This is a genomic window from Allobosea psychrotolerans (genome assembly GCF_002917105.1).
GTDB lineage: Bacteria > Pseudomonadota > Alphaproteobacteria > Rhizobiales > Beijerinckiaceae > Allobosea > Allobosea psychrotolerans.
The window spans coordinates 333,057-557,514 of sequence record NZ_PQFZ01000001.1; the positions used below are offsets into that span (position 1 = coordinate 333,057).

Genomic DNA, 224,458 nt, shown 5'->3' on the forward strand with positions numbered 1-224,458 from the left:
TGCAGGCAAGGCGGGCGCGCTCCTAGAGCAGGATGCTAAAAAATGGGAACCGGCTTTTCGCATTGATCCGGCTCTTGGCTGGCACGGTCGATGCCTTGTATCGCGTCTGTGCTGCGTCTACACCAGCGCGACCTTCTTTCGGGGCCTTTCGTGCGTTCAAAACTCGACGACATCGACCTGCGCATCCTGCGCGAGCTCCAGGCCGATGGGCGCATGACCAATGTCGAGCTGGCGAGCCGCGTCGGGATCTCGCCGCCGCCTTGCCTGCGCCGCGTCCGCGCGCTGGAGGAGGCCGGGCTGATCACCGGCTATCGCGCCCTGCTCGACGAGCGCAAGCTCGGGCTGGATGTGGTCTGTTTCGCCTTCGTGCATCTCGCCAGCCAGGCGGAGCCCGATCTCGAAGCCTTCCAGGCGCGCATCCGGGCCTGGGATGCGGTGCGCGAATGTTGGAAGCTCTCGGGCGACATCGATTTCATGCTGAAATGCGTCGCGCCCGACCTCAAGGCCTTCCAGGATTTCGTCGGCGATCTGACGGCGTTGCCCAATGTCCGCAATGTCCGCACCGCGCTCGCCTTCGACCGGGTCAAGGACGAGCCGATCGTACCGTTCGGCTGAGGCGGCGATGCAGGTCATCCTCCGCAAGGCCGTTTCGGACGATCTTCCGGCGCTCCTGGCGCTCTATGCCGAACTCAGCACCGATGACGAGCTGCCGCGGCCCGAGGACGCTGCCGAGACCTGGGCTACGATTCTCGCCACCGAGATGGTCAGCGTCCATGTCGCTGAAGTCGATGGGCGCGCCGTCTCGACCTGCGTCCTGGTGATCGTGCCCAATCTGACGCGCAACCAGAGCCCCTTCGCCATGATCGAGAACGTGGTGACGCTGGCGGCGATGCGCGGGCACGGTTTAGGCAAGCGCGTGATCCAGGCGGCTTTCGCCCAGGCTTGGGCCGCCGGCTGCTACAAGGTCATGCTGATGACCGGGCGCTCGGACCCCGCCGTCCTCGCCTTCTACGAGTCCTGCGGCTTCGTGCGCGGCAAGACCGCCTTCCAGATCAGGCGGCCCCCCGATCAGCCACCGACATAGCGCCTGATCCAGCCCGCATTGGTGCGCACCATGCTGTCGATGCGCGCCGTGTCGATGCCGGGCGTGTACCAGTTGCCGGCCATGCCGGCCGAGGAGGAGGACAGCACCGGATAGGTCGCGATGACGCGTCCGTCGGGGCCGATCACCGTCGCTTCCGATTCCATGCCGTCATCGGCGCCCGCCCCGCCGAAGCCGGTCGCTCCACCGGAATAGCTCGGCATGCTGATGCCCAGGACCCTGACGACGAGCGAAGCGCCGCGGCCTTGGAGACTGGGGCCGAGTGCGCCTGCGAGCTCACGCTCCATTGCGAGCTTGATGCGCGCCGCATTGGGGCCGAGCCCTTGCGTGGCGAGGCGCGAGACATCGACCTGGACGGCGCCGGCGGCAAGGGCGGAGCGCCCGGTCGCGGCCAGGATAACTGGTGCGGCAAGCGCGGCGGAGAGAAGGACGCGACGATTCAACATGATCTGCTCCTGTCATCCCGACATCCACTCGCGACGCGACAGCGATGCCGACTGCAGAGACCTTAGATCAGGCGCAGGCGCCTCGCCATGGCGGTAGCGCGGTCGTGATCAGCCGGAGACGTAGCGCTTGATCCATGCGGCGTTGGTCTGGATCAGCCCGGTCAGGCGGCGCTGGTCGATATCGGGCAGATACCAGGGGCCGGCCGCGCTCGCGGGCACGGTGGTGAGCACCGGATAGGTCGCGATGATCCGGTTTCCGCGCCCGACCAGCGTGGCCTCGCTGTCGAAGGAATCGGAGCTTTGGCTCGCGCCGCTACCGACATGCCCGCCGCCACCGCCGCCGCCGGCATAGCTGTTCAGGAAGACGCCGCGTACGGCGACGTTCAGGGTCGGGCCGGCGCCGCGTCGCAGGGCCGGTCCCAGCGCTGCCGTCAGCTCCTGCTCCAGCCCGATCTTGATGGCGAGCGCGTTCGAGCCCCAGCCCTGCGCTGCCAGCCTGGAGACATCGACATGAATCGCGCCGATCGACGAAACCTGTGCCTGCGCCTCGGCGCGGCGCAGGGATGCCAGAACCATGGCAGGCGCCGCCAGCGAGGCGGCAAGGACGGTGCGGCGGGTGCTCATGAGCCTGTCTCCAGCTACTGGGCGGGAGGATAGCGCGCCGATCCGACGATTCCCATCCCCGGATGGTGTCTGCGTCACTTTTCGCGGAAACATTGGCGCGCCCCCAGGCATGAACGCGGGGCGCGCACACAAGTTCAAATCGAAGGGGCGCACCGGCGTCGCAAACCGCGCCGGGTGAGGGGGCACCCGTCAGCGGAATTGGACGCTGACGACCTCATAGGACTTGCCGCCGCCGGGTGTGTTGACCTGCACGGAATCGCCGACCTTCTTGCCGATCAGCGCGCGCGCGATCGGCGAGCCGATCGAGACCTTGCCGGACTTCACATCCGATTCCGGCTCGCCGACGATCTGGTAGATCTTCTTCTCCTCGGTGTCGTCGTCGATCAATTGCACGGTTGCGCCGAACTTGATCGTGTCGCCGCCGGCGAGCTTGGCGACGTCGATAATGTCGGCGCGGCCGATCAGAGATTCCAGCTCCTGGACGCGGCCTTCATTGAGAGCCTGCGCTTCCTTGGCCGCGTGATATTCGGCGTTCTCCGACAGATCGCCATGGGCGCGCGCTTCCGAAATCGCCTGGATGATGCGCTGACGCTGCACCTGCTGGCGATCCTTCAACTCCGCCTCGAGGGCAGCGAAGCCGCCCGCGGTCATGGGAACCTTTTCCATAGTCTCATCCCGAATTGCGAAAGCCAGAAGCCGCCGGCCGCCTGTTTCGCGGCCTGCGTCCGTGGCATTCGTTCATTTTTTAAAACTGCCGAACTCTATGTCCCGCGCGCCGCCGTCAGGCTGCGCGCACGAAATAGGATTGCAGCGATCTAACCTCGAGATCGCCGCTGCAATAGGCCTTGATGCCTTCCGCCGCTGCGATCGCTCCGGCCAAGGTGGTATAATAGGGAACCTTGTGCAAGAGGGCCGTTCGGCGAAGAGAGCGCGAATCCGCCAGCGCCTGCGGGCCGTCGGTGGTGTTGAAGACGAGCTGGATTTCGCCGTTCTTGATGGCGTCGACCACATGCGGGCGGCCTTCCAGCACTTTGTTGATCTTGGAAGCGGCGATGCCTTCATCCTGGAGCAGGCGCAGCGTGCCGCCCGTCGCGAGGATGCGGAAGCCGAGATCGGCGAGGATGCGCACGCTGGGCACGATGCGCGGCTTGTCCTCGTCGCGTACGGAGACGAAGACCGTGCCCTTGACCGGCACCTTCGAGCCGGCTCCGAGCTGGCTCTTGGCGAAGGCGATGTCGAAGGAGCGGTCGAGCCCGATGACCTCGCCGGTCGAGCGCATTTCCGGCCCGAGCAGCACGTCGACGCCCGGGAAGCGCGCGAAGGGGAAGACCGCCTCCTTGACGCCGACATGGTCGAGCTTCTCCGACTTCAGCGCGAAGCTCGCCAGAGTCTCGCCGGCCATGATGCGGGCTGCGACCTTGGCGACGGGGATGCCGATGACCTTGGCGACGAAGGGCACGGTGCGCGAGGCGCGCGGATTCACCTCGAGCACGTAGATGACGCCGTTCTGGATGGCGTATTGCACATTCATCAGCCCGCCGACATCGAGCGCCAATGCCATCGCCTTGGTCTGGCGCTCCAGCTCGGCGATGATTTCGGGCGAAAGCGAGCGCGGTGGCAGAGAGCAGGCCGAATCGCCGGAATGAATGCCGGCCTCCTCGATATGCTCCATGATGCCGGCGATGAAGGCCTCCTTGCCGTCGCTGAGGCAGTCGACATCGACCTCGATGGCATCGGACAGATAGCGGTCGAACAGCAGCGGGTTCTTGCCGAGCACGGTGTTGATCTGCCCGGTCTTGTCATTGGGGTATTTCGCCTTGACCTCGGAGGGGATCAGGCTGGGCAGCGTGCCGAGCAGGTAGTTCTCGAACTGGGTCTCGTCATGGATGATCGCCATCGCGCGACCGCCGAGCACATAGGACGGGCGCACGACGAAGGGCAGGCCGAGCTCGGCGACGATCATGCGGGCCTGCTCGACCGAATAGGCGATGCCGTTCTTGGGCTGCTTGAGATGCAGCTTGTCGAGCAGGCGCTTGAAGCGGTCGCGATCCTCGGCCAGGTCGATCATATCGGGCGAGGTACCCAGGATCGGGATGCCGGCCTCTTCCAGCGCGTTCGCCAGCTTCAGCGGGGTCTGCCCGCCGAACTGGACGATGACGCCATGCAGCGTGCCGTTCTGCTTCTCCGTGTCGAGGATCTCGAGCACGTCCTCGGCGGTCAGCGGCTCGAAATAGAGCCGGTCCGACGTATCGTAGTCGGTCGAGACGGTCTCGGGATTGCAGTTGACCATGATGGTCTCGTAGCCGGCGTCGCGCAGCGCGTAGCAGGCATGGCAGCAGCAATAGTCGAACTCGATGCCCTGGCCGATGCGGTTGGGACCGCCGCCGAGGATGACGACCTTCTTGCGGTCGGAGGGGCGCGCCTCGTCATCGGCCTTGCCGGCGAAGGGCATGGCGTAGGTCGAGTACATATAGGCCGTCGGCGAGGCGAATTCGGCGGCGCAGGTGTCGATGCGCTTGTAGACGGGCCTGACATCGAGCGAGCGGCGCAGCGCCTTGACCTCGGCCTCGGTCTTTCCGGCGACCGCGGCGAGGCGCTTGTCGGAGAAGCCCATCGCCTTGACCTGGCGGAAGGCGCCGGGCGTCTGCGGCAGGCCGTGGGCGCGCACCTTCTCCTCGATGTCGACGATCTCGCGCATCTGGGCGAGGAACCAGGGGTCGATCTTGCAGCTCTCATGGATCTGCTCGTCGGTGAAACCGAAGCGCATGGCCTGGGCGACATGCAGGATGCGGTCGGGCGTCGGCGTCGAGAGCGCGGCCTTGATCGCGTTCTTGTCGTCGCCATGGCCCATGCCGTCGACCTCGATCTCGTCGAGGCCGTCGAGACCGGTCTCCAGCGAGCGCAGCGCCTTCTGGAGCGATTCCTGGAAGGTCCGGCCGATCGCCATCGCCTCGCCGACCGACTTCATCGCGGTGGTCAGCGTCGGCTCGGCGCCGGGGAATTTCTCGAAGGCGAAGCGCGGGATCTTGGTGACGACATAGTCGATCGTCGGCTCGAAGGAAGCGGGCGTCGCGCCGCCGGTGATGTCGTTCTCGATCTCGTCGAGCGTGTAGCCCACTGCCAGGCGCGCCGCGACCTTGGCGATCGGGAAGCCGGTCGCCTTGGAGGCGAGCGCCGAGGAGCGCGAGACGCGCGGGTTCATCTCGATGACGATCATGCGCCCAGTTGCAGGGTCGACGGCGAACTGGACATTGCTGCCGCCGGTCTCGACGCCGATCTCGCGCAGCACCGCCAGCGAGGCGTCGCGCATGATCTGGTATTCCTTGTCGGTCAGCGTCAGCGCCGGCGCCACCGTGATCGAATCGCCGGTATGGACGCCCATCGGGTCGATGTTCTCGATCGAGCAGACGATGATGCAGTTGTCCTTCTTGTCGCGGACCACCTCCATCTCGTACTCTTTCCAGCCGAGCACGCTCTCCTCGATCAGGACCTCGCTGGTTGGCGAGGCGTCGATGCCACGCTCGACGATGTCGATGAATTCGCTCTTGTTGTAGGCGATGCCGCCGCCAGTGCCGCCCATTGTGAAGGACGGGCGGATGATGGCGGGAAGGCCGATGTCGTCGAGGGCGTCGAGCGCCTGGCCGAGCGTCTTGATCTGGTGCGAGCGCGGCGTGTCGAGGCCGATCTTGGTCATCGCGTCGCGGAAGAGCTCGCGGTCCTCGGCCTTGTCGATGGCTTCGGCGGTGGCGCCGATCATCTCGACGCCGAACTTCTCCAGCACGCTGATCGAGCGGCCTGATGCATCCGTCAGCGACTTCTTGTTGAGCGAGAGCGCGCAGTTCAGCGCGGTCTGGCCGCCCATGGTCGGCAGCAGGGCGAAGCCGCCGGGCAGGACGTGGCGCTCCTTCTCGATGATCTTGGCGACGACCTCGGGCGTGATCGGCTCGACATAGGTCGCATCCGCCAGATCCGGATCGGTCATGATCGTGGCCGGGTTCGAATTGACAAGGACGATGCGGTAACCCTCGGCCTTCAGCGTCTTGCAGGCCTGGGTGCCGGAATAGTCGAATTCGCAGGCCTGGCCGATAATGATGGGGCCGGCGCCGATGATCAGGATTGTCTTGATGTCTGTGCGCTTGGGCATGGTCTCTGGCCAAATGTTCGCGGGCGCGCGCAGCCCCGGTCCGATCGAGCGAGCGGAGACCAAGCGAGCGCCTGAATGAATGCTAGGCGCTCGCTATAGAGGTGAGGAGCCGTTGGGGGAAGCGGAAAGCGCGCCTGGCCCATGCCAACACACAGAGGGTTGAGCAGCGCGACCTTGCCGGCGTCGAGTGATTTGACGAGGAGGCGGGCTTCCACACCGAGCGACATCAAACCCGCATGACAGGCTCAGGCCGAGCCCAGGGGGATCAGTCCGCACCCCTGCGATTGTCAGCCATCAATCTAGAGCGGACGAGCAGCACGGAGAGGACGATCGCGAGAACGGGGCTTGCCGCGAACAGGACATTATCGATTTCACGACTGACCGCCAGGAATCCGGTAAGCCGCCAGAACACCCAGGTCAGCACCAGAGTGAGAAGGAAGGCGACTATGATCTTCTTAGCCATTGTTTCCTCAGGGGCTTTGTCACCGGAATCGATCTTCTGACCACTGATCTTGCCCCAGTCGGGACGACCGGACCAGTCCAGCTCTTTTCCCAAGTCAAACTTCAATCCGATACAACTCGGGTCAAGGAACTCTTGGGCGGCGGGCGCCCCGTTGCCGCTAGCGCGCAGGCGGAGCGGCGACTGCGATCTCGGTGATGTCGCTGTCGTCGCGCCCGACGGTGCGCTTGCGGCGCAATGCCAACCAGAGCACGGCGAGTGCTGCGACCTCGCAGACGGCTCCTACGAAGCCCAGCGGCCAGGTGCCGAGATGGTGCAATGTCAGCTGGCCGAGCGTCGAACCTGCTGCGATGCCGACATAGAGCGCGGAGGCATTGAGCGAGAGCGCAATCACGGCCGTATCGGGCGCCATCGCGGCAAGCCTGGACATTTGCGAGGGGTGCCCTGCCCAGCCCGCGGCGCTCCAGACCAGCAGGATCGCAGGGATGATGAAGATGGCGATGGAGGGCGGCAGCGTCACCGCGACCAGCGAGGCGGCGACGAGCGTGGCCGCCAGTACGGTGAGAACGACGACGAGCGTGCGTTCCGGCCCGTAGCGGTCGCTTGCGATGCCGCCAAGCTGGTTGCCGAGCGCCGAGCCGATGCCCGAGACGACCAGCACTGCGCCGAGCCAGGGGCCAGCGATGCCGGCATGGTTGGCGAGGAAGGGCGCGATGTAGCCGTAGAGCGTGAAGGCGCCGGTCGTCCACAGCATCGTCGTCGCCAACGCCAGCAGGATGTCGCCGCGGCGCGCCACGGCGAGCCGCTCGGCCATAGTGTTGGCGCCGCGCGGCAGGCCGACAGGCAGCCTCCACAGGATCCCGATGAGCGCCAGCGCGCCGAAGAGGCCGACGAGCAGGAAGGCGAGGTGCCAACTGCCGGCAGCCGCCGCCGCCGTGCCGAGCGGCACGCCGAGAATCAGCGCGACCGTCATGCCGCCGGTGACGAGCGCGATCGCCCGCGCCCGCCGTTCTGGAGAAACCAGTGCGACGGCGACGGCGTTGGCTGCGGGCATGTAGACGCCGGCGGCGAGCGCCATGACGACGCGCGCTGCCATCAGATGCGAGAAATCAGCGGCCAGGGTCGCCCCGAGATTGGCGAGGGTGAAGACGGCCAACGATCCGGCCAGGACGTGCTTGCGCTCGACATTGCCGAAAACGGTCGAGAGCACCGGGGAGCCGATTGCATAAGCGATGGCGAATGCGGTGAGCAGGAGGCCGGCAGTATCGACAGAGACGCCGAAGCCGGTGGCGAGATTGGGCAGGATCCCAGTGATGATCAGCGTGCCGGTGCCGATGGCGAAAGCGCCCCCGGCCAGCCAGAGAAGACGTGCGTCCATGGGACAGTCCTTCCAAATCCGGTTTTCCGGAATTTCAATGATCGTTGAACTTACGTTTGCAGATGCGAGATCGCAAGGGTAATTTCAACGAATGTTGAAACTTGTCAGGAGCGTCGCGATCTCCTATCTCGGCAGGGTCATGAAACCGGTGTTCCATCCCGATATAGACGATGTCGCCGCGGCCGATGTCTTCGCGGCGCTGGCCGATCCGATCAGGCTCGGCATCCTGGTCGCGCTTGCCGACGTGCCAGAGGTCGACAAGGCGCGTTGCAACAGCTTCTCTGAACTCGCCTCGCCGTCGCTCTTGTCCTATCACTTCGCCAAGCTGCGCGAGGCCGGCATCACGCGTTTCCGCGTCGAAGGCACGTCGCGCTATCTTTCGATCCGGCGTGAGGATCTCGACCGCCGCTTTCCGGGCTTGCTCGACAGCGTGCTGGAGGCGGCGCGGCGCGATCCCAACCTGCCGCGCTTGTCCGGCCCGCTGGCGGTTGGCTGAGCGGACGCGGTCCGGCTCTGCCGGAGCGCTTTCCGGTACCCATTCCGGTTCATTGACTCGGTCCGTGGGGGGTATAGCGTCCCTGCTTCCGCGATGGCGTCGAGCCGGTTCGCGTCAGACCCGGCTGCGCCCTATCCAGAGGAGCATGGCCATGCGTGAAGCCGACCCTCAGAAACTCGATGCGCTTGTCGGACGTCTGGTTGGTGATGTCGGAGCGTCGGTAACCGGCGCGCTCGTCGTCCTCGGCGACCAGCTCGGCCTCTACAAGGCGATGGCGGACGGCAAGCCGATGACCGCCGAGGAGCTCGCCGCCAAGACCGGCTTCAAAGAGCGCTATGTCCGGGAGTGGCTCTCGGCGCAGGCGGCTGCCGACTATATCGATTACGACGCCGACACGGACAGCTTCAGCCTCTCCGCCGAACAGGCGATGGCGTTTGCGGAGGAGGGCAGCCCCGCCTTCTTCGCTGGCGCCTTCGAGATCGTTCGGGCGATGTGGCTCGACGAGCCAAAGATCGCCGATGCCTTTCGGACCGGCGCCGGCGTGGGCTGGCACGAGCACAGCAAATGCCTGTTCCGCGGCACGGAGCGCTTTTTCCGGCCCGGCTACAACAGCAACCTCAACAACAGCTGGATCCCGGCGCTCGACGGGGTCAAGGCCAAGCTCGAAAAGGGTGCCCGCGTCGCCGATGTCGGCTGCGGCCATGGCGCTTCGACCGTGCTGATGGCGCAGGCCTACCCGAATTCGTATTTCTTCGGCTTCGATTACCACGGTCCGTCGATCGACCGGGCACGGGAGGCCGCGACCAAGGCGGGGGTCGAGGATCGGGTCGTCTTCGAGCAGGCCTCGGCCAAGACCTATCCGGCGCGGGGCTACGACCTCGTCGCGATGTTCGATTGCCTGCACGACATGGGCGACCCTGCTGGGGCTGGCCGTCACGTCAAGGAAACGCTTGCCGATGACGGCACCTGGATGATCGTCGAGCCCTTCGCGCATGACCAGCTCAAGGACAACCTCAATCCGGTCGGGCGGATCTTCTACGGGGCATCGACGATGATCTGCACGCCGGCTTCGCTGTCGCAGGAGGTCGGCCTCGGGCTTGGCGCCCAGGCCGGCGAGATGCGGCTGCGGAGGGTTGCGCTCGACGCCGGCTTCACCCGCTTCCGCCGCGCGACCGAGACGCCGTTCAACATGGTCTTCGAGGTCCGGGCCTGAGACCGTCAGGCCAACACGCGGCGGGCTCGTAAACTCGCCTTCGGCATGCCGGGTAACCGCATCGGATCAGATTATCATCCAGCCCGATGCGGTTGCTCCTCGATGAGGCATCGGCTTTTTTCGAAAATCGCATCCCACTTTTCGGGCCGATGCTTTAAAGGCCCGGCATGCCTTTCAAGCAGCACCCGCCTTTCAAGCAGTATCCGCGCCAGTCCCGCCAGCTCCTGGCCTATGTCTTCGCCGGCGGCATCACGGCCGTGGCGCATTACGCGCTGTTGATCGGCCTCGTCGAACTCGGCCATGTCGATCCGGTGCCGGCGACGCTGGCGGGCTTCGTGCTCGGCGCCATCGTCTCCTATTCGCTGAATCGCTGGCTGACCTTTGACGCGACCCACAGCCACGCCCAGGCGACCTGGCGTTTCGCATTGATCGCAGCCGGCGGTTTCGTCCTCACCGGCGTGCTGATGCATCTCTTCGTCGGCAAGCTGGGCTTGCCCTATCTGCCGATGCAGCTGGTCACCACGGGGATCGTGATGGTGTTCTCCTTCCTCGGCCACAAGTTCTTCAGCTTCGCCGACCGGGCGGCGTAAGGCCCGAAAGGTGCTTCGATGCATCTCGGCCTAAGAGCCGCCAATCCCGTCACGGCTGGGCATGTTCGGAAGCGCGAATACTCTCGGCGCTATGATGGAACATCGCTCAAGGACCGACGCCCCGAGGCCAAATCCGCGAGCAGCGCAACATGGATATCCAGCGCGTCGATGACCGGATATCCAGGGCTCTGCCCATCGAAGGCCAGATTGAGATCGGTCCCGGCGAGAACGATCGCGTCAGCCCCGGCCGCGGTCATGCGCCTGCCTGCGTCGAGGAACAGCTCGCGCTGCGAGGCTGAGCATGTGCCGGCAACCGCGATGTCCTGGTAGGTTTGACCGAGAAGCTCGATCTCGTCGTCCAATGCGATGGCGTCCGTGCGCGCGAGCTGGCCGTAAAGGCGTGTGCGCATGACGACCCGCGTTCCGAGAAGGCCGATCCGCTTAATGTCCTGTTCAACGAAATAGGCGTCAAGTGGAGCGACGGCGGAGACGATCGGCAAGGGCGACAGGGCCGCCAGCTCATCCAGACAGAAATGCGCCCCCAGCGATGACAGAGCGACGCAATCGCAGCCTGCATCCTTCAAGCGTGTGACGAGCGGGAGGAATGCCTGTGCCTGCTGGGACCTGCGGTCGGCGAGATTATTGCGGATGAGTTCCTGAATCTCGCCGTGGACGATCGTAAGCTCAAGCTTTGCTACGCCGCGGGCCGCGGCGGCAGCCGTCAGGCGCTGGTAATAGACCACCGTCGCCGCAACGCCGATGCCCCCGATCAAGCCGATATGCATGGGATATGTCCTTACAAGCGTGCCGACGGCGACCATGCCGGTTTAGCGCGCCGCGCGGCAGGGCGAAACCCGGCCCGGCCAGGTCGCTGTCATGAAGGCCATCGGCCATCATCACGCCGGTTTCGTCCCCGCAAAGGTCATCCGGGCCGGGTTGTGGCCGAAATTCGGCTGCCGCTGCACGGCATCGTAGCCGGCGGCCCGGATCAGGCCGACGATGTCAGCTTCCGCATAGGTCGAGAGTCCGTATTGCGCCCTGAGCTTGCGGTAGTCGGAAAAGGCGGTGCGTACGAGCCCGGCCAGCGCCGCCGCCAGGAACCCGCCGCGCCAGGCGAAGGCAAGGAGTTGCGAGGCGTCGGTGAGCGGGCTGACATCGGGCGGGATCACATCGGCGATGACGAGCTTGCCGCCCGGCTTGAGCTTGGCGAGCCAGCTGCGCAGCAGGGCCATGAGCTCCTCGCGGCTCAGATACTGGATCAGTGAGTTGGCCACGACGAGGTCGAGGGTTGCTTCCGGCAGCGCCTCGACCTCCTCCGGCGAGACCACGGCGACATGACCGATGCGTCCGAACATCGCGCGCAGCCTTTCGCGCACGTTCGGCGCCGCCTCGCAGAGATAGAGCTTGCCGCAGGCGGCGGCGACAAGGTCGGCGCTCAAAGCCTCGCCACAGCCATGGTCGAGCACGACGGCATCGGACGCCGGGATCTGGCCGACCAGATCCTTGGCGATCTGCCGGTAATGCAGGGTCTTGTGGCGCGGCGAAACGTAGATGGAATGCTCGCCGTTCCAGAAATCGCGCCAGGACATGGTCTCGCCGTTCGCCGCTTGCCGGCAGCCTCCTGCCGCCGGTCCCGCCACGACTAGAGCAGGATGCGGAAAAGTGGAAACCGGTTTTTCGCATTGCTCCGTGTCTCACTCCTGGATGAGAGACGAATTCAGATGTCAGGTGGGATCACTTGGTGCTTCCATCTGACATCATCCGGCTCTCGTCCGATGGTGAGCCGTTGCGCAACCCTGCGTCCAGCGGGGCGGGGGCTGCGGCCTCTCCCTCGGTTGCGTTCGCGTCGAGAAAGCGGATTCCGATCTCGCGCTTCCTGATCCAGATGAGGGCAGCCGGCGCGAAGACTTTGTCGTCGGCGTGATAGAAGAGCGCGAGCGGCAGCGGCCGGTCGCTCTCCGGCCTCAGCCGGGCGCCGCTTGGCGACAGGTCCATGACGCGACACTCGACGAGGAAACGCTGCGACGCGTCGAACAGCTTTGCCGAGCGCCAGCGCTTCGAGCTTCGATTTTCCATGCATGTCGCCTTCCTGCTGTTGCGCTTCGGCCTGAAAACCTGATCCAGTGGGGTTGCGCAGGGCTGGAGACAGCGCCTCCGCGAAGCGGCGAGTGCGTTCGGCTTGCCAAGCGCGGCGCCGGCTCTAAGCTTCGCGCGAATCTGAGGGCGACGATGTTTTTGCTACCCAAGCTGTTGAAGCGCTTCGTCCGGCAAGGCCGGCTGACCGTGATCACCCCTGACAACCAGCGCCATGTCTTCGGCTCCGGGCCGGCCGAAATCCTGTTTGCGGGCCAGATGAAGACGGCGCCAGCCGTCACCGTGCGCTTCCATGACGACAGGATCGAACGCGAGATCTTCCTCAATCCCGAAATGGCACTGGCCGAAGGCTATATGGATGGCCGGATCGATTTCGAGGACGGCTCGTCGATCCACGATCTGCTGTCGCTGTTCTGGATGCAGCGCAAGGAATTGCGCAAGCATCCGATCCAGAAGGTCGTCCGCAAAATCCGCTTCGGCATCCGGCGCTTCCGCATGCACAACCCGCTCGGGCTCGCCGGCAAGAAGGTCAAGCACCACTACGACATCCCGACCGAGTTCTATAAGCTCTGGCTCGACGAGACGATGACCTATTCCTGTGCCTATTGGCACAGCCCCGAGGTCGGGCTGGAAGCGGCGCAGAAGGCCAAGCTGCGCCATCTCGCGGCCAAGCTGAAGATCGAGCCGGGCATGACCGTGCTCGATATCGGATCGGGCTGGGGCGAGCTCGCGATCTATCTCGCCAAGGCCTGCGGCGCGAAAGTGACGGGGCTCAACGTCTCGCCCGACCAGATGGCCGCCGCGCAGAAGCGCGCAGAAGCCGCGGGCGTCGGTGATGCCGTCACCTTCATCAACAAGGACTATCGCGAGCTCAAGGGCAGCTTCGACCGTGTCGTCTCGGTCGGCATGATGGAGCATGTCGGCGTCGCGCATTACCTCGAATATTTCGAGGCCATACGTGACCTGCTGACGCCGGACGGGATTGCGCTGGTGCACTGCATTGGCCGCGTCGGGCCGCCGGGCTTCACCGGGCCCTTCTTCGACAAATACATCTTCCCGGGCGGCTACGCGCCGGCGATGTCGGAGGTCTTCGCCGCGGTCGAGCAGACCGGTCTGTGGTCGTCGGATTGCGAGTTCTGGCGGCGGCACTACCACTGGACGCTCCACGCCTGGCGCGAGCGCTTCATGGCCCATCGGCCGGAGGTCGTGACGATGATGGGCGAGCGCTTCGCGCGGATGTGGGAGTTCTATCTCTCGGCTTGCGAGATCTCCTTCGACATCGGCGGCGACATGGTCTTCCAGCTCCTGCTCGGCCCGCATAAGAGCGCCGTGCCGGTGGTGCGCGACTACATCACCGATGCCGAGAGGGTGCTGGAGGCACGGGGATTCTAGAGCGGAGCCGCACGCTCAATCATCTGCCGGGAGCGAGAAATCCAGCGCCAGCAGCGCCTCGTCGAAAAGCGCGTCGTTTATGCGCAACGCCTTTGATTCGATGCCGTAGGGCTTGAAACCGAGGCGTTCATAGAGATGCAGCGCGACGCTGTTGGTCGTCACGGCGCGCGCTTGCAGCACCAGCACATGCTGTGCCGCATGTTGAACCACCGCCTCGACCAGCGCACGGGCTATGCCGCGTCCGCGCCAATCCGGCGCGAGATAGACGCCCCAGAGCATACCTCTGTGCCGGCTCTTCTCGGAGCTTCCGGCGAGGAATCCGGCGATGCCGACCAGCTCCGCATCCGCGAATGCCCCGAAGACGAGGCTCGGCGGAGCAGGCGTGATGCGCGCGATGAAGGTTGCGGGCGGGCGCGCCGCCTCCTCGGCATGGCTCGCGCCAAAGGCCTCGGGCGCCTGAAGCAGCGCCTGGAGGCGCAAGGTCCGGTAGGCTTCCGCGTCAGTAGCATCGAGCGGCCTGATGGTGATGTTGCCTTTGATCTCAGCCATGGGCGGCGACCTCCTCGGCCAGCGCCGCGAGCTTCGTCAGTGTGGTCCAGTTTCGCGCGGTGCCCTGGACGCCGAGATGCCTTTCGATCGCGGCATTGGTCAGCTTCGAGCGGCCGATGCCCTCGCTGTAGTGCAGATAGAGGTCACGGCCGCGCAGGCCGATCTCCTCGGGCCCTCTATGCCAGGCGCGCAGGCGGTCGATTGCGCCATCGGCGGGGGCCGCGTCGAGGGGCATCACCAGAAGCCAGTTCGGTTGGCGCTCGGCGGCCGGCAGTGGAGACTGTGTCAGGATGTCCTGCAGCTCGGCCTGGCTGCGGGCAATCACGCGCGGGCGCATCGGATGCGTGGCGGCGATAGCCTCTTCCAGCTTCAGGGCGATTGTCTCGCGCGCCTCGCCGTCATGGCAGGCGACGAGATTGCCGCTCTGCAGCAGGGTCGCGGCATGACGAAGGCCCAGCGGCGGGCAGAGCGCGCGCAGGGCCGCCATCTTGATGGTGCTGGCGCCACCGAGATTGACGGCGCGCAGGAGGAAGATCGTCACAGGCATGGCGGGGCAGTATCGCAGCCCCGCCGCCAGGTTGGAAGCGCGGCGTCAGCGCTTCAGGTTGACGATGACGACGCCGCCCAGCGCCATCGCGCCGCCGAGGATGCCGAGGAGGCTCGGCACTTCGCCGAGCCAGAGATAGCTGATCAGGAGAGAAACCGGCGGGGCGGCATAGAGCAGGTTCGAGGCGCGGCCCGCCGGCAGGCGCGAGAGCAGCGTCGTCCAGGTCGCATAGGTGATCAGGCTCGGCACGATGGCGAGATAGACCATGGCGTAGAGGCTGGCGGTCGAGGCTGCCTGTGCCTGGGCGATGCCGCTGGGCAGAAAGGGCGAGAGCAGCAGGCCACCGACCACCATGTTCCAGGCCGTCACCGTCAGCGGCTTGTGCCGGGCGAAGAGCGGCTTCTGCACGATGGTGGTAAGCGAGTTGCACAAAGCCGCGCCGAGCACCAAGAGCACGCCGATGCCCAGCTCGAGCGCCGCGCCGTTCTGCCCGAAGGCGATCACCCCGACGCCGGCGAGCGAGATCGCGCTGCCGAGCCATTGGCTGCGGGTGAAACGCTCGCCCAGCACCAGCATGGCAAGCGCAGCCGTGATGATCGGGTTGATGTTGATGATGAAGCTTGCCGCCCCGGCCGAGACCGTCTGCTGGCCGAGATTGAGCAGCACGGTGTAGCCCGCGACGAAGACAAGCCCGCCGAAGCCGAAGCGCCAGGCGTCGCGCCATTCCGGCAGCTTTGGCCGGGTGACGGCAAGGAACAGCGCGGCCGGCACGGCGGCGATGGCGAAGCGCACCGCGCCGAGTTCGAGCGCCCCGAAGCCGCCGAGCGCGGCGCGGATCGCGGGAAAGGCCGAGGCCCAGGCGATGATGGTGAAGATCGCCAGCCCCAGCGTCGTCGAGTCGAAGGCGGACTTGGCGGGGATTGGTGCTGCGGCGCTGGCGGCGGTCATGGCGAACCTCATCGAGGAAAGAGCATGACCCGGCATAGATACCTGCCCGAGCTGATTGACAAACGATGAATTCGAGGGTGAGCTGTGAGAATGGATCACAGCTCGAACCTTCCGCCGCTCGATACGCTGCGTGCTTTCGAGACCGCGGCGCGCACCGGCAGCTTCTCGGCCGCGGCCGAGGCGCTGAACCTGACCCATGGCGCCGTCAGCCGGCAGGTGGCCAAGCTGGAGCATTGGCTGGGCCTGCGCGTCTTCGAGCGGCAGGCGCGTGGGGTGGCGCTGACGCCGGAAGGCCAGCGCCTGCTCCAGCGCACGCAGGAGGCGTTTTCGCTGATTGCCGACACCTCGGACCGCTGGACCGAGGCGCGGGGCGCAGCCGTAGTGCGCTTCAGCGCGACGCCCTCCGTCTGCAGCCTCTGGCTGATGCCGCGCATGCACCGGCTCGAAAGCGGCGATCCGGCTCTGCGCATCGTGCTGCAGGTCGACCACCGTCGCGTCGATCTCGATGATGAGGGCATCGACCTCGCCATTCGCTGCGGGCGCGGCGGCGCGCCGGGGCGCGTCTCGGTGCAGCTTTTCGAGGAATGGTGCTATCCGATCGCCTCGCCGGAGCTGGCCCGGGCGATCGGGCAAGGCCGGCCGGAGCGCCTGCTGGCATATCCGCTGATCCATGATTCGGATGCCGCCGGCTGGCGGGCCTGGTTCGCGAGCCATGGGCTGGATTATCGCCCACGCCCGCAGGACCGAAGGTTCGAGGACTATAATCTCGTGCTCGACGCCGCCGCCTGCGGGCTTGGCCTGGCTCTCGCCCGCCCGCCTCTGGCGCATGCCCAGGTCGAGGCGGGCCGGGTCGCGATGGTCGACCCTCGCACCGCGCTGAACCCGGTCTCCTACTGGCTCGACCGCCCGCTCGGCCAGCTGCGCCCAGCTGCGCTCGCGCTGGCGCTGCGGATCGCGAAGGAGGCGGAGCTTTCGGCCAGCAAGCTCGCAGGGTTCCTGAAGATCGAGGCGAAGGCGGCGTGAGCGGCGCGGCCTTGTTCCGGTGCGAGCTGCCGCCTTCGGCCCTCAACCGATCTGCTGTTGCCTGAACGGCCAGGCTTCCACATCGCCATGGGCTCGCATGTCGCGCCAGTAACGCGCGTCTCGCGCTGTGGCGATCCGGTTCCAGAAAGCAAGCAAGCCCAAGGAAGCGACATGGCGGACCGATCCCGATCCGGGCCCTGATTGTATCGGCTTCCACATCGTCCGAGAATATCTCGACGCTAACAATCAGGTGACGAGCGAGCGGCCGCTGGCTGCTTATGTAGCTTTCGAGGCGCGGTCGAACCGCGACTGGCCGGCGCAGAAGGCCGTGGCAGGAAAGCGCCCGAGTTCCTCCAGCAGCATCGGCCAGGCCTGCAAGCCGAGCGGGATAGAGGCCAGATGGAAGAACTCGTTGGGCGCGTGCACATCCTCGTCGGGCAGATTGAAGCCGAACATCAGCGTATCGAGGCCCAGCGTCTCCTTGAAGATTGCGGTGATCGGGACCGTCGCGCCAAGCCGGACATGGACCGGTTCTTGTCCTGAGGACGTCCTCAGGACACGAGTGGCGGCCTGCACCAGCGGATGATCGGCCGCCAATGTCGAGGCGGGCGAGCCGCCCCCGATGGCCTCGAAGCTCACCGCAACACCGGGCCGCGCCGCGGCCAGGATATGCGCCTGGAGTGCCTGCGCGGCTTGGTTGGGGTCCTGCCCAGGCGCGAGCCGGATCGTGATCTTGGCGCGTGCCTCGTCGGGGATCACCGTCTTGCTGCCGGAGCCGGTATAACCGCCCCACATGCCGTTGACATCGATGGCCGGGCGCAGCGTCAGTCTTTCGCGGATGCTGTAGCCGGGCTCGCCCGCGGCGATTCCGCCGATATCGGCGACAAAGGCGGCCTCGTCGAAAGGCAAGGCTGCGGTGTCGTGGCGGTCGCGTTCGCTAAGCGGGCGCACCGCGTCCATCAGCGCCGGGATCGCGATCGCGCCATCCGCGTCATGGAGCGTGGCGATGATTGCCGCGAGCTCGTGCAGAGCATTGCGCACCGAGCCGCCATAGCGACCAGAATGCAGTTCCTTTTCGGCGGTGCGGACCACCAGTTCGAGCTTGGTCAGGCCACGCGCACCGACATTGATCGTCGGCACGGTCGGGCTGGCGCGACCACCATCGGCCGATATCATCGCATCGGCCTGCAGCAGTGGGCCATAGCGCTCGATGATGGCGTGGAGGCTCGGGCTGCCGGTCTCTTCCTCGCCTTCGATGAAGAGCTTGATGTTGACCGGGCAACGGCCGTTCACCGCGAGGAAGGCTGCGACCGTCTCGATCGCGATCGTGGTCGATCCCTTCACATCGGAGGCGCCGCGCGCATAAAGCCTGCCGTCGCGGGTCGTCGGCTCGAAGGGCGGCGTCTTCCAGAGGGCCAGCGGGTCGGGCGGCTGCACGTCATAATGGCCGTAGATGATGATCGTCGGCGCACCGGGTGCGTCGAGCCAGGCGCCGTAAACGGCCGGCTGGCCGCCGCCATCCAGCAGTTTCACATCCGACAGGCCGATCTCGTTCAGCCAGGCGAGCAGGAACCGACGCGTGTCCTGCATGCCCTGCGCATAGGCTGGATCGGTGCTCACGCTCGGCAGCCTCAGAAAGGCGTACAGCCGGTCGAGCACAGCAGCGTGCCGGGCGAGGAGATGGTCGATGACGGGCTGCACGCTCATCGCGGGCCTCCAATGGTTTCGCGATGATGGGGCGAGATGGGGACGGGACTTCGTGGGCAGGCCTGCAGATTGGGAGGCGAGGCGCCGGCGGCGTCAAGCCAGATCCCAGGGATTGATCGCGGACACGCCTATATCGTCGAAATCCGCGACATTGCGGGGGACGAGGATGAGATCGTGCGCGACCGTGGTGGCCGCGATCGACCTATCGACGTCGCGGCACGGCCGGATCGCGGCGATGCGGGCCCCTTACCGAAATCTGATTGCCCACCGGCACGATGGGATCGGCATGATCATGACGGCGGCGATGAACGGCGTGGAATTGATCATCGAGCGAGCTTAGTCGATGCGAAGACATTCGCCCGTTGCGGAATCCGACACGATTGGCGTGTTTATCGCGCTTATCGGCGAGATTCGATGTCCGCGCTCCAAGGTCTCGGTCAGCTCCTCCGCATAGCTGAAGAAGCGCTCGCGCACCGCCCGCGCATGCGGGTTGGCGCGTTCGATCGCGAGGAAGACGCCGGGCGCGTCATGGCGCACCATCTCGGTCGCCTGCATCAACAGCTCGAAGCTCTTCGTCGTCATGCGGCGCGGCATCGGCTCCATGCGGACGAGGATCTTCGCCACGAGATGGGTCAGCCCCTGCACCATCGCCATGTCGCGATCATGCGCATCGGGCGTGGTCAGGATGACGTCGAGCTTCAGGACATGGCGCAGGAAGGCGGCGATCCGGCGAAAGCCGTTTCCACGGATCGGGCAGAGCGCAATCTTCAGGCCCGCAATGCCATTGCGCGCGCTTTGCGGGCCGAAGAGCGGGTGCGTGCCGATGATCTCGACATCGTCGGGCAGTTCGGCGAGCAGCAGGCGCGCCGGCTCGATCTTCACCGAGCCGACATCGAGCACGATCGCACCGGTGCGCAGATGCGGGCGCAGGCTCGCTATGGCTCCCGGCAGCCGGTCGACCGGGACGGCGAGGATGACGATGTCGCAGGCGGCGACCTGCGCGATGCTGCCGGGAGCCAGGCCCTTGCCCGAGCCGTCGGCCTCAGGCGCATGCGCCGGATCGAAGACGACAAGCGGCAGATGCGGCTGGAGGTGCCGCGCCATCAGCTGGCCGAAGGCGCCGAAGCCCATCAGGCCGATGGAGGAGGAATGTCGCTGGGTAGGCATCGTTTGGTCCTCTCGGGGCCGCGATGCCGGGTGACTGCCTTTAGTTCATCCGCCAAACGCAGCGGTTGAACATGAAAATGCGCCCGCTCTTATGAAAAGAGCGCGTAATACTGCTGGGTGCGGAGCAGGGCGTGGCTGGTCATGAGCCGCTTAAATCCCGTGTCGGCGGGGCTGTCAACCGGGAAGCGGCCAGGCTCAGCTCGACAAGCCCCGGTTGAGCGCGAAGTCGACACAGCCCCAGATATGGGCGGATAGAATCTCCTGCGCCCTGGCGGATTGGCGGTTCAGGGCTGCATCCAGCAAGGCCCGGTGCTCGTCGGCGGCAATCTCGCCGCGGAAGATGACGAAGACCATCTGGTAGCGCAGATAGAGATCATAGACGCCCGAATGCAGGCCCAGCAGTGCGCGCGAGCCGCAGGCCGAGACCAGCGCCTGGTGGAACTCCCAGTCATAGCGTTTCCAGGGCTCGGCATTGGAGCGGTCGCCGGCGAGCAACTGGGCCTCCATCCGGGCGAGCTTGTGATGGGCGGCGACGACGCGGCCTTCCCATTCCATGTCGCCGGCCTGGAAGGATTGCTCCATCGCATGGCATTCGAGCAGGAGGCGCAGCGCGGCGATCTCCTTGAGGTCGGCTGCCGAACAGGGCGCGACCTGGAAACCGCGCTGCCCCTCGGCGACGACCAGGCCTTCCGGCACCAGGCGGTTGAGGATTTCGCGCAAGGTGCTGATGCCAACGCCGTAATCCAGGCGCAACCGCTCCAGCTTGAGCCGCTGCCCGGGCTGCAGGCGCCCGAAGACGATGTCGGCGCGCAGCCGGTCATAGGCTTGCTCGCCGGCTGTTCCGGCGTCGGTCTCGTCGCGCAGGATCTGGGCTGAAAGCTCGTTCATTCACAGTGCTCGCATTCGCAGGCTCGCCCCTGGGCCTCGCGCTCCGACATAGACCCAGGCTGGAAATGAGGCCAGCCGGGATGCAACGGCCGGTATCAACCCATTATATCTGATATTTTATGATTCATCAGTTGAAATTAGTTTCAGCAGATGAAAGATTAGCGCCTGGGCTACCCGTGGCAAGCGGGAGCGAGAGCCGATCACGGCTGCAAAGCGCCGTGCGACCTGTAACCCTGGGGAGGGAACACCGATGTCTGGACCGAAATTTCTGCGACGCGACATCCTGCTGGGAGGCGTTGCGCTTCTTGCCGCGCCGGCGATTGCGACCCGGCCGGCGCTGGCGATCACACCGGCCGAGATCAAGAGCCGGGGCAAGCTGGTGGTCGGGATTCAGGGCGACAACCCGCCCTGGGGCTTCGTCAACAGCGCCGGCAAGCAGGAGGGGCTGGATGCCGATATCGCCGAGCTCTTCGGCAAGGAGCTTGGCGTTTCCGTCGAGTTCGTGGCGCTGGAGGTCAACAACCGCATTCCTGCGCTGACGACCGGGCGCGTCGACCTGCTCTTCGCCACGATGGCGATGCTGCCGGAGCGGGCCAAGGCCGTGCAGTTCAGCAAGCCCTATGTCGCCAACACCATCGTCCTGATCGGCCCGAAGGCGGAAAGCATCAAGACCAATGCGGATATGGGCCGCTACACCATCGGCGTGGCGAAGGGCGCGGCCCAGGACACGCAAGTGACCAAGAATGCGCCGGCCAACACCACGATCCGCCGCTATGACGGCGATGCGCCGAGCATCCAGGCGCTGGTCTCGGGCCAGGTCCAGGCGCTGGGGGGCAACATCTTCTACCTCCAGCGGATCGAGCAGGCGCGGCCCGGCATCTTCGAGAACAAGCTCGAATTCCAGAACCTCTACAACGGCGCCTGCACGCGGCTGGGGGAGAAGGAGATCAACGCCGCGATCAATCTCTTCATCGACAAGATCAAGGCCAATGGCGAGCTTCAGAAGGTCTACGACAAGTGGATGAAGGTGCCGGTGCATAAATTCCCGGACAGCATCGAGAACATCCCCTTCACCGTCAGCTGATCGCACCCGCCGCGCCGCCATCCGGTGGCGGCGCGGGTTAGCCAGTTAGCGGCAGTCGCTACGGAGCCTGTCCATGAAGAAGCCGATCTATGTCCTGAACGGACCCAATCTGAACCGCCTCGGCCGCCGCCAGCCCGAGATTTACGGCCATACCACGCTGGCCGAGGTCGAGGTGCTCTGCCGGGCGGCGGTGCCCGAGCGCGAGATCGTCTTCCGCCAGTCCAACCGGGAATACGAGCTGATCGAATGGATCCACGAGGCGATCGACGAGGGGGCCGGCATCGTCATCAACCCGGCCGGCTTCACCTTCACCTCCGTCGCGATCATGGACGCGCTCAAGATGTTCGAAGGACCGATCATCGAGTTCCACATCTCGAACGTCCACAAGCGCGAGGCGGTCTACCATAAATCCCTGATCTCGCCGGTCGCGACGGCGGTGATGGCTGGCCTCGGCGCGCGCGGCTACGCCACGGCGCTGATCGCGATGCGGGATCTGTTGAGCCAGAGCTAGCGGCTTTCGACGAGACAAGAATCGTCATCCCGGGACGCCGTTCGGGCGCTCGGGGTGACAGAGAGATTCTGAGCGCAAGCCGTGGATTTCGAAAGATGGGATAGCGTTCGCGGCTGGCGCAGGGCGCCCGCAGCCAAGCCTCGCAGCCGGACCGAGGCTTGCACGCGGCGGGCCCCGGTCGGCGGCGTCCAATGCGGGCTCGGCGCCTGTTCTCAGGCGGAGATCGCGCCGGTCGGCGAATAATCCGTCAGCGTCATGATCCGGTCCTCGATTATGCCGACGAGATTGCCGTATTCGATCGAGGTGACGCGCTTGATCTCGATCCATTCCGGGTCGGCCAGGAACGTCGTCCAGCGCGCCGTCCGGGTCTCGTTGTCGGGCCAGGCGAGGATATAGGCGAATTCGGTGCGGCCGGCGCTTGCGGTCTCCCACGTCGCCACGATCTGGAAGCCGTGCCGCGCCATGATCCGCATCGCATGGTCGCGAAAGCGGGCGTGGAAGGCGGCCTTGTTGCGCTCGAAGATCTCGTAGATGCGCAGCTGGTGGATCATGCCCGGCTCCTTTGACGATAGTCGCAGCCCTCATCCCGAGGAACCGCGAAAGCAGCGCCTCGGGGGATCATCGAGAGCCTGCCGGAGCATCCTTCGTGACGTGGACTTCGTCCACTCCTCAGGATGAGGGCTGAATGCCGCACTCAGGCCGCCGTCTTGGCCTTTTCCGCCGCCATCATCTCGACGAAGCGGGTGAACAGATAGTGGCTGTCCTGCGGGCCCGGCGAGGCTTCCGGGTGGTGCTGCACGCTGAAGGCCGGGCGGTCGGTCAGGGCGATGCCGCTGTTGGAGCCGTCGAAGAGCGAGACATGGGTCTCGACCGCATGCGCCGGCAAAGAGGCCGGATCGACGGCGAAGCCGTGATTCATCGAGACGATCTCGACCTTGCCCGTGGTCTTGTCCTGCACAGGGTGGTTGGCGCCGTGGTGGCCCTGCTTCATCTTCATGGTCTGGCCGCCGATGGCCAGCGCCATCATCTGGTGGCCGAGGCAGATGCCAAAGGTCGGGATCTTCTTGTCGAGCAGCGCCTTGATCACCGGCACGGCATATTCGCCCGTCGCGGCCGGGTCGCCCGGTCCGTTCGAGAGGAAGATGCCATCCGGCTGCAGCGCCAGGATGTCCTCGGCGCTGGCGGTCGAGGGCACGACCGTGACCTCGCAGCCGGCCTTGGAGAGCAGGCGCAGGATGTTGCGCTTCACGCCGTAGTCGATCGCGACGACCTTGTGGACCACGCTCTCGCGCTTGCCATAGCCCACCGGCCAGATCCAGGGCGTCTCGTCCCAGCTATAGCGCTGGGCGGCGGTGACCTGCGGCACGAGGTCGAGCCCGGCCATGTCGGGCAGGGCTGCGGCCTCGCGCTTGAGCCGCTCGATGTCGAAGACGCCGTCGGGACTGTGGGCGATGATCGCATTGGGCATGCCGTTGTCGCGGATCAGGGCGGTCAGCGCGCGGGTGTCGACGCCGCTGATGCCGACGATGTTGCGGGCCTTGAGCCAGGCGTCGAAATGCCGGTTGGCGCGCCAGTTCGAGGGTTCGGTGATCGCGGCATGCAGCACGAGGCCGCGCACGCCCGAGGAGGCGGCTGCGTTGACCGTCTCGACGTCGTCCTCGTTGACGCCGACATTGCCGATATGGGGGAAGGTGAAGGTGATGATCTGCCCCGCATAGGACGGGTCGGTCAGGATCTCCTGATAGCCGGTCATCGCGGTATTGAAGCAGAGTTCGCCGGGCGCCTGGCCGGTCGCGCCGAGGCCGAAGCCCTCGAGCACCATGCCGTTGGCCAGTACCAGCAGCGCGGTCGCGCGCGGTTCGATCCAGCCGCCGGCGGCGGGGTTTCCTTCGGGAGCGGTCATGTCTATGTCTCGGTCCAGGCCGCGCTGGGCGGCAATGTTTCAAGGCGGGCAGCGGCTTTTTCGCTCCGCCGGTCTGGAGCGCGAGCCTTAAAGGCGCGCCTTCATGCCGTCAATCGATGCAGGCGCAAGCCTGCGGCACAAAAAGGGAATACCCACATGACAAGCCTGCGCGAGCGCTTCACGGCCGATCTCAAGGAGGCGATGAAGGCCGGCGAGAAGGGCAAGGTCTCGACCATCCGCCTGATCACCTCGGCGCTGAAGGACAAGGACATCGAGGCGCGCGGCCTGGGCAAACCTGAGACGACGCCCGACGAAATCCTCGCCTTGCTGCAGAAGATGATCAAGCAGCGCCAGGAATCGATCGCGATCTACGACGCCAATGGCCGCCCCGAGCTGGCAGCAGGCGAGCGCGCCGAGGTCGAGGTCATCAACGCCTATCTGCCCAAGCAGATGTCGGAAGACGAGGTCAAGGCGGCGATCGCGGCGGCCGTGACCGAGAGCGGCGCTGCGTCCGTCAAGGACATGGGCAAGGTCATCGCGATCCTGCGCGCGAAATTCGCCGGCCAGATGGACTTCGCCAAAGCGAGCGGGCTGGTGAAGACGGCGCTGGGTGGGTGATCACGGGGGCGGGCGCTTTACGCCCGCTCGATATCTGTCAGCGAAAAATCTTCGCCCTTGAACAGGAGCGGCCAGCCGCGCGCTTTGGCGAGCGCGTAGGCGGCGCAATCGCCCATGTTGAGACGGGCAGCGTGCCGGCCCTTGCCGAAGCGCCGGTACGCGTCGAAGGCGAGGCGCCCCATGTCCTCGTCGAGCGCAACAACGTCTATGTCCCATTTCGTGAGAAGGTCTTCGAGGCGGCCGACCTCGATTCCTCTGCCGAAGGTGATCACAAGGCGCGCTTCGAGCAGGTTGAGCGCGCTGACGCAGCGGCGCGACGTTGCGGCGAGGCTGTCCAGCAGGGTTTCGGCGTCATCCTCGCCGGAAATGATGGCCACGAGTGCGGATGCATCGATGACCAGCATCAAAGCAGGCCGTTTTCATCATAGCCGATGATGTCGTCCATCTCCTGCTTGCTCATGGAGCGGACGGGGCGCTCAACTTGGTACTTCTGGTAGAAGTCCGCGAGCCAGCGCCGTCCTTCGGCTATCCGCCGTGCTTTCTCCGGTTCCGGCAAGCCGTCGCTCTCGAGTTCGCTTTTTACAGCCTGACGCACCGCTTCCGTCAGGCTGACGCCGCGTCTGCGTGCAAGGGTGCGCACGAAGCGCTCCGTCTCTGGATCCTTGATGTTGAGGGCCATGGCTGTCTTCCTTTTGGCGAATTTTCTTTATCATGGCGCTGTGGATAGCGCCAATAAATCGGGCAGCCATGCTGGCTGCGATTGGCTTTCGACAGGGTTGAGCCCACATAGGAAAGCATGAAATTCCCGCCCTCCATCCTGGAAGAGATCAAGGCGCGGCTGCCTGTGTCGGCGGTCGTGGGCAAGCGCGTGCGCCTGGCCAAATCGGGCCGCGAATGGAAAGGCCTGTCGCCCTTCAACGCCGAGAAGACGCCCTCCTTCTTCGTCAACGACCAGAAGGGCTCGTTCTTCGATTTCTCCTCGGGCAAGAACGGCGACATCTTCAAATTCGTGATGGAGACGGAAGGGCTTTCCTTCCCGGAAGCCGTCGAGAAACTCGCTTCCGAAGCCGGCGTGACGCTGCCGAAGATCACGCATGAGGCGCAGGTCCAGGAAGAGAAGCGCAAGAGCCTGTATGAGGTCGTCGAGCTCGCGGCGCGCTTCTTCGAGGCCGAGCTCATGGGCGATCGCGGTGCGGCGGCGCGGCGCTATCTCTCGGGCCGGGGCCTGGAGGGCGAGGCGCGCAAGCTCTTCCGCATCGGCTATGGCCCGCCGGACCGCTTCGCCTTGCGCGATCACCTCGCAGCCAAGGGTGTCGACGCCGCGCTGATGATGGAGACGGGGCTGCTGGTGCATGGCGACGAGATCGCCGTGCCCTATGACCGTTTCCGCGACCGCATCATGTTCCCGATCCATGATGCGCGCGGCCGGGTGATCGCTTTCGGCGGGCGGGCGATGAGCGCCGAGGTCTCGGCGAAATATCTGAACTCGCCGGAGACGCCGCTCTTCCACAAGGGTTCGCTGCTGTTCAACCATCACAATGCTCGCAAGGGCGCGCATGACACCGGCCAGGTGATCGTCGTCGAGGGCTATGTCGACGTGATCGCGATGACGCTGGCGGGCTTTCCGCAGACGGTCGCGCCGCTTGGCACGGCGCTGACCGAGGATCAGCTCGGCCTGCTCTGGCGCATGGCCGACGAGCCGGTGATCTGCCTCGACGGCGACAAGGCCGGGCGCAAGGCGGCGAGCCGCGCGATCGACCTCGCGCTGCCCATGCTGGAGCCGGGCAAGTCGCTCGCCTTCGCGACCTTGCCTGACGGGCAGGATCCCGACGATCTGGCGCGGTCGGGCGGCAAGATGGCGGTCGCCGAGGTGCTGCAGGCGGCGCGCCCGCTGGTCGACATGCTCTGGACGCGCGAGGTCGAGGCCGGCCCTCTCGACACGCCCGAGCGTCGCGCCGCCTTCGAGCGCCGGCTGAAGGAGCCGCTCGGCCAGATCAAGGACGAGGCGACGCGCCGGCATTACCGCCGCGAGATGGATGAGCGCCTGAGTCAACTTTTCGCCAGCGCGGCCCCTGCGCGGGCCGAGCGTGGCCGTGACGGCGGCTTTCAGCGTGGCCGCCCTCAAGGCGGCGGCGCCGGGCGCGGTGGCTTCCGGCAGGCCGTGGCGCCCTGGGCCGTTGGCCCGCTCAAGGCGAGCAGCCAGTTGACGCAGTCGCGGTTGATGGCGGGCCGTCGCGGCGAGGATGTGCGCGAGGCCTTCATCCTACTGGCGCTGGCGAGCCATCCCGATCTGATCTTGCGCTGCGCCGACGAGATTGCCGAGCTCGCGCTGGATGGCCCCGCCGCCGAGCGCTTTCGCCAGGTGCTGCTCGAGGCTGCCATGGATGACAGCCTCGACGAGAATGCGCTTGCCGATCGCCTGCTCCAGCCGCGTGTGCAGGAGGCTCAAAGCGCGCTATTGGCGATCACCGGGCCGGCCGAGCGCCAAAAATTGACGCAAGCGGCTGATCCAGAATCGGTTTTCGACTCAATTCGACAGGCTATCGTCTTGCATCATCGCGCGCGGACGTTACATAGCGAGCTGAAGGCAGCCGAGCGCGCATTGGCTGACGAAGCGACCGAAGCCAATTTTGCCTGGATCAAGGACGTCAAGGCCCGCCTCGAGACGATCGAGGGCACGGAGGCCATGTCCGGAGATTGAGGATTAGCTGCTCCGGCTTCCGCGGTCATGCTGTGCGTGCCGATTGCAGGTGGTTTACGATTCATCAACGATGATCGGCGCCATCTGGCCGAAGTGATTTGGGTGGGGTGAGCGCGCCGGACCAGCGGCCGCGCCGCCCTTTTATGCGTCTGCATGTGGCTTCTTCCGAGCCGTGGCGACGCGCGAGTGCGGAGCGCTGATTGATGGCGACAAAAGCGAGCGAACGGGAAAAGACCGACCAGGTCGCGCCGGAAGCCCCCCCGACGTCCGATGGACCGTTGCTCGATCTGACCGATCAGGCCGTAAGGCGGATGATCAAGCTCGCTAAGAAGCGCGGCTATGTCACCTATGACGAACTGAACGAAGTCCTGCCCTCGGAGGAGTTCTCCTCCGAGCAGATCGAGGATGTGCTCGGCCAGCTCAGCGAGCAGGGCATCAACGTTGTCGACAATGAGGACCCCGAAGCCTCGGGCGAGGAGCGCGCGGCTGCGCGCACCGGCACGAACGGCGACGAGGAGGAGAGCGAGGGCGAGCTCGCCGAGACGCAGCGCTCGGCGCTCCCTGTCGAGGTCAAGCGCAATCTCGAGCCGACCGAGCGCACCGACGATCCGGTGCGGATGTATCTGCGCGAGATGGGCTCGGTCGAACTGCTTTCCCGCGAGGGCGAAATCGCCATCGCCAAGCGCATCGAGGCCGGCCGTGAGGCGATGATCGCAGGCCTCTGCGAGAGTCCGCTGACCTTCCAGGCCATCATCATCTGGCGCGACGAGCTCGTCGAAGGCAAGGTGCTGCTGCGCGACATCATCGATCTGGAAGCGACCTATGCCGGGCCTGACGGCAAGAACCCGTCGCAATTGCCCGGCGAAGGCGAGGAGGGTGAGCCCGGCGAAGCTCCCGCGCCCGCCGGCGAGGTGCCGGAAGGCGAATTGCCGTCCGACATGGACGACGACGACATCGAGAACAACGTCTCGCTCTCGGCCATGGAAGCCGAGCTCAAGCCGCGCGTGCTCGAGACCTTCGATTCGATCGCCGACAACTACAAGAAGCTGCGCCGCCTGCAGGACCAGGACATTGCCAACCGGCTGGAGAACACGAAACTCTCGCCGTCGCAGGACCGCAAATACAAGAAGCTGAAGGACGACATCATCACCGCGGTGAAGTCGCTCTCGCTCAACAACAACCGCATCGAGGCGCTGGTCGAGCAGCTCTACGACATCAACAAGCGCCTGATTTCGCATGAGACGCGGCTGCTGCGCCTGGCCGAGAGCTATGGCGTCGGCCGCGAGGACTTCCTCAAGCAGCATGTCGGCGGCGAGCTCGACCCGAAATGGGTTCTGCGCGTCTCCAAGCTGGGCTCGCGCGGCTGGCGTGAATTCGTCGGTGCCGAGCTCGAGCGGATCAAGCAGCTGCGCGAGGAGATCCATACGCTGGCCTCCGAGACCGGCCTGGAGATCCAGGAGTTCCGCAAGATCGTGCTGATGGTCCAGAAGGGCGAGCGCGAGGCCCGGCAGGCGAAGAAGGAGATGATCGAGGCCAATCTTCGCCTCGTGATCTCGATCGCCAAGAAGTACACGAACCGCGGCCTGCAATTCCTGGATCTGATCCAGGAAGGCAATATCGGCCTGATGAAGGCGGTCGACAAGTTCGAGTACCGCCGCGGCTACAAGTTCTCGACCTACGCGACATGGTGGATCCGCCAGGCGATCACGCGTTCGATCGCCGACCAGGCCCGCACCATCCGCATCCCGGTGCATATGATCGAGACGATCAACAAGATCGTCCGGACCTCGCGCCAGATGCTGCACGAGATCGGCCGCGAGCCGACCCCGGAGGAGCTGGCCGAGAAGCTCGCCATGCCGCTGGAGAAGGTGCGCAAGGTCCTCAAGATCGCCAAGGAGCCGATCTCGCTCGAAACCCCGATCGGCGACGAGGAAGACAGCCATCTCGGCGACTTCATCGAGGACAAGAACGCGATCCTGCCGATCGACGCGGCGATCCAGAGCAATCTGCGCGAGACCACGACCCGCGTCCTGGCCTCGCTGACGCCGCGCGAGGAGCGCGTGCTGCGCATGCGCTTCGGCATCGGCATGAACACCGACCACACGCTGGAAGAGGTCGGCCAGCAGTTCAGCGTCACGCGCGAACGTATCCGCCAGATCGAGGCGAAGGCGCTGAGGAAGCTGAAGCATCCCAGCCGCAGCCGGAAGCTCAGGAGCTTCCTGGACAATTGAGCTGATCGCAAAGGCGGGTCGAGAGACCCGCCTTTTTTCTTGGCCTTTTTTCTTGGCTGGTACGGTGCCAGGATGGCGGCTTCAGGGGGGCAGCTATGACCGACGAGCCTGATCCGGTGGAGATCGAAGCGGCGGTTCAGGCCGCCCGGGCGCAGGCCGAAGCGCAGAGGAAACGGCCCGCCGCGGCGAGCGATACGGGCAGCACGGCCACCGATGGCGTCGGCGACGTCGTCAGCGCCGTCCTTGACGGCACGCTCGACCTCGCAGGCAGCATACTCTCCGGTGCCGGCGAAGCCGCCGCTTCGGTGATCGGCGGCGTCTTCGAAGGTCTGGGTTCCTGATCTGACCTGCGGCTCCTGCGTTTGGACGCCCGGCGCCCTTTCCTATACGGCGTGAAGCGTTTTCCGGCGCTCTGCGTCAGGTCGCGCTGTCGTGCCGGAGCCGCCATGGTTTTGACAGGTTGGCGGTTGATCGCGACGATCGTGCTGTCGCTCCTCCCTGGGATACCGCTGGTGTCGTTCATGGGATCTTCCCGATCTTCGTTTTCGGGGCGTTCGGCATCTTCGCGAATGCCGGGCCGATCCTGACGGATGGCGGGGAAGGCTCCACCGCACCCGCGTGATGGCGCCTCATCCGAATCGGGATTCTGCGAGGTTTTTGAATGAGCGCTGATGTGACGATCCGCTACAAGAGGACCCGAGTGGCCCGGCTTGCGCTCGGCGGAGTCGCGATGATCGCGCTGTCTGCTTTCATGGCCGTCGTTCTGTATCGAAAGGGTGGGACCGGCTCCTTCGCGTTCTTCATCGCCTGCGTCGGCGTCGTCTTCTTCCTGGGTTGCCTGCTCATGGCGCTGCGCAACCTGTTCGATGCGCGCCCGGCCATCGAGATTTCGGCGCAAGGCCTGTTGGCGCCGGCGATCTCGCCGAGCCGGATCGCCTGGGCCGATCTGCGCAGCATTCGCCTGGTGCGATACAAGAACCAGCCGATCATCGAGCTCACGGTTTCCGAGGAAGCCGAGCGCAGCCTGCCGCTTACGCGCTTGGTGCGGTGGTCGCGGGTCGCCAATCGCGGCTTGGGTTTTCCGGGACTATGCATCAGCGCCGGTTTTTTCGACCAGTCGCCGGAGCGCACCGCGCAACTGATCGGCGAGGCGGCCACCTCCTATCAGCAGTTGCAGGGAAGGCCGCTTGGCATTTGAATGGGGGCTGACCTTCGCGCGGGCGATTTCGACCGCAGCTGCCGGAGCCGCCATGTCCCCCGAATTCCTCCTGACCTCGCTGATCATCGTCGCTTCGCCCGGCACGGGCGCGATCTACACCATCGCGGCGGGCCTCACGCGCGGCACCCGCGCCAGCGTGTTGGCTGCCTTGGCCTGCACACTCGGCATCGTACCGCATCTCATCGCTGCGATGATGGGGTTGGCGGCGCTGCTGCATGCGAGTGCGCTGGCCTTCGAGATCGTGAAATATGCCGGCGTCGCCTATCTGCTCTGGATGGCCTGGCAGACCTTGCGCGAGCAGGGCGCGCTCAAGGTCGAGACCAAGGCCGATCCGCGCTCAGGGTTGCGCGTGCTGACCGACGGCATCGCGATCAATGTGCTCAATCCGAAGCTGTCGATCTTCTTCGTCGCCTTCCTGCCGCAGTTCATCGCCGCCGACGACGCCGCGCCGCTCACGCGTATGCTGGAGCTCTCCGGCGTGTTCATGGCGATGACCTTTGCGGTCTTCGCGCTCTACGGTCTCTTCGCCGCGGCGATGCGTGACAAGGTCGTCAGCCGCCCGGCCGTGATGGCCTGGCTGCGCCGCAGCTTTGCCGCCGCCTTTGTCGCGCTGGGCGCCAAGCTCGCGCTGACCGAGCGCTGACGGCCGCGACGGGGATGATCTCGCAATCGGTCCTCGCCATCGAGACCCATGGAGCCGGGCTCTATGAGTTCACCGATCGCGTCGCGGCCTTCGTCCGCCCTGCCGGTGTCGAAAGCGGATTGCTGACGCTGTTCCTGCGCCATACCTCCTGCTCGTTGCTGATCCAGGAGAATGCCGATCCCGATGTGCGGCGCGATCTCGACGCGTTCTTCCGTCGTTTGGTGCCTCCCGCCGATGATCCGGCGATGGCCTATCTGACGCATCGCGCGGAGGGGCCCGACGACATGCCAGCCCATATCAAGGCGGCATTGACGCCGGTCTCCCTCTCGATCCCGGTCATGGACGGACGGCTTGCGCTGGGAACCTGGCAAGGCATCTATCTGTTCGAGCACCGCCGGCGGCCGCATCGACGAGAGGTCGTGCTGCATTTGGGCGCCTAGAGGTTGCTAGGCGCTCTGCCCTTAGGCTGGCGGAGCCACGATCAGCGCCATGATCCGCCGCACCAATGGCAGGACCAGAAGCAGCGTCGGGAAGGCGACCAGCCAGGACAGGCCCCAGGAGACCGGCCAAGTGGAGAGGAAGTCCGGGGAGGGGCCAAGTGCCCGCAGCGTCGCGATGGCCGAGACGACGAAGGTCATCACGATCGACAGCAGGAAGGGCAGCACGACAGTGCCATAGCGCGCCGGAAGCCGGCGACGGGACGATAGGTTGGACATGGGACGATACGCTTTCGTAAGCGGGCCGTGCCGCGGGGGCATTGCAAGACATCTTGGCAAGGCATCCTGACGGCGACAGCCGGGTTGGATGCGTTGCCTGACGTGAGACGCTTACGACCGGCCTGTCAGGCCGATGCCGCTTTCTAGCGGCTGCCAAGCTTGTCGCCAAGCCCTTCCTTGCGCCAAGTCCTGCCTTACGCCAAGTCCTTCCTCGCCGCGCCTCGCCCCTTCATTCGCGCCCGGCGAAGATGTCGGGCTTCGGCACCGGCTCCCAAGCCTCGCCGGCCGCAATGAAGCAGCTCATGCCTTGCGGCGTGGTGGCGATGAGGGTCCAGGAGCCGGACTGGCCGGCGAGGATCTCGAAGACGAAACCGCCATCGGAGAGGCCGCGGCCGATGACCAGCTCTCCGAAGGAACTGTGCAATTGCGCGATCAGCCGGGTGCGGTCGATGCAAGGCGGACCGCGCGGCGCCTGGGATTGCGCGGCGCAGGACAGGCTGAGCGCGATCAGGCCGAGCCCTGCGAACGACGAGGATTTTGCGAACGACAGAGATTTGATGAGTCTCATCGCCACCTCCCTATTCAGGGGGGGCCGCGCAAGCAGCTTGGGCGTAAAGGGGCCATGCGGTCGCCCTGAACGCCTTCAATCTGGAGATTTTGTCGCCGTTTTTCAAGTCTTGCGGATATTTCCGGGCTTGGGCGCCTCGATTCTTGGGGCCTCGATCGTGGACGAGCGCAAACCGGGCTCCCCTTGGCGTCAATCCTCTCGATCACGTCGCATTCGGACGGTTCCGTCCGAATGCGACGTGATCGATACTAAAAGCTTAGAGCAATGCTCGCGCGAAAAACCGGTACCCATTTTTTCGCGCAATGCCCTCGATCACGTCGCATTCGTACGGTTCCGTCCGAATGCGAGAAACGTGATCGATACTAAAAGCTTAGAGCATTGCTCCCGCGAAAAACCGGTACCCACTTTTTCGCGCAATGCTCTATATCAGGTCACAATGAATGCGGAGGCTCCATGTCGTTCCTGAAATCCCTGTTCGGCCTGGGCGGCAAGGCCAGCGCGACGCCGGCCGGCCCGCTCAAGAGCATCGAGCATAATGGTTTCACCATCCATGCGACGCCCTATCAGGAGGGCGGGCAGCACCAGCTCTGCGGCGTGGTCGAGAAGGAGATCGACGGGGAGCTCCGCCAGCATCGCTTCGTGCGGGCCGACCGCTTTCCCGGCGCCGAGGACGCCGCCGATTTTGCGCTGGTGAAGGGCAAGCAGCTTGTCGATGAGCAAGGCGATGCGCTCTTTAAATAAATCGGCCGCGACGCTGCTGCCGAGTGATGTCGATTACGTTAAGGCATATCGGTATGTTGCTCTGCGGCGCAGAAGATAATTTCTGGATCGTTTCTTGAGTTTTTTCAGAATTTTCATTTTTTATTGATGTTCTCGCTCCATTTTGCAGAGTGAGAGGCAATCCCGCTGAAGTGGCCCGCTGGGCTGCTGCTTTAAGCATTTGTTGTGATCTCTACGGCTTCTATCGAAAGCGCAGAGTTTCAAAAATGTTCAGCGGATTGCCCCGATGTCCAAGGCTGTCACCAGCCCCGACGCAACTGCCTATCGCCGGTTCTCCGCCGATCGTCAGATCGCGTCGGGCTTCGCTGCGCTGAGGGAAGGCGGTGTCGATCTCTCCCAGATCGCGGCCGCGGCGGCGAAGAACGACATGCCGGTCCGCCGCGACGCCTGGTTCGAGGGCGTGCTCGATCAACTGCCGATCTGCGTCTACATGACCGATGCCGGGGGGCGGGTCACCTATGTCAACCGCGCCGCCAGCGCCTTTGTCGGGCGCGAGCCGCGCATCGGCGCGGATCGCTGGTGCATCACGCACAAGCTCTTCACCATCGAGGGCGCGTCGCTCGCACCCCAGGACGGCCCGATGGCGGTCGCGCTGCGCGAAAGCCGGCCGGTGCGCGGCGTCGAGGCCATGCTCGAACGCCCTGACGGGACGCGGACGCCGATCCTGACCTATCCGACGCCGCTGTTCGGGGATGACGGCGCGCTGACCGGCGGCTTCAACCTGCTGGTCGACATCAGCAAGCGCAAGCAGGCCGAGCAGAAGCTGGCGGACACGCTGCATCATGACGGGCTGACCGGGCTGCACAACCGCCCGGCGCTGAGCGCCCATCTCGACCGGAGGCTGACGCAGGCGCGCCTCGCCGGCGAGGGGCTGGTCGTGATGCGCATGGACCTCGACGGCTTCAAGGCGCTGAACGACGAGCATGGCCATGCCGTGGGCGACGCCGTTCTGGTCGAGGCGGCTCAGCGTCTGCGGGCCAGTGCCGACGACGCCTTCCTGGCGCGGATCGGCGGCGACGAGTTCATGCTGGTCTCGGGCGCGCTGCAGACCGAGGGCGAGGCGCGGGCGCAGGCCGAGCGCGTATGCTGTGCCTTCGCGGACGAATTCTTCGCGGGCGGCCATTCCTTCAAGATCAGTGTCAGCGCCGGCTACGCGCGCTTTCCGGGGGATGGCGAGGATCAGATCCGCCTGATCGCTGCCGCCAACGCCGCCTTGAACCTCGCCAAATCCGAGGGGCCGGGCGCGATGCGCATGTTCGATCTCGCCGAGCAGGCGCGCGAGCAGGAACGCGTCACCTTCAGCCGGCACCTGCGCCAGGCGATCGAGCGCGACGAGATCCATCCGCATTACCAGCCGCTGTTCCGGGCCGATGGCTCGATCGCAGGCTTCGAGGCGCTGGCGCGCTGGAAGGACCCGGTGCGCGGCATCGTCGCACCGGCGAGCTTCATTCCGGCGGCGGAGGAGGGCGGGCTCATCGCCAGGCTCGATGCCTATGTGCTGCGCAGCGCCTGCATCGAGGCGGCGCGCTGGACACAGCCCTTGCGGATTTCCGTCAACATCTCGGCGCTGGAGTTCCAGTCCGGCGACCTGCCCGGACGTGTCGCGGCGGTGCTGGCCGAGACCGGCCTCGACCCCGAGCGGCTCGAACTCGAGATCACCGAGGGCGTCATGGTCACCGATGCCGACCGCGCCATGGCGACCTTCGGCAAATTGCGCGCGCTCGGCGTGCGCATCGCGCTCGATGATTTCGGCACCGGCTATTCCTCGCTCTCCTATCTGCATCGCTTCCCGCTGACGACGCTCAAGATCGACCGCAGCTTCGTCGCCAAGCTCGGTGTGACGCTGGAATCGGTCGCGATCACGCGCGCCGTCATCCAGCTCGGCCATGCGCTCGGCATCGAGGTGGTGGCCGAAGGAGTCGAGACGCCCGAGCAGCTCGACTTCCTGATCCAGGAAGGCTGCGACCTGACGCAAGGCTTCCTGCTCGGCCGCCCGCTGGATGCCAGCGCCTATGCGCATGTGACGGGCGCCTGAGGGGCACGCCTCCTCCACCAACGCCGTCCCGCCCTGCGGGGCCTGCGCTTGTCGCGCGCGGCGGCGCCGCCTAATCCTCGCTCCCAGAGCATTTTCGAGCGAAGTGGATACCGGTTCGCGTGAAGAAAATGCGTTAAAGCAAAGATCTAGAGCAATTGAACGATCCGATCGGATCGGAGATTGCTCTGGAAAAGTCGTTCTCTGAAAACGACGGCGCGAGGAAACATGGCTTCCCTGGATGCGCGTTATGCGCCGGATTCCTCCTATGCCTGGCTCAGGCTGGCGATGTCGCTGCTGCTCGGCACGGTCGCCTGCGTCGGCACCTGGTCAGTCGTGGTCGTGCTGCCTTCGGTGCAGGCCGAGTTCGGCACGCTCAGGGCAGGCGCTGCGCTGCCCTATACCTGCGTGATGATCGGCTTCGGCTTCGGCAACATCGCCATGGGCCGCATAGCCGATCGCTACGGCATCGTCGTGCCGGTGGTGATGGGGGCGCTCCTGCTCGGCAGCGGCTATATGCTGGCGGCGCTGGCGCAATCGCTCTGGCAGTTCGCGCTCATCCATCTCGTCCTGATCGGCATTGGCGGCGGGGCCGGCTTCTCCCCGCTGATCGCCGACCTGTCGCATTGGTTCCGCAGGCATCGCGGGCTTGCCGTGGTGTTCGGCGCATCGGGGAGCTATCTCGCCGGGGTGATCTGGCCGCAGCTCATCACCTGGGGCTTGGCGCATCATGGCTGGCGGGCGACGCATATCGGTATCGGACTGACGGCGCTCATCATCATGCTGCCGATGTCGCTGTTCTTCCGGCGCCGTCCCTCGGTCGAGCACATGGCGGCCGACGATGCGGCGAGCACCAGCGCGCGCGGCGATCTCGGCCTCTCCGCGAACCAGTTGCAATGGCTGCTCGCGGTGGCGGGGTTCTGCTGCTGCGTCGCCATGGCGATGCCGCAGGTCCATATCGTCGCCTATTGTGGCGATCTCGGTTACGGCGTCGCGCGCGGCGCGGATATGCTCTCGCTGATGCTGCTGCTCGGCATCATCAGCCGCATCGGCTCGGGCTTCGTCGCCGACCGCATCGGCGGAACGGCGACGCTGGCTTTGGGCTCGGCGATGCAGGGCGCGGCGCTGTTCCTCTATCTCTGGTTCGACGGCCTGACCTCGCTCTACATCGTCACAGGCATTTTCGGCCTGTTCCAGGGCGGCATCGTGCCGATGTATGCGGTCATCATCCGTGAATACCTGCCGGCCAAGGAGGCGGGCGTGCGCATCGGCATCGTGATGTCGGCGACGGTCCTGGGCATGGCCTTCGGCGGCTATGTCTCGGGCGCGATCTTCGACTATTTCGCCTCCTATCGCGTCGCCTTCCTCAACGGGCTGGCCTGGAACCTCGTCAATCTCGGGCTGGTGTGCTGGCTGATGATGCGTGCGCGACCGCGGAATTCGCTTGGCAGCTCTACGCCAGCGGCCGCCTGACGCGGCTTTCTGCGCGTCCTGGCTCACGGCCAAAAGTTCGCTCAGGTCAGGCGGTGGCGTGAGGGCTGCGGCCTCATCACAACCGCGCCGTCATTCCGGGCGCAGCCCCCGGGTCCGATCTTCGATCGGCCCAAGGATAGACTCCGCGGAGAGCCGGAATCCATCGTAGGGTGCAGCGCCCTTCGATGGATCCGGATCGGACCCGAGGGCGGCTTGTCTGGAATGACGGCGGGGCTGTGCTGACAGCGCGGTGCTTCAAGCCGGCTTGTCGCCCGGCCGGTACGTCCCAAAGCACCAGACATGGCCTTCCGGGTCCTTGCAGATGAAGTCGCGGCTGCCATAGGGCTGGTCGGTCGGCTCCATCAAGATTTCGGCTCCGGCTGCTCGCGCCCGCCCGCAGCGGGCGTCGATGTCGTCGGTGGCGATATAGGGCGAGGCGGTGGTGCCGCCGAGCTCGGCGGGGCTGGCGACCAGCTTGACGAATTCATTGTTCTCGGCCGAGCCCAGCATGACGAAGCTCTCACCCATGCGCAGTTCGCCATGCAGCAGGGTCTTGCCGTCCGCCGAGTAGTAGGCGGCGTGTTTCTCGAAGCCCAGGGCCGCGATCGGCCAGCCGGACATGCTCAAGAATATCGCGGCGACGCATCGCAACGTGCTACGACCGATGCGCCCACACCTTCTTCTCCGCAATCTGTATCGCGGCAGCCGTCATCTTCTGGCTCTGGTCAACGAGTCCTGAGCCAAGTTTCGGTCGGCAGGCGGCATGCGCAACCAGCTTCTCGGGCCAGGTGTCGAACCTGTCCTGGGTGCGCTCGATCAACCTGCGTGAGGAAGAGCCGACCGCCCGACCCTGACGCGACCGCTCGCCTATCCGAACAAAAAAAATCTCCCGCGCAAGTCGGCAGGACCGGTCGCTACCAAGGTTCCGGCGGGTTGATGCCAGTCGCCGATTTTACCCCGTTTTACAGCTGCGATCGCGACCGAGTGCTAGTCTTCCGCTCGACGCGGCCGAACGACGTCGTCGTTAACCCCGGAGAGACAGAAATGAGCAGTTTTCGGCAGATGCTTTTCCTGGCGGTCGGCGCGGCTGCGCTGATGGCCAGCTCGACCACGATCGCTCAGGTGGCGGCCAAATCCGTCGTCCTTGTCCATGGCGCCTTCGCCGACGGATCGTCCTGGCACAAGGTCATTCCCCTGTTGGAAAAGGCCGGCTTGAAGGTCATTGCCGTCCAGAACGCACTGCAATCGCTTGAAAACGACGTGGCGACGACGCGCCGCGCGATCCGAGATGCTGAAGCTCCTGTTGTTCTGGTTGGTCACTCCTATGGCGGGATCGTCATTACAGAAGCCGGCAATGACCCCAAGGTCGGAGCGCTGGTCTACGTGGCGGCCTACGCTCCAGACAGCGGAGAGGCCCAGAGCCACATCACCTCTCGATATCCGCAACAGGAAAGTCGTGCCGAGTACATCCGCGATGAAGACGGGTTCCTTAGGATCAGTGATGCGGGAATCTCCCGCTATTTTGCTCCGGACCTGACGGCCGGAGAGCAGAAACTGGTGACCGCCGTACAAGGCAGGCTGCACGCAAGAACTCTCACGACGCCGGTCGTCCGCGCGGCCTGGCGAGACAGACCCACCTTCATGGCAATTGCGACGAACGATGCCATCATTCCGCCGCAGCTCCAGAAGGATCAGGTGGAGCGATCACGGGCGATGTCGATCGAGGTGCCGTCCAGTCATGTCGCAATGCTGTCCTTTCCTGAAAGAATCTCTGAGCTGATCATCCGCGCGGCCAGATAGCCGCTAGGATACAGGACATAGAAGCACGGGCGGGGCGAGGCCTGACGGCCAGAGGCGCTCTTACACAAGGGTTCGCTTGAGGCGCTGCTCGGCTTCCGCAACTGGCGGATGCCGCCTGACTGAAGCTAAGATATTGCCGGGCCGGATCGCCTGCGATCGAAACCACGGCAATCGAAGATAGAATGGCCGAGCATGGTCCTGTTCGAGTCAATCCTCGTCATCATGTTCGGAGCTGTCATCCTCGCGGCTGGTTCGCGACGAACCGGCATCCCGTATCCGGTCGTTCTCGCCATCTGCGGGACAGCTCTCGCCTTCATTCCCAATGCGCCGCGCATCACGCTGGATCCGGAGTTGGTGCTCGCCCTCTTCGTCGCGCCGATCCTGCTCGATGCGGCCTTTGACAGCTCGCCGCGCGATCTGCGCAGGAACTGGCTGCCCATATCCAGTCTGGTTTTCGTGGCTGTCGGCGTCACCACCGCCGTCGTTGCAGTTGTGACGCGATGGTTCGTGCCCGATATGACCTGGGCCGCCGCGATCGCGCTCGGAGCGATCGTCGCCCCGCCCGACGCCGTTGCAGCGACGGCGATCCTGCGAAGGGTGCGGCCGCCCCATCGCATCGTCGTGATCCTCGAAGGGGAGAGCCTGCTGAACGATGCAACCGCGCTGCTGATTTACCGCCTTGCGGTGGGTTCGGTCGCGGCCGGCAGCTTCAGCCTCGCGAATGCATTGCCAGCCTTCGCCCTCGTCACGGTGGGCAGCATCGCTCTCGGCACGGTTCTCGGTTTGGCCGCGGTGCGGCTGCTCGTGTTGTTTCGCGATCCGGCAAGCGCCATCATCGTGCAGTTCGTTACGACCTTCGGCGTCTGGATCCTGGCAGAGCGGCTGCATCTGTCCGGCATCATCACTGTCGTCGTCTACGGCATCGTGCTTGCGCGGACGGCTCCTGCCGTGACCAGCGCGAGGTTGCGCATTCCTTCCTACGCAGTCTGGGAGACGACCGTTTTCGTGCTCCAGGTTCTGGCCTTCGTGCTGGTCGGCCTGCAGTTGCGACCGATCCTCGAAGGGTTCGATGCCGCGCAACGTGTCGGTTACGCCTGGATCGCGCTCGCGGTCCTCGCAACGGTCATTCTCGTGCGGCTGACATGGGTCGCGACCTACAGGGGGATCGCCCTTTTGGTTTCGGGTCGCTCTTCGGATGCGCGGGAAAGGGCGACTTTTCTCCAGAACGCGAAGGGCAGCGTCGTCGTCGCCTGGTGCGGCATGCGCGGCATCGTCACGCTCGCGGCCGCCTTCGCCCTTCCCGCCGATTTCCCCTATCGCGACCTGATCCTGCTCTGTGCCTTCACCGTCGTGGTCGGCACGTTGCTGATCCAGGGGCTGACGCTGACGCCACTGCTGCGCTATCTCGCGATCAGCGACGATCACCCCGTCGACCGCGAGTTTGCCCTCGCGCGGAAGGCCGCGCTGCAGGCCGCGATCGAATCGCTCGAAGGCGCGCGGAAGGCGGCTGCTGCGGCGGTCCGACAGGAATATCGCGACATGCTGGAGCAGACCGGACGGGCCGCGCAGCTCGACACCGACCATAATGCCCTGCGGCGGACCGCGCTCGAGGTGGCGCGGAAGACCGCATTCGATCTGCGGAAGCGCGGGACCATCGGCGATGACGCCTTCCACCGGCTCGAGGAAGAGCTCGATTGGCTGGAGCTCGGCGCCGCGCCGCGGGAGGGCAGCGCATGAAGCCGATCGATGTCGCGATCGTCGGGGCCGGAGCGGCCGGCGTTGCGGCGGGCCGGCATCTCGCCGCGTCCGGGCTCGACGTGCTTCTGATCGAGGCGACCGACAGGATCGGCGGGCGGGCGCACACCGCCTTCCACGACGGCCTTCATTTCGACCTCGGCTGCGGCTGGCTCCACTCGGCGGATCGCAATGGTTGGGCTTCGCTCGCACCGCAGCTCGGCTTCCATCTCGACCGGACGACGCCGCCATGGGGCGTCCAGTTTCGCGATCTCGGCTTTCCTGCGGCCGACCAGCGTGCCGCGCGGGCCGCCTTCGCCCGTTTCGAGCAGCGCCTGCGCGAGGCACCTCCCGGGAGCGACCGCGCCTCGGACCTTCTGGACGCAAGTGACCGCTGGACGCCCTATCTCGAAGCCCTCAGCACCTACATCAACGGCACGGAGCTGGAGCAGCTCTCGATCCGCGATTATCTCGCCTATGCCGATGCCGAAACAGGCGTGAACTGGCGCGTGACCGAGGGCTATGGCAGCCTCGTTGCGGCTGCGGCGCAGGACGTGCCGGTCGCGTTAAGCACAGCGATCACCGGCATCGACGCATCGGGGCATACATTGCGGCTGACGAGCGTGAGAGGTGAGATCGTGGCGGCGCGCGTCATCGTCACGGTCCCGACCGATGTGCTTGCCTCCGGCGCGATACGCCTGCCGCCTCGCGCATCGGATCACATCGATGCCGCCGGTGCGCTCCCGCTGGGCCTGGCGGACAAGATCATCTTCAAATTGTCTGATTGCGAGGGCTTCGAACCGGACACGCAGCTCCTGGGCAATCCGTCCCTGAAACGAACGGCGAGCTACCATCTAAGGCCGTTCGGCCGGCCGCTGATCGAAGGCTTCGTCGGCGGCGAGGCCGCGCGCGAGTTCGAAGCCGACGGCGATGCTTTTGCCGCTTTCGCGCGCGACGAGCTGGCCGGACTGTTCGGCTCCGGGATCAGGAGCCGACTGGAGCCGATCGCGCAAACACGCTGGGGACGCCAGCCTTTTGCGCGAGGCTCCTACAGCCACGCGCTACCCGGCCATGCCGAGGCGCGGGCGATCCTGGCCTCGGATGTCGATGGCAGGCTCTTCTTTGCCGGCGAGGCCTGCTCGACCCAGGATTTCTCGACGGCGCATGGCGCCCTTCAAACCGGGTTCGATGCGGCACGTGCTGTCCTGAACTCTTTGAAAACCTGATCTGGATGTCGAAAGCCTAACCGTTTGCGAGGGCAATACGAGAATCCAGGAATGTCTGCTTCTTGGCGAGCGACCAACTTCCGCTATTGGCGATCCGGGCAAGCTCGGTGTTGGTGACGAAGGACTGCAATTCCACCGCAATTGGGCCGTTGGCCGAATGATGAGAATGGTGCGGCGGGCGCCCGCCGTGCCTAGTGTCACAGGTCCGTTTGATCCGAAAGGAGAAGCGCATCGTCAACCTCGATGCCGAGGTAGCGCACGGTGCTCTCCAGCTTTGTATGACCGAGAAGGAGCTGACAGGCGCGCAGATTGCCGGTGCGCCTGTAGATCAGAGCGACCTTCGTTCTGCACGGACTGTGAGTTCCACGGAGCGCTGGATCCAATCCGATCAGAGCCACCCCGATGCGAGGAGACGGCCGTACTGGCGCGTTGTAATGTGATCGCCATACCGGCTACGGCTCGGGAAGAGCCAACCCTCTTCAAGAGGGCCTCTCTTTCTGAGCCACGCCGTGAGGGAGCGGCGATGAAGGGCCTGACGCAGTTCGAGTATCGCGGGCAAAACCTCATCCCCGTGCGCCGCTTCGCGCTGCGGCTGGGCCGTGCCATCCTGCTCTGGCTGGGCATGGCCGTCATCGGCATGGCGATCGGCATGGCCGGCTACATGTCGACCGAGGGCATGAGCGCCATCGACGCCTTCGTCAACGCGGCGATGATCCTCTCGGGCATGGGCCCCGTCGACCAGCTCAAGACCGATGGCGGAAAGCTCTTCGCCGGCGCCTATGCCTTGTTCTCAGGGCTGTTCGTGGTGATCGCGACCGGTTTTGTACTGGCGCCGGTGCTGCATCGTGTGCTCCATTCCTTTCATGTCGAAGAGGGGAAGAGCAACGATGATTGAGCCGGGCCTGACGCAAGATGAAGCTCCGCGCGGTAGTCTCACCGTGCGCGTCAACGCCATGCCGGCCGACACCAACGCCAATGGCGACATCTTCGGCGGCTGGGTGATGTCGCGCATGGACGCGGCCGGCGGCATCGCCGGGGTGGACCGGGCGCAAGGGCGCGTGGTCACGATCGCGGTCGATGCCATGACCTTCCACAGGCCGGTCAAGGTCGGCGATGTGCTCAGCGTCTATACCGAGGTCGAGTCCGTCGGGCGGACTTCGATGAAGATCCATGTCGAAGCCTGGGCGCGCCGCTTCCGCACGACGCTGCACGAGAAGGTCACCGACGCGACCTTCACCTTCGTGGCGATCGACGAGGAAGGCCGGCCGAGACCGGTGCCGGAACCGCAGGAGGCGTGAGGCGGAGGCTGCGCCTGCCGAGCCTTGCTTCCGCCGCACAGCCTAACGAATGCTGAAGCGTCGGTGCGGCTGAGTGATTCAGAAGAATCCGCCGGCTTAAACGTTCCTTAAGTGCATATCCGCGATCTTCTTCTTCGGAAGGCCTTGTCCTGCCTTCTGAAATCGGGGCTGTGCACGCATGCGCGATCGTCGCGAGGTTCTCGCTCTGCGCGAACTCGCGCCTGGTGGCCGGCGGCGCGGTCAGCCGCTTTCCGTCCTTATTTCCTGATTCTTTCCACGCGTTGCGTTAGCATTTCGGAGAGCGATTCATGACCAAGGCTACGAAGCCCGCGCGCCAGCGCACGCCGCTTCGCATCGGCATTGCTGCGCGCATCTATGCGGCGCTCGGCCTGCTCACGGTGCTGACGATCGTGGCCTCGCTGGTGGCATGGTTCTCCTATGATCGCGTCAACCAGACCGTCTCCGAGACGGTCGAGCGCAAGATGCCGACCGTGGAGCTTTCGCTCGAGCTTTCGCAGGCCGCGACGCAATCGACGGCGCTGGCGCCTCGGTTCATGGAGGTCACCACGGTGCAGCAGCGCGCGAAGCTGACCGGCGAGCTCGATACCATCGAGGCCCGCCAGTTCGACCTCATCCGCCGCATCGCCGCGCTCGACACCATCGACATGAAGCCGATCCAGACCGGCGTCGATGAATTGTCGCGCCAGATCAACGACATCAACGACCTGACCGGAGAGCGGCTGCGCAACGCGGCGGCGATGCAGGCCTCGCTCGAGCAATTGTCGAAGGCGCGCGGCGTTTTCGTCGGGGTGGTCGGGGCCGAGGCTGATGAGGCCCGGTTCAACATCCTGATGGGGATGGAAAGCGTCAAGGGCCTGAGCGGAGACGATCTCAACGCCTCGATCCAGGGGCTGATCGAGCGCGACTTCCAGGCTTTCGACCTGGCGCGGAAGCTGGAGGCGCAGGTCAACGAACTGATCGGCCTGCTGCGCGAGATCGCGCAGATCGACGACAAGGCGAAGCTGAGCGCGGCCCGCGACCGCTTCACCGCCATCGTGACGCGCATCCGCAAGGATTTGTCGGCGATCGAGAAGATCGTCCCCAACAAGGTGCGCGTCGGCGCCATCAACACGGTGATCGATGTCGGCGAGGGCAGCGAAGGCGTCCTCAGCGTGCGCCAGCGTGACCTTTCCACCCAGGAGGGGATCAATGCGAGCCTGCAGGGCGTCGGCCGCGCGGCCGAAGCGCTGCGCGCGCAGGTCGACAAGCTCGTCAAGAGCGCGCGCGGCGAGGCGCTCGCCTCCAGCGCCTCGACCCGCACGCTGATCGAGCAGAGCAAGCTCTGGCTCGGCGCGGTCGGCATCGGCTCGCTCCTCGTCGCGCTGGCTTTGTCGCTGCTCTATGTCCGCCCGATGATCGTCGGCCGCCTGAACCGGCTCTGGGCCGCGACGCGCGCGATCGCAGACGGCCAGCTCGAGACGGTCGTGCAGACCAAGGGCAATGACGAGATCGCCGACATCTCCAAGAGCGTGCTGCTGTTCCGCGACAATGCGGTCGCGCTGCGCGCAGCGGAAGCGGCCAAGATCGAGGACGAGGTAAGAGCACAGCAGCAGCGCCGCGCGATGATGCAGGAACTCGGCGCGGCCTTCGGCGAGGTTGTCGCCGCCGCCGCCGCCGGCGATTTCAAGCCGCGCGTCGCGGCGACCTTCGCCGATGCCGAGCTCAACGCGCTGGCCGATTCGGTCAATGCACTGCTCGAAACGGTCCAGGCCGGCCTGTCGGAAACCTGCGACGTGCTGGCGGAGCTCTCGGTCGGTCATCTCTCGACCCGCGTCGAGGGGCGCTATCAGGGCGCCTTCGCCGAACTCAAGAACGGCACCAACAGCCTGGCCGAAGAGTTCGAGAGCACGCTGGCGCGGCTCTCCAACACGGTCGCGGCCGTGCGCAGCGCCACCAGCGAGATCCTCGACGGCGTGACCGACCTCGCCGAGCGCACCAGCGAGGAGAGCAACGCCGTCTCGATGGCGACGAACCAGCTCACCGCCTTCGCCGGCACCGTCAAGAAGACGGCAGCCGAAGCCGCCCAGGCGACCGGCATGGCCGAGGGCGCCGAGGCCCGCGCCCAGCAGGGCGAGAAGGTGGTGGCCTCCGCGCTGGAGGCGATGCACCGCATCCGTTCCTCCTCGAACAAGATCTCCGAGGTCATCGCGATGATCGACGAGATCGCCTTCCAGACCAATCTGCTGGCGCTCAATGCGGCGGTGGAGGCAGCCCGCGCCGGCGATAGCGGACGCGGCTTCGCCGTCGTCGCGACCGAGGTGCGCAGCCTGGCCAAGCGCTCGGCCGACGCCTCCAACGACGTCAAGAAGCTGGTCGAGGCCGCCCATGGCGACGTCAAGGTCGGCGTCGGCCTGGTCGAGGAGACCTCGGCGATGTTCGAGGCCATCGTCGCCTCGGTCAACGACCTGACCGGGCTGATGAACGGCATCTCGCAGACAGCCAGGAGCCAGGCCACCGACGTCTCGGCGATCAACAGCGAGATCGACGGCATCGGCACCATGGCTCACCAGAACGCGGCGCTGGTCGAGGAGACCAATGCGGCGCTGGCCCTGACCGACGAGCAGACCCGCGCGCTGACCGAGCATATCGGCCGCTTCAAGTTCCGCGAGGGCCATATCGCCGACCATGGCGAGGAACCTCGGATGGCGGAAGCCGCCTGAGACCAGTAGCCGAACCCAAGGCGACGCTCTTTACGCCCCCGCTGCCGCAAGGCGGCGGGGGCGATCGTTTTGCGCTGGCCCCGATCCTTTTGCGCAAGCGCTCAGACTGGCCTTGCCCGAAGCGCAGCTGCGATGTTACGCGGGGTGTGGGCCGGTAGCTCAATGGTTAGAGCTCGCTGCTCATAACAGCGCCGGTGCCGGTTCGAGTCCGGCCCGGCCCACCATTTCCGATCAGAATTGCGAACCGGGCCGTGCCCGGCGGCATGGCTTCGAGGGTTCTGCTCGAAGTCGTCGCTTCTGCCGACGACCCGGATTGATCCGGGCTCGACGATTGTGAAGTCGACGCTGGCATGGCCAGCTGACGGGCGATCTCGGGCCCGATCCCTCTGTCGGCGCCGGTGACCAGCGCGATGCGGTGATTATTCGACATGGGACGTTCCTTGAAATGTGGCGGTCGAATAGATCATGACGATGGCCCTTGTCGGTGTGGTTGCAATGGCCGATGTCAGCCGACGATCTGTGCGACGTAGTCCCGATAGGACCGCAACGGACGTCCGAGCAGGGTCGTCAGCCGATCGACGTCGCCGGCATCGGGGAGCATGCCGTCGCTCAGGAAGCGCTCGGCCATCAGCCGCATGTCGAAGGCCATCCAGCTCGGCATGAACTGGCGCAGGTTCTGCTCGAATCCGGCGGTGTCGTTGCCGGGAAACGCGATCGTACGACCGAGGACGTCGCTCCAGATGGCGGCGGCGTCCGCACCGGTCAGCGTGTCCGGGCCGACCAGGTTGATGCGGTTGAGCGGCAGCGGCGTGGCCGACTGTTCGCGGCGCATCAGCTCGATCGCCGCGATCTCGCCGACATCGCGGGCGTCGATCATCGCGAGGCCCTTGTCGCCGATCGGCATGGGGTAGATGCCGTAGCCGGTGACCACGTCCTTGATGGTGATCTCGTTGTCCATGAAGTAGGCCGGGCGCAGGATGGTGGCGCTGAGCCCCATCTGCTCGATCATCCGCTCGACGCCGAACTTGCCCGCGAAATGCGGCACGTTCACATAGACATCGCTATGGATCACCGAGAGGTAGACGATCCGCTCGATCTTGGCCCCGCGGGCGATATTGAGAGCGATCAGCGCCTGGGTGTACTCATCGGCGACAACCCCGTTCAGCAGGAACAGCGTGGACACGCCGGAGAAGGCGCTGCGGAGTGCGTCGACATCGAGCAGGTCGCCTTTGACGACTTCGACGCCGGCGGGGAAGCTGGCCTTGGACGGGTCGCGGACCAAAGCGCGCACATCGGCGCCACGGTTCACGAGCTGTTCGACGACGTTGCGGCCGACATTACCGGTCGCGCCGGTCACGAGAATGGTCATGGAGGTAACTCCTGGGTTGAGCCGTTTGGCTGTCCCGAATTTAGCGATCCATATCCGCGCCAATAGACGCTATATCTGGACAGACCGTCTCAGTGGTGGAACACATGGACCTGCTTGCCCTTGCCGATTTCAACTTGGTCGCCCGTCACGGAGGGTTCGGAAAAGCCTCGCGCGCCGCAGGCCGTCCCAAGGCGACCCTGTCCCGCCGCGTCGCGGAACTGGAGGCCAGCCTTGATCTCCGCCTGTTCGAACGGGGCGCACGCGTCCTAAAGCTGACCGAGGAGGGGCGGGCGCTGTTCGAGCGGACGGGCCAGTTGCTCACCGAACTCGACGAGACGGCTGCGGCGATCGCCTCGGGTGGACATAGTCCCCGAGGACGGTTGCGGATCAGCGCGCCATTGCTCTTTTCCCAGACCGCAATGGGGAAGCTGGCCGCTGGCTTTGCGCTGAAATATCCGGAGGTCCGGCTCGAGGTCACGACCGAGGACCGGTCCGTCGACATGATCGAGGAAGCCTATGATCTGGTGATCCGGGTCAATCCGGAGCCCGATGAAAGCCTCGTCGGGCGGGTCTTCCTGCACGATCGGCTGGTGGTGGTGGCGAGCCCGGACCTGACGCCGCTCACAGACGGCTCGGCCATCCCGGCCGTCGTGCGTGGGTTAGCCCGCCAGGGCGAGGCCTGGGATGTGACGACGTCGAAGGGCAAGTTGAGGATCGCGGTCAATCCGATCCTGAGCCTGTCGTCCCTGGTCATGGTTCGCGACGCCGTGCGAATGGGCGTGGGTGCCGCGCGCCTTCCCGTGTCGCTCGTCAGCCACGACCTCGCCGCCGGCACACTGGTGCATTGGGGCGATGTGGAAGGACCGGACATCGCCTTGTGGGCGCTCTACCCGACACGGCGGCTGCTGAGTGCTCGCGTGTCGGCCTTCCTTGAGCATTTGAAGGCAGCTTTTCCGAAGGGAACGCCCGACGAACTGGCCGCGTATGTCGGGAGATGAAAGCCTTTCCAAGGCCGTGTAGGGCGGAGCCGCTCGCGCCAAGCAGGAGCCTCACTGATCAACCGGCCGACGCGGCAGACGCCGGCCTTACAGCGGGCCGACTGACCTGCTGTTTCGCAGCCGACGGCCCGTCGCTTGAACTCCAAAATCGTGTCTGTCGTTCCACTCATGAAACGATCTGTCCAAATATGATGCCTAGTTGGCACTGAAATGGGTCAGTAAACGATGCTGGAGAAACGGCGGCCTCATTGAGAGGCTCCCTTGCCGAGGAGGCAATCATGGCTGGTTCCGGGAACGACAAGATCCCCACTCCACATTCCAAGATTTTGATTCTCGGGGCGACCGGGGGCACCGGCCGCCTGATCGTCAAGGAAGCTCTGGCGCGAGGATACGACGTGTCGGTCCTCGTCCGCTCGGCCGAGAAAGGACGCGATCTCGGAGGTGTCAAGCTCGTCATCGGCGACGCTCGCGACGAGACTGTGATGCGCGAAGCTCTCAGGGGCCGCGACGCCGTCGTGAGTGCGCTTGGGACGCCGGCCAGCCCGTTCCGCGAGGTGACCCTGCTTTCGTCTGCGACGCGCAGGCTCGTCGACGCGATGAAAAGCGAGGGTGTTACTCGTCTCGTCGCTATCACCGGGATGGGCGCGGGCAACAGCGTCGGACATGGTGGATTTCTCTTCGACACCCTGATCTTCCCGCTGCTGCTACGCCATGTATATGCCGACAAGAACCGGCAGGAGGCCATCATCAAAGAGAGCGGGCTCGATTGGGTGCTGGTCCGTCCCACCATCCTGAACAACAAGCCCGGCCGCGGCACCGTGCGCGCCTTAGACGATCTCTCCGGCTTTCACGGCGGCAATATCGCCCGTGAAGACGTCGCACGCTTCGTAGTGGATCAGGTTGAGGGCGAGGCGTGGCTGCGCCGCTCACCGCTCATCACGTGGTGAATGTCTCCTGCTTCGTCGGAGATGGCCTGGTGACGCGCTCGATCCCAGTGCCGGACCTCACATGACCGCAAGGAGCGACGCCCGGTGGTAGCGGGCGTCGTCTACCGATTTGTGAAACTCAACCGACAATCGCGGCAGCACTAGGCCTCGCTCTTCAATTGGCCGGCGCGCCACCAGAGGAAGCCGGTAGTGGTCCCGCAATCTTCTCAATGTGAACCGGTGCCGACGCGTTGCAGCACCGAACTATCCGCGCATCGGTGCCATGTGGCGCCTCGCGACGCCATTTTGGCGATCCGGGATATTATGTGGCAATTTCAATTACATAAGTGTTCGCAGATTTGTCCGGCCCGGCCCACCATATCCAGCTAGCGCTGTTGATTTTGTTCTCGAGATTGCCTCCACCGGCTCCAGTTGGGCCGTAGGCGCATTGCGCCGGGCAGGGAGTCGATCGGGCTGTTAATGCCGGCAGAAGGCGGCCTCCGAGGGCTTGGCAGCAAGCTCCGTGTCGGCCGGTTCGCGCCTGACGCGTTTGTCTGGACCTCAGTCAAACATCTGCCAGGTTCGATGCAGGCCGCCACGGCGTGCTTGAAAACGAGGGTTACCTTAGGTTTCAATCCAGACGAGAGGCGTTCTGGATCGCAGCGACATGGCAAGCAAGGCGCCAGCGGACAGCCCAGACATCCCTCATCTCGAGGGCGACCGGAAAGCTGTCGCAGGACAAGCGGTGCGGTGGTCCGGCAGCGCAGATGCGTCGCCCAATGTCGATGGGCGCGATATGGACGAAGGGCTGTGTTTCGGCGATTTCGTTCTGTTTCCTCGCAGTCGCGCCTTGGTCGAGGGAAGCCGGCGGGTCCAGATCGGGAGCAGGGCGTTCGATATTCTGTGCCTGCTCGTCGAACGCGCCGGGCTATTCGTAAGCAAGCGGGACATCCTCGCTCATGCGTGGCCGACGACGCATGTCGAGGATGCCAATATTCGCGTCCAGGTCGCGGAGCTGCGCAAGGTATTGGGCGACGGGCGCGAGGGCAGGCGCTACATCGTCAACGCCCCGAGCCGTGGATACGCGTTCATAGCGCCGGTGGGACGCATAGTTGCGCCTTCCCAGGCCGGCCTGAAGCCGCCCGCGAAGAACCCGGCCTTGAGGTCGATGCCGGCTGCGCTCGGCAAGATCATCGGCCGGGCCGAGGCTTCGCGAACGCTTCTGGGGGAAATCGGGCATCGCCGCCTTGTGACGGTCGTCGGTACCGGCGGCGTTGGCAAGACGACGCTCGTGGCCTCGGTCATGTCTCAACTGATTGAAGGGCCGGATGCAGGCCGTTGGAGGAAAATATGCTTCGTCGATCTGGCCCCGGTATCCGATGAACGGGTCGTCCTGCGTGCCTTTGCGTCCGCGCTCGACATAGCCATAGTCAACGACGAGGCGACATCGAGCCTCGTTCAGCACATCCGAGACGAGGCGTGCCTGATCGTCGTAGACAATTGCGAGCACGTCATCGATGCCGTCGCCGATATCATCGAAGCAATCCTGCGGGACGCTCCAGCAATCCATGTCCTGGCGACAAGCCGCGAGCCCCTGCGTGCCGAGTGCGAGTGGGTCCACCGTCTTCACCCGCTTGAAGTGCCGCCGGCCACGAACGGTCTCTCCCTACGGGAAGCCATCGCCTATCCGGCAATCGAGCTGTTCGTCGAGCGAGCAGGCTTGCGATCGGGCGGCTACCAGCTGCACGAAGACGATGTCGAGCCTGTGATTGAAATATGCCGGCGCCTGGATGGAATACCGTTGGCCCTGGAGCTCGCCGCTGGACGTTTGGACGCCTTTGGCGCTCGCGGATTGGCGGCTATCCTGGATAATGCGCTTTCGGTCCTGACGAAGGGCCGGCGCCGGGCCATGCCTCGCCAGCAGACGTTGCGCGCCACCCTCGATTGGAGCTTCAGGCTGCTCAAGCCGCGAGATCAAATACTTCTGCGGCGGCTGGCGGTGTTCTCCAACAGGTTCACCTTGCAATCGGCGTCATCGGTGGTTGCCGGAGACGAATTGGCCGTATCCGATGTCGTCGAAGGCATAGCCGATCTCGTCGCGCAGTCTCTCGTAACGCCCGACATGCACGGCGACGACACCCATTTCTTTCTCCTTGAAACCACGCGCGCCTACGCGAGGGAAAAGCTCGCCCTGGCCCCCGAAGAGAACCATGTCTCGAAGCGGCATGCGGTCCTTTGCTGCGAGCTTCTCGCCGAATTGGTCGAATTGTTCGATGAGGACGATCAAGCCGCGCTCGCCCGGTCCTTCTCGATCCTCTCGGATACGCGGAGGGCGCTGCAATGGGCTTTCTCATCGACCGGTGATCGAGAGCTCGGGGTCGTGTTGACCGTCGAGACGGTCCCTCTGTGGCTGCGTCTCTCCCTCGTCAACGAATGCCATCAATGGGTGGAAGAAGCACTCGATCTTCGTGACGATCAGCCAAGGCCTGGCCAAAGCGAGGTGATGAAGCTGCAGGCCGCACGAGCATGGTCCTTGATGTACAAGGCCAGCACCGCACACCAGACAGGGGCCGCCTGGATCCTGGCCCGCGACCTCGCAGAGCGAGCAGGGGACAACGACTACCGCCTACGCTCGCTCTGGGGTCTTTGGGCCGGGCAGATGAAGAGCGCGGCCTTCGTCGATGCCAGTGAAGCCGCCGCCCGCTTCAAGCAAGTCTCCCAGCAATCGGCAGACCCCGATGATTGCATCATCGCAGACCGGCTGATCGGCACCTCGCTGCATTTTCTAGGGGATCAGGCGAGAGCCCGAAGCCATATCGAACGCATGCTCGCCAACTACAATGTGCCGAGGCATCGCCGACATATCGTCCGCTATCAGGTCGCTCCGCAGGTTGCGGCCCTGGTGACGCAGGCCCGCATCCTTTGGGTTCAAGGCTATGCAGAGGAGGCGATGCGTGCGGCTGATGCCAGTGTCGATGCAGCCCGCGCGATCGATCACCGCCTCTCACTATGCTTTGCGCTGGCCCAGGCAGCCTCGCCGCTGGCGCTTCTCGAGGGAGACCTCAATTATGCGGAGGAGCAAACCGATCTCCTTTTCGAGGAAACGGATCGGCATCGGCTGGATGTCTGGCACATCTACGCCACCGCTTATCGCGGCCAGCTCTTGCTTCGGCGGGGCGAGATTCAAAGCGGGCTGCCTCTCATCGAGACGGCTGTCGAGCAGCTTCGCAGCGCACGTTTCATGCAGCATTACTCCGCCTTTATGGTTGCGCTCGTCGAGGGGCTTGTTCTCGCGAACCGCCTGGATGCCGCGGATGCTGCTGTCGAGGGAGCCATAGCGCACGCGACGAGCGCCGGCGATCGCTGGATCGCCCCGGAAATATTCCGCCTCAAGGGTGAGATCGCGTTCCATCGGCATGACGTCGAGCAAGGCGAAATCTACTTCGCCCGATCAATCGAGCTGGCTCACGAGCAGCGGGCCCTCGCCTGGCAGCTGCGCACAGCGATCAGTCTTTCGCGAATACTGGATGCGAGCGGCCGGACCGGTCACGCCCGCAGATTGCTGACTGCGCGTCTGACGCAGTTGACGGAGGGCTTCGATGGGGACGGCTACATAAGTTTACGACGAGCGCTCAAGCGCATAACCAACTGACCTGATCCCTTGGAGCTGTGCGTGATGATGGCGTCTCTCGTCGCGCCGGGCTTGGCCGTCGCGACGCACCCCCACTTCGTCCTTTCCCCGCTGCGATCGCGGAGGGCGGCCCGCACCGCAAGTCGGCGCTCAATTTTACGTCTTTTTACACCGCACCGCACGGCTCTGGTGCTAGTAAAGCCTCAGTAACGATGCGGCGCGTGGGTTCCGGCGAGACCTGGGACAAGTGTCCGTCAATCAAGAAGAACATTGCGATTTTACGGAAGCGGCCGTGTGAGCGGCCATGCCGCGGATGTGCGCGGCCCGAAAACGATGCGACCCCGATCGAGACCAGGCGAGGACGACGATGCCGCGCTCCAGTTACAGCCTCTCGCTGTCCGAAGCGAAGCGGATTGTCGAGGCGGGTGAAGCCAAGGCCGCCAGCATTGGGGTCGCCTACAATATCGCGGTCGTCGATAACGGGGGCGCACTCATCGCTTTCGTGCGCCAGGACGACGCCCTGATCGGGAGCATCGATCTCGCCATCGGCAAGGCGGTCACGGCCAGGATATTCGACAAGCGGACGTCCGATCTGGCGGCGATGGCACAGCCCGGCGCGCCACTCTTCGGCATCGAGCAGAGCAATGGCGGCAAGGTCGTGATCTTCGGCGGCGGCCTGCCTGTGAAGATCGACGGCCAGATCGTCGGCGCGGTGGGCGCCAGTGCGGGTTCGGTCGAACAAGACATTGCGGTGGCCGAGGCGGCAGCCGCGGCCATCAGCGGACCCACGGAAGGCCGCATTCGCGACAACGACCGATAGATTGACGGAAGGAACGTATCGGCATGCTCGAACTGACAGTCAACGGGACCAGGCACCAGGTCGACGTCGTCCCAGAGATGCCGTTGCTCTGGGTTTTGCGCGATGAGCTCGGCATTACCAGCCCCAAATATGGCTGCGGAATAGCTCAGTGCGGCGCCTGTACGGTGCAGATCGACGGAGCAGCCGTTCGCTCGTGCCAGGCGCGTATGGCCGATGTCGCAGGCAAGGCGATCACCACCATCGAAGCGGTCGGCAACGGCAAGCTGCACCCTGTGCAGGAAGCCTGGATCGAGCATCAGGTGCCGCAATGCGGCTACTGCCAGACTGGCCAGATGATCCAGGCCATCTCGCTCCTCAAGGCAATTCCGAAGCCTACCGACGAGGACATCAACGAGGTCATGTCGGGCAATCTTTGCCGATGCGGAACCTATGAGCGCATTCGTGTCGCGATCCATGCCGCCGCCGCGAAGATGGGAGGGAAATGACATGGGCGAGATGCCAAGTCTTTCGCGCCGTAGCTTCGTCTTCGGCTCCGCCGCGGTCGCCGGAGGCGTTGCTTTCGGGCAGTACGCCCAGGCGCAGCAGGCCGCGTCTTCCGCCGCCGCGGCGAACCCGCTGGCAGCGGGCTTGGGTCCGAACTCGGTTACCTTCAATCCCTGGGTCGAGATCAGCCCGGACAAGATCACGCTGATCGCCCAGCATGCCGACAAGGGCCAGGGTGTCGGTTCGATCCAGCCCCTCATGATCGCCGAGGAGTTGGACCTCGAGCCCGGCCAATTCGAGATCCGCTTCGCCGGACCTAGCCCCGCCTATTTCAACACCGGCTTTGCCCACGAACTTGCGCCCTTCATGGCGCCGGACCAGAGCCCCGAAGCTGAGAAGGCTCGCGCGGCAGCGCTGGAGTGGCTGAGGCAGGCCGGGCTGCAGATGACCGGGGGCTCCAGCACGATCCCCGATACCTACGACAAGCTGCGCATGGCCGGCGCGATGGCGCGGGAAACGCTCAAGGCGGCCGCAGCCAAGCGCAGCGGAGTCGCGGCCGCCGAGCTACGCACGGCAGCGGGAAACGTGATCCTGCCTGACGGGACGAAGATTCCTTATGTCGCGCTCTCGGCCGATGCGGCGAAGATCGCGCCCATCGCGGTCACCAAGCTCCGCGACCCATCGCAATGGCGAATTCTCGGCAAGCCGATGGAGCGTCTCGACATCCGGTCCAAGGTCACCGGCGAGATGAAGTTCGGCATCGATCGGACGATGGACGGCATGGTGTACGCGGCCGTCAAGCTGAACCCCAACAAGGGGCAGCCGATCAGATCCTACGACGCGAGCAAAGCTCAGGCGATGCCAGGGGTCCAGAAGATCCTCAAGATATCGAACGGCATCGCGGTCATTGCGACGAACAGCTGGTACGCGATGCAAGCGGCCGAGCTTGTCGACTGCGTATGGGAGCCGAGCAAATATCCGGCCGAGCAGGCCGACCACTGGAAAACGGTGGCCTCGTCCTTCGTTCCGCAATTCCTCGGCAAGGAATGGCGCAATGACGGCAATATCGACGCCGGATTGAAGGAGGGGACGCTGGTCGAGGCGGAATATCGCGCGCCCTATGTCGGGCATCAGCCGCTGGAGCCGCTCAACGGCATCGGCATCGTGACCGACAAGGGCATGGAAATCTGGCTCGGGCACCAGACGCCGCAATCGGTGCAGTACCTCGCCGCGAAGGCAATCGGCATGAAGCCGGAGCAGGTGACCTTCCATAACGAGTGGATGGGCGGAAGCTTCGGGCATCGCCTTGAGTTCGAGAACGTCAAGGTGCTCGCCGAGATCGCGAACCAGATGCGCGGGACCCCCATAAAGCTCATCTTCTCGCGGGAGGAGGATTTCCTGCAGGACATCCCCCGCCAGATCGCGATGGGCAGGTATCGAGGCGCCGTCAAGGGCGGAAAGATCGTCGCGGCCGATGTCCAAGTCGCTGCGACAGCCCCGTTCAAGGAACTGTTGGCGCGGATGGATTCGCCCTCGAAGGATCCCGACGGCCAATTGGCGGTCGGCATCTGGAATGTCTACTACGACATTCCCCATTATCGGGCGACGAGCTTCGAGGTCCAAGGGCTGTCGCCGTCCACGACTTGGCGATCCGTGGGGGCTTCCGCCAACGGATTCTTCACCGAGAGTTTCGTCGACGAACTGATCCACGCCGCCGGGCTCGATCCTCTCAAGGCGCGGATCGAGATGTGCAAGATTCCGATCTACCGGAAGCTCCTGGAAACCGTCGGCGAGATGGCAGAGTGGAAGGGGCCGCTCGGCAACGGAAAAGGCCGTGGCGTGGCGTTCGTCGAGTCGTTTGGAACGGCTGTCGCCGAGATCGTCGAGGTCACCGCGACCGAGGCGGGAATCAAGATCGACAAGGTCTGGGTGGCGACCGATGTCGGCAAGATCGTCGATCCCGTCAATTTCGAGAACCTCGTCCAGGGCGGCGTCGTCTGGGGCCTTGGCCATGCGATGAACTGCGAGCTCACCTATGCCAAAGGGGGCGTGCAGCAGACCAACTACAACCACCACGAAGCCATGCGCATGTATCAGTGCCCGGTGATCGAGGTGCGCGGCCTGGAGAACGACTACACGGTCAGGGGCATCGGGGAGCCCCCCGTGCCGCCTGCGGCGCCGGCGCTGGCCAATGCCATCTTCGCCGCGACCGGCAAGCGCATCCGGGAAATGCCTTTCAACAAGTTCATCGATTTCGTGTGAGGGCGGGCCATGAGGAAGATGACTCTGATCGCGCTCACCCTTGCCGGCTCATCGATCGTCGCGCTGACGGGCTTCGTATTGGCCAAGGACGAGTCGAAGGATGCCTTGCCGCCCGGCAGCATCAGCCGGGCCGAGGGGCTACAGGCCTGGAAAAGGATCGAGGCGGTCGTGACGCATCCGCGCTGCGCCAATTGCCATGTCGATGCGAAGGCCGTTCCGATCTGGACGCCGGCCGGCGAAAGCAAATCCCGAGTCCACGGCATGAACATTCATGGCGGAAAGAGCCGCACCGGAGTAGAGACGGTGCCTTGTACGACCTGCCATGTCACTTCGACATTGCCGAACCCACCGGCGCCGGCGCCGTTGCATGCCGGCATCGACTGGCAGCTCGCCCCTGTGGAATTCATCTGGTTCGGCAAGAGCGGCGCCGAGATCTGCGCCCAGCTCAAGGACCCCAAGCGAAATGGCGGCCGCGACGCGGCCGGTCTCCTTCAGCATTTGAGGCACGATGCGTCGCTGAGCGGATTCATCCCCAGGGCATGGGAAGCCGGGGGCCGCTCGACGCCGCCCGGAACGTTCGAAGACCACGTCAAGGACATGGCTCGGTGGGGAGCGGCCGGGCAGCCCTGTCCGGGCTGAGAGCGCATACCAAGGCGAGGATGTCGATGCCGTTCCCCTGTTATGGCCTCAGTTTCCCGAAGCGGGGTTTCTTTGTGAAGCCAAGGTGGCCGCCAAAACGGGTGCCGTCGGCGCACGCAGCTGTCTGACTGCAGATTTGCGGTCAAGCTCCTCATCTGGTCGGATAGTGTCGCGCACGAGAAGTGGCATAAGCCCGATAGGGAGGTCACCCCATGGCAATCGGCGAGGCTCGGCGAGAGCAGATTTTTCCGACACTGTCGGCCCTTCAGGTCGCGACGGCGCGTCGCTTTGCGAGCGGCGCACCGCGCCGCTTCGGCCCGCGTGAGATCGTCTATGAGATCGGTGCCCGCGACGCTCCCTCCTGGCTGATGCTCGATGGCTCGGCTGACGCGATCCGGCGCGGCGCAGCCGGCGGGGCGTCGCTGGTCACGACCTACGGTCCCGGCCAGTTCACCGGCGAGACCAATCAGCTTTCGGGCCGCCCGTCCCTCATGTCGGTCGTGGCGGGGGAGGCTGGTGCGGTTGCTGTCCCCTTTGATGCTTCGCATCTCCGTGCGCTCGTCATCGGATCGGCGGATGTCGGTGAAACGATCATGCGCGCCTTCATCCTCCGGCGCGTCATGCTGATCGAGGAGGGGCAGACCGGTGGCGCAGGATCGATCCTGGTTGGACGTCGGGACGATCCTGACATCGTCCGGTTGTCAGGATTTCTCACCCGCAACGGCTATCCCCACACCGTCATTGCCGCGTGCGAGCAGGAGGGGCGCGAACTGGTCGAACGGCTCGGCGTCGCCCCCGAAGACCTGCCGCTGATGATCTGTCCGAACGGTACGGTGCTCAGAAGCCCGAGCAATGCCGATGCCGCGACCTGTCTCGGCATCACACCGGATCTCGATCCGAAGACCATCCATGACGTGGCGGTCATCGGGGCCGGGCCGGCCGGGCTTGCCACGGCCGTCTATGGCGCATCCGAAGGGTTGTCGGTCCTGGTCCTGGACAGCCGCGCCTTCGGCGGGCAGGCCGGCGCATCCGCCCGGATCGAAAACTATCTCGGCTTTCCCACCGGCATCTCCGGACAAGCCCTCGCGGGCCGGGCCTTCAACCAGGCGGCGAAGTTCGGCGCCGAGCTCGCCATTCCGCTGACCGTCGAATTGCTCCGCTGTCACGGAGCGGATGCGGAAGCCCCGTTCACCCTCGAGCTCAGCAACGGCGGCACGGCGCGGTCGCGCACGATCGTGATCGCCTCGGGAGCGCGCTACCGGCAGCCCGACATTCCCAACATCGCAGCGCTGGAAGGGGCCGGCGTTTCCTACTGGGCATCGCCCGTCGAGGCGCGGCTTTGTGCGGGCGAGGATGTCGTCTTGGTCGGCGGAGGCAATTCGGCGGGCCAGGCGGTCGCCTATCTCGCACCGCAGGTCAGGCACCTCCACCTGGTGGTGCGCCGCCCTCTCGAGCAGACCATGTCCCGCTACCTGATCGATCGGATCGCGGCCCTGCCCAATGTCGAACTGCATGTCGACAGCGAGATCGTCGATTTGCACGGCGACCGGGCGACAGGCCTGACCGGGACGCGGTTTCGGGACCGCCGGACCGGTGCGATCCGGGAGTGCACCTCGCGCCACCTCTTCCTGTTCATCGGCGCCGATCCCAATACGCACTGGCTCGATGGCTGCGTGGCGCTCGACGCAACGGGCTTCGTCCTCACCGGGGAGCGCGCCGGCGACGGCGAGCGGCTGCCGCTCGAAACCAGCTGTCCAGGCATCTTTGCCGTTGGAGACGTGCGTGCCGGCTCGACCAAGCGGGTCGCCGCCGCCGCCGGCGAAGGCGCCGCCGTCATCTCACAGATTCATTCCGTCCTGGCACGGAGCGCTGGACGCGCATGAAGGTTCGGCCGACTTCCAGCATCAGCTGGCCGGCAATCTCGTCGGCGCGGTCTTCCTAGGCGATGACCTCGGCGCATCCTTCCGGGACAGGCACCACGCCGGCAAGCAGTCCGTTCAAGGCCTCGGCGCTGGCCACGAGCGTTACAGGGTGGCTCTCGAACAGGTCGAAGAATGTGTTCTCCTTGGGAAGGCGTTTCTGAAAAGCGATCTTCGGGCCGATCCGGATCTCTCCGGCCGATGAGACAAGTCGAGGCGAGTACAAACGATCAGGGATCGTCGGAAAGGATGGAAGCGGCATCAACCGCCGACAATCCAACCACGTTTCATCACAAGGAGCAGGATGACATCGGGTCCGGTTTTGTGACAGTTTTATGACTTGCCGCTGCTTGGACATGCGGTCCGGCTATCTCGACCGACCTCGACGTCGGCGATGTTTAATAATTGGGAGGACGACATGATCACACGCAGGATCGCGCTCGCGACCGCGCTCGGCTTCAGCTTTGCGACCTCCGCCGCTTTCGCTCAGGCCCCGGCGGGCAAGGTCACGGTCGTTACATCCTTCTCGAAAGATGTCACCGACCCGATCAAGAAGGCCTTCGAGAAGGCGATGCCCGGCGTCACGCTGGAGGTCCAGAACCGCAACACCAATGCAGGCGTGAAATATCTGGAGGAGACCAGGGCCAACAACCAGGTCGACCTGTTCTGGGCCTCGGCGCCTGACGCTTTCGAGGTGCTCAAGGGCAAGCAGCTGCTCACCGCCTACAAGCCCAGGGCGACCGGCATCCCCGAGAAGATCGGCTCCTACCCGATCAATGATCCGCAGGGCTTCTATTCAGGCTTTGCGGCGTCGGGTTACGGCATCATGTGGAACGAGCGTTACGCCAAGGCTAACAAGCTGCCCGAACCCAAGGATTGGCAGGACCTCGCCAAGCCAGTGTTCTACGACCATGTCTCGATCGCCTCGCCTGCGCGCTCGGGCACGACGCATCTGACGATCGAGACTATTCTGCAGGGCGAAGGCTGGGACAAGGGCTGGCGCACCATCAAGGAGATGTCGGGCAATTTCCGCACGATCACTGACCGCTCCTTCGGCGTGCCCGAGGCGGTGAATTCCGGTCAGGTCGGCGTCGGCATCGTCATCGACTTCTTCGCCTTCTCGGCGCAGGCCTCGGGCTTCCCGGTCAAATTCGTCTATCCGAGCGTGACCACGGTTGTGCCCGCCAATGTCGGCATCGTCACGAACGCGCCCAACAAGGCCGCCGCCGAAGCCTTCATCGAATTCCTCCTCTCGCCTAACGGGCAGGAGGTGCTGCTGGAGCCGGGCATCCGCCGCCTGCCGGTCAACCCCGCCGTCTACGCCAAGGCCGGTGCGGACTATCCCAACCCCTTCACCGATCCGCGCTTCCAGAAGATGATTGGCTTCGATGTCGACAAGTCGGAGGCGCGCACGGCGGTCGTCGACACGCTCTTCGACCAGTTGATTTCGTTCCAGCTCGACGCGCTCAAGGGAGTCACCAAGACCCTGCATGAGGTCGATGCGGCGCTCGCCAGGAAGCCCAACCCGCAGGCCAAGGCCCTGGCCGACGAGGCCCGCAGCCTGATCGCGGCGCTTCCCGTCACCGAGGTGCAGTCCGCCAGCGCCGAATTGCGTGGCGCCTTCAGCGGAGCCAAGGAAAAGGGCGCGCGCCAGGCCGAAGTCGAAAGCCAGTGGGCGAGTTTTGCCCGAGACAACTACGGCAAGGCGAAGGTGAAGGCGGACGAGGCGCTGAAGGCGGCGCGGTGACGAGGCGTGTCGTCCCGCGCGCAGCAGCGTGGAACGCTGCTGCGCGGAAACGGGACCGCGCGACGAGACGCTACCGCTTTCTGATGACGCTCCCGCATCTGCGCCGCGGCACTGCGCGGGATGACACGTAACGACAGGCCCTCATGACCGCCATCCTCGCCACAGTCAGCGCTAAACGCCTCACGGCCACGCCCGGCCAGATCGCGCTGGCGCTCGCCATCGCGGCGTTCCTGGGGCTGTTCCTGGTGCTGCCGGTCGCGACGGTGCTCTACGTCGCCTTCACCGAGAAGGGGACGAGCACGTTCACGCTCGTCAATATCTACGACTTCGTCCGGACCGAGCTGTTCATGCGCTCGCTGTGGAACTCGTTCTATGTTTCGGCGATGTCGGTGGTCTGGGCCTCGGTCGTCGCCCTGCCGCTGGCCTATCTGACGACGCGCTTCGCCTTTCGCGGCGCAGCCCTCGTGCAGACGCTCGGCTTCTTGCCGCTGATCATGCCGCCCTTCGTCGGCGCGGTCGCGATGCAGCTCTTCTTCGGCCGCAACGGCTCAGTCAATCTGCTGCTCGACGACTGGTTCGACTTCAAGATCGGCTTCATGGAGGGGCTGAACGGGGTCATCTTCGTTCAGTCGGTCCACTACTTCCCCTTCATCCTGATCAATCTCTCGGCCGCGCTGCGCAACATCGACCGGGCGATGGAGGAGGCGGCGCAGAATCTTGGTTCGTCCGGTTTTCGGCTGTTCCGCCGCATCGTCTTCCCGCTCGCCATGCCGGGCTATCTCGCCGGCGCCTCGCTCGTCTTCGTCAAGGTCTTCGACGATCTGGCGACGCCGCTGCTGCTCAACGTCAAGGATATGCTCGCGCCGCAGGCCTATCTGCGCGTCACCTCGATCGGAATCGCCGATCCGATGGGCTATGTCATCTCGGTCGTGCTGGTCGTCGCTTCGGTCGCGGCGATGTGGCTCTCGGCGCTGGCGCTGAAGGGCCGCGACTACTCTACGACGCAGCGCGGCGGCGGCGGCCTTGCCCGGCGGGTGATGACACCCTTCGAGGCGGTGTACGGCTACGGTGTCGTCATCCTGATTCTGGCGCTGGTGCTGGCGCCGCATCTGGGCCTCCTGCTCTTGTCCTTCGCGACGATCTGGTCGTTTTCGCCTCTGCCGGACGCATACACGGTGGCGCATTACGCCCGCGTCTTCGGTGAGAGCTCGCTCTACATCAAGAACACGCTGATCTATGCCTCGATTGCCGGCGGCATCGATATCGTGCTGGGCGTCGCCATCGCCTATCTCGTGCTGCGTACGAAGCTCGTCGGGCGCGAATGGCTCGACTGGGCCGCGTCGGCGGCGCTCGCCATTCCCGGCGTCGTGCTCGGCATCGGCTATCTGCGGATGTTCTACGGCGTCACGTTGCCCGACGGCACGCCGCTCGCCTCGTTCTGGATCATGATCGTGCTGGCGCTCGCCATCCGGCGCCTGCCTTATGCTCTGCGGGCCTGTCATGCTGCGCTTCAGCAGATTTCCGTCTCGCTGGAGGAGGCAGCCGAGAATCTCGGCGCGACCAAGGCTCGCACGGTGCGCCGTGTCGTCGTGCCGCTGATGGCAGGCGGCATCCTCGCCGGCTTCGTCACCTCGTTCTCAACGGCCGCCGTCGAGCTCTCGGCGACGCTGATGCTGGTCCAGTCGAACTCTGACGCGCCGCTCGCCTATGGCCTCTACGTCTTCATGCAATCGGCGGCAGGCCGCGGGCCGGGCGCGGCGCTCGGCGTGGTCGCGGTCCTGCTTGTGGCGCTCTGCACTTTCCTCTCCCAGCTCATCATCGAACGCAGCCAGAAGGCCAAGGGAATGGGCCACTGACCATGAACGCCATCGCATCCATTTCCACGCCGGCGCTCGCCGTCGACATCGAAGGCATAAACCTCTCCTACGGCGCAAACCACGTCCTGAAGGACGTCAACCTCACCATTCGACCCGGCGAATTCTTCGCCTTCCTCGGCCCCTCCGGTTGCGGAAAAACCACGCTTCTGAGGCTTGTTGCCGGATTCAACCAGTCCGACACCGGTCGCATCATGATTGGCGGCAAGGACATCTCGAATCTGCCTCCCTGGAAGCGCGATGTCGGCATGGTTTTCCAATCCTACGCGCTCTGGCCGCATATGACCGTTCGAAGGAACGTCGCATTCGGTCTGGAGGAACGCGGCGTGGCGCGCGCCGAAATCGAGCGACGCGTCGATATCGCGCTTGATCTTGTCGGCCTGGGTCATCTCGGCGAGCGGCGCCCGTCGCAACTTTCTGGCGGCCAGCAGCAACGCGTCGCGGTGGCGCGCACAGTTGCGGTCGAGCCGAAAGTGCTCCTGCTGGACGAGCCGCTCTCGAACCTGGACGCCAAGATGCGCGTGCAGGTTCGCCGCGAATTGCGCGACCTGCAGCGAAGGCTCGGCCTGACCACGATCTTTGTCACGCATGACCAGGAGGAGGCGAACACGATCTGCGACCGCATCGCGGTCATGAATGACGGTGTCATCCAGCAGATCGGGACGCCGATGGAGCTCTACGAGCGACCGGCCAATCTCTTCGTCGCAAATTTCCTGGGCACGGCCAACATCCTCGCTGGCGGCATCGTCGACTCCGGCACCGGACGTCATTTCGTAATCGACGGCGGGATCAGGGTGCCAATAGCGAGCGACGCGACAGTTCCCAAGGGCGCAAAGCTGGTGTTTCGGCCGCAGCATGCCGGGCTGACTGGTCCAGAGTCACCCTCAGGCAATGCCTTGGCTTTGCCCTGCGTGATCGCACATCGCGAATTCCTCGGAGCGAGCATCCGCTACGGAGTCAGGATTGGCGCCACCGAGGTCGCCGTCGACGTGCCATTCCAATCTGGCGAGGAACTGTTGGAGATCGGGAAAGCCGCAACGCTTACGTTACCTCAACGCTTGCTGCTCTGGCTTGCTGCGTAGCGTTGTTCACCGTTCTCCGCGCCGGTCCCCTCCCAGCCTGCGCCCAGCAGCCCCGGCCCGTCGAGCCGAGGCTGCCTTGCTCCAAGATCTCAGCCCTTGATGAAGGCCAGTAGGTCCGGATTGATGATGTCCGGATGGGTCGTGCACATGCCGTGCGGCAGGCCTTCATAGATCTTGAGCGTGCCGTTCTTCACCAGCTTGGCCGCGAGCAGGGCCGAATCCGCGATCGGGACGATCTGGTCGTCGTCGCCGTGCATGATCAGGACCGGCACGTCGATCGCCTTCAGATCCTCGGTGAAATCGGTCTCCGAGAAGGCCTTGATGCAATCGTAATGGGCCTTGGCGCCGCCCATCATGCCCTGCCGCCACCAATTGTTGATGGCGCCCTGGGAAACCGTCGCGCTAGGCCGGTTGAAGCCGTAGAACGGGCCGGCTGGCACATCGATATAGAACTGCGCGCGGTTGGCCACGAGCGCGGCGCGGAAGCCGTCGAACACCTCGATCGGCAGGCCGCCGGGGTTCTTCTCCGACTTCACCATCACGGGCGGCACCGCGCCGATCAGCACCGCCTTGGCGACGCGGCCGGGCTTGGCGCGGGCGACGTAATGGGCGACCTCGCCACCGCCGGTGGAGTGGCCGATATGGACGGCGTTCCTGAGGTCGAGCGCCTCGGCAAGCTCGGCGACGTCGGCGGCATAGGTGTCCATCTCATTGCCGGTCGCGGTCTGGGTCGAGCGGCCATGGCCGCGGCGATCATGCGCGATCACCCGGTAGCCCTGTTCGAGGAAGAACAGCATCTGGTTGTCCCAGTCGTCCGCGCTGAGCGGCCAGCCATGGTGGAAGACGACCGGCTGCGCGTCCTTGGAACCCCAATCCTTGTAGTAGATTTCCGTGCCGTCACGGGTGGTGATCGTGCTCATCATCTGGTCCCTTCGATTGCCGGGGCGGTGGGATCGCCGCCCTCGATGTAGACGGTATAGCCGCGCCGTTGCATGCTGCCGCTTGGCGGAACCGACATTCTGCGAGGTAAAACTGACAGCATGACGACTGCTCAGACGATCAAAGCCGAAATCGGGCTCTTGCTCTATCCCGATGTGCAATTGGCGGCCGTCCATGGGCTGACCGACCTGTTCCGCATCGCCAGCGACATCAGCGCGACGCAGGGCGAACCGCAGGCGCCCGCGATCCGCGTCAGCCATTGGCAGCTGGCGGCAGGGGATGAGGCGGCAGTCGAATGCGTCTTCGACAGCCATCCAGGGCCGGCGCACAAGCTCGGCCATCTGATTGCTCCTCCGAGCCTGGTCATGCCGGCCAAGATGCAGCCCATGGCGGGTTTCGCGGCCTGGCTGACCAGGCGCCATGGCGAGGGGACGACGCTGTGCTCGGTCTGCGCCGGCGCCTTCGTGCTCGGCGAGACCGGACTGCTGGCGGGCCGCGAGGCGACGACGCATTGGGCTTTCGCAGAGGCGCTGGCGGCGCGCTTCCCGACGATCCGCGTCGACACCGACCGCATGGTGATCGACGAAGGCGACATCATCACCGCCGGCGGCATCCTGGCCTGGACCGATCTCGGCCTGACCCTGGTCGAGCGCCTGCTCGGGCCAAGCGTGATGCTGGAGACGGCGCGCTTCCTGCTGATCGATCCGCCGGGGCGGGCGCAGCAGCCCTATGGCCGCTTCGTGCCACGCCTCGATCATGGCGACGCGGCGGTGCTGAAGGTGCAGCACTGGCTTCAGGCGACGGGCGCCAGGGACCATGCCGTACCGGCGCTGGCGGCGCGCGCCGGGCTGGAGGAGCGGACCTTCCTGCGCCGCTTCCGCAAGGCGACAGGCCTGCGCCCGACGGAATATGCCCAGCATATCAGGATCGCCAGGGCGCGCGAGGCGCTCGAACGGAGCCGCCGCCCGGTCGCGCAGATCGCCTGGGAGGTGGGCTATGGCGATGCCTCGGCCTTCCGCAAGCTGTTCCAGCGCGTCACCGGGCTCGCGCCGGCGGATTATCGCCGTCGCTTCGGCGTCGCTGCCTGAATCGGGGGGATCAGGGTTGCCCCCGGCCAGGCCTCGGTTCCGCAGAGACCGGCCAGCAGGGCCTCGATTTCCGAGCCGAGCTGGCGCGCCAGCGGTTCGGCGAGCGTGCTCTGCCGCATGATCAGCGCCAGCGTCGCGAGGATCGGCGGGTTGTCGATGGCGCGGCGGCTGAGCTCGCCGCGCGCGACCTCGGCCTGGACGGAGGCATGGGTCAGGATCGTATAGCCTTGCCCGACCCGGACCATGGCCTTGGTCAGCGCGACGCTGTCGACCTCGGAGCGGATGGCGAGCCGGACCTCATGGCGCGCGGCCGCCTGTTCGAGCACACGGCGGTTGTTGTGCGGCAGGCTCGGCATGATCAAGGGCAGCCCGGCGATGTCCTTGATGCGGATCTCCGGCGTCTCGCCGATCCTGCGGGTGTCGCCGGGCGGGCCGACGAGCACCATGCGCTCGCGCAGCAGCGGCACGATCCGGAAGCCGTCGACCGGCATCGCATTATAGACGAGGCCGACATCGATGCGCTTTTCCGCCAGCCATTCATGGATCAGGGAGCTGACGCCCTCGCGCAGATTGAGGACGATCTCGGGATAGGCCTGCGCCATATGCGCGGCCAAAGGCGGCCCGAGCAGCAGGCCCGCCGCCGGCGGCAGGCCGAGCGAGACCGAGCCGCGCAGGGCAGGGCGGTCCTGGCGGGCGTCGGTCTTGATCTGCGCCAGCAGGTGCTCGATCTCCTCGGCCCGTTGCAGCACGCTCGCGCCCAGCGCCGTCAGGCGAACGCCGCGACCATGGCGGACGAGGAGCGGCTGGCCGAGTTCGTCCTCGAGTTCGCGGATGCGCCGGCTGAGCGCGGGCTGTGCGATCCGCAATTCCTCGGCGGCGCGGCTGAAGCTGCCGGCGCGCGCGACACTGGCGAAGTATCCGAGCTTGCGGGAATCCAAGCGCCCTCTCCGAATTGCCGCGGGAGCATAAGAGATCCAAGCCATGCCGTCACGGCATGGTCGGCCATTCCAACATGGTTTTGGCGTCGCTGCGTCTCTCCTGCCAGAGTCGGTGCCTCGATCGGGCCGCCGGAAGAGCGGCAAGACCAAACCCAGGGGGAGGGCAGATGATGCAGGCGAGATTTTGCGGCTGGCTCGTGATGGCCGCCCTATTGCTGGCCCAGGCGGCCACCGCGCAGACCTTTCCAAGCAAGCCGATCAGGCTCGTGGTGCCCTTCGCCGCGGGCGGCCCTGCCGACACGATCGCACGGGCCGTCGCCGAGAGGATGCAGGCGATCGTCAAGCAGTCGGTCGTCATCGACAACCGCGCCGGGGCGGGCGGGGCCGTGGGCACCAAGGCAGTCGCGATGGCGGAGCCCGACGGCTACACGATCGGGATCAGCACGGCGGGCGCGCTCGCGATCAGCGTCAGCATGCAGGAGGCGATCGGCTACGACCCGCGCAAGGACCTGCGGGCGCTGACATTGGCGGCAAGCGTCCCGGAGCTGCTGGTCGTCGGCTCGAAGGTGCCGGTCACGACCCTGCCCGAATTGCTGGCCCTGGCGAAGGCCAAGCCCGGCACGTTGAATTTCGCCTCGTCCGGCGCCGGCAGCATGCCGCATCTGGCCGGTGAACTGCTCAAGCAATATGGCCAGGTCGACATGGCGCATGTGCCCTATCGCGGCGCAGCCCCGGCCGTGACCGATCTGATCGCCGGGCAGGTCGAATTGATGTTCATGGATATCGCGGTGCTGCTGCCGCATGTCCAGGCCGGCACGATCAAGGCGATCGCGATCGGCAGCGCCACGCGCTCGCCAAGCCTGCCCGATCTGCCGACAACGGCGGAGCTCGGCCTGCCCAAGGTCGTCGCGGACAACTGGTATGGCATCGTGGCGCCGCGCGCGACGCCGCAGCCGATCGTCGACAAGCTCCATGCCGCTTTGGTCGAGGCGCTGCGCTCGCCCGAGGTCAAGGACAAGCTTGCCTTGCAGGGCGCGATCGTCGTCGCCAACAGACCGGAGGAGTTCGCCGCCTATATCGTGACTGAGATCGACAAATGGGCGGCCGTCGTCAAGGCGGCGAACATCAAGACGAATTGAGGCACTTGTGCCCATGCCGCATGCATCGCTCGGCTCCTGCGAGCTTCGCTACGAGATCAGGGGAGAGGGGCCGGATCTTGTGCTGATCCACGAACTCGGCGGGGCGCTGGAGAGCTTCGACGGGTTGCTCCCCCTGCTGACCCCGCATTTCCGCGTGCTGCGCTATGACCAGCGCGGCGCCGGCGGATCGAGCCGGAAGCCTGCGGCACTGTCGATCGAGGACCATGCGGCCGACCTCGCGCGGCTTGTCGCTGCGACCGGTTTCGGGCCACGCTGCCTGCTTGCCGGCGTCGCGGCCGGGGCTGCGATCGCGGTGGCTTACGCGGCGCGCGACGAGGCCGTCGTCGACGCGCTGGCCCTGTGCGCGCCGGCGCTTTCGGTTGCGCCGGAGCGCAAGGCCTATCTCGACCGGCGCGCCAGGCTCGCGCGCCGCGAGGGCATGGCGGCGATCGTCGAGGCGAGCCTGGCCCGCTCCTATCCGGAGGCATTGCGCACCGACGGGGCTGCGTTCGAAACTTATCGCGAGCGCTTCCTTGCCAATGATCCCGAGAGCTACGCGATGGCCAATGCCGCCCTGGCCGGGACGCGTGTGGCCGAATGCCTGCCCTTCCTGACGATGCCCTGCCTCGTCCTTGCCGGCCGGCACGACCTCTTGCGCCCGCCCGCCGAGGTCGAGGCGACGGCGCGCGCGATCCCGCATGCACTCTTCACGACGATCGAGAGCGGGCATCTGATGCCGGTGCAGGCTGCGCAGGCAATGGCTGCGCAGATCGTGCCATTCCTGACGCGGCATGCCGGCAGTCTCAAGTCCATCGCGGAGGGCGCCCATGCCTAAGGGGCTGCTGCTCGTCGCCATGGAGCCTCCCGCCGCATTCGAGGAGGAGTTCAACGACTGGTATGACAGCGAGCATTTTCCGCAGCGGCGCGGCCTGCCCGGCTTCGAGAGCGCCTCGCGCTGGGTCTGCCTGTCAGGCTGGCCGCGCTGGCTCGCGATCTACGATCTGAATTCCGTCGAGGCGCTCGCGACGCCGGAATATGCCGCCGTCTCGGGAGAAAATTCCACGCCCTGGAGCAAGCGCCTGCTGCCGCGCACCATCGGGCGGCGACGGGTCGTCGCCGAGCAGCTTCATCCCGGAGGCGCGCTGGCTCTGCCCGTGGGCGAGGTCGCGCGCCTTTGCGTGGCGCAATATCCCGGGGCCGGTGATGCGGCCGTCGCGGCGCTGCTTCAGAGCGCCGCCGGACTCGACGGCTTGTGCCAGCTGCGGCTGTTCCGCGACACGGCCGGCGCCCTGTGGCTGCTCGCCGCCTTCTCGCGTCCCGTCGGATCGGAGCACGTCGAGGCTGCGTTCGCCGTGGCGGGCGACTACGGCGCAAAGCTGCTCAATCTTTATGCCCCTTATCGACGCGATTGAGGCGAGCGCATGCGTATCAAGGATTTCACGCCAGACGAGATGAATGAGGCGCAGCGACGCGTCTCGCAGGAGGCGGCCTCGGGCAAGCGCGGGCGCGTTCCGGCGCCGCTGCGGGCCTGGCTGCACAGCCCCGAATTCGGCGCCCGGGCCCAGCGGCTTGGCGAATTCCTGCGCTACGACACCAGTCTCGGGCCGCTGCTCTCTGAGCTTGCCATCCTGGTGACGGCGCGGCGCTGGACCTCGCATTACGAATGGTTCGTCCATAAGCGCGAGGGCTTGAAGGCGGGTCTCGATCCGGCGGTCGTGGCGGCGATCGCCAGGCGGGAGAAGCCGGACTTCGCGACGCGGGCGCAGCAGGCCGTCTATGACTATGCGATGGCGCTGCATGAGACACACGCTGTCCCAGCGGCTGTGCATGCGGCGGCGGTGCGCGAGCTCGGCGAGGCCGGCGTGGTCGAGCTCGTCGGCGTGCTCGGCTATTACACGCTGGTCTCGATGACGCTGAATGCCTTCGAGATCGGCCTGCCCGAGGGCGAAGCGACGGAGCTCGAACCGTGACGGCGGGGGCGGGGCGTCTTGCCGGCAAGGTCGCGCTGATCACGGGTGCAGGCTGCGTCGGGCCGGGCTGGGGCAATGGCCGGGCGGCGGCGGTGCTGTTCGCAAGCGAGGGGGCGAAGGTCTTTGCGCTCGACCTCACGGCCGAGACCATGGCCGAGACGGTGACGCGCGCCGAGGAGGCTGGCGGCACGATCGCGACCCATCTCTGCGACGCGACCGACAGCGCGCAGGTCGAGAAGGCCGTGCAGGCCTGCCGCGAGACCTTTGGGACGATCGACATCCTCGTCAACAATGTCGGCGGCTCGGCGCCGGGCGGGGCGGTGGCGCTGTCGGAGGAGGGCTGGCGCCGCCAGCTCGACTTCAACCTGTCGAGCGTCTTCCTCGCCTGCAAGCACGTCATCCCGGTAATGGAGGCGAATAGCGGCGGTGCGATCGTCAACACCGCCTCGACCTCTGGCCTGCGCTGGACCGGCGCGGCGCAAGTCGGCTACGCCGCGGCCAAGGCTGCGATCATCCAGTTCTCGCGGGTCACGGCCGTCGAATACGCACCCAGGCGCATCCGGGTGAACACGGTCGTGCCGGGCCAGATGCACACGCCGATGGTCGAGGCGCGGCTGGCCGGCCAACGCGCCGATGGCGATGTCGCGGCGCTGCTCGCAGCCCGCGTCGCCCGCATTCCGCTCGGCTTCATGGGGGACGGGCGCGACACCGCCCATGCGGCGCTGTTCCTGGCTTCCGACGAGGCTCGTTTCATCACCGGAACCGAGATTGTCGTCGATGGCGGCATGACCGCGCGTTGCGATTGAGGATTTAACGATGACCCCGAAGCCCGACGGCCCGCCGCCGAACCCCAACCCGCGCAAGCCGGTGCTCGCGCTGCCGCCCGGCGCCTGCGACGCGCATTGCCATATCTATGGCCCCTTCGACCGCTTTCCGCTGCCGCCCGAGCGCAGCTTCACCCCCAATGCGGCGCCCGAGACGGCGCTGCGGCGATTGCACGACCATCTCGGCATTGCGCGGGCCGTGATCGTCCAGAGCCAGGGGCATGGCCTCGATCATCGCCCGCTGCTCGCCGCACTGACTGAGGGCGCGGGGCGCTATCGCGGCGTCGCGCTGCTGAAGCCGGATTGCACGGAAGGCGAGATCGCGGCCCTCGACGCTGGCGGCATCTGCGGCGTCCGCTTCAACTTCCTGACGCATCTCGGCGGTCAGCCCGACCTTGCGGCGATGCGGACGATCATCGCCAAGGTCGCGCCGTTCGGCTGGCATGTCGCGATCCATGTCGCCGGCCACGACATCGTCACGCAGGAGGGCTTCCTCGGCTCCATCGCCGCGCCTGTCGTGGTCGACCACATGGCGCGGCCGCCCTTGGCGGAAGGGCCGGACGGCCCCAGCATCGTGGCGCTGAAGCGCCTCATCGACACCGGCCGCGTCTGGCTCAAGCTCAGCGGCGCCGACCGGCTGTCGGTTGCCGGGCCGCCTTTTCACGACGCCTTGCCGATCGCGACGAGTCTCGCCCGGCACGCACCCGAGCGCATGCTCTGGGGCAGCGACTGGCCGCATGTGAACCTGCGTGGGCCGATGCCGGATGATGGCGATCTCGTCGACCTCCTGACGGAGATCGCGCCCGGCTCGCGCGAGCGCCAGTTGATGCTGGTCGACAATCCCCAGACGCTGTTCAACTTCGCCTGAACAGCGCGCGAGAGTCGGATGATTTCAGGTGAGATCACTGTGTGATCCCACCTGAAATCTGAATCCGTCTCTCATCTAAGAGTTAGAGCAGGATCGGCGCGAAGAACCGGTTCCCACTTTTTCGCATCCTGCTCTAGGAGGGCCGCGTTCAGGCCAGCCCTTTGGCGATGAGCCTGGTCAGCCGATCGGAGAAAGCCTTGGCGTCGGCCGGCCGCTCGCCATCGAGGATGCGCGCCTCGTCAAGCAGCAGATGGGCGATGTCGCTGCGCAGCGGCTCGTCCTGCGATCCGGCGAGGCGGATGATCAGCTCATGCTGCGGATTGACCTCGAGGACCGGCTTGTTGGCGCCGTCGAGGCGGCCGGCGGCGGAGAGCAGGCGCTCGAACTGCCGGTCGGGCCCCTTGTCGGTCGCGACGAGGCAAACCGCGCTGTCGGTCAGGCGGTCGGAGGCACGGACATCCTCGACCTCGGCCGCCAGCGTCTGCTTCATCGCGTCGAGCAGCGCCGCGACTTCGGTGCTGGTTTCGAGCTGCGGCTTCGCCTCGCCGTCGAGCAGCGGGATCAGGCCGAGATCGGCCGCGCCCTGCGTCACGGATTTGAACGGCTTGCCGTCATGATCGGGGGCGTTCGACACCCAGAAGCTGTCGACCGGGTCGCTCAGCAGCAGGACCTCGATGCCGCGGGCGCGGAAGCCCTCGAGCTGGGGCGAGGCGGCAATGCGCGCGGGATCGTCGCCGGCGATGTAGTAGATCGCCGTCTGGTTCTCCTTCAGCGCGGCGACATAGTCCTTGAGGCTGCGCCAGGTGTCGCCGGAGGCGGTCGTCTTGAAGCGTGACAGTCCGAGCAATTGCTCGCGCCGCTCGAAATCCTCATAGAGACCTTCCTTGATGACGGGGCCGAAATTCTCCCAGATCTTGGTGAAAGCCTCGCCATCCTGCTCCGCGAGCTTGCCGAGATCGCCAAGGATTCGGTTGGTCACGCCTTTCTTGATCGCGCCGAGCAGCGGGCTGTCCTGGATCATCTCGCGCGAGACGTTGAGCGGCAGGTCGGCAGTGTCGACGAGGCCGCGCACGAAGCGCAGATAGCGCGGCAGGAGCTCGGCCTCATCAGTGATGAAGACGCGCTTCACATAGAGCTTCATCCGGCCCTTGCGGTCGGCGTCGAAGAGATCGAACGGCTTGCCGCCCGGCACGAAGGCGAGCGCGGTGTATTCGTGACGCCCCTCGGCGCGGAAATGGATCGTCGCGGCGGGCTCATCGTACTGGCCCGCCACGCTGCGGTAGAAGTCGGCATAGTCCTCGGGCTTGATCTCGCTTTTCGGCCGGGTCCAGAGCGCGGCTCCGTCGGCGAGTGCGGTCGCCTCGGCGCCAGGCTTCTCGACGAGGGAGATCGGCACCGGGACATGGCCGGACTGCGCCTTGACGATGCGTTCCAGCGTCCAGCGCTCGGCATAGCTCTTGGCGTCGTCGAGCAGCGAGAGGGTAACGCGCGTACCGCGAACGGGGGCCTCCTCCAGCGCGGCTGGGGCGACAGAGAATTCGCCCTTGCCGTCGGAGGACCAGCGCCAGGCCTCCTCGCTGCCGGCGCGGCGGCTGACGACCTCGACCTGGCCCGCCACCATGAAGGCGGAATAGAAGCCGACGCCGAACTGGCCGATGAGCTGGGCGCCCTCCTTGCCCTGGGCCGCCTCGACGCGATCCATGAAGGCGCGGGTGCCGGAACGGGCGATCGTGCCGAGCGCCTCGATCATCTCGTCGCGGGTCATGCCGATGCCGTTATCGGCAATCGAGAGCGTGCCGGCCTCGGTATCGGCGGCAATGGTGATCGCGAGCCTGGGGTCGTCGCCGATCAACTCCGGCCTGGCGATCGCCTCGTAGCGCAGCTTCTCGCAGGCGTCGGCAGCGTTGGAGATCAGTTCGCGCAGGAAGACGTCCCGGTCCGAATAGACCGAGTGCACCATCATATGGAGCAGGCGCGAGACGTCGGCTTCGAAACTGCGGTTCTCGGTGGTCGTGGCGGTCATGCTGCAAAACTCTTTGAACGGATAATCGTCGCGGCGAGCGATTTGGCCGCAAAGTGGTGCGTTTTCAAGGTGCCCGAAGCTCTTTGCTGCGAGCTTGAAGCGGTCTGATCATCCGGGCGTAACGAAGTGCGGACCAGGGCGCGGCCGGCCACCCGAACGCATCCTGCTTCAGAAGGTGCTCTTCATGCTCGTCGCACGGGAGATCAAGACAAGAGGCATTGCGTGATGCGCTCTTTGCGCCAATTTTCGGTCAAATCACGAAAACGCGCGTCCGCTTTTCTCAGTTTGTAATTATTATAAGGAAAAAACATAGAAATTGACAGCTTCCGGCTGCGGGAATCTAAGCCTCGATACTTGGTCCGCCTCCCCTGAAGGACCGGAGTTGTAGAGGTTGTCATGACGCTGATGCCGTCTTCCCTGATGCGCGCCGCCGCGCTCGCCTTGATCCTGTCCGGCGCGTCGCACGCCGCCCGTGCCGCCGATGAGGGCATCACCGTCTATAATGCGCAGCATGAAAGTCTGACCAAGGCCTGGGCCGACGGCTTCACCAAGGAAACCGGCATCAAGGTGACGATCCGCAAGGGCGGCGACACCGAACTCGCCAACCAGATCGTCCAGGAAGGCGCGGCTTCGCCCGCCGATGTCTTCATCACCGAGAATTCGCCGGCCATGGTGCTGGTCGAGAAGGCCGGGCTGTTCGAGACCTTGCCCAAGGACGTGCTGGCGCAGGTGCCGGCGAATTTCCAGCCGGCGAGCGGGCGCTGGGTCGGCGTCGCCGCGCGCAGCACCGTCTTCGTTTATGACACGCGCAAGCTGAGGGAGAGCGACCTGCCGAAGTCGCTGCTCGACCTTGCGGACGCGAAGTGGAAGGGGCATTGGGCCGCTTCGCCCTCGGGCGCCGACTTCCAGGCGATCGTCGGCGCGCTGCTCGAGCTCAAGGGCGAGAAGATCACCGCTGAATGGCTCAAGGCGATGAAGGCGAATTCGACCGCCTATCGCGGCAACAGCGTCGCCATGAAGGCGGTCAATGCCGGCGAAGTCGATGGCGCGGTGATCTACCACTACTATTATTTCGGCGACCAGGCGAAGACGGGCGAGAACAGCAGCAATGTCGCGCTGCACTATTTCCGCAACGGCGATCCGGGCGCCTTCCTCAGCACGTCCGGCGCCGGCGTGCTGGCTTCGAGCAAGCATAAGGAGCAGGCCGAGGCCTTCGTGAAGTGGATGGCGGGCAAGCGCGGCCAGGCCGTGCTGCGGGACGGCGACAGCTTCGAATACGCCATCGCCACGGGTGCTGAATCGAACCCGAAGCTGGAGCCGATCGCGCATTTGCAGGCGCCGAAGGTCGAGCCTTCCAAGCTCGACAGCAAGAAGGTCTCCGAACTGATGACGGCGGCCGGGCTGCTCTGAGGTGTAGATCATGGGGGATGACGGCGTGACCCGCGTCGCGCCCTCGCCCCGCTTCGTCTTTTGGCGTTTTCTTCGAGCGAACCGGTGTCCACTTCGCTCGAAAACGCTCTAGCTGGTTCGATAGCTCATGTCCGTGCAGGCACAGCCCTTGCGAGCCTATGCCGTCATCGCGACGCAGCCCTTGCGGCTGCGTCGCGTCCGGCAGCTTGCGGCCAAATCCCTGTTCGGGCTGGCGGCGCTGGTTTCGCTGGTCACGCTGCTGCCGCTCGGTTTCATCCTCTGGATCACGCTCCAGACCGGCTGGGAGACGGCGTCCGCCCTGATCTTCCGGCCGCGCGTCGGCGAATTGCTGGTCAATACGGCGCTGCTCGAAGTGCTGACCCTGCCGCCCTGCATCGTGCTGGCGGTGGCGCTCGCCTGGCTGACCGAGCGCAGCGACGTGCCCGGCGCGCGGCTCTGGTCCTGGCTCGCAGTCGCGCCGCTGGCAATCCCGGCCTTCGTGCAGTCCTATGCCTGGGTCGGCGTCGCGCCGGGGATGCACGGGCTTTTCGCCGCGGTCTTCGTCTCGGTCCTGGCCTATCTGCCGTTTCTCTATCTGCCGGTCGCGGCGCAGCTTCGCCACCTCGACCCAGCGATGGAAGATGCCGCCGCTTCGCTGGGGCTCGCGCCTTGGCGCGTGTTCCTGCGGGTCGTGCTGCCGCAATTGCGGATCGCGCTGTGCGGCGGCTCCCTGCTGATCGGCCTGCATCTGCTCGCCGAATACGGCCTCTACGCGATGATCCGCTTCGACACCTTCACCACCGCGATCGTCGACCAGTTCCAGTCGAGCTATAACGGGCCGGCCGCGAACATGCTGGCGGGCGTGCTCGTGCTCTCCTGCCTCGGCCTGCTCGGGCTCGAGCTGCTGATCCGGGGCGATGCGCGCTATGCCCGGGTCGGATCGGGCGCGCCGCGCCCGGCCTCGCGCCGCAGTCTCGGCCGGGCGCGCGGGATCGCCGTGCTGCTGCCTCTGACGCTGAGCGGGCTTGCGCTCGGTGTTCCAGCCTATGCGCTCGGCCGCTGGCTCATCGCCGGCGGCAGCGAGATCTGGCAGGCGCGGGAACTTGCCGCGGCCTTCGGCGAGACCTTGTTCTATGCCGTGGGCGGTGCGTTGGCGACGACGCTTGCGGCCATCCCGATGGCCTGGCTTTCAGTGCGCGCGCCGGGCCGGTTGCAGAGGGTTCTCGAAGGCTGCCATTACTATGTCGGCGCCTTGCCCGGCGTCGTGGTCGCGCTCGCCCTGGTCACGATCACGGTCAGGGTCGCCTTGCCGCTCTACCAGACGGTCGCGACCGTGCTCCTCGCCTATGGTTTGATGTTCCTGCCGCGCGCGCTGGTGGGCCTGCGCGCCGGCATCGCGCAGGTGCCGGTCGAGCTGGAGCGCGCCGCGATCGCGCTCGGGCGCAGGCCGGTCGGCGCGATCCTTTCGGTGACGATGCGGCTTGCGGCGCCGGGCGTCGCGGCCTGCATGGCGCTCGTCGCGATGGGGGTCACTACCGAGCTGACGGCGACGCTGATGCTTGCGCCCAATGGCACGCGCACGCTCGCGACCGAGTTCTGGGCGCTGACGAATGAGCTCGACTATGCGGCAGCCGCGCCTTATGCGGCGCTGATGATCGCCTTATCCTTGCCTCTGACGGCGCTCCTGCATGCGCAATCGCGACGGGTGGCCGGACAGTGAGCCTTCTCGACGTCACCGGCCTGAGCAAGCGCTACGGTCCGCAGATCGCACTGGAGGGCGTCGATCTCACCGTGCCGGCGCGCAGCCGCACGGCGATCGTCGGCCCCTCCGGCTCCGGCAAGACCACGCTGCTGCGCATCATCGCCGGTTTCGACGCGCCCGATGCCGGCCGCGTGACGCTGAACGGCCAGGTACTGGCGGACGGACCCTTGATCGCGCCGGCGCATCTGCGCGGCATCGGCTATGTGCCGCAGGACGGGGCGCTGTTTCCGCATCTGAATGTGGCCGAGAATATCGGCTTCGGGATCGAGGCCGGCGACCCGGAGCGCGACCAGCGCGTCAGCGAGCTGATGGAGATGGTCGAGCTCGACCGCGCCATGCTGCGCCGCCGCCCTCATGAACTTTCTGGGGGGCAGCAGCAGCGCGTGGCGCTGGCCCGGGCGCTGGCGCGCCGCCCGGCGCTGATGCTGCTCGACGAACCGTTCTCGGCGCTCGATACGGGTTTGCGCGAGGCGGTACGCAAGTCGGTGATGCGGGTGCTGAGCCAGGCCGGCATCACTGCGATCATGGTGACGCATGACCAGGCCGAGGCCTTGTCCTTCGCCGATCAGGTCGCGGTGCTGCGAGGCGGGCGGCTGATGCAGGTCGGTGCGCCGGGCGTGCTCTACTGGCAGCCGAAGGACCGCGAGACCGCGCTCTTCCTTGGCGATGCGACGATGCTGGAGGCGCAACTGGGCGAGGGCTTCGTCGATTGCGCGCTCGGGCGCATTCCGGCCGAGACCGGCGCGCGCCGTGGCCCCGGCGAAATCATGCTACGGCCCGAGCAGATCAGCCTCTCGCCAGCCGCGACCGGCCCCCAGGAGACTGCCGCCTGTCATGGCGAGGTCGAGGAGGTCGAGTTCGGCGGAGCGCTCTGTGCCATCACCGTAGGGGTCGGATTCGAGGAGGCGCGGATACGCGTCCTCGTCCGCTCGCCGGGTCGCGATCTGCCTCTGCCGGGCGCGCGCGTCCGGCTCTCCGTACACGGCGGCGCGCATATCCTCGAGCGCTAGAGCCCGCGACCGGAATCGCCGCACCGCCATCTCTTCGATGCAGCCGGTTTGACTGATTGCCTATAAAATGTGCGATTATTGCCAGCGTGCATACAAGATGCATGTAATCCGGCCAAGAGCCTGCCGCAGCGTGCATTGATGCGCTTCATTCTGCAAGCGCTGTCGATCGAGAACTGAGACGTCGATTCTGGCGCGAATGCGCAGCGATCGCAGGGAAAATCGGCTTCCGCCGCGCCATGGCGCCGCCCCGCGAAGTCGGATGTGGCTGCCGGCGGCGCTGCTTTCGTTTGAGATTTAGGGCGGCACGCTCTGTGCATGAGAGGTGCATCTTTCCGTTGCCGGCACCACTCCAGGGCTGCTGGCGCATGCCAGCCTGTCCGCGCATTGAGGGATCGTTCCATGACAATCACACGCCGCACCGCCATCGCAGCCGGCCTCAGCCTGCCTTTCGCTCGTGGCGGCACTGCGCAGGCCCAGGCGCCGAGCCGCAGCGAGACGCTGCTTCTGGTGCAGGAATACGGCCCCAACAGCCTGGACATGCAAGGCATCGGCTCGTCGCAGCCGGTCAATGGCGTGGCGCTGAATTGCTATGATCGGCTGCTGCGCTTCAAGCCGGTGCCGATTCCGGGCGGCGGCGGCAATACGATCGCGATGGGCGAACTCGAAGGCGAATTGGCGGAAAGCTGGCAGCTTGCCTCGGACGGCATGAGCTGCACCTTCAAGCTACGCGACGCCACCTTCCACTCCGGGCGCAAGGTCACGGCTAAAGACGTCAAATGGTCGCTCCACCGCGCGGTCTCGATCGGCGGCTTCGCCACGACGCAGATGAATGCCGGCTCGCTGGAGAAGCCCGAACAGTTCGTCGTGGTCGACGACAAGACCTTCCGTATCGATTTCATCCGCAAGGACAAGATGACGCTGCCGAACCTGGCCGTCACCATCCCCTTCGTGTTCGATTCCGAGCTTGCCATCAAGAATGGCGGCGACGACCCCTGGGCGAAGGACTATCTCAAGAACAACATCGCAGGCTCCGGCGCCTACAAGGTCGAGAGCTGGAAGCCCGGCGTCGAGACCATCTATGTCCGCAACGACGCCTGGACCTGCGGCAAGCTGCCGAACCTGCGCCGCATCATCGCGCGCGACATCGCCTCGCCTTCGACCCGCCGGGCCCTGATCGAGCGTGGCGACGCCGACATCTCCTACGGTCTGCCGCCGAAGGACTTCAAGGATCTGGCTGATGCCGGCAAGGTCAATGTCGTCGGGGTGCCGATCCCCAACGGCGTCTGGGGCTGCTATCTCAACACGCAGGTCGGGCCGTTCAAGGATGTCCGCCTGCGCCAGGCGGTCGCCTGGGTGATGCCCTATGAGAAGATGCTGCAGGCCTCGCTGTTCGGCCGCGGCGTCGACATGTCCGGCGGGCCGGAGACGCCCAAGGTCGCCTGGCCGCAACCCTTCCCCTACAAGACCGACGTCGCCAAGGCGAAGGCGCTGGTCGATGCGGCCGGCGGCGGCTTCTCGACGACGCTGCTGTTCGATGCCGGCAATGCGACGGTGGCCGAGCCGATGTCGGTGCTGATCAAGGAGGCGCTCGCAACCATCGGCATCAATGTCGAGATCTCGAAGGTGCCGGGCGCCAATTTCCGCGGCGAAATCCAGAAGAAGACCAATCCGATGGTCCTCAACCGCTTCGCCGGCTGGCTCGACTATCCCGACTATTATCTGTTCTGGACGATGCACGGTAACAATTCGATCTTCAACATCGCCGCCTACCAGAATCCGGCGCTGGACAAGCTGGTCGACGAGGCCCGCTTCACCGCCGACAAGGCAGTTTACGACAAGAGCGTCGTCGAGTTCATCAAGCTGGTGAATGTCGAGGTGCCGATGGTGCCGATCGCCCAGCCGACCCATGACGTCGCGATGCAGAAGTCGATCGGCGGCTACCAGTTCCAGCCCTGCCGCGAGCCGGATTTCCGCTACCTGACGAAGGGGTGAGCGTCGATGAGCGCTCACCGTCATTGCGAGGAGGCGAAGCCGACGAAGCAATCCAGGGGACCTGGAGTGCTGCCGCTCCTGGATTGCTTCGCTGCGCTCGCAATGACGGCGGGAGTTGCTCCCAGTAGCGCAAACGAGAAGGACGCCTCGCCATGCTGAAGATGATCGGCCAGCGCCTTATGACGACGATCCCGTCGATCATCGGCGTGATCATCGTCACCTTCCTGCTGACGCGGGTCCTGCCGGGCGACACCGCCGCCTATTTCGCCGGCCCTGCGGCGTCGCCACAGGCCATCGCCGAGATCCGCGGCAAGCTCGGTCTCGACCAGCCGCTGCCGGTGCAGTTCGTCTCCTATGTCACGGCATTGCTGAAGGGCGATCTCGGCCAGTCGCTGACGACCGGCCAGCCGGTGACCAGGGACATCGCAGCGAGACTGCCGGCCTCGGCCGAACTGACATTGGCCGGCTTGCTGCTCGCCATGGCGGTGGCCCTGCCGCTGGGCGTGCTGGCGGCGGTGAAGCAGGGCTCCTGGATCGACCATCTCTGCCGGATCGTCGCGACGGCGGGCGTCTCGTTGCCGGTGTTCTTCACCGGGCTCTTGCTGGTCTATGTCTTCTACTTCCTGCTCGGCTGGTCTCCGGCACCACTCGGGCGGCTCGACGTCTTCGCCTCCGAGCCGCCTGGCGTCACCGGTTTCCTGCTGATCGACATGCTGCTCGCGCGCGATCTCGAGGGTTTTCGCGCCGCCTTCTCGCAGCTCATCCTGCCGGCCGTGACGCTCGCCATCTTCTCGCTCGCTCCGATCACGCGGATGACGCGGGCCTCGATGCTGGCGGTGCTCGGCGCCGATTTCGTCCGCACGGCGCGCGCCAGCGGCCTGACCAATAGCAAGGTCATCGGCACCTATGCTTTCCGTAACGCGATGCTGCCGGTGGTGACGACGCTCGGCATGGTGTTCTCCTTCCTGCTCGGCGCGAATGTGCTGGTCGAGAAGGTGTTTGCCTGGCCGGGCATCGGCTCCTATGCGGTCGAGGCGCTGATCGCGTCGGACTACGCGCCGATCCAGGGTTTCGTGCTGACCATGGCGGTGATGTATGTCGCGCTGAACCTCATGATCGACGTGCTCTACGGCGTCATCGATCCCCGCGTCAGGCTGGAGGGTTGAGGCCGTGAACGACATGTCCCAGATCCTCAAGAAAGAGCCCGCGCCCGCTCCCGGTGAAACCCTGCCGGCTGAAGCCTTGCCGGTACTGCGCTTCGAGGCGCCGCCTTCGACCAGCCTGTGGGCACATGCGCGTCATGTCGTGGCCGAGAACCCGGTTACCGGGCTCGCCTTCGGGCTGTTTGCGCTGATCCTGCTGGCGGCGCTGATCGGCCCCGCGATCGTGCCTTATGATCCGCTCGCCTCGAACACCAATGCGGCGCTGCAGGCGCCAAGTCGCACGCACTGGTTCGGCACGGACCAGCTCGGCCGCGACATCTTCAGCCGCGTCATCGCAGCGACGAGACTCGATTTCTCGATCGCGGTGTTCTCGGTCGCGCTCGTCTTCGTGCTTGGCGGGCTGGCCGGCGTCATGGCCGGCTTCTTCGGCGGCTGGGTCGACAAGCTGGTCGGGCGCGTCGCCGACACCATCATGGCCTTTCCGCTCTTCGTGCTGGCGATGGGCATCGTCGCGGCGCTCGGCAACAGCGTCACCAACATCGTGCTGGCGACGGCGATCATCAATTTCCCACTCTATGCCCGCGTCGCCCGCGCCGAGGCGAATGTCCGCCGCGAGGCCGGTTTCGTGCAGGCGGCGCGGCTGTCGGGCAATTCCGACTGGCGGCTGCTGCTGACGCAAATCCTGCCCAACATCATGCCGATCATGGCGGTGCAGATGTCGCTGACCATGGGCTATGCCATCCTGAATGCGGCCGGCCTCTCCTTCATCGGTCTGGGCGTGCGCCCGCCGACACCTGAATGGGGCATCATGGTCGCGGAAGGGGCTAGCTTCATCGTCTCCGGCGAATGGTGGATCGCCTTCTTTCCGGGCCTGGCCCTGATGATCGCGGTGTTCTGCTTCAACCTGCTCGGCGACGGCGTGCGCGATCTCGTCGATCCGCAGCGGAGGAATTGATGCGGGCCCACGTATTTACCGCTGTCATTGCATTTACCTCTGTCATTCCGGGGCGCGGCGCAGCCGCGAACCCGGAACCCACGGGCAGGGGCACGGCCTCTCCGACCACCAGATCTCACCCGGTCGTGGGTTCCGGGTTCTCGCTGCGCGAGCCCCGGAATGACAGCGGGAGCGTCGCATGACGGCCCAACCCCTTCTCGACATCAAGAATCTCACCGTCGAGTTCGCCACGCGCCGCGGCGCCGTCCAGGCCGTCAAGTCAATCGACATCCAGGTCGCCAAGGGCGAGACGGTCGCGATCGTCGGCGAGTCCGGCTCGGGCAAGTCGGTGACGTCCTATGCCGTGGTGCGCATCCTCGACCGGGCAGGCCGCGTCGCCGAGGGCGCGATCTCGTTCTCCGGCATCGACCTCGTCACGGCCGACGAGGCGCAGATGCGCGATCTGCGCGGGCGCGAGATCTCGATGATCTTCCAGAACCCGCGCGCGGCGCTGAACCCGATCCGCAAGGTCGGCCGGCAAATCGAGGACGTGCTGCTCCAGCATGTCCAGGCGACGCGCGCGACCGCCAGGGAGAAGGCGATCGAGGCCCTGACCAAGGTCAAGATCGCCCGCCCCGAGGAGCGCTACGATGCCTATCCCTTCGAGCTCTCCGGCGGCATGTGCCAGCGCGTGGTGATCGCGCTCGCGCTCGCCTGCCAGCCGCAATTGCTGATCGCCGACGAGCCGACGACGGGTCTCGACGTCACCACCCAGAAGGCGGTGATGGATCTGATCGTCGAGCTTACGCGCGAGCGGGGCATGTCGACCATCCTGATCACCCACGACCTCGGGCTGGCGGCGGCCTATTGCGACCGGGTCGTGGTGATGGAGAAAGGCAAGGTGGTGGAGACGGCTGCCGCCGCCGACATCTTCCGCAATCCGCAGCACCCCTATACGCGCAAGCTGATGCAGGCGACGCCGCGCATCGGCATGTCGCTTGCCGATCTGTTGCCGGATGCGCCAAGGGGGCCGCCGGCCGAGGCGAGGGCGTCTCAAATCATACCCGCAGGGACTGAGCCGCTGATGCGGGTAGAAAACCTGGTCAAGGAGTATCCGCGGCCCTCGGGGGGCAGCGTCCTCGCCGGGCTCATGGGCAAGGCGGAGTCGGAGAAAGCCGCCTTCCGCGCAGTCGACGGCATCAGCTTCACGCTCGCCAAGGGCGAGACGCTCGGCCTCGTCGGCGAGTCCGGTTGCGGCAAGTCGACGACCTCGATGATGATCACGCGACTGATCGACCCCAGCGGCGGACGCATCGTCTTCGACGGCGCCGATATCGGCGCAGTCCCGGCCAAATCTTTCGCGGCCTCGCCGTATCGCCGGCGCATCCAGATGGTCTTCCAGGATCCGACCGACAGCCTGAACCCGCGCTTCACGGCCGAGCGGGCGATTGCCGATCCGATCCTGCGCATGGGCGGGATTTCGGGTCGCGATGCCTTGCGCGCCCGCTGCGAGGAGCTGGCGCGGCTCGTCGGCCTGCCGGTCGAACTGATCGACCGCTTTCCGCACCAGCTTTCGGGCGGACAGAAGGCCCGTGTCGGCATCGCGCGCGCCATCGCACTCGATCCCGATCTCGTCATCCTGGACGAGCCGACGGCGGCGCTCGATGTCTCCGTGCAGGCCGTGGTGCTGAACCTGCTGGAGGAGCTGAAGGGGCGGCTCGGCATGAGCTATCTCTTCGTCTCGCACGATCTCAACGTGGTGCGGCTGCTCTGCGACCGGGTCATCGTGATGAAGACCGGCGCGATCGTCGAACAAGGCACGGCCGAGGAGGTGTTGGGCAATCCGCAGGCGGCGTACACTCAGGAATTGCTGACCGCGATTCCGCATCCGCCGCTGTGAGGCCAACCCATGTCATTCCGGGGCTTCGCAGCGCGAAGAACCCGGAACCCACGACCGGGTGAGCTTTGAAGGCAGGGATGGATCGCCCGGTCGTGGGTTCCGGGTTCGCGGCTTTGCCGCGCCCCGGAATGACAATAATTTGGAGATTCGAATGAAGATCAACGACCCCGCCGTGCTTGCCGAAGTCGAGGCCGCTTTTGCCGCCTATGAGAAAGCGCTGACGACCAATGACGTTGCGACGCTGGACGCGCTGTTCAAGGACAGCCCGCAGACATTGCGCTACGGCGTGGGCGAAAATCTCTACGGCTATGCCGAGATCGCGGCCTTCCGTGCGGCGCGTTCGCCGGTCGGGGTGATGCGCACGATCGAGCGCACCGTCATCACTGCTTACGGCGATGCCATGGCCACGGCCAACACGCTGTTCCGGCGCGACAGCATGCCCGGCAAGATCGGCCGGCAAAGCCAGACCTGGGTCAAGTTCCCGGAAGGCTGGCGGGTCGTCAGCGCCCATGTCAGCGTGATCGCGGAATGACGCCCGGTTGCGCTGCGCCATGACCCTCACGCTCTGGCCTGCTAAGCAGGTGGCTGCGCTTCCGCTGAATTCCCGGTCCTGATCCATGCCGCCTCGCCGCGCCGCCGCCGTTGGACTTAAGCCTGCAGCCCCACCGCGCACGCGCACGGAAAGCTTGCGGCTCCAGATTGCCGACGAGATCGTCTCGGGCGCGCTCGAGCCCGGCACGCCGCTCGATGAGCAAGAGCTCGCCGCGCGTTTCGGCGTCTCGCGCACGCCGGTCCGGGAGGCTATCCGCCAGCTCTCAAGCTCCGGGCTCGTCAGCGTCAGGCCGCATCGCGGCGCGGTCGTGGCGCTGCCGACGCCGAGCCAGCTCCACGACATGTTCGAGGTGATGGCGGAACTCGAAGCGCTTTGCGCCGGGCTTGCCGCCCGCAACATGACGGTTCCTGAGCGGCGCGGGCTCGAGGCGCTGCACCAGGCCTTGCGCAAGCTCGTGCATGAGGGCGACCCGGCACGCTATCACGAGACGAACGAGGCCTTCCACGCCGCGATCTATGCCGGCACGCATAACGGCTATCTCGCCGAGCTCACCTTGATGACGCGGGCGCGCGTCGCGCCGTTTCGCCGGGCGCAGTTCCGCGCCACGGGGCGGTTGGGTGGCTCCTATCAGGAGCACGACATGATCGTGCAGGCGATCCTGCGCGGCGATCAGGCCGGCGCGAGCGAGGCGATGCGCGCCCATATCGGCATCGTGCGCGACGCGTTCAGCAGCTATGCCGGGGCGCGCTGAGGCTCACGCCGCGCTCACCTGCGCCGAGACATAAGCCCGCCAGCCGCCATAGTCCGTGACGTCGCGCGCGCCCTCCGTGGCGATGGCCTCGCAGAGGAAGCCCTTGACCCGCGTGCCATCCGCCAAAGCGAGCGTGCCGATGCCGAGCGGGGAGGGGATGCCGGCGACGAAACGGCCAAAACCTTCCGCCGGCAGCGCCCAGACTTCGAGCGCGATCGCGGCGCCTTGACCGGGCGCGACGCGCACCAAGCCGGGCCGGGCCGGCGGCCCACCGGGGAGGGCGAAGAGGCGGTAGTCGGCCGTGGTGGTCGTCGCGCGCAGGAAGCTCGCTCCGAGCGCTGCCAATTCGCCGTTGAGCGGCATGCCGGAAAGATGCGCACCGACGACGGCGATCTCGAACGTGCCGGGAGCGGGGGCGATGGGCCGCGCCGCCAGCGCCGGCGCGTGCGTGCCCGTCGCGCCCAGGGTCAGGCCGGACGCGGCATGGAAGGCGCGGCCGAGGCCGGCCAGCGCCGCGTCATGGCCGCTTGGCGCGATGAAGGTGACGCCCGCCGCCGTGCCGCCTTCGGTCAGGCTCACCGGCACGGCGAGCGCGCACATGTCGAGCAGGTTCACGAAATTGGTGTAGCGGCCGAGCATGGAGTTCTGGCCGATGGGGTCTGCCGCCATCTGCGCCAGCGTGACCGGGCGTGGTGCTGTCGGCACCATCATCGCGTCGATGCCGTTCAGGGCCGCCTTCGCAGCCAGCGCGAGTTCGGCCAGCTTGTAGCGCGCGGCGAAGGCATCGGCTGCGTCCGGCAGGGGCTTGCCGGCGATGACCTGCCGGATCACCGGCAGGATCGCATCGGGGTCGCGCGCCAGCAGGCCGCGGATGGCGAGAAAGCGTTCCGCGACCCAGGGGCCGTCATAGAGCAGGCGGGCGGTGTCGTAGAACGGCGTCATGTCGAGCGGCACGATCGTCGCGCCGAGCGACCGGGCGCGTTCGACTGCCAGCGCAAAGCTTTGGGCCGCCCCGGCATCGCCGTCGAAATCGAGATCGGCGGGCCCTGGAATGCCGAGCTTGAACTGCGGCGCGATCGCGCCCGGCCGGCCGAGAGGGACAGGGCGGGAAAAGGGGTCGGAGATATCCGGTCCCGCGATCACCTCGAGCACCGCGAAGGCGTCGTCGGTCGTCAAGGCGAAGACGGAGACGCAATCGAGCGTGCGGCAGGCGGGCACGACGCCGGCTGTGGGCACGAGGCCGAGGCTCGGCTTCAGGCCGACAAGGTTCTGCAGTCCGGCCGGCACGCGGCCCGAGCCCGCCGTGTCCGTGCCGAGGGCAACCGGGACGATGCCGGCAGCGACCGCGCTCGCCGAACCGGAGCTGGAGCCGCCGGGAACCAGATCGGCGCGCAAGGCGTTGCGCGGCACGCCATAGGGCGAGCGCGTGCCGTTCAGCCCGGTGGCGAACTGGTCGAGATTGGTCTTGCCGATGATGATCGCGCCCTGCGCGCGCAGCCGCGCCACGGCGCTGGCGTCCTCCGTCGGCGTATAGGCGAAGGCCGGGCAGGCCGCCGTGGTGGCTAGGCCGGCGACGTCGATATTGTCCTTCACCGCAACCGGCACGCCCCAGAGCTTGCGGCCGCGCGGACCCTCGGCCTGGAGGCGTTGCGCCTCGCTCAGAACCTCGGCCTCTGGCCGCAAACTGATGAAGATCGCCGCGTCGCCATGGGCGCGGTGGCGCGCATAGCTGGCGGCGATCGTCTCGGCGATCGCGACGCGGCCGTCAAGATGGTCGGCAAGGAGGGCGCTCAGTGTCGGCACGGCAAGGTCTCTCGGTGAAGGGCTATAAAACAGGCATTCATCGGCTTAATGCATGCAAAGATTATGCATATTCGCGATAGACGGCTCCGGCGCCCGGCTCGGCTTCGGGGGAGAATTTCGGTTCCGGCGAAATGGCCGTTCTGATTTCCATGTGATTCCATAATCTTATGATTGTCCCTCACGGGGGAGGCCCGGTCGGGCAGGCTCGCTCGCTCTCAGGCATAGCCCTTGCAAAGCCCGTTCCGTTCGCCAGTGAGGGGAGCGCTTTCGGTGAGCCGGTCCGAGATTCCAGCCCAGCCTTTTCCGCTCAGCGTCGATTTTGCGCGCACCGCGCTCGTGATCATCGACATGCAGCGCGATTTCCTGGAGCCGGGTGGCTTCGGGGCGGCGCTCGGCAATGATGTCTCGCTGCTCGCCGCGGCAGTCGGCCCCTGTCAGGCCATCCTGGCCGGTGCGCGCGAGGCCGGCATGCTGGTGATCCACACCCGCGAGGGGCACAGGCCGGACCTGTCGGATGCGCCGCCGGCCAAGGTTCTGCGCGGCGATCCGAAGCAGCGCATCGGCGCGGCAGGCCCGATGGGGCGCATCCTGATCCGGGGCGAGCCCGGCCATGATATCGTTCCGGCGCTCGCGCCCTTGGCCGATGAGCCGGTGATCGACAAGCCCGGCAAGGGCGCCTTCTACCAGACCGACCTTGATCTCATGTTGCGCAATCGCGGCATCGAGACGCTGCTCGTCACCGGCGTGACGACCGAGGTCTGCGTCCACACCACGGTTCGCGAGGCGAATGACCGGGGCTATCGCTGCCTCGTGCTCGGCGACGCCTGCGCCTCCTATTTCCCGGAATTCCACGAGGTGGGCCTAGCGATGATCGCGGCCCAGGGCGGGATTTTCGGCTGGGTTTCCACGACAGGCGAGGTGCTGGCAGCGCTCAGTGCTGCCAGGCGCGCTGCCTGAGCGCAACACAGGAGGGGGATATGGCGACGGCGACCGCGGCGACGACCTCACCGAAACTCTGGACTCCGGGCGACTGGAACGCCCTGTTCGGCTTCGGCACGAATATCCTGGTCAACCTGCTGGTGTTGACCGGCCTGCTGCAATTCGTGCTGAAGATGCCGGGCGAGATCGTCTTCGGGCGCATCCTGCCGGCGCTTGGGCTGATGATGGCCCTCTCGACCGGCTACTATGCCTGGCTCGCTTACAAGCTGGCGAAGGAGACCGGCCGCGACGATGTCTGCGCGCTGCCCTCTGGCATCAGCGTGCCGCATATGTTCGTCGTCACCTTCGTGATCATGCTGCCGATCGCCTCGATGACCGGCGATCCGGTCAAGGGCTGGGAGGCGGGGCTCGTCTGGGTCTTCTTCCAGAGCTTCATCCTGATGATCGGCGGCTTCATCGCGCCCTATATCCGCAAGATCACGCCGCGAGCGGCGCTGCTCGGCACGCTGGCCGGCGTCTCGATCGCCTTCATCTCGATGCGTCCGGCGCTGGAGATATTCCTGACGCCGGCGATCGGACTCACTTGCCTTGCGATCATCCTGGTGAGCTGGTTCGGCGGCGTGCGCTATCCCAGGGGCATTCCGGCGGGGCTTGTCGCCATCGCCTTCGGCATGGTCATCGCCTGGGGCTCGGCGCTGCTGGGGCTCGATGTCGGTGGCCTGAGCCTCGCCAAGCTGGGAGCAGCCTTCTCGACCTTCGGCTTCTCGCTGCCGCTGCCGGCGGTCGACCATGTCTTCTCGGGCTTCAGCTATCTCGGCATCATTCTCGTCACCGCGATCCCCTTCGGCATCTACGATCTCGTCGAGGCGATGGATAATGTCGAGAGCGCGGAGGCGGCGGGCGACCATTACCCGACGACGCGGGTGCTGACGGCCGACGGCATCGTCAGCCTGATCGGCTGCCTGATGGGCAACCCCTTCATCAATGCGGTCTATATCGGCCATCCCGGCTGGAAGGCGATGGGCGGGCGCATCGGCTATTCCGCCGCGACCGGGCTGATCGTCGTCGTACTGTGCTGGTTCGGCGTCATCGCGCTCTTGCTGGCGCTGATCCCGATCGTCGCGATCTCGCCGATCCTGCTCTATATCGGCATGCTGATCGGCGCGCAGGCCTTCCAGACCACGCCGGTGAGCCATGCACCGGCGATCGTGCTGGCGCTGACGCCGCATCTCGCCGCCTGGGCCAAGGTGCTGATCGACGGAGCGCTCGGGGCCGCCGGCACCAATGCGGCGGCGGTCGGCATCGACAAGATGGCGAATATGGGCGTGCTCTATCACGGGCTCGAACTGATGGGCGGCGGCGCGATCCTGTCGGGCCTCGTGCTCGGCGCCATCGCCGTCTTCGTCATCGAGAAGCAGTTTTTGCACGCGGCGGCGTTCGCGGCAGCAGGCGCCATCCTCACCTATTTCGGTTTGATGCATGGCGAGGCGATCGGCATCGGCAAGGGGCTCGGCGTGACGCCCTCGATCAGCCTCGCCTATGCGATGGTGGCGGGCTTCCTCTATCTCTGCTCGCGCTCACTCGTTGAGGCCGAGGTGCCCAAGCCCATGCTCTCCGAACCGCAGGGCGTATTGGAGCCGGCGGAATGAGCGAGACGAAAGCTGCCTTCGACGCCGCGCGCCATCTCGACGCGATGGCCCCGGCGCTGGGCCTGACGATCACGGAGGAGCAGCGCCCCGGCGTGCTGCAGTTCCTTGGTGTCGCGCATCTGATGTCGGAGATCCTGCGCGCTACGCCGCTCGATGACGCCTCCTTCGAACTCGCGCCCGTGTTCCGGCCCGGGCGGACCAGTGACGGAGAGCCTGCGTGAGTTTCGATGCCTTCACGCCGGCCCATCTGATCGCGGCACAGATCAGAGATGGCGCGGTCTCGTGCGAGACCGTCGTCACCGGCTTCCTCGACCGGATCGCGAGGGTCAATCCGCAGGTCAATGCCTTTACCGACGTCACCGCTGAGCGGGCTTTGGCGCAGGCGCGAAGGATCGATGCGGCGCTCGCCGCGGGCAAGGCGCTCGGGCCTCTGGCGGGCGTGCCCTTCGCGGCCAAGAATCTCTTCGACATCGCGGGCCTGCCGACGCGGGCCGGTTCCAAGATCAATCGCGAACGCGCGCCGGCGCCGCGCGACGCCGTGCTGATCGAGCGGTTGAGCGCGGCCGGCGCGGTCCTCGTGGGCGGGCTCAACATGGGCGAATATGCCTATGACTTCACCGGCGAGAACGCCCATGACGGCGCTTGCCGCAATCCGCATGATCTTGCCCGTATGGCCGGCGGCTCGTCGTCAGGCTCCGGTTCGGCAACAGCAGCGGGGCTCGCTCCGCTGTCGCTGGGCTCGGACACCAATGGCTCGATCCGCGTGCCGAGTTCGCTTTGCGGTGTCTTCGGGCTCAAACCCACCTATGGCCGCCTGCCGCGTACGCGCAGCTTTCCGTTCTGCGACTCGCTCGACCATCTCGGCCCCTTCGCCCGCGACGTGACCGACCTCGCCATGGCCTATGACGCGATGCAGGCAGGCGACGCGCATGATCGCGCCTGCGCCCAGCGGGCAGTCGAACCGGCGCTGCCGACGTTGATGCAGGGCGTCTCGGGCTTACGCATCGCGGTGGCCGGCGGCTATTTCGCGACCGACGGCATGCCGGAGGCCGATGCGGCGGTGAAGGCGGTCGCCGAGGCTCTTGGCGCCACGCGCAATCTGGCGCTGGAGGGGGCGGGCATTGCCCGCGCCGCGGCCTTCCTGATCACCAATGCCGAGAGCGCCGCGTTCCATCTCGATCGCTTGCGGGCGCGGGCCGATGATTTCGACCCCGAGACGCGTGACCGCTTCCTCGCCGGCGCGATGCAGCCGGCGGCCTGGTACATCCAGGCGCAGGCGGCGCGGCGCTGGTTCCATGACGAGACGATGCGGGTCTTTGCCGATGTCGACCTGATCATTGCCCCGGCGACGCCCTGTCCGGCGCCGGACATCGGCCAGAAGACGCTGAGCCTGCGCGGCGAGACCGTGCCGCTGCGGCCCAATCTCGGCCTGTTCACCCAGCCGATCTCCTGCATCGGCCTGCCCGTCGCGGCCGTGCCGGTATTCGGCGCGGGATTGCCGATCGGCGTGCAGGTGATCGCCGCGCCCTGGCGCGAGGATCTGTGCCTGCGCGCGGCTTATGCGCTGCAGCTGGCCGGGGTGTGCGCGGCGAAGGCGCCGGAGAAGCTTGTCTAGAGTATTTCCGCGTTTCTCCGTATCGCGGAAATACTCTACCTCGTTGTTTTATCTGATTTTCTTCACGCGAACCGGTGCCCACTTCGCTCGAAAATGCTCTAGACGCGCCCAAGCTCGACGAAATCGCGCAGGCGCCCCAGAGCCTGATCCCACTGCGCCGAAATCTGGGTGAGGTAGGCGCCCACATCCTCCAGACGCTCGGCCCGCAGTTCCCAGACCTTGTCGCGTCCACCGCGCTTGCCGTGTACCAGATCCGCGTCCTCCAGCGCACGAAGGTGCTTTGCGATGGCCTGCCGCGAAAGCTGCGTCGCGGAGGTCAGGGTCGTGGTCGAGAGCGGCCCGCGGGCGCTCAGCCCTGTGATAATGCCAAGTCGCGTCGGGTCTCCCAAAGCGGCAAAGATGAGAGCATTACGGCCGGCATGGCCTGTTGCCTGATCGGAGATCGACATGGTCGGTTTCCTGCGATGGCGGGCTAGGCGGCCGACGTGCCGACAAGGTATTTTTTGATCAGCTCTGCCTGCTTCGTCCAGCCGCCATCGTTGGCGGTGAAGGCCTCGGCGCGGCGGCTCAGCGGGATGGCGTCGAAGCCGGACTCGCTGATCGTCAGCAGAACGCCATCGGCCGTTTCTGCGAGATCGAAGGTGACAAATGTCATCGGCTCGCTGTCATAGTCGACATTCGGATCGACCGCGTAGGGGTGCCAGCGGAACGCGATCGCCCGCATCGGCTCGACGCGATCCACGATGAAGGTGAAGGTCTTGCCTTCATGCGGCTTCTGCATTGCCGCGACCTCGGGATCGACCTGCGTCGGCGTGATCCGCCCGACAAGTCGGGTGCCTGGCACGAACGGCCCGTCGAAGACGACGCCGAACCAGATGCCGAACTGACGGGAATCGGCGATGGCCTGCCAAACGCGTTCGAGCGATGCGCGGAGATGAACCTTCTTTTCGATGCGATCTGACATCACGAGCAACCTCCTGGTTGCTCGTCAATTAGCGATTGTCGCCCCAACCTGCAACCTTTTGGTTGCTCGCTGGCGGGGGGCCCTCTGCATGCGAACCCTAGGCCCCGCCGATCAATATCCCCGCCGCCAGCACCAGCCCGCCGCCAAGCACGACCTGGAAGGCGGCGCGCAGGAAGGGCGTTTCCATGAAGCGGTTCTGGATCCAGACGATGGCCCAGAGCTCGACGAAGACGACGACCAGTGCGATCGAGGTGGCGGTCCAGAAATGCGGGATCAGATAGGGCAAAGCGTGGCCAAGGCCGCCGAGCGCCGTCATGATGCCCGAGGCCAGACCGCGCTTCCAGGGCGCGCCCCGGCCCGAGATCTTGCCGTCGTCATGAGCCGCTTCGGTGAAGCCCATCGAGATGCCGGCGCCGACCGAGGCCGAGAGGCCGATCAGGAAGGTGGTCCAGGGGTTCTGGGTCGCGAAGGCGGTGGCGAAGATCGGGGCCAGCGTCGAGACAGAGCCGTCCATCAGCCCGGCAAGGCCCGGCTGGACCCAGGTCAGGATGAACTGGCGCTTGGCGGCCATGTCCTCATCGGCACGGGCCTCGCCGTCGAGATGCGTCGCGGTCAGGTCCTGCGCCCTGGTCTCGTGCTTGGCTTCGGCGGCAGCCAATTCGCCGAGCAGCTTGCGCGTGTCGATATCGCTCGAACGCCCGGCCGCCGCGACATAGAAGTCGCGGGCCTGGCGCTCCATATCCTCCGCTTCTTCCCGCATGCGGTCGAGGCCGAGATTCTCGATCAGCCAGACCGGCTTGCGCGTGTAGAAGTCGGAGACATGCTCGCGGCGGATCGGCAGGATGACGTCGCCGAAACGGTGCTGGTAGAGGTCGATGAGCCGCCTGCGGTGCTCGTCCTCCTCCGCTGCCATGCCGTCGAAGATCGCAGCCGAGGCGGCATAGTCGCCGCGCAGCTTTTGCGCATAGATCGCATAGATGCGGCCATCCTCCTCCTCGGAGGAAATCGCCAGTGCGAGGATTTCTTTCTCCGACAGATCGTCGAAGCGGCGTTTGCCGGTGAGGCCGGGCAGCGAGAAGCGCGAGAGCATGTGAGATCTCTAGTTTAGAATAATTCTAGATTAGAGACTTCCGCGCCTAGGCGCAAGAGGGGTGACGATGTTTGGCAGGGAGGAGCCGCAGCCCGGACAGAAAAAAGCCCGGCCTTTCGGCCGGGCGTGGTGGGGTCGGAAATCGGTTGCGCGCTCAGACGGTCAGCTTGCCGGCCTTGGCGGCGGCATAGCGCTCATTGACCTTGGCCCAGTTGACCACGTTCCACCAGCTCTTCAGGTAGTCGGCGCGGCGGTTCTGGTACTTCAGATAATAGGCGTGCTCCCAGACATCGTTGCCGAGCAGGACCATATGCTTCTCCATCAGCGGGCTGTCCTGGTTCGGCTTGCTGAGCAAGGCGAGCTTGCCGTCGGCGCCGACGGTGACGAAGACCCAGCCCGAGCCGAAGACGCGCAGGCCCACAGCCTCGAAATCGGCCTTGAACTTGTCGAAGCCGCCAAGATCCTTGGTGATCGCGGCCGCGACGTCGCCGGTCGGCGCGCCGCCCGCATTCGGGCCCATGACCTCCCAGAACATGGTGTGGTTGGCATGACCGCCGCCGGCATTGCGGATCGCGGTGCGGGCCGCTTCCGGAACCGAGCCGATGTCGCCGAGCAATTTCTGCAGCGGCGTCGAGGCGACGACGCCGTGGTCCTTGGCAACGGCATTGAGGCCGGCGACATAGGCGGCGTGGTGGCGCGAGTAATGGATGTCCATCGTCGTCGCGTCGATGTTCGGCTCGAGCGCGTTGGCGTCGTAAGCGCGCTTGGGCAATGAGAAGGGGCCTGCCGGAGCCGCTGGCGCCGCGGCCTGAGCCCAGACCCTGGGTGCGGCCGAGACAGCCATGGCGGCCGCGCCGAATCCGAGCAGGGAGCGGCGGGAAAACGAAGTCGCGTTGGTCATGACATCCTCCATGGGCCGATTGGCTTGCTGGCTCGGCCTTGCCTTTACGTTATGCACGCAACAGTTCTGCGGATGCAGAGGGGGGCGTTCAAAAGATTGCGGTGCTGGCGGCTTTCCGGAACACCTCATCTGCCGCTTTTTCTGCACAGGACGCAGACGACTTCGCATGACGGCCGGCACCGCGTCTCTGCCATAATCATGGCATGAGTTCGACCAACGCGCGCACGCTCCTTCTCGTTCCCTTGCTCGGCCTGCTCTGGGGCTTCAACTGGCCGGCCGTCAGGATATCGCTCAGCGAGATCGCGCCCTGGACGCTTCGTGCCGGCGGCATGACCTTCGCCGGGCTGACCCTGGTCGTCGTTGCACTTTTGCGCGGCCAATCATTGCGCGTGCGGCGCCCGGAATGGCCGCGTTTGCTGCTGGCGGGCTTCCTTTCGATCGCTGCGTTCAACGTCCTGCTCGCCTTCGCGCAGTTGATGGCGCCGACCTCGCGCGCGGCGATCCTGACCTTCACCATGCCGATCTGGGCGACGCTGCTGGCGCGGCTCTGGCTGGGCGAGGCGCTCGACCGGCGCAAGCTGCTCGGGCTCGCGCTCGGCATCGCCGGGCTCGCATCGCTGGGGCTGCCGCTGATCCGTGCCGGCGGGCTGACGCTCGGCCTGCTGTTTGCGCTGATCGCCGCCCTGAGCTGGGCCCTGGGCACGATCGTGACCAAGCGCTGGCCGGTCTCGGCACCGGCCTTGACGGTGGCCGCCTGGCAGCTCCTGATCGGCGGGGCCGTCGCCGCGCTCGGCATGTGCTTCTTCGAGGGGCTGCCCGCGCCCAGGATGCTGGCGCCGCGCACATTCGCGGCCCTGAGCTTCCACATCCTGGGTGCGCAGGCTCTGGCCTATTTCCTCTGGTTCACCGTGATCGCACGGTTGCCGGCGGGCATCGCCAGCATCGGCACCCTGATGGTCCCCGCGGTCGGCGTGCTCGGCTCGGTCGTGCTGCTCGGCGAGCGGCCGAGCCCGAGCGACTGGCTCGGCCTCGTGCTGGTCGTGGCGGCCTCGGGCACGATCCTGCTGCCGGCAAGACCGCTGGCCCGCCTCGAGGCGGCCCGGTGAGCGATGGCTCCCGAGCCGGTTCTGCGCATTAACGGCGGGTTTACGGCGTTTCGTTACAGTCTGGGCGGAAATTTCGCGACCGAGGGTCACCCCCGCCATGCATGCGCTCGCCCTGAAGGTCCCGGAGCCGGCCAATGAGGACGCGCAGCTTGAGGCTGGAGCCGCCCATGCCGTGCGCGCGATCTCGGAGCGCTTCGGCAAGCTCGGCGTCGAAATCACCGATATCGCAGGCCGCATCGGCGATGTGACGGGCCAGCTCGAGGGGCAGGCCGAGGGGTTGCACCGTGTCGTCAGCGCCGTCGAGCAGGTCTCGCGCGCCAACCGCGCCATCCAGCAGGCGGCGGAGGGGGCGCAGGAAACGGCGTCAGTGGTCAGGAGCGGGCTGGAGCGCGTCACCGGTGCGGTCAGGGTCGGGCTCAACGCGGCGCAATCGGATATCGAGGCGCTGTCGCAAGGCGCGCAGGCGATGTCGCAGGCCTTGGCCGAGGCGGTCTCCGACGCCCATAAGGTCAGGGTGTCGAGCGACGCCATCCAGTCCATTACCCGCGAGATTCAGCTGCTTTCGGTGAATGCCGGCGTCGAGGCGGCGCGCAGCGGTACGGCCGGGCGCGGTTTCGCCGTCATCGCGGCTGCTGTGAAGCAACTGGCGGAGCAGACCCGCGACGCCACCGCGCTGAGCGCCAAGCAGCTCGACATACTGGTCAAATCGGTCGACCAGCTCGCGCGCCGGAGCCAGGAGAATGCCCAGACAGCGCGCCGCGCCAGCGAGGGCAGCCAGAGCATCGCGCTGCAGGTCGGCGAGCTCGACAGTTTCGGCCGCTCGGTGGTCGAGCTGATCGGCGACATCGACGCGATCTCGAACCCGACGCGCGAGAACGCCGCTGCCTGCGCCAAGGTCGGCGAGGATTTGACGGTGCTGGTCGCCGGCGTCGATCAGTCGAGCGAGAATCTCGATCGCGCGGCGCAGCGCACCGCCTCGCTCGTCTCGATCAGCGAGGCGATCCTGGGCGCCATCGCCGCGTCTGGCGTACGCACCGCGCAGTCGGAGCTGATCGCGACCGCGATGGAGACGGCCGGGCAGATCGGGGCCTTGTTCGAGCAGGCGCTGGAGCGCGGCGAATTGACGATGGCGGAGCTGTTCGACGAGGGCTATCGGCCGGTCGCCGGCTCGGACCCGCTGCAGCATATGACGCGCTTCGTCGGCCTGACCGACCGCATCCTGCCGCCGATCCAGGAGGCATTGCTGGCTTCGAACCGCCGCATCGTGTTCTGCGCGGCGGTCGATCGCAACGGCTTCCTGCCGACGCATAACCAGAAATATTCGCATCCCCAGGGGCGCGATCCGGTCTGGAACAACGCCAATTGCCGCAATCGGCGCATCTTCGCAGACCGCACCGGCTTGGCTGCGGCGCGCAACCAGAAGCCGTTCCTGCTGCAGACCTATCGGCGCGACATGGGCGGCGGCCAGTTCCTGGTGATGGAAGATCTCTCGGCCCCGATCCGGGTCAAGGGCCGCCATTGGGGCGGGTTCCGTTTCGGGCTCAGCGTTTGAGGTAGGTGAGTTCCGACTGTCGGCGCCGTAGCGCTGCGGTCATCATGTTGAGTGAGTGAATCGAGCAAGCGTCATGCATATCGCGCCGTCTTTCCCGAATCTCTCCGTCCTGCTGATCGATGCGAGCCCGCATTATCGGCGCATCATCCGCACGATGATGTACCAGGCGCAGCTCCACCGCATCTTCGAGGCGTCCGACCTGTCCTCTGCGGCGACGATGTTCATCCAGAAGCAGCCCAACATCGTGATCTTGGATTGGGACTTGCCCGATTCAGGCAGCATCAAATGCCTCGCCTCGATCCGCTCCTTCAAGACCTCGCCCTTCGCCAAGGCGCCGGTGCTGGTCATGATGGAGCGCCCGGACCGCCGCTCGGTCGTCCATGCCGCCAAGCTCGGCGCGCACGAGATCATCAACAAGCCGATCTCGCCCAATAACCTGTGGCTCCACCTGTCGGGAATCATCAACATCCCGCGGAAATACAAGGAGCAGAACGGCAGCATCTCGCTCGTGCCGCGCGCGATCAGCAACAACATGTTCTGACGGTTGCAGGCCGAGGCGTAGCCAGTTGCCGGCCGGCGCTGAAAAAGCCTTAGAAACGCCCAAAAGATTGACGCATCGCGAGCTGGTTAGCGAAGTTTTTACCAATGAGACGCGATGCTCAGCGACACATTCATGGGTCGCGCCGCCGTGGTCATCACTGTCTCCCTACCTCCCTTCCTGGGTCGCTCCGAAGCGGCGGCCTTTCGCAACCAGTTGCTGGTCGCGCTGGAGCAGAAGGAAAGCATCGCCGTCGAATGCGCGGAGGCTGGTCCTTTCCCCAGCCTCTGGGTGCAATTGCTGCATTCCGCCGCGCTCAGCGCCAAGGCGCGCGGTCTCTCGGTCTCCCTCAAGGCGGCTTCCGAGGAATGCCGCAAATCCCTGCAGGCGATCGGGTTCGACCCCGCTCGAAGCGCTCTCGTTCTGGAGTGATATGGATGAAGATCCTGGCTATCGACGACACCAAGACCCTGCTCAGCCTGCTCTGCCTGACGCTGCGCAATGCCGGCCATGAAGTGGCCGCCGCGGAGAATGGCGAGGAGGGGCTGACCACCTTCGACAAGTTCAAGCCGGATCTGGTGATCACCGACCTCAACATGCCGTTGATGGACGGCATCGAATTCACCCGGGCCTGCCGGGCCAGGCCCGCCGGGCAGAACACGCCGATCATCGTGCTGACCACGGAGAACGGCGCCGAGATCAAGGCGGAAGGCCGCCGCGCCGGCGCCAGCGCCTGGATGGTCAAGCCGTTCGAGCCTACGACCCTGCTCGGCCTCGTCGCGCGCTATCAGAACTGAGGCTGGCTGATGGACCCGTTGGCGGAACTCAAGCAGACCTTCTTCCAGGAGTGTGAAGAGCTCCTGGGCGCATTGGAGCAGAAGCTCCAGGCTCTCGACGAGGGATCGACCGATCCCGAGGACGTCAACGCCGCCTTCCGCGCCATCCACTCGATCAAGGGTGGGGCCGGCGCCTTCGGCTGCACCGAGCTCGTTGCCTTCGCGCATGTCTTCGAGGCTTCGCTCGATCATCTGCGCTCGGGTCGCGTCGCGATCGAGGATGCGCCGTTCTCCCTGTTCCTGCGCTGTTCGGACGCTGTCGCCGATCTCGTTTCTGCTGCCCGCAACGACGAGCCCGCCCTTGCGCGGCCCGATCTGCTGGAAGCGCTGGAGCGGGTCGGCCAGGCGCCCAAGCCGGCTGCCGCGGCACCTGCCGCCGCGCCCGGACCCGCCAAGACTGAACCCGCCAAGACCGAAGCTGCAAAGCCGGCGGCTGCCAGATCAGCGCCCGCCGCCGCGGATGACGCTCCTCCCGGCATCGCCGCGCTCGGCAATCTGCTCGCCATGGTCGAGGCCAAGACTGGCGTCACCCCCGCGCGCGTCGACGACGGCTGGGACGACGAGCCGGCTGCCGTCGCGTCGGCGCCCGCCGACAAGCCCGGCCGCGATCTCTGCCTGCGGATCAGCCCGGAATCGGATCTGTTTCGCCGCGTCATCGAGCCGCGCGTCGTGCTGGGTTCGCTGCCCGCCGAGGACATCGTCTCGGTGGTCTGCGATCTGAGCCAGGTGCCGCCGCTGGAGACGCTCGACGTCACCGATTGCCATATGCGCTTCGTCGTGACGCTGCGCACCGAGCTTTCGGTCGAGGATATCTACAGCCGCTTCGACTTCACGCTCGCCGCCGAAGAGTTCGAGATCGAGACGCTCTCGCCGGCTGCCGCGAATGACGACGCCGTGTCGACCGAAGAGGCTCCCGCCAGGCCGGAGGCCGAAGTCTCGGCCAATGTCGCCGCCGACCTCTCTGCGATCCTCGCCAGGCTGGGGCCGGCTCCGACCAGCGCGTCGGAACCCGATATCCTGCCGGCTGCCGCACCTGTCGCGGCCCCGGTCCAGGCCGTTGCGGAAGTTGCTCCGGCGCCGTCGAGGGCACCGGCGGCGCGTGCCCCCGCCAATGATGCGGCTGCCGCACGCCAGCGCCAGGCCGTCAGCGTGCGTGTCGATCTCGACCGCATCGACAAGCTGATGAACCTCGTCGGCGAGATCGTCATCACCCAGTCCATGCTGGTCGAATGCGTCCGTTCGCTACCCTATGACGTCCACGCCAAGACGGCCGAAGGCATCCTGACGCTGTCGCGCCAGACGCGCGAATTGCAGGACCATGTCATGGCGGTCCGCGCTCAGCCGGTGAAGGCCGTGTTCCAGCGTATGCCGCGCCTGGTGCGCGAACTGGCGCAGACGCTCGGCAAGGAAGTGAAGCTCGTTCTCGAAGGCGAGAACACCGAGGTCGACAAGACGATCATCGAGGAACTCGCCGATCCGCTAACCCATATGATCCGCAACTCGATGGATCACGGGCTGGAGACGCCGGAAGACCGCATCGCCGCCGGCAAGAACCCGGAGGGCACGATCAAGCTCGTCGCGGAGCATCGCGCCGGGCGCATCGTCATCTCGGTCACCGATGACGGGCGCGGCATCGGACGTGACAAGCTGCTCGCCAAGGCGAAATCCCGCGGGCTCGTCGGACAGGACGAAAAACTCGCGCCGGAGGAGATCGATCAACTGATCTTCGCGGCCGGGCTCTCGACTGCCGAAGTCATCAGCGACGTCTCCGGGCGCGGCGTCGGCATGGATGTGGTGCGCCGCAACGTCGAGTCGCTCGGCGGGCGCATCTCGGTTGATTCCGAACCGGGCAGGGGCTGCAAGTTCACGCTCGCCTTGCCGCTGACCCTGGCTGTGCTGGAAGGCATGGTCATCCGCTGCGGCGACGATCGCTACGTCATCCCGATCGCCAGCGTGATCGAGACGCAGCATCTCGCTTCGACGCCGATCGAGCATCTCACCTTCGGCCAGGAGGTTCTGCGCTGGCGCGGCGAGGTTACGCCGCTGCACCGGCTCGGCGCGGTCATGGGCTCGACCGGCACGCCCAACGAGAACATCATCATCATCGCCGAGACCGAACGCGGCGATAATGTCGGCATCGCGGTCGACGAGATCGTCGGCCAGCAGCAGGTCGTGGTGAAGAGCCTCGAAGGCAATTACGGCACGGTCAACGGTGCGTCCGCCGCGACCATCCTCGGAGACGGCCTCGTCGCGCTCATCCTCGACGTCGACTCGATGCTACGCCTCGCCGCCTCCAGCGGCCGCCCATCTGTTCCCGCACTGAAAATGGCTGGATGATCATGACCCTTCAACTCGGCGAAAAGCATTTCTCGTCGGCGCAGCCGGAATCGGCGGTGCGCCGCATCGTCACCTTCAAGGTCGGCGACCGGACCTTCGGCATCGATGTCGGCATGGTGCGCGAGATCAAGGGCTGGCAGGCGACGACGCCGCTGCCGCATGCGGCGCCTCATGTGCGCGGCGTACTCAACCTGCGCGGCGTGATCCTGGCGGTCTACGACCTGCGCACCTCGATCGGGCTTGGCCTCACCGATGCGACGGCGACCCATGTCATCGTCGTCGTCGACATCGAGGACAAGGTCGCGGGTCTGCTGGTCGACTCGGTCTCCGATATCGTCGACGTCCCGGTCAGCGCGGTTCGCCCGGCTCCGGATCTGGAGCGCGACGAGCACGGCCTGATCGAAGGCCTCGTCCTGCTCGACACCGATATCGTCGCCTTGCTCGATCTTGCGGCCGTGATCCGCGACGGCGGCACCGAGGGCGCGATGGCAAAGGCGGCCCGCGCCGCCTGAGATAGGTCCACTTCCGGAAAGGGTTGCGTTCAGCGTCAGGAAGCACCGCACACCACAGAACCGTACGCCAAGACAGAAACGATAAAAATGGGCAGTTCCCTCGGTTCCCTTTCCAGATTGTCGGTCAGGCTGCCGCTCATGGTCGTCGGCGCGGTCTTCATTGCAGGCGGAGCGGTCGGCGTCTGCGTCTGGCAGGTGGCAGGCGGCATGCTCGCCGCAGCGTCGCCCCAGATCCTGACATTGAGCATGGCCGCGCTCTGCGTCGTCGCTCTCTTCGGTTGGCTGCTCGCCTATCAGGCCCAGCGCCCGATCGCAGCGATGCGGGATGTTGCGGTGGCGATCGCCGAAGGTGAGGACACCGTGATCCCCGGATTGCAGCGCCGCGACGAGATCGGCGAGATCGGCCGTGCGCTCAAGACCATCCATGACAAGGCAATCGAATCCGCCCGCATCCGGGCCGCGCTCGATGGCTGCCGCACCAATGTCATGGTCTGCGATGCCGAGGACCGTGTCGTCTACGTCAACAGCTCGCTGCTCAAATTCTTCACCGGGGCGCAGGATGATTTCCGCATCGCCTTCCCGGGCTGCTCGGCCAAAGACATGCTCGGCAAGGTCATGGAGAGCGTGCGCAACCAGCCGGGCCTCGTTCATAGCGGCCAGGGTGCCATTCGCTTCGCGCTCGGCCGCCGCACCGTCTCGCTCTCGCTGACCTCCGTGATGCATGCCGACGGACGCCGCTTCGGCACCGCGGTCGAATGGCTCGAGCTCACTGACGAACTCGCGGCTTCGGCTGAGGTCGCCGACATGGTTGCAGCTGCCGCCGACGGAGATTTCTCGCGCCGCGTTCCGCTGGCCGGCAAGCCCGAGGCGCTGATGCGGATCGCCGAGGGCATCAACAGCATCAATGCTCTCGTCGAGGACGCGGTCGGCGAATTCGCCGGCGTGCTCGGCGGATTGTCCGAGGGCGACCTGACATCGCGCGTGCAGGGCGCCTATCACGGCCGCTTCGGCGAATTGAAGCAGAGCCTGAACGGCACGATGGAGCATCTCGCCCAGACCGTCGCGACGATCCAGGCGACAGCCGCCCATGTCTCGCGCGCTGCGCTCGAGATCAATGCCGGCGCCGGCGACCTTGCGCAGCGCACCGAGCAAACGGCCGTCAATCTCGAGGAAACGGCGGCGACGACGGAACAGCTCGCGGCCTCCGTCAAGCAGAGCGCGGCACGCTCGCGTGAGGCGACGGGCCTCGCCAGCGAGGCGATGGGCGTCGCCGAGGACGGCAAGGCCATCGTCTCCAGGACAGTGGGCGCGATCGAGCGGATCGAGGATTCGTCGGTCAAGATTTCCGAGATCGTCTCCGTCATCGAAGGCATCGCCTTCCAGACCAATCTGCTGGCGCTGAACGCAGCCGTCGAGGCGGCGCGAGCCGGCGACGCCGGCAAGGGGTTTGCAGTCGTGGCATCGGAAGTCCGCTCGCTCGCCCAGCGTTCCAGCCAGGCGGCCAAGGACATCAAGACCCTGATCGCGAGCTCGAACGAGCAGGTCGTGGAGGGCGTGCGGTTCGTACGCTCGACCGGCGAGGCGCTGGACCGGATCGTCACGGCTGCCGGCAAGGTCTCCGCGACCATCGTCGAGATTTCGTCGGCCACTGCCGAGCAGGCGCATGGCATCGGGGAAATGAGCCAGACCGTTGCGCATATGGACGAGACGACACAGGCGAACTCGGCGCTGGCCGAGCAGAGCGCGACCTCGGCCGCCGAACTCATGGAGCAGATCGCGACGCTGAAGAATCTCGTCGCGTTCTTCCAGACGGAGACGGCTCCGCGGTTCGGCGCAGTGCAGGTCAGGGCAGAGTCGGCGCATCTGCCGCGCCGTGTCGAGCTGCGCCGGTCGGAGCCGGCTGCGCCGCAGAAGATGGCGCTTCGTCGTCGCGTGGCAGGCGGCGGTCGCGCCGAGGAATGGTCGGAGTTCTAGTGTCAAGGTCCAACGCCATGCTCGTTCCCCAGGCCTTCGCCGACGCGACATTGACGCGCGACGACATGGGCTTCATCGCCAAGCTCGTCTACGAGCATGCCGGCATCGTCATCCGCGAGCACAAGGAGGCGATGACGCGCGGCCGGCTGGCGCGTCGCGTCAAGGCGCTCGGGCTGGGTTCGGTCGCCGAATACTGCGCTTTCCTGAAAACGCCGGGCGCCGTCTCCGAGATCCCCGAGCTGATCAATGCGGTGACGACCAACCACACCGCCTTCTTCCGCGAGCGGCATCATTTCGACCATCTGCGCAAGGATGTGCTGCCGAAATTGCTGCAGGAGCGCAGCGGGCGGCGCGGGCGTATCCGGATCTGGTCTTCGGCCTGTTCCTCGGGCGAGGAGCCTTACAGCATCGCGGCGACCTCGCGCGACGTGCTGGGCTCGCGCAGCGATGTCGACTTCCGCATCCTGGCGACCGACATCGACACCGACATCCTGGAGCGGGCGGAAGCGGGGCTCTATCCGAGCGAATTGTTCGAGCGGCTGCCGCCCGACGTCAAGCCGCTGCTCAAGCTTGAGGCTGCGGCCAGGGGCGAGGCACGGATCAGCGAGGATCTGCGCCGGCTGATCGCATTCAAGCGGCTCAATCTGATCGAGAAATGGCCGATGGGTGGGCCATTCGACGTGATCTTCTGCCGCAATGTCTTCATCTATTTCGACACCCAGACCAAGGCTTCGATCCTCGACCGCTTCGTGGCGCTGCTGGCGCCGGGCGGTTTCCTCTACCTTGGCCATTCGGAATCGCTCCCGCAGCCGCATCCCCAGCTCCGACTGATCGGTCGCACCATCTATGAGAGAACAGCATGAGCGTTGCCCGGGCCTCTCGTCGCTATTTCGACCCGCGCTTCGAGGCGACGATCATCACGGTCGCGCCTGGCGAGCACGAGATCACCGCCGCCAAGGACGAGATCGTGGCGACCGTGCTCGGCTCCTGCATCTCGGTGTGCATGCGTGATCCGCAGGCCGGGGTCGGCGGGCTGAACCATTTCCTGCTGCCGAAAAACAATGGCGGTTCGGACACCAATGCCGGTGAGCGCTATGGCGACACCGCCATGGAGGTCCTGATCAACGGCCTGCTCAAGCGCGGCGCCAGGCGCGGCAATCTCGAAGCCAAGGTCTTCGGCGGGGCGCGCGTGCTCTCGGGCGCGACGATGCTGGCGATCGGCGACGGCAACATCGCCTTCGTCACCGAATTTCTCGATCGCGAGGGCATTCCGGTGGTTTCGAAGGATGTCGGCGGCACGCGCTCGCGGCGCATCCATTACCAGCCCGCGACCGGGCGTGCCTGGGTGCAGCATGTCCAGCCCAGCGCCCGCAGCAGCGAGCACGAGCAGGAAGTCGCTTATCTCAATCGCCTCAAGACTCAACCCGTGGCTGGTGAAGTGGAGATCTGGTGATGAGCTCGCTGACCCCTCCCGGCGGCCTGGTGAAAGTCCTCGTCGTCGACGATTCCGTGCTGATGCAGAAGCTGATGACGCAGATCATCGATTCCGCGCCCGGCTTCAAGGTGATCGGCATCGCCGGCAGCGCCGAGGAAGGCTGGGACGCGATCCAGGAGTTGCGGCCCGACGTCCTGACGCTCGATCTTGAATTGCCAGGTCGCCACGGCCTCAAGCTGCTGGCGCGCGTGCTCAAGCAGGACCCGTTGCCGGTGCTGATCGTTTCCGCCTTCGGCGGCCCGGGCGCGGACAACACCATCCAGGCGCTGGAACTCGGCGCGATCGACTTCATCGAGAAGCCCGACGGCACGACGCATACGCTCGAAGGCTTCATGAAGCATCTGGTCGCGGCGCTGTCGCGCGCCTCGGCGAGCCGGCGCATGTTCGCAGCGCGGCGCGAGGTCGCGCCTGTGCGTCCGGTGCTGGCGCGCGAGCCGGCCCGCGGCGGGCGCACCTCGCTGATCGCGATCGGCGCCTCGACCGGCGGCGTGCCGGCCGTCCAGGTGGTGATGCGGGACCTTGCGCATCTGCGTATCCCGGTCGTCGTGGTGCAGCATATGCCCCCGGGCTACACCGCGAAATTCGCGGCGCGCCTGGCGACCGCGACGGGGCTCGATGTCCGCGAGGCGGCGGATGGCGACAAGCTGAAACCCGGCATGGCGGTGGTCGCGCCCGGTGGGCCGCGCCATCTCGAAATCGAGGAGCGCCGGGGCGAGCTCGTCTGCGTCCTGCGGGAAGGGCCGTTGGTCAGCGGCCACAGCCCATCCGTCGATGTGATGTTCCATTCGGTGGCACGCAGCCTCGGCCAGCATGCTGTCGGCATTCTGCTCACCGGGATGGGCCGCGATGGCGCTGACGGTTTGTTAGCCATGCGTAAAGCTGGTGCGGAGACGTTAATCCAAAGTGGGGAAACCTGTGTGGTAAACGGGATGCCGAAAGCGGCCTACGAGTTGGGAGCCGCCGACAGAGTGGTGCCGCTGGATCAGATCGGTGCCGCTGTCGGCAACCTGATCGGTGAGCGACCGCATTTGCGCACCGCGTGAGGAGAGCGTGATGAAGGCGAGAAGCGACTACAGGATCCTCGTGGTCGATGATCAGAAGAGCATGCGCGGACTCGCGACGTATTTTCTGAAGCAGATCGAATTCCAGGACATCGACGAGGCCGAGAACGCCCGCGAAGCCCTGATGAAGATGCAGAGCAAGCGCTATGATCTGCTGCTGCTCGACTGGAACATGGACGGCATGAGCGGCATCGATCTGCTGCGTGCGATCCGTTCGGTTCCAGAGCTGAACCAGATCAAGATCATCATGGCGACCTCCGAGCGCTCGGTCGACAAGATGGACGAGGCGACCACCAACGGCGCCGACCATTATGTGGTGAAGCCTTATGAGCTGCGCGACCTCGAAGTGCGCGTGAAGAAGGTTCTGTCGCTGAGTTCCTGAACCGGGCCGCCGCGCGGCTTGTCATCGGTTGCAGCGCCCCGGGCCGAGAGGCCGCGGGGCGCATCCGTATTGGGCTGTCGTGCGTAGACGCAGGAATAGAGCCTATCCTGGCCTCACTCTTTGATGAGAGACGGATTCAGATGTCAGATGGGATCACCGCATGATGCCATCCGACATCATCGGGCTCTACGGGAGATCGCATATGTCGCTGCTGCGCCGGGACGTTATGGGGCTGATCGCAGGTGTGGTTGCAGCGCCAGGTTTCATCATTTCGGCGGGCGCGCAGAGCCGGGCGAATGCCTATGGTTTTTCGTTTGACCAGCCAGGTGGCCGCCGGCTCGCATTGTCGGCCTATCGCGGTCGTCCGATCCTGATCGTCAATACGGCGACCCAATGCGGCTTTGCCGGGCAGTTCGCGACGCTGCAGCAGCTCTGGCAGCGCTATTCCGGACGCGGCTTGATGCTGATCGCAGTGCCGAGCAATGATTTCGGCGGGCAGGAGCCGCTGGAAGGCCAGGCGATCGCCGAGGCGGCGCTGCAGAACTATGGCGCGACCTATGCGTTCGCCGAGAAATGCAGCGTGCGCGGCTCAAATGCGCATCCGTTCTATCGCTGGGCTGCGGCGCAGCGCCCGGCCGAGACGCCGAGCTGGAATTTCCACAAATATCTGGTCGGCCGCGATGGCGAGCTGGTCGGCGGCTTTTCGAGCGGTACCGATCCGATCGGCCCGCAGCTCGTGCGTGCGATCGGCCAGGAATTGCAGGCGACCTAAGCAAAGCACAAGCTCGGTCCAGGGGTGCTTGGCATCGTTTTCGCTTGGCCCCCTTGCGTCGCGCCGCCTTGGCGCAAGCGCGCGTCGGCGCAAGGATGGCGCCGTCATCGCGATCCCGACGCAACTCCTCCGGCAAAGCCTGCCTGCATTTCCGATACCGAGGTTCCATGTCCCGTATCCTGACCGTCGCCGCCGCCCAGCTCGGGCCGATCCAGAAAGCCGAGGGCCGCGACATCGTCGTCGCCCGGATGATCGCCCTGATGGATGAAGCCAAGGCGAAAGGCGCCGAACTGATCGTCTATCCGGAACTGGCGCTGACCACCTTCTTCCCACGCTGGCATCACGAGGATCGGGCCGAGGCTGACCATTGGTTCGAGACCGCGATGCCGAACCCGGCGGTGCAGCCGCTGTTCGACCGGGCGCGTGAGCACGGCATGGGGATGAGCTTCGGCTATGCCGAGCTCACGCCGGAAGGCCGGCATTTCAACACCTCGATCCTGGTCGATCGCGAAGGCACGATCGTCGGCAAATACCGCAAGATCCATCTGCCGGGCCATGTCGAGTTCGATCCCGAGCGCGCGCATCAGCATCTCGAGAAGCGCTATTTCGAGCCGGGCGATCTCGGCTTTCCGGTCTGGCGGATGATGGGCGGGCTGATGGGCATGATGATCTGCAACGACCGGCGCTGGCCCGAGAGCTATCGGGTCATGGGCCTTCAGGGCGTCGAGATGGTGGTGCTGGGCTTCAACACGCCGTCGGTCAATTCGCAGAAGGCCGGCGAGGGCATGGCGCAGCGGCTGTTCCATCACAGGCTCTCGGTCCAGGCCGGGGCCTATCAGAATGCGACCTGGGTCGTCGCTGTCGCCAAGGCCGGCGACGAGGACGGCCATCACTGCATGGGCGGTACGCTGATCGTGAATCCCGATGGCGAGATCGTAGCCGAGCTGGTGGGCGAGGCGGATGGCGTCATCGTCCATGCTTGCGACCTCGACGACACCCGCTTCGGCAAGGAGACGATCTTCGACTTCAAGCGCCATCGCCGCATCGAGCATTACGGACCGATCACGGCGCAGGTCGGCGTGATCGAGCCGGAGTGAGGCTCGCCCCTCATTCCGTTTCCTCGCGTCATCCTGGGCGACCGGAGGCCGTCCCGGGACCCATCGTTGAGCGCTGAGCTCCACAATGGATCCCGGCGCTCCGCTTCGCTTCGACCGGGATGACGACGCGGTGACGACTAATCCCTTCCATGGCATTTCGACCGGATCGCTGAATGACCGACTTCACCGCCGCCTTCGCCGATCTCGAGCCGCGTGAGCGCTATAAATTGCTCTGCGCCAGCGTGACGCCGCGCCCGATCGCTCTCGTCACCTGCGTTTCGCCCGAAGGCGTCGTCAACGCGGCGCCGTTCAGCTTCTTCAACGTCTTCTCGGAAGATCCGGCCCTGGTGGTGCTCGGCCTGCAGCATGGGCCCGGCAACCGCCCCAAGGATACGACCCGCCACATCGCGGCCGCTGGCGAATTCGTCGTCAATCTGGTCGACGAGGGATTGGCGGAAGCGATGAACATCTGCGCCATCGACTTCCCGCCCGAGGTCAGCGAGATCAACGCGGCGGGGCTTTCGCTGCTGCCGGGCGTCAGCGTCGCCGTGCCGCGCATTGCGGAAGCGCCCTTCGCGTTGGAATGCCGCAAGCAGGTTTCGCTCGCCTTCAGCCCGACGCGGGAATTGCTGGTCGGTGAGGTCGTCCGCATCCATGCCCGCGCGGGGCTCGTCGACCCCAAGACGCTGCGGGTCAGCATGAGCGACTACAAGCCGGTGGGCCGCATGTTCGGCGACGGCTATTCGCGCCAGAACGACCGCTTCGACCTCAGGCGCGACAACTATGCCGGCTGGCTGACGAAGCGGGGCTGAGCGGCGTCACGTCACGGCACGTCACGTCTTGGGCTTCTGCCCCGGCCGGAAGGCTACGATCACCGCGGGGTCGGTCTCCAGATAGGGGCCCTCGATCAGGTCGATGCAGTAGGGGATCGCCGGCATCACCGCGTCGAGGCATTCGCCGATGGCGCGCGGGCGGCCGGGCAGGTTGACGATCAGCGCCTTGCCGCGAATGCCGGCGGTCTGGCGCGACAGGATCGCGGTCGGCACCTTGGCGAGGCTGACCTGGCGCATCAATTCGCCGAAACCCGGCATCGGCTTCTCGATGACGTCCTCGGTCGCCTCGGGCGTGACGTCGCGCGGAGCGGGGCCGGTGCCGCCGGTGGTGACGATCAGGCAGCAGCCCTCCTCGTCGGCCAATGCCTTCAGCGTGTCGGCGATCAGCTTGCGGTCGTCGGGGATGACGCGGGTGACAGGCGTCCAAGGGCTCGTCAGCGCCCTGGCGAGATAGGCCTCGATGGCGGGGCCGCCCTCATCGGCATAGATGCCGGCCGAAGCACGGTCGGAAACCGTGACGATGCCGATCCTGATATCCGTGCTCATGTCCTGAAATCCCGGCGTGGCGCTGCGAGGCAGATGTGACCGATCGGCGCCGCGCGGGCTACCGAAAAAGACGGGCTCAGCCCTTGAGGCGCTTGCGCAGCCGGCGCAGCGCCTGGCGCGCATGCGCTGCCAGCTCGGGCAGACCCGGCCGGCGGCTGCCGAGGGTGACGATCGCGTGACCCATCTCGCGCCGCTCGCCCCAGACATAGGTTCCGGCATCGACGTCGTCGCCTGCGCCGCTGTCGAAGACGACAGGGGGCGTGCCGGCGAAATCGGCCTGGAGCATGGCGATGGTGAGCGCCCGCCCGGGCGAGAGCCTGCTTCGGCTCTCGTCATAGGCGATCTTGAGGAAATGCCGCGTGCCGGCGCTCTCGATCAGCAGGCCCATGGCGATCGGTTCGCCGTCCAGTCGCAAGCTATCGACCTGCAGGGCGTCCTGCGCCGCGAAACCGGCGACGAGCTGGCGGAAATAGGCCGTGTCGCGCGGCCGCCGCGCGATCGCGGTGCCGGCCTCGCCCTTCCAGCCGGCGGCTTCGAGGGCGAGGAAGGCGTCGAAGCTGTTTTGCGCGGCCTCGCCCCGCTCGCGCCGGAACGCGGCCTCGCCCGCCTTGGTGACGGCGCGAAACTGCTGCATGCGCTTCTTGTAGCTCTGTCCCAGCGCGCGCCTGAGATAGCGTTCGGCGTCGTCATCGGCCTCCGGCAGCAACATCGGCCGGCTCCAGCGCTCATGGATGGCGAGCCTGCTGCCCGTGCTGCGAAAGGCCTCGGAGAGTACGGCGTGGCAGGCCCCTTCAAGCGGCAGCAGCGGCAGCACCAGCGTCTTGGGCAGGTCGCCCGAGGCCAGGATATGACGGAGCATGGCCTCCGCCGCGTCGTTGGCGAGGTCGCGATCGAGAACCGGAATTGAGGAGACCTCGTAAAGCGGCAGCAGCGGCGCGACGAGCACGGGGGCAAAGCCGCTGCGCCAGTCGCGCTTCCGATGCAAGGCCCAGAGGCCGGCGAGACGCTCGGAGCCCAGCGCCTCGCTTTGCCAGGCGGAAAGCACGATGATCCTGTCGTCGGGTACGAGCAGGCGCGCGGCGGCGATGGCGGCCGGCGCCATATGCGGGTTGGCGGCGAGCGCACGCAGGCTCAGCTCGGTGAAGGCGGCGCTGCGCTCGACATAATCCGCAGGGCGGATGCGCCTGACGACGATCGTGGCGTTCAAGGCGAGATGCCGTCGCGCCGCACGTGCTTCATCTCGCCGCGCAGCGACAGCACGAAGGCGATGACCTGGGCGGCGGCGCGGTAGAGCTCTTCGGGGATCTGGTCGTCAAGCTCGACGGCCGAGAGCGCCTGAGCCAGCACGGCGTTCTCCTCGACGGCGACGCCGTGCTCCCGGCCGGTCTCGATGATGCGCTGGGCCAGCTCGCCCCGGCCCTTGGCGGTGACGCGCGGCGCGCCTTGCCCATCATATTCGAGCGCGACGGCGATCTGGCGAGGCGAGGGGGCGGTCATGACATCCGGTCCAGGAACTGGCCGGCGGTCGGCTGCATCACGCGCGGCTGGCCGGTATGGATGTCGATGGCGCCATTCTCGAACTGCGCATCGACGAGCGCCGCCTCCAGCCCGGGAGCGGCGCCGCGCAGCAGCCGGCTGGTCTCCTCGCGCTCGGCCCAGAGCGTGACGCCGACGCTGCGCCCCTGCAGCGTGACCACGCCCTGCAACGGGCCCATCGGTTCGACATCGAGCGCGAAGCGGATGCGCCAGAGCGGCGCCTCGACGCCGTTGGGGCCGCGGCGGGGCGGCTCCTTCTCGATATGAAGCGGCAGGACGGCCGCGCCGGACTGGAAGGCGAGAGGGATCTCGGTCAGCCAGCGCGGGGCTTGGTTCTGGTCGGACCGCGCGCCGTCCAGCGGCAGCGAGGCGAATTGCGAAAGCGTGACGCGGTCGAGGGCCGCGTCGGTCTGCTCCAGCAGAGTTTGCGCGATCGTCAGCGGCTTTTCGCCTGCCGCGAGGGTCGGCTCCGCGATCGGCTGCAGTGCGAGCGGGCCGTCGCGGCGCGGCGGCGCGGGTTTTGCTGTCGCGGTCGATGCGCCGGCCGTCTGAGGCGAAAGCAGCAGTGCGGCTTGCGGCTTGCCGGCCGGCGTCGGCACGAAACGCTCGATCACGGCAGCGAGGGCGTCGCGCAGCGTCACCAGGCTCGCCTTGAGGTCGGCCTGCGGCGGTACGGGCTGGCTCGTGGCTTGGCTTGTCGTGGCTTGGCTCGCCGCGGCTTGACGGCTCTCCATGAACAGACCGGAGCGCTGGACGGCGTCCTTCAGGACCTCCGCCCCGAGCGGCTTGCGCTCGACAGGAACGGCCTGGGCCAGAACGCGCTCGATCAGGGTCAGCAGCGGCTTGGGCAAGGTGAGCGCGACCGAGCCTTCGGAGATGCTGCGCAGATTGGCGAAGAGCGGCGCGAGACCGTCCTGATTGGCCAGCACCGGCCCGAGCAGAGGCCCGGCAATGGTGCGAGGCGAGGGGGCGGCGTTGGCCTGCGACGGAGCCGGCTGGGAGGCGGCAGCCGGGCGCGGAGCATCGGCTGTCGTCGCGACCTGCAGGAGCGAACTCGGCTGGAGAGGGGCCGATACGCGCGGAGGCTCGGCCGGGGAAGTCGTTGCCGGGGAGGCAGCCGGTGTCGGATTGGGAGCAGCAGCCTGGCCGGCCTGTGGGTTGGACTGCGGTGTCGTGGGTGCCGTGCTGGCCGGAGCGGGCGGACGCGTCTCGATCAAGGTCGCGCGGAGGCTTCCGCCTTGCTCTTCGGCGGCGTCGATTCTGAGCAGCAGAGTCGCTCCGGGGAGCAGAGCCGCCTGCTTCGCTTCCGGGCCGGCGAGTACGAGCGATATCCTGGTGTCGCCGATGAGGGCCGTCGCCAGGCCGTTGCCGTCAAGCGTCAGCAGCTTGGCCTCGACCGTCTGGCCCGGCGCGAGTTCGGCCGCGGGCGCAAGCGCCTGCAGCAGAGTGGCGAGGTTCTGGCTCTGGATGAGCTGGGCGAGATTCATCGAGGTGAGGCCATGGCAGCGAGGTCAAGACCTTGACATGAAAGGTTAAGTATTTTGTTGCGCGCAGGATTTGGCGGGCGAGCCCTGCGCGGGGCGCGCTGGTGCGCGGCGCGAGGCTGGGGCAGGGTCTCAGCCCGGAACTCTGGGAGTCTGATCCATGGAATATCGCCAGCTCGGCCGCTCCGGCCTCAAGGTCTCGCCTTTGTGCCTGGGCACGATGATGTTCGGAGGCGCGACGAGCGAGCTCGATTCGCGTGCGATCATCGATCATGCGCGCGAAGCCGGCATCAATTTCATCGACACGGCCGATGTCTACAATGAAGGCCGTTCCGAAGAGGTGACGGGCCGCGCCATCGCCGCGCAGCGTCATGACTGGGTGCTGGCGACCAAGGTCGCCAACCAGATGGGGACAGGGCCCAACCGGGTCGGGCTCTCGCGCAAATGGCTGATGCAGGCCTGCGAGGACAGTCTGCGCCGGCTCGGCACCGATTTCATCGATGTCTACTATCTGCACAAGGAAGACCATGCGACGCCGCTGGCCGAGACCGTGCGCGCCCTCGGCGACCTCGTCGCCCAGGGCAAGATCAGGCATTTCGGCGTCTCGAATTACCGCTCCTGGCGGCTCGCCGAGATCTGCCGGCTCTGCGACGATTTCGGCATCGACCGGCCGGTCGTCAGCCAGCCCTATTACAACGCGATGAACCGCATGCCCGAGGTCGAGCATCTGCCGGCCTGCGGCTTCTACGGGCTCGGCGTCGCCTCCTATTCGCCGCTGGCGCGCGGCGTGTTGACCGGGAAATACGAGCCCGGCCAGGCGCCGCAACAAGGCACGCGCGCGGCACGCGGCGACAAGCGCATCCTGCAGACGGAGTGGCGCGAGGAGAGCCTCGTCATCGCCCAGACGATCAAGGCGCATGCGCAGGCGCGCGGCATGACGCCGATCCAGTTCGCAGTGCGCTGGGTCTTGAACAATGCCTTCCTCACCGCCGCGATCGCCGGGCCGCGCACGCTGGAGCAGTGGCAGGCCTATCTCGCGGCGCTGGATGTCGGGTTCACCGCCGAGGACGAGGCGCTGGTGGATGGGCTCGTGCCCGCCGGCCATCCCTCGACGCCGGGCTATAGCGACCCGGCCTATCCGCTCGAGGGCCGCAAGGCGCTGACGGGCTGATCAGGCGGCGGCTAGGGCGCGGACTCAATTGAGCGCAACCATAGCCTTGCTGATGCGAGGGCAACGGCCGCGAGGAAGTTGGCTGCGTGTTTCTCGAAGCGCGTGGCGATGCGGCGGAACTGCTTGATTTTGCAGAAGAACCGCTCGATCAGATTGCGGCGTCGGGAGAGGTCCGGCGGGACGGTGCGTTGCTGGCGGACCCGGCTCTGGGTCGGGATATGGGCCTGGCCACCACGTGCGGCGACCCGCTCGACCAGGGCGAGGCTGTCGTAGCCGCTATCGGCAACCACTGTGCCGGGCGGCAGCGCATCCAGCAGCGCCGGGCCCGCCGTCTTGTCGGAGGCCCGGCCGGGTGTGATGTGCAGGCGGACCGGCAGGCCGTCCTGATCGACGACGGCGTGGATTTTCGTGCTCGGTCCGCCACGAGAACGGCCAAGGGCGTGATCCTCGCCCCCTTCTTTCCACCGGCGGCGTGCTGGTGGGCCCGGACGATGGAACTGTCGATCAACTGCGGCGACTGCGGCAACAATAGCTCGACCAGCCGCCACTCCTCGTCACCCAGATCGTACCGCGCCATGAGAGCCTCCCGCCTGCGGCGGACGTGAATCACGACCTCCGTAAAACGGGAATCCCCTATTGAGTACGACTCCTAGCCCGGTTTGAGCGCCTTTGCCTGACTGTGGGTGGGGCGGCAGGCTCTGCGATCCGCCGCTGGCGCCACGCAATTCGACGCCACCAGCGAGACGGGTCCGAAGGGGATGCGGCCGTGACGAGAGGGCACGCATCCTCGTCACCCGGCCGCCCTCGTTCTTCGAATCGACCCCAATTCAACGCTGAATTCCCTTGTGTGCGACGCGTCACAGACGCTGTGCCCCTGAATCCGCGACAACGCCGCGCCACCGCCCAAGGAGGCGGCGGATTCAGCAATGGAGCGCCACATGTATGCGCTGACGAGCGACTTCCTCCACGATACCTACGAGCTGACCGATGCGATGCGCCCTCGCCGCAAGACGGTGCTCGACCGGCTGGCGGGACAACTGGCGATTGGGCAGATCTTCGGGGAGCAGTTCCTCTACGAGGTTCATGGTCCCTTCATCGCCCCCGATCCGGAACCAGCCCGGCGGCCCCTGACGACGCGGCTGATCAAAGCGCTGTCGGGCCGGCTGAGCGATATCGGACGCCAGCGCCGTCTGCGCCGTGCGGCCAATGAGTTGTCGCGCCTCGACGACCGGATGCTGAAAGACATCGGCATCTCGCGTTCGCAGATCGAGGCCGCTGCATTCGGCGCGCCGATCCGCGACCTCAGCCGATGAACCGCGGCGCCGCGCGCCGCCGAAGCCTGTCAGCACGCAACCCCACAGGGAGAGATCACATGTCCGCCCAACCCATGCTTCAGAGCCATGCCCCGCAGAACGTCGACTACGAGGTGCTCAAGGCCCGTCAGCACGGCGCCTGGTCGTCGGGAGATTATGCCGTCGTCGGGACCACCCTGCAGATCGTGGGCGAGCGCCTGTGCGAGGCGCTCGATCTGCGCGCGGGCCAGACCGTGCTCGATGTTGCCGCGGGCAACGGCAATGCCAGCCTGGCGGCAGCGCGCCGCTGGTGCGGCGTCACCAGCACGGACTATGTCGCAACCTTGCTGGACCGCGGCCGGGAGCGTGCCTCAGCCGAACGTCTCGAGATCAGCTTTCGCGAAGCCGATGCCGAAGCGTTGCCTTTCGCCGATGGCAGCTTCGACGCCGTCCTGTCGACCTTCGGCGTGATGTTCACGCCGGATCAGGAGCGCGCTGCCGGCGAAATGCTGCGTGTCTGCAAGCGTGGCGGCAAGATCGGCATGGCCAACTGGACGCCGGATGGCTTCATCGGCCATCTCTTCAAGACGATCGGCAAGCATGTTGCGCCCCCTCCCGGCGCGCGGTCGCCGGCGATGTGGGGAACCGAGGCTCGCCTGGCCGAGCTGTTCGGCCCGGCTGGCGGCGCCATCCAGGCGAGGCAGCGCGACTTCGTCTTCCGCTATCGCTCGCCGGAACACTGGCTCGAGGTCTTCAGGGGGTACTACGGACCCGTTCTCAAGGCTTTCGCGGCACTCACGCCGCCGGCCCAGTCGGCACTGGCGCATGATCTGATCGCGCTGGTCGGCCAGTTCAACCGATCGGGCGACGCGACCATGGTGGTGCCGAGCCGCTATCTCGAGGTCGTCGTCACACGGCGGTGAGATCGAATTCGTCCGGCCCTGCCCGCGCTGCTGCGCGGGCGGGCCATTGTGAGGTCTTCGCGCCCTGCGGCGGCCTGTCGTGCGCTATCGGAACCTGGCCGTGTCCGCCCGCCGGAGCGGATGGTGCCGGCTGTCGGCTCTCCCGATCTCCCGTCATGCCCGCTCAACTCTGCGGCCGCTGGACCGCTGGCCTTCGGCGCGCCTTGAACGGTGGCGATCCATAAGACGAGGCCCGCCGCGCGACTTGCGGGGGCGGATCGATCCGCGGCGATCATCGTGACCTCGCTCAAGCCAGCCGGATCCGGTCGGCGGCTTTCGCAACGCAGGCCAGCCCGCTATGCTGGGCTGGAGCCCCGGGGCCACATCGAGCATTCCGGGCTCACAGGCGATGTCGGTCGGGAGGGGACGGCCGTGCGTTTCATGCCCTGCGCTTCTGGCCAGGCCGATCGAATGACGCGGCGCGATGTCATCGCACTCATCGGCGCGGCGGCAGTGTGGGCTGTCCCCGCTCGCGCGCAGCAGCAGGCCAGGCCGGTCATCGGCTATCTCGGCTCCGAATCCCCCGAGCCCTACGCCAGTCGCCTCGTCGCCTTTCGCGAAGGCCTGGCGGAAACCAGCTATGTCGAGGGGCGCGATGTCACGATCGATTTTCGATGGGCGGAAGGTCAGTACAGCCGATTGCCGGCGCTCGCGAGGGATCTCGCGGGCCGTGAGGTCACTGTCATCGTCGCACCGGGCGGCGCGGAGGTTGCGCTCGCCGCAAGATCGGCGACCGCGAAGATCCCGATCGTTTTCGAGCTGGGCGGCGATCCCGTCGCCCTCGGCCTGGTCGCCAGCCTGTCCCGGCCGGGCGGCAATCTCACGGGCGTGACGAGCCTGAGCGTGGAGGTCTCGCGCAAGCGGCTGGAGTTCATGAGCGAATTGTTCCCGGCAGCCAAAACCTTTGCCGTGGCCGTCAATCCGACCAGCCCGACCTCGGGCTCGCAATCGAAGAATCTTCGCGCGGCCGCGGACAGTCTTGGGCTGCAGCTGCGCATCTTGACCGCCAGCAGCGAACCGGAATTGGAGGCCATGTTCACCGCCGTTCGCGAGATGCGGGCGGGTGGGTTGGTCTTCACCTCCGATCCCTATTTCGCCTATCGCAGCGGGCGGCTTGCCGCGCTGGCGATCCGTCACGGGGTGCCGGCGATCACCCAGACCCGGGACTTCCCCATTGCCGGCGGACTGATGAGCTATGGCGGCGACTTTCAGCAGTCGCACCGTCACACCGGCATCTATGCCGGCCGTATCATCAAGGGCGAGAGGCCGTCCGATCTGCCGGTCCAGCGCGTGACCAGGGTGGAGCTGTTCGTCAACCTCAAGGCGGCCAACAGGCTCGGGCTGGCCCTCCCGCCGTGGCTCCTGAGCAGTGCCGACGTCGTGATCGAATAATCCTGGCCGGAAAGCCGGCGCATGAGCTGACACGGTGACCCCATCGCCACCCGCCCCACGGAGCTCGCTCTTCGCGAAGTATTTTCTCGCGTTGTTCGCGGCGGTCGTCGTGCCGCTTCTCATCGCCGGCGGGAGCGAGGCGTGGTTTGGTCATCACGACCAGCGGGCCAGACTGAACGACCTTCTCGATGCGGAAGCCCGCGCTTCCGCTGCGAAGATCCAGGACTTCATCGACGGGATCCGCGATCAGCTCGCATGGACCGTGCAACTACCGTGGTCGGACAGCATCGACGAACGGCGCAGGCTCGATGTTTTTCGCCTTCTGGGTCAGGTCCCCGCGGTCGCCAGCCTGACCCTCGTCGACGCCACCGGACGGGAGCGCCTGTTCGTGTCGCGCATCGGTCTGAACAGGATCGAGGGCGGCTTCGATCACTCGGCCAATCCCGCGTTCACGAGCGTCCGCTCGGGCCGCGCCTGGTTCGGTCCGGTCACGTTCCATGCCGGCTCCGAACCCTTCATGACCATTGCGGTGGCCGGCAACCGCGCGGCGGTGGGCGTGGTCGTCGCCGAGGTCAACCTCAAACTGATCTGGGACGTGATCTCGGCGATCCGGGTCGGACGAACCGGGGAGGCGTTCGTGCTCGATCGGCCGGGGCGCCTCATCGCTCATCCCGATATCAGCCTTGTTCTGCGAGCCGACGAGACGGCGACACGGCCGCTCCAGGCCCTGCGGGCGCGCATCGTCGCGCGAAACGGCCAGGCCGTCTCCGGACGTGACATCACAGGACAGACGGTCCTCGCGGCGATGGCGCAGATTCCTGGAGTCGACTGGAGTGTCGTCGTCAAGCAGCCCGTCACCGAAGCCTTCGGGCCCATCTATGCGGCGCTGTGGCGTACGGGCGCGTTGCTCATCGGCGGCGCCGGCCTCGCGGCGGCGCTCGCCTACTGGCTGACACAGCGCATGGTCGGACCGATCCGCCTCCTCGAGGACGGCGTCGCACGGATTGGCGCCGGGCAATTCGACCACCGGATCGAGCTCGCCACGGGCGACGAATTCGAGCGGCTCGCGACGCGCTTCAACGAGATGGCCGGCGAATTGGCGGTGTCGCAGGAGCGCTCGGAGCGCATCGGCCGGCTCAAGCGGTTTCTTGCGCCACAGGTGGCCGAGTTGGTCGAGCGGACGGGCGACGACGGCGTGCTCGAGGGCCGACGCATCGAGGTGGTGGTGGTGTTTGGCGATCTGCGGGGGTTCACCGCCTTCTCGGCGCGCGCCGAACCCGAAACGGTCATGCGCTTCCTCAGCGACTACTACGACGCTCTGGACAGGGTGGTCAGCGACCACGGGGCCACGCTGACGAACTTCTCCGGCGACGGGATGATGGTGCTGCTCAACGCTCCGGTGTCCTGTCCCGATCCGGCTTTGCGCGCCATCCATATGGCGCGCGACATGCAGATGAGCGTGCAATCCCTTCTGCTCGACCGGCGGGTGCTCGACCACCGACTCGGCTTCGGCGTGGGGCTCGCAATGGGCCCCGCGACGGTCGGGCGTATCGGCTCCGAAGGCCGGCTCGACTACACCGCGATCGGCACCGTTGTGAACCTCGCATCGCGACTATGCGCGAGTGCGGGCGATACCGAAATTCTCGTCGATGCGGTCGCCGCGAACGCTGTCGGCGGGCGCGCGCCTCTCGTCGAACTGAAGGCGCGGGCCTTGAAAGGTTTCGACCAGCCCGTTCGGGTGTTCGCCGCCGTGACCGGCGAAGGCAGATAGGCGTACCGCGAAGCGACCCTCGCTCGGCCATCGTGCCGCCTCGTCCGGCGGCTCGCATATTCGGTGCCGCGAGTGGCGGCAACGCTGCGGCGCTCAGACGGCATCGACCTTCGCCAGCCGCCGGAAATCGTCGAAATCGTGGATCACCAGTCGTCCTCGCGCCAAGGAGATGATTCCAGTGCGCTTCCAGGACTGAAGCTGGCGATTGACCGTTTCTCGCGTCACGCCGGTGAGGGACGCCAGTTCCTCCTGGGATACACGGACCTCCGCCCCATAGTCGGCGGCGAGCATCAGAATGCGTCGCGCAAGCCGGATGGCGGCGGGCAGGAACGCCGTTTCCTCCATGCGGCCGATGACATCGCGCAGCCGAGCGCAGAGGAGGCCGATCAGTTGCTGCGTGATCGAAGGCTCGCGATCGAGCAGGCTTAGAAAGTCGCGTCGCGGCAGGAAGAACATGTCGGTGTCCTCCATCGCCACCGCATCGGCGGTCCGGGGCCGGCCGTCGAGCAGCGCGATTTCACCGAAGACATCGCCACCGCCGAGGAGGTTCATGGTCATCTGCTGGCCGCGATCATCCGTCGTTCCGATGCGGATCAGGCCGCGCCGAATGGCGTAGAGCCCGTCGCTCGGGTCGCCTTTCAGGAACAGGACCTCCCGCGAGGCGAGGTGCCGCTGCCGGCAGATCGCCGCGATCTTCTCGAGGGCGTCCTGTGCGAAGCCCGCAAAGAAGGGATTCGCGGACAGGAGACTCACAATGCGATGGGGGGCATCGTTCATCGGTGGCCTCCGGAAACGGCTCGCGCCCGCGCTGGCCGCAGCTTCTGTGATCCGGCGCACAGAACCTCTGGCCCGAACTGGGCGAAAACCCCAGCCGATCGACCGCCGCGACCGTGTTGGACGGTCATGCGCGAGCCGATCCTACGGGGAGCGTCACAATGCCGAATGGTCTGGACCGTCACAACACGACCTTGAAACTAACAGCTCTCGAACCGCTGCGCGAGGTCGCGCCCAAGGCGCAGAGGGGGGAGTGCCCGTTCCTGGCGCGGATATCCCGCGCCGTCCGGAGGCTGTGCCAGGGGCCGATCCAGGCGCCCGGAAGCCAACGCTCCCGCGACGGCGCAGCCCCCCTCGACGACAGGACGCTGAGCGACATCGGCCTGTCGCGCATGGAGGCGCGCGACTGGGCGCCGCCAGTGTCCGGAAAGCGCCGCCCTGTCTTGCCCGGATCGTTCCGGCCCGGCTACTGACATGGCCTTCGTCACCATCACCGCGCGACGGGGATCGGGCGAGGCCCGTACCGGGGCGCTTTTCCACCGGGCCGGGCTGCCGGTCCCCGGCGCAGGTGGCGATCCCGCGCACCGTGTCGGCGGCGGGGCGTTCGCCCGGGACGGCCGGCGTGCATCCAGCGTTCTCGGCAGCTGCGTAGGCAACGGTCGCCGCGTCGACCCTACGGGCTCATCGCCCGCCTCCGATCTGCCGGCCAATGCGTTCATGCGGAAGCCCGTGTGGGTGGACCCGGGGACGCTCTCATGCCAGCATTCGGGCAAGCTTGAGCTCTCGCTTGCGGCCATGAATGCAATGGCGCGCGATGCGCGGGCTGAGCGGGGACGCGAGAGCCTCGTAGCGAAGATGCAACGCCATCTGGCCGCCATCCTCTCGGCCGACGTGGTCGGTTACACGCGCCTCAGCGAGGCGGCGGAGGAGGCGACGCATCATCGCCTGATGAGCCTGCGCGCCAGCCTGATCGATCCCTGCGTGCGCGAGCATGGCGGACGCATCGTCAAGCACACCGGCGACGGTTTCCTGGCCACCTTCGACAGTGCGCCCGCCGCTGCCAGTTGCGCCCTTTCGCTGCAGCGCGCGCTGACCGCCGCGACGGCCGATCAGCCCGCCGCGCTGCGCATCGCATTTCGCATGGGCATCAACCTCGCCGACATCATCCTCGACAACGACGACATCTTCGGCGATGGCGTCAACGTCGCCGCCAGGCTGCAATCCTACGCGGAAGCCGGGGATGTGATCGTCTCGGAAGGGGTTTTCGAGAAGGTCGATGAAGCGACAAAGTCGCTCGGCTTCGACATGGGCGAGATCTTCTTGCGCAATCATGAGCGGCCGGTGCGGGTCTTCGCCCTGCGACCGGGCCCGGGGGCGCTGCCGACCCGCAAGATCGGCGAGAGCCATGCCGGCACTGACGCCAGGGCGTCGATCGCCATTCTTCCGTTCCGCGTGAACAGCACCCGGTCCGGCAAGTCCTTCGTCGCCGACGGCGTCGTCGACTCGATCATCCATTCCCTTTCGGGGCACAAGGAACTGTTCGTCATCTCGCGCGGGTCGACGCTGCAATATGGCCAGCGCCGGATCGACCCGGTCACGGTCGGTCGCAAGCTCGGCGTTCGCTACGTCATGGACGGCGCCGTCTCGCTCTCCAACGGGCGCATACGGATCAGCACGGAACTCATCGCCAACGAAAACGGCGCCGTCGTCAGCGCAGACCACTATGACGGCAAGATGAGCGAGCTGTTCGATCTGCAGGACCGCATCTCCCTGAAGTTGGCGACAACCATCGCGCCCCATATTCGCGAGCGCGAGCTGCGGCGCACCTTGCGGAAGCACCCGCAGAACCTGACCGGCTACGACCTGCTGCTGCAAGCACGCGACCTGCTCTACAAGATGGATGCAGACAGCTTCGCACGCGCCGGCGGGCTGCTGCAGCAGGCCATGGCGCTGGACCCCTCCTATGCGCCGCCCTTCACTTATGCAGCGCTCTGGCACGTTTTCCGGGTCGGCGAGCTCGGCTCGCCCGACCCCGACGGCGACGCCAGGGCTGCGGCGGAGCGGGCGCTGGCCGCAATCGAGCGCGATGGCAACGATGCGCTGGCGCTGGCGATCTACGGCCATGTCCAGGCCTTCCTCTTGCGCGACACCGTTACGGCGCAGCGCTTCCTCGATCGGGCAATCGATGCGGGGCCGAGCGTGGCGATGGCCTGGACGATGAGCAGCGCGACGCGTGGTTTCGTCGGAAATGGCCCGCTGGCGGTCCTGCACGGTGAACAGGGGCAACGCCTTGCTCCCGCCGATCCTTACCGGTTCTGGCATGAAGGCATTCTGGCCCAGGCCCATTACATCAGCGGCGACTACGACCAGGCGATCGACTGGGCGCGCAGCGCCGTCGCCCACAACCCATCGATCCGCTTTACGCTTCGCACGCTTGCCGCCAGCCTGGCCGCAGCGGGCCGACAGGCGGAGGCCGCGAGCGCGGCCGATCGCCTGCTGTTGCTCCAGCCGGATTTCCGGCTGACCTCCTACGCGCCGCGCTGTCCGTTCGTGCCGTCGATCCTCGAGCCATGGATCGGCCATCTTCGGCGCGCCGGATTGCCGGATTGAAGCCAAGTCAGGATTTGTCGCAACGCGAGTCAGCAACACTTAATGCGGGGGCTCAGACATGACCGGCAATACAGGCAACACCGGCAATACGGGGAACACAGGCAATACCGGGAACGCCGGCATCAACGGCGATGTCGGAGGCGGTTGGGTTCTGCCCGACAGGGGCGACTTTCCCTTCGTCATGGAGACCGACGACACCGATACGCGGATCAGGACGCTGCGTCGGGCCGTTCATATCCGCGACGAAACAACAACGGGAGCGAGAAAAAGGATCAGGTTCCGCAGCGCCGATACGCCGAATGCCCCGTCGGTGGCGTTTGACGACAACAACTGGGCCGGGCGCTGGTACGCGTTTCGCGTCCTCAAACCCTTCGCCGCGCAGGATTGGGATACTGTCGCCCTGCACAATGAACTGGCCGATATCCTGCTTGGCCTGAAAGAGCCCGAAGACGCAGCCATGCCCGGCGGCAAGAGCAGACGTGAGGCGGAGCACGATCTCCTCGTCGCGATGGCGCGCGACGAGCGCGCCTCCGCCCTGGGCGAGATTCTGGCCCAGGACGTCGAGTTCATCACCGCCTTCATGGAAGCGCTGGCGATGACCCCCGGCTCGCATCCCCGCACCTTCCGCGTCCTGCACATCGCCAGCCTGATCGGGTCGTTCGCGGCCCTGCATTTCAAGGACGAGTTCAATCGGCCGCGCCCGTCCTGGGAATTCCCGGCGCTGATGCCGCCGGTGCCGGTTCCGGGACATTCGTCCTACCCGAGCGGGCATGCGACGCAGGCGCATCTGATGGCGCTCTGCGTGAGCCATATGCTGGGTCTCGTTTCGCCGCCTCTGCCGGCAGCCGATATCGGCGCGGTGGGCGCGACGCTGACTGCCCTGGCGCGCCGGATCGCGCGCAATCGCGAGATCGCGGGCCTGCACTTCCGTAGCGATTCCCAGGCTGGACAAGCCCTGGCGCGGGCCGTCTTCGCGCTTCTGACCAAATGCAACGGCGATCCGCAGATTCCTGGCAACTATGCGATACCGCCTTTCGCCCGGGCGGTCATCGCCGCCGCAAGACGGGAATGGGATCCGGCCAGGGGGTTCCCATGATGGCAGGCGAACCTCACGACAAGCTGCCCCCGGGAGGCGGCGGGGCCGCTGCGGCGGGAGGCATCGCAGCCTGTCCACTGCCGCCAGAAGGGTTCGATCCGGAGACGGCGCAAGACGAGGAACTGGCGCGCTATGGACTGCCGATCCAACGGGCGATGGCCCGGAATCCGGCGGCGAGCGCGTTCCGGCGCGCCTTTCTGCAGCGACGGCCGGGCGGACCGCCCTTGCGCTTCCTTCTTGCCCAGGGGCCTGGCGCCGGGGCGCCGCCGAGCGGCGTTCGGCCGATCGCGGCGATCACGACCTGGCCAGCGCACAAGAGCGTCAACTGGTCGGGCGGCTATGTCGCGCCGTGCGAGGGCCGTAGCTTCGTCTCCGTCATGGGCGCCTGGACCGTCCCCGCGGTCTCCGCGCCGCCAGGCGGGACCGCCACGGACTATCGAAGCTCCACCTGGCTCGGGCTTGATGGGCAGAAATCTTACCTGGACTCGTCGCTTCCCCAGACCGGCACGCTGCAGAAATGGGTCACGAGCCCGGTTGCGAGGGCGGAATACTCGGCCTGGTTCCAATGGTGGGCCCGCGGCCAGGACAATCCCCAGTACGATCTGCCGCTGCCCGTGGCGGCCGGCGACGAGATTCGCGCGATCATCAGCGCGCTCGATGAAACAACGGTTCTCGTCGGCCTGAGAAACGTCACACAGGACGCGATCACGGCCTTCTTCGCGTTCGCGCCGGCGGGCCGTCGCATCAGCGGGGCGACCGCCGAATGGATCATGGAACGCCCCAGCCCGATGGGATCGGACGGATGGGAGGCCTATGAGCTTCCGGTCTATGCGCGGTTCGCCTTCTCCGGCTGCGTCGCCGAGTCGATTGCCCCCGGGAGGGCGGATCTGCAGGATCATGAGCTGGAGGGCGCGCGGCTGATACGGATGTACAAGCTCAATACCGATCCGACCAGCGTCCGCACGATCTCGACTGCGCGCCGTATCCTGGCGCCCGCCCCGAGGCTCGAAATGACCTATATCGGGCCGTAGCCGAAAGGGGCAGGCCATGGGCGCAAGGCTCAGGGAGCCTGCCGGCCGCCCTTCCGGTCGGGCTGGCTGACAACGGCGATATGGTCCTGAAGCCGCTTGACCATCAGCCGCATGACGGACTGCGCCATTGCGGGGAATTCGGCCAGCAGCGCGTGAAAGACCTCCTTGCGCAGCTTCAGCACCTCGACGGGAGAGGTTGCGATGATCGTCGCCGAGCGCGCATCGCCCGTGACCAGTCCCATTTCGCCGATGATCGCGTTCTGGGAGAGGCTCGATATCCGCACGGGATCCTTGCCGTCGGATGCGGTCATGACATCGACCGTGCCCGAGAGCAGCACATAGGCAGCATCGGATTCGTCACCCTGCCGAAACAGCACATCGCCTGCGGCAAAGACGGTGCGCTCGCTGGTGAAGGCGAGTAGCTTCAGCCGGGCCGTATCGAGATCGCCGAAGATCGGCACGGCGCGCAGGATCCGGATCTCGTCATTGTCGATCGCGGCTGCGCGGTCCGGCCCGGCCCCGGAGGGGGCCAGCCGGCTCCGGGTCGATACGGCTCCCGCGGCCTCCCGCGGGACGGCCAACCTCGGCCCGTCGAAGGCGACATGCAGATCGTAGCCGTGCTCGTGACCCATATCGCGGCCTGCGACGATCAGCGTCCTGCCGGTCATCGCGGCCCGGATGCGATCCAGAATCTGCCGTGCTTCGGTTTGACCGAAAGCGCCGAAGGCGTGGTTGAGGATCAGCAATTGCGGCCGCTTGATAAGGCAGCGGGCGAGCGCGATCTGGGCTTTCATCGCCGGGAACAGCAGCCGGCCCGCATAGCCCGCGGGCTGATCGAGGCCCCATCGATAGACGTCTCCGTCCAGGCCAAGCTCCGTGAGCGTATCGCGGAGGACCTCGTCGGCGGCATCGTGCGCCACTAGTCCGAACAGGAGATTGTCGCGCAGGGACGCCGCCGGACAGTAGCGTTCGGGGTCATAGAAGGCGATCGAATTTGCCGGATCCGACGAGGCCCTTTCACGAAATGCGGACCGGGCCGCCAGAATGCGCGCCTCGACGGCCTTTTCCAGCAGGCCGAGACGATGACGCGGTTCGACATAGAGAAAGGCCAGCCCAATCAGTCTCGTGCGGTCGGCCTCGCTGCCGGCGCCGGCCTCGATCCGGCCGAGCACCTCGCGGTACTCCTGGAAATCCTCGGCCGCGATGAAGGAAAACTGCTCGAACAGCACATGACCGGGGGCGAGATCGCGAAAGATCTCCAGCATCGTCGCGGCGATACGCCGCCCGATCCCGGTCAGGGTCTCGGTCAGGGCCAGCTCGTCCAGAACCCGTCGCGTCATGGCGTGGCTGGCCAGCCGTGAGCCGACCAGGGCGGGCTCGACCGGCACGCCGAAGAGAATGTTCTCGCCGATCGTCGCATTGCGCGTATAGCGGGCCGGATCATAGGGCTCGATCACGGCGCCGCGCGCGACGAGCCGGGTGCGGACGCTGGCGCGGATTTCCGCAATGCGATGCACCACAGCGGCCGAGCTGCCGGGATCGACTTTGCGCGACAGCCCGAACCGGAATACCGCGTCGGCAAGCCCGACGATCCGCAGGATCTCGACCAGCCGCAGGGCCAGTTCCGCCTCGTCGGCGGCATCGGCCCGGCGATGGTCGATGGACCAGTCGGCCAGGTCTTGCGCGCCGGATCCGACGCGGCGCAGGCCGTAGAGAATGTTGTCCCGCAGGCTGCCGTCGAGAACGACGGGTTCCGGGCCGAGATAGGCGATCGCGCGACCGCGCGCCTCGGGCGACAGCGCCGATATCGGGATCCCGGCAAGGGTCAGGGATCCATCGCTCGTGCCGAGCCGGCCGCCTAGCACCTGCGCAAGGATGCCCGCCCCTGCGTCCGCTTCGCCCGACAGCGCGATCTGCCGTTGCAGCGGAAGCGACAGCGAGACCCGATCGAGCACGTGATCGCCCATCGGGTTCACCACCGTGAGCCCTTGCGCGACGATCAGGCCCGTGGCGGGCAGAGCCAAGTCCCCATCCGCGCCGGCCGGGCTTGGGGAGGGCGCCTCGCCCTTCAGCGGGAAAAGCTCGGCCACCTGCTGGAACTTGGCCGCGACATCGAGCCGCTGCTGGTCCCAGTCGATCAGATCCTTCACCGGCGGCGGCAGATCGCGATATGCGGCGATGACGGCAACGAGCTGGCCGAGATCCAGGCGCCCGCTGAGGGCGAAATAGCCGCCGACGGCGTAAAACAGGAAAGGCGTGACCTGTGCCAGCAGGTTGTTCAGGGCCTTGACCGCGAATTTCCGTCCGTAGAGCCGGTACCGAATGTGGAAGAGCAGTTCCAGCCGCCGCGCGACCTGGTTCTTTTCGACAGCGGATGTTCCATGGTTCGCGACTTCGTCGATCGCTTCGACCACCTCGCCGATCTTGCCGGCCAGGGCCCGCGACGCGATCTGCCGCTGTTTGCCGAGACGAATCTGCTCGCGTCGCAGGTGCGGAATGATGGCGCCCTGTACCAGGACCATGCCTGCCGCAATCAGGCCAAGGGCGAGGTTCTGGATCAGGATGAAGACCAGTGCGGTCAGTGCCTGGCCGCCGAGAAAGACGGGTTGGACGAAGGCGTCGCCGACGAACCCTCCGATGGGCTCGACCTCGTCCTTTATGATCGTCGCAGCTTCGGAAGGCTTGATCCGGTGGAGCGCATCGGGCCTGGAATGCAGCAGCGCCGAGAACAGCTCGAAGCGCAGGCGCTGCAACAGCCGCTCGCCCAGCGCCCCCTTGCGCATGTTCACGACGAACTTGAACAGACCATTGATCAGGACGAGCAGCAGGAACAGTCCCGATAGCGAAAGCAGATAGGACAGCCGGTCGAGCCAGACCCCCTCGAAGACCATGCGCGGGCCACCGAGTGCTTTCGGCAGATCCAGCGTGATGTGAAACAGCCTGGCGGTTTCACGTCCATCCTCGAAAGCTCGTCCCTGAAGCGCATTCGAAATGATATATTTCGGCAAGTCCAATGAAAAATAATAGAATGGAAACGATACGGCGACAATGCAGAGTATCTTGATCTGCTCGCGGCGGCTATTGCGCCAGATGTAGTCGAATATTCCGATCATGATCATCATTTCTTTGATGTCGACACGATCTACATCGAATTAAATTTCTGCTTGCGATGCCAGAACAGAATATCGGCCGTCGCTTTCGCGTCTTTGCGTGCCATGTCGCTCCTGACGCAAACGCTGGATCAGGCGATCCGAAAGAAGGGCAGGACGTTCGGTCGCCCTCTCATGCAATGATGAGCGCCGGCGAATGCGCGTCAGGCTGCAGGGACCGTTGCGTCGCCAGCGTACCAGATCGACTGAGTGCAAGTCAGTGGATTTCTCGGTCATTATCCTCGAATGTGATCAATTCCGGCTTCGATGGCGCTGCCCCACGACAGCAATGAGGGCTGCGCTGCGGGCGGTGTATAGCAGTGCTGGCGGGCTGGGCCGACTTCGAACGCATCGGTTGGCGCTCGCGGCGAAGACGCCGGTCGGTAGAGGGAGCGGCCTGGGCGCGGACTCTATTGAGCGCAACCATATCCTTGCTGATGCGAGGGCAACGGCCGCGAGGAAGTTGGTTGCGTGTTTCTCGAAGCGCGTGGCGATGCGGCGGAACTGCTTGAGTTTGCAGAAGAACCGCTCGATCAGATTGCAGCGTCGGTAGAGGTCTGGCGGGACGGTGCGTTGCTGGCGGCCCCCCGGCTCTGGGTCGGGATATGGGCCTGGCCACCGCGTGCGGCGATCCGCTCGACCAGGGCGAGGCTGTCGTCGCCGCGACCGGCACCCACTGCGCCGGGCGGCAGCGCATCCAGCCGCACCGGGGCCGCCGTCTTGTCGGAGGCCTGGCCGGGTGTGATGTGCAGGCGGACCGGCAGGCCGTCCTGATCGACGACGGCGTGGATTTTCGTGCTCAGTCCGCCGCGAGAACGGCCAAGGGCGTGATCCTCGCCCCCTTCTTTCCACCGGCGGCGTGCTGGCGGGCCCGGACGACTCCTTGATGAGAGGCGGATTCAGATTTCAGACGGAGTCACCTTGTGACTCCGTCTGAAATCATCCGGCTCTAGGACGAGCCCGCTCCAGGCTGCCATGGCGGCCTGGGCGATGGCCTCCAATTGGGCGCGCGTGGCGCCGTCGCGCGCGCGCAGCGACATGCCCTGCTGCACCGTGACGTAGAAGTTCGCGATCGTCTCGGTGTCGGTCGCGGCCGGCAATTCGCCGCTTTCGACCGCCGCTCGCAGCCGCTGCGTGAAGCTTTCGACCGCCCGCTCGCGCACGCCGCGCAAATCGGCGCGGAGCGCCTCGCTCGCGCCGGCGGCATGGACCACCGCCAGCACGATCATGCAGCCGGCCGGTTTGCCCGGCCGCGTGAACATCGCAGCTGAGCGCATCAGGAAGGTTTCGATCGCGGCCCGGGCCGTCGGGGCTTCGGCGACCGCCTGGGCCAGTTCCTTGCCGTCGCAGGCCTCGTATAGCGCCATCGCCTCGCGATAGAGCGCCTCCTTGCTGCCGAAGGCGGCGTAGAGGCTGGGCGAGCCGATGCCCATCGCCTCGGTCAGATCACCCATCGAGGTGCCTTGGAAGCCGTGGCGCCAGAACAGATCCATGGCGCGGCGCAGCGCCTCCTCGCGATCAAAGCTTCTCGGTCTGCCGCGCTCGGACATGATCACCCGTTTTGTGCCAAGCGATACATAAATCGCTTGACCCGCGCCTGCAAGCGCCGCAAGGATTTCTGTGTCGAACGGCACAGAAAGGGAATTTCTCATGGAACGGCTGATCGGGAAGAAGGCGCTGGTGACCGGTGGGAGCCGCGGCATCGGCGCGGCGATCGCGCTGCGGCTGGCGCAGGAAGGCGCCGATGTCGTGCTGACCTATGAGCGCTCGCAGGACAAGGCGCAGGCGGTGGTGAGCCAGGTCGAGGCGCTGGGGCGCAAGGGTTTCGCGCTCGCGGCCGACAGCGCCGATCCCGAGGCGGTGAAGGCCGGCGTCGGCAAGGCCGCTGCTCTGCTGGGTGGCCTCGATATCCTGGTCAACAATGCCGGCATCTTCCGTGGCGGACCGGTTGCGGAGTGGAGCCTTGCCGATATCGACGCGACGCTGGCGGTGAATATCCGCGCCGTCGTGCTGGCGTCGCAGGCGGCTGCCGCCCATCTCGGCGAGGGCGGGCGCATCATCTCGATCGGCTCATGCCTGGCCGAGCGCGTGATCGAGCCCGGCGTCTCGCTCTACGCGATGAGCAAGGCGGCGCTGATCGGCTTCACCAAGGGCCTGGCGCGCGATCTTGGGCCGCGCGGGGTCACCGTCAACATCGTCCATCCCGGTTCGACCGACACCGACATGAATCCGGCTGCCGGCGAACGGGCCGATGCGCAGCGCGCCAAGATGGCGATCCCGCGCTATGGCAAGCCGGAGGATATCGCCGGGCTCGTGGCCTATCTCGCCAGCGAGGAAGCGCGCTTCGTGACCGGCGCCGGTTTCGCCATCGATGGCGGCGTCAACACCTAGAGCATTTCCACGTTTCTCCGAAACGCGGAAATGCTCTAGTCCCTTGTTTCAACACGTTTTATTCACGCGAACCGGTGTCCACTTCGCTCGAAGACGCTTTGGACGCGATCCCCCCAGAGCAACGGCGGCTCAGTTCAGCAGGCAGAAGCCGCCGACATTGTGGTCGCTTTGGCAGGCTGATCTGGGAGCCTCTCCCGGCTTGATGTTGCGCGAGGATTGCCATTCCCGCGGCACCGCCTGGATGCTGGGGCCGGTGGGCGAGGCGGGGGGCTCGACAACGCCCCCGTCATGGCTCGAGCTGGGGCCGCTCGAGCTGGAACTGGATTGCGCGACGGCGGAGGCCGCAGACAACTGAAGAGCTGCCACAGTGCAGACCAGAACAAGACGCAGCATGCCATTTCCTCATGAACGGCACGCACGCTGCCTCATCGCAGGCACCGGGGAAAGCGGCATCTGCGATCAGCCTAAGCAGGGCGTTAAACGGCCGGCGCGGAAACGCGCCACCGTGCCTCGTCGCGTCAATGCATCGCGTCGCGTCAGTGCATGACGCAGAAGCCGCCGACCACAACCTCGCTCTGGCACCAGGCTTTCGCGCCCTCGCTCGAGCTGACCCGCAGCGGGACCGGCCGGTCCGCGCTCGGCGACGGGAAGGGCACGCGGCGGGCTTCGAGCAATGTGGGCTCGGCCGGAACTGATGCGTGCCCGGCGCGCGGCACAGGGATGACGCTGGCGCTGCCGCTGGAATAGCGCTTGCCGAAGCGCAGCCTTGCCGCCTCGGCATCGACCGGCAGGCAGGCGGTGGCGATGATGGCGATCGCGAGAACCTTGAGCATGCCGCGTCCCTCTGCTTGAGCGGGCAATCTCAGCCTGCCGGCATGATCGGAATTTGCAAAGCGCGACGTCGCAACAACCTAAGCGCGAGGTTAAGGCAAATGGCGAACGACGTGATCTAGTTGCCAGGCAGCACGATGATGGTCGGTTGTGCGGGCAGGCCGGCCTTGGTCAGGGTGATTGTCGGCTCGGCCTTGCGCTCGGTGGCCCAGACGCCGTCGGTGCGGCGCAGGAAGCGCTCCAGGCTGGAGCCGCCGAAGAAATGCATCGGGATCATCACCTTGGCCTGCAGGGATTTCAGCACCTCGACCATGCCTTCCTGGTCGAGCGTGTAGCTGCCGTCGACCGGGAAGAGCGCGATGTCGACGCGGCCGAGCGCGCGCAGATGGCCGGGCTCCAGCGGGTGATGCAGATGGCCGAGATGGGCGATGCAGAGATCGCCGATCTCGAAGACGAACATCGAATTGCCGTCATAGTCGGTCGCGCCGGAATAGGAGCGGATATTGGTTGGAACGTTGCGCACGCGCATGTCGCCGAGCGTCACGTCGTGCTTCGCAGCGCCCTGGCCGCTTGGATCCCAGCCCGGCAGCACCTGTTTGATCGCGGGATCCGGGTTGCGCGAATTATGCGTCGAATGCGCCTTGTTCATCGTGGCGATGTCGGGCGTCTCACGCGGGCGGACATAGTCGTTGTAGTCGGTCGCGGCCCTGATGCCGGCCGGCGTCTCGATCAGGAAGGTGGCGTGGCCGACAAAGGTGAGGCGGACCTCATCCTTGGCGAGCGCGGCCCGCTGGATCGGCAGGCGCAGGCTCGCCATCTCGGGCCGGCAGCCGGGGTCGTCGGACTGGGCGCGGGCGGGAGAGGCAAGCGCCACCATCGCGATACCCAGTATCGCGCCGCAGAGCCTGCGTCCCAGGATGGTCGGCGGATTCATTATAAGCTCCCGCATCGTTCCGGCATCCACGAGCTTAGGCAATTGCCGGGCCGGGGGAAGCGGGCAGGAGCAGGGCTGGCGCGTTTGTGAAGCGACAGACCGTCGAGAGACTCAGCGTGGCCGCGTCAGTGCAGCGGGTCGAGGAACGGCGCGTCGTGGCCGCTCACATAGAAGATCACCACCTTCGTCGAGTCGATGGCGCTGCGGTTGTAGCCGACCATCTCGACATGCGGCGGTTCGACATAGGCCTCGCCGGCCTTCACGACCACGGCTGGTTGTCCCTTCAGTTCCAGCGTGAAGGCGCCTTCGATGACATAGACCGTCACGGGAAAGCGGTGGCTGTGCCGGACGGTCCTGTCGCCGGGCTTGAAGGTCGCGGTCAGGATGCGGACTTCCTGCGTGGTCTCACGCGGCATGGCCTCGACGCGTTGGCGCAGCACGAGGTTCGGCTTCGCGAGGCCGGCCTCCTGCGCCTGCGCGCTGGCACCCAGAAGAAGACCCGCGACTGCCGCTGCGGCCGAAGATGATGACATGCGCATGGCGCTTTCCTCCGACTTGGGTCTGACGCCTCGTCAGAACGGCCGAAAGGGTAGGCCTGAGCTGCGGAGTATGGCAGCCTCAATTCTGTGGACAGGGGTCGCAAGACTGCAAGGTCGAGCATGTTCGATTGGAACGATCTGAAGCCTTTCCTTGCGGTCGCACAGCATCAGAGCATGATCGCTGCGGGGAAATCGCTGGGCCTTAGTCAGTCAACGGTGCAGCGACGGCTTTCGGAGCTCGAGCGGCGGATCGGCCGCGCCCTGGTCGTCAGGCATCCTGCCGGATACCGGCTCACGGCAGATGGCGTGAGCCTGTTGCCGATGGCGCAGAGGGTTGCGCGCGCCGTGGCCGAGCTGGAGCAGTATCTCGACGATACTGCGCGGGAACTCGACGGCGTGATCCGCGTCACCTGTCCCGAGCCGCTGGTGCTGCGCATCGTCCAGTCGAAGCTGCTCGACGCCTTCCATGCGCGCCATCCGAAGCTGCTCGTCGAGTTCATGACCAGCGACCGCTATCTCGACTTGTCCCGAGGCGAGGCGGATGTCGCCTTCCGCTCCGGCGACACCGATGACGAACTCGTCGGGCGCAAGATCGCCGACTCGCTTTGGGCGATCTATGCCAGCCCCGACTATGTCGAGCGGCACGGCCGGCCGGCGACCATCCAGGACATGGCGCAGCACCCGCTGGTCGGATTCGAGACGACGTTCAGCTCGCACCGCATGCTGACATGGCTTGCGGAGGTCGCACCGAACGCCCGCTTCGCCGTGCGCAACAACAGCGTCCTTGGCCTGGTTTCGGCCGTTAAATCCGGCGTGGGGATCGGCCCATTGCCAACAGCGCTCGGAGACGCCGATGACGGCCTGATACGGATCCTCGGTCCGATCCCGGAACTGACGCGAAGCTGGCGAATCCTGGCTCACCCCGATCTCCGGCGCACGCCCCGTATCGCGGCCTTCTTCGACTTCATCATCGAACAGCGGGCTGCGCTGAAGCCGATCTTCACCGGGTAGGGGCGGCGAGGCGAGACTACCACGCCCGACAGGTGGGGCCGGCGGCTTGCGCCGCACCGGTTGCGGCAAGCGGTTCGCCTCGCTACATACGCGACACATTCCCGAAAGCCCCGGCCCACCAGTCCGAGAGCGGAGTTCGCACGCCCCATGTCCCGTCAGTTCATCTACCATATGCGCGGCCTCTCGAAGACCTATCCGGGCGGCAAGCAGGTTCTGAAGGACATCCATCTTTCCTTCTATCCCGACGCCAAGATCGGCGTGCTCGGCGTCAACGGCGCGGGTAAGTCGACCCTGCTCAAGATCATGGCAGGCTTCGACAAGGAGTGGACCGGCGAGGCCTGGGTCGCCGAGGGCGCGCGCGTCGGCTACCTGCCGCAGGAGCCCAAGCTCGACGAGACGCTGAACGTCCGCGACAACGTCATGCTCGGGGTGGCGCCGCAAAAGGCGATCATGGATCGCTACAACGATCTCGCGATGAACTACTCCGACGAGACCGCCGACGAGATGACCAAGCTGCAGGACGAGATCGAGGCCAAGGGGCTATGGGATCTCGACTCCAAGGTCGATCAGGCGATGGACGCTTTGCGCTGCCCGCCCGATGATTGGGAAGTCTCGAAGCTCTCGGGCGGCGAGCGCCGCCGCGTCGCGCTGTGCAAGCTCTTGCTGGAGCAGCCGGAGCTGCTGCTGCTCGACGAACCGACCAACCATCTCGATGCCGAGACGACCGCCTGGCTGGAAGGCCATTTGCGGACCTATCCGGGCGCGATCCTGATCGTGACCCATGATCGCTACTTCCTCGACAACGTCACCAGCTGGATCCTCGAGCTCGATCGCGGCCAGGGCATCCCCTATGAGGGCAATTATTCGGCCTGGTCGGTGCAGAAGCAGAAGCGCCTCGCCCAGGAAGGCCGCGAGGACGTCGCCCGGCAGAAGACGCTGGAGCGCGAGCAGGAATGGGTTCTGGCATCGCCCAAGGCGCGCCAGGCCAAGAGCAAGGCGCGCATCCAGCGCTATGACGAGCTCGTGCAGAAGGCCAACAACAAGGGGCCGGACACCGCGCAGATCATCATCCCGATCGCCGAGCGGCTCGGCAACAACGTCGTCGATTTCGACAATCTGTCGAAGGGTTTCCAGGACAAGCTCCTGATTGATGGCCTGTCCTTCAAGCTGCCGCCGGGCGGCATCGTCGGCGTGATCGGTCCCAACGGCGCCGGCAAGACCACGCTGTTCCGGATGATCACCGGCCAGGACAAACCCGATTCCGGCACGATCACCATCGGCGAGAGCGTCACGCTCGGCTATGTCGACCAGAGCCGCGACTCGCTCGACGACAAGAAGAACGTCTGGGAGGAAATCTCGGGCGGCAACGACATCCTTTATCTCGGCAAGCGCGAGATCAATTCACGCGCCTATTGCTCGACCTTCAACTTCAAGGGCGGAGACCAGCAGAAGAAGGTCGGCTCGCTCTCGGGCGGCGAGCGCAACCGCGTCCACCTCGCCAAGATGCTGAAGGCGGGCTCCAATGTCCTGCTGCTCGACGAGCCGACCAACGATCTCGACGTCGACACGTTGCGGGCGCTGGAAGAGGCGCTGGAGGACTACGCCGGCTGCGCCGTGATCATCAGCCACGATCGCTGGTTCCTCGACCGCATCGCGACCCATATCCTCGCCTTCGAGGGCGACAGCCATGTCGAATGGTTCGAGGGCAATTTTGCCGATTACGAGGAAGACAAGAAGCGTCGCCTGGGCATCGATTCCACGATCCCCAAGCGCATCCAGTACAAGAAGTTCTCGCGCTGACGAGACGGGGTCGAGTTTCAGGGCCAGCGCTCCCGGACCGGGGCGCTGGCCCTTTCTTATGTGCCGGGACCTGTCTCATGCTTCGGGACCTGCCGCATGCTTCGGACTTGCTCTGCGCGTCGGAGGGCTGCCTCCGATGCGAGTCTTGGCGCGCAGGCGATATGTCAAAAGACACGGACATGGGGTGATCGGGCCTCTATAGGCCGAAGTTTGACGTCTCCGCAGTGAATGGAACGAACGACCCGTGCACGACTTCGCCGATGAAGGCCCAGCTCCGGAGCGGCACGAAGTCGATGCGAGGTTCATGCGCAGCCTGCTCGCCGCATCGGATGACTGCATCAAGGTTCTGACCCTCGACGGCAGGCTCAGCTTCATGAGCCAGGGTGGCCGGCGCGTAATGGAGGTCAGCGACTTCAATGCGGTCAAGGGCTGCCCCTGGCCGGACTTCTGGCAGGGCGCCGGCAATGCCGATGCGAAGGCGGCGATCGAGGCGGCGAGAGCGGGACGAAGCTCGCGTTTCCAGGGCGCTGCGAATACCGCGCTGGGAAACCCACGCTGGTGGGATGTGCAGGTTTCGCCCATTCTGGGGCCGGACGGACGTCCCGAAAGCATCCTGTCGGTTTCCCGCGACGTTACCGAACTCAAGCGTGCCGAGGAGCGTCAGCGGCTGCTTGCGCTGGAGCTCAAGCACCGTATCAAGAATACCATCGCCATGATCCAGGCGATCGCGAACCAGACGCTGAGGAGCGGCGCGGAACTGGCCGATGCCAAGGCCGCGCTGATGGACCGGCTGAAAAACATGGGCGATGCCCAGGACCTACTGACGCAGTCGGTCTGGTCGAGGGCTCGCATGGATGAGCTCGTCGCCAGAGTCGTGATGCCTCAGGGCGAGGCGGACCGTATCGTTTGTGATGGTCCCGATGTCGAATTGTCCTCGAAATGCACGCTGGCGATGTCGCTGGCGCTGCACGAGTTGACGACCAATGCGATGAAATACGGCGCGCTGTCGGGAGATGTCGGCCGGGTCAGCGTGGCCTGGACGATCGACCGCGCGGCGAGCCCGCCGCAGTTCCGGTTCGAGTGGCGCGAGACTGGCGGGCCGGTCGTCAGCCCGCCAGCGCAGGTCGGGTTCGGCTCACGCATGATCGAACGGGCGCTGGCGGGCTATTTTGCCGGTACGGCCGGGATGGACTACCCGCCGACCGGTGTCGTCTTCACCCTGGTGGCGCCGCTCGAGGCCCTGACGGCCGATTGAACCGGGCTTCAGCCCTTGCCGCCCACCAGAATCCGCCCATCGACATCGCGCACATCGCGCAGGCCGCACAGCGCCATGGTGATGTCGAGCTCCTTGCGGATGATGTCGAGGCAGCGGGTGACGCCCTCTTCGCCCATGGCCCCTAATCCGTAGAGGAAGGCGCGGCCGATGAAGGTGCCGTGGGCGCCGAGCGCCAGCGCCTTGATCACGTCCTGGCCGGAGCGGATGCCGCCGTCGAACAGGATTTCCATGCGCCCGCCGACCTGCTCGACGATCGCCGGCAGCGCCGCGATCGAGGACAGCGCGCCGTCGAGCTGGCGGCCGCCATGGTTGGAGACGATCAGCGCGTCGGCGCCGCTCTTGGCCGCCATCTCGGCATCCTCGGGGTCGAGGATGCCCTTGAGGATCAGCTTGCCGCCCCAGAGATCCTTGATCCATTTGACGTCGTCCCAGCTCAGGGCCGGGTCGAATTGCTCGGCGGTCCAGGAGGAGAGCGAGGAGAGATCGCCGACACCCTTGGCATGGCCGACGATGTTGCCGAAGGAGCGGCGCGGCGTGTCGAGCATGCCCAGGCACCAGCGCGGCTTGGTGGCGAGGTTGATCAGGTTGGCGATGGTGGGCTTGGGCGGTGCGCTGAGGCCGTTGCGGATGTCCTTGTGACGCTGACCAAGGATCTGCAGGTCGAGCGTCAGCACCAGCGCGGTGACGCCGGCACCCTTGGCGCGCTGGATCAGCCGCGCGATGAAGTCGCGGTCCTTCATCACATAGAGCTGGAACCAGAACGGCTTGCCGACATGGTTGGCGATGTCCTCGAGCGAGCAGATGCTCATGGTCGAGAGCGTGAAGGGCACGCCGGCCTTGCTGGCGGCGCGCGCGGCGAGGATTTCGCCATCGGCGTGCTGCATGCCGGTGAGGCCGGTGGGGGCGAGCGCGACCGGCATGGCGACGGGCTGGCCGACCATGGTCGAAGCCAGCGTGCGGTTGGTCATGTCGACGGCGACGCGCTGGCGCAGCTTGATGCCGGTGAAATCGGTTTCGTTGGCGCGGTAGGTGCCCTCGGTCCAGGCGCCGGAATCGGCGTAATCGTAGAACATCCGCGGCACCCGGCGCTTGGCCAGGATGCGTAGATCCTCGATGGTCAGGGGCTGGGCCATGGTCGTCGCCTCCACGCGTGTACTTGACGCCGAGGTCGCACGGAAATTTGCAGGTGGCAACCGCTCCTTATGACACCCCCATATACCGCCCGGGCTTGTGGTTGATCGCGAGGATGAGGTTGAGCACTGCCGCGCCGGCAAGCGAGACCAGCACCTTGTCGAGCGGCAGCAGGAAGAGCGCCCCTGCGAGGATCACCACATCGACGCCGAGCTGGAACCAGCCGGCGCGGATGCCGTGATGCTCCTGCAGATAGAGCGCCAGGATGTTGATGCCGCCGAGCCCGGTGCGATGGCGGAAGAGCGCGAGCAGGCCGAGCCCCATGAAGCTGCCGCCCGCGATTGCGGCATAGAGCGGATCGACAGCCTCGATCCGGAGCCAGCCCGGCGTCGCCCAGGTGAAGACCGAGACGAGCCCGACCGCAATGAACGTCCGCGCCGCGAAGCGCCAGCCCATGCGCCGGATCGCCAGCCAGTAGAAGGGCAGGTTGAGGGCGAAGAACAGGATGCCGAAATTAATGCCGGTGGCGAATTGCAGCAGGAGCGCCATGCCCGCCGCCCCGCTCGTGAGCAAAGTCGCCTTGGTATAGAGCACTATGCCGATGCTCACCATCAACGTGCCGAGCAGCATCGCCATCACATCTTCATAGAAGCGGTGGCGTTCGCCCGTCTCCAAGGCCGTAGCAGCTTGCGTCATCGCGTCATCCCGGTTCGCGCGCCTTCGGCAGGGCTCGCCCTGCGGCGATGCAACGGTTGAGCCACGCGGAGCGATCCTGTAGGGCCGGGCCATCCTTTCCGCCAGTGAGCGAGACCTGTTCCATGATCCTGCGGCTCGTCGCTGCGTTCCTGCTCTGCCTTTTCGCGCCCCAGGCCTTTGTCAATGCCGCCTTTGCCGATGACACCGTCGCCTGGAAGACCGGGCGCGAGGCCGCCGCGATCGAACGGCGCATCGACGTGCTGCTGGCGAAGATGACGCTGGAGGAGAAGGTCGGACAGCTCCATCTCTCGGGGCGCGGCGACGGCTTCGACATCAACCAGATCAAGACCGGCCGCATGGGCGGGGTGATGAACTTCGTCGTGCCCAGCGAGGTGCTCGCTGTCCAGCACGCCGCGCGCGAATCGCGCCTGAAGATCCCGGTGATCATCGGGCTCGACGCGGTCCATGGCTTCTCCACCTATTTCCCGCTGCCGCTCGGCCAGGCCTCGACCTGGAATCCCAAGCTGATCGAGGAGGCGGCCTATTGGACCGGCCGCGAGGCGCGCGCCGCAGGCATCCAATGGACCTTTGCGCCGATGGTCGACATCTCGCGCGATCCGCGCTGGGGCCGGGTCCTGGAAGGGGCGGGTGAGGATCCGTATCTCGCCTCGGTCGTGGCGGCAGCGCGCACCCATGGCTATCAGCGCGGTGGCGTCGCGACCACGGTGAAGCATTTCGTCGGCTATGGCGCAGCAGAAGCCGGCCGCGACTATAATTCGACCTGGATCCCGACCAGCCAGCTGCACGACCTCTACCTGCCCCCGTTCAAGGCGTCGTTCGAGGCCGGCTCGATGACGGCGATGGCGGCGTTCAACGCGCTGAACGGCATGCCGGCGACCGCCCATCGCGGCATGCTGACCGATCTCTTGCGCGGAAAATGGGGCTTCAAGGGCTTCGTCACCTCGGATTTCGGTTCGATCACCGAGCTCAGGCTGCACGGTATCGCCAAGGATGATGCCGAGGCCGCGCGCAAGGCTCTGCTCGCCGGCATCGACATGGACATGATGGGCGATGTCTACCTCAAGCATCTCGGCAATGAGGTGACGGCCGGCCGCGTGCCGATGAAGGCGTTGAACGAGGCCGTGCGCCGGGTGCTGCGGGTGAAGTTCCATCTCGGCCTGTTCGAGCGCGCCGATATCGACCCGGCCGCGGCGCCTGCGCTGATGCAGACGCAGGCCGCCCGCGACGTGGCGCTGAAGGCTGCCCAGGAAGGCGTGATCCTGCTGAAGAACGCCAATGAGACGCTGCCGATCGCGGCCGGCGTCAAATCGGTCGCGGTCATCGGTGCGATGGCGCGCCCCGAGGATGAGCGGGTCTGGACCGATCCGGCGGGCCTTGGCCGTCGCGTCATCCAGGCGCTGCCCGAGGCGCTGAAGGAGCGGCTGCCGGCGGATACGAACGTGGTCTACGAGCCCGCCTTCACCAAGGCCTGCGGCACGGAGTTCGCCGACAAGGATGCGGCGCTGCGCACTGCGGCGGCAAGCGATTTGATCGTCGCGATGCTGGGCGAGGATTGCGAGTTCATGGGCGAGGGCGCCTCGCGCACCAATCTCGGCTTGCCCGGGGTGCAGCAGGAATTGCTGGAGGCGCTGGTCGCCACCGGCAAGCCGGTTGTGCTGGTGCTGGCAACTGCGCGGCCTTTGGTGCTGAGCTGGCCCGAGGCCCATGTCGCGGCGATCGTCCAGACCTTCCATGGCGGCACGGAGGGGCGGACCGCCATCGCCGATGTCCTGACCGGCAAGGTCAATCCGTCAGGGCGCGTGCCGATGAGCTTTCCACGCTCGGTCGGGCAGATCCCGGTTTATTACGACCAGTTGCCGACCGGCCGGCCCGAAAAGGTCCGCCAGCGCTATGAATCCATCTTCATGGACGAGAAGAACGAGGCGCTCTACCCGTTCGGCTACGGCCTGTCCTATTCCCGCTTCACCTATGCCAATCCGCGTGTCGACAGGGCAAGCGTGCCGATGAACGGGACGGTGGAGGTCACGGTCGATGTCGGCAATGCCGGCACGCGTGACGGGCAGGAGGTGGTGCAGCTCTATATCCGCCAGCCGGTCGCCAGCCGCTCGCGGCCGCTGCGCGAATTGAAGGCATTCGAGAAGGTCGCGTTGCGCGCCGGGGAGACGCGGACGGTGCGCTTCAAGCTGGATGTGGCGCGGCTCGGCATCCATGACGACGAGGGGCGCTATGTCCTCGACCCCGGAACCTTCGAAATCTATCTTGGCGGCTCGTCGCGGGCGTCGGAAACGGTCAGCTTCATTCTGACCAAGTCTTGATCGGATCGCCTCGCGCGCTGCATTCCGTTTGGTCTCGACAAGGATGAATTTTCGGTCAATCCTTCGAGGGCGCGGCCTTCGGACGCTTGCATCCGTCGGCTGGCAAGATGCTTGGCTCCAAAGGATGCGGCGATGGCGACCGGAACCGTAAAATGGTTCAATACTGAGAAGGGCTTTGGTTTCATTCAGCCTGCTGACGGTGGCAAGGACGTGTTCGTCCATATAACTGCCGTAAAGGAAGCGGGCCTGATGACGCTGACGGAAGGGCAGAAAGTCTCGTTCGAGCTCAAGACCGAGCGCGGCAAGACGGCAGCGGGATCGCTCCAGCTGATCTGACCCTTTCGAGCTTTGACTATGTCTGGAGATCGCATCCTGGCTGCTGCGATAACGAATGCCTTTGTGCAGGCGATCGTAGGCAGCTGAGCGCGATTTTGACTTTCGCGCGGGTTAGCGCGCGAAATGCTTGGCTCCCGCGACGCAGAGCGCTACGGCCGCCGAGATGGCGACCATTTGCCAGCTGACCGCCTCGTTCAACAGCATGGACGCCAGCAGCAATCCGAAGAAGGGCTGCAGCAATTGCAGTTGCCCGACGGCGGCGATGCCGCCCTGGGCGAGGCCGCGATACCAGAAGACGAAGCCGATCAGCATGCTAAACAGCGAGACATAGCCGAGCCCGAACCAGGCCGGTCCGCCCGTCTGCGCGAGCGACGCCGGCATGGTGCCGAAGGTGAGCGCCGCCATGATCGGCAAGGCCAGGACCAGCGCCCAGGAGATCACCTGCCAGCCGCCGAGCCTGCGCGACAGCGCCGCGCCTTCGGCATAGCCGAGACCGCAGATGATGATGGCGGCGAGCATCAGCAGGTCGCCCAGCGGCGAGGCGTCGAAGCCGTGGGTCATGGCGAAACCGGCAACGAGGGCGCTGCCCAGGCAGGAGAACAGCCAGAAAGCCAGGCGCGGACGCTCGCCGCCGCGCAGCACGCCGAAGATCGCCGTCGCCAGCGGCAGCAGGCCGATGAAGACGATGGAATGGGCGGAGGTGACGTGCTTCAGCGCCAGCGCCGTCAGGAGCGGGAAGCCGACGACGACGCTGAGCGCGACCACGGCGAGCGAGATGAGATCCCCTCGTTCCGGCCGCTTCTGCCGGAAGGCGAGCAGGAGTCCGAGCGCGAGGATGCCTGCGATGGCGGCCCGCGCGGTGGTGAGGAAGACGGGGTCGAAATCGGCCACCGCCACCCGCGTCGCCGGCAGCGAGCCGCTGAAGATCAGCACGCCGATCAGGCCGTTGATCCAGCCGCTCATGGTCTTGTCCATCTTCATCGTTCCGGTTTCGACCTGCATCGGGGCGCGGCTGATGATTTTCCAGAGACAGTTCAATACAGTTGATGCAAACTGTGCTGCTTGCGGGAGCAATACGGATGCATGATCAGGCTCTGCCGAAAGGCGGGGACGGCACGCTGGTCGAGCGCGTCATGGCGGTCGTCAGCCAGCGGATTGCGGGTCGGACGCTTGCGCCGGGAGCCAAGCTGCCTTCGCTGCGCAGCTTCGCCGAGACGATGGGCGTCTCGAAATCGACCGTGGTGGAGGCCTATGATCGGCTCGCCGCCGAAGGCGTGATCCAGGCGCGGCGCGGCTCGGGCTTCTATGTCGCGGGACATGCTCCGCCGTTCTCGGTCGCTGATCTGGGCCCCAGGCTCGAACGCGCGGTCGATCCGTTCTGGGTCTCGCGGCAATCGCTCGATGCCGGTGAGGGTGTGCTCAAGCCGGGCTGCGGCTGGCTGCCGGCCGACTGGTTGCCGGAGGAGGGGATGCGCCGGGCGCTGCGGGCGCTGTCGCGCGCACCGGCCGAAACGCTGGCGGATTACGGCACGCCGCTCGGACTCGCGCCGTTGCGGCAGGTGCTGTCGCGACGCATGGCGCTTCACAGCGTCGATGCCGCGCCCGACCAGATTCTGTTGACGGAATCCGGCACGCAGGCTCTCGACCTGGTCTGCCGCTTCCTGGTCGAGCCAGGTGATGCGGTGCTCGTGGACGATCCCTGCTATTTCAACTTTCATGCCCTGCTGCGAGCGCACCGCGTCCGCATCGTCAGCGTGCCCTATACGCCGAACGGCCCCGATACGGCCCTGTTCGAGCAAGTCTTGGCGCAGGAGCGCCCACGCCTCTACATCACCAATTCCGCGCTCCACAATCCGACCGGCGCGAGCCTGTCGCCGGTCGTCGCGCATCGCGTTCTCAAGCTTGCCGAGCAGTTCGGCCTGACCATCGTCGAGGACGATATCTTCGCCGATTTCGAGCCGGAACCGGCCCCGCGCCTGGCCGCCTTCGACGGGCTCGATCGCGTCGTCCAGATCGGCAGCTTCTCGAAGTCGCTCTCGGCTTCGGTGCGCTGCGGCTATATCGCCGCCAGGCCGGGCTGGATCGAGGGGCTGATCGACCACAAGATCGCAGCCTCCTTCGGCACGGGCCGTCTCGCGGCCGAACTCGTCCTGAGCGTCCTCAGGGATGGCAGCTACCGCAAATACATGGAGGGGCTGCGTGCGCGTCTCGCGCGCGCCATGAGCGAGAGCGCTACGCGGCTCAAGGCCATCGGCATCACGCCCTGGATCGAGCCGCGCGGCGGCATGTTCCTGTGGTGCGCGCTGCCTGAGGGGCTGGATGCGGCCGTGATCGCGCGGCAGCTGCTGGCGGAGGACATCGTCCTGGCGCCGGGCAACGTCTACAGCCTGTCGCAATCGGCGAGCCGGTTCCTGCGTTTCAATGTCGCGCAATCCAACGATCCCCGCCTGTTCAGCGCCCTTAATCGGGCTATGGCGGCCGCTGCGCGGCGCGGGGCCGCGGCGCAGATTGCGCTTGCGTGAGGCGAGTGATTGACATAAAGATATCTTTATATCTTTCTCGATTTCATCGCGGAGTTCGAGCGCTTGCGCCAGCCGACCATGGTCTCGTCCGATGTTCTGCTCGCCGGCCTGCGCGCGGCCGGGGAAGAGACGCGGCTGCGTATCCTGGCGCTGCTCTCCGAAGGCGAATTGTCGGTCTCGGATCTGACCGACATTCTCGGGCAGTCACAGCCGCGCATTTCGCGCCATCTCAAATTATTGACCGAGGCCGGGCTGGTGCGGCGTTCGCGCGAGGGGGCCTGGGCCTTCTTCCGGCTCGACGAGACTGGGGCGGGGGGCGCCTTTGCGGCTTCGCTGGCGGCCTGGCTCGATCCGCGCGATCCGGTGCTCGCGGCCGATCGCGAGCGGCTGTCGGCGGTGCGCATGTCGCGCGCCGAAGCGGCGCAGGGCTATTTCGCCAGCGTGGCGCGCGACTGGGACCGGCTGCGCTCGCTGCATGTGCCCGACGAGGCGGTCGAAGCGGCCGTGGAAGCCGCCGCCCGCGAGGGCGCGCGCGGCGCCTTTCTCGATCTCGGCACCGGCACGGGACGCATGCTGGAGCGGATCGCGCCGACCTTCGGCCGGGCCGTCGGCGTCGACGCCAACCATGCCATGCTCGCGGTCGCGCGCGCCAATCTCGAAAAGGCCGGGCTGTCGCGCGTGGAATTGCGCCAGGGCGACATCTATGCGCTGCCTTTCACGCGCGGCTCCTTCGATCTTGTCGTGATTCATCAGGTCCTGCATTTTCTCGACGATCCCGGCCGCGCGGTGCGCGAGGCGGCGGCGATGCTCAGCCCCGGCGGGCGCTTGATCGTGGTCGATTTCGCACCTCATGAGATGGAGTTCCTGCGCGCCGAGCACGCGCATCGCCGGCTTGGCTTCTCAAAAGCCCAGATTTCCGGCTGGTTCTCGGAAGTCGGGCTCAATTGCGATCTCTCCGAGGAGATCAAATCGGCGGGCGGGGTCTCCGGCCAGCTCACCGTCATGCTCTGGCGCGGGCAGGACCGGCGCAAGCCGGCCGAGCAAAGCTTGCGTCAAACCAATCTCGAGGTTGCCTGATGAATGCGTTTCGCCCCAGCCGGCACGGCTCGCGCCGCCCAAAAGTCTCCTTCGAGTTCTTCCCGCCCAAGACGGCGGAGATGGAGACCGCGCTGTGGGAAAGCGTGCGCCGGCTCGAACCGCTGGTGCCGAGCTTCGTCTCGGTGACCTATGGCGCCGGCGGTTCGACCCGCGAGCGCACCCATGCCACCGTCAAGCGCATGGTCGAGGAGACGGCGCTGAAGCCGGCCGCTCACCTGACCTGCGTGTCGGCGACATGCGACGAGGTCGATGACGTCATCCGCTCCTATTGGGAGGCGGGCGTGCGCCATATCGTGGCATTGCGCGGCGACCCGGCGGGCGGTTTGGGGACGGCCTATGAGCCGCATCCGCAGGGCTATCACCAGACCTCGGATCTCGTCGCCGGCATCCGGCGCGTCGGCGATTTCGAGGTCACCGTCTCGGCCTATCCGGAAAAGCACCCGGAAGCCGCCTCGCTCGACGCCGATATCGACGCGCTGAAGAAGAAGGTCGATGCCGGTGCGACGCGCGCCATCACCCAGTTCTTCTTCGATAACGACGTCTATTTCCGCTATCTCGACAAGGTCCGGGCGCGGGGCATCGATATTCCGATCCTGCCTGGCATCGTGCCGGTGCAGAATTTCAAGCAGACCGCGAACTTCGCCCGCAAGACCGGCGCGAGCGTGCCGCAATGGCTCGCCGACCGCTTCGAGGGGCTGGAGGAGGACGCCGCGACGCGCCGTCTGGTGGCGGCGGCCGTCTGCGCCGAGCAGGTGCTCGATCTGATCGATCGCGGTGTTTCGGACCTGCATTTCTACACGATGAACAAGGCCGATCTGGTCTATGCGATCTGCCATCTGGTTGGCCTGAAGCCTGAGAAGACGGCGGCGCAGGCTGTTGCGGCGGAGTAAGTGATGAGCGAGTTCAAGCCTACTCCTGTCGACGGCGCCGAGATCGAGCGCGCGCTGCGCCAGTCAGCCTCCGAGCGCATCCTCGTGCTCGACGGAGCGATGGGCACGCAGATCCAGAACCTGAAGCTGTCGGAGGCCGAGTTCCGGGCCGAGCGCTTCAAGGGCTGGAACCATGACCTCAAGGGCAATAACGACCTCCTCGTGCTGACCCAGCCCGAGGCGATCCGCGACATCCACCTGGCTTACTTTACGGCCGGCGCGGATATCGTCGAGACCAACACCTTCTCCTCGACCCAGATCGCCCAGGCCGATTACGGCATGGAGGCGCTGGCCTATGAATTGAACGTCGCCTCGGCGCGGCTCGCCCGCGAGGCTGCCGCGATCGCCCAAAAGGCCGATGGCCGCCGCCGCTATGTCGCCGGCGCGATCGGCCCGACCAATCGCACGCTCTCGATCTCGCCCGACGTCAACAATCCCGGCTTCCGCGCCGTGACCTTCGACCAGGTCCGCGATTCCTACGCCGAGCAGGTGCGCGGGCTGATCGATGGCGGCTCGGAGCTGATCCTGGTCGAGACCATCTTCGATACGCTCAACGCCAAGGCGGCGATCGTGGCGATCGAGGATGTCTATCGCGAGAAGGGCTTGCGCCTGCCGGTGATGATTTCCGGCACGATCACGGACCTCTCCGGCCGTACGCTCTCGGGCCAGACCACCGAGGCCTTCTGGAATGCGATCCGGCATTCCAATCCGATGACGGTCGGCCTCAACTGCGCGCTCGGCGCGCGCGAGATGCGGGCGCATATCAAGGATCTGTCGCGCGTCGCCGACACGCTGATCTGCGCCTATCCCAATGCCGGGCTACCGAATGAATTCGGGCTCTATGACGAGCGGCCGGAGGCAACGGCTGCGATGCTGGCGGAGTTCGCCGATGCCGGGCTCGTCAATATCGTCGGCGGCTGCTGCGGCACGACGCCGGACCATATCCGCGCCATCGCGGAAGCCGTCGCCGGCAAGGCGCCGCGCGTCGTGCCGGAGGTCAAGCGCTATCTCAGGCTGGCGGGGCTGGAGCCCTTCACGCTCGACGAGACCATTCCCTTCGTCAATGTCGGCGAGCGCACCAACGTCACCGGCTCGGCCCGCTTCCGCAAGCTGGTCAAGGAAGGCGATTTCGCCGCCGCGCTCGATGTGGCGCGCGACCAGGTCGCCAATGGCGCGCAGGTCATCGACATCAACATGGATGAAGGCCTGCTCGATTCTCAGGCCGCGATGACCGAGTTCTGCAATCTGATCGCCTCGGAGCCGGATATCAGCCGTGTCCCGATCATGGTCGATTCCTCGAAATTCCATGTCATCGAGGCGGGGCTGAAGACGATCCAGGGCAAGCCGATCGTCAATTCGATCTCGATGAAGGAGGGCGAGGCGGCCTTCCTCGAACATGCCCGCATCTGCCGCAATTACGGCGCCGCCGTCGTCGTCATGGCCTTCGATGAGAAGGGCCAGGCAGACACCTATGAGCGCAAGATCGAGATCTGCACCCGCGCCTACAAGCTCCTGACCGAGGAGGCCGGCTTCCAGCCCGAAGACATCATCTTCGACCCGAATATCTTCGCGATCGCGACCGGCATCGAGGAGCATGACAATTACGGCGTCGATTTCATCGAGGCCACCAAGACGATCCGCGAGACCCTGCCGCACGCCCATATCTCGGGCGGCGTCTCGAACCTCTCCTTCTCCTTCCGGGGCAATGAGAAGGTCCGCGAGGCGATGCATTCGGTGTTTCTGTACCATTGCATCAAGGCCGGCATGGATATGGGCATCGTCAATGCGGGCCAGCTCGGTTCCTATGACGATCTCGATCCGGAACTGCGCGAGCTCTGCGAGGACGTCGTCCTCAACCGCCGCAAGGATTCGACCGAGCGGCTGCTCGATGCCGCACCGCGCTTCAAGGGCGACGGTTCCGTCGCTGTCTCGGCCAAGGATCTCGTCTGGCGCGACAACCCGGTCGAGAAGCGTCTCGAATATGCGTTGGTCAACGGCATCACCGCCTTCATCGATACCGATGTCGAGGAGGCCCGCGCCAAGGCCGAGAAGCCGCTGCACGTCATCGAAGGCCCGCTGATGGCCGGCATGAACGTGGTCGGGGACCTGTTCGGCGCCGGCAAGATGTTCCTGCCGCAGGTGGTGAAGTCCGCTCGCGTGATGAAGCAGGCCGTGGCCTATCTGATGCCCTTTATGGAGGAGGAGAAGCGCCTGAACGGCGGCACCGAGCGCTCGGCCGCCGGCAAGGTGCTGATGGCGACGGTCAAGGGCGATGTCCACGACATCGGCAAGAACATCGTCGGCGTCGTGCTCCAGTGCAACAATTACGAGGTCATCGATCTCGGCGTGATGGTGCCGACGCAGAAGATTCTGGACACCGCCCGGCGGGAGAAGGTCGACATCATCGGCTTGTCCGGCCTGATCACCCCCTCGCTCGACGAGATGGTGACGGTCGCCTCCGAAATGGAGCGCGAAGGCTTCGACATTCCCCTGCTGATCGGCGGGGCGACGACCAGCCGCGTCCATACGGCAGTGAAGATCCATCCGGCTTATAGCCAGGGCCAGACGGTTTATGTCACCGACGCCTCGCGCGCCGTCGGCGTCGTCTCCAGCCTGCTCTCGCAGGACCAGAAGCCGGCCTATGTCGAGGGCGTCCAGGCCGAATACGCCAAGGTCGCGGCGGCGCATCGCCGCTCCGAGGCCGACAAGCAGCGCCTGCCGCTGGTCAAGGCGCGCGCCAACGCTTTCAAGCCGGACTGGACGAGCTATCTGCCGCCCAAGCCCAGCTTCCTGGGCACGCGTGTCTTCCGCACCTATGACGTCGCTGATCTCGTGCCGGTCATCGACTGGACGCCGTTCTTCCAGACCTGGGAGATGAAGGGGCGCTTCCCCGCGATCCTCGAGGACGAGAAGCAGGGCGAGGCGGCGCGCGCGCTCTGGGAGGATGCGCAGGCGATGCTGAAACGTATCGTCGATGAACGCTGGTTCAACCCCAAGGCCGTCATCGGCTTCTGGCCGGCCAATGCGGTGGGCGACGACATCCGCCTCTATACCGGTGAGAGTCGGCAGGAGACGCTTGCGAGCTTCCACGGCCTGCGCCAGCAGCTCTCCAAGCGCGACGGCAAGCCGAATATGTGCCTGTCGGATTTCGTCGCACCGGAGGGGATCGAACGGCCCGACTATATCGGCGCCTTTGTCGTGACCACGGGTGCGGAGGAAGAGCGCATCTCCGAGAAATTCGCGCGCGACAACGACGATTACCGCTCGATCATGGTCAAGGCGCTGGCCGACCGCATCGCCGAGGCCATGGCCGAGCGCATGCACCAGAAGGTCCGCACCGAGTTCTGGGGCTATGCGCCCGATGAGAACCTGGCCAATGACGATCTGATCCGCGAGGAGTATCGCGGTATCAGGCCGGCGCCGGGCTATCCGGCCCAGCCCGACCATACCGAGAAGGAAACCCTGTTCGAGCTGCTGCAGGCGGAGCGGCGCGTCGGCGTGAAGCTGACCGAGAGCTTTGCGATGTGGCCGGGCTCCTCGGTCTCGGGGCTCTATCTGTCGCACCCGGACGCCTATTATTTCGGCGTCGCCAAGGTCGAGCGCGATCAGGTCGAGGACTACGCCGCCCGCAAGGGCATGCCGATCCACGAGGTCGAGCGCTGGCTCGCGCCGATCCTCAACTACGAGCCTTCGGCTTATCGATTGGAAGCGGCCGAGTGAGGCCGCCTGCCGTGACGGCTGGCACGGCACGGGCCGTAGGCTCGATGAGCCGAGCGTGCTCGTGATGATGCCGGGCTGAGGGCTATCGGTCGGCGATCATCATTGCTGCAGTGCCAGATCGCGCCTGCGCAGGCGCAATGGCGTGGGCATTGAAGAGCCTTCGCATCTGCAACATCTTCGCCTCACCGAACGGTCCCGTTCCGACAGAGGCACCATCATGACCACCATCGCCATCGTTTTCCATTCCGGCTACGGCCACACCAAGAAGGTCGCCGAGCATGTCGAGAAGGGCGCGGCCTCGACCGGCGCCAAGGTCGAGCTCATCGCCATCGACGCCGAAGGCAACCTGCCCGACAGCGCCTGGGAGGCTATCAAGGCCGCCGACGGCATCATCTTCGGAGCGCCGACCTATATGGGCGGGCCGTCCTGGCAGTTCAAAAAATTTGCCGACGCCTCCAGCAAGCCCTGGTTCAGCGGCGACTGGAAGGGCAAGGTCGCGGCTGGCTTCTCCAATTCGGCCTCGCTGAACGGCGACAAGTTCTCGACCATCCAGTACTTCATCACGCTTGCCATGCAGCACAAGCTGCTCTGGACCGGCACCGGCATGATGCCGGCCAGCGCCAAGGCGAACACCCGTGATGACCTCAACCGGCTCGGCGGCTTCTCGGGCCTGCTCACCGCCTCGCCCGCCGATGGCAGCGTCGAGGAGATGATCCCGGGCGACCTGAAGACGGCCGAAGCCTTCGGCAAGAACGTTGCCGAGGTGGTCAAGAGCGTGAAGGGTTGATTGCAGCGTTTTCGAGCGAAGTGGACACCGGTTCGCGTGAAGAAAACGCGTTAAGATAGAGCGCGGAGCTGTTGAACGATCCAATTGGATCGGAAACCGCTCTGGCCCGGGCTTCTCCAGCCCGGCACAACAGCTTTGCCGAAAGGGCCGCGATCCCGACCGGGTCGCGGCCTTGTCTCGTCTGGCCGATGGTTGTTGACTTGCTCTCCTGATCCGGCGCGGCGCGAAGCCTCTGCTGCCGGGCGAAAGCGGCCCCGTGAGAGGGCCGGTCATCCAAGGGAGACGCGCCATGACCCTGACACGCCGTACCATGCTGGGCTCCGGCGGAGCCGCCGTCACACTTGCTGCCAGTGCCGCCTCGGCACAGCCGGTCGCCACCGTAAAGACGCCCTTCGCGGTCGCACAGACGACGATCCCGATCGTCGGATCACAGGATGTCTTCCCGGTCCGGCGAATCTACTGCATCGGGCGCAACTACGCCGCCCATGCCCGCGAGATGGGCTCCGACCCGACGCGCGAGCCGCCCTTCTTCTTCCAGAAGCCGACCGACGCGATCCAGCTCGTCAAGCCGGGCGAGGTCGCCGACCATCCCTATCCCTCGCTGACCAAGAACTATCATTACGAGGTGGAACTCGTCGCCGCGCTGAAATCGGGCGGGCGCAACATCCCGATCGACAAGGCGCTCGACCATGTCTTCGGCTATGCGCTCGGCCTCGACATGACGCGGCGCGATCTGCAGCGTGCCTCGGGCGACGAGAAGAAGCCCTGGGAGATCGGCAAGAGCTTTGACAGCTCGGCCCCGATCGGCCCGATCCATCCGGTAGGCACGGTCGAGCACTTCACCAAGGGCGCGATTTCGTTGTCCGTGAACGGTGCGGTGAAGCAGAACTCGAACCTGACCCATATGATCTGGTCGGTCGCCGAGCAGATTTCGAAGCTGTCGGAAGCCTTCGAGCTCAAGGCCGGCGACATCATCTATTCCGGCACGCCCGAGAATGTCGGCCCCGTGGTCAAGGGTGACGTGATCCTGTGCAAGCTCGACGGCCTGCCGGATCTGTCGATCAGGATCGTCTGAGGGGCCGCTTTTGGGTGCTGGCGCCGGGCGTTACCCTCGGAACCACGCCGTCATCCCGGGCTTGACCCGGGATCCATCGGAGGGCTCCGGAGCTTTACGATGGATCCCGCATCTGCGCGGCGGAGCCTGTCCTCGGGCCGGCCGAAGGCCGGACCCGGGGGCCGCTTGTCCGGGATGACAGCGTGTTTCCGAGCCAGGATGGGATAGCAGGCGAGCCGAGGCGTACCCTACTCCCGCCTGAGTGCCTCGATCGGGTCGAGCCGCGCCGCCTGTCTTGCCGGGTCGAAGCCGAAGAAGACGCCGATCATTCCGGAGACGCCGACCGCGATCGAGATCGTCACGCCGAGGCGGCGAGGTCGACATGAAAGACCTTGGCGATGATGCGCCACTGCCCGTCGAGCCTGACGAAGCTCAGCAGGTCGGTGAAGCGCTTCTCGCCGATCGCGCATTCGACCCGCGCCAGCGCCGTGACCGGACCTGCGAATTCAATCGACAGGATGCGATCGCGCCTCTCTTCGCCACGACTTGCCGGTGAGGGCCGGCTCGCGACCATGGGCAGATAGGCGTCCATGGTCAGATGGGTGAGCCTGCCTTCGCTGGCGCAGGCATAGATCGCCTGCTCGTGGAAGACGCGGCCGAGTTCGGCGGCGTCGCTGTGGTGGAGGCCGTCGAAATAGCGTCCCAGGGTTTCGGCGATCTCCGAGAAGCGCTGGTCCATCGCGCTCACTGGATCAGCCCTTCGACGCGCATCGCCTGCTGAACCGAAGCGCGGGCGGCCACGCGGCTCATGAAGGCCTGAAGCTTCGGCCAGGGCTCCAGCGCGATCCCGACATGGCCGCCCCAGTTCACCACGGTGAAGAGGTAGGCATCGGCGACGCTGAAGTCCTTGCCGAGCAGATGGTCGCGCCCATCCGAGAGCGTCTTCTCGACATGATCGAGGCGTCTGGCGAGCATCGCGCGGGCGTCGCGCCTGCCATCCTCGCTGGTGGTGGGGCGAAGCAGCGGCACGAAGGCCTTGTGCAACTCGGTGGCAACGAAATTGAGCTCCTCCTGCAGCCGCGCCCGGGCGAAGGTGCCGGTTTTGGGGGCGAGACCGGCGTCGGGTGCGAGATCGGCGATGAACTGGACGATGGCCGCGCCTTCGGTCAGCACTGCGCCATCGTCGAGCTGCAGGGCGGGCACATAGCCCTTGGGGTTGATGGTCGCGAAGGCCTTGCCCGTTTCCGTGGTGCCGGCCTTGGTGTCGACCTTCTCGATGGTGAAGGGCAGCCCGGCCTCACGCAGCGCGATATGGGGGGAAAGCGAGCAGGCGCCGGGGGAATAATAGAGCTTCATGTCCGTCGGTCTCCGTATTGGCTGTGTGACGGAGTTAGGCGGGACAGATAACCTTTGTATATGTGATAACGTGTTGTAACCGCATTTTCAGGTATCATTCCGGTAACCGGAGCTTTGCTGCCATGGCCTTGAAAATTCGACGAAATCGCGCGCCGAAGCCGCCGCAGACCTGCGATATCGGGACCTGCATGCAGATCCTCGGCGGAGCCTGGACGCCAAATGTGGTTTGGCTTTTGAGCGGCGGCCCGCGCCGTTTCGGCGAGCTCAGGCGCGACATTCCGCTGATCTCCGCGAAGATGCTGAGCGCAAGGTTGCGGGCGCTGGAGGAGAAGGGCGTGGTGGCACGCCGGGTCGTGCCGAGTTCGCCGCCTTCGGTCGAGTACAGGCTGACTGCGCTGGGCGAGGAACTGATGCCGGCGATCCAGGCGATCGCAGGCGTGGGCGTCAAACTGAAGGCGCAGGCGCTTGCAGCGGCGCAGGCGGCCTGAGCCTATTCCCGCCGCAGCGCCTCGATCGGGTCGAGCCGCGCCGCCTGCCTTGCCGGGTAGAAGCCGAAGAAGACGCCGATCATTCCGGAGACGCCGACCGCGATCAGGATCGTCTCGATCGAGACGACGGATGGCCAGCCGGCGAAATTCGCGATGGTCAGCGCCGCTGCGATGCCGAGCGCGATCCCGATCGCGCCGCCGATCGTCGCCAATGTGGTCGCCTCGATCAGGAACTGCGCCAGCACGTCGCGCTGGCGCGCGCCGACGGCGAGCCTGAGCCCGATCTCGCGGGTACGCTCGGTGACCGAGACCAGCATGATGTTCATGATGCCGATGCCGCCGACCAGGAGCGAGACGGCGGCGACCGCCGCGAGCAGCCACGACAGTGTGTTGGCGGCCGCGGTGGCGGTGTTGGCGATCTCGGTCAGGTTGCGGATGATGAAGTCGTCATCCTGCTCCTCGGCGAGGCGATGGCGCTGGCGCAGCAGGGCGCGCGTCTGCTCGATGCCGGGATCGATCGCCTGCTCGTTGGCGAATTTCACCATCACCGTCTGGACCGAGGCGTCGCGGGCGTAGTTGCGTCCGACGATGCGGCGGCGGCCGGTGTCGAGCGGCACGAAGATGACGTCGTCCTGGTCCTGGCCGAGCGCCGATTGGCCCTTGCCGGCCATCACGCCGATGACCTTGAAGGGCACGTTGCGGATGCGGAACTGCTGGTCGAGCGGGTTGACCTCGCCGAAAAGGTTCCTCGCCACCGTCTGGCCGATGACGGCGACGATCTCGCCGCGGCGCAATTCCTCCGGCTCGAACAGACGCCCCTCCGCGATATCCCACTCGCGTGCGGTGAAGAAATCGAGATCGGTCGCGGTGATCTGCGTCGACCAGTTCGTGCCGGCGAAGACGGCCTGGGCGCGGGTGACGAGAATGGGGGCGGCGGCCACGACGTCGTCGACCTCGCGAATGATGGCGCGAGCGTCCTCGTCCGTCAGCGTCGAGGAGGCGCCGGCGCCCAGCCTGACGCCGCCTTGCGTGACGTTGCCGGACTGGATGATCGCGAGATTGGCGCCGAGCGATTTGATCTGCGCGGTGACGCGCTCGCGTGCGCCCGAGCCGATCGCGACCATGGCGATGACGGCGGCGACGCCGATGATGATGCCGAGCATGGTCAGCGCCGAGCGCAGGGCATTGGCGCCGATGGCCGAGAGCGCTGAGCGGATCGCTTCGATCAGGCTCATGCCGCGACCTCGGTTGCCGATGGGGGGATCTCCAGAGCGGCAAGGGCGGTGCGAGCGTCGGCCGCCTCCTGCCTCTCGTCGGACAGCAGATGGCCGTCGCGGAAGCGGATGACGCGATGGGCGTGACGCGCCACCTCCGCGTCATGGGTGACGATGACGACGGTGACGCCTTCGCGGTTGAGATCCTGGAACAGGCCCAGGATTTCGAGCGCGGTACGGCTGTCGAGCGCGCCGGTCGGCTCGTCCGCGAGCAGCAGGCGCGGCTGGTTGACCAGAGCGCGGGCGATGGCGACGCGCTGCTGCTGACCGCCGGAGAGCTGCATCGGCCGGTGATGGGCGCGGTCTGCCAGGCCGACGCGGTTGAGCGCGGCGAGCGCGCGCGCCTTGCGCGTCCGGCCGTCGATCCCGGCATAGACCATCGGCAATTCGACATTGGCGCAGGCGTCGACACGCGGCAGCAGGTTGAACTGCTGGAAGACGAAGCCGAGCTTGCGGTTGCGCAGTTCGGCGAGGCCGTCGCTGGAGAGCGTCTCGACCGCGACGCCGTCGAGCCGGTAATGCCCGCCAGTCGGCCGGTCGAGGCAGCCGATCAGGTTCATGAAGGTCGATTTGCCCGATCCCGACGGACCCATGACCGCGACGAGATCGCCGGTCTCGATTGCGAGGGAGACGCGGTCGAGCGCGGTCACGCGGCCGGAATCGAGGTCGTAGACCCGGGAGAGCTCATGCGCTTCGATCAGGGGCATGGCGTGTCTTCGGCATTATCCCGGTGCACGCAGCTGGCGTGAAGGGCGCGGGGAACCCTTCTCCCGTGTGGGAGAAGGGCAGGGATGAGGGCCCGCCCTGACCGCAGAAGGCGCAGCGGCTCTGCTGCGGCATCATTTCGAGAGGGCAGGCCCTCACCCCTACCCCTCTCCCATCCGGGAGAGGGGATCCCGCGCCAGCTTTTGTTGGCGTTGGCTGACGACGAAGGCTTCAACGTCGCCCCCATCAGAACAACCGCGGGCCGCGCACTGGCGGGCCGCTGGTCGGCGCCGCGGGGCCGGCCGGGCGGGGGCCGCCGCCGATGATGACCTGCGTCGCGTCCTTGATGTCGCCCGCGAGGATCTCGGTATAGGCGCCGTCGGTCGGCCCCAGCATGATGGCAACCGCCTTGGGCTGGCCCTCGGTGTCAAGCGTGTAGACCCGGCCCGGAATGCCGGCCCGCTGCGGGCTCGGGCGGCCTTCCCGCATCAGCGCCTCGAATTTTGCGCGCCGCTCGGGGTCGAGCACGGCGGCGATCTTCCTGATCATCTCGATGCGGGCGGTGCGGAAGGCGGCGCGGCGCTCCTCCTCCGAGAGGCCGGCCAGCGCCTCGCGCCCGCCGCGCCGCTCCTGGAAGATGGCGGCGATGGCCTGCTTCTGCTCCGGCGTGGGCTTGATATCGGTCTCGATGCGCTCGCGCAGGGCGGCTGCACTGCGATTGCCGCCGCCCGCCTGCTGGCTCTGGGCGGCCACAGGCAACATGACCGGCGCGGGGCCTTGGGCCACGCCGACTGGTCGGAAGCGCAAAGCCGCATTGGGCGCGCGCAGCACGTTGTCGCGGTCCTCCGTGACCACCTGGAGATTGGCAGTCATGCCCGGCAGCAGCGCCATATCGGCGTTCTCGACGCGGACGACCCCGGTATAGGTGACGACGTTCTGGATCGTCTGCGCGCCGAGCCGGACCATTTCGACATGGCCCTCAAAAGTGCGGTTGGGATAGGCGTTGACGGTGAAGCTGACCGGCTGGCCAACCCTGAGGCGGCCGACATCGGCCTCGTCGATATTGGCGTAGATGTCGATGACGCGCAGATCCTGCGCGATCAGGAACAAGGTCGGCGTCGAGAGCGAAGCTGCGACCGTCTGGCCGAGATCGACCTGGCGCTGGACCACGACACCATCGACCGGCGAGCGGATATCGGTGCGATCGAGATCGATCAGGATGTCCTTGAGCTTGGCGTCGCGCTGCGAGATTGCCGCTTCGCCCGACTGGACCTGGCCCTCGGCCAGCAGGATGTCGGCGTCGAGCCCGTTCAGCTCCGCCCTGGCGGAGGCGATCTGCGCCTCGCTGGAGGCGAGCGTCGCCGCCTGGACCTCGACTTGCGTGCGCGCCGTGTCGAGGTTCTGCTGCGAGCCGGCCTTGCGCGAGAACAATTCGTTCTGGCGTTCAAAGGTGCGCCTTGCGTCCGCGAGCTGGGCTGCGGTGCGGTCGCGCTGGGCCTCGAGATCCTTGATCGTCGAATTGGCCCTGACCCGGGTCGAGCGCGCCCGGTCGAGCTGGGCGCGCTTGACCATGAGGTCGGCCCGGGCTTGCGAAACATCGGCCTGGGCTGCGTCGCGGCGGGTCTTGATCTGGTCGCTGTTCAGCCGGGCTACGACCTGGCCGGCCTTCACCTGCGAATTATAATCGGCGAGGATTTCGACGATCTGGCCCGAGAGTTGCGAGCCGACGAGGACGGTGGTGACCGGGGTCAGCGTGCCGGTCGCACGCACGGCGGCGGTGATCCGGCCGCGATCGAGCGCGGCGGTGCGATAGGCGGCGTCGTTCGCCGAGCCTCCGGTCGGACGCAAGGTCCAGTAGCCGGCTGCGATGGCGAGCACCGCGAGTCCCGATCCGATCAGCCACTTGCGCAAGGTCGTTCCCCGATCCGGCGCAGTTCCGAGAATGGACGCGCACTTGGTCACAGAATGCCAGAATCGCGTGGCTTTCGCGAGTTAACTTCCGGCAATGTTGCGCAAGGTCACTCAGGCCGTCCGAGCTTCCCGGGTCATGGCGAGCAGATCGCGCAGGGTGGTGATCGTCGAGGCGTCGGCGACGCCGTCGACCTTCTCCTGCCGCCAATGGCGCTGGAAGGCCGCGACCACGGCTTCAAGCCTCTCGTCGAAGACGCCGTCGACCGTCACGCCATAGCCCAGCATGGCGAACATCGCCTGCAGCGCCTCGACCGGTTGGCCGCTCTCGCCACGCGCCAGGAAACGGCCGCTGCGGATCGGAGCGGGGTCCGCCCAGACACCGACGCCGCCTTCGGCGAAATGGCGCCAGGGGAATTTCTCGCCGGGGTCGATCTTACGGCCGGGCGCGATGTCGGAATGAGCGAGCACGCGCTCGGGCGGAATGGCCCAGCGCTCGCAGATGTCGCGGCACAGGTTCAAGGTCGCCGCGATCTGTTCGGGCAGGAAATCGGGCAGGCCGCCGGGATGGCCGGGATTGGCGATCTCGATGCCGATCGAGCAGGAGTTGATGTCGGTCTCGCCGGCCCAATGCGAGGCCCCGGCATGCCAGGCGCGGCGCTCCTCCGGCACGAGTTGCAGCGTGTGGCCGTTCTCGAAGACGAAATAATGCGACGAGACCTGCGAGACCGGGTTGCACAGCCATTGCAGCGCTTCGCCGGCGTCGCTCATGCCGGTGTAATGCAGGATCAGCATGTCCGGGCGGCGGGCCGGGGCGTCATCACCGGTGCCATTGCCGCCGGGCTTGCGCTCGCCATGGTTCGGAGACGGAAAGATCCTGGCCGCGAAGCGGCTGTCGGGGTGGATGGTCTGGTTCATGCTGGGTTCTCTCAGGCCGGCTCGCGCGGGCGCTTGGTCGCCAGGCCGCGTTCCGCCTCGATTACATCCCAGGCGGCGTTGATCGCGGCGAGGCGGCGCGTGGCGATGGCCACAGCCTCCTCGGGCAGGCCGCGCGCGATCTCGCGGTCGGGATGGGTCTGCGCGACCAGCTTGCGATAATGCTGCTTCAAGGCGGCGTCGTCCATTTCACGCGTCGCGCCCAGCACCAGATAGGGGTCGTCGGGTCGGCGCATATGGCGCGCCTCGATGCGGGCGAAACCGGCCTCGGCGATGCCGAAGATCGTCGCGACGTCGCGCAGATAGGCGTGCTCGTCCTGATGGATCGCGCCATCGGCCGCCGCGATCAGGAACAGCCCGTCGAGAACGTCCTCGAGCAAGGCAGGCTCGTCGCGGAAGGCTTCCGCGATCTGCGTCGCATAGGCCTCGAAGCCGGCGCTGGTCTGTTTGGCGAGGTCGAACAGGCGTTCTATGCGGGCCTGCTGGTCGGGCGGTACGATGACGATACGCCGGAAGGCGGCGATCTCGTCACGCGTCACGACGCCGTCCGAGCGCGCCATCTTGGCTGCAAGCGCGACCAGCCCGGTGGTGAAGACGAGTTCGCGCGGGGCCGGCCCGAACGGCGCGCCCTCCCGGTCGACCAGGACATGGCCCGCGACCGCGCCGATCAGCGCGCCGAGCGGGCCGCCGAGCGCAAGACCGAGGCCGCCACCGCTCAGCGCCCCCCAGAATGACGAAACCATGATAGGGGCGACTCCCGGCCTGACCTGGTGGATGAGGATAGTGACGAAGGGCCGCGTCGGACAGGCCGGCTCGGCGCGGGATGGTGCGGTTGGCGATATTTTTTTCGACGTGGCGTCGCCCAAGAGGCGATTTCACCACTCCGGCCGTGAAATGCGTCCTCAATGGGGCAATGTCTTCGGTCGAAGTTGCCGCTGCGTCAACGCAATCCCTGGTTGCTCGCTTTTGATTCGAATACATGCCGAATACTCCAGCGATAAATATTGAATAATTTCCTGTTGATAGTGCGTAAGCATAGCTTTGTTTTGCGTCGGGTCAGATTATAGTCACATTTACTGATCATTTGCCTCTGCCCTTCAGCCATGTTCCAGCATGAAGGGTAAAGTTGATCATGCGATATACCACAAGCGCCGCCGCCATTTTCGCGATTTGCCTCGTCGGATTTCAGCCTGCCAGGGCTGAATCGGTCAACGACGAAAAGGATGCGCTGGCGTTCATCGTGAGGGACGCCGAGATTGCTCGCGAGAAGGCTGCCGCGCAGGGTGGGCACGAGGCCGTGAAGACAGACAAGGCCTCGCAGGCCCGGCTTGCCCGCTCCGGGAAGACGGCTCCTGCGCTGGCCGCGCCGGCCGGTTCCGAAGGTCTCAAGGCGCTGGTCGCTCGTCATGCCGCGGCCAATGGCGTGCCGTTTGCGCTGGCCGATGCCGTCGTGCGGATCGAGAGCCGTTATAATCCCCGCGCCACTCATGCCGGCAATTACGGCTTGATGCAGATCCGCCACCAGACCGCGCGCGGCCTGGGCTATACCGGCGGGGCGGGCGGCCTGCTCGACGCCGAGACCAATGCGCGCTTCGCGATGAAATATCTGGCTCAGGCCTACCGCCTGGCCGGCGGCGACACCTGCAAGACCGTGATGAAATATCAGAGCGGCCACATGACCGAGCGCATGAGCGGCGCCAACCGGACCTATTGCGCCAAGGTCCGCACCATCACCGCCCATAGCTGAGCCGCGGCCCGACTGGCTTGACGCGGCGCGCCCAAGCGCGCACTAGCGACCCGCCAGTCGGCCGGACGGCCGCTCCCGTTCGCGGGGGAGGGAAAGTCCGGGCTCCACGGAAACACGGTGCCGGATAACGTCCGGCGGGGGCGACCCCAGGGAAAGCGCCACAGAGATCGAACCGCCTTCTGCCAAGCGCTTCGGCGCCTGCGTGCGAAGGTAAGGGTGAAAAGGTGCGGTAAGAGCGCACCGCGGACCCGGCAACGGGGACGGCATGGCAAGCCCCACCGGGAGCAAAACCGAATAGGGACGATGCTCTCCGCGCAAGCGGGGAGGGGCCTGTTTCTGAGCCTTGTCGTCCGGGTTGGTTGCTCGAGGCGCGCAGCAATGTGTGTCCCAGAGGAATGGCCGTCACGTCGGGGGAGCGATCCTCCGGCCATCCAGAACCCGGCTTATAGGCCGACTGGCAATTCTCGACCGTCCGGAAATTCTACTCCGGCGGACATCCGAGGCAATCGTCCGCGCTTCCGGTGCTCACGGACCAACGTCCGCTCCGCTCCGGTTCTCGACGATCGCCCCGGCTGCCTCACCGGAGCGAATTTCCGGAGCGGTCGCCCGAGGCTGTGGGGCTTGTCCCCAAAATCACGCCACCTTCAGTTCGACGTCGATATTGCCCTTGGTCGCGTGCGAGTAGGGGCAGACGATATGGGCCTTCTGGACCAGGTCTTCGGCCACGGCCTTGTCGATGCCCGGTACCGAGATGGTCAGCTTGACCGCGATGCCGAAGCCTGCGCCGTCATCGCGCGGGCCGATGCCGACATCGGCGCTGACGCGGGCGTCTTCGGGAATCTTCACCTTTTCCTTTCCAGCGACGAATTTCAGCGCGCCGAGAAAGCAGGCGGAGTAGCCGAGCGAGAACAGCTGCTCGGGATTGGTGCCGTTGCCGCCACCGCCGCCGAGTTCCTTGGGCGTGTTGAGCACGACATCGACATTGCCGCTGTCGGTGGCGGCCTTGCCCTCGCGGCCTCCGGTGGCGGAGCCGTGGGCGGTGTAAAGAATCTTCATCGGGGATCTCCTTGGTCTTGGTGATCGTTCGACCGGTCGCGATGCGGCGCCGGTTGATCGGTGAGCTTGCAATGACGATTTAGATCGTGCACAATTAAATTGTCAACGATCAAAATGAGCCCGCTCACATTGAGTTGATTGCGTCGCCGGCTGCATTCTGGTTTTCCGTGTGCAGGAGGCGGCGGCTGGTGCCGGGAAGGGAAGCGATGACGGCTGATAAGGTTCCCGAGCAGCATTCGCCCCGGCTGGAGGATCAGCTTTGCTTCGCCGTCTATCAGGCCGGCCATGCCTTCAACCGTGTGTATCGTTCGGTGCTGGCCGAGCTCGGCCTGACCTATCCGCAATATCTGGCCATGCTCGTGCTGTGGGAATGTGACGGGTTGACGGTGAAGGCGATGGGCGAGCGGCTCATGCTCGATTCCGGCACGTTGACGCCGCTGCTGAAGCGACTGGAGGCGGCCGGTCTGATCCGCCGCGAGCGTGATCGCGAGGATGAGCGGCAGGTGCGCTTATCCTTGACGGCGCAGGGCGAGAGCCTGCGCGAGAAGGGGCGCTGTGTTCCCGACAGCATGGCGCGTGCGCTCGGCGGCGCGCTGGAATCCAAGGGCCGGCTGCTGGAGCAGTTGAACGCCTTGCGCGATGCGCTGCTTGCAGCGGCCGAGCCCGCCTGAGGCGCAACAGAAGCCTCTGAATTATTTCGCATGGGCTATCGTCTGAGCGGCTGCCACATGGTCGCCGCGCAGGCGGTTTCGGCGTCAATCCGCGCGTGCTTACGGATACTTAACCTTAACGGGCTGTGATGGGGCGAAGCATCGGCAGGCACCTGTCGGCGCATGCGATTCCATTGACGCCCATAAGAACCCATGCTATCCCAAATCATCCCGTCGAAGCAGACAGGCGACAGTCAGGTCAAGGTCCGTGTGCCGCGCGGATTTCGGCCCGCCCTCGCGCTTTGCCTGCTTCGACGGGGTGTCGTGCCCCCAGCTGTTGCCGGGCCGGGCATGCATGTGAAGAGCAGGCCGGGAGGCGGCGTTGACAGACCGCTTCGTCTCGAACTTCACCAATCGGCTCGACGCCAAAGGGCGCGTGTCCATTCCCGCGAGTTTCCGATCGATCCTGGCGAAGGACGGCTACGAGGGGCTTTACGTCCATCGCACGCTCGACCTGCCGGCGCTGGATGCGGGTGGCCACGCCTTGCGGGCTACGATCGACGATATCCTGGCGCGCTTCTCGCCTTTCTCGGACGAATGGGAATTGTTGTCGACGGCTCTGAACGGCGCCTCGGAGGTGCTGAAAGTCGATCCGGAGGGACGCATCATGCTCAGCGAGGCGCTGAAGACGCATGCCGGCATCGGCGATGCGGTGACCTTCGTCGGCCACGGCCACAAGTTCCAGCTCTGGGAGCCTGCCCGCTTCGAGGCTCATCTGGAGGCGGCGCGGACGCGCCTGCGCGACGTCAAGCGCAGCCTGGGAGCATCGTTGCCTACGCCAGCCACTTCGGGGGTGGGGACATGAGAGGGCGTCGCAGGCCCGACGAGGTCGCGATCGACACAGGTGCCCGCCATGTGCCGGTGCTGCTGGCCGAGGTTCTGCAGGCGCTCGCACTGCGGCCGGGCGGCCGCTATCTCGACGGCACCTTCGGGGCTGGCGGCTATGCCCGCGCTTTGCTCGAGGCTGCGCCCGGTACGACCCTTCTGGGGCTCGACCGCGATCCGACCGCGATCGCGGGCGGGGCGGATCTCGTCGCCGAGATGGCTGGCCGGCTGACCTTGTCGCAGGCGCGCTTCGGCGATCTCGCCGAGGAGGCGCAGCGCTTCAAGATGGCGCCGCTCGACGGCGTCGTGCTCGATATCGGCGTCTCCTCCATGCAGATCGATCAGGCGGAGCGCGGCTTCTCGTTTCGCTTCGATGGGCCGCTCGACATGCGCATGGGGCGGGAAGGCCAAAGTGCTGCCGACATCCTCAACGAGGCCGAGGAAGGGCTGCTCGCCAATATCTTCTATCACTATGGCGAGGAGCGACGCTCGCGCGCCGTGGCGCGCGCCGTGGTCGAGGCACGGCGCAAGGCGCCGCTGACGACGACCAAGCAGCTTGCCGATCTCGTTGCCGGCATCGTCCGGACCGAGCCCGGCGGGGCGCATCCCGCGACGCGGGTGTTCCAGGCCTTGCGCATCGCGGTCAATGACGAGCTCGGGGAGCTGGTCAAGGCGCTCCACGCCGCCGAAACCGTGCTCAAGCCCGGCGGACGGCTGGTCGTGGTGACCTTCCACTCGCTGGAGGACCGCATCGTCAAGCAGTTCATGGCGACGCGTTCGGGCCGTAGCCCTGCGGGCTCGCGCCACGCGCCCGTGGTCGCCATCGCCGAGCCGACCTTCAGTCTCGTCTCGAAGGGGGCGGTCGCGCCGACGGAGGCCGAGATGCGGCTCAACCCGCGGGCGCGCTCGGCCAAGCTGCGCGCGGCGGAGCGGCTGGCCACTGCCGCGCGAGCCGCCGAGCCCGATCTGGTGGCGCTTGCCGAAGTGCCCGATCCACAGCCGCGCCGGAGGCCCTGAGCGTGATCAAGCTGCTCCATGTCGTTGCCATCGGCGCGCTCGTCTCCTCGGCGCTCTATGCCTACACGATCAAATACGGCACCACCCTGGAGGCCGAGCAATTGCAGAAGATCAAGAGCAAGGCGCAGCGCGAGCGCGAGGCCATCGCCGTGCTCAAGGCCGAATGGCAGTTCCTCACCCGGCCTGACCGCTTGCAGACGCTGGCCGACCGTCATCTCGATTTGCAGCCTTTCTCGGTGACGCAGGTCGTGCGCGCCTCCGACATTCCCAATCGCGGCCCCAAGGTCGACGCCATCGGCCGCAAGCTCGAGGATCTCGGGCTGGGCCTGCCGACCGAGACCCCCAGAGATCGCAAGGCGAGTGCAACGACGCCTGGAGGCCGGCCATGAGCGTTGAGACGACCTCCGAGCCTGGCGCCGAGGCGCCGCCGCCGGCACGCCGGCTCTTCAGCTTCCTGCGCGACGTCTTCCGCATGAGCGGCGAGAAGAGCCAGCCGCGCGTCGGCCTGGTGATCCTCGCCTTCTCCGCGCTGTTCCTCGCCATCACCGGTCGCCTCGTCATGCTGGCGACGCTGCCCGGAGAGCAGGTCGGCCTGCGCCGGGCCACCGCGAATGCGATCTCCGCCGCGCGGCCCGATATCCTCGACCGCAACGGCGTGGTCCTGGCGACCGATATCAGGACGGTTTCAGTCTTCGCCGAGCCGCGAAATATTCTCGACAAGGACGAGGCGACGGAGCTGCTGACCGCCGTCCTGCCCGACCTCGACGCCAAGGAACTGCGCGAGAAGCTCGGCACCAAGAAGGGCTTCGTCTGGGTCAAGCGCGAGATCACGCCGCGCCAGCAGGCGGAGGTCCACCGGCTTGGCATTCCTGGCGTCGGCTTCGTGCCCGAGAACAAGCGCGTCTATCCCAACGGGCCGGCAGCCGCCCATGTGCTGGGCTTCGCCAGCGTCGACAATGTCGGCATCGCCGGCATCGAGAAATACATCGACACGCAGGGCCTGCAGGACCTGTACGGGGCAGGGCTCGCGACGCAAGCCTCCGACCTGAAGCCGGTGACGCTCTCGGTCGATCTGCGCGTCCAGCACCTGCTGCGCGACGAGTTGGTCAAGGGCATGGAGCGGTTCAAGGCGATCGCCGCCGCTGGCGCCATCCTGGACGTCAACACCGGCGAGGTGCTGGGGCTGGTTTCGCTGCCGGATTTCGACCCGGGCAATCCGGTCGATGCGCTCGAGAAGGACCGGATCAACCGGATGAATGTCGGCGTCTACGAGATGGGCTCGACCTTCAAGGCGCTGACCATCGCGATGGCGCTGGATTCAGGCAAGGCCAACATCAATTCGAGCTACTCGACCGCGGGCGGAATGATGCGCTTCGGCCGGCAGGTCATCAAGGAATACCATGGCACGGGGCGCACGCTGACGGTGCCGGAGGTGTTCGTGCATTCGTCGAACATGGGTTCGATCAAGATGGCGCTCTCCGTCGGCGTCGAGGGCCACAAGGCCTTCCTGAAGAAGATGATGCAGCTCGACCGGATGACGACGGAGCTGCCCGAGAGCGCCGCTCCGATCGTTCCGAGCCGCTGGGGCGAGATCAATACGGCGACGATCGCATTCGGTCACGGGCTCGCGGTCGCACCGATCCAGGCGATGGCGGCGGTGGGTGCGCTGGTCAATGGCGGCACCTTCATCACTCCGACCTTCCTGAAGCGTTCCGAAGAGGACGCAAAGAAGACCGGTGTGCGCGTGATCAAGCCGGAGACCTCGGAGGCGATGCGCTTCATCATGCGCCTCAACGGCGAGAAAGGCTCGGCCCGCAAGGCCGACATCCCCGGCTATTTCGTCGGCGGCAAGACCGGGACGGCCGAAAAGGTCATCAACGGGCGCTATGCCAAGAACCGCAACTTCACCACCTTCACGGCGATTACGCCCTCCGACAAGCCGCGCTTCCTCTTTCTTGCGATCTATGACGAACCCAAGGGCTATGCCGAGAGCGGCGGCTATTCGACGGCTGCATGGAACGCCGGCGTCACCACCGGCAAGCTCATCGAGCGCGCCGCGCCGATCCTCGGCCTGGCGCCGCGCTTCGACCCTCCGACCGCGCCGTTTCCGCTGATGGCGAAGCTCGGCGCCTGGGGCAGTCGCTGAGGCGGTGTCGTGATCTTCTCGGTGTCCATCGCCAGCCGTCGGAAACACGACCGTCATTCCGGACAAGCGGTGAAGCCGCGCCGATCCGGAATCCATCGTAGAGCGCTGCGTGCTACGATGGATTCCGGGCCTCCGCTTCGCTGCGCCCGGAATGACGGCGGTAGGAAATCAAGGATGTGCCCGTGATCCTGGTCTGCGCATGAGCACGCTCTCCTTCACGCTCGATCAGCTTTTCCCCGAAGCCTTTCCCTCAGACAGGGATCGCAGCGTAACGGGCGTCGCCTTCGACAGCCGCACGGTTGCGCCCGGCGCGGTCTTCGTCGCGCTCGCCGGGGCCAAGGCTGATGGCGCGCGCTTCATCGCGGACGCGGTCGCGCGCGGTGCGACCGCCATCGTCTCGGGCCAGCCCAGGCCGGGCGATCTCGATGGCGCGATCGCCTTTGCGCAGGTCGAGGATCCGCGCCTGGCCCTGTCTCTGGCCGCGGCGGTCGTCCATCCGCGCCAGCCCGCAACCATCGTCGCGGTAACGGGCACGAGCGGCAAATCCTCGGTCGCCGACTTCACGCGCCAGATCTTCCAGGCGCTCGGCCATGAGGCGGCGAGCCTCGGCACGGTCGGCATCGTCACTTCCAAGGGCTCGAAATACGGCTCGCTGACGACGCCCGATCCGCTGTCGCTGCACGCCTCGCTCGACAAGCTCGCCGGTGAGGGCATAACGCATCTGGCGATGGAGGCCTCCTCGCATGGGCTCGACCAGCGTCGGCTCGACGGCGTGCGGCTGAAGGCTGGTGGCTTCCTCAATCTCGGCCGCGACCATCTCGACTATCACCCGACCGTCGAAGACTATCTCGACGCCAAGCTTCGGCTCTGGGACTTGCTGCCGAAAGGCGCCCCGGTCGTGATCAACCGTGACGAGCCCTATGCGGAGCAAGCCGCCGCTGCGGCGCAGCGTGGCGGGCATCCGCTCATAGGCGTCGGCCGCAAGGGCGAGACGTTGCGGCTCGTGGATGTTCGCCGGGACGGCTTCGCGCAACGCCTGGTCGTGTCCTTCGACGGCGGCACGACGACCCTCGACCTACCCCTGGTCGGCGACTACATGGCCGGTAATGCGCTCGTCGCCGCGGGGCTCGCCATTGCCACGGGGGAGATTGTGCCGGCGGCGCTGAGCGCTCTCATGGAGTTGCGTGGCGTGCCGGGCCGCCTGGAACGCGTCGGCGAGGTGCGCGGCGGCCTCGTACTCGTCGATTACGCACACAAACCCGATGCACTCTTGGCGGCCCTGACGACGTTGCGAGGCTACGCCAGCGGCAGGCTGATCTGCGTCTTCGGCTGCGGTGGCGACCGTGACAGGGGGAAACGCCCGCTGATGGGCCAGATCGCCGCGGAAAAGGCCGACATTGCCATCGTGACCGACGACAATCCCCGCAGCGAGGATCCGGCCGCGATCCGCGCCCAAATCATGGCAGCGTCGCCGCGGTTGCGGGAGATCGGCGACCGGGCGGAGGCCATTCGCCACGCTGTCGGCTTGCTGGATGCCGGCGATGTCCTCGTCGTAGCCGGAAAAGGCCATGAAACCGGCCAGATCATCGGCGACCGGACATTGCCGTTCTCGGATCAGGACGTAGTGCGGGCGGCGATTGCGGAGATGGATCAATGAGCGCGCCCTTGTGGAGCGGAGACAGCCTGGTCGCGGCCATGGGGGCGCGGCTTGCCGGGGCAATGCCGGCCGCCGTGACCGGGGCCTCGATCGACACCCGCACGCTGGAGCCGGGCGAGGCCTTCTTCGCCATCCAGGGGGAGGCGCGCGACGGCCATGAATTCGTTGCCGGGGCGCTTGCGAAAGGCGCGGCGCTGGCGGTGATCGATGAAGCGCATGCTGCAAGATTCAGCGGCGAGGGGCCTTACGCCGTGGTGCCCGACGTGCTGCGGGCGATGGAACAGGCCGGTGCGGCGCGCCGGGCCGAACTCGAGGCCCAGGTCGTCGCGGTGACGGGCTCAGTCGGCAAGACCGGCACCAAGGAGGCGCTGCGGCTCGTCCTGTCGCGCCAGGGCAAGACCCACGCGCCGGTTGCCTCCTACAACAATCACTGGGGCGTGCCGCTGACTTTATGTCGTACTCCCCGCGACGTGGCCTATGCGGTCTACGAGATCGGCATGAGCAACCCTGGCGAAATCCTGCCGCTGGCCCGGCTCGTGCGCCCGCATGTCGCGATCATCACGACGATCCAGCCGGTGCATCTGGCGGCTTTCGCCTCGCTCGAAGGCATCGCCGAGGAAAAGGCCTCGGTGTTCTGGGCCCTGGAGCCCGGCGGCACCGCCATCATCAACGCCGACATCCCGCAGACCGAGCTTTTGCGCAGTCTCGCCAAGGCCGGCCCGGCCGGACGCATCATCAGCTTCGGCGAGAGCATGGACGCCGATGTCAGGCTGGTTTCCTGCGCGCTGAAGCCCGATGTCTCAACGGTGGACGCCATCGTGATGGGCCAGCCGGTCACCTATCGGCTCGGCAGCCCGGGCAAGCATATCGTGCTGAATTCGCTCGCGGTTCTCGCCGCCGTCACGGCGCTTGGCGCCGATCTCGCTTTGGCGGCGCTGGCACTGGGCGATCTCAAGCCACCGGTCGGACGCGGCGCAAGGCAGATCCTGCAAGGGCCGGGCGGGGCCTTCGCGCTGATCGACGAGAGCTATAACGGCAACCCGGCCTCGATGCGGGCGGCGATCGAGAATCTCGGCCGCATGCCGGTTTCCGGGCGTGGCCGGCGTGTCGCCGTGCTGGGCGACATGCTGGAACTCGGGCCGAGCGGGCCCGACCTTCACAAAGGCCTGGCCGAGGTCGTCCTCGGCAATGGCGTCGACAAGGTTTTCGCTTGTGGTCCATTGATGCGTGGGCTCTACGACAGCTTGCCATCCACCCTCAGGGGTGCTTATGCCGCCCAGTCGAGCGGGCTTGAGCCGCTCGTACTGGATGCGATCAGGGCCGGAGACGTCGTCACGGTCAAGGGGTCGCTGGGTTCGCGCATGGGGCCGATCGTGAAGGCGATCATGGCGCGTTTCCCGACCCTGCAGGCCGATGAATAGAACAAGAGACTGAAAACCGATGCTCGTCTGGCTCGCCGATTTCTCCGGCACGTTCCCGATCCTGAACGTGTTCCGCTACATTACATTCCGCGCAGGCGGCGCGACCGCGACTGCCTTGCTCGTCGTTTTCTTCTTTGGTCCGGCCGCGATCTCCTGGCTGCGCATCAAGCAAGGCAAGGGCCAGCCGATCCGCAGCGACGGGCCGGAATCCCATCTCGCCAAGCGCGGCACGCCGACCATGGGCGGGCTGATGATCCTGGCCGGGCTGTTCGCCGCGACGCTGCTCTGGGGCAATCTGCGCAATCCTTACGTCTGGATCGTCCTCGGGGTCACCGCGAGCTATGGCGCCATCGGCTTCTACGACGATTTCCTGAAGGTCACGAAGCAGTCCCACAAGGGCTTCTCCGGCAGGGCGCGCATCGCGCTCGAGGTGGTGATCGCGGTGATCGCCTGCACCTTCATCATGCAGACGCAGCCGCAGGCGATCTCGTCGAGCTTCGCCATGCCCTTCCTCAAGGAAGCGATCATCCCGCTTGGCATCCTGTTCCCGCTGGTCACCGCCTTCGTCGTGGTGGGCGCTGGCAATTCGGTGAACCTGACCGACGGGCTCGACGGGCTCGCCATCGTGCCGGTGATGATCGCGGCCGGCACCTTCGGTTTCATTGCCTATCTCGCCGGTAACGCCATCTTCGCCAACTACCTGCAGATCCATCATGTACCAGGCGTCGGCGAGCTCGCCGTGATCTGCGGCGCGATGATGGGGGCGGGGCTCGGCTTCCTCTGGTTCAATGCGCCGCCGGCGCAAATCTTCATGGGCGACACCGGCTCGCTCGGCCTGGGCGGCATGCTCGGCACCATCGCGGTCGCGATCAAGCACGAGGTCGTGCTCGCCATCGTCGGTGGCCTGTTCGTGGTCGAGGCGCTCTCGGTCATCATCCAGGTCGCGGTGTTCAAGCGCACCGGCAAGCGCGTCTTCCTGATGGCGCCGATCCACCACCATTTCGAGAAGCTGGGCTGGACCGAGCCGCAAGTGGTGATCCGCTTCTGGATCATCTCGGTGGTGCTGGCGCTGGTCGGTCTCTCCACGCTCAAGCTGCGCTGATCATGACGCCCCTCACCGTTTTCAAAGGCAAGCGCCTGGCTCTGTTCGGGCTTGGCGGCTCGGGGCTGGCGACGGCGCGCGCCCTGAAGGCGGGCGGGGCGGAGGTCGCGGCCTGGGACGACAACCAGGCGAGCCGCGACAAGGCCGCGGTCGAGGGCATCGCGATTGTCGATCTCGCCCTGGCGGACTGGGCGGGTTTCGCGGCGTTCGTCCTGTCGCCGGGCGTGCCCCTGACCCACCCGCAGCCGCATTGGACGGTCGAGAAGGCTGGGGCCGCCGGGGTCGAGATCATCGGCGACGTCGAGTTGTTCTTCCGCGAGCGGGAGGCGATCGCACCCGCCGCGCCGGTCGTCTGCATCACCGGAACCAATGGCAAGTCGACGACGACGGCGCTGATTGCGCATGTGCTGCGCCAGGCCGGCCGCGACGTGCAGATGGGCGGCAATATCGGCACGGCCGTACTGGCGCTGGAGCCGCCGGCACAAGGCCGCATCCATGTCATCGAATGCTCGAGCTACCAGGTCGACCTCGCGCCCTCGCTGGCACCGACAGTCGGCATCCAGATGAATCTGACGCCGGACCATCTCGACCGGCATGGCACCTTCGAGAACTACGGCGCGATCAAGGAGCGCCTCGTCGCCCAGTCCGACATCGCAGTGATTGGGGTCGATGACGAGCCGTCCAAGCAGATGGCGCGACGCCGCGCGGCCTCCGGCCGGCCGCTGGTCAAGATCAGCGGCGAGCAGCCGCTGGACGAGGGCGTCTTCGCCGGCATCACGGCCAATGCCGGCAAGCTCGACACCCGCATCGTCCAGGTCAGGGGCGGCAGGCCGAAGGTCGTGGCGAACCTCGCCGGCATCGGCAGCTTACGCGGCTCGCACAATGCCCAGAACGCGGCGGCGGCATTCGCCGCCTGTTTCGCGCTGGGACTGAGCGCCGAGGAGATTGCGGCGGGCTTCAAGACCTATCCGGGCCTGGCCCACCGCATGGAGGAGATCGGCCGGGTCGGCCGGGTCGTCTTCATCAATGATTCCAAGGCGACCAACGCCGATTCCACCGAGAAGGCACTGACCTCCTTCCGCGACATCTTCTGGATTTTGGGCGGCAAGGCGAAGGAGGGCGGCATCGAGAGCCTGACGCGCTACTTCCCCAACATCGCCAAGGCCTATCTCATCGGCGCGGCGAGCGATCTTTTCGCGGCGACCTTCGATCAGGACGGTCGCGTCGTTTACGAGCGCAACGGCACGCTCGATGTCGCGGTCGCCGCCGCGGCCCGCGATGCGCAGGCTCAGCCCGGTGAGGGCGAGATCGCGGTGCTGCTCTCGCCGGCTTGCGCCTCCTTCGACCAGTTCCCGAATTTCGAGGTGCGCGGCGACGCCTTCCGCGCGCTGGTCAAGGCGCTACCGGGTTTTGTGCCGTTCGGGGCGGGCTAGCCCGGGACAACCGGGCGTTCACGCATCACACTGCGGCGGGCTGCCCTGCTGCCGAGGAGATGCTGTATCGTCCGCGCCCGGCCTCCTTGGCCGCGTAGAGTTCGCGATCGGCCTTTTGCAGGAGCGCATCGGGCTCGTCGCCGGGTGGCCTGCAAATCGTGACGCCGACGCTCACTCCGACCCGGATTTCGCGCCCGTCGATGATGACCGGCGCGGCTATGGTCTCGACCAGGCGCTGAGCCAGGACGCAGGCCTCGGCCTGCTCCGTGAGCGGCGTCTGAATCAGCGCAAACTCGTCTCCGCTCAATCGCGCGACGATGTCCGACGACCGGGACGCCGCCTTCAATCGCAGGGCGATCTGGCGCAGGAGTTCGTCGCCGGCGGCATGACCCAGGGTGTCGTTGACCGCCTTGAAGTGATCGAGGTCGAGATAGAGAACCGCGAAGCTCTGGCTGTAGCGCCGGCTCCGGTCGCACTCCTCCTGCAGGCGCTGGCGGAAAAGGGCGCGGTTGGGCAGCAGGGTCAGATCGTCATGCAAGGCCTGCCGCGCCAATTCGCGATGGGCGACGATCCGGTCGAGGATGGTCATGTGCAGGTGCGAGATCATCTCGAAGCCGATGACCAGATAGGCGATCAGCATGACCGCCATCAGGAGGTGCTCGGGCTCGGCATTGACCAGGCTCGCGACGATCGGCGGGGCCAGCGTCAGGACAAGCTGGATACGGGCGATCATCGGCCGAACGGCGACGCGAATGATCATCCCGCAGGGATAGGCGACCAGCACGGTCGCGATCAGCAATTGCGCCGAAGCCTCACCGGTCAGGAAGACATAGGCGGCGACGCCGCCCAGCAGCGCGCAAAATGCGAAGCCCCCGAGGGCATAGCGGCGCTCCCACCGCCGGGCCTGTTCGGCGCTCTGGATCCTGGGCCTGGCCCGCCGATACGCAACCGTGATCAGGACGCGCCCGGTCGTGACGATCGCAGCCGCGATGCCGGCCGCCGCGACGATCTGATCCTCGTATAGGGCCGAACTCATCCACGCTGCCGCGGCCAGAGCGATGCCGACGGTGACAACGGAGGCCAAGGACGTGAACATGATGTCGACGAGCTCGGGCAGGACATTGTCCGGGGCTCGGGCGGGCGCTGTCGTCATGAACCTGTCTCCGTGCGTGCAGGTAGCATGGAGGGCTTAACTGAAGTTGTCTCGCGGAACTCGCATTCTGCCGGCGTCCGGCTCTAGGAAACATCGAAGCCGGGGCGAAAGGAGACTTCGCCTTTCGGTGCTGGCCCTCGGAATGTCAGGAACTGCAGATAGCCGGGCAGGATATTGCCGTAGTGGAGGTCGGAAGCGCTCTCGAAGCCGAAGCGAGAGTAGTAGGCGGGGCTGCCGAGCAGGATGCAGCCGGCTGCCTTCATCGCCCTGAGTCTGCCGAGACCATCGTGAATCAAAGCCTGGCCGATGCCCTTGCGTTGCTGGGCAGGCCGGACGGAGACCGGTCCCAGCCCATGCCAGTCGCCTGCTTCGCCGTTGATCCTGACCGGCGAAAAGGCGACGTGGCCGACGATCTCGCCATTCCGGCGTGCAATGAGCGAGAGGGTCAGCGCCCCTGCCGCCCGCAAGGCGTCGACGATCCTGGCCTCGGTCTGCTGGCTGAAGGGCATGCCCTTGAAGGCCTCATCCGTCAGCTGATGGATCGCCAGCGCGTCTTCGAGGCGTTCTTGCTCGATCGGCATAGGGGCCTCCCTCGTGGTTCCTGTGAGCGTCGGCACTGCCCTCGGAATCAAACGCTTAACCATTCATTGACAGAGTGATTCGGAAACGAGGCGCATTTCTGCGCCGTGCTCGATCTTGGAGCCAAGCATGGTCTCTCGCGCGGAACCCAGTCTCAGCGGCCGCTGGTGGTGGTCGATCGACCGCCTCATCCTCAGCGCTCTCGTGGCGCTGATGGTGTCGGGCGTCGTCTTGCTGATGGCAGGGGGGCCGCCGGTCTCGGAACGGCTCGGGCTCTCGACCTTCCATTTCGTCAACCGCCAGGCGGTCTATCTGCTGGTCGCGCTGACCGTCGTCATCGCCGTCTCGTTCATGACGCCGCGCCAGGTCCGGCGCTCGGCCTTGCTGCTCTTCGTGGTCTCTCTCGCCATGGTGGTGGCGACGCTTTATCTCGGCGTCGAGGTCAAGGGCGCACGGCGCTGGCTGACCATGGGGCCTCTGGGCTCGGTGCAGCCTTCCGAATTCCTCAAGCCAGCCTTCGTCGTGCTTGCGGCCTGGGCCTTCGCCGAGGGCACGCGCCGGCCCGACCTGCCGGGCACGATCATGGCCTTCCTGCTGCTGCCATTGACGATCGTGCCGCTCGTGCTGCAGCCCGATTTCGGCCAGACCATGCTGATCACGCTGGTCTGGGCCGGGCTGTTCTTCGTCGCCGGCCTGCACTGGTTCTGGGTGCTGGGACTGGGCGGAGCCGGCGCCTTCGGCATCCTGGTCGCCTATCAGCTCGTGCCGCATGTCCGCGCCCGCATCGAGCGCTTCATGGACAAGGGCTCGGGCGACACCTTCCAGGTCGACACCGCGCTGGAGAGCTTCGCGCAGGGCGGCTGGTTCGGTAAAGGGCCGGGCGAGGGCACCGTGAAGCGCATCCTGCCCGACGCGCATACCGACTTCATCTTCGCCGTCACGGCGGAGGAGTTCGGCATCATCGTCTGCATCGCGCTGGTCATGCTGTTTGCCTTGATCGTGCTGCGCGCGCTGTTCGTGGCGCAGAAGGCCGAAGATCCCTTCGTGCGCCTGGCGACGACGGGCCTCTCGCTGCTCTTCGGCATCCAGGCGGCGATCAACATGATGGTCAATCTGCACATGATGCCGGCCAAGGGCATGACGCTGCCCTTCATCTCCTATGGCGGCTCGTCACTGATCTCGCTGGCGATCGGCACCGGCTTCCTGCTCGCCTTGACGCGCAAGCGCCCGCGCGCCGTCGATCTCGGCGCATTCAGGCGCTGACCGCGATGGCAAGGGAGATGGCAGCAAGGGACCTGCTCGTCGTGCTGGCCGCCGGAGGGACCGGCGGTCATCTCTTTCCGGCCGAGGCGCTGAGCCATGCGCTGCATGCGCAAGGCGCGCGCGTCGTGCTGATGACCGATACGCGCGCCGCCGAATATGCCGGCAATTTCCCTGCCGAAGCGGTGCATGCCGTCCAGGCGGCGACGCCGTCGGGCCGCTCGCCCTTGAAGATGGCAGGCGCATTGCTGACGCTCGCAAAGGGTGTTTTCGCGGCGCGACGGATCGTCAAGGAACTCAGACCGGCGATCGTCGTCGGCTTCGGCGGCTATCCGACGGTCCCTCCGGTGCTTGGCGCCTCGCTTGCGGGCGCCAGGACACTGATCCACGAGCAGAACGCCGTGATCGGCCGCGCCAATCGTTTCCTGGCCGGTAGAGCCGACGTCATCGCGACGGGCTTCGCCGAGGTCGGCGGGCTGTCGGCCTCGGCCAAGGCGAAATGCATCCAGGTCGGCAATCCGGTGCGTCCGGCCGTGATCGAGGCGGCCTCGCCCTATGCCGCCCCCGGCGACGGCATGCTCAATCTGCTTGTCTTCGGCGGCAGCCAGGGCGCCCGGATCATGGCCGACATCGTGCCGCCGGCGGTCCAGTTGCTGACCGAGGCCGAGCGCGCGCGCCTGACGGTGACCCAGCAGGCCCGGCCGGAGGATGACGAGCGGGTGCGCCGCATCTATGCGAGCGCCGGGGTCAAGGCCGAGATTGCGCCCTTCTTCAAGGATCTGCCGGCACGCATGGCGGCCGCGCAACTCGTCATCGGGCGCGCCGGGGCCTCGACCGTGGCCGAGCTGACCGTGATCGGCCGGCCGGCGATCCTCGTGCCGCTGCCGGGCGCGCTCGACCAAGACCAGGCAGCCAACGCCGCCGTGCTCGAGCGTGCCGGTGGCGCGATCCGCGTGTTGCAATCCGATTTCACCCCGAGACGGCTGGCGAGCGAGCTCTCCGGTTTGCTCGCCGATCCCAACCGCTTGACGGCGATGGCGGCAAACGCCAAGAGCGCTGGCATTCCCGATGCAGCCGATCGGCTCGCCCGCCTCGTCATCGACGCCGCTGCGTCCTAGTCTCCACAGGAGTTCCCCGATGAAGCTGCCGCCAAAGCTCGGCTCCATCCATTTCGTCGGCATCGGCGGCATCGGCATGTCCGGTATCGCCGAGGTGCTGCACAATCTCGGCTACAAGGTGCAGGGCTCGGACGCCGCCGACGGCGCCAACGTCAAGCGGCTTGCCGACAAGGGCATCAAGACCTTCGTCGGCCACAAGGCCGAGAATCTCGGCGAGGCCGAGGTCGTCGTGGTCTCCACTGCGATCAAGCGCGACAATCCGGAGCTCATCGCCGCGCGCGAGCAGCGCCTGCCGGTGGTGCGCCGTGCCGAAATGCTGGCCGAACTGATGCGCCTGAAGAGCTGCGTCGCCATCGCCGGTACCCATGGCAAGACGACCACGACCTCGCTCGTCGCGACGCTGCTGGAGAAGGGAGGGCTCGACCCGACCGTGATCAATGGCGGCATCATCAACGCCTACGGCACCAATGCCCGCATGGGCGAGAGCGACTGGATGGTGGTCGAGGCCGACGAGTCGGACGGCACCTTCCTGAAGCTGCCGGCCGATATCGCTGTCATCACCAATATCGACCCTGAGCATCTCGACCATTTCGGCACCTTCGACGCGATCAAGGCGGCCTTTCGCAGCTTCGTCGAGAACCTGCCCTTCTACGGTTTCGCGGTGATGTGCATCGACCATCCGACCGTGCAGGGGCTGGTCGGTCAGATCGAGGATCGCCGCGTCGTCACCTATGGCGAGAATCCGCAGGCCGATTTCCGGCTGATCGATATCGACCTCACCGGCGGCCAGGCCAAGTTCACGCTCCTGATCCGCGACCGCAAGCGCGGCCGCGACGAGGTCGTGCGTGACCTGATCATGCCGATGCCGGGCCACCACAATGCGCTCAACGCGACGGCGGCGATCGCGGTCGCCTATGATCTCGGCATCCCGGTCGAGAGCATCCGTGCGGCTCTCGCCGGCTTTGGCGGGGTCAAGCGGCGCTTCACCAAGACCGGCGAATGGAACGGCGCGCTGATCTTCGACGATTACGGCCACCACCCGGTCGAGATCGCCGCCGTGCTCAAGGCGGCGCGCGCCTCGACCAAGAGCAAGGTGATCGCCGTGGTGCAGCCGCATCGCTACACCCGGCTCTCCAGCCTGTTCGACGATTTCGCCGCCTGCTTCAACGACGCCGACACGGTGATCGTGGCCGAGACCTATGCGGCGGGCGAGACGCCGATCGCAGGGGCCGACCGCGATTCGCTGGTCTCCGGCATCAAGGCGCGCGGCCACCGCCACGCGCTGGCGCTGGAAGGCCCTGACAAGCTTGCCGGCATGATCGCCGAGATCGCCGGGCCGGGCGACTATGTCGTGCTCCTGGGCGCCGGCAACATCACGCAATGGGCCTATGCGCTGCCGGGAGAGCTGGCGGCGTTGGGTTGAACCGCGACGGTTGACCCTTCTCCCCCATCAAAGTCGGCGGTTGCCGACTTTGACACTTTGGGTTGCCCCATCTCTGGCAAGCCCGAGATGGGCGGGAGAAGGTGGCCGGCGAAGCCGGTCGGATGAGGGAAGTCAGGTGCTGGAGCGAAAGAACTCGCCCGAAACGCTCGACTTCGCCCGCCGGCAGCGCGGGCAGCCGATCCGGGCGGAAACGGCGTCTTGGCAAGCAGTCCGAAGCCGTCGATTCCACGGCCTCAAATTCAAGCGACAAGCAGCGATCTGGCCGTCATAGCGGATTTCTGCTGCTTCGAGCACAGGCTCGTGGTCGAACTGGACGGCGAACCCCACCTGACGGACGAGGCGAGACTCAGAGTCGCTTCTCGCGACGCCTGGCTCAAGCGCGAAGGCTATAAGGTCTTGCGCTTTCCGAATGAGCGCGTGCTAGGAAACCTCGAATTCGTTTTGCGCGAGATCGCCGCCAGGACCGGTCTCGCCGGACTTCCCTCATCCGACCCGGCTTCGCCGGGCCACCTTCTCCCCCGAGGGGAGAAGGGTTAGCGCGGCGCTTCCCATGACCTTCCCCGACATCACCTCCGCCATCCGTGCCTCGGCTCCCGATCTGCGCGGCCGGCTCCTGCCCAATCACGACATGTCCGGCCTGACCTGGTTCCGCGTCGGCGGGCCGGCGCAGGCGCTGTTCACGCCGGCGGATGAGGAGGATCTGGCTCAGCTGCTGGCGCACTTGCCGGCCGAGATCCCCGTCACGGTGGTCGGGCTCGGGTCGAACCTGATCGTGCGCGATGGCGGTATTCCCGGCGTCGTGATCCGGCTCGGGGGCAAGGCCTTCGGCGAGATTTCGTTGGAGGCGGGCGACCGCCTGCGGGCCGGTACCGCCGTGCCCGACGTCAAGGTCGCGCGCGCGGCGGCCGACGCCTCGCTCGACGGGCTTGCCTTCTATCGCGGCATTCCCGGCTGCATCGGCGGGGCGCTGCGCATGAATGCCGGCGCCCATGGCGGCGAGACGACCGATGTGCTGGTCGAGGCGCGCGGCGTCACCCGCAAGGGCGAGATCGTCACGCTGAGCCATGCCGATATGGGCTTCACCTACCGCAACAGCGCGGCCGAGACCCATGAGATCATCTTCACTTCGGCGCTGTTTCAGGGCCGGCCGGGCGATCAGGCGGCGATCTTCGCCGAGATGGACCGGGTCACGGCAGCGCGCGAGGCAGCCCAGCCGATCAAGGAACGCACCGGCGGCTCGACCTTCAAGAACCCGCAAGGCGGCAAGGCCTGGCAATTGATCGATGCGGCCGGCTGCCGCGGCCTGCGCATCGGCGGGGCGCAGGTCTCGGAGATGCACTGCAACTTCCTGATCAACACCGGCGGCGCGACAGCGGCCGATATCGAGGGCCTCGGCGAAGAGGTGCGGCGCCGGGTGAAGCAGAACTCCGGCTTCGAACTGCAATGGGAGATCAAGCGGCTCGGCGTGGCGAGCCAGCATTAGCTCCTGCCGCCGGCCCCCTATCTCTTAACGCCGCATTAACCATGATGGGTCGAGGTTCGCCGTAACAGGGAGCCATGACCGCGATGACCAGACACGTCGCAGTGCTGATGGGCGGATGGTCCGTCGAGCGGGAGGTCAGCCTCAGCAGCGGCACGGCCTGCGCCAAGGCGCTGGAGAGCGTCGGCTTCCGCGTCACGCGCATCGATGTGCAGCGCGACATCGCCCAGGTGCTCGCCGATCTGCGCCCCGATGTCGCCTTCAACGCGCTGCATGGCCGCTTCGGCGAAGATGGCCTGATTCAAGGCGTGCTCGAGATTCTGCGTATCCCCTACACACATTCGGGCGTGCTCGCCTCGGCGCTTGCGATTCGCAAGGACAAGGCGAAGCTCGTTGCTGCGGCGGCCGGCGTGCCGGTGGCGCATGGAATCGTGGTTTCGCGCTTCGAGGCGGCGAAAGAACACGTTCTGCAGCCGCCTTACGTGCTCAAGCCGATCAATGAAGGCTCGTCCGTCGGCGTCGTGATCGTCAAGCAGGGCCGCGAGCACCCCCCGCAAGAAATCGCCCGCGAGGACTGGCCCTGCGGCGATACGCTGTTGGCTGAAAGCTTCATCAGGGGGCGCGAGCTGACCTGCGCCGTCATGGGAGGCAAGTCGCTGGGCGTGACCGAGATCCGGGCCTCGACCGGGGAGTTCTACGACTACGATGCGAAATACACGAAAGGTGGTTCGATCCACATCTGCCCGGCTCAAATTTTACCAAAAATTTACCAGCAGATCGAAGAGTGTGCGTTAACGGCGCATCAAGCAATCGGGTGCCGGGGCGTTAGCAGGTCTGACTTCCGCTATGACGACGAGACCGACACTCTCGTCTGGCTGGAAGTCAACACGCAGCCCGGCATGACCGAAACGAGCTTGGTGCCCGAATTGGCCGCCCATGCGGGCATGAACTTCGGTGAACTCGTCAAATGGATGGTGGAGGACGCCTCCCTCGATCGGTGAATGCGGTGATGGCGTCAGCCACCTCCCGCTTGCCGGTCCCTGCCGCCGGGCCGCAACTCCTCGTCGGGGAACGGTCTGGGCGCTGGCTGCGCCGCTCGCGGCGCAGTGCGGTCGCGGTGCCTCTGGCGCAGCGCCTGCCGCGCCGCATCGGCACCTGGCTTGCACTCGGTTTCCTGAGCCTGAGCATCGGCGCGGGCAGCGTGCTGGGCGGCCATGTCGAAGCCTTGCGCCAGGCCTATGGCGAGCCGCACCACATGCTGGCCCGGCTGGTCGGGCTCGGCATCGACCGCGTCACGATCTCGGGCCTCACGGAGTTGTCCGAGGCCGAGGTCCTGGTCGCGGCAGGAATCGATCCGAAGATCTCGCTCGCCTTCTTCGATGCCGACCAGGCCCGCAAGCTCCTGGAGGCGACGCCGCTGATTCGCGAGGCGACGGTCCGCAAGCTCTATCCGGGCGAGATCTTGATCACGCTGGTCGAGCGCGAGCCTTACGCGCTCTGGCAAGTCAAAGGCGACCTGTTCGTGATCGCTGCCGACGGCACGGTGATCGACAAGATGGATGACGGACGCTTCGCGCATCTGCCGCTCGTCGTTGGGCCCGGCGCCAATCTGCGCGCGGCCGAGTATATCGCGCTGCGCGGCGAGGCCGGGCCGCTGGCGCCGCATATCCGGGCTGCGACGCTCGTCTCCGGGCGCCGCTGGACACTCAAGCTCGACAACGGAATGGATGTGCGCCTGCCCGAGATTCAGCCCGGTGTCGCGGTGAAGCGGCTCGCCGGGCTCGAAAGCGATTTCCGCGTGCTCGACAAGGATCTGCTCGCGATCGACCTGCGCCAGCCCGACCGGGTGGTGATGCGATTGTCGGAAGAGGCGGCCAGCGCCCGCGCAGAACAGCTCAAGAGCAAGACCAAGAAGAAGGGAGGCGAAGCATGAATCTGACCTCCCAGGGCCTGACGCCGCGGATGCGGCCCTTGTCGTCGCGCAAGAGCGCGACCTTGTCGATTCTGGACATCGGCACCAGCAAGGTCGTTTGCCTGATCGCCGAACTGAACCCGGCTGAGGCCAATGAACGGCTGCGCGGTCGCACCCATGTCGCGCGCATCATCGGCATCGGCCATCAGCGTTCGCTCGGCCTCAAGGGCGGGGCGATCATCGATCTCGAAAGCGCCGAGCGGGCGATTCGCGCGGCCGTCGACGCGGCAGAGCGCATGGCCAAGGTCGAGGTCCAATCGGTCATCGTCAACCTGACCGGCGGCCGGCTCGGCTCCCAGCATTACGCGGCGGGCGTCGATCTGCGCGCCGGCGCGGTCGGCGACAGCGACGTCAAGCGCGTGCTGGCAGCGGCGGCGATGCATGCGCTCAAGCCCGGCAAGGCCGTCCTCCACGCCCTTCCCACCGGTTATGCGCTCGACGGTTCCCCCGGCGTGCTCGATCCGCGCGGCCTGATCGGCGGCAAGCTCTCGGTCGACATGCATGTCGTCGCCAGCGAAGCCTCGGCTGCGCGCAATGTCATGCTCGCAGTCGAGCGTTGCCATCTTGAGGTCGAGGCGGTCGTCGCGACGCCTTACGCGTCCGGCCTTTCCGTGCTGGTCGATGACGAGGCCGAGATGGGCGTCGTCGTGGTCGATATGGGCGGCGGCACGACGAGCCTCGGCGTCTTCTCCGGCGGCCATCTGATGCATGCCGATGCGATCGCTGTCGGCGGCAACCACATCACCATGGACGTGGCGCGCGGGCTCTCCACCCGTGTCTCGGCGGCCGAGCGGCTGAAGACGCTACACGGCTCGGCGATCTCCAGCGCCTCGGACGAGCGCGACATGATTTCGGTGCCGCAGGTCGATGACGACGAGCGCGACATGCCCAACCACCTCGCCAAGTCGCATCTGGTGCGGATCATCAAGCCGCGCGTCGAGGAGATCCTCGAGCTGGTACGTGACAGGCTCAGCAATGCCGGCTTCTCCGCCCAGGCGGGACGCCGCGTCGTGCTGACCGGCGGCGCCTGCCAGCTCACCGGCCTGCCGGAGGCGGCGCGCCGCATCCTCGGCGGTCAGGTCCGCACCGGCCGGCCGCTCGGCATCAAGGGCTTGCCGGAAGCGGGCAAGGGACCGGCCTTCGCGGCGGCTGTCGGGCTCTTGGTCTATCCGCAGGTGGCGCATGTCGAGCATTTCGAGCCGCGCGCCAGCTCGGCTTATTTCGCCACGGGAACGGACGGGTATTTCTCCCGCGTCGGCCGGTGGCTGAAGGAAAGTTTCTAAGGGGTAACGGCGCGCCGGGGCGTTTTTCCGGCGGCGCCAAGTGTCAATCGTAGCAATCGGGACGGCTCCCGCCAGGCGCCGGACAAGGATCAAAAGAGGCAACCATGGCGATGAATCTGCAAGCCCCGGACATCCGGGAACTCAAGCCCCGGATCACGGTGTTCGGTGTTGGTGGAGCCGGCGGCAACGCCGTGAACAACATGATCGAGGCCGGTCTCGACGGCGTCGATTTCGTGGTCGCCAACACGGACGCCCAGGCGCTGGCGCTCAGCCGCGCCTCGCGCATCATCCAGATGGGCCTGCAGGTCACCGAAGGTCTCGGCGCCGGCTCGCAGCCTGAGGTCGGGCGCGCGGCGGCCGAAGAGGTCATCGACGAGATCCGCGACCACCTGGCGGGCGCGCATATGGTCTTCATCACCGCCGGCATGGGCGGCGGCACCGGCACGGGCGCGGCTCCCGCGATCGCCCGCGTCGCCCGCGACATGGGCATCCTCACCGTTGGCGTCGTCACCAAGCCGTTCCAGTTCGAGGGCCACCGCCGCATGCGCATGGCGGAAGCCGGCATCGGCGAGCTGAACGAGGCGGTCGACACGCTGATCGTGATCCCGAATCAGAACCTGTTCCGTGTCGCCAACGAGACCACCGGCTTCGCCGACGCCTTCGGCATGGCCGACCAGGTGCTCTATTCCGGCGTCGCCTGCATCACCGACCTGATGGTGCGTCCGGGCCTGATCAACCTCGACTTCGCAGACGTGCGCGCCGTGATGCGCGGCATGGGCAAGGCGATGATGGGCACCGGCGAGGCGCAGGGCGAGAAGCGCGCTCTGTCGGCCGCTCAGGCTGCGATCAACAACCCGCTGCTCGACGATGTCTCGATGAAGGGCGCGCGCGGTCTGCTGATCTCGATCACCGGCGGGCGCGACATGAAGCTCTATGAGGTCGACGAAGCCGCTACCCGTATCCGTGAGGAGGTCGATTCCGAGGCCAACATCATCGTCGGCGCGACCTTCGACGAATCACTTGAAGGCATCGTGCGGGTCTCGGTCGTGGCGACCGGCATCGACAAGCCGGTCACCACCCAGGCCGAGATGGACGAGACTGAGGCCCGCATCGCCCAGGTCGCCGAGCGTCTGAAGGCGGAAGCCCGCCTGCGCAGCACCAGCGCCCCGGTGCGCGGCTTCACGCCGCCGCCGGCGCCCGAGCCTGTCATGGATCTGCGCATGCCGCAGCAGGCCGAGCCGCTGCGCGCCCCGGCGCCCGCGCCGATCAACGAGGACATCCATATCGAGCCGGTCCAGCCGCGCGCGATGATGCCGGCGGCCCCGGCTCCCGAGCCGATGTTGTCGGTCCCGCAACAGGCCATGCCGGAGAGCAGCTTCATTCCGCCGTCCCCGGAGCGCGCCGTGATCCGCCCGACGCGGATGCCCCGCATCGAGGATCTGCCGGTGCCGGCGCAGAACCAGATCGCGGCCCAGCGTGGCGCGCAGTCGGCTCCCCCGCCGCCGAACTCCGCCGACCAGAAGCGGATGTCGCTGATGCAGCGCCTGGCCTCGGTCGGCTTCGGCCGCAAGGAGGATGAGGCTCAGGAGCCGCAGGCTCCGCTGCGCCAGGCTCCGCAGCCCCCCGCTGCGGCGCCCGCGCCGAGCGCGGCCCATGCCGAGTATATGCGCCGTCCGCCGCAGCCGGCCGCGCGCCCGGCGCAGGGTCAGCTCGACCAGATGGGTCGCGCCGCCCCGAATCGCAGCAGCGAGGAAGACCAGCTGGAAATCCCCGCATTCCTGCGCCGCCAGGCGAATTGACCCGGGGGTAGTTCTTCCCCCTCTGTAACAAAGCCCGGTGCGCTGCAGCGAACCGGGCTTTGTTCATGTCTGGAAAACCATATTTATCAACGGGATGATCAGCTTTTCCTGGCTTTGTGAGAGCTGTAACACAGCGAAAGAAAGCGTGATTTTGTCACCCTGTCCGAAGCGCTTATGTTGCATCTGCACTAACGGGGACATCGACGCAGGACTTCGGTCACAGGGTTGATGTCCGAGGCATCGCAGCGACGGTCGGTTCGGGAGCCATGTCAGGCTCCGCCACGTTCCCGGCGATCAGGATTGGATACCAGATGAGCTTCGATCGGCAGACGACACTGCGCGCCCCCGTGACCTTGACCGGGATCGGCGTGCACTCCGGAGCACCCGCCACCATTTGCCTGAAGCCTTCCAGCGCCAATTCGGGCGTAGTCTTCCTGCGCAAGGGGCTCGATGCCGAGCCGGCGCAATTGATCCACGCCAAGCACACCAAGGTCAGCGCCACCGAGCTTTGCACCGTGGTCGGTGACAAGGCTTCGGCTTCGGTCGCGACCATCGAACATCTGATGTCGGCCTGCTCCGGTCTCGGCCTCGACAATGTGCTCGTCGAGATCGACGGCCCCGAGATGCCGATCATGGACGGCAGCGCCGCCGAATTCGTCAACGCGATCGAGTCGGCGGGCGTCACGACGCTGCAGGCTGCCCGGCGCTATCTCAAGATCCTGCAGCCGGTGCGCATCGAGCATGGCCGCGCCTTCGCCGAATTGCTTCCGTCGGATCGGGACGGCTTCCGCCTCGATGTCGAGATCGATTTCGACACCACCGTGATCGGCCGCCAGCGCAAGGTCTTCGATCTTGAGCCGGTGGCTTACGCCCGCGAGATCTCCCGCGCGCGGACCTTCGGCTTCATGCGCGATGTCGAGCAGCTTTGGAAAGCAGGCTTTGCGCTGGGTGCCTCGCTCGACAACACGGTCGCGATCGGCGAGGACAAGGTCATCAATCCCGAGGGCCTGCGCTATGCCGACGAGTTCGTGCGCCACAAGGTGCTGGACGCGATCGGCGATCTCGCGCTTGCCGGCTATCCGATCCAGGGTGAGTTCCGCTCCTATTGCGGTGGCCATCGCATGAATGTCCGCATTCTGGAGGCGCTGTTCGCCGACCGCGCCAATTACGCGATCGTCGAGGCCGAGCCGGTTTACGCCGCTCCGCGTGCGGTCCAGATGGCGGCGGCCGCGCCGGCCGCCTTCGCGCCGGATTTGCACTGACGCGCGCCGCGAAGACGCGTTAGCGCCTTCCATTCGCCTGCTTTCTGTCGAATGTACGCAGCTGGAATCGGCTCGCAGCGGATGTTATCGCGGAGCGGCTGGTTCCGCGCCGCTATCGCTGCTCGTCCGGACGTTCCGGATCATGCGCCTCGTTTTCGACGGTGGCGCGCGGGCGGCGTCTGAGGTAAGGCATGCTTCCCCATTGAATGGGGACGATCGAAAGAGGACAGACGACGTGAGCGTCAAGCGGCTGACCATTCCGACAATCCATCGCGCCGGATCGATGCGCAGCAGCACGGGGCTTGCTCTTGGTGTCGCCCTGATGCTCGGCGGCTGCGATACGCTGTCGAACATGAATCCCTTCGACAAGCCCGAGGTCTACAAGCCCGAGGTCGTCGCCGAGGTTCCCGCCGACAGGCTCTATAATGAGGGCCTGGCGCGGATGCAGAACGGCGACAGCGAGGGCGCGACGAAGAAATTCGGCGAGATCGACAAGAACGCGCCGTTCTCGCCTTATGCGAAGAAGGGCCTGATCCTGTCCGCCTATACGAATTACCAGGCGAGCAAATGGGACGACGCGATCACCGCCTCGAAGCGCTTCATCGCGCAGAACCCGGCGAGCCCTGACGCTGCCTATGCGCAGTACCTGATGGCGATGTCCTATTATAACCAGATTCCGGACGCGACGCGCGACCAGGAGCGGACGGAGAAGGCGATCGCCGCCTTTGACGAGCTGCTGCAGAAATACCCGAAGTCCGAATATGTCACCGATGCCAAGGAGAAGATCCTTGTTGCGCGCGACCAGCTCGCGGGCAAGGAGATGAATGTCGGGCGCTTCTATCTGGAGAAGCGCAACTATACCGGCGCCGTGAACCGCTTCCGCGACGTCATCACCAAGTACCAGACCACGCGCCATGTCGAGGAGGCGCTGATGCGCCTGACCGAGGCCTATATGGCGCTGGGCATCACCAATGAGGCGCAGACGGCGGCGGCCGTGCTCGGGCATAACTTCCCCGACAGCCCCTGGTACAAGGACGCCTATGTGCTGCTCGAGAGCGGCGGGCTGGCTCCGCGAGAGGATCGCGGCTCCTATATCAGCCGCGCCTTCCAGGGCTTCAGCAAGGCGGTCGTCAGCCTGAACCCGTTCTAGAGCGTCTTCGAGCGAAGTGGGTACCGGTTCGCGTGAAGAGAACGCGTCGAAACGAAAAGATGGGACAATCTCCGGTCCAATCGGATCGGACCTTGCCCTAGATCGAATGCATGAGGGTTTTCCGCGCATGCCCCGCTTTCTGAGCCTGCGCTAAGCGCCATGCTGGCGCAGCTCTCGATACGCGACATCGTCCTGATCGACCGGCTCGATCTGAGCTTCGGCGAGGGTTTGAGCGTGCTGACCGGCGAGACCGGCGCCGGCAAGTCGATCGTGCTCGATGCCTTCGCGCTCGCTTTGGGCGGGCGCGGCGATGGCGGGCTCGTGCGCCATGGCGAGGCGCAAGGACAGGTCGGAGCGGTTTTCGACTTGCCGATGCAGCACCCGGCGCGGCTCCTGGCGCAGGCGCAGGAAATCGACACCGATGGCGACCTGATCCTGCGGCGGGTGCAATATGCGGACGGGCGCACGCGCGCTTTCGTCAACGACCAGCCGGTCAGCGTCCAGATCCTGCGGATGATCGGTGCGGCCATCGTCGAGATCCACGGCCAGCATGACGACCGCGCCCTGACCGACCCGGCGCAGCACCGCCTCATCCTCGACGGTTTCGGCGGGCTGGAAAGCCAGTCTATGGCCGTGGCAGAAGCCAGCGAGACGCTGAAGCGTGCGCGCCAGGCCTTGCAGGCGCAGCGCATCCGCGTCGAGGCCGCGCGCAAGGAGGCCGATTTCCTGCGCCATGCGGTTCAGGAACTCGGCAAGCTCGCACCCCAGCCCGGCGAGGAAGACAGCCTCGCGGCAACCCGGCAAGGCATGATGCAGGCGGAGAAGGTCGCGCGCGACCTGATCGACGCGCATGAGGCCGTGGGCGGACAGGGCTCCCCGGTGCCGGCGCTCGCCGCCGTGCTGCGCCGTCTGGAGCGCCGTGCGACGCAGGCGCCGGACCTGATCGATCCGTCGCTCGCAGCGCTCAACACCGCGCTCGTCGCGCTGGAGGAGGCGTCCGAGACGCTGGCAGCGGCGATGCGCGCGGCCGAATACGATCCGCGCGAGCAGGAACGCGTCGAGGAGCGCCTGTTTGCCTTGCGCGCCGCCGCGCGCAAATACGACGTGCCTGTCGACGGCCTGGTCGTGCTCGCCGAGAGCATGGCTGCCGATCTCGCGGCGCTCGACGAGAGCGAGACCTCGCTCGGCCGGCTCGAGACGGAGTTGCGCGAGGCCGAGGCTGCCTTCATCAAACTGGCGAAGGCCCTGTCGGCAGAGCGCAAGCAGGCTGCGGCAAGGCTCGACGGCGCGGTCAGGGCCGAATTGCCGCCATTGAAGCTGGAGCGGGCGCGCTTCATCACCCAGATCGATTCGGACGAGACGGCGCGCGGGCCCGAAGGCTTCGACCGCGTCGAGTTCTGGGTCGAGACCAATCCCGGCACGCGGCCGGGCCCGATGATGAAGGTCGCTTCCGGCGGTGAGCTGTCGCGCTTCATGCTGGCGCTGAAGGTGGTACTGGCCGAGCGCGGCTCGGCCCCCACCCTGGTCTTCGACGAAATCGACACCGGTGTCGGCGGCGCGGTCGCGGATGCGATCGGCGAGCGCCTGGCGCGGCTCGCGCAAAAGGTCCAGGTCATCTCGGTGACCCATGCGCCGCAGGTCGCGGCCAAGGCCGGGCAGCATTTCCTGATCGCCAAATCGGCGCTCGACGGGGACAGCGCCTCGCGCACCGTCACCCGCGTCTCGGCGCTGGCCGATCAGGCGCGGCGCGAGGAGATCGCCCGCATGCTGGCGGGGGCAAGCGTCACCGAAGAGGCGAGGGCGGCGGCTGGTCGCTTGCTGAACGCCGCGGTCGCGCGAGCCTGATTACAGCATCTGATCGAATTCGATATTCGGTCAGATGCTGCAGAGCTTTGATTTTGCATCGGCTTGTCCCGAAAGCCGGTTTCCACTTTTCGGGCCGATGCTCTAGCTGCGCAGGCCCGGCGCTTCCTGACCCGTGCGCGCGACATATTCCGTATATCCGCCGCCATAGGCATGCACGCCCTCGGGCGTCAGCTCCAGCAAACGGTTCGACAGGGCCGCCAGGAAGTGGCGGTCGTGGCTGACGAACAGCATGGTGCCCTCATATTGCGCGAGCGCCGTGATCAGCATCTCCTTGGTGGCGATGTCGAGATGGTTGGTCGGCTCGTCCAGCACCAGGAAATTCGGCGGGTCATAGAGCATCTTCGCCATGACGAGGCGCGCCTTCTCGCCGCCTGAGAGCACCCGGCAGCGCTTCTCGACATCGTCGCCGGAGAAGCCGAAGCAGCCGGCGAGAGCCCTGAGCGAGCCCTGTCCGGCCTGGGGAAAGCTGTCCTCCAGCGATTCGAACACGGTCCGGTCGCCGTCCAGCACCTCCATGGCGTGCTGGGCGAAATAGCCCAGCTTGATGCTGCCGCCGAGCGCGACCGTGCCATTATCCGGTTGGGTGGCGCCCGTCACCAGCTTCAACAGCGTCGATTTTCCGGCGCCGTTGACGCCCATCACGCACCAGCGCTCCTTGCGGCGCACCTGGAAGTCGAGCCCCTCATAGATGCTGCGGCTGCCATAGGCTTTGTGCACGTTCTTGAGCGTGACGACGTCCTCGCCGGAGCGCGGCGCCGGCTGGAACTCGAAGGACACCGTCTGGCGACGCTTGGGCGGCTCGACCCGGTCGATCTTCTCGAGCTTCTTCACCCGGCTCTGGACCTGGGCCGCGTGCGAGGCGCGCGCCTTGAAGCGCTCGATGAAGTTGATCTCCTTGGCGAGCATCGCCTGCTGGCGCTCGAACTGGGCCTGCTGCTGCTTCTCGGCGAGTGCGCGCTGCTCCTGGTAGAACTCGTAATTGCCGGAATAGGCGGTCAGCGAACCGCCATCGATCTCGACCACCTTGTTGACGATCCGGTTCATGAATTCGCGATCATGCGAGGTCATCAGCAGCGCGCCGTCATAGCCCTTCAGGAACTCCTCCAGCCAGATCAGGCTCTCCAGGTCGAGATGGTTGCTCGGCTCGTCGAGCAGCATCGCGTCGGGCCGCATCAGCAGGATGCGGGCGAGCGCGACGCGCATCTTCCAGCCGCCCGAGAGCGCGCCGACATCGCCGTCCATCATCTCCTGGCTGAAGCCCAGCCCTGCCAGCACCTCGCGCGCCCGGCCGTCGAGCGCATAGCCGTCGAGCTCCTCGAAGCGGCCCTGGACCTCGCCATAGCGCATGATGATGTCATCCATCTCCTCAGCGCGGTCGGGATCGCCCATGGCGGCCTCCAGCTCGCGCAATTCGGCGGCGACACTGCTCACCGGGCCCGCCCCGTCCATGACGGCGGAGACGGCGCTGACGCCCTTCATGTCACCGACATCCTGGCTGAAATAGCCGATGGTCACGCCGCGATCGACGCCGACCTGCCCTTCATCGGGCTGCTCCTGCCCGGTGATCATCCGGAACAAGGTGGTCTTGCCCGCGCCATTGGGGCCGACCAGGCCGACCTTCTCCCCCTTCTGGAGGGCCGCCGAGGCCTCGATGAAGACGATCTGCTGACCGTTCTGCTTGCTGATGTTTTCGAGGCGGATCATGCGTGCACGGAACCTGGGGAAGGGGATTTCCCGCGCCCTTACGCCATGGGGGCCGTCTGCGGAAGAGCGGGCGGGCAAATCAGGTGGTGGTGGCCGCGTCATCCACCCCCTCCATTCCCTTTTGCCGCGATCTGCTTTATGAGCCCATTTCAATCGATGGCTGCGGACTGGCTGCATTTGCGCGCCGCGCCGCTCATCGCCCGAATTCCTGCGCCGTTTCCTGATCTGCGCCGTAACCCTAGGCACGACACCTCATGTCCTTTCTTCCTACGAGCCCGCCGCTCGCGCGTGCGCTCGCCGAACGCAACTATTCCGATCCGACGCCGGTGCAGAACGCCGTACTCGAGGACGCCGCGGCCGGGCGCGATCTGCTCGTCTCGTCGCAGACCGGCTCCGGCAAGACGGTGGCCTATGGCCTCGCCATCGCCACGACCCTGCTCGGCGAGGCGGAAGCCTTCGGCCGCGCCGGCAAGCCGCTGGCGCTGATCATCGCGCCGACGCGCGAATTGGCGCTGCAGGTCCAGCGCGAGCTCGCCTGGCTCTACAAATACGCCAATGCCCGCGTCATCGCCTGCGTCGGCGGCATGGACCCGCGCCGCGAGGCCGCGCTACTCGATGAAGGCGCCCATATCGTCGTGGGCACACCCGGCCGCCTGCGCGACCATATCGAGCGGCATCGCCTCGATGTTTCCGCGCTCAAGGCCGTCGTGCTCGACGAGGCCGACGAGATGCTCGATCTCGGCTTCCGCGACGATCTCGAATTCATCTTGAAGACGACGCCGGCCGAGCGTCAGAGCCTGCTGTTCTCGGCGACGCTGCCCAAGGCGATCATCCAGCTCGCGACCAACTACCAGCGCAATGCGCTGCGCATCGAGGTCACCGGCGGCTCGCGCGGCCATGCCGATATCGAATATCGCGCCATCCGAGTCTATCCGAAGGAGGCCGAACTCGCAGTCGTCAACCTGCTGCGCTTCCATGATTCGCCGTGCTCGCTCGTGTTCTGCAACACCCGCAACGCCGTGCGCCATCTCGAGGCGATCCTGCTGGAGCGCGGCTTCTCGGCCGTGGCGCTCTCGGGCGAGCTCAGCCAGAGCGAGCGCAATTCGGCGCTGCAGGCGCTGCGTGACGGGCGGGCGCGGGTCTGCGTCGCGACCGACGTCGCAGCACGCGGCATCGATCTGCCGGGCCTGACGCTGGTCATCCACGCCGAACTGCCCAACGATCCCGAGGTCATGCAGCATCGCTCGGGTCGCACCGGCCGTGCCGGCAACAAGGGCACGAGCGTCCTGCTGGTGCCGGTGTCGCGCCGCCGCAAGGCCGAGATGCTGATCGCCGAGGCAAAGGTCGAGGCGGTCTGGGCCGGGCCGCCGACGGCCGAAGAGATCCGCGCGCTCGACCAGCAGCGGCTGTTGAGCGATCCGCTGTTGACCGGAGAGGCCGACGAGGACGACGCCGCCATGGTCGAGGCGCTGCTGGCGGGACGGTCGCCACAGGAGATCGCGGCCGCGCTGGTGCGGGTCTACCGTTCGCGCCTGCCGGGGGCCGAAGAGGTCGGGGATCCGAATTTTCAACGCGATTCACGGCCGATCCGTTCGCGCGAGGAATATGCGCCACGCGAGGGTGGCCGGTTCGGCGAAGGCCGCGAGGATAGTCCGCGCGGCGAGGGGCCGCGCAAGGCCGGCCCGCGTGGCAACACCGTGTGGTTCGTTCTGAATATTGGTCGCAAGGACGGCGCCGACCCGCGCCAATTGCTGCCGATGCTGTGCCGCCGCGGCAAGATCACGCGTGACGAGGTCGGTGCGATCCGGATCTTCGACAAGGAGACCAAGGTCGAGATCGACGCCGATGTCGCCGAGCGCTTCTACGAGCTGGCGAAAGCCGTCGACCGCGACAAGATCGTGATCCAGCCTGTCACCGGCGAGGAGGAACGGCGCCCCGCGAAGCCTTTCGCGGAGAAGGCTTCGCATGCGCCTTCGGCGTATGCGCGCCCTGAGCGCGATGCAGACCGCGCGCCTGCCAGGGCTTATGAGAAGAAGCCCTACGAGAAGAAGCCCTATGAGCGAAAGCCCTATGAGGGCGGCGAGAAAAAGCCCTATGAGGGCAAGAAGAAGGCCTATGAGGGCAAGGGCAAGCCGTTCGGCGCGGCCAAGCCCTATGATCCGGTTCGCAGCGACCGGGATGCGCTGTCCGACCCCAATGTCTCGTTCAGGTCGGGTCCGAAGCCCTATGCCGGCAAGCCGGGCGGCGCGAAGCCCTTTGCCGGGAACAAGCCGGGCTTCGGCGGCAAGCCTGCGGGCAAGCCCTTCAAGGGCAAGAAGCCTGGCCGCGACGACCGCGGCTGATCGCTGCCCGACCGGGTCTCCCCTGTCTTGCCTCGGCTCTCAGCGCAGGCCGAGGAAGGACAGGATCGCCAGGACGATCACGATCAGGCCGACGATATAGATGATGTTGTTCATGGTAGCCCCGGTTCCGGGCGGGCTACGCCAGCCCGCGTGAAGAGTGCGTCACGATTTGCGTGACGCGAAGTGAACCGGGTTCGCTGGCAAAGGTTCCTGGATCGCGGCGCAGTTGCGAGCCTGAGCCGCGTGCTGCAGTCTCAAATGCCGGGGGAGCCGGATCGCTCCGGCTCCCATATCGCGCGTCATCGTCGTGATCAGCGGCAGCGCGTCACGGGGCGCTCGACATAGCCGAGGCCGGGGACGAAGCGCGTCCGCAGCACGGTGTAGCAGCCGCCATAATAGCCGCCGGCATAGATCGGGCGGCCCCAGCCGCGATGACCCCAACGGCCGTGGCCTCCGCCGAAATGACCGAAATGGCCGTGATGACCGTGGCCGCCATGCCAACCAGGTGCCGCCTGGGCGGCGGAGGCGGTGGCGAGCGAGCCGCCGATCAGGGCGCCAGCGCCCAGGACGAAGGCGGTGGCGAGGCCGGCGACGGTGGTGCGAGTGGTCATGATCGTCTCCCTTGGACTTTTGGAAAGAGCCGCACCATGCAGCTCCATGCCCATTGGTCGCGGGAGCGAGCGGGAAGGTTCAAAGCGATCGCGAATATTTTCTCGGGCGGGCGAGGGTGCGCGTGGCTGGATCAAGTCCCGCGCGGCTTGAACCGTCAATGCGAGGTGCTCGAGCCATGAGGCAATCCAGAAGGGCTCGCTTTACGCGTTCTGGATTGTTCGCCGCGCTCTCAATAGCGGTGCGGAGTGCTTATATACATACGGACCGTTTGTATGTAGGGTTTGCGCGGAGCGAGAGGTGTATTCCGTGCGAAGAACCAAAGAGCAGGCTGCGGAGACGCGGCAGACGATCCTGCGGGCGGCGGAAGCGCTGTTCCTGCAGCGCGGTTTTGAGGCGTGTTCGCTGGACGAGATCGCCGTCGCCGCCGGCGTCTCGCGCGGAGCCGTCCATTTCCATTTCCACAACAAGCTCGGACTGCTCTTCGCGATGCGGGACGAGATCATCCAGCCGATGCAGCAGCTCGCCCGGCGCCTGACGGCGGATTCGGCGCTCGCGCCGCTCGAGGCATTCGGCGATCTGGTCGCGACGACATTCACCGAGCTTCAAGGCGACGCCGCGAAGCGGCGCCTCCTCGCGTTGCTCAAGGTGATCGACGTCAACGGCGCGCCCGACGATGTCGGCAATATGCGCCATTTCCGCCAGCAGATCCGCGCGTCCTTGATGGGCATATGCGAGGCCGCGCAGCGCAGCGGCGCCCTGGCGCAGCCCTGGACGGCGCGCTCCGCCGCGCTTGCGCTCTATGCCATGCTGGATGGCCTGATCACGGAGTGGCTGATCGAGGAGGTCGAGCTCGCGCTCATGCCCGAAGGCGGGGCGATCATTCGCAGCTTCCTGACATCCTTGACGACGCCGGGACGGGGCATGCCGGTCGCGGAGCGGGCGGCACGATGATGATGGGCTCTCCCAACCGCCTGGCGTTAGCGCTCTGCCTGCTGCTGGGAGCCTGCGCGACGCAGCCGTCGAAAATCCTCGAGCCGGTCGCCGTCTCCGTGCCAGGCGCGAGCCGGGTCGACATGCTTGTCGCCACCACGCGCAAACCGGCGAGCGACCCAGGGGAGCTCTTCACCGGGGAACGGGCGACGGCGATCTCATTGACGAATATCGTGGTCTCCATCCCGCCCGACAGCAATCGCAAAGTCGGGGAAATCCAGTGGCCCGGCCGGTCGCCGGGCAATCCGCAGACCGATTTCGTCACGCTTCAGGTCAAGCCGGTTCCGTCGACCAGCGCGGCCATGGACTGGTATCGCAATCGTGGTTCGAAGCGCCGGCTACTCGTCTTCGTGCACGGCTTCAACAATACCTATTCCGACGCCGTCTATCGCTTCGCCCAGATTTCCCATGATGCGGGCATCGACGCCTCTCCGGTCCTGTTCACCTGGCCCTCGCGCGCCAGCGTTTTCGACTATGTCTACGACAAGGAGAGCACGAATTTTTCCCGCAACGCGCTGGAGGAGTTGCTGCGGGAGGCCGCCAAGAGCCCCGATGTCGGCGAGGTGACGATCCTGGCACATTCGATGGGAAGCTGGCTCGCCACCGAAGCGCTGCGCGGCATCGCGCTGCGCGACAAGGCTATCTCCGCCAAGATCCGGAACGTCGTGCTCGCCTCGCCGGACATCGATGTCGACGTGTTTCGCCGCCAGATCATCGAAATGGGCCCGAAGCGGCCGCATTTTACGATCTTCTCCTCCCGCAACGATCGCGCTTTGGCCTTGTCGCGCTGGCTTTCAGGCGATGTCGACCGCGTCGGCGCAGCGGATATGCGGCCCTATGCGGCTGAGCTCGCCACGCTCGGCATCTCGATCATCGACACCTCGGACGTGAAGGCTGGCGATCCGCTGGCGCACAACACCTTCGCCGACAGCCCCGAGATGGTGCGGGTGCTGGGGCAGCGCCTGTCCGGCCAATCGCTGGCGGGCGGCGAGGCCAGCCTGGCCGACCGAGTGGGGATGGCGGCGCTGGGCGGCGCACGCGTTGCCGGAGCTGCTGTTGCCGCTCCCGTCGCGGTGATAAGACAGGCAGCTAGCCGCGAATTCCTACAGCAGTTCGAAGCGGCCGCCAGGCCAGGTGCAAGAACGCTGGACTACTGACGTGCTCAGGCGGCGCTCGCTCCGGCAGGCGCCGCAGTCAGCGTGGCCGGGACGGAAGGCCTGCCGATCAAGCCTCGACGACCTTGCGGTAGAGATGCCAGGTCGCGTGGCCGAGCACCGGCATGACCACGACCAGGCCGACCAGCACGGGCAGGCAGCCGAGCACCAGAAGCCCGGTGATCATCAACCCCCAATACATCATCACGCGCGGATTGGCCTCGACGGCGGCGATCGAGGTCTTGATCGCGGTCGGCGCGTCGACTCCCTTGTCGATGATCAGCGGGAAGGACACCACCGAGATCGAGAAGGCGAGGATTGCAAAGAGCAGGCCGAGCGAATTGCCGACGATCATCATCACCCAGCCGTCGAAGGTGGTGAAGACCGCGCGCAGGAAGTCCGGCGTCGAGACGTCGGGCGGCAGGCCGAGCAGGCCGCGATAGATGAACCAGGCGGCAAACAGCCAGGCGATGAAGAGGCCGGTGAGCATCGCACCGAGCAGGAGAATCTGGCCGATCGAGGGCGATCTCAGGATGCCGAAGGCATGGTTCCAGGAGGAATCCATGCCGAGCTCGCGCCTGCGGCTGACCTCGTAGAGGCCGATCGCGGCGAAGGGGCCGAGCAAGGCGAAGCCGCCGAGCAGCGGGAAAAGCAGCGGGAAGATGTTGTAGGTCACGGTGAGCTGCGCGATCATCACGCCGGCGATCGGATAGATCAGCGCGATGAAGACGAGATGGCTCGGCTGCGCCTTGAAATCCTCCCAGCCGCGCAGGAGCGCGTCGTGAAGGTCGCGGGTTGTGATGATGTTGATCTTCGGTTCGGCGTGTTGCGCCGCGAGGCGCGTACCGGCATCGGGCACTGTGCCGTCGAGGTTTGCCATGGCGTTTCTCCCGGTTCTGGCCCGGTTCGCTTGCGGCAATCGACGCCATCCTTGGGTCAACGGCCTGCAGGCGTCGAGCTTCCAATTCCCAGCCCCGGCATTATACGCGCGAACGGGCGCTTTGTCGCATGCATGCCGAACACGAAAGCGGGACGCAGAGTCGAGGCTCCGCCGGCTCCTGCCCTTTCTCGTCACAGGCATCTCGCCTAATGAAAGGGCATGAGCGAGTCCCAAGCCATTCCCGTCGCGGAGTTGACGCAGCGCCAGGCGCGGGCGGAGCACAAATTGCTCGCCGCCGAGATCGCGGCTGCCGACAGTGCCTATTTCCAGGACGACCAGCCGATCCTCGACGATGCGAGCTATGACGCCAAGCGTCGCCGGCTCGTCGCGCTGGAGAAGGCGTTCCCGGTTCTGAAGGACGCCGCTTCCGTCAGCGACAAGGTCGGCGCCAAGCCCTCCGGGAAATTTGCCAAGATCCGTCATCGCGTGCCGATGCTCTCGCTCGGCAACGCCTTCACGGATGAGGATGTCGCCGATTTCGTGCAGCGCGTGCGCAGCTTCCTCGGCATGAAGGAAGAGGCCGGCATCGCCTTCACGGCAGAGCCCAAGATCGACGGGCTCTCGCTCTCGCTGCGCTATGAGAAGGGCGCGCTGGTCTCAGCCGCGACGCGCGGCGATGGCGAGGAGGGCGAGGACGTCACGTCGAACGCCCGCACGATCTCCGAAATCCCGCATGTGCTGTCCGGCGACGATGTGCCGGAGATCGCCGAGGTGCGCGGCGAGGTCTATCTCGGCCATGTCGATTTCGCTGGGATCAACGAACGCCAGCGTGAGAAGGGGCTGCCCGAATTCGCCAATCCGCGCAATGCGGCGGCCGGCTCGCTGCGCCAGCTCGATGTTTCGATCACCGCGGCGCGGCCCCTGCGCTTCTTCGCCTATGCCTGGGGTGAGATGCCGGTCATGCCGGCTGTGACGCAATTCGGCGTGGTCGAGGCCTTCAAGCGCTGGGGTTTTCGCACCAACCCGCTGATGAAGCGCTGCGAGAGCGTCGAGGACTTGCTGGAGCGCTACCGGTTGATCGAGAGCCAGCGGGCCACGCTCGGCTACGATATCGACGGCGTCGTCTACAAGGTCGACGAGCTTGCCCTGCAGACGCGGCTCGGCTTCGTCGCGCGCGCGCCGCGTTGGGCGATCGCGCATAAATTTCCGGCGGAACTGGCGACCACGGTGCTGGAGGCGATCGAGATCCAGGTCGGACGCACCGGCGCGCTCAGCCCCGTCGCCAAGCTCAGGCCGGTCACGGTCGGTGGCGTCGTCGTCTCCAATGCGACCCTCCACAATGAGGACTATATCCGCGGCTTCGATTCGAAGGGCGAGCGCATCCGCGATGGCGAGCCGCCCGACATCCGCGTCGGCGACACGGTGACGGTGAAGCGCGCCGGCGACGTGATCCCGCGCGTCCAGTCGGTCGATCTGTCGAAGCGGCCAGCGAATTCGCAGCCCTATGCCTTCCCGACGCTATGTCCGGCCTGCGGCAGCCATGCGACGCGGGAGATGAACCCGCGCAGCGGCAAGGAGGATGCGGTGCGCCGCTGCACCGGCGGGTTGATCTGCCCGGCCCAGGCAGTAGAGCGCCTGAAGCACTTCGTCTCGCGCGACGCGCTCGACATCGACGGGCTCGGCGACAAGCAGATCGAGTTCTTCCATGCCGACCCCGACCTGCCGGTGAAGGAGCCGGCCGACATCTTCACGCTGGCCCGGCGCGATGCGGAGAATTTCAAGAAGCTCAGGGACAAGGAAGGCTTTGGCAGCCAGAGCGTCGCCAAGCTGTTCGCTGCGATCGAGGACAGGCGCCAGCCGCCGCTCAACCGCTTCATCTTCGGGCTCGGCATCCGCCATATCGGCGAGACCAATGCCCGGCTCCTGGCGCGGCATTACGGCTCGTTCGAGGCTCTGCGCGCGGCGGGCATCGCGGCGGCCGATCCGGCCTCGCCCGAGCGCCAGGAACTCGACGCGATCGACGGCGTCGGGCCGACCGTGGTCGAGGCGCTGGTGCAGTTCTTCGCCGAGGCTCACAATGAGCAGCTGCTCGACCGGCTCTTGGAGCAGGTCGTGCCGCAGCCGCTGGAGGCGGTCGCCTCGGTCAGCCCGGTCGCCGGCAAGACGGTGGTCTTCACCGGCGCGCTGGAGCAGATGACCCGCGACGAGGCCAAGGCAATGGCCGAGCGGCTCGGCGCCAAGGTCGCGGGCTCGGTCTCCTCGAAGACCGATCTCCTGGTCGCGGGGCCCGGCGCAGGTTCGAAGCTCAAGGACGCCGCAAAGCACGGCGTCCAGGTCATTGACGAAGCTGGCTGGTTCAGCCTCGTCGGAGGCTAGAGTGCGTCCCGATCCAGTTGGATCGCTCAATTGCTCTATCTTTTTGTTCTGACGCGTTGTCTTCACGCGAACCCGCATCCACTTCGCTCGAAAACGCGCGAGAGCAGGATGCGAAAACGTGGGCACCGGTTTTTCGCGTTGATCCTGCTCTCGCTCCTGGATGAGAGACGGATTCAGTGGCGATGATAGCGTCTGTGGTGGCGATGGCGATGCGAAACGCCGGTCCTTTGCGGAATGCCGACGACGCCCTTGACGCCCCCCACCACGCCGCCGGCAACGCCGCCGACGACCGCGCCTGCAGCGCCGCCGACCGGGCCGGCCGCCTGGTTGCCGACGCGTGCGCCTTCAGCCGCGCCGCGCGGAATGCCCTGCGCGCTCGCGCTGAGGGGAAGGGCCAGGAGCGCCAGCGCGGCTGCGCCGGCCAGGGCGATATGTTTGATTGTCATGATGAATATCCGTTCGCATGGGCCGCAACGCCGGCTTTCGGGCGCTCGGCGGTCCCAAACAGAACCGGGACAACTCGTCATTGTTCCGCTCGGGTTGACGCATCACTGCGATGCCGGAGGTGATGTCGCCGGTTATTCTGTCGAGCTCGGATCGCCGCTCCAAGCTCGCAAGCTGAACGCACAGGGGGCGGGTGGCGTCACGCGGTCAGTTGCCCGCGCTCGGCCGCGTCGCTCCGTTCTGCCCGTGGGCACTGTCTGCCCGGACATGGCTCGGAGCCGTGCCGATGACGCGCTTGAAGGCGCGGCTGAAGGAGGCTTCCGATTCATAGCCGAGACGCCGGGCCACGACCGAGATCTTGAGCTTGTCGCCGGCGAGCCATTGCCGGGCCTGATGCATGCGCATCTGCGCGACATAGCGGGCCGGCGTCTCGCCGACGACGCTGGCGAAGCGCTCGGCGAAGGCGGAGCGCGAGGCGCCCATCAGCCTGGCCAGCGAAGCGACCGTCCAGTCGCGCTCCGGGTCGAGATGGATCGCCGCCAGAACCTTGCCGACATCGGGGCAGCGCGCCGCCGCGATCCAGCCCGTGGCGTCGCCGCAACCGCTCTCGACCCAGGAGCGGATGATGCTGGCCGCCAGCACATCGGCGAGTCGCGCCAGGATGCCGCCGGCGCCGACCCGGTCCATCGCCACTTCGCGGGCCATTGCCTCCAGGAGATGCGGGATGCCCGACTCGCTCGTCGCCAGATCGCACATCCGCATCAGCTCGGGCATCATCCGCAGCAAGGGGTGGGCGCTGTCGACATTGAAAGTCATGCTGCCGCTGAAGAGCAAGGTGGCCTCGCCGTCTCCGCCGCCCTTGAGATCGAAGATGTTGCCGCAAACCTTCTGGACTTCGCAGCTTCCCAGCGGAAAGGCCTCGACATCCGGCGCACTGGCGAGCACATGCTCGGCCCCGCGCGGGAACAGCAGCGCGTCGCCCTCGCGCAATGCGATCCATTCCTTCGCAGGCGTCAGCAGCCAGCAGCCGCGCTTGCCGATGAAATAGAAGCGCGCAGCCTTCTGGGCGGGAAGGGCGATGGCCCAGGGCTGCGCCATCTGGCAGCGGCCATATTCGACGCCATCGAGCCGCAGACCCCGCAACATCTCGCTCAACGGGTCGTTCGCAGGCGCAACAGTTTTGGACGAATGGTCAAGCATTGTGGAGAAACTAGCATGGAAGCTCCAGGCGGTCACGCCCATCTTGCGGCAACCCTTTGGAGACAGCCATGTCCGAATCCGCCACTGCCGTCGCAACCCTGCCATTCGATTCCCCGGCCGATGCCGATGAGCAAAGCCCGGCCTGGGCCGCGATTGTCTCGCTCACCCTCGGCGTTTTCGGCCTGGTCACGGCCGAATTCCTGCCCGCCAGCCTGCTGACGCCGATGGCGGCCGATATCGGTGTCTCCGACGGCGCCGCCGGACAGACGGTGACCGCGACTGCCGTGGTCGCCATCTTCGCCGCGCTCTTCACCTCGATCCTGACGCGCGGGCTCGACCGTCGCCACGTGATCTGGGGCTTCACCGTCCTGCTGGTGCTGTCCAACATCCTTGCCGCACTCTCCGACGGCCTCGCCACGCTTTTGGCGGCCCGCGTGCTGCTGGGCATCGGGCTCGGCGGCTTCTGGTCGATGATGGCGGCAACCGCGATGCGGCTGGTGCCGGAGCGCGCGCTGCCGCGCGCCATGTCGATCATCTTCACCGGCGTCTCCTTCGCGACGGTCAGCGCCGCGCCGGTCGGCGCCTATCTCGGCGACCTGCTCGGCTGGCGCTCGGTCTTCGCGATCGGGGCCGTGGTCGGGATCCTCGCCCTCATCGCCCAGCTCGTCACCATGCCGCGCCTGCCGCCTTTGGCGGCCGCGCAGCTCGGGACGCTGTTCGCATTGATGCGGCGCGGCAATGTGCGGCTCGTCCTGGCGACGGTTCTCATCGTGATCTCGGGCCATTTCGCCGGCTTCACCTATGTCCGCCCCTTCCTCGAGCAGGTGCCGCGGCTTTCGGTCGAGACGATCTCGCTCGTGCTCCTGGCCTATGGAGTCGGCGGCTTCTTCGGCAATTTCGCAGGCGCCGCGATCGTCGAGCGCAGCGCGCCCGCCGCAGTGATCTTCGGCGCCCTGCTCGCCGCAACGACGGCGGCGGCGCTCGTCGCCTTCGGCGGCAGCCTTTGGGTCGCGGCCGGCGCGGTCGCGCTCTGGGGCTTTGCCTTCGGTGCGCTGCCGGTCGGCCTCCAGACCTGGATGGTGCGTGTCGCGCCGGACCAGGCGGAGGCCGTGGGTGGTTTGCTGGTCGCGGCTTTCCAGGTCGCGATCGCCAGCGGCGCCGTTCTCGGCGGGGTTCTGGTCGACCATTTCGGCGCCACGGGCGCGACCGGCTATTGCGCCCTGGCGACCCTGGCGGGGGCGCTTCTCGTCGCCTTCGCCGGGCGCGGCGAGGTGAAGCCGGCCTGATCGGCTTCATCACTTTTCTTCAAGACAGGGCGGGGCGGTTCCGGTCTAAACTCGCCCCATGGAACTGATCAGCCAGGGACAGGCCTTGTCGGCATCGCCGTTGCGAGCGGAGGAGAGGGCGCACCTCTTCACCGCTGCGCGCTTTGGCGCGCTCGAGTTCCTCGCCGCGACCTTCCGCACCCATGCCTATGCGCCGCATGCGCACGACACTTACGCGATCGGGACGATCGAGACCGGTTGCGAGGTCTGGCATGCACGCGGCCGCAAGCTCTATGCCGGGGCGGGCGATATCGTGATGAACCACCCGCTCGACGTCCATGACGGCGCGCCGAGCGAGGGCGGCTACCGCTACCGGATGAGCTATCCGACGATCGGGCTGATGCAGGAGCTGGCCGCCTCGCTGACGGGGCATGACGGCATCGGCACGCCGTTCTTCCGCGAGCCCGTGGTGCATGATCCCGTCGGAGCGGCGTTGTTCAGCGCGGCGCACCAATTGCTGGAGGAGGGCGGCGACGCGCTCGCCGGCGAGGAGGGGCTGGTGCGCGCCTACGCCCATTTCCTCGGCCACCACGCCAATCTCGCCGTGCGCGATGTCGGGCAGGAGACCGGTCCGGTCGCGATCGTCAAGGCGTTGATCGAGGCACGCCATGGCGAGGATCTCTCGCTTGCGGAGCTCGCCCGGGCCGCGCGGTTGCCGCGCCATCACCTGATCCGTGCCTTCCGGCGCGAAACCGGGCTCACGCCCCATGCCTGGCTGATCGATGTCCGCGTCCGGCGCGCCCGCGACCGGTTGCGCCGCGGCGAGACGCCGGGCGATGTCGCAGCGGCGACCGGCTTCTGCGACCAGGCCCATCTGACCCGAGCCTTCAAGGCGCGCTATGGCGTGACGCCGGGCGTCCTGCGCTCCGCCCATCTCTCCTGACCTTTAAGCGCCCCATGTCATCAGCTCTCGACGACGCCCGCACGGGCTTTTCCGACGTCTGGCCAGCCATGCTGGCGGCTGCGCCCTTCGCCCTGCTGTTTGGCGCGCTCGCGGCAGGCAAGGGCCTGTCGCCGTTCGAGGTTTTCCTGATGAGCGCGCTCGTCTTCGCAGGCGGGGCCCAGTTCGCCGCCGTCGAATTATGGGCGACGCCGGCTCCGGTCGCGGCGCTGATCTTCTCGACACTCCTGATCAATGCCCGCCATGTGCTGATGGGCACCTCGCTGGTGCCCAAGCTCGATGGCTTTGCGTCATGGCAGAAATGGCTCGGTCTGGCCTATATGGCCGATGAGAACTGGGCCCTGGCCGAGAAGCGGGCGCGTACGCATAGCCTGACGCCGGGCTATTGGTTCGGCATGCTGATCCCCTTCGTCGCCTGCTGGCTGATGATGACGACGCTTGGGGCCATCGTCGGCCCGGCATTGGGAGATCCGCGACGCTTCGGCGCGGATTTCGCCTTCACCGCCATCTTCATCGCGTTGACGGCCGCCTTCTGGAAGGGGCGCGTGACGGCCTGGACCGTGGGTGCGGCTGGTATCGCCTCGGCCCTGACCTATCGCCTTGCCGGGCCGCCCTGGCATGTGCTGGCCGGCGCGCTTTGCGGGCTTGCCGCGGCGTGGCTCGCGGCCGGCGGCGACGCAGTGGTCGCGACCGAGGAGGCGGCATGATGGCGTTCGACAGCCTCAATCTTCTCGCCATCCTCGGCATGGCCGTGGTGACCTATGCGACACGGGTGGCGGGGCTGGCGCTGGCTGGCCGGTTCGACCTGTCGCCGCGCGCCCAGGCTGCTTTTGACGCGATTCCACCGGCTGTCCTGATCGCCGTGATCGCGCCGAGCGCGCTCGCGACCGGCTGGCCCGAGACGGCTGCGGCCGCCGTGACGGCGCTGGCTGCGACGCGGCTGCCCTTCCTGGCCGTGGTGGTGGTCGGGGTGATGGCGGTGGTGGGGCTCAGGGCGCTGACATAGCGCGCTCGCCCCTTCTCGTCATGCGGGAGAAGGTGGATCGGCGAAGCCGAGACGGATGAGGGGGCGCTCGACGGCGACCGTTTAGCCTTATGAAAACCAGCCGGAGAGGGCACGGCGCCCCCTCATCCGGCGCTGCGCGCCACCTTCTCCCACGAGGGGAGAAGGGAAGGTTCTCACAGCGGCAGGCACGCCTTTTCCAGCCACGCCTTCGCCTCGCCCTCGACCAGCGGGGCGAGCTTGCTCCAGACTTGTGCGTGATAGGCGTCGATCCAGGCGATCTCGCCGGCGTCGAGCAGCTTCACATCGATCAGGGCGCGCTCATAGGGCGCCCAGGTGATGGTCTCGAAGCCGTAGATGGTGCGGTCACCGCCAGGAATGATGCGCTCCTCGACCACGATCAGGTTCTCGATACGGATGCCGTATTCGCCCTGCTTGTAGTAGCCCGGCTCATTCGAGAGGATCATGCCCGGCTCCAATGGCGTGGTGCCGAGCTTGGAGAGGCGCTGCGGCCCCTCATGCACCGAGAGATAGCTGCCGACGCCATGGCCCGTGCCGTGGTCGAAATCGAGGCCGGCCTGCCAGAGCGGCAACCGCGCCAGCGCATCGAGCTGCGCGCCCGAGGTGCCCTTGACGAAGACGACGCGCGAGATTGCGAGATGGCCCTTGAGCACGCGGGTGTAGCGGTCGCGCATCTCGTCGGTGGGCTCGCCCACGGCCATGGTGCGGGTGATGTCGGTGGTGCCGTCCTCATATTGCCCGCCGGAATCGACCAGGAGGATGCCGGGCTCGATCCTGCGGTTGCTGGCCTCGCTCACGCGGTAATGCGGCAAGGCGGCATTGGGGCCGGCGCCGGCGATGGTGGTGAAGGAAACGTCCTTGAGCAGACCGGTCTTGATGCGCTCGGCTTCGAGCGCGGCGACGGCGTCGATCTCGGTCAAGCCGCCCTTCGGCGCTTCGCGCGCCAGCCATGCGAGATAGCGTGCGACCGCTGCGCCGTCGCGCAGATGGGCATCGCGCGCGCCTTTCAGCTCCGCCTCGTTCTTGCGCGCCTTCATCAGCGCGATCGGGTCGGCGCCGGCATCGGGTATGCCGCCGGCCTCGGCGATCAGCGTCGCGAGCGCGGAGGCTGCGGTCGCCGAGTCGAGCCGGACCCTGGCCTTGGCCGCGCCCAGCGCGTTGAGCTGTGTTTCCAGCGCCGCGGGAGGTGCGATCTCGCCGACTGCGCCGATGGCGTCGCCGGCCTCGTTCGTCACCTTTTCGGGCGCCAGGAAGACCGTCGGCCGGCCCTCGCGCGGTACGATGGCATATCCCAGCGGCAGCGGGGTGTGCTCGACGTCGCCGCCGCGGATGTTGAAGGTCCAGGCCAGCGCATGCGGGTCCGAGACCACGAGCGCATCGACCCTGGCCTTGGCGAGAGCCTCCTGGATGCGGGCGAGCTTGCTCGCCGTGCTCTCCCCGGCGAAATCGGCGCGATGCGCCTCGACCGGAGCGGCGGGCGGGGCAGGGCGATCGCTCCAGAGCGCGTCGATCGGGTTCGCCTTGAGCGCGACCAACGTGCCGCCGGCCGCCGCGACCGCCTTCTCCAGCTTGGCGACGCCGTCGACGGTGTGGAGCCAAGGGTCGTAACCGAGCTTGTTCCCTGCCGGCAGATTGGTCTCGATCCAGCGCTCCAGCGGCATCTCCTCCATCCTCGTCGGCGTGACGATGGCAGTGTCGGTCTGCTCGGCGGACTGGATGGTGTAGCGGCCGTCGACGATCAGCGCCGCCTTATCGGCCAGCACGATGGCGTTGCCGGCCGAGCCGGTGAAGCCCGTCAGCCAGGCGAGGCGGGCCATATGCGCCGGGACGTATTCGCCCTGATGCTCGTCGGCGCGCGGGATGATGAAGCCGTCCAGCCCTTGCGCCGCGAGCGCGCCGCGCAGAGCGGCAACCCTGGGGGCGACCTGGGAGGGATCGCTCGGTTCCGAGAAGGACTGGAAGCGGCAGGCGGCGGGCGATTCGGTCATGGCGGGTCCGGAAGCGGTGGTTTGGGCCATGGTCGCGGCTCGAGCCTGCGAAAGCCAGCGCAAAAGCGGCATTCAGCTGTGCTTTCTCCGCAGGCCATGGCGGCCTCGCGATTGAGCTTACTGCCTCTTTGTTATGCGAAAAACGCGATCGTTAACGAAACAAGGCCAAGTGCATGCATTCTGTGCATATCTCGCATCTGCGAAATCCCCTTTTCGCAAGTGCGAAGAAGGCCCACTTTAGTCGCATAAGAGAACGAGGAAGCGACCGGGACTGTCCTTCGTTTGAATGAGGAGATGGACCTGTGACCTATGTGATGAACAACACCGCCGTTCTGCCCGCTTCCGAGGCCGCCGCACCGAGCAGCCCGAGCTTCTGGCAGCGGCTCTTCGCGGCGCTGATCGAGAGCCGCCGTCGTTCCGCCGCCCGTGAGCTGCGTGCGCGTTCCTACCTGATCAACGAGGCCGAGATCGTTCTGGGCGGTTTTCCGCAGACCGCTCTCAGCGACGACGCCAAGCTGCCTTTCAACCGCTGATCCCAGCAATCCCTGATCTCACGCGCCGGTTTCGCGCCGCGCTGCGCAACATTGGACAATGACCATGATCGCCATCGTCAAGCACGTCTATGAGTGGGCCATCGACACGGCCAAGTTCACCGCCGCCGTCTGGCACGATGCCCGCTCGATGCAGGCTGAAGCCGAGGCCAAGTACGGCCATATGGGCTTCTGAACGGGAAGGGCGCTCCTTCTGCTATGCCGGCCGCCTGACGTGGCGCGCTGCGCTTCCGGTGCTCACGGACAAAAGTCCGCTCCGCTCCGGTTCTCGAACGCCACGCCATGCGACTCAGCCTGGCGAAGGATCGCTGCCCGGACGTTCCGGGTAATTTATAGGGTTGCTCGATTTATCGAAGGTGGCGTGGCCTGGGGGCTGCGCCGCCTTTTTTCATCACCAGCGTCGCCCAGCCCTCGCGCAGCGACTGGCGGGCGAGATAGAGCCCCTGATGCCGGTAGGTCGAGACGACGCCGGCGACATCCATCGCCAGCAGGCCCGACAGGATTACCGTACCGTCGCCGGAGAGGGCACGGGCGATCGAAGGCGCCAGGCGCTTCAGCGGGCCGGCCAGGATATTGGCGAAGATGAGGTCGAAATGGCCCGGCCGGTTCGCCTTGGCATGGCGCAGGCCCGGAGCGACATAGAGGTCGAGCCCGTGCGGGGCGTGGTTGACGCGGGCATTATGCGCCGCGACCTCGACCGCGACGAGGTCGATATCGCCGGCGACGACCTTGCGCTTGATCTGCTTGGCCAGCGCCAGCGCCAGGATCCCGGTGCCGGTGCCGACATCGATGGCGTTGCGCGGCCGGCGCTGCTTCAGTTCGGCGTCGAGCGCCAGGAGGCAGCCCGCAGTGGTGCCGTGATGGCCGGTGCCGAAGGCGAGCGCGGCCGGAATCTCGATGCCGACATCGTTGATGCGCACCGCGTCGCGATCATGCTCGCCATGGACGAGGACGCGGCCCGCACGCACGGGCTTGAGGCCGTCGAGACTGGCTGCGACCCAGTCCTGCTGGTTCACGGTCGCGAAGGGCGTGCTGTCGATGACGTCGCCGACGATCGGCCGCAGCATGTCGCGCACGGCCTCTTCGTCCGGGTGGGTGGCGAAATAGATCTCGACCTTCCAGGGTGCGTTCAGCGAGAGCGTGGTGACGCCGCTTTCGATCTCGAAGGCGGAGATCGCGGTTTCGGTCGGGTCGAAGACCTCGCCCAGGAGTTCCGTCAGCGCGCGCGCCTTCTCGCCGCTGGTGGAGAGTTCGAGGACGGTCGCGACCGTCGATGGCAGGAGACCTTCACGCATGGCAGCGCGATAGCAGCCCGCGCGCCGCTTGTCATGCGGCACGGCGCGCGGCGCTTCTCGTCTCAATGCAGGCCGTTCACCATGGCGAAGACACCGGCGAGATTGCCGTTCTCGGCGGCAAAGCGCAGCGGCTTGCAGCGCTCGACGATGACCTCCTGGGTGTCGGCTTGCGTCTCCAGGATCGTCATGACCTCGGCGATGAAGTCGGCCAGGGGCATCGCCATCGGATCGACCGCCTGTTCGGGCCCGCGCAGCTCGGTCTGGACGTAAGGCGGGGCAAGCTCGATGACTTGGGTCGAGGTGCCCGCAAGCTGCTCCCGCAGCGCCATCGAATAGGAATGTATCGCCGCCTTGGTGGCGCTGTAGGTCGGTGTCACCACCATGGGCACGAACGCCAGTCCCGAGCTCACGGTCATCACGGTCGATTTCGGCTGCTTCAGCAGATGCGGCAGCAGGGCTGCGGTCAGCCGGATCGGCCCGAGCAGGTTGGTGACGACGGTCTCCTCGGCGATGGCGAGGTGGTCCTCCGTCGCGGTAACGTCTTCGTCCTTCATGATGCCGGCATTGTTGATGACGACGTTCAGGGCAGGGAAGCGCTCGATGGCGTCACGAGCGAAGGCCGCTATGTCCGCCTTGTCCTGGATGTCGAGCACGATCGACCCCATCCCCGGATTGGCTGCGGTGACCTCGTCGAGCAATTGCTCGCGGCGGCCGGAGATGACGACCTGGTTACCCCTGGCGTGCAGAGCCTCGGCGAGCGCGCGGCCGATGCCCGAGCCGCCGCCGGTGATGAGGATGGTGTTGCCTGTGATGTTCATCGCCAAGTCCTTTCGCAAATGCGCCTTTCATGGTTGCGCGGACAAGAGCTAGGCGCGATGCTCTCTAAACGAAAGAAGGCACCCAAAAGTTCTATAGGCACCAAAAGGAGAGTGTCGGATGCAGGTGATACGCGATGCGGTTGCTGCCATGCAGGAGCAGGGCCGACTCTCCCATCCCGAGGTCAGCCCGGCGGTCGAGGCGCTGGTGCGCGACGTGATCGCTCAGGTCGCGGACAAATGGACGATGCTGATCCTGGAGGCGCTGGAGGAGCACGGTACGCTGCGCTTCACCCAGATCGGTCGGATCGTCGGCGGCATCAGCCAGAAGATGCTGACCAAGACGGTGCGCCAGATGGAATGCGACGGGCTGATCACGCGCAAGGTCCATCCCGTGATCCCGCCGCATGTCGACTACACGCAGACCGAACTCGGCCGCGAGCTGACGGCGGCGTTCTGCGGGGTCTGGGTCTGGGCCGAGACCTATTACGCGCAGGTGGAGGCGGCGCGAGCGGCATTCAAGGCGCGGGAGGGGCGGTGAAGTGATGTGCGACTGCGTGTGCTGCCATGAGGCGGAGGCGTAGCCCTGAACAGGCCGGCCGAGCGCCTGCCCACCCCGCCTTCTGCATGAAGCTATCCGGCACCATCTTCCACCCAGCCTAGCGGAGCCCAAGCCGAATTCGATGTGCGGGCACCAGCATCAAGGGCTGATGAGCCGGTCGATTTGGCGGCGAGCTCGCCTTCGACCGGCATCGGGCCGCGCTGCCGGCCGGCGCCGAAACCGCTGCCGGCGCCACCCTAACTCGCGGAGCTCAGACGGCGGCCTTGCCGTCTTTGCGCAGGTGGATGATCTGCGCGGTCAATCCGATGACGAGTGCAGCAAGAATGCTCGCCTGGACTCCGAGAAGCAGCGGCGAATGCAGGTCAGTGACGAAGGGGTGCCCCTCGGGGACGCGGCGGAGGATTTCGGTTGCGGTGGGCACCATGAGCAGGAATGCGGTGAGGCTCAGTGCAATGGTCTCGACATAGATCGCGACGTGCCCCGGAACCGGCAATCGGCCGACAGCGTAGCCCGTGACCAGCAGCAGCAGCGTCGCTGCCCCGACGCCGTAGCTGACCGGCGCGTGAGCGACGAGGAAGACCGTCGCGCCACCGATCAGCATCGAGACGAAATAGACGGCGCCCGCCTTCGAGCGAGGCAGGATCCGGCCGTGAATCGCGAACATGTATGCCGCTGCCGGAATGGCCGGCAGGCTGCCCAGCGTATGCACCCAGCCGAGCGGAGAAATGCCAAACATCAGAAGTGTCCTTTCATCGGGGTCGAGATTGCCCATGCGCTGCAACGAGACAGCGTCGGGTCGTCAAGAATTGGCTATCTACTAGTTGGTAGGTATTGCGACCCTGGCTTGCCCCCTTCCGGAGAGACCGCTTCAGTGTCGGGTGGCGAGGCGCTCCAGGAGCGGGTGGGTGATGACCCCGAACATCTTGGCATCCCCATAGGCGCGGGCCGAGAGCATCGCGCCGTGGACGCTGGCCATGAAGGCTTCCGCTTCGGCCTTAGCCGTGCCGGTAAAGTGCAAGCTGCCTTGCCGTGCGCCGCTTTCGAGAACCGAGCTCAGCCAGGCGGAGAGCGTCCTGAAATGGGCGCGCACCTCCAGGATGACCTCCTCAGGAAGGACCGGAATCTGGCTTGCCAGCAGAGCGCAGACGCAGAACGGGGCGCTGGCGTCGGCGATGCAGGCTTGCCAATAGCTCACATAGGCGCGCAGCCGATCGGCAGGATTGGTGAACTGGCGTTCCAGATGGGCAAGCCCTGCCTCGGCCTCTTCCCGATATCGGGCAATGAGCGTGCGCACGAGGTCCGACTTGCTGGGAAAATGGTGGTGAATGCTCGCGTTTCTGATGCCGACGACCTTTGCGATGTCGGCGTAGCTGAAGCCGTTATAGCCGCCCTCGATCAAGAGGGAGCGAGCGCAGCGCAGGATTTCATCAGAGGTTGTCGAGGGGCCAGCCATATCTGCGTATACCTACTAGTAGGTAGGTTGTCAAGGCGGGGAGGCCCGTGGCCCAGGGCTTCACCCCGCCTTCTGCACGAAACTGTCCAGCACCATCTTCCGCCCGGCCTTGTCGAAATCCACCGTCAGCTTGTTGCCGTCGACGCTGGCGACGGAACCGGGGCCGAATTTGACGTGGAAGACGCGAGCGCCGGCGTCATAGGCCGATGAGCCGGTCGATTTCGCGGTGAGTTCGCCTTCGATCAGCATCGGGCCGCGCTGCCGGCCGCCGCCGAAACCGCCTGAGCCGAAACCGCGTCCGCCGCTGTCTGAGAAGCCCGAGCCGCCGCCCGAGCCGGTCTTGGCCTTGTTCTCCTGGGCGCGCTGCCAGCCCGGCGTGTTGTAGCTCGAGCCGAAGCTCTCCATGCGGTCGAAGCGCGAGGCGCCGTAGCCGCCCTGGCTGTAGTTGGAGGCAGCCTGGACGACCTCGACATGCTCTTCCGGCAATTCGTCGATGAAGCGGCTGGGCAGGCTGGATTGCCAGAGGCCATGGATCCGGCGGTTCGAAGCGAAATAGAGTTTGAGCCGCTTGCGGGCGCGGGTCAGGCCGACATGGGCGAGGCGGCGCTCTTCTTCCAGCCCGGCGCGGCCGCTCTCATCGAGCGCGCGCTGATTGGGGAAGAGGCCTTCCTCCCAGCCGGGCAGGAAGACGGTGTCGAACTCCAGCCCCTTGGCGCCGTGCAGCGTCATGATCGAGACGCGCTCGGCGGTTTCGCCGGAATCGGCGTCCATCACCAGCGAGACGTGCTCGAGGAAGGCCGGAAGGTCGGGGAATTCGTCGAGCGAGCGCACGAGCTCCTTGAGGTTTTCGAGCCGGCCGGCAGCATCGGCCGAGCGGTCCTTCTGCCACATCTCGGTATAGCCCGACTCCTCCAGCACGAGCTCGGCGAGCTCGCCCTGGGGCATGTGCTCGGCCCTGGCCGACCAGCGGCCAAACGCCTCGACCAGCTCGCGCAAGGCGGTTCTGGCCTTGGGCTTCAATTCGTCGCTCTCGACCACCATGCGGGCCGATTGCAGCAGCGAGACCTGGGACGCGCGGGCGTGGTTGTGCAGGATCTGGATGGTGGCGTCGCCGAGGCCGCGCTTGGGCACATTGACGATGCGCTCGAAGGCGAGGTCGTCGGTCGGCGAGACGACGCAGCGCAGATAGGCCATGGCGTCGCGGATCTCGGCGCGCTCGTAGAAGCGCGGGCCGCCGATGACGCGATAGGGCAGGCCGAGATGGACGAAGCGGTCCTCGATCTCGCGCATCTGCGCCGAGATGCGCACCAGGATCGCGATCTCGGAGAGGTTATGGCCGTTGCGCTGCAGGCTCTCGATCTCGTCGCCGATCAGCCTGGCCTCTTCCTGGCTGTCCCAGGCGCCGGTGATGGTGACCTTCTCGCCCTCGACATCCTCGGTACGCAGCGTCTTGCCGAGCCGGCCCTCATTGCGGGCGATCAGCTTGGAGGCGGTGGCGAGGATATGCCCGGTCGAGCGGTAATTGCGCTCCAGCCGGACGACCGTGGCGCCGGGAAAATCGTGCTCGAAGCGCAGGATGTTGTCGACCTCGGCGCCGCGCCAGCCATAGATCGACTGGTCGTCGTCGCCGACGCAGGCGATGTTGCGCCGGCCCTGGGCGAGCAGCCGCAGCCAGAGATACTGGGCGGTGTTGGTGTCCTGATACTCGTCGACCAGGATGTAGCGGAAGCGCTCGTGATAGGTTGCGAGCACGTCGGGATTGTCGCGGAACAGCGTCAGGCAGTGCAGCAAGAGGTCGCCGAAATCGACGGCGTTCAGCGTCTTCAGGCGCTCCTGATAGGCGAGGTAGAGCGCGCCGCCCTTGCCATTGGCGAAGACGGCGGCCTCGCCCGGCGGGACATCCTTGGGGGCGAGGCCGCGATTCTTCCACGAGTCGATGAAGCCCGCCAGCATGCGGCCCGGCCAGCGCTTCTCGTCGATATCGGCGGCCGCGATCACCTGCTTCATCAGGCGGATCTGGTCGTCGGTGTCGAGGATGGTGAAATCCGAGCGCAGGCCAAGCAGTTCGGCATGGCGGCGCAGCAGCTTGGCCGAGATCGAGTGAAAGGTGCCGAGCCACGGCATGCCCTCGGCGACCGGGCCGACGAGATGGGCGATGCGCTCCTTCATCTCGCGCGCCGCCTTGTTGGTGAAGGTCACCGACAGGATCTGCGAGGGGAAGGCGCGGTTGGTGGCAATGAGATGGGCGATGCGGGTGGTCAGCACGCGCGTCTTGCCGGTGCCGGCGCCGGCCAGCACGAGAACGGGGCCGTCCGTCGCCTCGACGGCGAGGCGCTGCTCCGGGTTCAGGCCCGCGAGATAGCCGGCGGCGGGAGCCGCCGCGGCGCGCGCGGCGAGACCACCGGGGCGGGGCAAGGGGGCGGAGGTGGCGTTGTGGTCGGACAAGGGGCGCAGTGCTCGATCGTGATTCGTTCTGGCGTCAATATAGGGTGTCGTGCGGCGGATTGCTGGACAAGACGGATGGGCGTTGAATGCACCGTCGAATCCTTAGTCAGGATGCGTGCCGATGACCATGGACACCACCCCCCGCTATTCCACCTATGAGGTCACGAACCAGGCCCCGCCACTGACCGATTACGACGCCTTCGCGGCCGATCCGGTGCTGCAGGCGGCGATATCGGCCTTTGGAGCGAGTTGGGCCATGGACCGCCTGCACGAGACCGGGCGTTGCGTCGGCTCAGCCCAGGTGCAGGAGCTGGCGCGGCTCGCCAACCGCTTCACGCCGGAGGCGCGCACGCATGATCGCTTCGGCAACCGCATCGACCAGATCGCCTTCCATCCCGCTTGGCACGAGTTGATGGGCCTGACCATCGGCCAGGAGACGCATGCCCTATGCTGGAACCGGCCGGGGCCGGGCGCGCAGGTCGCGCGCGCAGCGCTGCAATATCTCTGGTACGGCGCGGAAAGCGGCGTCTGCTGCCCGATCAGCATGACCTATTCGGCGATCCCGATCCTGAAGCAGGATGCGGCGCGCTGGGCGGAATGGGGTGCGCTCATCACCTCCAACGCCTATGACAGCCGGCAAGGGCCGGCCGCGACCAAAACCGGCGCGACCGTCGGCATGGCGATGACGGAGACGCAAGGCGGCTCGGATCTGCGCCAGACGCAGGCGCTCGCCAGGGACAATGGCGACGGTACGCATTCGCTGTTCGGGCAGAAATGGTTCTTCTCCGTCCCGCATTCCGACGTCTTCCTGACGCTGGCGCGCACGGGGGAGGGCGTCTCCTGCTTCGTCGTGGCGGGCTGGCTGCCATCGGGCGAGCGCAACGGCATCGCGATCCAGCGGCTCAAGGAGAAATGCGGCAACCGCTCCAACGCCTCCGCGGAAATCGAGTTTCGCGGCGCGATCGGGCACATGCTCGGCGAGCCGGGGCGGGGCCTGCGGACAGGGCTTGCAATGAACCACAACACCAGGCTCGACATCGCCGCGGCCTCTGCCGGGCTGATGCGACAGGCGGTGGCGCAGGCGGCGCATCACTGCGCTCACCGGCATGCTTTCCAGCGGGCGCTGATCGACCAGCCGATCATGCAGAACGTCCTCGCCGACCTCGCCATCGAGGCGGAGGCTGCGGCCTGGCTCGCCTTTCGGCTGTTTGCGGCGGTGGACCGGCAGGAGAGTTCGGAGAGCGAGCGGTTACTCGCGCGGATCGGCGCGCCGATCGCGAAATACTGGGTTGCGAAGCGCACGCCGGCCGTCCTCGCCGAGGCGCTGGAATGCCATGGCGGCAATGGCTTCATCGAAGAGCACGCGATGGCGCGGCATTATCGCGAGGCGCCGCTGAACTCGATCTGGGAGGGTTCGGGCAACGTCATCTGCCTCGACGTGCTGCGTTCGTTGGAGCGGGAGCCAGGTGCGCTGCCGGCGCTGCTGGACGAATTGCGTGCCGCCAAGGGCGCCGATCGGCGCTACGACGCGGCGCTCGCCGCGCTGGACAGTGCGCTGCCCGATCTCGTCCGGCAGGAAGGCCAGGCGCGGCGGCTGGTCGAGCGATTGGCGCTGTTGCTGCAGGCGTCATTGCTGCTGCGCCATGCAGCGCATGAGGTCGCGGACGCCTTCATCGCCAGCCGGCTGGATGGCGGCTGGTCAGGGCATTTCGGCGATCTGCCGATGGGCATGGATGCAGCGAGCCTGGCGCGGCGGGCGGTGCCGGTTCTCAGTTAAGGCGCGGGTAGCGCGGGGAACCCTCTCCCATCCAAGTCGGATGTTTCCGACTTGGAACACTATGCATGCCAATCTCGGGCAAGCCCGAGATTGGAGGGAGAGGGCAGGGTGAGGGGCAGGCCGTCAGACGCTTTGGCCGTGATCTGACCGCAGCCACGCCGTGAGGTTGTAGCTTCGCTGGTCCAGGGGCCGACACCTCACCCCTGCCCCTCTCACTGAACTCGGGCCTGCCCGAGTTCAGCACTCAAAGTGTCAAAGTCGGGTAGACCCGACTTCGATGCAGGAGAGGGGTTCCCCGCGCCCTTTTCGGATAGACTCACCCCTCCGCCGGCACGAAATCCATCGCCACGCCGTTCATGCAGTAGCGCAAGCCCGTCGGAGGCGGGCCGTCGGGGAAGACATGGCCGAGATGGCCGCCGCAGCGGGCGCAATGCACCTCGGTGCGCGTCATCATGAAGCTGCCGTCCTGGCTCGTGCCGACTGCGCCTTCGAGCGGCTGGTCGAAGCTCGGCCAGCCGGTGCCGCTCTCGAATTTGGTGCCGGCCTTGAACAGCGGGTTGCCGCAACCGGCGCAGGTGAAGGTTCCAGCGCGCTTCTCGTAGTTCAGCGCGCAGGAGCCGGCGCGCTCGGTGCCATGGCCGCGCAGCACGCGGTATTGCTCGGGGCTGAGCTTCGCCCGCCATTCAGCGTCGGTCAGCGTGACCTCGAAGGTCTCGGTTTGCGTCGTTTCGCCGCCGAACATGCTCATCAGGCCCATATCCGTCTTCCTTTCGTCGCGAGGCGCGATCCATCGCCCCTACTCGTTCGACGAGCAATATGGCGATTATGGCGCGGAATTCAGCCCGGCGCGATCTCAAACATGGTCACGATGTCGTCGGTCTCCGCCGCCGTTTCCTGGCTGGCGGCTCCCGGCGTCAGGCATTGTCGCCGGCAATCGCGGCGATGACCGCATCGGTGACCTGCCGCGTCGTCGCCTTGCCGCCGAGATCCGGTGTGTGGAAGCTCGCATCGGCTGTGACGCGTTCGATCGCGCGCATCAGCCTGGCCGAGGCGGCCGGTTCGCCGAGATGGTCGAGCATCATCGTTGCGGTCCAGAAGGTGCCGATCGGGTTGGCGATGCCTTGGCCTGCGATGTCGAAAGCCGAACCATGGATCGGCTCGAACATCGAGGGGAAGGCGCGTTCTGGGTTGAGGTTGGCGGTCGGTGCGATGCCGAGAGAGCCGGCGAGCGCGGCGGCGAGATCCGACAGAATGTCGGCGTGGAGGTTGGTCGCGACGATGGTGTCGATGCTCTGCGGCTTGATCACCATCCGCATGGTCATGGCGTCGACCAGCATCTTGTCCCAGGTAACATCGGGAAACTCGGCCGCGACCTCGGCTGCGATCTCGTCCCACATCACCATGGCGTGGCGCTGGGCGTTCGATTTGGTGACGACGGTGAGCAGCTTACGTGGCCGCGACCGGGCGAGGCGGAAGGCATAGCGGATGATGCGGGCGACGCCCGAGCGCGTCATCATCGAAACATCGGTCGCGACCTCCTCCGGGAAGCCCTTATGCACGCGCCCGCCGACGCCGGCATATTCGCCCTCCGAATTTTCGCGAACGATCACCCAGTCGAGTTCGGGGCCGGATACCGAGCGCAGCGGCGACGTGATGCCGGGCAGCACGCGGGTCGGCCGGACATTGGCGTATTGGTCGAAGGGTTGGCAGATCGCGAGCCGCAGCCCCCAGAGCGTGACATGGTCGGGCACGTCGGGCGCACCAACCGCGCCGAAGAAGATCGCGTCATGGCCCTTGATCTGCTCGCGGCCATCCTCCGGCATCATCAGCCCGGTGCGCTTGTAGTAATCCGAGCCCCAGTCGAAATGGTCGAACGCGAAGTCGAAGGAGCCGTCGCGTGCGGCCAGGGCCTGCAGCACCTCGATGCCGGCCGCGATGACCTCGACGCCGATGCCGTCTCCGGGGATCGCCGCGATCCTGTACGTCTTCATGATGCCGCCTCAGTTCCGATGTGAGCTGCGTGTCTTTGCGGCTCAAGCCACCTGCGAGTCAACATTGCATTGCAGCTTCCATGGAAGATGTTACGCTACCGGGAACGGAGGGCGGAATGCAGGCTGGCTTGAAGACGATCGATCAGGCGAATGACCGGGCGCCGAGCCTCGTCGACAGCGCCTATGCCGCGCTGAAACAAGCCATTCGCGAGAGCGTTTTCGCGCCGGGCTACCAGGCTTCGGCCGGCGAGCTGGCCTTGCGCCTCGGCGTCAGCCGCACGCCGGTGCATGAGGCGGCGCTCAGACTCCAGGAGGAGGGGCTTGTCCGCATCGTCCCGAAGCGCGGCATCCTGATCTGCGCGCTGGCGCCCGACGATATCCGCGAGATCTACGAGGTGCTGATCGCGATCGAGGCGAGCGCGGCTGAGCTCGCGGCTGGGCTTCCGGACGCCGAGCGGCGGCTGATGGCGCAGGATCTGGCGCGCGAGACCGACGCCATGGCGCGAGCGCTGGACGCAGGCGATCTCGCCGATTGGGGGCGAGCCGACGAGGCCTTCCACCGCATCCTGGTCGAGCGCTGCGGCAACAGCCGGTTCGTGCGCATCATCCAGACCGTGAACGACCAGTCGCATCGCGCCCGCACGCTGACTTTGCGCTTGCGTCCGCGCCTGCCGATTTCGACTGAGGAGCACCGCGCCATGATCGACGCCATTCGCGACGGCGTGCCCGAGCTGGCTCGCGAGGCGGCCCGCCAGCACCGCGTCAGGGCGCGCGGCGAATTGCTGCCGCTGATCGAGAGCATCGGCCTGCGCCATCTCTAGGGCGGTTGCCGATCCGGTTTGATCGTTCAATCGCCCTAGCTCTTCGTTTCAACGCATTGTCTTCGCGCGAGCCGTAACTCCTTCGCTCGAAAACGCTCTGGACCACCGCATCAGACCTGAAGACCGCGACGAACGCGGCTATCACCTGGGAGGACATCCATGCGACGCCTGCTCCTGGCCGCCTTGGCCGCATTCTCGCTTGCCGCTGCGCCTGCGCTTGGCCAAGCCTATCCCTCGCGTTCGATCGCCCTGATCGTGCCCTTCGCGGCAGGCGGCCCGACCGACATCATCGCCCGTATCGTCGGCGAGCATATGGGCCGCACGCTGGGACAATCGGTCATCGTCGAGAATGTCGCAGGCGCCGGCGGCACGACCGGCTCGCTGCGCGTCGCGAGAGCCGCTCCCGATGGCTACACCATCATGATGGGCAATCTCGGCACGCATTCGGCCTCGGTCGGGCTCTATCCCAATCTTGCTTATGATCCGCGCATCGACTTTGCTCCGGTGATCAACGCGGCCGGCACGCCGATGCTGGTCGCGGCGCATAAGGACTTTCCGGCCAATACGCTGCAGGAGTTCGTCGCGCTGCTGAAGGCCAATCCGGACAAGTACAATTACGGGCATGGCGGCATCGGCTCGACCTCGCATCTGACCTGCGTCTATTTCCATCATCTGATCAAGGCGCCGGTGCAGCAGGTGCCGTTCCGCGGCTCCGGCCCGGCGATGAACGCGCTGATCGCAAAACAGCTCGACTATGTCTGCGACCAGACCGTCGGGATCGTGCCGCAGCTCACCAATCTCAAGACCTATGTGGTGGCGACGCCGAAACGGCTGGAGGTCGCCAAGGACGTGCCGACGAGCGCGGAGGCCGGCCTGCCGGAATTCCAGGCGGTCGGCTGGAACGCGATCTTCGCGCCGAAGGAAACGCCGCGCGAGATCGTCGACAAGCTCAACGCAGCCGGCCGCGCAGCGCTGGCGGATGCGGGCGTGCGCGCCCGGCTGCTCGAGCTCGGCTGCGAGATTCCAGACGAGGCCGGGCAGAGCTCGGCAGCGCTCGGCGCCCATGTCCGCGCCGAGGTCGACAAATGGACGCCGGTGATCAAGGCGGCCGGCGTCACCGCGCAGTAGAGGCACGTCACCCAACCGTCACGCGACTCCTCTAGTCGGCTCGCCATCACCATGGGCCGACCAAGGGGCTTCAGACGATGCAGACGGCGCGCGCGGTTCGGCGAGAGACGGCATCGGGGCTGACCTCGGCGGTCCATCGCAACAAGCCGCTCTCGAAGGCGGGCGTGCTGGAACGCATGTTCACGCTCGCCTTTTCCGGCCTGGTCTATCCACAGATCTGGGAAGACCCGGTCGTCGACATGGCGGCGCTGCAGCTCAAGCCCAGCGACCATGTCGTCGCCATCGCTTCGGGCTCCTGCAACATTCTGTCCTATCTCGCCGACGACCCTGGCCGGATCAGCGCGATCGATCTCAACGGCGCTCATATCGCGCTCGGCAAGCTCAAGCTCGCCGCCTTCGCGCGGATGCAGGGCCATGACGAGGTGCTGCGCTTCTTCGGGCAGGCGCAGTCGCGCAGCAATGTCGCGTTCTACGACAGCGAGATCGCGCCGCATCTCGACCCGGTTTCGCGCGCCTATTGGGAGGGGCGCGGCCTGAACGGACGGCGCCGCATCAATCTCTTCGCGCGCAATTTCTATCGCTACGGCCTGCTCGGCCGCTTCATCGGGGCGGGCCATCTGCTGGGGCGCACGCTCGGCTGCGATCCGCGCATCATGCTCAAGGCGCGAAGCATGGACGAGCAGCGTGTGCTGTTCGACAGGCATCTAGCGCCGGTCTTCGACAAGCGACTGGTGCGCTGGCTGGTGCGCCAGCCGGCCTCGCTCTACGGGCTTGGTATCCCGCCGGCGCAATACAAGGCGCTGGCCGCCGATGGCGATGACGGCATTCGCGGCGTGCTGCGCCACCGGCTGGAGCGGCTCGCCTGCGGCTTCGATCTCAAGACCAACTATTTCGCCCGCCAGGCCTTCGGGCGCGGCTATGAGCCTGGACCGGATGCGGCCCTGCCGCCTTATCTGCAGCGCGGGAATTTCGCCGCCGTGAAGGCGCGGGCGGACCGCGTCGCCTATCACCAGAGCGCGATCACGGCCTTCCTGGAGCGCCAGCCGGCCGAGAGCTGCGACGCCTATGTGCTGCTCGATGCGCAGGACTGGATGAACGACGCCGATCTCACTGCGCTCTGGTCGCAGATCACGCGTACAGCCAGACCCGGCGCGCGGGTGATCTTCCGCACGGCGGCCGACGAGCGCCTGCTGCCCGGCCGCGTGCCGGATGCGATCCTCGGCCAATGGCATTATCAGGAGGCGCGCAGCCGCGAGCTCGGGGCGCAGGACCGCTCCTCGATCTATGGCGCGTTCCACCTCTATGTCCTGCCGGAGCGCGTCGCGTGAGGCTCGACCTGCCGCACGGCGAGGCGGCCGGGCTGATGGACGCGATGTATCGGCATCAGCGCCACATCTACGACGCCAGCCGCAAATTCTATCTGCTCGGTCGCGACGAACTCATCGCCGGGCTGGCGCCGCCCGCGGGCGGCAGCATCCTGGAAGTGGGCTGCGGCACCGGGCGCAACCTGATCAAGATCGCGCAGGCCTATCCCGGCCGGCCCTGTTATGGGCTCGATGTCTCCTCCGAGATGCTGGCGACGGCGCGGCAGGCCGTGGCGCGGGCAGGCCTGTCCGACCGGATCCATCTGGCGCAGGCCGATGCCACGGCATTCGATGCGCAGGCCTTGTTCGGGCAGGCGGGTTTTGAGCGGATCGTGATCTCCTATGCGCTCTCGATGATCCCGCCCTGGCAGGGCGTGGTGCGGCAGGCGTTGCGCTCGCTGACGCCGCATGGCGAATTGCACATCGTCGATTTCGGCAATCAGGCGGGCCTGGCCACGCCGTTCAGGGCGGTGCTCAATCGCTGGCTCGCGCTGTTCCATGTCACGCCGCGCGGCGACCTAGCTACGGTGCTGGGTGAGATCGCGCAGGCTGAACGCGCAGTGGCGAAAACCACGCCACTCTATCGCGGTTATGCCGTGCAGGCGGTGGCGCGGCGGCGCCCGAGCTAGTTCGGGTTGGATTGACGGTATGGTTCCGGCTCAATGCCGGGTTTCTGTCTCGCGTTCGCCGGTCATGCCCTCGACCGTGATCGCCGTGCGCTTGGGCATGCCGATGATCCGGCCGATCGTGGCGGGCAGCGGCATCATGCTGTGGGAGGCCTTCATCAGCGCGAGATTGGCCAGGATGTCGGGCGGGAAGGGCGTGACCTTGCGGCTCGTCATGTCGACATGCAGCGAGAGGTTCTCGCTGGTGGCGGCGAGCCAGCCTTCATGGGCGTGGCGCATTTCGAGATAGTAGTGCAGCCGCTTGTCGTCGAAGGCGATGAGTTGCGCCGTGACGCGGACCTGGTCGCCCTCGGTCAGTTCGCGCTTGTAGAGGACATGGCATTCGGCCGCGAAGCAGGAGGCGTGGCGCGTCTCGAGATAGTTCTGGTTCAGCCCGACGAGCGAGAACACCTCGTCGACAGCCCTGTCGAACAGCACATGATAATAGGCCATGGTGAGATGGCCGTTATAGTCGATCCATTGCGGCTCGACCCGCATGGCCGACGAGACGAAGGGTGCGAAGAACAGCGCGGGAGCGCGGATATTGTCTTTCACGGTCGCCCTCCCTACTCAACGCCACACCGACGGTGCCGGTCCGTCCGCGACATGTAGATGATGATCAATCCGCAACCGCGTCATTGCGGCTGCCCATTCCGTGTCGGCATGGTCTACTATGCACCAATCCTGTTTGCCGTCAGCCCGGCGGTGAGGCAAGAGAGCAGTCTTCGCCATGCTGGTGTCGAGATCGTGACCATCTGCGAAACCGAATAGTTCCAAGTCTAAGCGCTAGAACCGGATGTTGACAATGAGCTTGCCCGCCGCTGCCCTTCATGACGCCCCCGCTTCAGCCGCAACGCTGCCGCCCTCGCCCGAGGCCGTCGCGGCCGTGACGCGCGCCCTGGCGGCCTCTTTCGGCAACCGCCTCGTCACCAGCCTGGCGGTGCGCCAGCAGCATGGCCATACGCTGACCTGGATCCCGAACCAGCCGCCCGATGCCGTCGTGTTTCCGCAGAGCACGGAAGAGGTGGCCGAGATCGTCAAGCTCTGCGGTGCCCATGGCGTGCCGGTCATCGCGTTTGGCACCGGGACCTCGCTGGAAGGCCATGTCAACGCGCCTTTTGGCGGCGTCTGCATCGATATGAGCCAGATGAAGCGGATCATCGCCGTCCATGGCGAGGATCTCGACTGCGTGGTCGAGGCCGGCGTGACCCGCAAGGAATTGAACGAGAACCTGCGCGATCAGGGCCTGTTCTTCCCGATCGACCCCGGCGCCGACGCCTCGATCGGCGGCATGGCGGCGACGCGGGCCTCGGGTACCAACGCCGTGCGCTACGGCACGATGAAGGACAATGTCCTGGCGCTGACTGCCGTGATGGCCGACGGCTCGATCGTGAAGACCTCGACGCGGGCACGGAAAACCTCGGCCGGCTACGACCTCACCCGCCTTCTGGTCGGTTCGGAAGGCACGCTCGGCATCATCACCGAGGTCACGCTGAAGCTGCACGGCATTCCCGAGGCGATCTCGGCCGGCGTCTGCCCGTTTCCCTCGGTCAAGGCGGCTTGCGACGCGACCATCGTCACGATCCAGTCCGGCCTGCCGGTGGCGCGCATCGAGCTGCTCGACGATGTGATGATCCGCGGCGTCAACCTGCACTCCAAGCTCGGCCTGCCCGAAACCACCATGCTCTTCGTCGAGTTCCACGGCTCGGAAGCCGGCGTGAAGGAGCAGGCGGAGCGTTTCGGCGAGATCGCGGCCGAATATGGCGGCGGACCGTTCGACTGGGCGACCAAGGCCGAGGACCGCTCGAGACTCTGGCAGGCTCGCCACGATGCCTATTGGGCTGCCAAGGCGTTGCGGCCGGGCTTCGATTCCGTTGCCACTGATGTCTGCGTGCCGATCTCGCGACTGGCTGAATGCGTCGAGGAGACCAAGCGCGACATCGACGCCATGGGCCTGATCGCGCCGATCGCCGGTCATGTCGGCGACGGCAATTTCCACACCCAGCCGATCGTCGACCTGAACGATCCCGAGGAGGTCGCCCGCAGCCAGGGCTTCATCGACCGCCTGGTCAAGCGCGCGCTCGCCATGGGCGGCACCTGCACCGGCGAGCATGGCGTCGGCCAGAAGAAGATCAAATATCTCGAGGCCGAGCATGGTGCGCCGGCGCTTGCGGTGATGCGGACACTGAAGCGCTCGCTCGACCCGCAGAACATCCTCAACCCGGGCAAGATCATCGCGCTATGAGGCGTCGTGGCCGTGCGCGGCTGCTTCCCGGGAACGAAATGTCGTGATCTTGCCGCGACGTAACGGCATGATCGCGAGGCCTGACATGCCTGGACCGGAAACGACGAGGACACAGCCCGCCGTTGCGTGAGACTCTGACAGTCCTGGCCGGCCTGCTCGTGCTGGCGCTGCTTGCCGCCTTGATCGGACCGGGCTTCGTCGACTGGCGAGGCTACCGGCCGCAGATCGAGGCGCGGCTGAGCTCTGTGCTCGGCGTCGAGACGCGCGTCGCCGGCGGCATCGGCTTGCGCTTGTTGCCGTCGCCCCGCCTGACCCTGGGCGATGTCCGGGTCGGCGGTGCCCCCGATGCTGCGAGCTCGGTCGCCGTCGAGCAGTTGACCGTCGAGCTGGCGCTGTCGGCCCTGGTGCGCGGCGATTTCCGCTTCGCCGACGCGCAGGCCGAGGGCGCGACGCTCTCCATCGTCGTCGACGAGGCGGGAGCCATCCGCCTCCCGGCAAGCGCGGGTGGCGGCCTGCCGGCGCATACCAGCCTCGACAAGCTCAGCATCCGGCGTTCGGCACTGATCTGGCGCGATGCCGGCAAGGCGCCGGTGACGTTGATGCCCGTCGCGGCCGAAGTCTCCGCCGTCAGCCTCGCCGGACCCTGGCGGATCGAGGGCGAAGTCGCGGGCTCGTCGCTGCGCATCACCACTGGCGCGATCGAGCCCGATGGCCGCCTGCGCGCCAAGGCCTCGATCACGGGCGACGCCATTCAGATCGGCTTCGACGGCAATTTCCTGCTCCCTGCGGTTCAGGACGGCGTCAGTGCAGGGCTGGAGGGAGCCTTCACGCTGGCGCCTGGTGGCGCGCTCAGCCTGGCCGGGCGCGTCAGCGGCGGCAGCAAGCAGCTCGACCTCGCCGGCCTGGTGCTCGACATTGGCGGCGGCGCGGCGCGGCTCGAAGGCGAGGGCCAGTTTTTTCCGGCGGGCGGAACAGGCTCGCTGGCGCTCAGGGCGCGCCGGCTCGATCTCGATGCGCTGACGAAGGCACTCTCCGAACGCGCCGGTTTCGAGCACGCGCTCCACGCGCTGCCTGGCCCGTTCGACATCAGCCTCGATCTCGACCAGTTGATCTGGCGCGGCGAGGATTTCTCGGCTTTCGGGCTGCGCGGGCGGCTCGATGAAGGCGGCCTGAGCGGCGCTGCCGCTTCCGTCCGGGTTGCAGGCGCCCTGGTGGGGGCGACCGGGGCTGCGGATGCCAAGGGCATTGCCGGCCGCCTCAACCTCAAGGCCGAGGATTCCCGCCGTGTCGCGCTCGTGCTCGCACGGGCCGGGCTCGATCCGGCCCTGGCCGACCTCGTTGCGGGGCTGGGCCAGATCGACGCCGAGGCGGTGGGCGCCTGGGATGGCGGGCGGGTCGCGTTCGAGCGGCTCTTGGTGACGGGCTCGTCGGGCCTCAGGCTGGAGGGCTCCGGCGATATCGTGGCCGAGCGCCTGGCGGCGAAGCTCGCGCTCAATGGTCTCGACCTCAACATGCTGCCTCCGGCCGAGAGTTTGGCGGGGCTTGTCGGCGGGCGCGATCTCGCGCTCGATCTCGCCTTGAGCAATGCCCGCTTCCGCAATGCGCCTGCAGGCTCGGCCAGTCTCGATCTGCGCCGCGACGGCGCGGTCTGGCGGCTCAGCCGGCTTGCGATCGAAGGCTTCGGCGGCGTCGCGGTCACGGGCTCGGGCGCGTTGCTGGCCGAAGGCGGCGAGATCTCGGGCCGCATCCGTGCCCCTCGCTTCGAGACATTGGCCGCACTCGCCGGCCCGCTGCTGCCGGACGTGGCCCGGCAGGCGCTGGCGCGCGCCGGCGACGGGCTCTCCCGGCTGGATGCGAGCTTTCGCCTGACGCGCTCGGCCGGGGGGGAGACCGGGATCGCAGCCGAGGGTATGGCACAGGCCGGCGCGCTTGCCCTCGATGGCCGGATCGATCCATCCGGCGCATGGCGTAAAGCCGGCTTGCGCTTCGACATGAGCGACCGGCGCCAGGTCTTCGCGGCGCTGGGTCTGCCCGCGCCGCAGCTCGGTGGTCCCGGACGTTTCACCCTGGAGCAGCAGCCCGGCCGCCTGATGGGTTCGCTCGCGGGGCCCGGCCTTTCGCTGGTGCTGGAAGGCGAGGGTGGCAATGCCGCGCGGTTGAGCCTGCAGGCGGACCGTCCCGGCCAGATCCTGCCCGAAGGTCCCGCGCGATTGATGCCGGATGGGTTGTTCGATGCGAGCGGTCGCGTCGGCTTCACCGCTGACGGCGTCGCGCTCGACGATCTCGTCGCCAATCTCGGCGGCGTCAATGCCAAGGGGGCTCTCGTCCTGGCGCGCGATGGCGGGTTGTCGGGCCGGCTGTCGCTGCCGGGCCTGGATCTGCGCGCCCTGCTCGGCGGCGCGCTGGGTGCAAGCCCGGCGCCGCCGGGCTCGACCTGGTCGACCGTCCGTTTTGGGCCTGTCGTCGGGCTCGGCGATCTCAAGCTTGCGATCGAGGCCACCTCGCTCGTTGCGAGCGACGCCGTCATGTTGCGCGACGCCCGCTTCACACTCCAGGCCGACCGCGACGGGGCGAGCATCGAGGATTTGAGCGGGGCCTATGGCGGCGGCACCCTGTCGGGCCGCGTCGCGTTGCGCCGCGAGGGCGGGCTGGCGCAGCTTTCGGGCCGTATCGGGCTGACGCAGCTCGATCTCGCCGCGCTGACGCATGGTGCGCTCGGCGGCAAGCTGTCCGGTCAGGTCGAGGCCGGCGGCTCCGGCGAAAGCCCGGCGCGGTTGATCGCCGGGCTCGGCGGCACCGGCTCCGTGACGCTGATCGGCGCCAGCCTGTCGCGCTTCGACCCGGCAGCCTATGCGCGCGTCATTGCCGCAACGGGCGAGGACGCCTCCGAGAGCGAGACGGCGCGATTGCAGGGCCGTCTGGGCGAGGCGCTCGACAGTGGCGCCTGGGCGCTCGGGGATGTGACCTTGCCCTTCACGCTGGCCGGCGGGCTCGCGCGGCTGCAGCCATTCAGCTTCGAGCGCAGCGGCCTGCGCGCGGAGGCGACTGGCCTCATCGACCTGCGCGCCCTGAGCGCCGATCTGCGCTTGGGCCTGCGGCCGCTTGGAGGCTTGCCGAAGGGCTGGCCGAGCGACGCGCCGCAGATCGGCGTCGCCTGGCGCGGGCCGCTCTCGGCGTTGCAGCGCGAGACCGATGTCGGGGCGCTGTCCAATGCGGTCGCAGCCCGTGCCCTGGCGCGCGAGATCGAGCGCGTCGAAGCCTTCGAGGCCGATGCGCGTGAGCGCGCGGCGAATTCGCGGCGGCTTCGAGCGGAGCGCGAGATGCGCGAGAACGAGCGCAAGCTCAACGAGTTCATCAAGGCTGAGGAGGAGCGCAAGCTCGCCGAGGAGAAGCGGGCGGAGGAGGCAAAGCGCTTGGAGGAGCTGCGTCGCCTGGCCGAAGAGAAGAAGGCCGAGGACAGCAAACGAGCCGAACAGGCCCGGCAGGAGCAGGAGGCGCGCGGCCGGTCCGAGGCCGAGGAGCGCGCCCGAGCGGCCGCGGCCCGCGGAGCCTCGCAACC

207 protein-coding genes, 1 tRNA gene, 1 other RNA gene and 2 pseudogenes (2 of these 211 only partly in view) are annotated in these 224,458 nt (G+C 66.3%); 138 read left to right on the forward strand and 73 right to left on the reverse strand.

The genetic code is table 11. From position 1 onward, the window contains the following. Positions 1–9, reverse strand: the start of a protein-coding gene (locus CYD53_RS01640; RefSeq protein WP_245928032.1) for a mitochondrial fission ELM1 family protein. The gene continues 981 nt to the left of window position 1, outside the view; the window shows 9 of its 990 coding nt (coding positions 1–9); the start codon lies at positions 7–9; its stop codon lies beyond the left edge, outside the window. Between the two features lie 141 nt (positions 10–150). Between CYD53_RS01640 and CYD53_RS01645 the strand changes: the two genes are divergently transcribed. Then, a complete protein-coding gene (locus CYD53_RS01645) occupies positions 151–615 on the forward strand; it encodes an Lrp/AsnC family transcriptional regulator (RefSeq protein WP_092168696.1) in 465 nt (154 codons plus the stop codon). A gap of 7 nt (positions 616–622) precedes the next feature. Beyond that, on the forward strand, positions 623–1,084 hold the full coding sequence (locus tag CYD53_RS01650) for a GNAT family N-acetyltransferase (protein WP_103716378.1): 462 nt from the start codon (positions 623–625) through the stop codon (positions 1,082–1,084). Here the strand turns inward: CYD53_RS01650 and CYD53_RS01655 are convergent. The 6 genes from CYD53_RS01655 to CYD53_RS01680 all read right to left on the reverse strand — a co-directional run bounded on the left by CYD53_RS01655 (position 1,069) and on the right by CYD53_RS01680 (position 8,154). Then, a complete protein-coding gene (locus tag CYD53_RS01655; protein ID WP_103716379.1) occupies positions 1,069–1,548 on the reverse strand; it encodes a hypothetical protein in 480 nt (159 codons plus the stop codon). The genes CYD53_RS01650 and CYD53_RS01655 overlap by 16 nt on opposite strands. Before the next feature lie 108 nt (positions 1,549–1,656). Next, on the reverse strand, positions 1,657–2,172 hold the full coding sequence (locus tag CYD53_RS01660; protein ID WP_103716380.1) for a hypothetical protein: 516 nt from the start codon (positions 2,170–2,172) through the stop codon (positions 1,657–1,659). Between the two features lie 189 nt (positions 2,173–2,361). After that, positions 2,362–2,838: a transcription elongation factor GreA gene (greA, locus tag CYD53_RS01665; protein ID WP_103716381.1), complete on the reverse strand. Its 477-nt coding sequence runs from the start codon at positions 2,836–2,838 to the stop codon at positions 2,362–2,364. Positions 2,839–2,953: 115 nt separating this feature from the next. After that, positions 2,954–6,316, reverse strand: a complete 3,363-nt coding sequence (gene carB / locus CYD53_RS01670; RefSeq protein WP_103716382.1) for a carbamoyl-phosphate synthase large subunit — start codon at positions 6,314–6,316, stop codon at positions 2,954–2,956. A gap of 265 nt (positions 6,317–6,581) precedes the next feature. Continuing rightward, complete coding sequence (locus CYD53_RS01675) at positions 6,582–6,872, reverse strand: hypothetical protein (RefSeq protein WP_146055794.1); 291 nt, start codon at positions 6,870–6,872, stop codon at positions 6,582–6,584. A gap of 64 nt (positions 6,873–6,936) precedes the next feature. After that, positions 6,937–8,154, reverse strand: a complete 1,218-nt coding sequence (locus CYD53_RS01680) for an MFS transporter (RefSeq protein ID WP_103716384.1) — start codon at positions 8,152–8,154, stop codon at positions 6,937–6,939. A 91-nt stretch (positions 8,155–8,245) separates the two neighbouring features. On the opposite strand from CYD53_RS01680, the gene CYD53_RS01685 reads away from it, so the two are divergent. The 3 genes from CYD53_RS01685 (at position 8,246) to CYD53_RS01695 (ending at position 10,453) form a co-directional block, all read left to right on the forward strand. Then, positions 8,246–8,650, forward strand: coding sequence for an ArsR/SmtB family transcription factor (locus tag CYD53_RS01685; protein ID WP_245928033.1), 405 nt, complete (start codon positions 8,246–8,248; stop codon positions 8,648–8,650). A gap of 151 nt (positions 8,651–8,801) precedes the next feature. Further along, complete coding sequence (locus CYD53_RS01690) at positions 8,802–9,863, forward strand: class I SAM-dependent methyltransferase (RefSeq protein ID WP_103716385.1); 1,062 nt, start codon at positions 8,802–8,804, stop codon at positions 9,861–9,863. 167 nt (positions 9,864–10,030) lie between these two features. Further along, the gene (locus tag CYD53_RS01695) at positions 10,031–10,453 is read left to right on the forward strand and encodes a GtrA family protein (RefSeq protein ID WP_103716386.1); all 423 of its coding nucleotides are present in this window, start codon (positions 10,031–10,033) and stop codon (positions 10,451–10,453) included. Positions 10,454–10,542: 89 nt separating this feature from the next. On the opposite strand, the gene CYD53_RS01700 is transcribed toward CYD53_RS01695, so the two are convergent. The 3 genes from CYD53_RS01700 to CYD53_RS01710 form a co-directional block, all read right to left on the reverse strand. Then, entirely contained in the window at positions 10,543–11,274 is a 732-nt protein-coding gene (locus tag CYD53_RS01700; RefSeq protein WP_210202272.1) for an aspartate/glutamate racemase family protein, read from the reverse strand. Positions 11,275–11,349: 75 nt separating this feature from the next. Further along, a complete protein-coding gene (locus CYD53_RS01705; protein ID WP_103716388.1) occupies positions 11,350–12,042 on the reverse strand; it encodes a class I SAM-dependent methyltransferase in 693 nt (230 codons plus the stop codon). A gap of 145 nt (positions 12,043–12,187) precedes the next feature. Next, positions 12,188–12,529: a PilZ domain-containing protein gene (locus CYD53_RS01710; RefSeq protein WP_103716389.1), complete on the reverse strand. Its 342-nt coding sequence runs from the start codon at positions 12,527–12,529 to the stop codon at positions 12,188–12,190. 153 nt (positions 12,530–12,682) lie between these two features. On the opposite strand from CYD53_RS01710, the gene CYD53_RS01715 reads away from it, so the two are divergent. Continuing rightward, positions 12,683–13,939: an SAM-dependent methyltransferase gene (locus CYD53_RS01715; RefSeq protein WP_103716390.1), complete on the forward strand. Its 1,257-nt coding sequence runs from the start codon at positions 12,683–12,685 to the stop codon at positions 13,937–13,939. Positions 13,940–13,954: 15 nt separating this feature from the next. Here CYD53_RS01715 and CYD53_RS01720 read toward each other — a convergent pair whose 3' ends face one another. From CYD53_RS01720 to CYD53_RS01730, 3 genes are read right to left on the reverse strand one after another with little or no spacing between them, the layout of a single operon-like run. Further along, the gene (locus tag CYD53_RS01720; RefSeq protein WP_103716391.1) at positions 13,955–14,488 is read right to left on the reverse strand and encodes a GNAT family N-acetyltransferase; all 534 of its coding nucleotides are present in this window, start codon (positions 14,486–14,488) and stop codon (positions 13,955–13,957) included. After that, entirely contained in the window at positions 14,481–15,035 is a 555-nt protein-coding gene (locus CYD53_RS01725) for a DUF1697 domain-containing protein (protein WP_103716392.1), read from the reverse strand. Before CYD53_RS01725 ends, CYD53_RS01720 begins: the two co-directional genes overlap by 8 nt. A gap of 45 nt (positions 15,036–15,080) precedes the next feature. Beyond that, a complete protein-coding gene (locus CYD53_RS01730) occupies positions 15,081–15,983 on the reverse strand; it encodes a DMT family transporter (RefSeq protein WP_103716393.1) in 903 nt (300 codons plus the stop codon). A 90-nt stretch (positions 15,984–16,073) separates the two neighbouring features. Between CYD53_RS01730 and CYD53_RS01735 the strand changes: the two genes are divergently transcribed. Beyond that, positions 16,074–17,006: a LysR family transcriptional regulator gene (locus CYD53_RS01735; protein ID WP_103716394.1), complete on the forward strand. Its 933-nt coding sequence runs from the start codon at positions 16,074–16,076 to the stop codon at positions 17,004–17,006. 276 nt (positions 17,007–17,282) lie between these two features. Here the strand turns inward: CYD53_RS01735 and CYD53_RS01740 are convergent, their stop codons facing one another. Then, complete coding sequence (locus tag CYD53_RS01740; RefSeq protein ID WP_103716395.1) at positions 17,283–18,713, reverse strand: dipeptidase; 1,431 nt, start codon at positions 18,711–18,713, stop codon at positions 17,283–17,285. A 187-nt stretch (positions 18,714–18,900) separates the two neighbouring features. Between CYD53_RS01740 and CYD53_RS30100 the strand changes: the two genes are divergently transcribed. Further along, complete coding sequence (locus tag CYD53_RS30100; protein WP_181011673.1) at positions 18,901–19,053, forward strand: hypothetical protein; 153 nt, start codon at positions 18,901–18,903, stop codon at positions 19,051–19,053. Here the strand turns inward: CYD53_RS30100 and CYD53_RS01745 are convergent. Both CYD53_RS01745 and CYD53_RS01750 read right to left on the reverse strand, forming a co-directional pair. Then, entirely contained in the window at positions 19,050–19,880 is an 831-nt protein-coding gene (locus CYD53_RS01745; protein ID WP_103716396.1) for a prephenate dehydrogenase, read from the reverse strand. The genes CYD53_RS30100 and CYD53_RS01745 overlap by 4 nt on opposite strands. A 195-nt stretch (positions 19,881–20,075) precedes the next feature. Next, a complete protein-coding gene (locus CYD53_RS01750) occupies positions 20,076–20,768 on the reverse strand; it encodes a GntR family transcriptional regulator (RefSeq protein WP_103716397.1) in 693 nt (230 codons plus the stop codon). 250 nt (positions 20,769–21,018) lie between these two features. Between CYD53_RS01750 and CYD53_RS01755 the strand changes: the two genes are divergently transcribed. Both CYD53_RS01755 and CYD53_RS01760 read left to right on the forward strand, forming a co-directional pair. Continuing rightward, the gene (locus tag CYD53_RS01755; protein ID WP_103716398.1) at positions 21,019–21,852 is read left to right on the forward strand and encodes a transporter substrate-binding domain-containing protein; all 834 of its coding nucleotides are present in this window, start codon (positions 21,019–21,021) and stop codon (positions 21,850–21,852) included. Positions 21,853–21,925: 73 nt separating this feature from the next. Beyond that, positions 21,926–22,363, forward strand: coding sequence for a type II 3-dehydroquinate dehydratase (locus tag CYD53_RS01760; protein WP_103716399.1), 438 nt, complete (start codon positions 21,926–21,928; stop codon positions 22,361–22,363). 212 nt (positions 22,364–22,575) lie between these two features. On the opposite strand, the gene CYD53_RS01765 is transcribed toward CYD53_RS01760, so the two are convergent. Both CYD53_RS01765 and carA read right to left on the reverse strand, forming a co-directional pair. Beyond that, on the reverse strand, positions 22,576–22,914 hold the full coding sequence (locus CYD53_RS01765; RefSeq protein WP_103716400.1) for an NIPSNAP family protein: 339 nt from the start codon (positions 22,912–22,914) through the stop codon (positions 22,576–22,578). Between the two features lie 143 nt (positions 22,915–23,057). Next, on the reverse strand, positions 23,058–24,266 hold the full coding sequence (carA, locus tag CYD53_RS01770; RefSeq protein ID WP_103716401.1) for a glutamine-hydrolyzing carbamoyl-phosphate synthase small subunit: 1,209 nt from the start codon (positions 24,264–24,266) through the stop codon (positions 23,058–23,060). Positions 24,267–24,422: 156 nt separating this feature from the next. Between carA and CYD53_RS01775 the strand changes: the two genes are divergently transcribed. After that, complete coding sequence (locus tag CYD53_RS01775; protein ID WP_103716402.1) at positions 24,423–24,884, forward strand: GatB/YqeY domain-containing protein; 462 nt, start codon at positions 24,423–24,425, stop codon at positions 24,882–24,884. Between the two features lie 17 nt (positions 24,885–24,901). Here CYD53_RS01775 and CYD53_RS01780 read toward each other — a convergent pair whose 3' ends face one another. Further along, on the reverse strand, positions 24,902–25,288 hold the full coding sequence (locus tag CYD53_RS01780) for a type II toxin-antitoxin system VapC family toxin (RefSeq protein WP_103716403.1): 387 nt from the start codon (positions 25,286–25,288) through the stop codon (positions 24,902–24,904). Beyond that, entirely contained in the window at positions 25,288–25,563 is a 276-nt protein-coding gene (locus CYD53_RS01785; protein WP_103716404.1) for a type II toxin-antitoxin system VapB family antitoxin, read from the reverse strand. The genes CYD53_RS01780 and CYD53_RS01785 overlap by 1 nt, the downstream gene beginning before the upstream one ends. A gap of 117 nt (positions 25,564–25,680) precedes the next feature. Between CYD53_RS01785 and dnaG the strand changes: the two genes are divergently transcribed. The 6 genes from dnaG to CYD53_RS01815 all read left to right on the forward strand — a co-directional run bounded on the left by dnaG (position 25,681) and on the right by CYD53_RS01815 (position 32,118). Beyond that, on the forward strand, positions 25,681–27,585 hold the full coding sequence (gene dnaG, locus CYD53_RS01790; RefSeq protein ID WP_103716405.1) for a DNA primase: 1,905 nt from the start codon (positions 25,681–25,683) through the stop codon (positions 27,583–27,585). Between the two features lie 203 nt (positions 27,586–27,788). Continuing rightward, positions 27,789–29,816 carry an RNA polymerase sigma factor RpoD gene (rpoD, locus tag CYD53_RS01795; protein ID WP_103716406.1) on the forward strand — a complete coding sequence of 676 codons (2,028 nt, stop codon included), beginning with the start codon at positions 27,789–27,791 and terminating at the stop codon, positions 29,814–29,816. Between the two features lie 95 nt (positions 29,817–29,911). Continuing rightward, complete coding sequence (locus tag CYD53_RS01800) at positions 29,912–30,157, forward strand: hypothetical protein (protein WP_103716407.1); 246 nt, start codon at positions 29,912–29,914, stop codon at positions 30,155–30,157. A gap of 320 nt (positions 30,158–30,477) precedes the next feature. Next, positions 30,478–31,014, forward strand: coding sequence for an STM3941 family protein (locus CYD53_RS01805; protein WP_103716408.1), 537 nt, complete (start codon positions 30,478–30,480; stop codon positions 31,012–31,014). A gap of 52 nt (positions 31,015–31,066) precedes the next feature. After that, on the forward strand, positions 31,067–31,678 hold the full coding sequence (locus CYD53_RS01810) for a LysE family translocator (protein WP_103716660.1): 612 nt from the start codon (positions 31,067–31,069) through the stop codon (positions 31,676–31,678). A gap of 14 nt (positions 31,679–31,692) precedes the next feature. Then, on the forward strand, positions 31,693–32,118 hold the full coding sequence (locus CYD53_RS01815; protein ID WP_425428250.1) for a secondary thiamine-phosphate synthase enzyme YjbQ: 426 nt from the start codon (positions 31,693–31,695) through the stop codon (positions 32,116–32,118). A gap of 21 nt (positions 32,119–32,139) precedes the next feature. Here the strand turns inward: CYD53_RS01815 and CYD53_RS01820 are convergent, their stop codons facing one another. Beyond that, entirely contained in the window at positions 32,140–32,394 is a 255-nt protein-coding gene (locus CYD53_RS01820) for a DUF2798 domain-containing protein (RefSeq protein WP_092167064.1), read from the reverse strand. Between the two features lie 229 nt (positions 32,395–32,623). Then, on the reverse strand, positions 32,624–32,962 hold the full coding sequence (locus CYD53_RS01825) for a hypothetical protein (protein WP_103716409.1): 339 nt from the start codon (positions 32,960–32,962) through the stop codon (positions 32,624–32,626). 453 nt (positions 32,963–33,415) lie between these two features. On the opposite strand from CYD53_RS01825, the gene CYD53_RS01830 reads away from it, so the two are divergent. From CYD53_RS01830 to CYD53_RS01840, 3 genes are all read left to right on the forward strand, one after another. Continuing rightward, positions 33,416–33,703, forward strand: coding sequence for an HlyU family transcriptional regulator (locus CYD53_RS01830; RefSeq protein ID WP_103716410.1), 288 nt, complete (start codon positions 33,416–33,418; stop codon positions 33,701–33,703). Between the two features lie 265 nt (positions 33,704–33,968). Next, positions 33,969–35,777, forward strand: coding sequence for a putative bifunctional diguanylate cyclase/phosphodiesterase (locus tag CYD53_RS01835; protein ID WP_103716411.1), 1,809 nt, complete (start codon positions 33,969–33,971; stop codon positions 35,775–35,777). Between the two features lie 225 nt (positions 35,778–36,002). Then, positions 36,003–37,247 (forward strand): MFS transporter, encoded by a 1,245-nt coding sequence (locus CYD53_RS01840; RefSeq protein WP_103716412.1) that lies wholly within the window; start codon positions 36,003–36,005, stop codon positions 37,245–37,247. 255 nt (positions 37,248–37,502) lie between these two features. Here the strand turns inward: CYD53_RS01840 and CYD53_RS01845 are convergent, their stop codons facing one another. Continuing rightward, on the reverse strand, positions 37,503–37,868 hold the full coding sequence (locus tag CYD53_RS01845) for a VOC family protein (RefSeq protein ID WP_103716413.1): 366 nt from the start codon (positions 37,866–37,868) through the stop codon (positions 37,503–37,505). A gap of 423 nt (positions 37,869–38,291) precedes the next feature. Between CYD53_RS01845 and CYD53_RS01855 the strand changes: the two genes are divergently transcribed. The 3 genes from CYD53_RS01855 to CYD53_RS01865 all read left to right on the forward strand — a co-directional run bounded on the left by CYD53_RS01855 (position 38,292) and on the right by CYD53_RS01865 (position 42,007). Beyond that, positions 38,292–39,047 (forward strand): alpha/beta hydrolase, encoded by a 756-nt coding sequence (locus CYD53_RS01855; protein WP_103716414.1) that lies wholly within the window; start codon positions 38,292–38,294, stop codon positions 39,045–39,047. Positions 39,048–39,239: 192 nt separating this feature from the next. Further along, entirely contained in the window at positions 39,240–40,784 is a 1,545-nt protein-coding gene (locus tag CYD53_RS01860; RefSeq protein ID WP_103716415.1) for a cation:proton antiporter, read from the forward strand. Then, positions 40,781–42,007, forward strand: a complete 1,227-nt coding sequence (locus CYD53_RS01865; RefSeq protein ID WP_103716416.1) for a flavin monoamine oxidase family protein — start codon at positions 40,781–40,783, stop codon at positions 42,005–42,007. The genes CYD53_RS01860 and CYD53_RS01865 overlap by 4 nt, the downstream gene beginning before the upstream one ends. 197 nt (positions 42,008–42,204) lie before the next feature. On the opposite strand, the pseudogene CYD53_RS30585 reads toward CYD53_RS01865, so the two are convergent. After that, positions 42,205–42,536: pseudogene (locus tag CYD53_RS30585) on the reverse strand (site-specific integrase); the annotation flags it as partial. Between CYD53_RS30585 and CYD53_RS01875 the strand changes: the two are divergent. From CYD53_RS01875 to CYD53_RS01890, 4 genes are all read left to right on the forward strand, one after another. Next, positions 42,531–42,902, forward strand: coding sequence for a hypothetical protein (locus CYD53_RS01875; protein WP_103716417.1), 372 nt, complete (start codon positions 42,531–42,533; stop codon positions 42,900–42,902). The pseudogene CYD53_RS30585 and the gene CYD53_RS01875 sit on opposite strands and share 6 nt — an antisense overlap. After that, positions 42,895–43,305 carry an acyl-CoA thioesterase gene (locus tag CYD53_RS01880; RefSeq protein ID WP_103716418.1) on the forward strand — a complete coding sequence of 137 codons (411 nt, stop codon included), beginning with the start codon at positions 42,895–42,897 and terminating at the stop codon, positions 43,303–43,305. Before CYD53_RS01875 ends, CYD53_RS01880 begins: the two co-directional genes overlap by 8 nt. A gap of 308 nt (positions 43,306–43,613) precedes the next feature. Beyond that, positions 43,614–46,025, forward strand: a complete 2,412-nt coding sequence (locus CYD53_RS30825; protein WP_103716419.1) for a methyl-accepting chemotaxis protein — start codon at positions 43,614–43,616, stop codon at positions 46,023–46,025. Positions 46,026–46,173: 148 nt separating this feature from the next. Further along, positions 46,174–46,249 (forward strand) — tRNA-Ile (locus tag CYD53_RS01890). Between the two features lie 281 nt (positions 46,250–46,530). Here the strand turns inward: CYD53_RS01890 and CYD53_RS01900 are convergent. Then, a complete protein-coding gene (locus tag CYD53_RS01900) occupies positions 46,531–47,394 on the reverse strand; it encodes an SDR family oxidoreductase (protein ID WP_103716420.1) in 864 nt (287 codons plus the stop codon). A 104-nt stretch (positions 47,395–47,498) separates the two neighbouring features. Between CYD53_RS01900 and CYD53_RS01905 the strand changes: the two genes are divergently transcribed. The 8 genes from CYD53_RS01905 to CYD53_RS01940 all read left to right on the forward strand — a co-directional run bounded on the left by CYD53_RS01905 (position 47,499) and on the right by CYD53_RS01940 (position 59,036). After that, the gene (locus CYD53_RS01905; protein WP_103716421.1) at positions 47,499–48,392 is read left to right on the forward strand and encodes a LysR family transcriptional regulator; all 894 of its coding nucleotides are present in this window, start codon (positions 47,499–47,501) and stop codon (positions 48,390–48,392) included. A gap of 278 nt (positions 48,393–48,670) precedes the next feature. Further along, positions 48,671–49,339, forward strand: coding sequence for an NAD(P)-dependent oxidoreductase (locus tag CYD53_RS01910; RefSeq protein WP_103716422.1), 669 nt, complete (start codon positions 48,671–48,673; stop codon positions 49,337–49,339). Between the two features lie 646 nt (positions 49,340–49,985). Continuing rightward, positions 49,986–52,970 (forward strand): ATP-binding protein, encoded by a 2,985-nt coding sequence (locus tag CYD53_RS01915; RefSeq protein ID WP_103716423.1) that lies wholly within the window; start codon positions 49,986–49,988, stop codon positions 52,968–52,970. A gap of 346 nt (positions 52,971–53,316) precedes the next feature. After that, on the forward strand, positions 53,317–53,769 hold the full coding sequence (locus tag CYD53_RS01920; RefSeq protein WP_103716424.1) for a GlcG/HbpS family heme-binding protein: 453 nt from the start codon (positions 53,317–53,319) through the stop codon (positions 53,767–53,769). A 23-nt stretch (positions 53,770–53,792) separates the two neighbouring features. Beyond that, complete coding sequence (locus CYD53_RS01925; RefSeq protein ID WP_103716425.1) at positions 53,793–54,254, forward strand: (2Fe-2S)-binding protein; 462 nt, start codon at positions 53,793–53,795, stop codon at positions 54,252–54,254. Position 54,255: 1 nt separating this feature from the next. Beyond that, a complete protein-coding gene (locus CYD53_RS01930; protein WP_103716426.1) occupies positions 54,256–56,514 on the forward strand; it encodes a xanthine dehydrogenase family protein molybdopterin-binding subunit in 2,259 nt (752 codons plus the stop codon). 78 nt (positions 56,515–56,592) lie between these two features. After that, positions 56,593–57,153, forward strand: coding sequence for a hypothetical protein (locus CYD53_RS01935; protein ID WP_245928034.1), 561 nt, complete (start codon positions 56,593–56,595; stop codon positions 57,151–57,153). 212 nt (positions 57,154–57,365) lie between these two features. Then, the gene (locus CYD53_RS01940; RefSeq protein WP_103716428.1) at positions 57,366–59,036 is read left to right on the forward strand and encodes an FAD-dependent oxidoreductase; all 1,671 of its coding nucleotides are present in this window, start codon (positions 57,366–57,368) and stop codon (positions 59,034–59,036) included. 55 nt (positions 59,037–59,091) lie between these two features. On the opposite strand, the gene CYD53_RS01945 is transcribed toward CYD53_RS01940, so the two are convergent. Next, on the reverse strand, positions 59,092–59,334 hold the full coding sequence (locus CYD53_RS01945) for a hypothetical protein (RefSeq protein WP_103716429.1): 243 nt from the start codon (positions 59,332–59,334) through the stop codon (positions 59,092–59,094). Between the two features lie 156 nt (positions 59,335–59,490). On the opposite strand from CYD53_RS01945, the gene CYD53_RS01950 reads away from it, so the two are divergent. From CYD53_RS01950 to CYD53_RS01960, 3 genes are all read left to right on the forward strand, one after another. Then, on the forward strand, positions 59,491–60,819 hold the full coding sequence (locus CYD53_RS01950; RefSeq protein ID WP_103716430.1) for an ABC transporter substrate-binding protein: 1,329 nt from the start codon (positions 59,491–59,493) through the stop codon (positions 60,817–60,819). 143 nt (positions 60,820–60,962) lie between these two features. Next, a complete protein-coding gene (locus tag CYD53_RS01955) occupies positions 60,963–62,675 on the forward strand; it encodes an ABC transporter permease (RefSeq protein ID WP_103716431.1) in 1,713 nt (570 codons plus the stop codon). A 2-nt stretch (positions 62,676–62,677) separates the two neighbouring features. Further along, the gene (locus CYD53_RS01960; protein WP_103716432.1) at positions 62,678–63,775 is read left to right on the forward strand and encodes an ABC transporter ATP-binding protein; all 1,098 of its coding nucleotides are present in this window, start codon (positions 62,678–62,680) and stop codon (positions 63,773–63,775) included. Between the two features lie 89 nt (positions 63,776–63,864). On the opposite strand, the gene CYD53_RS01965 is transcribed toward CYD53_RS01960, so the two are convergent. Further along, positions 63,865–64,695, reverse strand: coding sequence for an alpha/beta fold hydrolase (locus CYD53_RS01965; RefSeq protein ID WP_103716662.1), 831 nt, complete (start codon positions 64,693–64,695; stop codon positions 63,865–63,867). A gap of 120 nt (positions 64,696–64,815) precedes the next feature. Here CYD53_RS01965 and CYD53_RS01970 point away from each other — a divergent pair, with 120 nt between their 5' ends. Continuing rightward, on the forward strand, positions 64,816–65,802 hold the full coding sequence (locus CYD53_RS01970; protein ID WP_103716433.1) for a GlxA family transcriptional regulator: 987 nt from the start codon (positions 64,816–64,818) through the stop codon (positions 65,800–65,802). On the opposite strand, the gene CYD53_RS01975 is transcribed toward CYD53_RS01970, so the two are convergent. After that, positions 65,772–66,740: a LysR family transcriptional regulator gene (locus tag CYD53_RS01975; RefSeq protein ID WP_181011674.1), complete on the reverse strand. Its 969-nt coding sequence runs from the start codon at positions 66,738–66,740 to the stop codon at positions 65,772–65,774. The genes CYD53_RS01970 and CYD53_RS01975 overlap by 31 nt on opposite strands. Positions 66,741–66,910: 170 nt before the next feature. Here CYD53_RS01975 and CYD53_RS01980 point away from each other — a divergent pair, with 170 nt between their 5' ends. The 6 genes from CYD53_RS01980 to CYD53_RS02005 are packed head-to-tail and all read left to right on the forward strand — an operon-like array spanning position 66,911 to position 71,541. Then, entirely contained in the window at positions 66,911–67,879 is a 969-nt protein-coding gene (locus tag CYD53_RS01980) for a Bug family tripartite tricarboxylate transporter substrate binding protein (protein WP_103716663.1), read from the forward strand. A 13-nt stretch (positions 67,880–67,892) separates the two neighbouring features. After that, positions 67,893–68,714: an alpha/beta fold hydrolase gene (locus CYD53_RS01985; RefSeq protein ID WP_103716435.1), complete on the forward strand. Its 822-nt coding sequence runs from the start codon at positions 67,893–67,895 to the stop codon at positions 68,712–68,714. After that, on the forward strand, positions 68,707–69,291 hold the full coding sequence (locus CYD53_RS01990) for a DUF4286 family protein (protein ID WP_103716436.1): 585 nt from the start codon (positions 68,707–68,709) through the stop codon (positions 69,289–69,291). Before CYD53_RS01985 ends, CYD53_RS01990 begins: the two co-directional genes overlap by 8 nt. A gap of 9 nt (positions 69,292–69,300) precedes the next feature. Next, positions 69,301–69,849 (forward strand): carboxymuconolactone decarboxylase family protein, encoded by a 549-nt coding sequence (locus tag CYD53_RS01995; protein WP_103716437.1) that lies wholly within the window; start codon positions 69,301–69,303, stop codon positions 69,847–69,849. Further along, positions 69,846–70,655 (forward strand): SDR family NAD(P)-dependent oxidoreductase, encoded by an 810-nt coding sequence (locus CYD53_RS02000; RefSeq protein WP_103716438.1) that lies wholly within the window; start codon positions 69,846–69,848, stop codon positions 70,653–70,655. The genes CYD53_RS01995 and CYD53_RS02000 overlap by 4 nt, the downstream gene beginning before the upstream one ends. A 10-nt stretch (positions 70,656–70,665) precedes the next feature. Next, on the forward strand, positions 70,666–71,541 hold the full coding sequence (locus CYD53_RS02005; RefSeq protein WP_103716439.1) for an amidohydrolase family protein: 876 nt from the start codon (positions 70,666–70,668) through the stop codon (positions 71,539–71,541). Between the two features lie 148 nt (positions 71,542–71,689). On the opposite strand, the gene htpG is transcribed toward CYD53_RS02005, so the two are convergent. After that, positions 71,690–73,564, reverse strand: coding sequence for a molecular chaperone HtpG (htpG, locus tag CYD53_RS02010; RefSeq protein ID WP_103716440.1), 1,875 nt, complete (start codon positions 73,562–73,564; stop codon positions 71,690–71,692). Positions 73,565–73,960: 396 nt separating this feature from the next. Here htpG and CYD53_RS02015 point away from each other — a divergent pair, with 396 nt between their 5' ends. The 9 genes from CYD53_RS02015 (at position 73,961) to CYD53_RS02055 (ending at position 85,039) form a co-directional block, all read left to right on the forward strand. Next, a complete protein-coding gene (locus CYD53_RS02015; RefSeq protein WP_425428251.1) occupies positions 73,961–74,974 on the forward strand; it encodes an iron ABC transporter substrate-binding protein in 1,014 nt (337 codons plus the stop codon). Positions 74,975–75,101: 127 nt separating this feature from the next. Then, positions 75,102–76,694: an ABC transporter permease gene (locus CYD53_RS02020; RefSeq protein ID WP_103716441.1), complete on the forward strand. Its 1,593-nt coding sequence runs from the start codon at positions 75,102–75,104 to the stop codon at positions 76,692–76,694. Then, the gene (locus CYD53_RS02025; RefSeq protein WP_103716442.1) at positions 76,691–77,746 is read left to right on the forward strand and encodes an ABC transporter ATP-binding protein; all 1,056 of its coding nucleotides are present in this window, start codon (positions 76,691–76,693) and stop codon (positions 77,744–77,746) included. The genes CYD53_RS02020 and CYD53_RS02025 overlap by 4 nt, the downstream gene beginning before the upstream one ends. 384 nt (positions 77,747–78,130) lie before the next feature. Then, positions 78,131–79,738, forward strand: coding sequence for an ABC transporter substrate-binding protein (locus tag CYD53_RS02030; RefSeq protein ID WP_425428252.1), 1,608 nt, complete (start codon positions 78,131–78,133; stop codon positions 79,736–79,738). Between the two features lie 152 nt (positions 79,739–79,890). Next, positions 79,891–80,904: an ABC transporter permease gene (locus tag CYD53_RS02035; protein ID WP_103716444.1), complete on the forward strand. Its 1,014-nt coding sequence runs from the start codon at positions 79,891–79,893 to the stop codon at positions 80,902–80,904. 13 nt (positions 80,905–80,917) lie between these two features. Then, positions 80,918–81,856: an ABC transporter permease gene (locus CYD53_RS02040; RefSeq protein WP_103716445.1), complete on the forward strand. Its 939-nt coding sequence runs from the start codon at positions 80,918–80,920 to the stop codon at positions 81,854–81,856. A gap of 178 nt (positions 81,857–82,034) precedes the next feature. Further along, the gene (locus CYD53_RS02045) at positions 82,035–83,735 is read left to right on the forward strand and encodes a dipeptide ABC transporter ATP-binding protein (RefSeq protein ID WP_103716446.1); all 1,701 of its coding nucleotides are present in this window, start codon (positions 82,035–82,037) and stop codon (positions 83,733–83,735) included. A 151-nt stretch (positions 83,736–83,886) separates the two neighbouring features. After that, on the forward strand, positions 83,887–84,267 hold the full coding sequence (gene hpxZ / locus CYD53_RS02050; protein ID WP_103716447.1) for an oxalurate catabolism protein HpxZ: 381 nt from the start codon (positions 83,887–83,889) through the stop codon (positions 84,265–84,267). Between the two features lie 85 nt (positions 84,268–84,352). Then, positions 84,353–85,039: a GntR family transcriptional regulator gene (locus tag CYD53_RS02055; RefSeq protein WP_103716448.1), complete on the forward strand. Its 687-nt coding sequence runs from the start codon at positions 84,353–84,355 to the stop codon at positions 85,037–85,039. 3 nt (positions 85,040–85,042) lie between these two features. Here CYD53_RS02055 and atzF read toward each other — a convergent pair whose 3' ends face one another. Continuing rightward, positions 85,043–86,842 (reverse strand): allophanate hydrolase, encoded by a 1,800-nt coding sequence (gene atzF / locus CYD53_RS02060; RefSeq protein ID WP_103716449.1) that lies wholly within the window; start codon positions 86,840–86,842, stop codon positions 85,043–85,045. A gap of 270 nt (positions 86,843–87,112) precedes the next feature. Here atzF and CYD53_RS02065 point away from each other — a divergent pair, with 270 nt between their 5' ends. Genes CYD53_RS02065 through CYD53_RS02080 form a run of 4 tightly spaced genes read left to right on the forward strand, consistent with a single transcriptional unit; the run spans position 87,113 to position 91,045 of the window. Beyond that, positions 87,113–87,799 (forward strand): cysteine hydrolase family protein, encoded by a 687-nt coding sequence (locus tag CYD53_RS02065; protein ID WP_103716450.1) that lies wholly within the window; start codon positions 87,113–87,115, stop codon positions 87,797–87,799. 20 nt (positions 87,800–87,819) lie between these two features. Beyond that, complete coding sequence (locus CYD53_RS02070) at positions 87,820–89,430, forward strand: regulator (protein ID WP_245928036.1); 1,611 nt, start codon at positions 87,820–87,822, stop codon at positions 89,428–89,430. Next, entirely contained in the window at positions 89,427–89,651 is a 225-nt protein-coding gene (locus tag CYD53_RS02075; RefSeq protein WP_103716451.1) for a DUF4089 domain-containing protein, read from the forward strand. Before CYD53_RS02070 ends, CYD53_RS02075 begins: the two co-directional genes overlap by 4 nt. After that, positions 89,648–91,045, forward strand: a complete 1,398-nt coding sequence (locus CYD53_RS02080) for an AtzE family amidohydrolase (RefSeq protein ID WP_103716452.1) — start codon at positions 89,648–89,650, stop codon at positions 91,043–91,045. Before CYD53_RS02075 ends, CYD53_RS02080 begins: the two co-directional genes overlap by 4 nt. 98 nt (positions 91,046–91,143) lie before the next feature. On the opposite strand, the gene CYD53_RS02085 is transcribed toward CYD53_RS02080, so the two are convergent. The 4 genes from CYD53_RS02085 to CYD53_RS02100 form a co-directional block, all read right to left on the reverse strand. Beyond that, complete coding sequence (locus tag CYD53_RS02085; protein WP_103716453.1) at positions 91,144–91,494, reverse strand: ArsR/SmtB family transcription factor; 351 nt, start codon at positions 91,492–91,494, stop codon at positions 91,144–91,146. Positions 91,495–91,517: 23 nt separating this feature from the next. Continuing rightward, positions 91,518–92,009, reverse strand: a complete 492-nt coding sequence (locus CYD53_RS02090) for an SRPBCC family protein (RefSeq protein ID WP_103716665.1) — start codon at positions 92,007–92,009, stop codon at positions 91,518–91,520. A gap of 97 nt (positions 92,010–92,106) precedes the next feature. Next, complete coding sequence (gene mbfA / locus CYD53_RS02095) at positions 92,107–93,099, reverse strand: iron exporter MbfA (RefSeq protein ID WP_103716454.1); 993 nt, start codon at positions 93,097–93,099, stop codon at positions 92,107–92,109. 154 nt (positions 93,100–93,253) lie between these two features. Next, positions 93,254–94,000, reverse strand: coding sequence for a superoxide dismutase (locus tag CYD53_RS02100; RefSeq protein ID WP_103716666.1), 747 nt, complete (start codon positions 93,998–94,000; stop codon positions 93,254–93,256). Positions 94,001–94,203: 203 nt separating this feature from the next. Here CYD53_RS02100 and CYD53_RS02105 point away from each other — a divergent pair, with 203 nt between their 5' ends. The 15 genes from CYD53_RS02105 to CYD53_RS02175 all read left to right on the forward strand — a co-directional run bounded on the left by CYD53_RS02105 (position 94,204) and on the right by CYD53_RS02175 (position 108,474). Then, complete coding sequence (locus CYD53_RS02105; RefSeq protein WP_103716455.1) at positions 94,204–95,106, forward strand: DMT family transporter; 903 nt, start codon at positions 94,204–94,206, stop codon at positions 95,104–95,106. A gap of 97 nt (positions 95,107–95,203) precedes the next feature. Further along, positions 95,204–96,658 (forward strand): methyl-accepting chemotaxis protein, encoded by a 1,455-nt coding sequence (locus CYD53_RS02110; RefSeq protein ID WP_103716456.1) that lies wholly within the window; start codon positions 95,204–95,206, stop codon positions 96,656–96,658. A gap of 73 nt (positions 96,659–96,731) precedes the next feature. Further along, positions 96,732–97,199: a response regulator gene (locus CYD53_RS02115; protein ID WP_103716457.1), complete on the forward strand. Its 468-nt coding sequence runs from the start codon at positions 96,732–96,734 to the stop codon at positions 97,197–97,199. A gap of 114 nt (positions 97,200–97,313) precedes the next feature. Next, positions 97,314–97,628, forward strand: a complete 315-nt coding sequence (locus tag CYD53_RS02120; RefSeq protein WP_103716458.1) for an STAS domain-containing protein — start codon at positions 97,314–97,316, stop codon at positions 97,626–97,628. A 5-nt stretch (positions 97,629–97,633) separates the two neighbouring features. After that, positions 97,634–97,993 carry a response regulator gene (locus CYD53_RS02125; RefSeq protein ID WP_069692559.1) on the forward strand — a complete coding sequence of 120 codons (360 nt, stop codon included), beginning with the start codon at positions 97,634–97,636 and terminating at the stop codon, positions 97,991–97,993. Positions 97,994–98,002: 9 nt separating this feature from the next. Continuing rightward, positions 98,003–100,369 carry a chemotaxis protein CheA gene (locus tag CYD53_RS02130; protein ID WP_103716459.1) on the forward strand — a complete coding sequence of 789 codons (2,367 nt, stop codon included), beginning with the start codon at positions 98,003–98,005 and terminating at the stop codon, positions 100,367–100,369. 2 nt (positions 100,370–100,371) lie between these two features. Then, positions 100,372–100,881 (forward strand): chemotaxis protein CheW, encoded by a 510-nt coding sequence (locus tag CYD53_RS02135; RefSeq protein ID WP_069693956.1) that lies wholly within the window; start codon positions 100,372–100,374, stop codon positions 100,879–100,881. Between the two features lie 87 nt (positions 100,882–100,968). Then, the gene (locus CYD53_RS02140) at positions 100,969–102,855 is read left to right on the forward strand and encodes a methyl-accepting chemotaxis protein (protein WP_103716460.1); all 1,887 of its coding nucleotides are present in this window, start codon (positions 100,969–100,971) and stop codon (positions 102,853–102,855) included. A gap of 17 nt (positions 102,856–102,872) precedes the next feature. Beyond that, a complete protein-coding gene (locus tag CYD53_RS02145) occupies positions 102,873–103,718 on the forward strand; it encodes a CheR family methyltransferase (protein WP_245928037.1) in 846 nt (281 codons plus the stop codon). Next, on the forward strand, positions 103,715–104,308 hold the full coding sequence (locus CYD53_RS02150; RefSeq protein ID WP_092166983.1) for a hypothetical protein: 594 nt from the start codon (positions 103,715–103,717) through the stop codon (positions 104,306–104,308). The genes CYD53_RS02145 and CYD53_RS02150 overlap by 4 nt, the downstream gene beginning before the upstream one ends. Then, the gene (gene cheB, locus CYD53_RS02155) at positions 104,308–105,393 is read left to right on the forward strand and encodes a chemotaxis-specific protein-glutamate methyltransferase CheB (RefSeq protein ID WP_103716461.1); all 1,086 of its coding nucleotides are present in this window, start codon (positions 104,308–104,310) and stop codon (positions 105,391–105,393) included. Before CYD53_RS02150 ends, cheB begins: the two co-directional genes overlap by 1 nt. Before the next feature lie 10 nt (positions 105,394–105,403). Continuing rightward, positions 105,404–105,793, forward strand: coding sequence for a response regulator (locus CYD53_RS02160; protein ID WP_069692553.1), 390 nt, complete (start codon positions 105,404–105,406; stop codon positions 105,791–105,793). Between the two features lie 202 nt (positions 105,794–105,995). Next, complete coding sequence (locus tag CYD53_RS02165; RefSeq protein ID WP_103716668.1) at positions 105,996–106,565, forward strand: glutathione peroxidase; 570 nt, start codon at positions 105,996–105,998, stop codon at positions 106,563–106,565. Between the two features lie 167 nt (positions 106,566–106,732). Continuing rightward, positions 106,733–107,662: an N-carbamoyl-D-amino-acid hydrolase gene (locus tag CYD53_RS02170; RefSeq protein ID WP_103716462.1), complete on the forward strand. Its 930-nt coding sequence runs from the start codon at positions 106,733–106,735 to the stop codon at positions 107,660–107,662. 173 nt (positions 107,663–107,835) lie between these two features. Then, positions 107,836–108,474 (forward strand): flavin reductase family protein, encoded by a 639-nt coding sequence (locus tag CYD53_RS02175; protein WP_103716463.1) that lies wholly within the window; start codon positions 107,836–107,838, stop codon positions 108,472–108,474. Positions 108,475–108,495: 21 nt separating this feature from the next. Here CYD53_RS02175 and mog read toward each other — a convergent pair whose 3' ends face one another. From mog to fliK, 4 genes are all read right to left on the reverse strand, one after another. Beyond that, a complete protein-coding gene (mog, locus tag CYD53_RS02180; RefSeq protein ID WP_103716464.1) occupies positions 108,496–109,041 on the reverse strand; it encodes a molybdopterin adenylyltransferase in 546 nt (181 codons plus the stop codon). Between the two features lie 76 nt (positions 109,042–109,117). After that, complete coding sequence (locus tag CYD53_RS02185; protein ID WP_103716465.1) at positions 109,118–110,248, reverse strand: GNAT family N-acetyltransferase; 1,131 nt, start codon at positions 110,246–110,248, stop codon at positions 109,118–109,120. After that, complete coding sequence (locus CYD53_RS02190; RefSeq protein WP_103716466.1) at positions 110,245–110,538, reverse strand: EscU/YscU/HrcU family type III secretion system export apparatus switch protein; 294 nt, start codon at positions 110,536–110,538, stop codon at positions 110,245–110,247. Before CYD53_RS02190 ends, CYD53_RS02185 begins: the two co-directional genes overlap by 4 nt. Next, positions 110,535–112,064 carry a flagellar hook-length control protein FliK gene (gene fliK / locus CYD53_RS02195; protein ID WP_103716467.1) on the reverse strand — a complete coding sequence of 510 codons (1,530 nt, stop codon included), beginning with the start codon at positions 112,062–112,064 and terminating at the stop codon, positions 110,535–110,537. Before fliK ends, CYD53_RS02190 begins: the two co-directional genes overlap by 4 nt. A 157-nt stretch (positions 112,065–112,221) precedes the next feature. Here fliK and CYD53_RS02200 point away from each other — a divergent pair, with 157 nt between their 5' ends. Continuing rightward, entirely contained in the window at positions 112,222–113,232 is a 1,011-nt protein-coding gene (locus CYD53_RS02200; RefSeq protein ID WP_103716468.1) for an aldo/keto reductase, read from the forward strand. An 11-nt stretch (positions 113,233–113,243) separates the two neighbouring features. On the opposite strand, the gene CYD53_RS02205 is transcribed toward CYD53_RS02200, so the two are convergent. Further along, positions 113,244–113,780, reverse strand: a complete 537-nt coding sequence (locus CYD53_RS02205; protein WP_245928038.1) for an IS5 family transposase — start codon at positions 113,778–113,780, stop codon at positions 113,244–113,246. Positions 113,781–114,224: 444 nt separating this feature from the next. Between CYD53_RS02205 and CYD53_RS30830 the strand changes: the two genes are divergently transcribed. From CYD53_RS30830 to CYD53_RS02225, 4 genes are all read left to right on the forward strand, one after another. Next, positions 114,225–114,545: a DUF1127 domain-containing protein gene (locus CYD53_RS30830; protein ID WP_103716669.1), complete on the forward strand. Its 321-nt coding sequence runs from the start codon at positions 114,225–114,227 to the stop codon at positions 114,543–114,545. Between the two features lie 59 nt (positions 114,546–114,604). After that, on the forward strand, positions 114,605–115,447 hold the full coding sequence (locus tag CYD53_RS02215) for a class I SAM-dependent methyltransferase (protein WP_245928039.1): 843 nt from the start codon (positions 114,605–114,607) through the stop codon (positions 115,445–115,447). Positions 115,448–115,897: 450 nt separating this feature from the next. After that, a complete protein-coding gene (locus CYD53_RS02220; protein ID WP_103716470.1) occupies positions 115,898–116,878 on the forward strand; it encodes an ABC transporter substrate-binding protein in 981 nt (326 codons plus the stop codon). A gap of 34 nt (positions 116,879–116,912) precedes the next feature. After that, positions 116,913–118,649: an adenylate/guanylate cyclase domain-containing protein gene (locus tag CYD53_RS02225; RefSeq protein ID WP_103716471.1), complete on the forward strand. Its 1,737-nt coding sequence runs from the start codon at positions 116,913–116,915 to the stop codon at positions 118,647–118,649. Positions 118,650–118,742: 93 nt separating this feature from the next. Here CYD53_RS02225 and CYD53_RS02230 read toward each other — a convergent pair whose 3' ends face one another. Beyond that, complete coding sequence (locus tag CYD53_RS02230) at positions 118,743–119,426, reverse strand: Crp/Fnr family transcriptional regulator (protein ID WP_103716472.1); 684 nt, start codon at positions 119,424–119,426, stop codon at positions 118,743–118,745. Between the two features lie 158 nt (positions 119,427–119,584). Between CYD53_RS02230 and CYD53_RS02235 the strand changes: the two genes are divergently transcribed. From CYD53_RS02235 to CYD53_RS02250, 4 genes are all read left to right on the forward strand, one after another. Beyond that, the gene (locus CYD53_RS02235) at positions 119,585–119,896 is read left to right on the forward strand and encodes a DUF1127 domain-containing protein (RefSeq protein WP_103716473.1); all 312 of its coding nucleotides are present in this window, start codon (positions 119,585–119,587) and stop codon (positions 119,894–119,896) included. A 382-nt stretch (positions 119,897–120,278) separates the two neighbouring features. After that, positions 120,279–122,033, forward strand: coding sequence for an adenylate/guanylate cyclase domain-containing protein (locus CYD53_RS02240; protein ID WP_181011675.1), 1,755 nt, complete (start codon positions 120,279–120,281; stop codon positions 122,031–122,033). A 58-nt stretch (positions 122,034–122,091) separates the two neighbouring features. Further along, a complete protein-coding gene (locus tag CYD53_RS02245) occupies positions 122,092–123,129 on the forward strand; it encodes a phosphatase PAP2 family protein (protein WP_103716475.1) in 1,038 nt (345 codons plus the stop codon). Beyond that, positions 123,102–124,160, forward strand: a complete 1,059-nt coding sequence (locus tag CYD53_RS02250; protein WP_181011676.1) for a G1 family glutamic endopeptidase — start codon at positions 123,102–123,104, stop codon at positions 124,158–124,160. Before CYD53_RS02245 ends, CYD53_RS02250 begins: the two co-directional genes overlap by 28 nt. 29 nt (positions 124,161–124,189) lie before the next feature. On the opposite strand, the gene CYD53_RS02255 is transcribed toward CYD53_RS02250, so the two are convergent. The 3 genes from CYD53_RS02255 to CYD53_RS02265 form a co-directional block, all read right to left on the reverse strand. Beyond that, complete coding sequence (locus CYD53_RS02255; RefSeq protein ID WP_181011677.1) at positions 124,190–127,273, reverse strand: cyclic nucleotide-binding domain-containing protein; 3,084 nt, start codon at positions 127,271–127,273, stop codon at positions 124,190–124,192. Positions 127,274–127,842: 569 nt separating this feature from the next. Beyond that, positions 127,843–128,208 (reverse strand): transposase, encoded by a 366-nt coding sequence (locus CYD53_RS30955; RefSeq protein WP_425428258.1) that lies wholly within the window; start codon positions 128,206–128,208, stop codon positions 127,843–127,845. Next, positions 128,209–128,802: a TetR/AcrR family transcriptional regulator gene (locus CYD53_RS02265; protein WP_245928041.1), complete on the reverse strand. Its 594-nt coding sequence runs from the start codon at positions 128,800–128,802 to the stop codon at positions 128,209–128,211. 157 nt (positions 128,803–128,959) lie between these two features. Between CYD53_RS02265 and CYD53_RS02270 the strand changes: the two genes are divergently transcribed. Next, positions 128,960–129,700 carry an SDR family NAD(P)-dependent oxidoreductase gene (locus CYD53_RS02270; protein WP_103716480.1) on the forward strand — a complete coding sequence of 247 codons (741 nt, stop codon included), beginning with the start codon at positions 128,960–128,962 and terminating at the stop codon, positions 129,698–129,700. 536 nt (positions 129,701–130,236) lie between these two features. Here CYD53_RS02270 and CYD53_RS02275 read toward each other — a convergent pair. The 3 genes from CYD53_RS02275 to CYD53_RS02285 all read right to left on the reverse strand — a co-directional run bounded on the left by CYD53_RS02275 (position 130,237) and on the right by CYD53_RS02285 (position 132,004). Further along, positions 130,237–130,533, reverse strand: coding sequence for a hypothetical protein (locus CYD53_RS02275; RefSeq protein WP_103716481.1), 297 nt, complete (start codon positions 130,531–130,533; stop codon positions 130,237–130,239). 116 nt (positions 130,534–130,649) lie between these two features. Further along, entirely contained in the window at positions 130,650–131,465 is an 816-nt protein-coding gene (locus CYD53_RS02280; RefSeq protein ID WP_103716482.1) for an MBL fold metallo-hydrolase, read from the reverse strand. Between the two features lie 125 nt (positions 131,466–131,590). After that, the gene (locus CYD53_RS02285; RefSeq protein ID WP_103716483.1) at positions 131,591–132,004 is read right to left on the reverse strand and encodes a cupin domain-containing protein; all 414 of its coding nucleotides are present in this window, start codon (positions 132,002–132,004) and stop codon (positions 131,591–131,593) included. Positions 132,005–132,124: 120 nt separating this feature from the next. Here CYD53_RS02285 and CYD53_RS30960 point away from each other — a divergent pair. The 4 genes and pseudogenes from CYD53_RS30960 to CYD53_RS02300 all read left to right on the forward strand — a co-directional run. Continuing rightward, positions 132,125–132,298, forward strand: a pseudogene (locus CYD53_RS30960) (helix-turn-helix domain-containing protein); the annotation flags it as partial. 27 nt (positions 132,299–132,325) lie between these two features. After that, positions 132,326–133,015, forward strand: a complete 690-nt coding sequence (locus tag CYD53_RS02290; protein ID WP_245928042.1) for a substrate binding domain-containing protein — start codon at positions 132,326–132,328, stop codon at positions 133,013–133,015. A 147-nt stretch (positions 133,016–133,162) separates the two neighbouring features. Beyond that, positions 133,163–134,815 (forward strand): energy-dependent translational throttle protein EttA, encoded by a 1,653-nt coding sequence (gene ettA / locus CYD53_RS02295; RefSeq protein WP_103716485.1) that lies wholly within the window; start codon positions 133,163–133,165, stop codon positions 134,813–134,815. 244 nt (positions 134,816–135,059) lie between these two features. Next, a complete protein-coding gene (locus CYD53_RS02300) occupies positions 135,060–136,070 on the forward strand; it encodes a sensor histidine kinase (protein ID WP_103716486.1) in 1,011 nt (336 codons plus the stop codon). 8 nt (positions 136,071–136,078) lie between these two features. Here CYD53_RS02300 and CYD53_RS02305 read toward each other — a convergent pair whose 3' ends face one another. Together CYD53_RS02305 and CYD53_RS02310 are read right to left on the reverse strand one after the other, a co-directional pair. After that, positions 136,079–137,224 carry an alpha-hydroxy acid oxidase gene (locus CYD53_RS02305; protein ID WP_103716487.1) on the reverse strand — a complete coding sequence of 382 codons (1,146 nt, stop codon included), beginning with the start codon at positions 137,222–137,224 and terminating at the stop codon, positions 136,079–136,081. 67 nt (positions 137,225–137,291) lie between these two features. Beyond that, the gene (locus tag CYD53_RS02310; protein WP_103716488.1) at positions 137,292–137,918 is read right to left on the reverse strand and encodes a YitT family protein; all 627 of its coding nucleotides are present in this window, start codon (positions 137,916–137,918) and stop codon (positions 137,292–137,294) included. A 122-nt stretch (positions 137,919–138,040) separates the two neighbouring features. On the opposite strand from CYD53_RS02310, the gene CYD53_RS02315 reads away from it, so the two are divergent. Further along, positions 138,041–140,254, forward strand: coding sequence for a glycoside hydrolase family 3 N-terminal domain-containing protein (locus tag CYD53_RS02315; protein ID WP_181011678.1), 2,214 nt, complete (start codon positions 138,041–138,043; stop codon positions 140,252–140,254). A 132-nt stretch (positions 140,255–140,386) separates the two neighbouring features. Further along, complete coding sequence (locus CYD53_RS02320; protein ID WP_069692535.1) at positions 140,387–140,590, forward strand: cold-shock protein; 204 nt, start codon at positions 140,387–140,389, stop codon at positions 140,588–140,590. Between the two features lie 111 nt (positions 140,591–140,701). Here the strand turns inward: CYD53_RS02320 and CYD53_RS02325 are convergent, their stop codons facing one another. Then, positions 140,702–141,565 (reverse strand): DMT family transporter, encoded by an 864-nt coding sequence (locus tag CYD53_RS02325; protein ID WP_103716670.1) that lies wholly within the window; start codon positions 141,563–141,565, stop codon positions 140,702–140,704. 104 nt (positions 141,566–141,669) lie between these two features. Between CYD53_RS02325 and CYD53_RS02330 the strand changes: the two genes are divergently transcribed. The 6 genes from CYD53_RS02330 (at position 141,670) to CYD53_RS02355 (ending at position 150,721) form a co-directional block, all read left to right on the forward strand. Beyond that, a complete protein-coding gene (locus CYD53_RS02330) occupies positions 141,670–143,112 on the forward strand; it encodes an aminotransferase-like domain-containing protein (RefSeq protein WP_181011679.1) in 1,443 nt (480 codons plus the stop codon). 78 nt (positions 143,113–143,190) lie between these two features. Then, the gene (locus CYD53_RS02335) at positions 143,191–144,189 is read left to right on the forward strand and encodes an ArsR/SmtB family transcription factor (RefSeq protein ID WP_103716490.1); all 999 of its coding nucleotides are present in this window, start codon (positions 143,191–143,193) and stop codon (positions 144,187–144,189) included. Further along, positions 144,189–145,100: a methylenetetrahydrofolate reductase [NAD(P)H] gene (gene metF, locus CYD53_RS02340; protein WP_103716491.1), complete on the forward strand. Its 912-nt coding sequence runs from the start codon at positions 144,189–144,191 to the stop codon at positions 145,098–145,100. Before CYD53_RS02335 ends, metF begins: the two co-directional genes overlap by 1 nt. Before the next feature lie 3 nt (positions 145,101–145,103). Next, positions 145,104–148,859, forward strand: a complete 3,756-nt coding sequence (metH, locus tag CYD53_RS02345; protein WP_103716492.1) for a methionine synthase — start codon at positions 145,104–145,106, stop codon at positions 148,857–148,859. A gap of 217 nt (positions 148,860–149,076) precedes the next feature. Next, on the forward strand, positions 149,077–149,646 hold the full coding sequence (locus tag CYD53_RS02350) for a flavodoxin family protein (RefSeq protein WP_092166940.1): 570 nt from the start codon (positions 149,077–149,079) through the stop codon (positions 149,644–149,646). A gap of 289 nt (positions 149,647–149,935) precedes the next feature. Then, positions 149,936–150,721 (forward strand): fumarylacetoacetate hydrolase family protein, encoded by a 786-nt coding sequence (locus tag CYD53_RS02355; protein WP_103716493.1) that lies wholly within the window; start codon positions 149,936–149,938, stop codon positions 150,719–150,721. Positions 150,722–151,058: 337 nt separating this feature from the next. Here the strand turns inward: CYD53_RS02355 and CYD53_RS02360 are convergent, their stop codons facing one another. Both CYD53_RS02360 and gstA read right to left on the reverse strand, forming a co-directional pair. Next, positions 151,059–151,439 carry a nuclear transport factor 2 family protein gene (locus CYD53_RS02360; protein WP_103716494.1) on the reverse strand — a complete coding sequence of 127 codons (381 nt, stop codon included), beginning with the start codon at positions 151,437–151,439 and terminating at the stop codon, positions 151,059–151,061. Between the two features lie 5 nt (positions 151,440–151,444). Further along, entirely contained in the window at positions 151,445–152,056 is a 612-nt protein-coding gene (gene gstA / locus CYD53_RS02365) for a glutathione transferase GstA (protein ID WP_103716495.1), read from the reverse strand. A 188-nt stretch (positions 152,057–152,244) separates the two neighbouring features. Between gstA and CYD53_RS02370 the strand changes: the two genes are divergently transcribed. After that, positions 152,245–152,544, forward strand: coding sequence for a winged helix-turn-helix transcriptional regulator (locus CYD53_RS02370; protein ID WP_281261239.1), 300 nt, complete (start codon positions 152,245–152,247; stop codon positions 152,542–152,544). Between the two features lie 2 nt (positions 152,545–152,546). Here CYD53_RS02370 and CYD53_RS02375 read toward each other — a convergent pair whose 3' ends face one another. The 5 genes from CYD53_RS02375 to CYD53_RS02395 all read right to left on the reverse strand — a co-directional run bounded on the left by CYD53_RS02375 (position 152,547) and on the right by CYD53_RS02395 (position 158,110). After that, on the reverse strand, positions 152,547–153,779 hold the full coding sequence (locus tag CYD53_RS02375; protein ID WP_103716497.1) for an ABC transporter permease: 1,233 nt from the start codon (positions 153,777–153,779) through the stop codon (positions 152,547–152,549). Next, positions 153,776–154,525, reverse strand: coding sequence for an ABC transporter ATP-binding protein (locus tag CYD53_RS02380; protein ID WP_103716498.1), 750 nt, complete (start codon positions 154,523–154,525; stop codon positions 153,776–153,778). Before CYD53_RS02380 ends, CYD53_RS02375 begins: the two co-directional genes overlap by 4 nt. A gap of 244 nt (positions 154,526–154,769) precedes the next feature. After that, positions 154,770–156,434 carry an efflux RND transporter periplasmic adaptor subunit gene (locus tag CYD53_RS02385; protein WP_181011680.1) on the reverse strand — a complete coding sequence of 555 codons (1,665 nt, stop codon included), beginning with the start codon at positions 156,432–156,434 and terminating at the stop codon, positions 154,770–154,772. A gap of 111 nt (positions 156,435–156,545) precedes the next feature. After that, complete coding sequence (locus tag CYD53_RS02390; RefSeq protein WP_103716500.1) at positions 156,546–157,349, reverse strand: peptidoglycan recognition protein family protein; 804 nt, start codon at positions 157,347–157,349, stop codon at positions 156,546–156,548. A gap of 11 nt (positions 157,350–157,360) precedes the next feature. Beyond that, positions 157,361–158,110 (reverse strand): J domain-containing protein, encoded by a 750-nt coding sequence (locus CYD53_RS02395; protein WP_103716501.1) that lies wholly within the window; start codon positions 158,108–158,110, stop codon positions 157,361–157,363. Positions 158,111–158,499: 389 nt separating this feature from the next. Between CYD53_RS02395 and CYD53_RS02400 the strand changes: the two genes are divergently transcribed. Beyond that, positions 158,500–159,114 carry a transglycosylase SLT domain-containing protein gene (locus tag CYD53_RS02400; protein WP_103716672.1) on the forward strand — a complete coding sequence of 205 codons (615 nt, stop codon included), beginning with the start codon at positions 158,500–158,502 and terminating at the stop codon, positions 159,112–159,114. Positions 159,115–159,167: 53 nt separating this feature from the next. Further along, positions 159,168–159,576: RNase P RNA component class A (gene rnpB, locus CYD53_RS02405), an RNA gene on the forward strand. Between the two features lie 171 nt (positions 159,577–159,747). On the opposite strand, the gene CYD53_RS02410 is transcribed toward rnpB, so the two are convergent. Further along, entirely contained in the window at positions 159,748–160,170 is a 423-nt protein-coding gene (locus CYD53_RS02410) for an organic hydroperoxide resistance protein (RefSeq protein ID WP_103716502.1), read from the reverse strand. 206 nt (positions 160,171–160,376) lie between these two features. On the opposite strand from CYD53_RS02410, the gene CYD53_RS02415 reads away from it, so the two are divergent. From CYD53_RS02415 to murD, 9 genes are all read left to right on the forward strand, one after another. Continuing rightward, on the forward strand, positions 160,377–160,841 hold the full coding sequence (locus CYD53_RS02415) for a MarR family winged helix-turn-helix transcriptional regulator (protein WP_103716503.1): 465 nt from the start codon (positions 160,377–160,379) through the stop codon (positions 160,839–160,841). Between the two features lie 361 nt (positions 160,842–161,202). Further along, positions 161,203–161,685: a division/cell wall cluster transcriptional repressor MraZ gene (locus CYD53_RS02420; protein WP_103716504.1), complete on the forward strand. Its 483-nt coding sequence runs from the start codon at positions 161,203–161,205 to the stop codon at positions 161,683–161,685. Continuing rightward, positions 161,682–162,722, forward strand: coding sequence for a 16S rRNA (cytosine(1402)-N(4))-methyltransferase RsmH (gene rsmH / locus CYD53_RS02425; RefSeq protein WP_103716505.1), 1,041 nt, complete (start codon positions 161,682–161,684; stop codon positions 162,720–162,722). The genes CYD53_RS02420 and rsmH overlap by 4 nt, the downstream gene beginning before the upstream one ends. 2 nt (positions 162,723–162,724) lie before the next feature. After that, positions 162,725–163,111, forward strand: coding sequence for a cell division protein FtsL (gene ftsL / locus CYD53_RS02430; protein ID WP_103716506.1), 387 nt, complete (start codon positions 162,725–162,727; stop codon positions 163,109–163,111). Continuing rightward, positions 163,108–164,868, forward strand: a complete 1,761-nt coding sequence (locus tag CYD53_RS02435; RefSeq protein WP_103716507.1) for a peptidoglycan D,D-transpeptidase FtsI family protein — start codon at positions 163,108–163,110, stop codon at positions 164,866–164,868. The genes ftsL and CYD53_RS02435 overlap by 4 nt, the downstream gene beginning before the upstream one ends. A 199-nt stretch (positions 164,869–165,067) precedes the next feature. Then, positions 165,068–166,525 (forward strand): UDP-N-acetylmuramoyl-L-alanyl-D-glutamate--2,6-diaminopimelate ligase, encoded by a 1,458-nt coding sequence (locus CYD53_RS02440; RefSeq protein WP_103716508.1) that lies wholly within the window; start codon positions 165,068–165,070, stop codon positions 166,523–166,525. Then, entirely contained in the window at positions 166,522–167,946 is a 1,425-nt protein-coding gene (locus CYD53_RS02445; protein WP_103716509.1) for a UDP-N-acetylmuramoylalanyl-D-glutamyl-2,6-diaminopimelate--D-alanyl-D-alanine ligase, read from the forward strand. Before CYD53_RS02440 ends, CYD53_RS02445 begins: the two co-directional genes overlap by 4 nt. A 19-nt stretch (positions 167,947–167,965) precedes the next feature. Beyond that, on the forward strand, positions 167,966–169,048 hold the full coding sequence (gene mraY / locus CYD53_RS02450) for a phospho-N-acetylmuramoyl-pentapeptide-transferase (protein ID WP_103716510.1): 1,083 nt from the start codon (positions 167,966–167,968) through the stop codon (positions 169,046–169,048). A gap of 2 nt (positions 169,049–169,050) precedes the next feature. Then, entirely contained in the window at positions 169,051–170,481 is a 1,431-nt protein-coding gene (murD, locus tag CYD53_RS02455; RefSeq protein ID WP_103716511.1) for a UDP-N-acetylmuramoyl-L-alanine--D-glutamate ligase, read from the forward strand. Positions 170,482–170,506: 25 nt separating this feature from the next. Here the strand turns inward: murD and CYD53_RS02460 are convergent, their stop codons facing one another. Further along, positions 170,507–171,634, reverse strand: coding sequence for a GGDEF domain-containing protein (locus CYD53_RS02460; protein WP_103716512.1), 1,128 nt, complete (start codon positions 171,632–171,634; stop codon positions 170,507–170,509). Between the two features lie 83 nt (positions 171,635–171,717). Further along, entirely contained in the window at positions 171,718–172,215 is a 498-nt protein-coding gene (locus CYD53_RS02465; RefSeq protein ID WP_103716513.1) for a GNAT family N-acetyltransferase, read from the reverse strand. Between the two features lie 127 nt (positions 172,216–172,342). On the opposite strand from CYD53_RS02465, the gene CYD53_RS02470 reads away from it, so the two are divergent. From CYD53_RS02470 to recN, 13 genes are all read left to right on the forward strand, one after another. Next, positions 172,343–173,476 carry an FtsW/RodA/SpoVE family cell cycle protein gene (locus CYD53_RS02470; protein ID WP_103716514.1) on the forward strand — a complete coding sequence of 378 codons (1,134 nt, stop codon included), beginning with the start codon at positions 172,343–172,345 and terminating at the stop codon, positions 173,474–173,476. Positions 173,477–173,493: 17 nt separating this feature from the next. Further along, positions 173,494–174,591, forward strand: coding sequence for an undecaprenyldiphospho-muramoylpentapeptide beta-N-acetylglucosaminyltransferase (gene murG, locus CYD53_RS02475; RefSeq protein WP_103716515.1), 1,098 nt, complete (start codon positions 173,494–173,496; stop codon positions 174,589–174,591). Between the two features lie 19 nt (positions 174,592–174,610). Then, positions 174,611–176,014 (forward strand): UDP-N-acetylmuramate--L-alanine ligase, encoded by a 1,404-nt coding sequence (murC, locus tag CYD53_RS02480; RefSeq protein ID WP_103716516.1) that lies wholly within the window; start codon positions 174,611–174,613, stop codon positions 176,012–176,014. After that, the gene (locus CYD53_RS30965; RefSeq protein ID WP_425428253.1) at positions 175,980–176,306 is read left to right on the forward strand and encodes a DUF559 domain-containing protein; all 327 of its coding nucleotides are present in this window, start codon (positions 175,980–175,982) and stop codon (positions 176,304–176,306) included. Before murC ends, CYD53_RS30965 begins: the two co-directional genes overlap by 35 nt. Further along, positions 176,234–176,572 carry an endonuclease domain-containing protein gene (locus tag CYD53_RS30970; RefSeq protein ID WP_103716518.1) on the forward strand — a complete coding sequence of 113 codons (339 nt, stop codon included), beginning with the start codon at positions 176,234–176,236 and terminating at the stop codon, positions 176,570–176,572. Before CYD53_RS30965 ends, CYD53_RS30970 begins: the two co-directional genes overlap by 73 nt. Positions 176,573–176,585: 13 nt before the next feature. Beyond that, complete coding sequence (murB, locus tag CYD53_RS02495) at positions 176,586–177,518, forward strand: UDP-N-acetylmuramate dehydrogenase (RefSeq protein WP_103716519.1); 933 nt, start codon at positions 176,586–176,588, stop codon at positions 177,516–177,518. A gap of 83 nt (positions 177,519–177,601) precedes the next feature. Further along, complete coding sequence (locus tag CYD53_RS02500; protein WP_103716673.1) at positions 177,602–178,516, forward strand: D-alanine--D-alanine ligase; 915 nt, start codon at positions 177,602–177,604, stop codon at positions 178,514–178,516. Between the two features lie 8 nt (positions 178,517–178,524). Beyond that, positions 178,525–179,448 (forward strand): cell division protein FtsQ/DivIB, encoded by a 924-nt coding sequence (locus CYD53_RS02505; protein WP_245928044.1) that lies wholly within the window; start codon positions 178,525–178,527, stop codon positions 179,446–179,448. Then, entirely contained in the window at positions 179,445–180,770 is a 1,326-nt protein-coding gene (gene ftsA / locus CYD53_RS02510; RefSeq protein WP_069692498.1) for a cell division protein FtsA, read from the forward strand. The genes CYD53_RS02505 and ftsA overlap by 4 nt, the downstream gene beginning before the upstream one ends. Before the next feature lie 104 nt (positions 180,771–180,874). Further along, a complete protein-coding gene (gene ftsZ, locus CYD53_RS02515; protein WP_103716521.1) occupies positions 180,875–182,569 on the forward strand; it encodes a cell division protein FtsZ in 1,695 nt (564 codons plus the stop codon). A gap of 311 nt (positions 182,570–182,880) precedes the next feature. Continuing rightward, complete coding sequence (lpxC, locus tag CYD53_RS02520; RefSeq protein WP_103716522.1) at positions 182,881–183,831, forward strand: UDP-3-O-acyl-N-acetylglucosamine deacetylase; 951 nt, start codon at positions 182,881–182,883, stop codon at positions 183,829–183,831. A 283-nt stretch (positions 183,832–184,114) separates the two neighbouring features. Further along, entirely contained in the window at positions 184,115–184,981 is an 867-nt protein-coding gene (locus CYD53_RS02525) for an outer membrane protein assembly factor BamD (protein WP_103716674.1), read from the forward strand. A 159-nt stretch (positions 184,982–185,140) separates the two neighbouring features. After that, positions 185,141–186,826, forward strand: a complete 1,686-nt coding sequence (gene recN, locus CYD53_RS02530) for a DNA repair protein RecN (protein WP_103716523.1) — start codon at positions 185,141–185,143, stop codon at positions 186,824–186,826. 102 nt (positions 186,827–186,928) lie between these two features. Here the strand turns inward: recN and CYD53_RS02535 are convergent, their stop codons facing one another. Continuing rightward, on the reverse strand, positions 186,929–188,551 hold the full coding sequence (locus CYD53_RS02535) for an ABC-F family ATP-binding cassette domain-containing protein (RefSeq protein ID WP_103716524.1): 1,623 nt from the start codon (positions 188,549–188,551) through the stop codon (positions 186,929–186,931). A gap of 254 nt (positions 188,552–188,805) precedes the next feature. Here CYD53_RS02535 and CYD53_RS02540 point away from each other — a divergent pair, with 254 nt between their 5' ends. Beyond that, positions 188,806–190,893: a DEAD/DEAH box helicase gene (locus tag CYD53_RS02540; RefSeq protein WP_103716525.1), complete on the forward strand. Its 2,088-nt coding sequence runs from the start codon at positions 188,806–188,808 to the stop codon at positions 190,891–190,893. A 311-nt stretch (positions 190,894–191,204) separates the two neighbouring features. Here the strand turns inward: CYD53_RS02540 and CYD53_RS02545 are convergent, their stop codons facing one another. Next, positions 191,205–191,504, reverse strand: coding sequence for a sulfur globule protein precursor (locus tag CYD53_RS02545; RefSeq protein WP_103716526.1), 300 nt, complete (start codon positions 191,502–191,504; stop codon positions 191,205–191,207). 307 nt (positions 191,505–191,811) lie between these two features. Here CYD53_RS02545 and CYD53_RS02550 point away from each other — a divergent pair, with 307 nt between their 5' ends. After that, positions 191,812–192,456: a TetR family transcriptional regulator gene (locus CYD53_RS02550; protein ID WP_181011683.1), complete on the forward strand. Its 645-nt coding sequence runs from the start codon at positions 191,812–191,814 to the stop codon at positions 192,454–192,456. Next, a complete protein-coding gene (locus tag CYD53_RS02555) occupies positions 192,453–193,652 on the forward strand; it encodes an alpha/beta hydrolase (RefSeq protein WP_103716528.1) in 1,200 nt (399 codons plus the stop codon). Before CYD53_RS02550 ends, CYD53_RS02555 begins: the two co-directional genes overlap by 4 nt. A gap of 67 nt (positions 193,653–193,719) precedes the next feature. Here the strand turns inward: CYD53_RS02555 and CYD53_RS02560 are convergent, their stop codons facing one another. Then, the gene (locus CYD53_RS02560; RefSeq protein WP_103716529.1) at positions 193,720–194,529 is read right to left on the reverse strand and encodes a DUF2189 domain-containing protein; all 810 of its coding nucleotides are present in this window, start codon (positions 194,527–194,529) and stop codon (positions 193,720–193,722) included. 219 nt (positions 194,530–194,748) lie between these two features. Between CYD53_RS02560 and ligA the strand changes: the two genes are divergently transcribed. Next, complete coding sequence (gene ligA, locus CYD53_RS02565) at positions 194,749–196,905, forward strand: NAD-dependent DNA ligase LigA (RefSeq protein ID WP_103716530.1); 2,157 nt, start codon at positions 194,749–194,751, stop codon at positions 196,903–196,905. 173 nt (positions 196,906–197,078) lie between these two features. Here the strand turns inward: ligA and CYD53_RS02570 are convergent, their stop codons facing one another. Continuing rightward, positions 197,079–197,351: a hypothetical protein gene (locus CYD53_RS02570; protein ID WP_103716531.1), complete on the reverse strand. Its 273-nt coding sequence runs from the start codon at positions 197,349–197,351 to the stop codon at positions 197,079–197,081. Positions 197,352–197,556: 205 nt separating this feature from the next. Then, positions 197,557–198,549, reverse strand: coding sequence for an AraC family transcriptional regulator (locus CYD53_RS02575; protein WP_103716532.1), 993 nt, complete (start codon positions 198,547–198,549; stop codon positions 197,557–197,559). A gap of 68 nt (positions 198,550–198,617) precedes the next feature. Between CYD53_RS02575 and CYD53_RS02580 the strand changes: the two genes are divergently transcribed. From CYD53_RS02580 to CYD53_RS02595, 4 genes are read left to right on the forward strand one after another with little or no spacing between them, the layout of a single operon-like run. After that, positions 198,618–199,835, forward strand: a complete 1,218-nt coding sequence (locus CYD53_RS02580; RefSeq protein ID WP_103716533.1) for an MFS transporter — start codon at positions 198,618–198,620, stop codon at positions 199,833–199,835. Between the two features lie 58 nt (positions 199,836–199,893). Continuing rightward, entirely contained in the window at positions 199,894–200,757 is an 864-nt protein-coding gene (locus tag CYD53_RS02585; RefSeq protein WP_103716534.1) for an AraC family transcriptional regulator, read from the forward strand. 14 nt (positions 200,758–200,771) lie between these two features. Further along, complete coding sequence (locus CYD53_RS02590) at positions 200,772–201,482, forward strand: AzlC family ABC transporter permease (RefSeq protein ID WP_103716535.1); 711 nt, start codon at positions 200,772–200,774, stop codon at positions 201,480–201,482. Beyond that, positions 201,482–201,781, forward strand: a complete 300-nt coding sequence (locus CYD53_RS02595; RefSeq protein ID WP_103716675.1) for an AzlD family protein — start codon at positions 201,482–201,484, stop codon at positions 201,779–201,781. Before CYD53_RS02590 ends, CYD53_RS02595 begins: the two co-directional genes overlap by 1 nt. Before the next feature lie 173 nt (positions 201,782–201,954). Here CYD53_RS02595 and CYD53_RS02600 read toward each other — a convergent pair whose 3' ends face one another. After that, on the reverse strand, positions 201,955–203,787 hold the full coding sequence (locus tag CYD53_RS02600; protein ID WP_103716676.1) for an aminopeptidase P family protein: 1,833 nt from the start codon (positions 203,785–203,787) through the stop codon (positions 201,955–201,957). Positions 203,788–204,089: 302 nt separating this feature from the next. On the opposite strand from CYD53_RS02600, the gene CYD53_RS02605 reads away from it, so the two are divergent. Further along, a complete protein-coding gene (locus tag CYD53_RS02605) occupies positions 204,090–204,320 on the forward strand; it encodes a hypothetical protein (RefSeq protein WP_103716536.1) in 231 nt (76 codons plus the stop codon). Positions 204,321–204,378: 58 nt separating this feature from the next. Beyond that, positions 204,379–204,513 (forward strand): hypothetical protein, encoded by a 135-nt coding sequence (locus CYD53_RS30835; RefSeq protein ID WP_281261238.1) that lies wholly within the window; start codon positions 204,379–204,381, stop codon positions 204,511–204,513. A 172-nt stretch (positions 204,514–204,685) separates the two neighbouring features. Here CYD53_RS30835 and CYD53_RS02610 read toward each other — a convergent pair whose 3' ends face one another. Together CYD53_RS02610 and CYD53_RS02615 are read right to left on the reverse strand one after the other, a co-directional pair. Beyond that, entirely contained in the window at positions 204,686–205,633 is a 948-nt protein-coding gene (locus tag CYD53_RS02610) for a 50S ribosomal protein L11 methyltransferase (protein WP_103716677.1), read from the reverse strand. Between the two features lie 62 nt (positions 205,634–205,695). Continuing rightward, entirely contained in the window at positions 205,696–206,451 is a 756-nt protein-coding gene (locus CYD53_RS02615) for an SDR family oxidoreductase (protein WP_103716537.1), read from the reverse strand. A 148-nt stretch (positions 206,452–206,599) separates the two neighbouring features. Here CYD53_RS02615 and CYD53_RS02620 point away from each other — a divergent pair, with 148 nt between their 5' ends. Further along, positions 206,600–206,989 (forward strand): winged helix-turn-helix transcriptional regulator, encoded by a 390-nt coding sequence (locus CYD53_RS02620; protein WP_245928063.1) that lies wholly within the window; start codon positions 206,600–206,602, stop codon positions 206,987–206,989. A 271-nt stretch (positions 206,990–207,260) separates the two neighbouring features. Here CYD53_RS02620 and CYD53_RS02625 read toward each other — a convergent pair whose 3' ends face one another. The 3 genes from CYD53_RS02625 to CYD53_RS02635 form a co-directional block, all read right to left on the reverse strand. After that, complete coding sequence (locus CYD53_RS02625) at positions 207,261–207,746, reverse strand: hypothetical protein (RefSeq protein WP_103716678.1); 486 nt, start codon at positions 207,744–207,746, stop codon at positions 207,261–207,263. 132 nt (positions 207,747–207,878) lie between these two features. Beyond that, positions 207,879–208,463 (reverse strand): TetR/AcrR family transcriptional regulator, encoded by a 585-nt coding sequence (locus CYD53_RS02630; protein ID WP_103716539.1) that lies wholly within the window; start codon positions 208,461–208,463, stop codon positions 207,879–207,881. Positions 208,464–208,523: 60 nt separating this feature from the next. Further along, positions 208,524–210,908, reverse strand: coding sequence for an ATP-dependent helicase (locus CYD53_RS02635; RefSeq protein ID WP_245928045.1), 2,385 nt, complete (start codon positions 210,906–210,908; stop codon positions 208,524–208,526). Between the two features lie 121 nt (positions 210,909–211,029). On the opposite strand from CYD53_RS02635, the gene CYD53_RS02640 reads away from it, so the two are divergent. Further along, on the forward strand, positions 211,030–212,685 hold the full coding sequence (locus CYD53_RS02640) for an acyl-CoA dehydrogenase family protein (RefSeq protein WP_210202274.1): 1,656 nt from the start codon (positions 211,030–211,032) through the stop codon (positions 212,683–212,685). 316 nt (positions 212,686–213,001) lie between these two features. On the opposite strand, the gene msrB is transcribed toward CYD53_RS02640, so the two are convergent. Both msrB and CYD53_RS02650 read right to left on the reverse strand, forming a co-directional pair. Next, positions 213,002–213,442, reverse strand: a complete 441-nt coding sequence (msrB, locus tag CYD53_RS02645; RefSeq protein ID WP_245928046.1) for a peptide-methionine (R)-S-oxide reductase MsrB — start codon at positions 213,440–213,442, stop codon at positions 213,002–213,004. Positions 213,443–213,599: 157 nt separating this feature from the next. Further along, the gene (locus CYD53_RS02650) at positions 213,600–214,676 is read right to left on the reverse strand and encodes a tartrate dehydrogenase (protein ID WP_103716540.1); all 1,077 of its coding nucleotides are present in this window, start codon (positions 214,674–214,676) and stop codon (positions 213,600–213,602) included. A 116-nt stretch (positions 214,677–214,792) separates the two neighbouring features. Between CYD53_RS02650 and CYD53_RS02655 the strand changes: the two genes are divergently transcribed. The 4 genes from CYD53_RS02655 (at position 214,793) to CYD53_RS02670 (ending at position 218,618) form a co-directional block, all read left to right on the forward strand. After that, complete coding sequence (locus CYD53_RS02655; RefSeq protein ID WP_103716541.1) at positions 214,793–215,497, forward strand: GntR family transcriptional regulator; 705 nt, start codon at positions 214,793–214,795, stop codon at positions 215,495–215,497. A gap of 159 nt (positions 215,498–215,656) precedes the next feature. After that, positions 215,657–216,625, forward strand: coding sequence for a tripartite tricarboxylate transporter substrate-binding protein (locus tag CYD53_RS02660; protein WP_103716542.1), 969 nt, complete (start codon positions 215,657–215,659; stop codon positions 216,623–216,625). Positions 216,626–216,702: 77 nt separating this feature from the next. Then, positions 216,703–217,953, forward strand: a complete 1,251-nt coding sequence (locus CYD53_RS02665; RefSeq protein WP_103716543.1) for a BtaA family protein — start codon at positions 216,703–216,705, stop codon at positions 217,951–217,953. Next, positions 217,950–218,618 (forward strand): class I SAM-dependent methyltransferase, encoded by a 669-nt coding sequence (locus CYD53_RS02670; RefSeq protein WP_425428254.1) that lies wholly within the window; start codon positions 217,950–217,952, stop codon positions 218,616–218,618. Before CYD53_RS02665 ends, CYD53_RS02670 begins: the two co-directional genes overlap by 4 nt. Positions 218,619–218,648: 30 nt before the next feature. Here CYD53_RS02670 and CYD53_RS02675 read toward each other — a convergent pair whose 3' ends face one another. Then, a complete protein-coding gene (locus CYD53_RS02675) occupies positions 218,649–219,209 on the reverse strand; it encodes a thioesterase family protein (RefSeq protein WP_425428255.1) in 561 nt (186 codons plus the stop codon). A 250-nt stretch (positions 219,210–219,459) separates the two neighbouring features. Between CYD53_RS02675 and CYD53_RS02680 the strand changes: the two genes are divergently transcribed. Then, positions 219,460–220,899: an FAD-binding oxidoreductase gene (locus CYD53_RS02680; RefSeq protein ID WP_103716544.1), complete on the forward strand. Its 1,440-nt coding sequence runs from the start codon at positions 219,460–219,462 to the stop codon at positions 220,897–220,899. 122 nt (positions 220,900–221,021) lie between these two features. Then, a protein-coding gene (locus CYD53_RS02685; RefSeq protein ID WP_103716545.1) for an AsmA family protein crosses the window boundary here: on the forward strand, positions 221,022–224,458 show its 5' portion. The gene runs 166 nt beyond the window's last position; only the first 3,437 of its 3,603 coding nucleotides appear in the window; its start codon is at positions 221,022–221,024; its stop codon lies off the right edge, out of view.

Bases quoted from the DNA above. Each gene is read 5' to 3' on its own strand.
- CYD53_RS02305 (WP_103716487.1), bottom strand. From the start codon at position 137,224: ATGGCCCAGCCCCTGACCATCGAGGATCTACGCATCCTGGCCAAGCGC.
- ligA (WP_103716530.1), top strand. From the start codon at position 194,749: ATGAGCGAGTCCCAAGCCATTCCCGTCGCGGAGTTGACGCAGCGCCAG.
- CYD53_RS02555 (WP_103716528.1), top strand. From the start codon at position 192,453: ATGATGATGGGCTCTCCCAACCGCCTGGCGTTAGCGCTCTGCCTGCTG.
- CYD53_RS02665 (WP_103716543.1), top strand. From the start codon at position 216,703: ATGCAGACGGCGCGCGCGGTTCGGCGAGAGACGGCATCGGGGCTGACC.
- murD (WP_103716511.1), top strand. From the start codon at position 169,051: ATGACGCCCCTCACCGTTTTCAAAGGCAAGCGCCTGGCTCTGTTCGGG.
- CYD53_RS01945 (WP_103716429.1), bottom strand. From the start codon at position 59,334: ATGCCGCTTCCATCCTTTCCGACGATCCCTGATCGTTTGTACTCGCCT.
- CYD53_RS01990 (WP_103716436.1), top strand. From the start codon at position 68,707: ATGCCTAAGGGGCTGCTGCTCGTCGCCATGGAGCCTCCCGCCGCATTC.
- CYD53_RS02055 (WP_103716448.1), top strand. From the start codon at position 84,353: ATGCCGCCTCGCCGCGCCGCCGCCGTTGGACTTAAGCCTGCAGCCCCA.
- CYD53_RS02035 (WP_103716444.1), top strand. From the start codon at position 79,891: ATGCTGAAGATGATCGGCCAGCGCCTTATGACGACGATCCCGTCGATC.
- CYD53_RS02650 (WP_103716540.1), bottom strand. From the start codon at position 214,676: ATGAAGACGTACAGGATCGCGGCGATCCCCGGAGACGGCATCGGCGTC.
- CYD53_RS01715 (WP_103716390.1), top strand. From the start codon at position 12,683: ATGTTTTTGCTACCCAAGCTGTTGAAGCGCTTCGTCCGGCAAGGCCGG.
- CYD53_RS02315 (WP_181011678.1), top strand. From the start codon at position 138,041: ATGATCCTGCGGCTCGTCGCTGCGTTCCTGCTCTGCCTTTTCGCGCCC.
- CYD53_RS02045 (WP_103716446.1), top strand. From the start codon at position 82,035: ATGACGGCCCAACCCCTTCTCGACATCAAGAATCTCACCGTCGAGTTC.
- CYD53_RS02190 (WP_103716466.1), bottom strand. From the start codon at position 110,538: ATGACCGCCCCCTCGCCTCGCCAGATCGCCGTCGCGCTCGAATATGAT.
- CYD53_RS02100 (WP_103716666.1), bottom strand. From the start codon at position 94,000: ATGACCAACGCGACTTCGTTTTCCCGCCGCTCCCTGCTCGGATTCGGC.
- CYD53_RS02630 (WP_103716539.1), bottom strand. From the start codon at position 208,463: ATGGCTGGCCCCTCGACAACCTCTGATGAAATCCTGCGCTGCGCTCGC.
- CYD53_RS01840 (WP_103716412.1), top strand. From the start codon at position 36,003: ATGGCTTCCCTGGATGCGCGTTATGCGCCGGATTCCTCCTATGCCTGG.
- CYD53_RS01735 (WP_103716394.1), top strand. From the start codon at position 16,074: ATGGATCACAGCTCGAACCTTCCGCCGCTCGATACGCTGCGTGCTTTC.
- htpG (WP_103716440.1), bottom strand. From the start codon at position 73,564: ATGACCGCCACGACCACCGAGAACCGCAGTTTCGAAGCCGACGTCTCG.
- CYD53_RS02245 (WP_103716475.1), top strand. From the start codon at position 122,092: ATGACCGGCAATACAGGCAACACCGGCAATACGGGGAACACAGGCAAT.
- CYD53_RS02020 (WP_103716441.1), top strand. From the start codon at position 75,102: ATGTCCGTGCAGGCACAGCCCTTGCGAGCCTATGCCGTCATCGCGACG.
- CYD53_RS01800 (WP_103716407.1), top strand. From the start codon at position 29,912: ATGACCGACGAGCCTGATCCGGTGGAGATCGAAGCGGCGGTTCAGGCC.
- CYD53_RS01835 (WP_103716411.1), top strand. From the start codon at position 33,969: ATGTCCAAGGCTGTCACCAGCCCCGACGCAACTGCCTATCGCCGGTTC.
- CYD53_RS02615 (WP_103716537.1), bottom strand. From the start codon at position 206,451: ATGAACATCACAGGCAACACCATCCTCATCACCGGCGGCGGCTCGGGC.
- CYD53_RS01680 (WP_103716384.1), bottom strand. From the start codon at position 8,154: ATGGACGCACGTCTTCTCTGGCTGGCCGGGGGCGCTTTCGCCATCGGC.
- CYD53_RS01775 (WP_103716402.1), top strand. From the start codon at position 24,423: ATGACAAGCCTGCGCGAGCGCTTCACGGCCGATCTCAAGGAGGCGATG.
- CYD53_RS02585 (WP_103716534.1), top strand. From the start codon at position 199,894: ATGGAACTGATCAGCCAGGGACAGGCCTTGTCGGCATCGCCGTTGCGA.
- CYD53_RS30830 (WP_103716669.1), top strand. From the start codon at position 114,225: ATGCGCCCTCGCCGCAAGACGGTGCTCGACCGGCTGGCGGGACAACTG.
- CYD53_RS02040 (WP_103716445.1), top strand. From the start codon at position 80,918: ATGTCCCAGATCCTCAAGAAAGAGCCCGCGCCCGCTCCCGGTGAAACC.
- CYD53_RS02310 (WP_103716488.1), bottom strand. From the start codon at position 137,918: ATGACGCAAGCTGCTACGGCCTTGGAGACGGGCGAACGCCACCGCTTC.
- CYD53_RS01855 (WP_103716414.1), top strand. From the start codon at position 38,292: ATGAGCAGTTTTCGGCAGATGCTTTTCCTGGCGGTCGGCGCGGCTGCG.
- CYD53_RS01875 (WP_103716417.1), top strand. From the start codon at position 42,531: ATGAAGGGCCTGACGCAGTTCGAGTATCGCGGGCAAAACCTCATCCCC.
- CYD53_RS01730 (WP_103716393.1), bottom strand. From the start codon at position 15,983: ATGACCGCCGCCAGCGCCGCAGCACCAATCCCCGCCAAGTCCGCCTTC.
- CYD53_RS01700 (WP_210202272.1), bottom strand. From the start codon at position 11,274: ATGGTCGCCGTCGGCACGCTTGTAAGGACATATCCCATGCATATCGGC.
- cheB (WP_103716461.1), top strand. From the start codon at position 104,308: ATGAGCTCGCTGACCCCTCCCGGCGGCCTGGTGAAAGTCCTCGTCGTC.
- CYD53_RS30965 (WP_425428253.1), top strand. From the start codon at position 175,980: ATGCGCTGCCGGGAGAGCTGGCGGCGTTGGGTTGAACCGCGACGGTTG.
- CYD53_RS02285 (WP_103716483.1), bottom strand. From the start codon at position 132,004: ATGCGCATGTCATCATCTTCGGCCGCAGCGGCAGTCGCGGGTCTTCTT.
- CYD53_RS01965 (WP_103716662.1), bottom strand. From the start codon at position 64,695: ATGAGCACGATCACCACCCGTGACGGCACGGAAATCTACTACAAGGAT.
- mog (WP_103716464.1), bottom strand. From the start codon at position 109,041: ATGAGCACGGATATCAGGATCGGCATCGTCACGGTTTCCGACCGTGCT.
- carA (WP_103716401.1), bottom strand. From the start codon at position 24,266: ATGACCGCTCCCGAAGGAAACCCCGCCGCCGGCGGCTGGATCGAACCG.
- CYD53_RS01970 (WP_103716433.1), top strand. From the start codon at position 64,816: ATGACGACTGCTCAGACGATCAAAGCCGAAATCGGGCTCTTGCTCTAT.
- CYD53_RS01655 (WP_103716379.1), bottom strand. From the start codon at position 1,548: ATGTTGAATCGTCGCGTCCTTCTCTCCGCCGCGCTTGCCGCACCAGTT.
- CYD53_RS01920 (WP_103716424.1), top strand. From the start codon at position 53,317: ATGCCGCGCTCCAGTTACAGCCTCTCGCTGTCCGAAGCGAAGCGGATT.
- carB (WP_103716382.1), bottom strand. From the start codon at position 6,316: ATGCCCAAGCGCACAGACATCAAGACAATCCTGATCATCGGCGCCGGC.
- CYD53_RS02395 (WP_103716501.1), bottom strand. From the start codon at position 158,110: ATGGTTTCGTCATTCTGGGGGGCGCTGAGCGGTGGCGGCCTCGGTCTT.
- metH (WP_103716492.1), top strand. From the start codon at position 145,104: ATGAGCGAGTTCAAGCCTACTCCTGTCGACGGCGCCGAGATCGAGCGC.
- CYD53_RS02275 (WP_103716481.1), bottom strand. From the start codon at position 130,533: ATGCTCAAGGTTCTCGCGATCGCCATCATCGCCACCGCCTGCCTGCCG.
- msrB (WP_245928046.1), bottom strand. From the start codon at position 213,442: ATGGGCCTGATGAGCATGTTCGGCGGCGAAACGACGCAAACCGAGACC.
- CYD53_RS01815 (WP_425428250.1), top strand. From the start codon at position 31,693: ATGATCTCGCAATCGGTCCTCGCCATCGAGACCCATGGAGCCGGGCTC.
- CYD53_RS01930 (WP_103716426.1), top strand. From the start codon at position 54,256: ATGGGCGAGATGCCAAGTCTTTCGCGCCGTAGCTTCGTCTTCGGCTCC.
- CYD53_RS02270 (WP_103716480.1), top strand. From the start codon at position 128,960: ATGGAACGGCTGATCGGGAAGAAGGCGCTGGTGACCGGTGGGAGCCGC.
- CYD53_RS02435 (WP_103716507.1), top strand. From the start codon at position 163,108: ATGAGCGTTGAGACGACCTCCGAGCCTGGCGCCGAGGCGCCGCCGCCG.
- dnaG (WP_103716405.1), top strand. From the start codon at position 25,681: ATGAAATTCCCGCCCTCCATCCTGGAAGAGATCAAGGCGCGGCTGCCT.
- CYD53_RS02545 (WP_103716526.1), bottom strand. From the start codon at position 191,504: ATGACCACTCGCACCACCGTCGCCGGCCTCGCCACCGCCTTCGTCCTG.
- CYD53_RS02505 (WP_245928044.1), top strand. From the start codon at position 178,525: ATGGCGTCAGCCACCTCCCGCTTGCCGGTCCCTGCCGCCGGGCCGCAA.
- CYD53_RS02130 (WP_103716459.1), top strand. From the start codon at position 98,003: ATGGACCCGTTGGCGGAACTCAAGCAGACCTTCTTCCAGGAGTGTGAA.
- CYD53_RS01810 (WP_103716660.1), top strand. From the start codon at position 31,067: ATGTCCCCCGAATTCCTCCTGACCTCGCTGATCATCGTCGCTTCGCCC.
- CYD53_RS02325 (WP_103716670.1), bottom strand. From the start codon at position 141,565: ATGGACAAGACCATGAGCGGCTGGATCAACGGCCTGATCGGCGTGCTG.
- CYD53_RS01820 (WP_092167064.1), bottom strand. From the start codon at position 32,394: ATGTCCAACCTATCGTCCCGTCGCCGGCTTCCGGCGCGCTATGGCACT.
- CYD53_RS02400 (WP_103716672.1), top strand. From the start codon at position 158,500: ATGCGATATACCACAAGCGCCGCCGCCATTTTCGCGATTTGCCTCGTC.
- CYD53_RS01995 (WP_103716437.1), top strand. From the start codon at position 69,301: ATGCGTATCAAGGATTTCACGCCAGACGAGATGAATGAGGCGCAGCGA.
- CYD53_RS02540 (WP_103716525.1), top strand. From the start codon at position 188,806: ATGTCCTTTCTTCCTACGAGCCCGCCGCTCGCGCGTGCGCTCGCCGAA.
- CYD53_RS02005 (WP_103716439.1), top strand. From the start codon at position 70,666: ATGACCCCGAAGCCCGACGGCCCGCCGCCGAACCCCAACCCGCGCAAG.
- CYD53_RS02160 (WP_069692553.1), top strand. From the start codon at position 105,404: ATGAAGGCGAGAAGCGACTACAGGATCCTCGTGGTCGATGATCAGAAG.
- CYD53_RS02255 (WP_181011677.1), bottom strand. From the start codon at position 127,273: ATGATCGGAATATTCGACTACATCTGGCGCAATAGCCGCCGCGAGCAG.
- CYD53_RS02110 (WP_103716456.1), top strand. From the start codon at position 95,204: ATGCATGCGCTCGCCCTGAAGGTCCCGGAGCCGGCCAATGAGGACGCG.
- hpxZ (WP_103716447.1), top strand. From the start codon at position 83,887: ATGAAGATCAACGACCCCGCCGTGCTTGCCGAAGTCGAGGCCGCTTTT.
- greA (WP_103716381.1), bottom strand. From the start codon at position 2,838: ATGGAAAAGGTTCCCATGACCGCGGGCGGCTTCGCTGCCCTCGAGGCG.
- CYD53_RS02200 (WP_103716468.1), top strand. From the start codon at position 112,222: ATGGAATATCGCCAGCTCGGCCGCTCCGGCCTCAAGGTCTCGCCTTTG.
- CYD53_RS02465 (WP_103716513.1), bottom strand. From the start codon at position 172,215: ATGCCGATCGAGCAAGAACGCCTCGAAGACGCGCTGGCGATCCATCAG.
- CYD53_RS01725 (WP_103716392.1), bottom strand. From the start codon at position 15,035: ATGCCTGTGACGATCTTCCTCCTGCGCGCCGTCAATCTCGGTGGCGCC.
- CYD53_RS01755 (WP_103716398.1), top strand. From the start codon at position 21,019: ATGTCTGGACCGAAATTTCTGCGACGCGACATCCTGCTGGGAGGCGTT.
- CYD53_RS02415 (WP_103716503.1), top strand. From the start codon at position 160,377: ATGACGGCTGATAAGGTTCCCGAGCAGCATTCGCCCCGGCTGGAGGAT.
- CYD53_RS02660 (WP_103716542.1), top strand. From the start codon at position 215,657: ATGCGACGCCTGCTCCTGGCCGCCTTGGCCGCATTCTCGCTTGCCGCT.
- CYD53_RS02575 (WP_103716532.1), bottom strand. From the start codon at position 198,549: ATGCTTGACCATTCGTCCAAAACTGTTGCGCCTGCGAACGACCCGTTG.
- CYD53_RS02370 (WP_281261239.1), top strand. From the start codon at position 152,245: ATGCAGATCCTCGGCGGAGCCTGGACGCCAAATGTGGTTTGGCTTTTG.
- CYD53_RS01720 (WP_103716391.1), bottom strand. From the start codon at position 14,488: ATGGCTGAGATCAAAGGCAACATCACCATCAGGCCGCTCGATGCTACT.
- ftsA (WP_069692498.1), top strand. From the start codon at position 179,445: ATGAATCTGACCTCCCAGGGCCTGACGCCGCGGATGCGGCCCTTGTCG.
- CYD53_RS02570 (WP_103716531.1), bottom strand. From the start codon at position 197,351: ATGACAATCAAACATATCGCCCTGGCCGGCGCAGCCGCGCTGGCGCTC.
- CYD53_RS01660 (WP_103716380.1), bottom strand. From the start codon at position 2,172: ATGAGCACCCGCCGCACCGTCCTTGCCGCCTCGCTGGCGGCGCCTGCC.
- CYD53_RS01805 (WP_103716408.1), top strand. From the start codon at position 30,478: ATGAGCGCTGATGTGACGATCCGCTACAAGAGGACCCGAGTGGCCCGG.
- CYD53_RS01780 (WP_103716403.1), bottom strand. From the start codon at position 25,288: ATGCTGGTCATCGATGCATCCGCACTCGTGGCCATCATTTCCGGCGAG.
- CYD53_RS02360 (WP_103716494.1), bottom strand. From the start codon at position 151,439: ATGGACCAGCGCTTCTCGGAGATCGCCGAAACCCTGGGACGCTATTTC.
- CYD53_RS02625 (WP_103716678.1), bottom strand. From the start codon at position 207,746: ATGTTTGGCATTTCTCCGCTCGGCTGGGTGCATACGCTGGGCAGCCTG.
- CYD53_RS02620 (WP_245928063.1), top strand. From the start codon at position 206,600: ATGCAGGAGCAGGGCCGACTCTCCCATCCCGAGGTCAGCCCGGCGGTC.
- CYD53_RS01750 (WP_103716397.1), bottom strand. From the start codon at position 20,768: ATGAACGAGCTTTCAGCCCAGATCCTGCGCGACGAGACCGACGCCGGA.
- CYD53_RS02150 (WP_092166983.1), top strand. From the start codon at position 103,715: ATGAGCGTTGCCCGGGCCTCTCGTCGCTATTTCGACCCGCGCTTCGAG.
- CYD53_RS02440 (WP_103716508.1), top strand. From the start codon at position 165,068: ATGAGCACGCTCTCCTTCACGCTCGATCAGCTTTTCCCCGAAGCCTTT.
- CYD53_RS01865 (WP_103716416.1), top strand. From the start codon at position 40,781: ATGAAGCCGATCGATGTCGCGATCGTCGGGGCCGGAGCGGCCGGCGTT.
- CYD53_RS02445 (WP_103716509.1), top strand. From the start codon at position 166,522: ATGAGCGCGCCCTTGTGGAGCGGAGACAGCCTGGTCGCGGCCATGGGG.
- CYD53_RS02590 (WP_103716535.1), top strand. From the start codon at position 200,772: ATGTCATCAGCTCTCGACGACGCCCGCACGGGCTTTTCCGACGTCTGG.
- CYD53_RS02175 (WP_103716463.1), top strand. From the start codon at position 107,836: ATGACCGACTTCACCGCCGCCTTCGCCGATCTCGAGCCGCGTGAGCGC.
- lpxC (WP_103716522.1), top strand. From the start codon at position 182,881: ATGAGCTTCGATCGGCAGACGACACTGCGCGCCCCCGTGACCTTGACC.
- CYD53_RS02330 (WP_181011679.1), top strand. From the start codon at position 141,670: ATGCATGATCAGGCTCTGCCGAAAGGCGGGGACGGCACGCTGGTCGAG.
- CYD53_RS01830 (WP_103716410.1), top strand. From the start codon at position 33,416: ATGTCGTTCCTGAAATCCCTGTTCGGCCTGGGCGGCAAGGCCAGCGCG.
- CYD53_RS01900 (WP_103716420.1), bottom strand. From the start codon at position 47,394: ATGACCATTCTCGTGACCGGCGCGACCGGTAATGTCGGCCGCAACGTC.
- CYD53_RS30825 (WP_103716419.1), top strand. From the start codon at position 43,614: ATGACCAAGGCTACGAAGCCCGCGCGCCAGCGCACGCCGCTTCGCATC.
- CYD53_RS01765 (WP_103716400.1), bottom strand. From the start codon at position 22,914: ATGATCCACCAGCTGCGCATCTACGAGATCTTCGAGCGCAACAAGGCC.
- CYD53_RS02075 (WP_103716451.1), top strand. From the start codon at position 89,427: ATGAGCGAGACGAAAGCTGCCTTCGACGCCGCGCGCCATCTCGACGCG.
- CYD53_RS01955 (WP_103716431.1), top strand. From the start codon at position 60,963: ATGACCGCCATCCTCGCCACAGTCAGCGCTAAACGCCTCACGGCCACG.
- ftsZ (WP_103716521.1), top strand. From the start codon at position 180,875: ATGGCGATGAATCTGCAAGCCCCGGACATCCGGGAACTCAAGCCCCGG.
- CYD53_RS02145 (WP_245928037.1), top strand. From the start codon at position 102,873: ATGCTCGTTCCCCAGGCCTTCGCCGACGCGACATTGACGCGCGACGAC.
- CYD53_RS02640 (WP_210202274.1), top strand. From the start codon at position 211,030: ATGACCATGGACACCACCCCCCGCTATTCCACCTATGAGGTCACGAAC.
- CYD53_RS02135 (WP_069693956.1), top strand. From the start codon at position 100,372: ATGACCCTTCAACTCGGCGAAAAGCATTTCTCGTCGGCGCAGCCGGAA.
- CYD53_RS02470 (WP_103716514.1), top strand. From the start codon at position 172,343: ATGGTCTCTCGCGCGGAACCCAGTCTCAGCGGCCGCTGGTGGTGGTCG.
- CYD53_RS02350 (WP_092166940.1), top strand. From the start codon at position 149,077: ATGACCACCATCGCCATCGTTTTCCATTCCGGCTACGGCCACACCAAG.
- mbfA (WP_103716454.1), bottom strand. From the start codon at position 93,099: ATGCTCTCGCGCTTCTCGCTGCCCGGCCTCACCGGCAAACGCCGCTTC.
- CYD53_RS02580 (WP_103716533.1), top strand. From the start codon at position 198,618: ATGTCCGAATCCGCCACTGCCGTCGCAACCCTGCCATTCGATTCCCCG.
- CYD53_RS01745 (WP_103716396.1), bottom strand. From the start codon at position 19,880: ATGCCTACCCAGCGACATTCCTCCTCCATCGGCCTGATGGGCTTCGGC.
- CYD53_RS02375 (WP_103716497.1), bottom strand. From the start codon at position 153,779: ATGAGCCTGATCGAAGCGATCCGCTCAGCGCTCTCGGCCATCGGCGCC.
- CYD53_RS02655 (WP_103716541.1), top strand. From the start codon at position 214,793: ATGCAGGCTGGCTTGAAGACGATCGATCAGGCGAATGACCGGGCGCCG.
- CYD53_RS01760 (WP_103716399.1), top strand. From the start codon at position 21,926: ATGAAGAAGCCGATCTATGTCCTGAACGGACCCAATCTGAACCGCCTC.
- CYD53_RS01785 (WP_103716404.1), bottom strand. From the start codon at position 25,563: ATGGCCCTCAACATCAAGGATCCAGAGACGGAGCGCTTCGTGCGCACC.
- CYD53_RS01905 (WP_103716421.1), top strand. From the start codon at position 47,499: ATGGACCTGCTTGCCCTTGCCGATTTCAACTTGGTCGCCCGTCACGGA.
- CYD53_RS02070 (WP_245928036.1), top strand. From the start codon at position 87,820: ATGGCGACGGCGACCGCGGCGACGACCTCACCGAAACTCTGGACTCCG.
- CYD53_RS02600 (WP_103716676.1), bottom strand. From the start codon at position 203,787: ATGACCGAATCGCCCGCCGCCTGCCGCTTCCAGTCCTTCTCGGAACCG.
- CYD53_RS02090 (WP_103716665.1), bottom strand. From the start codon at position 92,009: ATGTCAGATCGCATCGAAAAGAAGGTTCATCTCCGCGCATCGCTCGAA.
- recN (WP_103716523.1), top strand. From the start codon at position 185,141: ATGCTGGCGCAGCTCTCGATACGCGACATCGTCCTGATCGACCGGCTC.
- CYD53_RS02215 (WP_245928039.1), top strand. From the start codon at position 114,605: ATGTCCGCCCAACCCATGCTTCAGAGCCATGCCCCGCAGAACGTCGAC.
- CYD53_RS02115 (WP_103716457.1), top strand. From the start codon at position 96,732: ATGCATATCGCGCCGTCTTTCCCGAATCTCTCCGTCCTGCTGATCGAT.
- rsmH (WP_103716505.1), top strand. From the start codon at position 161,682: ATGAGAGGGCGTCGCAGGCCCGACGAGGTCGCGATCGACACAGGTGCC.
- CYD53_RS02240 (WP_181011675.1), top strand. From the start codon at position 120,279: ATGCAACGCCATCTGGCCGCCATCCTCTCGGCCGACGTGGTCGGTTAC.
- CYD53_RS02085 (WP_103716453.1), bottom strand. From the start codon at position 91,494: ATGTCGATCTCCGATCAGGCAACAGGCCATGCCGGCCGTAATGCTCTC.
- CYD53_RS01650 (WP_103716378.1), top strand. From the start codon at position 623: ATGCAGGTCATCCTCCGCAAGGCCGTTTCGGACGATCTTCCGGCGCTC.
- fliK (WP_103716467.1), bottom strand. From the start codon at position 112,064: ATGAATCTCGCCCAGCTCATCCAGAGCCAGAACCTCGCCACTCTGCTG.
- CYD53_RS02355 (WP_103716493.1), top strand. From the start codon at position 149,936: ATGACCCTGACACGCCGTACCATGCTGGGCTCCGGCGGAGCCGCCGTC.
- CYD53_RS02560 (WP_103716529.1), bottom strand. From the start codon at position 194,529: ATGGCAAACCTCGACGGCACAGTGCCCGATGCCGGTACGCGCCTCGCG.
- CYD53_RS02125 (WP_069692559.1), top strand. From the start codon at position 97,634: ATGAAGATCCTGGCTATCGACGACACCAAGACCCTGCTCAGCCTGCTC.
- CYD53_RS01740 (WP_103716395.1), bottom strand. From the start codon at position 18,713: ATGAGCGTGCAGCCCGTCATCGACCATCTCCTCGCCCGGCACGCTGCT.
- CYD53_RS02170 (WP_103716462.1), top strand. From the start codon at position 106,733: ATGTCCCGTATCCTGACCGTCGCCGCCGCCCAGCTCGGGCCGATCCAG.
- CYD53_RS30835 (WP_281261238.1), top strand. From the start codon at position 204,379: ATGACCATGATCGCCATCGTCAAGCACGTCTATGAGTGGGCCATCGAC.
- murG (WP_103716515.1), top strand. From the start codon at position 173,494: ATGGCAGCAAGGGACCTGCTCGTCGTGCTGGCCGCCGGAGGGACCGGC.
- CYD53_RS02290 (WP_245928042.1), top strand. From the start codon at position 132,326: ATGGCGCAGAGGGTTGCGCGCGCCGTGGCCGAGCTGGAGCAGTATCTC.
- CYD53_RS01915 (WP_103716423.1), top strand. From the start codon at position 49,986: ATGGCAAGCAAGGCGCCAGCGGACAGCCCAGACATCCCTCATCTCGAG.
- CYD53_RS01910 (WP_103716422.1), top strand. From the start codon at position 48,671: ATGGCTGGTTCCGGGAACGACAAGATCCCCACTCCACATTCCAAGATT.
- murC (WP_103716516.1), top strand. From the start codon at position 174,611: ATGAAGCTGCCGCCAAAGCTCGGCTCCATCCATTTCGTCGGCATCGGC.
- CYD53_RS01695 (WP_103716386.1), top strand. From the start codon at position 10,031: ATGCCTTTCAAGCAGCACCCGCCTTTCAAGCAGTATCCGCGCCAGTCC.
- CYD53_RS01845 (WP_103716413.1), bottom strand. From the start codon at position 37,868: ATGTCCGGCTGGCCGATCGCGGCCCTGGGCTTCGAGAAACACGCCGCC.
- CYD53_RS02525 (WP_103716674.1), top strand. From the start codon at position 184,115: ATGCGCAGCAGCACGGGGCTTGCTCTTGGTGTCGCCCTGATGCTCGGC.
- ettA (WP_103716485.1), top strand. From the start codon at position 133,163: ATGTCCCGTCAGTTCATCTACCATATGCGCGGCCTCTCGAAGACCTAT.
- metF (WP_103716491.1), top strand. From the start codon at position 144,189: ATGAATGCGTTTCGCCCCAGCCGGCACGGCTCGCGCCGCCCAAAAGTC.
- CYD53_RS01860 (WP_103716415.1), top strand. From the start codon at position 39,240: ATGGTCCTGTTCGAGTCAATCCTCGTCATCATGTTCGGAGCTGTCATC.
- CYD53_RS02410 (WP_103716502.1), bottom strand. From the start codon at position 160,170: ATGAAGATTCTTTACACCGCCCACGGCTCCGCCACCGGAGGCCGCGAG.
- CYD53_RS02140 (WP_103716460.1), top strand. From the start codon at position 100,969: ATGGGCAGTTCCCTCGGTTCCCTTTCCAGATTGTCGGTCAGGCTGCCG.
- CYD53_RS02105 (WP_103716455.1), top strand. From the start codon at position 94,204: ATGAGTTCGACCAACGCGCGCACGCTCCTTCTCGTTCCCTTGCTCGGC.
- CYD53_RS02380 (WP_103716498.1), bottom strand. From the start codon at position 154,525: ATGCCCCTGATCGAAGCGCATGAGCTCTCCCGGGTCTACGACCTCGAT.
- CYD53_RS01710 (WP_103716389.1), bottom strand. From the start codon at position 12,529: ATGGAAAATCGAAGCTCGAAGCGCTGGCGCTCGGCAAAGCTGTTCGAC.
- CYD53_RS01825 (WP_103716409.1), bottom strand. From the start codon at position 32,962: ATGAGACTCATCAAATCTCTGTCGTTCGCAAAATCCTCGTCGTTCGCA.
- CYD53_RS02595 (WP_103716675.1), top strand. From the start codon at position 201,482: ATGGCGTTCGACAGCCTCAATCTTCTCGCCATCCTCGGCATGGCCGTG.
- CYD53_RS02390 (WP_103716500.1), bottom strand. From the start codon at position 157,349: ATGAACCAGACCATCCACCCCGACAGCCGCTTCGCGGCCAGGATCTTT.
- CYD53_RS01705 (WP_103716388.1), bottom strand. From the start codon at position 12,042: ATGTCCTGGCGCGATTTCTGGAACGGCGAGCATTCCATCTACGTTTCG.
- CYD53_RS02235 (WP_103716473.1), top strand. From the start codon at position 119,585: ATGCCGAATGGTCTGGACCGTCACAACACGACCTTGAAACTAACAGCT.
- CYD53_RS02250 (WP_181011676.1), top strand. From the start codon at position 123,102: ATGGGATCCGGCCAGGGGGTTCCCATGATGGCAGGCGAACCTCACGAC.
- CYD53_RS02610 (WP_103716677.1), bottom strand. From the start codon at position 205,633: ATGCGTGAAGGTCTCCTGCCATCGACGGTCGCGACCGTCCTCGAACTC.
- mraY (WP_103716510.1), top strand. From the start codon at position 167,966: ATGCTCGTCTGGCTCGCCGATTTCTCCGGCACGTTCCCGATCCTGAAC.
- CYD53_RS02230 (WP_103716472.1), bottom strand. From the start codon at position 119,426: ATGAACGATGCCCCCCATCGCATTGTGAGTCTCCTGTCCGCGAATCCC.
- rpoD (WP_103716406.1), top strand. From the start codon at position 27,789: ATGGCGACAAAAGCGAGCGAACGGGAAAAGACCGACCAGGTCGCGCCG.
- CYD53_RS02460 (WP_103716512.1), bottom strand. From the start codon at position 171,634: ATGACGACAGCGCCCGCCCGAGCCCCGGACAATGTCCTGCCCGAGCTC.
- CYD53_RS01690 (WP_103716385.1), top strand. From the start codon at position 8,802: ATGCGTGAAGCCGACCCTCAGAAACTCGATGCGCTTGTCGGACGTCTG.
- CYD53_RS01880 (WP_103716418.1), top strand. From the start codon at position 42,895: ATGATTGAGCCGGGCCTGACGCAAGATGAAGCTCCGCGCGGTAGTCTC.
- CYD53_RS02265 (WP_245928041.1), bottom strand. From the start codon at position 128,802: ATGGATCTGTTCTGGCGCCACGGCTTCCAAGGCACCTCGATGGGTGAT.
- CYD53_RS01960 (WP_103716432.1), top strand. From the start codon at position 62,678: ATGAACGCCATCGCATCCATTTCCACGCCGGCGCTCGCCGTCGACATC.
- CYD53_RS02280 (WP_103716482.1), bottom strand. From the start codon at position 131,465: ATGAATCCGCCGACCATCCTGGGACGCAGGCTCTGCGGCGCGATACTG.
- gstA (WP_103716495.1), bottom strand. From the start codon at position 152,056: ATGAAGCTCTATTATTCCCCCGGCGCCTGCTCGCTTTCCCCCCATATC.
- CYD53_RS02220 (WP_103716470.1), top strand. From the start codon at position 115,898: ATGACGCGGCGCGATGTCATCGCACTCATCGGCGCGGCGGCAGTGTGG.
- CYD53_RS01950 (WP_103716430.1), top strand. From the start codon at position 59,491: ATGATCACACGCAGGATCGCGCTCGCGACCGCGCTCGGCTTCAGCTTT.
- CYD53_RS02120 (WP_103716458.1), top strand. From the start codon at position 97,314: ATGCTCAGCGACACATTCATGGGTCGCGCCGCCGTGGTCATCACTGTC.
- CYD53_RS02335 (WP_103716490.1), top strand. From the start codon at position 143,191: ATGGTCTCGTCCGATGTTCTGCTCGCCGGCCTGCGCGCGGCCGGGGAA.
- CYD53_RS01685 (WP_245928033.1), top strand. From the start codon at position 8,246: ATGTTGAAACTTGTCAGGAGCGTCGCGATCTCCTATCTCGGCAGGGTC.
- murB (WP_103716519.1), top strand. From the start codon at position 176,586: ATGACCTTCCCCGACATCACCTCCGCCATCCGTGCCTCGGCTCCCGAT.
- CYD53_RS02500 (WP_103716673.1), top strand. From the start codon at position 177,602: ATGACCAGACACGTCGCAGTGCTGATGGGCGGATGGTCCGTCGAGCGG.
- CYD53_RS01980 (WP_103716663.1), top strand. From the start codon at position 66,911: ATGCAGGCGAGATTTTGCGGCTGGCTCGTGATGGCCGCCCTATTGCTG.
- CYD53_RS01985 (WP_103716435.1), top strand. From the start codon at position 67,893: ATGCCGCATGCATCGCTCGGCTCCTGCGAGCTTCGCTACGAGATCAGG.
- CYD53_RS02015 (WP_425428251.1), top strand. From the start codon at position 73,961: ATGACGCTGATGCCGTCTTCCCTGATGCGCGCCGCCGCGCTCGCCTTG.
- CYD53_RS01925 (WP_103716425.1), top strand. From the start codon at position 53,793: ATGCTCGAACTGACAGTCAACGGGACCAGGCACCAGGTCGACGTCGTC.
- CYD53_RS02680 (WP_103716544.1), top strand. From the start codon at position 219,460: ATGAGCTTGCCCGCCGCTGCCCTTCATGACGCCCCCGCTTCAGCCGCA.
- CYD53_RS02535 (WP_103716524.1), bottom strand. From the start codon at position 188,551: ATGATCCGCCTCGAAAACATCAGCAAGCAGAACGGTCAGCAGATCGTC.
- CYD53_RS02165 (WP_103716668.1), top strand. From the start codon at position 105,996: ATGTCGCTGCTGCGCCGGGACGTTATGGGGCTGATCGCAGGTGTGGTT.
- CYD53_RS01940 (WP_103716428.1), top strand. From the start codon at position 57,366: ATGGCAATCGGCGAGGCTCGGCGAGAGCAGATTTTTCCGACACTGTCG.
- CYD53_RS02320 (WP_069692535.1), top strand. From the start codon at position 140,387: ATGGCGACCGGAACCGTAAAATGGTTCAATACTGAGAAGGGCTTTGGT.